Annotated in this window: 157 protein-coding genes, 5 other RNA genes, 1 pseudogene and 1 riboswitch; of the genes and pseudogenes, 65 read left to right on the forward strand and 98 right to left on the reverse strand. The window is 65.0% G+C overall.

Translation table 11 applies throughout. The features are described 5' to 3' along the window. A partial coding sequence (locus QRM89_RS16760) for a transposase (RefSeq protein WP_343237687.1) occupies positions 1-157 on the forward strand: 157 nt, incomplete at its 5' end. A gap of 296 nt (positions 158-453) precedes the next feature. Here the strand turns inward: QRM89_RS16760 and QRM89_RS16765 are convergent. Then, complete coding sequence (locus QRM89_RS16765) at positions 454-1,434, reverse strand: LysR family transcriptional regulator (protein WP_114998670.1); 981 nt, start codon at positions 1,432-1,434, stop codon at positions 454-456. Between the two features lie 99 nt (positions 1,435-1,533). Between QRM89_RS16765 and QRM89_RS16770 the strand changes: the two genes are divergently transcribed. Beyond that, positions 1,534-1,863, forward strand: coding sequence for a nuclear transport factor 2 family protein (locus QRM89_RS16770; protein ID WP_115577083.1), 330 nt, complete (start codon positions 1,534-1,536; stop codon positions 1,861-1,863). After that, positions 1,860-2,642: an SDR family oxidoreductase gene (locus QRM89_RS16775; RefSeq protein WP_103701122.1), complete on the forward strand. Its 783-nt coding sequence runs from the start codon at positions 1,860-1,862 to the stop codon at positions 2,640-2,642. The genes QRM89_RS16770 and QRM89_RS16775 overlap by 4 nt, the downstream gene beginning before the upstream one ends. Before the next feature lie 543 nt (positions 2,643-3,185). Here the strand turns inward: QRM89_RS16775 and QRM89_RS16780 are convergent. The 6 genes from QRM89_RS16780 to QRM89_RS16805 form a co-directional block, all read right to left on the reverse strand. Further along, positions 3,186-6,230 carry a sensor histidine kinase gene (locus QRM89_RS16780; protein ID WP_285448525.1) on the reverse strand — a complete coding sequence of 1,015 codons (3,045 nt, stop codon included), beginning with the start codon at positions 6,228-6,230 and terminating at the stop codon, positions 3,186-3,188. Between the two features lie 452 nt (positions 6,231-6,682). Then, positions 6,683-7,057 (reverse strand): hypothetical protein, encoded by a 375-nt coding sequence (locus QRM89_RS16785; protein ID WP_103701121.1) that lies wholly within the window; start codon positions 7,055-7,057, stop codon positions 6,683-6,685. A 139-nt stretch (positions 7,058-7,196) separates the two neighbouring features. Beyond that, complete coding sequence (locus QRM89_RS16790) at positions 7,197-7,799, reverse strand: response regulator transcription factor (protein WP_164496907.1); 603 nt, start codon at positions 7,797-7,799, stop codon at positions 7,197-7,199. A 38-nt stretch (positions 7,800-7,837) separates the two neighbouring features. Continuing rightward, a complete protein-coding gene (locus tag QRM89_RS16795; protein ID WP_285448526.1) occupies positions 7,838-10,912 on the reverse strand; it encodes a sensor histidine kinase in 3,075 nt (1,024 codons plus the stop codon). 2 nt (positions 10,913-10,914) lie between these two features. Then, positions 10,915-11,427, reverse strand: a complete 513-nt coding sequence (locus QRM89_RS16800) for a LuxR C-terminal-related transcriptional regulator (protein WP_238148518.1) — start codon at positions 11,425-11,427, stop codon at positions 10,915-10,917. Positions 11,428-11,599: 172 nt separating this feature from the next. Beyond that, a complete protein-coding gene (locus QRM89_RS16805; protein WP_103701118.1) occupies positions 11,600-12,799 on the reverse strand; it encodes a cytochrome P450 in 1,200 nt (399 codons plus the stop codon). A gap of 580 nt (positions 12,800-13,379) precedes the next feature. Between QRM89_RS16805 and QRM89_RS16810 the strand changes: the two genes are divergently transcribed. From QRM89_RS16810 to tssA, 7 genes are all read left to right on the forward strand, one after another. Next, entirely contained in the window at positions 13,380-14,966 is a 1,587-nt protein-coding gene (locus QRM89_RS16810; protein WP_115004843.1) for a GMC family oxidoreductase N-terminal domain-containing protein, read from the forward strand. A gap of 42 nt (positions 14,967-15,008) precedes the next feature. Beyond that, positions 15,009-15,830, forward strand: a complete 822-nt coding sequence (locus QRM89_RS16815; RefSeq protein WP_103701116.1) for an alpha/beta hydrolase — start codon at positions 15,009-15,011, stop codon at positions 15,828-15,830. Positions 15,831-16,234: 404 nt separating this feature from the next. Next, the gene (locus QRM89_RS16820) at positions 16,235-17,014 is read left to right on the forward strand and encodes a response regulator (RefSeq protein ID WP_103701115.1); all 780 of its coding nucleotides are present in this window, start codon (positions 16,235-16,237) and stop codon (positions 17,012-17,014) included. An 80-nt stretch (positions 17,015-17,094) separates the two neighbouring features. Further along, on the forward strand, positions 17,095-18,006 hold the full coding sequence (locus tag QRM89_RS16825; RefSeq protein ID WP_228419645.1) for a cytochrome c peroxidase: 912 nt from the start codon (positions 17,095-17,097) through the stop codon (positions 18,004-18,006). Continuing rightward, a complete protein-coding gene (locus QRM89_RS16830) occupies positions 18,003-20,474 on the forward strand; it encodes a two-component system VirA-like sensor kinase (protein ID WP_115004841.1) in 2,472 nt (823 codons plus the stop codon). Before QRM89_RS16825 ends, QRM89_RS16830 begins: the two co-directional genes overlap by 4 nt. Before the next feature lie 113 nt (positions 20,475-20,587). After that, complete coding sequence (locus tag QRM89_RS16835; RefSeq protein ID WP_114999182.1) at positions 20,588-21,562, forward strand: LysR family transcriptional regulator; 975 nt, start codon at positions 20,588-20,590, stop codon at positions 21,560-21,562. 8 nt (positions 21,563-21,570) lie between these two features. After that, positions 21,571-22,605, forward strand: coding sequence for a type VI secretion system protein TssA (gene tssA / locus QRM89_RS16840; protein WP_103701139.1), 1,035 nt, complete (start codon positions 21,571-21,573; stop codon positions 22,603-22,605). Positions 22,606-22,633: 28 nt separating this feature from the next. On the opposite strand, the gene QRM89_RS16845 is transcribed toward tssA, so the two are convergent. The 23 genes from QRM89_RS16845 to tssB all read right to left on the reverse strand — a co-directional run bounded on the left by QRM89_RS16845 (position 22,634) and on the right by tssB (position 50,077). Continuing rightward, positions 22,634-22,960 carry a hypothetical protein gene (locus QRM89_RS16845; RefSeq protein WP_103701111.1) on the reverse strand — a complete coding sequence of 109 codons (327 nt, stop codon included), beginning with the start codon at positions 22,958-22,960 and terminating at the stop codon, positions 22,634-22,636. Continuing rightward, positions 22,957-25,857, reverse strand: coding sequence for a bifunctional serine/threonine-protein kinase/formylglycine-generating enzyme family protein (locus QRM89_RS16850; RefSeq protein ID WP_103701110.1), 2,901 nt, complete (start codon positions 25,855-25,857; stop codon positions 22,957-22,959). The genes QRM89_RS16845 and QRM89_RS16850 overlap by 4 nt, the downstream gene beginning before the upstream one ends. Next, positions 25,854-26,576: a PP2C family serine/threonine-protein phosphatase gene (locus QRM89_RS16855; protein WP_114998646.1), complete on the reverse strand. Its 723-nt coding sequence runs from the start codon at positions 26,574-26,576 to the stop codon at positions 25,854-25,856. The genes QRM89_RS16850 and QRM89_RS16855 overlap by 4 nt, the downstream gene beginning before the upstream one ends. Then, positions 26,573-27,214, reverse strand: a complete 642-nt coding sequence (gene tagF, locus QRM89_RS16860) for a type VI secretion system-associated protein TagF (RefSeq protein ID WP_103701108.1) — start codon at positions 27,212-27,214, stop codon at positions 26,573-26,575. Before tagF ends, QRM89_RS16855 begins: the two co-directional genes overlap by 4 nt. After that, the gene (gene tssM / locus QRM89_RS16865; RefSeq protein WP_115004836.1) at positions 27,211-30,678 is read right to left on the reverse strand and encodes a type VI secretion system membrane subunit TssM; all 3,468 of its coding nucleotides are present in this window, start codon (positions 30,676-30,678) and stop codon (positions 27,211-27,213) included. Before tssM ends, tagF begins: the two co-directional genes overlap by 4 nt. A 3-nt stretch (positions 30,679-30,681) precedes the next feature. After that, the gene (icmH, locus tag QRM89_RS16870) at positions 30,682-32,001 is read right to left on the reverse strand and encodes a type IVB secretion system protein IcmH/DotU (RefSeq protein ID WP_114998640.1); all 1,320 of its coding nucleotides are present in this window, start codon (positions 31,999-32,001) and stop codon (positions 30,682-30,684) included. 1 nt (position 32,002) lies between these two features. Continuing rightward, positions 32,003-33,340, reverse strand: coding sequence for a type VI secretion system baseplate subunit TssK (tssK, locus tag QRM89_RS16875; protein ID WP_103701105.1), 1,338 nt, complete (start codon positions 33,338-33,340; stop codon positions 32,003-32,005). Continuing rightward, positions 33,337-34,737 (reverse strand): type VI secretion system-associated FHA domain protein TagH, encoded by a 1,401-nt coding sequence (gene tagH, locus QRM89_RS16880; RefSeq protein ID WP_103701104.1) that lies wholly within the window; start codon positions 34,735-34,737, stop codon positions 33,337-33,339. Before tagH ends, tssK begins: the two co-directional genes overlap by 4 nt. Continuing rightward, a complete protein-coding gene (locus tag QRM89_RS16885) occupies positions 34,734-35,273 on the reverse strand; it encodes a hypothetical protein (RefSeq protein WP_103701103.1) in 540 nt (179 codons plus the stop codon). The genes tagH and QRM89_RS16885 overlap by 4 nt, the downstream gene beginning before the upstream one ends. An 8-nt stretch (positions 35,274-35,281) precedes the next feature. Beyond that, complete coding sequence (gene tssI, locus QRM89_RS16890) at positions 35,282-37,219, reverse strand: type VI secretion system tip protein TssI/VgrG (protein WP_103701138.1); 1,938 nt, start codon at positions 37,217-37,219, stop codon at positions 35,282-35,284. A gap of 553 nt (positions 37,220-37,772) precedes the next feature. Then, positions 37,773-37,946, reverse strand: coding sequence for a hypothetical protein (locus QRM89_RS16895; RefSeq protein WP_164496904.1), 174 nt, complete (start codon positions 37,944-37,946; stop codon positions 37,773-37,775). Positions 37,947-37,972: 26 nt separating this feature from the next. Further along, the gene (locus QRM89_RS16900; protein ID WP_115577076.1) at positions 37,973-38,281 is read right to left on the reverse strand and encodes a hypothetical protein; all 309 of its coding nucleotides are present in this window, start codon (positions 38,279-38,281) and stop codon (positions 37,973-37,975) included. A gap of 303 nt (positions 38,282-38,584) precedes the next feature. After that, complete coding sequence (locus tag QRM89_RS16905) at positions 38,585-39,079, reverse strand: hypothetical protein (protein ID WP_114998632.1); 495 nt, start codon at positions 39,077-39,079, stop codon at positions 38,585-38,587. Positions 39,080-39,286: 207 nt separating this feature from the next. After that, on the reverse strand, positions 39,287-39,838 hold the full coding sequence (locus QRM89_RS16910) for a hypothetical protein (protein ID WP_114998630.1): 552 nt from the start codon (positions 39,836-39,838) through the stop codon (positions 39,287-39,289). Positions 39,839-40,027: 189 nt separating this feature from the next. Further along, positions 40,028-40,477 carry a hypothetical protein gene (locus tag QRM89_RS16915; RefSeq protein WP_114998628.1) on the reverse strand — a complete coding sequence of 150 codons (450 nt, stop codon included), beginning with the start codon at positions 40,475-40,477 and terminating at the stop codon, positions 40,028-40,030. 11 nt (positions 40,478-40,488) lie between these two features. Then, a complete protein-coding gene (gene tssH, locus QRM89_RS16920) occupies positions 40,489-43,191 on the reverse strand; it encodes a type VI secretion system ATPase TssH (protein ID WP_285448528.1) in 2,703 nt (900 codons plus the stop codon). 32 nt (positions 43,192-43,223) lie between these two features. Beyond that, positions 43,224-44,234, reverse strand: a complete 1,011-nt coding sequence (gene tssG, locus QRM89_RS16925; protein WP_285448529.1) for a type VI secretion system baseplate subunit TssG — start codon at positions 44,232-44,234, stop codon at positions 43,224-43,226. Further along, positions 44,198-46,075: a type VI secretion system baseplate subunit TssF gene (gene tssF, locus QRM89_RS16930; RefSeq protein WP_285448530.1), complete on the reverse strand. Its 1,878-nt coding sequence runs from the start codon at positions 46,073-46,075 to the stop codon at positions 44,198-44,200. Before tssF ends, tssG begins: the two co-directional genes overlap by 37 nt. 3 nt (positions 46,076-46,078) lie before the next feature. Next, positions 46,079-46,582, reverse strand: a complete 504-nt coding sequence (gene tssE, locus QRM89_RS16935) for a type VI secretion system baseplate subunit TssE (protein ID WP_103701517.1) — start codon at positions 46,580-46,582, stop codon at positions 46,079-46,081. Continuing rightward, positions 46,570-47,403, reverse strand: coding sequence for a type VI secretion system accessory protein TagJ (locus QRM89_RS16940; RefSeq protein ID WP_285448531.1), 834 nt, complete (start codon positions 47,401-47,403; stop codon positions 46,570-46,572). Before QRM89_RS16940 ends, tssE begins: the two co-directional genes overlap by 13 nt. A gap of 34 nt (positions 47,404-47,437) precedes the next feature. After that, positions 47,438-47,941: a type VI secretion system tube protein Hcp gene (locus QRM89_RS16945; RefSeq protein ID WP_103701521.1), complete on the reverse strand. Its 504-nt coding sequence runs from the start codon at positions 47,939-47,941 to the stop codon at positions 47,438-47,440. Positions 47,942-48,039: 98 nt separating this feature from the next. Further along, complete coding sequence (gene tssC / locus QRM89_RS16950; protein ID WP_114998619.1) at positions 48,040-49,557, reverse strand: type VI secretion system contractile sheath large subunit; 1,518 nt, start codon at positions 49,555-49,557, stop codon at positions 48,040-48,042. Then, a complete protein-coding gene (gene tssB / locus QRM89_RS16955; RefSeq protein WP_103701600.1) occupies positions 49,550-50,077 on the reverse strand; it encodes a type VI secretion system contractile sheath small subunit in 528 nt (175 codons plus the stop codon). The genes tssC and tssB overlap by 8 nt, the downstream gene beginning before the upstream one ends. Before the next feature lie 621 nt (positions 50,078-50,698). Between tssB and QRM89_RS16960 the strand changes: the two genes are divergently transcribed. Continuing rightward, positions 50,699-51,763 (forward strand): hypothetical protein, encoded by a 1,065-nt coding sequence (locus tag QRM89_RS16960; RefSeq protein WP_285448532.1) that lies wholly within the window; start codon positions 50,699-50,701, stop codon positions 51,761-51,763. Here QRM89_RS16960 and QRM89_RS16965 read toward each other — a convergent pair. Together QRM89_RS16965 and QRM89_RS16970 are read right to left on the reverse strand one after the other, a co-directional pair. Beyond that, positions 51,718-52,692 carry a helix-turn-helix domain-containing protein gene (locus QRM89_RS16965; RefSeq protein ID WP_115577074.1) on the reverse strand — a complete coding sequence of 325 codons (975 nt, stop codon included), beginning with the start codon at positions 52,690-52,692 and terminating at the stop codon, positions 51,718-51,720. The genes QRM89_RS16960 and QRM89_RS16965 overlap by 46 nt on opposite strands. 44 nt (positions 52,693-52,736) lie before the next feature. Beyond that, on the reverse strand, positions 52,737-53,903 hold the full coding sequence (locus tag QRM89_RS16970) for a DJ-1/PfpI family protein (RefSeq protein ID WP_285448533.1): 1,167 nt from the start codon (positions 53,901-53,903) through the stop codon (positions 52,737-52,739). 470 nt (positions 53,904-54,373) lie between these two features. Here QRM89_RS16970 and QRM89_RS16975 point away from each other — a divergent pair, with 470 nt between their 5' ends. The 3 genes from QRM89_RS16975 to QRM89_RS16985 all read left to right on the forward strand — a co-directional run bounded on the left by QRM89_RS16975 (position 54,374) and on the right by QRM89_RS16985 (position 57,273). After that, positions 54,374-54,682 (forward strand): XapX domain-containing protein, encoded by a 309-nt coding sequence (locus QRM89_RS16975; RefSeq protein ID WP_103701529.1) that lies wholly within the window; start codon positions 54,374-54,376, stop codon positions 54,680-54,682. A 302-nt stretch (positions 54,683-54,984) separates the two neighbouring features. Further along, positions 54,985-55,875 (forward strand): glyoxalase, encoded by an 891-nt coding sequence (locus QRM89_RS16980; RefSeq protein WP_285448534.1) that lies wholly within the window; start codon positions 54,985-54,987, stop codon positions 55,873-55,875. 6 nt (positions 55,876-55,881) lie between these two features. Then, complete coding sequence (locus QRM89_RS16985; protein WP_343237686.1) at positions 55,882-57,273, forward strand: alginate export family protein; 1,392 nt, start codon at positions 55,882-55,884, stop codon at positions 57,271-57,273. Between the two features lie 189 nt (positions 57,274-57,462). Here QRM89_RS16985 and QRM89_RS16990 read toward each other — a convergent pair. Both QRM89_RS16990 and QRM89_RS16995 read right to left on the reverse strand, forming a co-directional pair. Next, a non-coding RNA gene (locus tag QRM89_RS16990) (sX9 sRNA) lies at positions 57,463-57,537 on the reverse strand. A 60-nt stretch (positions 57,538-57,597) separates the two neighbouring features. Next, positions 57,598-58,287 (reverse strand): DUF1349 domain-containing protein, encoded by a 690-nt coding sequence (locus QRM89_RS16995; protein ID WP_285448536.1) that lies wholly within the window; start codon positions 58,285-58,287, stop codon positions 57,598-57,600. Positions 58,288-58,400: 113 nt separating this feature from the next. On the opposite strand from QRM89_RS16995, the gene QRM89_RS17000 reads away from it, so the two are divergent. After that, positions 58,401-58,973: a TetR family transcriptional regulator gene (locus tag QRM89_RS17000; protein ID WP_285448537.1), complete on the forward strand. Its 573-nt coding sequence runs from the start codon at positions 58,401-58,403 to the stop codon at positions 58,971-58,973. A gap of 224 nt (positions 58,974-59,197) precedes the next feature. Here QRM89_RS17000 and QRM89_RS17005 read toward each other — a convergent pair whose 3' ends face one another. Both QRM89_RS17005 and dctA read right to left on the reverse strand, forming a co-directional pair. Continuing rightward, positions 59,198-60,361, reverse strand: coding sequence for a mandelate racemase/muconate lactonizing enzyme family protein (locus tag QRM89_RS17005; protein WP_115573012.1), 1,164 nt, complete (start codon positions 60,359-60,361; stop codon positions 59,198-59,200). A gap of 23 nt (positions 60,362-60,384) precedes the next feature. Further along, positions 60,385-61,710: a C4-dicarboxylate transporter DctA gene (gene dctA / locus QRM89_RS17010; protein WP_285448538.1), complete on the reverse strand. Its 1,326-nt coding sequence runs from the start codon at positions 61,708-61,710 to the stop codon at positions 60,385-60,387. A gap of 153 nt (positions 61,711-61,863) precedes the next feature. Between dctA and QRM89_RS17015 the strand changes: the two genes are divergently transcribed. Further along, entirely contained in the window at positions 61,864-62,781 is a 918-nt protein-coding gene (locus QRM89_RS17015) for a LysR family transcriptional regulator (RefSeq protein WP_285448539.1), read from the forward strand. Between the two features lie 41 nt (positions 62,782-62,822). Here QRM89_RS17015 and QRM89_RS17020 read toward each other — a convergent pair whose 3' ends face one another. Continuing rightward, positions 62,823-63,407: a TetR/AcrR family transcriptional regulator gene (locus QRM89_RS17020; protein WP_164497973.1), complete on the reverse strand. Its 585-nt coding sequence runs from the start codon at positions 63,405-63,407 to the stop codon at positions 62,823-62,825. A gap of 112 nt (positions 63,408-63,519) precedes the next feature. Here QRM89_RS17020 and QRM89_RS17025 point away from each other — a divergent pair, with 112 nt between their 5' ends. Continuing rightward, positions 63,520-64,275 (forward strand): SDR family NAD(P)-dependent oxidoreductase, encoded by a 756-nt coding sequence (locus QRM89_RS17025; protein WP_115573011.1) that lies wholly within the window; start codon positions 63,520-63,522, stop codon positions 64,273-64,275. Between the two features lie 268 nt (positions 64,276-64,543). Then, a non-coding RNA gene (locus QRM89_RS17030) (sX9 sRNA) lies at positions 64,544-64,618 on the forward strand. 70 nt (positions 64,619-64,688) lie between these two features. Here QRM89_RS17030 and QRM89_RS17035 read toward each other — a convergent pair. Next, positions 64,689-64,997: a hypothetical protein gene (locus QRM89_RS17035; protein WP_228439042.1), complete on the reverse strand. Its 309-nt coding sequence runs from the start codon at positions 64,995-64,997 to the stop codon at positions 64,689-64,691. A 349-nt stretch (positions 64,998-65,346) separates the two neighbouring features. On the opposite strand from QRM89_RS17035, the gene QRM89_RS17040 reads away from it, so the two are divergent. Further along, on the forward strand, positions 65,347-67,455 hold the full coding sequence (locus QRM89_RS17040; protein WP_285448540.1) for a methyl-accepting chemotaxis protein: 2,109 nt from the start codon (positions 65,347-65,349) through the stop codon (positions 67,453-67,455). A gap of 252 nt (positions 67,456-67,707) precedes the next feature. Here the strand turns inward: QRM89_RS17040 and QRM89_RS17045 are convergent, their stop codons facing one another. Then, positions 67,708-69,756 (reverse strand): TonB-dependent receptor, encoded by a 2,049-nt coding sequence (locus QRM89_RS17045; RefSeq protein ID WP_285448541.1) that lies wholly within the window; start codon positions 69,754-69,756, stop codon positions 67,708-67,710. 291 nt (positions 69,757-70,047) lie between these two features. On the opposite strand from QRM89_RS17045, the gene QRM89_RS17050 reads away from it, so the two are divergent. From QRM89_RS17050 to QRM89_RS17070, 5 genes are all read left to right on the forward strand, one after another. Further along, positions 70,048-70,473: a YqaA family protein gene (locus QRM89_RS17050; RefSeq protein ID WP_274348933.1), complete on the forward strand. Its 426-nt coding sequence runs from the start codon at positions 70,048-70,050 to the stop codon at positions 70,471-70,473. A gap of 131 nt (positions 70,474-70,604) precedes the next feature. After that, on the forward strand, positions 70,605-70,880 hold the full coding sequence (locus QRM89_RS17055; RefSeq protein ID WP_228422935.1) for a hypothetical protein: 276 nt from the start codon (positions 70,605-70,607) through the stop codon (positions 70,878-70,880). Between the two features lie 198 nt (positions 70,881-71,078). Continuing rightward, positions 71,079-72,221 (forward strand): SPFH domain-containing protein, encoded by a 1,143-nt coding sequence (locus tag QRM89_RS17060; protein WP_285448542.1) that lies wholly within the window; start codon positions 71,079-71,081, stop codon positions 72,219-72,221. Positions 72,222-72,236: 15 nt separating this feature from the next. Then, positions 72,237-73,574, forward strand: coding sequence for a TFIIB-type zinc ribbon-containing protein (locus tag QRM89_RS17065; protein ID WP_285448543.1), 1,338 nt, complete (start codon positions 72,237-72,239; stop codon positions 73,572-73,574). Beyond that, positions 73,571-73,825: a hypothetical protein gene (locus tag QRM89_RS17070; protein ID WP_259174155.1), complete on the forward strand. Its 255-nt coding sequence runs from the start codon at positions 73,571-73,573 to the stop codon at positions 73,823-73,825. The genes QRM89_RS17065 and QRM89_RS17070 overlap by 4 nt, the downstream gene beginning before the upstream one ends. Positions 73,826-73,934: 109 nt before the next feature. On the opposite strand, the gene QRM89_RS17075 is transcribed toward QRM89_RS17070, so the two are convergent. Next, positions 73,935-74,009: non-coding RNA, sX9 sRNA (locus tag QRM89_RS17075), on the reverse strand. A gap of 61 nt (positions 74,010-74,070) precedes the next feature. Beyond that, entirely contained in the window at positions 74,071-74,487 is a 417-nt protein-coding gene (locus QRM89_RS17080; protein WP_285448544.1) for a helix-turn-helix domain-containing protein, read from the reverse strand. Between the two features lie 245 nt (positions 74,488-74,732). Here QRM89_RS17080 and QRM89_RS17085 point away from each other — a divergent pair, with 245 nt between their 5' ends. Next, on the forward strand, positions 74,733-75,938 hold the full coding sequence (locus tag QRM89_RS17085; protein WP_285448545.1) for an MFS transporter: 1,206 nt from the start codon (positions 74,733-74,735) through the stop codon (positions 75,936-75,938). 56 nt (positions 75,939-75,994) lie between these two features. Here the strand turns inward: QRM89_RS17085 and QRM89_RS17090 are convergent, their stop codons facing one another. The 4 genes from QRM89_RS17090 to QRM89_RS17105 all read right to left on the reverse strand — a co-directional run bounded on the left by QRM89_RS17090 (position 75,995) and on the right by QRM89_RS17105 (position 78,276). Continuing rightward, the gene (locus QRM89_RS17090; RefSeq protein ID WP_274298226.1) at positions 75,995-76,573 is read right to left on the reverse strand and encodes a copper chaperone PCu(A)C; all 579 of its coding nucleotides are present in this window, start codon (positions 76,571-76,573) and stop codon (positions 75,995-75,997) included. Positions 76,574-76,675: 102 nt separating this feature from the next. Then, a non-coding RNA gene (locus QRM89_RS17095) (sX9 sRNA) lies at positions 76,676-76,750 on the reverse strand. A 61-nt stretch (positions 76,751-76,811) separates the two neighbouring features. Further along, positions 76,812-77,423 carry an SCO family protein gene (locus tag QRM89_RS17100; RefSeq protein WP_285448546.1) on the reverse strand — a complete coding sequence of 204 codons (612 nt, stop codon included), beginning with the start codon at positions 77,421-77,423 and terminating at the stop codon, positions 76,812-76,814. Between the two features lie 388 nt (positions 77,424-77,811). Beyond that, positions 77,812-78,276, reverse strand: coding sequence for a DUF2946 family protein (locus tag QRM89_RS17105; protein ID WP_285448547.1), 465 nt, complete (start codon positions 78,274-78,276; stop codon positions 77,812-77,814). Between the two features lie 277 nt (positions 78,277-78,553). On the opposite strand from QRM89_RS17105, the gene QRM89_RS17110 reads away from it, so the two are divergent. Together QRM89_RS17110 and QRM89_RS17115 are read left to right on the forward strand one after the other, a co-directional pair. Next, on the forward strand, positions 78,554-79,429 hold the full coding sequence (locus tag QRM89_RS17110; protein WP_274298229.1) for an NmrA family NAD(P)-binding protein: 876 nt from the start codon (positions 78,554-78,556) through the stop codon (positions 79,427-79,429). Between the two features lie 203 nt (positions 79,430-79,632). Continuing rightward, the gene (locus QRM89_RS17115) at positions 79,633-81,723 is read left to right on the forward strand and encodes a M13 family metallopeptidase (protein ID WP_274299730.1); all 2,091 of its coding nucleotides are present in this window, start codon (positions 79,633-79,635) and stop codon (positions 81,721-81,723) included. Between the two features lie 107 nt (positions 81,724-81,830). Here the strand turns inward: QRM89_RS17115 and QRM89_RS17120 are convergent, their stop codons facing one another. Then, positions 81,831-82,514, reverse strand: a complete 684-nt coding sequence (locus QRM89_RS17120; protein ID WP_274298230.1) for a thermonuclease family protein — start codon at positions 82,512-82,514, stop codon at positions 81,831-81,833. A gap of 249 nt (positions 82,515-82,763) precedes the next feature. Between QRM89_RS17120 and QRM89_RS17125 the strand changes: the two genes are divergently transcribed. Then, a non-coding RNA gene (locus tag QRM89_RS17125) (sX9 sRNA) lies at positions 82,764-82,838 on the forward strand. A 66-nt stretch (positions 82,839-82,904) separates the two neighbouring features. On the opposite strand, the gene QRM89_RS17130 is transcribed toward QRM89_RS17125, so the two are convergent. The 3 genes from QRM89_RS17130 to QRM89_RS17140 all read right to left on the reverse strand — a co-directional run bounded on the left by QRM89_RS17130 (position 82,905) and on the right by QRM89_RS17140 (position 85,881). Beyond that, the gene (locus QRM89_RS17130) at positions 82,905-83,942 is read right to left on the reverse strand and encodes a Gfo/Idh/MocA family oxidoreductase (RefSeq protein ID WP_285448548.1); all 1,038 of its coding nucleotides are present in this window, start codon (positions 83,940-83,942) and stop codon (positions 82,905-82,907) included. 215 nt (positions 83,943-84,157) lie between these two features. After that, positions 84,158-85,468, reverse strand: coding sequence for a sorbosone dehydrogenase family protein (locus QRM89_RS17135; RefSeq protein WP_116903026.1), 1,311 nt, complete (start codon positions 85,466-85,468; stop codon positions 84,158-84,160). After that, positions 85,465-85,881: a DUF2231 domain-containing protein gene (locus QRM89_RS17140; RefSeq protein ID WP_103701584.1), complete on the reverse strand. Its 417-nt coding sequence runs from the start codon at positions 85,879-85,881 to the stop codon at positions 85,465-85,467. Before QRM89_RS17140 ends, QRM89_RS17135 begins: the two co-directional genes overlap by 4 nt. A 664-nt stretch (positions 85,882-86,545) precedes the next feature. Between QRM89_RS17140 and QRM89_RS17145 the strand changes: the two genes are divergently transcribed. From QRM89_RS17145 to QRM89_RS17155, 3 genes are all read left to right on the forward strand, one after another. Further along, entirely contained in the window at positions 86,546-87,817 is a 1,272-nt protein-coding gene (locus QRM89_RS17145; RefSeq protein ID WP_285448549.1) for a GAF domain-containing sensor histidine kinase, read from the forward strand. Positions 87,818-87,968: 151 nt separating this feature from the next. Next, positions 87,969-88,742, forward strand: a complete 774-nt coding sequence (locus tag QRM89_RS17150; protein WP_285448550.1) for a DUF4440 domain-containing protein — start codon at positions 87,969-87,971, stop codon at positions 88,740-88,742. Between the two features lie 696 nt (positions 88,743-89,438). Then, entirely contained in the window at positions 89,439-91,403 is a 1,965-nt protein-coding gene (locus QRM89_RS17155) for a beta-N-acetylglucosaminidase domain-containing protein (RefSeq protein ID WP_285448551.1), read from the forward strand. Between the two features lie 207 nt (positions 91,404-91,610). Here QRM89_RS17155 and QRM89_RS17160 read toward each other — a convergent pair whose 3' ends face one another. The 4 genes from QRM89_RS17160 to QRM89_RS17175 all read right to left on the reverse strand — a co-directional run bounded on the left by QRM89_RS17160 (position 91,611) and on the right by QRM89_RS17175 (position 95,464). After that, entirely contained in the window at positions 91,611-92,495 is an 885-nt protein-coding gene (locus QRM89_RS17160) for an alpha/beta hydrolase (protein ID WP_285448552.1), read from the reverse strand. After that, positions 92,492-93,478 (reverse strand): MDR family oxidoreductase, encoded by a 987-nt coding sequence (locus QRM89_RS17165; protein ID WP_042596113.1) that lies wholly within the window; start codon positions 93,476-93,478, stop codon positions 92,492-92,494. Before QRM89_RS17165 ends, QRM89_RS17160 begins: the two co-directional genes overlap by 4 nt. A 36-nt stretch (positions 93,479-93,514) precedes the next feature. Beyond that, complete coding sequence (locus tag QRM89_RS17170) at positions 93,515-94,303, reverse strand: SDR family oxidoreductase (protein WP_115004763.1); 789 nt, start codon at positions 94,301-94,303, stop codon at positions 93,515-93,517. Between the two features lie 66 nt (positions 94,304-94,369). Further along, on the reverse strand, positions 94,370-95,464 hold the full coding sequence (locus tag QRM89_RS17175) for an alkene reductase (protein WP_285448553.1): 1,095 nt from the start codon (positions 95,462-95,464) through the stop codon (positions 94,370-94,372). A 172-nt stretch (positions 95,465-95,636) separates the two neighbouring features. Between QRM89_RS17175 and QRM89_RS17180 the strand changes: the two genes are divergently transcribed. After that, positions 95,637-96,218, forward strand: coding sequence for a TetR family transcriptional regulator (locus QRM89_RS17180; protein WP_115540293.1), 582 nt, complete (start codon positions 95,637-95,639; stop codon positions 96,216-96,218). Between the two features lie 1,493 nt (positions 96,219-97,711). Beyond that, positions 97,712-100,459, forward strand: a complete 2,748-nt coding sequence (locus QRM89_RS17185; protein ID WP_285448554.1) for a S8 family serine peptidase — start codon at positions 97,712-97,714, stop codon at positions 100,457-100,459. An 83-nt stretch (positions 100,460-100,542) separates the two neighbouring features. Here the strand turns inward: QRM89_RS17185 and QRM89_RS17190 are convergent, their stop codons facing one another. Next, the gene (locus QRM89_RS17190; protein ID WP_285448555.1) at positions 100,543-110,736 is read right to left on the reverse strand and encodes an autotransporter-associated beta strand repeat-containing protein; all 10,194 of its coding nucleotides are present in this window, start codon (positions 110,734-110,736) and stop codon (positions 100,543-100,545) included. Positions 110,737-111,428: 692 nt separating this feature from the next. Here QRM89_RS17190 and QRM89_RS17195 point away from each other — a divergent pair. Then, positions 111,429-113,234 (forward strand): EAL domain-containing protein, encoded by a 1,806-nt coding sequence (locus QRM89_RS17195; protein WP_228436249.1) that lies wholly within the window; start codon positions 111,429-111,431, stop codon positions 113,232-113,234. Between the two features lie 69 nt (positions 113,235-113,303). Here QRM89_RS17195 and QRM89_RS17200 read toward each other — a convergent pair whose 3' ends face one another. The 6 genes from QRM89_RS17200 to QRM89_RS17225 all read right to left on the reverse strand — a co-directional run bounded on the left by QRM89_RS17200 (position 113,304) and on the right by QRM89_RS17225 (position 119,011). Further along, positions 113,304-114,224, reverse strand: a complete 921-nt coding sequence (locus QRM89_RS17200; protein WP_285448556.1) for a M14 family metallocarboxypeptidase — start codon at positions 114,222-114,224, stop codon at positions 113,304-113,306. Positions 114,225-114,362: 138 nt separating this feature from the next. Continuing rightward, complete coding sequence (locus QRM89_RS17205) at positions 114,363-115,415, reverse strand: chemotaxis protein CheB (protein ID WP_103700647.1); 1,053 nt, start codon at positions 115,413-115,415, stop codon at positions 114,363-114,365. Positions 115,416-115,795: 380 nt separating this feature from the next. After that, the gene (locus QRM89_RS17210; RefSeq protein WP_285448557.1) at positions 115,796-116,305 is read right to left on the reverse strand and encodes a ferritin-like domain-containing protein; all 510 of its coding nucleotides are present in this window, start codon (positions 116,303-116,305) and stop codon (positions 115,796-115,798) included. Between the two features lie 762 nt (positions 116,306-117,067). Then, positions 117,068-117,325, reverse strand: coding sequence for a KGG domain-containing protein (locus tag QRM89_RS17215; protein ID WP_012438401.1), 258 nt, complete (start codon positions 117,323-117,325; stop codon positions 117,068-117,070). Between the two features lie 211 nt (positions 117,326-117,536). Beyond that, positions 117,537-117,845, reverse strand: coding sequence for a hypothetical protein (locus QRM89_RS17220; RefSeq protein WP_285448558.1), 309 nt, complete (start codon positions 117,843-117,845; stop codon positions 117,537-117,539). Then, positions 117,836-119,011, reverse strand: a complete 1,176-nt coding sequence (locus QRM89_RS17225) for an NAD(P)/FAD-dependent oxidoreductase (RefSeq protein ID WP_285448598.1) — start codon at positions 119,009-119,011, stop codon at positions 117,836-117,838. Before QRM89_RS17225 ends, QRM89_RS17220 begins: the two co-directional genes overlap by 10 nt. A gap of 245 nt (positions 119,012-119,256) precedes the next feature. Here QRM89_RS17225 and QRM89_RS17230 point away from each other — a divergent pair, with 245 nt between their 5' ends. From QRM89_RS17230 to QRM89_RS17255, 6 genes are read left to right on the forward strand one after another with little or no spacing between them, the layout of a single operon-like run. After that, positions 119,257-120,441 (forward strand): glycosyltransferase, encoded by a 1,185-nt coding sequence (locus tag QRM89_RS17230; protein WP_285448559.1) that lies wholly within the window; start codon positions 119,257-119,259, stop codon positions 120,439-120,441. A 54-nt stretch (positions 120,442-120,495) separates the two neighbouring features. Then, positions 120,496-121,269, forward strand: coding sequence for a glucose-1-phosphate cytidylyltransferase (gene rfbF / locus QRM89_RS17235; protein ID WP_014507759.1), 774 nt, complete (start codon positions 120,496-120,498; stop codon positions 121,267-121,269). Positions 121,270-121,273: 4 nt separating this feature from the next. After that, on the forward strand, positions 121,274-122,323 hold the full coding sequence (locus QRM89_RS17240) for an SDR family oxidoreductase (protein WP_285448560.1): 1,050 nt from the start codon (positions 121,274-121,276) through the stop codon (positions 122,321-122,323). Then, on the forward strand, positions 122,320-122,901 hold the full coding sequence (rfbC, locus tag QRM89_RS17245; protein WP_285448561.1) for a dTDP-4-dehydrorhamnose 3,5-epimerase: 582 nt from the start codon (positions 122,320-122,322) through the stop codon (positions 122,899-122,901). The genes QRM89_RS17240 and rfbC overlap by 4 nt, the downstream gene beginning before the upstream one ends. Then, positions 122,898-124,196, forward strand: a complete 1,299-nt coding sequence (locus QRM89_RS17250) for an SAF domain-containing protein (RefSeq protein ID WP_285446768.1) — start codon at positions 122,898-122,900, stop codon at positions 124,194-124,196. Before rfbC ends, QRM89_RS17250 begins: the two co-directional genes overlap by 4 nt. 56 nt (positions 124,197-124,252) lie before the next feature. Beyond that, entirely contained in the window at positions 124,253-125,338 is a 1,086-nt protein-coding gene (locus QRM89_RS17255; protein ID WP_285448562.1) for an acyltransferase, read from the forward strand. Between the two features lie 33 nt (positions 125,339-125,371). Here QRM89_RS17255 and cobA read toward each other — a convergent pair whose 3' ends face one another. The 7 genes from cobA to QRM89_RS17290 form a co-directional block, all read right to left on the reverse strand. Next, on the reverse strand, positions 125,372-126,118 hold the full coding sequence (gene cobA / locus QRM89_RS17260) for a uroporphyrinogen-III C-methyltransferase (protein WP_285448599.1): 747 nt from the start codon (positions 126,116-126,118) through the stop codon (positions 125,372-125,374). Between the two features lie 66 nt (positions 126,119-126,184). Continuing rightward, positions 126,185-128,983 (reverse strand): nitrate reductase, encoded by a 2,799-nt coding sequence (locus QRM89_RS17265; RefSeq protein ID WP_285448563.1) that lies wholly within the window; start codon positions 128,981-128,983, stop codon positions 126,185-126,187. Further along, complete coding sequence (nirD, locus tag QRM89_RS17270; protein ID WP_014507752.1) at positions 128,980-129,345, reverse strand: nitrite reductase small subunit NirD; 366 nt, start codon at positions 129,343-129,345, stop codon at positions 128,980-128,982. Before nirD ends, QRM89_RS17265 begins: the two co-directional genes overlap by 4 nt. After that, the gene (gene nirB, locus QRM89_RS17275) at positions 129,342-131,759 is read right to left on the reverse strand and encodes a nitrite reductase large subunit NirB (RefSeq protein WP_285448600.1); all 2,418 of its coding nucleotides are present in this window, start codon (positions 131,757-131,759) and stop codon (positions 129,342-129,344) included. Before nirB ends, nirD begins: the two co-directional genes overlap by 4 nt. Positions 131,760-131,817: 58 nt before the next feature. Then, on the reverse strand, positions 131,818-132,987 hold the full coding sequence (locus tag QRM89_RS17280; protein ID WP_172666357.1) for a nitrate/nitrite transporter: 1,170 nt from the start codon (positions 132,985-132,987) through the stop codon (positions 131,818-131,820). 372 nt (positions 132,988-133,359) lie between these two features. Beyond that, positions 133,360-134,430: a CmpA/NrtA family ABC transporter substrate-binding protein gene (locus QRM89_RS17285; RefSeq protein ID WP_285448564.1), complete on the reverse strand. Its 1,071-nt coding sequence runs from the start codon at positions 134,428-134,430 to the stop codon at positions 133,360-133,362. A 4-nt stretch (positions 134,431-134,434) separates the two neighbouring features. Beyond that, complete coding sequence (locus tag QRM89_RS17290; protein WP_011037167.1) at positions 134,435-135,007, reverse strand: ANTAR domain-containing protein; 573 nt, start codon at positions 135,005-135,007, stop codon at positions 134,435-134,437. Positions 135,008-135,091: 84 nt separating this feature from the next. Here QRM89_RS17290 and QRM89_RS17295 point away from each other — a divergent pair, with 84 nt between their 5' ends. Then, positions 135,092-136,090, forward strand: a complete 999-nt coding sequence (locus QRM89_RS17295) for an NAD(P)-dependent oxidoreductase (protein ID WP_285448565.1) — start codon at positions 135,092-135,094, stop codon at positions 136,088-136,090. A 24-nt stretch (positions 136,091-136,114) separates the two neighbouring features. Here the strand turns inward: QRM89_RS17295 and QRM89_RS17300 are convergent, their stop codons facing one another. Genes QRM89_RS17300 through QRM89_RS17310 form a run of 3 tightly spaced genes read right to left on the reverse strand, consistent with a single transcriptional unit; the run spans position 136,115 to position 138,336 of the window. Further along, positions 136,115-136,477, reverse strand: a complete 363-nt coding sequence (locus tag QRM89_RS17300; protein ID WP_011269778.1) for a hypothetical protein — start codon at positions 136,475-136,477, stop codon at positions 136,115-136,117. Further along, positions 136,461-137,039, reverse strand: a complete 579-nt coding sequence (locus QRM89_RS17305) for a molybdenum cofactor guanylyltransferase (protein WP_285448566.1) — start codon at positions 137,037-137,039, stop codon at positions 136,461-136,463. Before QRM89_RS17305 ends, QRM89_RS17300 begins: the two co-directional genes overlap by 17 nt. Before the next feature lie 46 nt (positions 137,040-137,085). Then, positions 137,086-138,336, reverse strand: a complete 1,251-nt coding sequence (locus tag QRM89_RS17310) for a molybdopterin molybdotransferase MoeA (RefSeq protein WP_285448567.1) — start codon at positions 138,334-138,336, stop codon at positions 137,086-137,088. Between the two features lie 174 nt (positions 138,337-138,510). Between QRM89_RS17310 and QRM89_RS17315 the strand changes: the two genes are divergently transcribed. Then, positions 138,511-138,786 carry a hypothetical protein gene (locus QRM89_RS17315; protein WP_014507743.1) on the forward strand — a complete coding sequence of 92 codons (276 nt, stop codon included), beginning with the start codon at positions 138,511-138,513 and terminating at the stop codon, positions 138,784-138,786. Here the strand turns inward: QRM89_RS17315 and xth are convergent. Continuing rightward, positions 138,783-139,853, reverse strand: a complete 1,071-nt coding sequence (gene xth / locus QRM89_RS17320) for an exodeoxyribonuclease III (RefSeq protein ID WP_285448568.1) — start codon at positions 139,851-139,853, stop codon at positions 138,783-138,785. The two genes, QRM89_RS17315 and xth, sit on opposite strands and share 4 nt — an antisense overlap. A gap of 143 nt (positions 139,854-139,996) precedes the next feature. Here xth and QRM89_RS17325 point away from each other — a divergent pair, with 143 nt between their 5' ends. Next, complete coding sequence (locus QRM89_RS17325) at positions 139,997-140,767, forward strand: OBAP family protein (protein ID WP_285448601.1); 771 nt, start codon at positions 139,997-139,999, stop codon at positions 140,765-140,767. Positions 140,768-140,827: 60 nt separating this feature from the next. On the opposite strand, the pseudogene QRM89_RS17330 reads toward QRM89_RS17325, so the two are convergent. The 4 genes and pseudogenes from QRM89_RS17330 to QRM89_RS17345 form a co-directional block, all read right to left on the reverse strand. Then, positions 140,828-141,993 (reverse strand): annotated as a pseudogene (locus QRM89_RS17330) (zinc-dependent alcohol dehydrogenase). Next, on the reverse strand, positions 141,990-142,535 hold the full coding sequence (locus QRM89_RS17335) for a hypothetical protein (RefSeq protein ID WP_285448569.1): 546 nt from the start codon (positions 142,533-142,535) through the stop codon (positions 141,990-141,992). Before QRM89_RS17335 ends, QRM89_RS17330 begins: the two are co-directional and overlap by 4 nt. A gap of 3 nt (positions 142,536-142,538) precedes the next feature. Then, entirely contained in the window at positions 142,539-143,117 is a 579-nt protein-coding gene (locus tag QRM89_RS17340; protein WP_285448570.1) for a DUF4142 domain-containing protein, read from the reverse strand. Between the two features lie 112 nt (positions 143,118-143,229). Further along, the gene (locus QRM89_RS17345) at positions 143,230-144,588 is read right to left on the reverse strand and encodes a cytochrome P450 (RefSeq protein WP_285448571.1); all 1,359 of its coding nucleotides are present in this window, start codon (positions 144,586-144,588) and stop codon (positions 143,230-143,232) included. A gap of 210 nt (positions 144,589-144,798) precedes the next feature. Between QRM89_RS17345 and QRM89_RS17350 the strand changes: the two genes are divergently transcribed. Further along, complete coding sequence (locus tag QRM89_RS17350) at positions 144,799-145,677, forward strand: SDR family oxidoreductase (protein WP_103700663.1); 879 nt, start codon at positions 144,799-144,801, stop codon at positions 145,675-145,677. 137 nt (positions 145,678-145,814) lie between these two features. Here the strand turns inward: QRM89_RS17350 and QRM89_RS17355 are convergent, their stop codons facing one another. Both QRM89_RS17355 and QRM89_RS17360 read right to left on the reverse strand, forming a co-directional pair. After that, positions 145,815-146,030, reverse strand: coding sequence for a hypothetical protein (locus tag QRM89_RS17355; RefSeq protein WP_103700664.1), 216 nt, complete (start codon positions 146,028-146,030; stop codon positions 145,815-145,817). An 81-nt stretch (positions 146,031-146,111) separates the two neighbouring features. Further along, complete coding sequence (locus tag QRM89_RS17360) at positions 146,112-148,787, reverse strand: TonB-dependent receptor (RefSeq protein WP_285448572.1); 2,676 nt, start codon at positions 148,785-148,787, stop codon at positions 146,112-146,114. A gap of 199 nt (positions 148,788-148,986) precedes the next feature. Between QRM89_RS17360 and moeB the strand changes: the two genes are divergently transcribed. Continuing rightward, positions 148,987-150,180 (forward strand): molybdopterin-synthase adenylyltransferase MoeB, encoded by a 1,194-nt coding sequence (gene moeB / locus QRM89_RS17365; protein WP_228878920.1) that lies wholly within the window; start codon positions 148,987-148,989, stop codon positions 150,178-150,180. Between the two features lie 10 nt (positions 150,181-150,190). Here the strand turns inward: moeB and glp are convergent, their stop codons facing one another. From glp to ndk, 8 genes are all read right to left on the reverse strand, one after another. Beyond that, positions 150,191-151,411 carry a gephyrin-like molybdotransferase Glp gene (gene glp, locus QRM89_RS17370; protein WP_285448573.1) on the reverse strand — a complete coding sequence of 407 codons (1,221 nt, stop codon included), beginning with the start codon at positions 151,409-151,411 and terminating at the stop codon, positions 150,191-150,193. A 31-nt stretch (positions 151,412-151,442) separates the two neighbouring features. Beyond that, a complete protein-coding gene (der, locus tag QRM89_RS17375; protein ID WP_011037150.1) occupies positions 151,443-152,840 on the reverse strand; it encodes a ribosome biogenesis GTPase Der in 1,398 nt (465 codons plus the stop codon). A 10-nt stretch (positions 152,841-152,850) separates the two neighbouring features. Then, positions 152,851-154,068, reverse strand: a complete 1,218-nt coding sequence (gene bamB, locus QRM89_RS17380) for an outer membrane protein assembly factor BamB (protein WP_014507731.1) — start codon at positions 154,066-154,068, stop codon at positions 152,851-152,853. Then, the gene (locus QRM89_RS17385; RefSeq protein ID WP_011037148.1) at positions 154,068-154,706 is read right to left on the reverse strand and encodes a tetratricopeptide repeat protein; all 639 of its coding nucleotides are present in this window, start codon (positions 154,704-154,706) and stop codon (positions 154,068-154,070) included. The genes bamB and QRM89_RS17385 overlap by 1 nt, the downstream gene beginning before the upstream one ends. 70 nt (positions 154,707-154,776) lie before the next feature. Beyond that, on the reverse strand, positions 154,777-155,631 hold the full coding sequence (locus tag QRM89_RS17390) for a RodZ domain-containing protein (protein ID WP_014507730.1): 855 nt from the start codon (positions 155,629-155,631) through the stop codon (positions 154,777-154,779). Beyond that, positions 155,628-156,416 carry a type IV pilus biogenesis/stability protein PilW gene (gene pilW, locus QRM89_RS17395; RefSeq protein ID WP_285448602.1) on the reverse strand — a complete coding sequence of 263 codons (789 nt, stop codon included), beginning with the start codon at positions 156,414-156,416 and terminating at the stop codon, positions 155,628-155,630. The genes QRM89_RS17390 and pilW overlap by 4 nt, the downstream gene beginning before the upstream one ends. Positions 156,417-156,426: 10 nt before the next feature. Continuing rightward, positions 156,427-157,575 carry a 23S rRNA (adenine(2503)-C(2))-methyltransferase RlmN gene (rlmN, locus tag QRM89_RS17400; RefSeq protein ID WP_285448603.1) on the reverse strand — a complete coding sequence of 383 codons (1,149 nt, stop codon included), beginning with the start codon at positions 157,573-157,575 and terminating at the stop codon, positions 156,427-156,429. 75 nt (positions 157,576-157,650) lie between these two features. Next, positions 157,651-158,076 carry a nucleoside-diphosphate kinase gene (ndk, locus tag QRM89_RS17405; RefSeq protein ID WP_002812972.1) on the reverse strand — a complete coding sequence of 142 codons (426 nt, stop codon included), beginning with the start codon at positions 158,074-158,076 and terminating at the stop codon, positions 157,651-157,653. 218 nt (positions 158,077-158,294) lie between these two features. Between ndk and QRM89_RS17410 the strand changes: the two genes are divergently transcribed. From QRM89_RS17410 to QRM89_RS17420, 3 genes are all read left to right on the forward strand, one after another. Continuing rightward, on the forward strand, positions 158,295-158,927 hold the full coding sequence (locus QRM89_RS17410; RefSeq protein WP_011037144.1) for a TetR/AcrR family transcriptional regulator: 633 nt from the start codon (positions 158,295-158,297) through the stop codon (positions 158,925-158,927). A gap of 25 nt (positions 158,928-158,952) precedes the next feature. Continuing rightward, positions 158,953-161,325 carry a 3-hydroxyacyl-CoA dehydrogenase/enoyl-CoA hydratase family protein gene (locus QRM89_RS17415; protein WP_285448588.1) on the forward strand — a complete coding sequence of 791 codons (2,373 nt, stop codon included), beginning with the start codon at positions 158,953-158,955 and terminating at the stop codon, positions 161,323-161,325. A 148-nt stretch (positions 161,326-161,473) separates the two neighbouring features. Next, a complete protein-coding gene (locus QRM89_RS17420) occupies positions 161,474-162,679 on the forward strand; it encodes an acetyl-CoA C-acyltransferase (RefSeq protein WP_005991024.1) in 1,206 nt (401 codons plus the stop codon). 106 nt (positions 162,680-162,785) lie between these two features. Here QRM89_RS17420 and crcB read toward each other — a convergent pair whose 3' ends face one another. From crcB to QRM89_RS17445, 5 genes are all read right to left on the reverse strand, one after another. Further along, on the reverse strand, positions 162,786-163,187 hold the full coding sequence (gene crcB, locus QRM89_RS17425) for a fluoride efflux transporter CrcB (protein ID WP_070693060.1): 402 nt from the start codon (positions 163,185-163,187) through the stop codon (positions 162,786-162,788). Between the two features lie 112 nt (positions 163,188-163,299). Next, positions 163,300-163,370: riboswitch (Fluoride riboswitch) on the reverse strand. A 2-nt stretch (positions 163,371-163,372) separates the two neighbouring features. After that, positions 163,373-164,662, reverse strand: coding sequence for a replication-associated recombination protein A (locus QRM89_RS17430; RefSeq protein ID WP_192884333.1), 1,290 nt, complete (start codon positions 164,660-164,662; stop codon positions 163,373-163,375). 173 nt (positions 164,663-164,835) lie between these two features. Further along, positions 164,836-165,465 carry an outer membrane lipoprotein chaperone LolA gene (gene lolA, locus QRM89_RS17435; protein ID WP_014507723.1) on the reverse strand — a complete coding sequence of 210 codons (630 nt, stop codon included), beginning with the start codon at positions 165,463-165,465 and terminating at the stop codon, positions 164,836-164,838. Positions 165,466-165,570: 105 nt separating this feature from the next. Beyond that, positions 165,571-167,496, reverse strand: a complete 1,926-nt coding sequence (locus tag QRM89_RS17440; protein WP_285448589.1) for a DUF3857 and transglutaminase domain-containing protein — start codon at positions 167,494-167,496, stop codon at positions 165,571-165,573. A gap of 134 nt (positions 167,497-167,630) precedes the next feature. After that, positions 167,631-169,991, reverse strand: a complete 2,361-nt coding sequence (locus QRM89_RS17445; protein WP_285448590.1) for a DNA translocase FtsK — start codon at positions 169,989-169,991, stop codon at positions 167,631-167,633. A 285-nt stretch (positions 169,992-170,276) separates the two neighbouring features. Between QRM89_RS17445 and trxB the strand changes: the two genes are divergently transcribed. From trxB to infA, 4 genes are all read left to right on the forward strand, one after another. Beyond that, positions 170,277-171,245, forward strand: coding sequence for a thioredoxin-disulfide reductase (gene trxB, locus QRM89_RS17450; RefSeq protein WP_285448591.1), 969 nt, complete (start codon positions 170,277-170,279; stop codon positions 171,243-171,245). Positions 171,246-171,302: 57 nt separating this feature from the next. Then, a complete protein-coding gene (locus tag QRM89_RS17455; RefSeq protein ID WP_285448592.1) occupies positions 171,303-172,421 on the forward strand; it encodes a GNAT family N-acetyltransferase in 1,119 nt (372 codons plus the stop codon). A 41-nt stretch (positions 172,422-172,462) separates the two neighbouring features. After that, on the forward strand, positions 172,463-173,212 hold the full coding sequence (aat, locus tag QRM89_RS17460) for a leucyl/phenylalanyl-tRNA--protein transferase (RefSeq protein ID WP_285448593.1): 750 nt from the start codon (positions 172,463-172,465) through the stop codon (positions 173,210-173,212). Positions 173,213-173,292: 80 nt separating this feature from the next. Next, positions 173,293-173,511, forward strand: coding sequence for a translation initiation factor IF-1 (gene infA, locus QRM89_RS17465; RefSeq protein WP_002813418.1), 219 nt, complete (start codon positions 173,293-173,295; stop codon positions 173,509-173,511). 396 nt (positions 173,512-173,907) lie between these two features. Here infA and clpA read toward each other — a convergent pair whose 3' ends face one another. Together clpA and clpS are read right to left on the reverse strand one after the other, a co-directional pair. Continuing rightward, positions 173,908-176,190: an ATP-dependent Clp protease ATP-binding subunit ClpA gene (gene clpA, locus QRM89_RS17470; RefSeq protein ID WP_285448594.1), complete on the reverse strand. Its 2,283-nt coding sequence runs from the start codon at positions 176,188-176,190 to the stop codon at positions 173,908-173,910. 143 nt (positions 176,191-176,333) lie between these two features. Then, positions 176,334-176,654 carry an ATP-dependent Clp protease adapter ClpS gene (clpS, locus tag QRM89_RS17475; protein WP_029217216.1) on the reverse strand — a complete coding sequence of 107 codons (321 nt, stop codon included), beginning with the start codon at positions 176,652-176,654 and terminating at the stop codon, positions 176,334-176,336. Positions 176,655-176,946: 292 nt separating this feature from the next. On the opposite strand from clpS, the gene QRM89_RS17480 reads away from it, so the two are divergent. The 5 genes from QRM89_RS17480 to QRM89_RS17500 all read left to right on the forward strand — a co-directional run bounded on the left by QRM89_RS17480 (position 176,947) and on the right by QRM89_RS17500 (position 180,872). Further along, entirely contained in the window at positions 176,947-177,405 is a 459-nt protein-coding gene (locus QRM89_RS17480) for an NUDIX hydrolase (RefSeq protein WP_103700673.1), read from the forward strand. Beyond that, entirely contained in the window at positions 177,402-178,538 is a 1,137-nt protein-coding gene (mnmA, locus tag QRM89_RS17485) for a tRNA 2-thiouridine(34) synthase MnmA (protein WP_042599049.1), read from the forward strand. Before QRM89_RS17480 ends, mnmA begins: the two co-directional genes overlap by 4 nt. Beyond that, positions 178,538-179,152 carry a high frequency lysogenization protein HflD gene (hflD, locus tag QRM89_RS17490; RefSeq protein ID WP_114998379.1) on the forward strand — a complete coding sequence of 205 codons (615 nt, stop codon included), beginning with the start codon at positions 178,538-178,540 and terminating at the stop codon, positions 179,150-179,152. Before mnmA ends, hflD begins: the two co-directional genes overlap by 1 nt. Positions 179,153-179,302: 150 nt before the next feature. Then, entirely contained in the window at positions 179,303-180,493 is a 1,191-nt protein-coding gene (locus tag QRM89_RS17495; RefSeq protein WP_011037126.1) for a methyl-accepting chemotaxis protein, read from the forward strand. A gap of 88 nt (positions 180,494-180,581) precedes the next feature. After that, complete coding sequence (locus QRM89_RS17500; RefSeq protein WP_042599048.1) at positions 180,582-180,872, forward strand: hypothetical protein; 291 nt, start codon at positions 180,582-180,584, stop codon at positions 180,870-180,872. Positions 180,873-180,950: 78 nt separating this feature from the next. On the opposite strand, the gene QRM89_RS17505 is transcribed toward QRM89_RS17500, so the two are convergent. Together QRM89_RS17505 and QRM89_RS17510 are read right to left on the reverse strand one after the other, a co-directional pair. Further along, complete coding sequence (locus tag QRM89_RS17505; protein ID WP_285448595.1) at positions 180,951-181,166, reverse strand: hypothetical protein; 216 nt, start codon at positions 181,164-181,166, stop codon at positions 180,951-180,953. Between the two features lie 669 nt (positions 181,167-181,835). Next, positions 181,836-184,622: an EAL domain-containing protein gene (locus QRM89_RS17510; protein WP_285448596.1), complete on the reverse strand. Its 2,787-nt coding sequence runs from the start codon at positions 184,620-184,622 to the stop codon at positions 181,836-181,838. A gap of 157 nt (positions 184,623-184,779) precedes the next feature. Here QRM89_RS17510 and QRM89_RS17515 point away from each other — a divergent pair, with 157 nt between their 5' ends. Both QRM89_RS17515 and QRM89_RS17520 read left to right on the forward strand, forming a co-directional pair. Then, the gene (locus QRM89_RS17515) at positions 184,780-186,873 is read left to right on the forward strand and encodes a PAS domain-containing sensor histidine kinase (protein ID WP_285448597.1); all 2,094 of its coding nucleotides are present in this window, start codon (positions 184,780-184,782) and stop codon (positions 186,871-186,873) included. Positions 186,874-186,876: 3 nt separating this feature from the next. Continuing rightward, the gene (locus QRM89_RS17520; protein ID WP_011037122.1) at positions 186,877-188,598 is read left to right on the forward strand and encodes an EAL domain-containing protein; all 1,722 of its coding nucleotides are present in this window, start codon (positions 186,877-186,879) and stop codon (positions 188,596-188,598) included. A gap of 144 nt (positions 188,599-188,742) precedes the next feature. Here QRM89_RS17520 and QRM89_RS17525 read toward each other — a convergent pair whose 3' ends face one another. The 4 genes from QRM89_RS17525 to flgA form a co-directional block, all read right to left on the reverse strand. After that, positions 188,743-189,969 (reverse strand): ATP-binding protein, encoded by a 1,227-nt coding sequence (locus QRM89_RS17525; RefSeq protein ID WP_014507708.1) that lies wholly within the window; start codon positions 189,967-189,969, stop codon positions 188,743-188,745. A 77-nt stretch (positions 189,970-190,046) separates the two neighbouring features. Next, a complete protein-coding gene (locus QRM89_RS17530; RefSeq protein ID WP_011037120.1) occupies positions 190,047-190,379 on the reverse strand; it encodes a hypothetical protein in 333 nt (110 codons plus the stop codon). A 14-nt stretch (positions 190,380-190,393) separates the two neighbouring features. Beyond that, complete coding sequence (gene flgM, locus QRM89_RS17535) at positions 190,394-190,705, reverse strand: flagellar biosynthesis anti-sigma factor FlgM (protein ID WP_011037119.1); 312 nt, start codon at positions 190,703-190,705, stop codon at positions 190,394-190,396. Between the two features lie 66 nt (positions 190,706-190,771). Beyond that, positions 190,772-191,416, reverse strand: coding sequence for a flagellar basal body P-ring formation chaperone FlgA (gene flgA / locus QRM89_RS17540; RefSeq protein ID WP_115555968.1), 645 nt, complete (start codon positions 191,414-191,416; stop codon positions 190,772-190,774). Between the two features lie 394 nt (positions 191,417-191,810). Between flgA and QRM89_RS17545 the strand changes: the two genes are divergently transcribed. The 6 genes from QRM89_RS17545 (at position 191,811) to flgF (ending at position 196,878) form a co-directional block, all read left to right on the forward strand. After that, positions 191,811-192,755: a chemotaxis protein gene (locus tag QRM89_RS17545; protein WP_011037117.1), complete on the forward strand. Its 945-nt coding sequence runs from the start codon at positions 191,811-191,813 to the stop codon at positions 192,753-192,755. Positions 192,756-193,222: 467 nt separating this feature from the next. Then, positions 193,223-193,624: a flagellar basal body rod protein FlgB gene (gene flgB, locus QRM89_RS17550; RefSeq protein ID WP_040941326.1), complete on the forward strand. Its 402-nt coding sequence runs from the start codon at positions 193,223-193,225 to the stop codon at positions 193,622-193,624. 3 nt (positions 193,625-193,627) lie between these two features. After that, entirely contained in the window at positions 193,628-194,035 is a 408-nt protein-coding gene (gene flgC / locus QRM89_RS17555) for a flagellar basal body rod protein FlgC (RefSeq protein WP_002813454.1), read from the forward strand. Between the two features lie 23 nt (positions 194,036-194,058). Continuing rightward, positions 194,059-194,724, forward strand: a complete 666-nt coding sequence (locus QRM89_RS17560) for a flagellar hook capping FlgD N-terminal domain-containing protein (RefSeq protein ID WP_040941327.1) — start codon at positions 194,059-194,061, stop codon at positions 194,722-194,724. Positions 194,725-194,755: 31 nt separating this feature from the next. Beyond that, on the forward strand, positions 194,756-195,979 hold the full coding sequence (gene flgE, locus QRM89_RS17565) for a flagellar hook protein FlgE (RefSeq protein WP_040941328.1): 1,224 nt from the start codon (positions 194,756-194,758) through the stop codon (positions 195,977-195,979). Between the two features lie 143 nt (positions 195,980-196,122). Continuing rightward, positions 196,123-196,878, forward strand: a complete 756-nt coding sequence (gene flgF / locus QRM89_RS17570) for a flagellar basal-body rod protein FlgF (RefSeq protein ID WP_040941329.1) — start codon at positions 196,123-196,125, stop codon at positions 196,876-196,878. The last annotated feature ends 342 nt before the right edge of the window (positions 196,879-197,220 follow it).

Here is a 197,220-nt window from a genome sequence, read left to right on the forward strand (position 1 = left end):
TCCGTTCCGGGTGATCAAGCGCCAGTTCGGTTACACCAAGGTCCGCTATCGCGGCCTGGCCAAGAACACCGCGCAGGTGCTGACGCTGTTTGCGCTGTCAAACCTGTGGATGAAGCGAAAGCAGTTGATGCCTGTCGTAGGGACGGCGTGCCTGTAACCCGGGCAACACCCTGCAAACGCGCCGGAAACGGCAAAAAAATCGAGGATCTGAGCGCCGTCAGCCTGGCCGATGTGGTTAGGCTCATCCTCCGACGCCGTTGATCAGACCATCCCAAACAGATCAACGTCTACTTAGACCCGACGCCATTAAGGGGCGAATGGAGAGCATCAACCACGTGGGAGATACGATGGGCCGTTGAGGACAGCAGATCCGCAGCGGGAGCCTTTCTCAGCGTATGTCCGCTTCCGGCCAGAAGGGCACATCCGCCCTACCTTTATAAGCATCCCTAATCGCTATCCCCGCCGAGGTCTGTTACGGCCAGAAGCGGGCGATTGTCTTGTCGCGGGTACCTGGGACGTAGAGAGATCGTCCGTGCTGATGTCGCGATCAAGAAGACAATCGATGAACGCGCGCAGCGCCGGTAGCATGTAGCGCCGGCTGGAGTAGTAGAGGAACAGGCCAGGCACCGTCGGTGCCCAATCGGCGAGGACGCGCTTGAGGCGCCCTTCGCGCAATGCCTCGGCGATATCACCATCGTTGTACGCATACAGGATCCCAAGTCCCTGCAGTGCGGCGGGCACGATTATGTCCTGATGATTCGAGATCACGTTGCCGTCGCCGAAGAACTCGATCGCCTTGTCTTTCTTTTTGAATGGCCAGCCTGCAATCTTGCCGCTGCCGGGGAACCGCCAGTTAATGCACGCGTGCTGGCTCAGATCAGCCGGGGTTTTGGGTTCGCCATGCCGGGCAAGGTAGTCGGGTGAAGCCACGGCAAGCAGTTCGAAGTCAGGAGTCAGCCGAACTGCCACCATGTCCTTCTGCAGCCTGCCGCCTACCCGTATGCCGGCATCGAATCCTTCGCCCGCGATGTCGCTCAGGCCGTCGTCGATCACGATGTCGAGCAAGACATCGGGGTTGGCGCGTACGAAACGGCCCAGCCGCGGCGCGAGTACGCGCTTGGCTGCCATGCTCAGCGTGTTGATGCGCAGCGTACCCGCCGCGCGCGCGCTTGTACCGACCGCCTGCGCCACTGCCTCGTCCATCTCGCGAAGCATCGGGGCCATGCGCTCATGCAGCCGTCGTCCGGGCTCGGTCGGTGAGACGCTACGCGTCGTACGGTTCAACAGGCGAACGCCGAGCCGGGCTTCCAACTGGCGAATGATCTGGCTGAGGGCCGAGCGTGAGAGTCCGAGATGATCGGCAGCCCTGGCGAAGCTGGCCCTATCGACAACGGCCACGAAGGCCTTGAGTTCGGCAAATTCAGAGCCGCGCATTGTGCACTCGTTTCTACATAGCGTGATCAGATAATAAGTGATTCTCTAATCGGAAAGAACGCATCAAGCTAGCTCCGCACACTCAACCGGAGCATTGCAATGAAAGAGCTAGACCTGCCCGACCCGATCGCGGCCTACTTCGACGCCGACCGCCGAGACGGCCAAGCTGTTGCCCGCTGCTTTACCACGGATGGCGTTGTCATCGATGAGGGCGGAACCCATTCGGGCCTCGCCGCGATCGAAACGTGGAAGTCCAGCGGGTCTGCAAGATACGCCTACACCGCCAGACCGCATACGCTGGAAAGGCACGCCCAGCGCTACATCGTGACCAGTCAGGTGTCGGGCAATTTCCCGGGCAGTCCCCTGGACCTGCGCTACACCTTTGTGCTGGAGCGCGGCAAGATCGCCTCGCTGGAGATTGCGCCATGAATTTCGACCTCCAGCTGGCGGGCAAGCGCGCTGTTGTCACAGGCGGCACTCGCGGCGTTGGCGCGGCCGTCGTCGAATTGTTGAGCCAGCTCGATGCACGGGTCGTGGCGACCGCGCGCTCGAAGCCGAAAAACCCCATTGATGATGTGCACTACCTTGAGGCTGACCTTGCTACGGCCGAAGGTGTTCGCGAGGCGGTAGAGACGGCTGGACGGCTGCTCGGTGGAATCGACATCCTCATCAATGTGGTGGGCGGGTCGTCTGCGCCGGCAGGCGGCTTCGCCATGCTGAGCGATATCGAGTGGACCAAGGCGCTCGACTTGAACCTGATGGCGGCCGTGCGGATGGATCGCGCCTTGCTTCCCGGGATGATCGCTCAGGGATCGGGCGTGATCCTGCACGTATCGTCGATTCAACGCGTGCTACCGCTCCATGACGCCACAATCGCCTATGCCGCAGCCAAGGCCGCGCTGTCGACTTACAGCAAGGCGCTATCCAAGGAAGTCACGCCCAAGGGCGTGCGCGTTGTCCGTGTTTCGCCCGGCTGGGTCGAGACAGAAGCATCAGTCGATTTCCTCGGCGGTATCGCGGCCAATGCCGGCACGGACTACGAAGGTGCCAGACAGATGGTCATGGATGCGCTGGGTGGGATTCCGCTGGGGCGCCCGGCCAAGCCAAGCGAAGTGGCTGATCTCATCGCCTTCCTGGTCTCTCCGCGTGCGGCTTCCGTTTCGGGTTCGGAACACACGATCGACGGTGGCACTGTGCCAACGGCGTGACACCCCCGGATGGAGCGGTAAGGCACATCGTCTTTTCGGCGACGCACCAGCGTGATGAGCAGCCTTCTGTCGTGTAAGTGCAGGTTTGGCAGGGCGTCCTGAATTTTTTTCTGCATTGGCCAAGACCTGCCGGACAGCAGACTGGGAAGTGATGATCTTTGATTTGGAACGTGAGCTGCCTGCCCTCCTTCTATCAACATTCCTGATGCCCGCCCCGCCCGCTTTGCACCCAAAGCGGACGGGGCCCAGCCAGGGCGCGGACCTAACGAGCCTGCGCCGACAGCAGTACCGCAGTTGCATACGCTGAGAGGTTGGCGAGGTCACGCAGACAAACGGAACAGATGCTCTGCAGAGAGCGCAAAACTGAGCGCGCCACGCGGCACCAGCGCGGTGCAAGTTTGATTGCGGTGATCGGACGGTGTGCGGTAGCAGACAACGCAAAGCGCCATGACGGTTCCTTGCAGGCGATGCTGAATGTTTTTCTTGCACGGTCAGCGACACGACGTGCCTGGTAGCCAGATACCCGCCTCCTGTAAACGATGGTTATCTGATGTCCGCAGCAGGAGTTATCGATCCCTGCCTAAGCGACCGAAACCAACGCAGCCAGCCACTGACTGCGGGACGGTAGGCGATCTTGGCAGGGACCTGCAGTTCCACTTCGGTACCGGTTGCGACGCCATTCCGAAATGCGAGCGTGGCACCGATGCGTGCAGCGCGCTCGCGCATGCCGGCCAGCCCCCAGTGGCCAGGTCGGACACCTGCGGCAAGCACTTCGGACGCGATGCCGCGGCCATCATCGCTGATGCACAGGCGCAGCGCCTTTGCACTGTAATGAAGCTCAAGTGTCACGGTGCTTGCCTGGGCATGGTTGAACGCATTGATGAGTGCCTCGCGCGCGATGCTGAACATCTCGTCGTGTACCAGCGGATCGAGGGGGCGCGCCATGCCCTCGACACGCATCTGGAAGTCGGCTGCGGCGTCATCCATCAGGTCGGCGCCCACGCTGGCCAGTGCGTGCGGGAAGTCGCTGACCGGCGCGGCAGCCGCGCGCAGCCCTTGCACGCGATCGCGCCCTTCGCTCAGCACATCGTCTGCACGCTCCAGCGCACCTTCCATCGCAACACGTGCCGGCTCCTGTGCGGGAAGTTTTTCGATCGCCGCCTGAAAGCGCAGGATCAGGCCCTGGATACCCTGCAGCAAGGTGTCGTGCAGTTCGCGCGCAATCCGTTCGCGCTCCAGATGGCGCTCTGCCAGTCGCGCCTGCAAGCGTGCCTCCATGACCCGCAGACGGCGCAGGTAGATGAGCCAGAGCAGTCCGGCCACGACGAGCACGCACAAGGCCAGGAACCAGCTCGTCAGATAGAACGGCGGTGGAATCTGGATCTCCATCCCCGCACCCCGTTCGTTCCAGATCCCATCCTCGTTGGCGGCAAGAACGCGAAATCGATAGTGGCCAGGACGCAGATTGGTATAGATCGCCTCGCGCCGCGTGCCGGCGTCTTGCCAACCCTGATCGACGCCTTCGAGCCGATAGCGGAATCGCACCCGTTCTGGAATCGACAGGCTCAGCGCGGTGTATGCGATGCGTAACTGTTGTGCACCGACCGGCAATTGCAGCAACGCGCCGGGCGAAACCGGACGTCCATCGACATCGACGGCGCGCACGCGTACCGGCGGCGGCAACGGATTGTGGTGCAAGCGGCCTGGGTCGATCCAGGCGAGGCCATTGTCCGTGGCGAACCACACCCGCCCATCGCTGGCTTCGGCCACGGTGAAGTTGCTCGGCACCATCTGTGGGGCGCCAGGCAAGCCGTCGAGATAGTCGAACCGGCGGTAATGCAGCGGATGTTCTGGATTAGCGAGCACCTGCGAGACCTCCGCAGCCGGTACGCGAATCGCCCCTTGCACATCGTTGAGCCACAGATCGCCAGCGGCAGTTTCGACCAGGCCGGAAATGCTGCCCAACGTGTCATTCCCTGCGGCAACAATCTTGGAGAAGCGCCCGTTGTGGTAGAGCCCCAGTCCGAGTTCACCGGCAACCCAAAGATGCGGTCCGCGGCCGCCGATCGCCATCACCCGGCCAACGTTTGGCCCCTCTTTGGTCGTGTACGTATGGGTCTTACCGCCTTCGATCCGATGCAGGCGATCAGGCAGGGTACCCAGCCAGACGCGGCCCTGAGCGTCTTCGAATACCGCGCTCGTCGCGCTGGCCGGATAGTGGCTCGGCGCCATATGCTCCCATTTTCCATCGCGAAAGTGTTTGAAGCCATGGCCCCTGATGTCAGCCCATAGTCCTGCATTGCCGTCGCCATGAAGCGTAAGCAAGACCCAGTCTCCATTACGTACACCGGCAGGCCACGGTGTCAGCACGAAACGGCTTTGGTAGTGGCGCCAGAGACCAACGTATCCTGACCACCAGATGGCACCGACGGGATCACGATAGGCACTGGCGACAGCAGCGACTGGCGCATGCGGAATCAGCGCGTCGCTGCGGATTTGCAGCAAAGGTTTGTTCGAGACGCTGCTGGCCCAGATGTCGCCGCCCTCGCCCGCCATCAGGGTGAACCCGCTGTACGCGGGAGGTAAGCTCACCGGTACGACATCGCCATGTCGGAAACGATCGATCCCCTTATCGCTGCCGAACCAAATATTGCCTTCGCGATCCTCCAGGACGGCAAACATGCGGTCCGAACTGAGTCCATCCGCCTGCGTAAACGCCTCGATCCTGGAAATTGGGCCGGGTTGTTGCGGCTGACTGATCCTGCGCAGGCCATCGCCCAAGGTGGGGATCCACAGCCCGCCGTCGCGGTCGAACGTGATCGCCCGCGAGCCGACCCGGATTTCCTCGTCTTCACCGACACGGCCGCTCCTTGCCACCGCGAGCGGCCGTACCGAGCGCGTTGTCTCGACGATCCAGTGGCGTCCCGCCGCATCCTGAGCGATCTGAACTGCGTCATTCAATCGCTGTCCGGTGTCGCGGAAGACGTGCTCGCCGCGTGGCAGGAACAGCAGCTTCTCAACGCTGGAGGCCCACAACGTACCCGTCCGATCGACGCCGAGCACCCGCGTGCGCTCGCCTTCCGGGAAACCCTGCGCCACACCTACCGGCTTCCAGCGGTCGTCCTCGCGCACAGCCAGGCCACGCGTGGTGCCGACCCAGATTGCGCCGTCGTGGTCTTGGGCGAAGCCGAGCACAATTTCGGGTGGCCGCTCATCTTCGTGGGAATAAACCTGCAACATCTCATCTTTGAGCAGCGCGACTGCGCCGCTGCGAAAGCCAATCCATAGACCACCCTCTGGCGTCGCCAGCAGAGCGGTGACATTGGTTGAGGGCAGCTGAGTTCCTCCAACGGTGGCGTAGCGTTCGAAGGTCACGCCATCGAAGCGGAATAAGCCGGTTGCACCACCGATCCACAGATAGCCATCGCGGGTCTGGGCAAGCGCCCACACTTGGCTAGGCGCGCCGTCGCGCGCGGTCCAGGCGGTATGGTGCAGTTGCGCGAGGCTACGCTCTCGGTCGAGCGCAAGCGCATTTGCCGCGAACAGCCACACTGCGCCCGCGATGCCGCAGTGCAGGACGAGGCGCATCCATCGGGGTGTCAGACGAAGCAACGCCGCCATCTCCTTGTCTCAGGGTGGGTAGACCAGGGCCCACTCCGAGAAGCAGCGAGCGTTCTGCAGTTCTGGCCTCTCGCGTCAATCGCGGTGTTGGCCAAAGCGCTTCTGTGCGTTACGGGCTGCGTGACTGTATCTCATGCGGCCGGATTACGTGGTATCACCCAAAGCTAGCGTGTCGATAGCAGGCTCAAGCGCGTTGTGAACTTGCGTGGGCTGCTTGCGCCGCCAGTGGGTCCATCCCGGTTCAGCACTACAGCAGCGCCGTTCAGCGCCTGGCACTTGGTTGCTCAGCGCATCGGCATGGGCAAGGCGTTGTCAGATGCGCTGTAGTTTCAGACCAGGGCGTGTTGGGGCCGGCCGGCTGCTCACAGGCAGTCGCCACCCGCTCCGGTCGACGCGTCGACGGGTGGATGAGCGTGGCATCAATGCGCGGCACGGCGTCGCCGGTGATCGACAAGCACCGCACACAGTCCAAGCAGTCCGCCCAGATAGGTCGCCACCAGGGGTAGATGCGTCGGCAGATAGGCACCGCGGTCACGGTAGCTTTCTGGATAGAACGAAGGCTCCAGCAACCACCAGGCAATACCACCGCCGAGGATCAGCATGCAGAACGCGGTCTGCAGCTTGACGGCAGGCGCAGCGACATAGGCAAGAATGACGACCACCAGCGCTGCGCTGAAGCCTGCTCCAGGAAGATGCCAGGCGCCAACCGCGGCGGTCGCCAGGCTGCCAAGGGTGCCGGCAACCAGAAAGCCACCCAGGACGATGGGCAGCAGCAAGAACCAACGCAGCACCATGTAGTCTCCTTATGCCTTTGACTGTGCGCCGCAGCTCGCAGCCCCCCGTTGTCGTCGTGTTGCAAAGGGCGGGCGCCACGCCTTGGCCCCCCCTCTTCCCACGATCAATGGGGTGCAGGCGACGCGAGATCGCTGCAACTCACACCTCAAGAATGCCGCGTTTGAGCGCGAGCAACACCGCGTGCGTGCGGTCCTTGGCACCGAGCTTGGACAGGATGCGCTTCATATGCGCTTTCACCGTGCCCTCGGTGACGCTGAGGCTTTCGGCGATTTCCCGATTCGCATTGCCTCGCGCTAACTCGCGCAACACCTCCATCTCGCGCGGCGACAGGTCGTCCTCGCCGGCGTGCTGCGCCAGTTCCATGGCGATCTCCGCCGGCACCACCCGGCGACCGGCATGGACCGCGCGGATGGTATCGCGCAGCTCCTTGCGCATCATGCCCTTGAGCATGAAGCCCCTGGCTCCACTCTTGAGCGCGCTCATCGCCTGCGCATCGCCGCGGTAGGTGGTCAGCACCACGATGCGCGCTTCCGGCCATTCGCTGAGGATGCTGCGCAGCGACTCAAGCCCCCCCATGCCGGGCATCTGCAGATCCATCAGCGTGACGTCGGGTCGATGCACGCGAAACTGGTCGATCGCCTCGCGCCCGTTTACGGCCTCGGCGATCAGTGCGATGTCCGGCTGCTCGCTGAGTGCGGCCTTGATGCCGTCGAGCAGCAGCGGATGGTCGTCGACGGCCATGACGGTAATCACGGCCGGCGGAATGTCTTCAACACGGTTCACGTCGGTTCCTCCTGGTGCAGGCCAAGCAGCTTGCGCCAGTTCCAGCGCCGTCGTCGGGCCTCCTTATACGCCCAGCTCGCCGGCAGCTGCAATTGGACGGCGGTCCCGACGCCCGGATTGCTCCAGATAGTGAGAGTGCCCCGCACCCTGGCGGCGCGCTCGTGCAATCCCTTCAGCCCCCAATGCCCGTCCTTGACTCCCGACAGGTCGAAGCCGGATCCGTCATCGCTGACGCGTATCTCCAACTGCCGTCGCCCAAAAACGGTAACGACCTGCACGCGGGTGGCGTGCGCATGGCGGAAGGCATTGGCCATTGCTTCGCTGCCGATATGGAACGCTTCTTCCAGAACTAGCGGATCCAGTGCGCGTCGGCTGCCTTCCACCGAGGCCTGAAAGGCCACGCCATAATCGCGCGCCAGCTCACTTCCGGACATTGCCAGTGCATCCGGCAGGTCCAGGCTGACCGAGGTCCGCAACTCGGCCACCTTGTCGCGACCGTCGGCCAGGATTCTGTCCGCGCGATCCAGCGCATCCTCCATGAGCTCGCGTGCGCGCTCGCCATCCGGTATCCGCTCGGCAGCCGATTGAAACCGCAGCATCAGTCCCTGGACGCCCTGCAGAAACGTATCGTGCAGATCGCGGGCAATGCGCTCGCGTTCCAGCAATCGTACTTCGCTTCGCCATTGCAGCTTGGCCTTGACCTGGCGCATTCGCAGGAAAAACAGCAGCCAGAAGGCACCCCCGGTCGCCGCTACGCACAGAACCAGGAAGGTGCGCGATTGCAGGAAGGTGGGCGGAACCACAAAATCCACGCTTGCTGCGGTGTCGTTCCAGATACCTGACTCATTTGCCGCGACAACCTCAAACCGATAATTTCCGGGGCGAAGACCGGTGAAGAAGGCCTCCCGCCGGGTGCCCACATCTTCCCATCCCATCGCCGATCCCTGCAGGCGATACCGGAACTGCACGCGTTCGGGCATCGTAAAACTGGGCGCGGTGTAGGCGATCTGTATCACCCGCGGCCTGGTAGACAGCGTTAGCACTGAGCGGCTGGGCCCTTCGATACTGGTGTGGTGGCCATCCACCGTGACGGATTTTACATAGACCTTGGGCCTGACCGTGTTGCTTGGTAGCGGCCCCGGGGCAAGAGCGACCACGCCGTTGGAGGTTGTGAACCACAGCCGTGCATCGGTGCTTTCGATGGCAGTTGGCCATGGGCTGAGGACTTGTGCGGCACCTGGAAAACCATCGTGGTGGTCGAACAGGCGAAACCGTGCCAGATGTGCAGGGTTCGCTACGATGTTGCGCACTTCATTCGCATCGATAAAGACCGCACCCTCGTTGGTGTTCAACCACAGCTCTCTCCCTGCCCGCTGGATCAGCCCGGTGACACCCCCGAACCGAAGCCCTTCGCTGTTGAGGACCGAGTGAAAGCGCGTGCCATCAAAGCGTGCCAGCCCCTTCTCACCACCGATCCAGACATCGCGACCTGACACAGCCATGACCTGCACAGCGCCTGTCGCCAACCCATCCGCAGCACTGTAGACGTCGACCTGGTCGCCATCGACAACCGCCAGACGATTCTGCACGTAGCCAAGCCAGAGTCGGCCGGCCGCGTCCACGGTCAACGACGTCGCAGGCTCGCGCGGCAGCCCAGCCAGCCCACCCCAAAGCGTCCAGCGATTGTCAACGACCCGGTACACGCCGACCCGGATCACCGACACCCACAACGTGCCATCCTTCTGGCTCGCGATTGCCTGGATGCCGCTCCCACCCGGTGTCTTGTCGGGGCGCCATTCCTTGAGTCCCTTGGCGCTGCTGCGATAGATGGAGCTGCCGCGTCCGCCCAGCCACAAGGTGCCGTTGTGATCTCGATGCAGCACCGAATAATTTTCAGGGGAGGAAGGCAGCGACTCGCGCTTCACTCCGTCCCGTAGCCGGTGCAGCCCGCGGTCCGGGTCAGTGACCCAGATCGACCCATCTCCCGCTGCAGTCAACGCCACGCCACCGGCGGCGTGGTAAAGACCGACCCGCGAGAAAGCAGAGGTACGAAATCGCGACAACCAACCGTCGGAGATCGCCCAGACATTGTTTTCGCGGTCCTGCATGAGCGCGACCGGAGTCTTGCCCTGCAGGGGGATGGGCGCTGAAGCAGCTTCGCTTTCAGCGGCACCACGCGCTGCCGCATGACCGTCATCGTCTAGCGCAATCCGCTTGAGTCCGTCCGAGGACGCATGCCACAGATTCCGGTCCCGGTCGATCATCAATTCCAGAACTCGACCATCGGATCCAGGATAGTCGTACCAGTCGACGGCCAAGGCTGAACCAATCTGTGGCGTTCGAAGTTCGGTCAGTCCCGATCGCTGACGTGCTAACCAGACGTGGCCATCGGGCCCCTTTATCAGGTATCCCGGCTTAGCATCGCCTTTGGCGTTCAAAGCCAGTTCGAAGTGATGCTGTCCACGCCGGTGAAAGTACAGCGAATCATCCGTGTAAGCCCAAAGGGTGCCGGCATCATCGAGCTTCAGCTCGGGGACGTTTATCGGGGGAAATTGCCAAGTCGTTTCCGCGCGCTTCCACCGACGGCCTTCTAGCCGAAACAGACCGCGTGTGGTGCCGATCCACATGCGACCATCCCCATCTTCGGCAAAACTCACTGCCGTGTTCGGCGGTAAGCCGTCCTGAGTGGCGTAGTGCCGCGATGTCCCGTCTTCAGCGATGAAGGTGGCGCCGCCGAACAGATAGCCGAGCCACAAACCGCCGGCTGGCCGAGCCCATAGCCCATAGATTTGCGAGGTCGGCAGGGGGATGCCTGCAATCTGGCGGATACGCTCGAACGCGACCCCATCGAACCGAAACAGGCCTCCGTTGGCCACAACCCAGATGTAGCCGTCGCGCGTCTGTGTCATGTCCATCATGCCGCTCGGCGCGCCGTTCTGGACGGTCCAGTGCGTCTGATGCAAATGGGAGAGCGGAACGTCCGCCAGCTGCGCGAATGCCGGCAGGCATCCGCACAGCATCAGCGTCCAACCGAGCGCAAGCCGAAGCGCCAGCACTGCGGCGCGCGACATGCTCACGCTGCGCGCGCGCCAAGCCGGCGTGGACGGGGTGGGACCAGTGCATTGTGCCGTTTGGTCGAGACGGGAGGTTGGTAAGCGCCGCCCGACAGGCCAAGCAAGTCGGCGATGCGCACCAGATCGGCAAACGAACGCGCGCCCATCTTTTCCATGACACGCTTGCGATGGATCTGCAGTGTCGCCTCGCTGATGCCCATGGCCGCGGCGGCTTGCTTATTGAGCAGGCCATCGGTGACCAACGGTAGCGCCTGCCGCTCGCGCGGCGTCAGCGCTGCATAGCGCGCCCGTGCGTCCGCGAACCTGGTCGCGGTCGCCGCTATCCACTCGTCGAGCTGCGCGTCGATATCATCGAGATCGTTCGACCGCAGTAGAACGTAGGGCGCATGTGCGCCATTGCCCATCACCAGCATTGCCGGCTTGACCGCCGCATCGCGCCGGTCCGCCACCTCATCGCACGATAGCGGCTGTCCTGGTGTGTGCCAGCGGCTGGCATCGACCAGGACGAACATGATCGGGGGAGGCTGTTGCATGCGGATGGAGTCCGTTGGAGCGCGTACTAACGTAACTGCGTGTCCCCGTCCCCACAATGCTCGCAAGTCCAGCAGCTGCATTGCACTTTAGGGTAATCGCCGAGAGTCCAGTTGACAGCGGGTGCTGTCGCTGCGTGGCGCAGCAAGGCATCTAAGCCCTGCCCCAGTCGATGCGAAAATCCTGAACTGTCCGAATGCCGAATCCACCGCGGACCACGACCGGACCGCCGTCGAGTCGCATGTCCGGCAGTTGCTGCGTCATTGCAGCAAGGCCTTCTTCCAGCTCGATCATGGCCAGTGCATCACCGAGGCAGCGATGCACACCACCGCCGAACACGAGTTGGCGTCTGGGAGCGTCGGTGCGCTGAATATCGAAACGCTCCGGGTCCAGATACAGCGCTGGATCGCGTAGCGCCGATAGCGTGGAGAGGGACAGAATCTTTCCAGCAGGCACCAAGGTGTCATCCAGCACAATGTCCTGCAAGGTGACACGCGGCACTGACGCCACCGCCGGCTGATAACGCAGGCATTCGCGCACCGCCGCCGGGATCAATGCCGGGTCGCGGCAGACTGCCTGCCACTGCGCCGGATGCTGTAGCAACAATGAAGTCTGGATCGCAAGTGCGCTGCGCGTGGTGTCGCTCCCGGCGAGCAGGATTGACATCAGTTGCGCAAAGACCTCCGTCTGTGAGAGCTCCCCGGATGCATCGCTGGCGGCGATGTAGCTGGTGATGAAGTCTCCGCGTGGCTGACGGCGCCGGTCTGCGATCAACCCCTGCACATAGCCGGTGAGCTCGCCCGCGGCCTGCTGCAACTCGGGGACTTCGTCAGGCGTAAATGTGGAGTTGAATGCGCGTGACAGGCTGTAGACACACCGCGTGAAATCCGGGATGTCTGCCTCAGGCAGCCCCAGAATGTGGCAAATGACGCGCGCAGGCAGCCAGTTGGCGAAGTCGCCAATGACGTTCATCCCGCCTGCGCCGTACTGTGCTTGGATCAATTGTCCGGCAACGGCGCGCGCATATGGCCGCACGTCCTGGACAACGTGCGAGGAAAACGCCTGGACCAGCGGCAGGCGCCGTTGCCGATGCGCAGGTCCATTGCTCAGCACCATGGTGTGCTTCAGGAACGCGAACAAGGGGCCATTGGTCACTCCGCGCGCGGTGGCGATCTCGGTTTCCATCTGCCGTGTTCGCGGGTCGGTGAACAGTTGCTGCACATCCTGCGCGCGGATCGCGACATAGAGGCCGTCTTCGCGTTGCAACAAAGGCGTTAGCGGACGGAAGCGCGCGAAGACAGCATAGGGGTCTGCCTGCAGTTCGGCGGTCGGACACAGTGGTGGGTGCTGCATGGGTCATCTCGTGCGGGGGAGTGGTATTTCATTTGGCCAGCGCCGCATGCACCTGTGCGGGAACGGCGGATGCGGCCGGCGGCGAGCGCCTGCCGACACGGAAATGAAGAAAACGCTTACAAAATCGTGCAAGCCGCTGATGGAACCGTCAGTCATGCTCGTGTTTCCAGTCGCAGCGCCAATGCAGCAGACGCAAATCTTATTTGCATGCATCCAATTCGGCATCGCCCCGAAGATGCGCAGCGCATTTACCCCTTTGGAGTAACCCTGGCTATATCGTTCGCTTCGTCTTTCATACGATGAATATCGAATATCGCCTGGCATCTGTGCTGCAGATACTGCAGCGGCAGACTCTTGTTATGCGCTTGCACTATCCGCAGCGGCATTGCTGATCGTTATTCCCGCACGTCTCGCTCGCGCTGTCCGGATTCGTTGATCGCCGTCTCGCGAAGCTTGATCGGGTTCGCCTCAAATCCAGCGGAATTTCTGCGCGCCGGCATGCATCGACGTATTTGATTCCCTCCCACATTCCGGGAGCGCAAGGCCTATTACTTGCTGCTCCTCACCCTGGAATTTAGAGATGACGATTATTTCCAATCCGCTACGTACGCTCAGCGACACACCACAGCTGACACGTCATTACGACTTCATCGTTTGCGGCGCCGGTCCAGCCGGTAGCGCCTTGGCCGGCCGCTTGGCAGAAAATCCAGAGGTACGCGTGCTGCTGCTCGAGGCAGGCGGGAGTGACGAGGTGCCGGAGGTCCTCACGCCTGGGCAATGGCCACTCAATTTGGGCTCGGAGCGCGATTGGCAGTTCGTTGCAGAGCCCAATCCGCATTTGAACAACCGCGCAATCCCGCTCAACATGGGCAAGGTGGCAGGCGGTGGTTCGGCCATCAACGTATTGGTATGGGCACGCGGCCATCAGGCAGATTGGGACGCCTTTGCCCAGGCAGCGGGAGACGATGGCTGGAGCTACCGCTCGGTGCTTGACGTTTATCGCAGGATCGAAGACTGGCAAGGCGTCGCAGACCCGCAGCGGCGTGGAACGGGTGGCCCGGTACATGTCGCACCCGCACGCGATCCGAATCCGGTGGCAACTGCCATGCTGCAGGCCGCGGCAGCAAACGGGATGCCAACCTTCGACAGCCCCAATGGCGAGATGATGGAAGGCCGCGGCGGCGCTGCGCTGACCGACCTGATCGTCAAGGATGGCCGCCGCGCGTCGATGTTCCGCGCTTACGTGGTACCACGTTGCCACCAGCCTAACCTGACGGTGCTGCTGCATACGCAGGTTACTCGCCTGTTGTTCGAAGGCAATGCTGCCGTTGGTGTGGAAGCAATCGTCGGCAATCGCGTTGAGGCATTCATGGCCGAGCGCGAGGTGGTGCTCTCGCTCGGTGCGATCAATACGCCCAAGCTGCTGATGCAGTCCGGCATCGGCCCCGAATCAGAACTACGTCCGCATGGCATTGAGCTGGTCCAGCATCTGCCCGGCGTGGGGCGCAACCACCAGGACCATGTGGCGTTTGGATGCATCTTCGAGTCAAACGCTCCGGTCGAGGTGGGATATGGCGGTTCCGAAGCCACGCTCTACTGGAAAACAGATCCGACGCTGGCAATGACGGATGTCTTTCACTGCCAGCTCGAATTCCCGGTGGCCACACCGGAAACCGCGCACATGGGCGTACCGGAACATGGCTGGATGGTGTTCGCCGGACTGTCGCATCCCAAGAGCCGCGGCACCCTGCACCTAACCGGCGCAGATCCCAGCGCACCGCTGCGTATCCAGGCCAACACGCTGTCTCATCCAGACGACATGCGCGACGCGCGTGCCACGGTAGCCATTGCCAGAGAGCTTGCGCACGCATCGGCTGGTGCGCACTTGCTGAAGCGTGAAGTGATGCCGGGTGCGCTCACCAGCTCGGAGATGGAGCAGTACCTGCGCAACTCGGCCATTACGTTCTGGCACCAGGCCTGCACCGCAAGAATGGGCCGCGATGCCATGTCGGTGGTCGATGGTCAGCTGCGGGTGCACGGCATCAGTCGCCTGCGTATCGCCGACGCTTCGATCATGCCCAATGTGACCAGCGGCAACACGATGGCGCCCTGTGTGGTCATCGGCGAACGTGCTGCCGACCTCATCAAAGCCGCCCATCGCATCTAAGCCCCCCGTCCACCCTCGCCTGTCGACCGAAGGAGATTCACCATGCACTTCCCGTTCCCGTTACTGCTGACCGCCACCATGGCGGTTGCCACCATGAGTGTTGCCCACGGCGCCGCCCCCACTGCCGGGTTGCCGGCCGATGCTGCGCGCAATGTCGTGCTGGTGCATGGCGCCTTCGCCGACGGTTCCGGCTGGCGAAACGTCTACGACCGCCTGGTCAAGCGCGGCTACCACGTCACCATCGTGCAAAATCCACTCACCTCGCTTGCCGACGACGTCGCCGCCACCCGTCGCGCACTCGATCAGCAGGACGGGCCGACGGTGTTGGTCGGGCATTCCTGGGGCGGCACGGTGATCAGCGAGGCCGGCGTACACGACAAGGTGGTCGGCCTGGTCTATGTTTCTGCGCTCGCGCCCGGTGCCGGCGAGACCACCGCGCAGCTGTACGAGGGTTTCGCTCCCACGCCTGAGTTCGTTATCGACACTCGCCCCGACGGCTTCGGCTTCGTGCGTCAGGCTAACTTCAAGGCCGGCTTCGCCAACGATGTCGGCGGTGCCGATGCGGCATTCATGGCTGCCTCCCAGGTGCCGATCAAGATGTCCGCATTCGGCGAACGCCTGCAACACGCAGCCTGGACGACCAAGCCGAGCTGGGCCGTGATCGCCACCGAAGACAAGGCCTTCGATCAGGCCATGCTGTTGCACATGGCCAAGCGTATCGGCGCGGACATCACCACGGTGCCGGGAAGCCACGCGCTGTTCATCACGCAGTCCCAGACCGTGTCCGACGTGATCGACCGCGCTGCGCGCAGTGCAGCCTCGAAGATGAAATCCAAGTCAACAGCGAAGGCGAAAGCAGGCTGAGGATGCGGCTCGGCGTTCGGCGCCGTCGCCGCGGTGGCGGCGACGGCGAGCAACTGCCTGAAGCGAACCCAGCAGCAAGGGCAAGTCGCGGACCAGCGATGCGTGCTCGGCCTGGTGAAGAGAGACAAGCGCGACGTTGTTCTCTGCATGGGCCCGGCGCCTCATGACAAGATGCGAAACTTTCGTGCCGACCGTTTGGATCATTGCGGCCATGGCACGTGTGGCGTCGCGAAGAGATCGCCTCCTCCGCCTAGCATCATTCAGGAAGATGCCGTCTATGCGACGGCATTGTGTTGTAAGCCGAGCATGGATGCGGTGGCCCTCCCCCCGGTCGAATCGGTCATCCCACGCAGTCGACAGTTGGGGGACGTCCGACACCGATGCCATACCCGGATCCATATTCGATGATCAAGCTTCATTCCAGTGTGACTCCCACGCCCGACGAGCGCGCGCCGCGTCCTGGCCGGGCAGCAAAAGTACTTGTGGTGGACGACGATCACGCCATGGCGCAGGTCGTCGTGGGCCATATCCGCTCGCATGGCATGGAAGCGTTTATTGCCACCAACAGCAGCGAACTCGCCGAGTCCCTGCGGCGCCGCGAGCCAGACATCCTGCTGCTGGACCTGATGCTCAAGCATGAGGACGGTCTGGACCTGCTGCGCGCATTGCGCAAAGAGTCCGACATCCCGGTGATCATCATGACCGGCCATCGCCGCGACGAGATCGATCGTGTGGTCGGGCTCGAATTGGGCGCCGACGACTATCTACCAAAGCCTTTCGGGTTGCATGAATTGACCGCCCGGATACGCGCCGTCCTGCGCCGCCATACCGCCTCCAAGGTGGCCGCTGCGCGTGGGGCCGGCGAAGGCTGTGTCCGCTTTAACGAGTGGGAGTTCAACCTGCAGGCACGCACGGTCGAACGCTCCGGCACGCCGGCCGTGCCTCTGACAAAAGGCGAATATGCGTTGCTGCGGGCATTCGTGGAGGCACCCGGGCGGCCCTTGAGCAGAGATCATCTGATGCGTGCGACGCGCCTGCACGAGGATGTGTTCGATCGCAGTATCGATGTGCAGATCCTGCGCCTGCGTCGCAAGCTCGAACAGGACCCCAGCGATCCGAAGCTGATCGTGACCCAGCGCGGCGCCGGTTACATCTTTACCCCGTCCGTGGACCATGCATCATGATTCAGCTGCGGGGTCTTGATGGCCTGCGGCGTCGCCGCGAGCGGGTCTCACCTGCGCGCTTGACGAAGATCGCCTTTGCCATGGTCGTGTTGCTGGCGACCCCCTTCAGCTGTATTTCCAGCCTCAGTGCGCCCCTGGCAGTGCACGGTAGCGAGCCGATCAGCGCCATCCAGCCGCCATCAGGCCTGGATGCAAGCAGGGTCGCGCTGGGGGCGCGACTGTTCGACGATCGCCGCCTGTCGGGCGACAACCGCGTTGCCTGCACCTCGTGCCATGGCATGGCCAGCAATGGTGCGGCCGCCGATGCAATGACCTGGCTACCGGGACGCGCGCCTGCGGCCTTCAATACGCCAACCGTGTTCAACGCAGCGGCCAATTTTCGCCTGGGTTGGCGGGGAAATATCCGTAGCCTCGAAGCGCAAACCGCATCCCTGCTCGAAAGCCAAAGTGTCATGCAGGCCGACATCGCCACCGTCGTGGAGCGTCTGCGGCAAGACCCTGTCACCAACCAAGGCTTTCGCGAGGCGTACGGCAGGCCGCCTGATCGCGCTGCCCTGCTTGATGCGATCGCCAGCTTCGAGCGTTCGCTGGTCACACCCGGCAGTCGCTTCGATCTGTGGTTGCAAGGCAAAGGCAGTGCGCTGACGGCGCAGGAATTGCGTGGCTATCGCACCTTCAAGGCAATCGGCTGCATTTCCTGCCATCAGGGCGTCAATGTGGGCGGAAATCTATTTCAACGCAGCGGCATCTTTTCCCCTGCTGCGCGGCATGGCACACCCACCTTGCGCGTGCCGAGTCTGCGCAATGTCGCCACCACTGCGCCGTACTTCCACGACGGTAGTGCGGCCACCCTGCCCCAGGCGATCAAGGCCATGGGCAGGGCGCAATTAGGGGTGACGCTGAGCCCGGCAGACACACAGGATATCGGCGCATTTCTGCACACGCTCACCGGTCGCTACCAGGGCCGACCGGTGAAGGCACCTGCTCCGTGAGGCTGGCGGCATTGCTCAGCATCGCCCCGCTGGGCGGGCTGATCTTTTTCAGCCTGTTCATGGGCTCGCTCGATCGCGACACGCATCGCTACGGCCGCGCGCTCGATGCGCTGGACGCGTTGGAGCTGGCCGACACCAACGTCGACAACGATGTGCTGAAGGCGCGGATCGGCCTGCTGCGAAACTACGACTCGCTGGTCAGCGGAGACGCGCGCGCCCGCGCGACGCTGCAGCAATTGCAGCAGCTAGGCAGCGGCGATCAGCCGTTAGCCCAGGCCATCGTGGCGCTACAAACCGATTACATGGCCAAATCGGTAGAGCTGGAGGTGTTCAAATCGCAGAACTCACTGCTCTCCAACTCCCTGGCATATTTCTGGAGCACGAGCAGCGCCCAGATTCTGCAGGACCGCGATGCGGCCGCCGCACGTGCTGCCAGCGTGTTGGCAAGCGCGGTCTATCGGCTGAGCCTGGATACCACAGGAGATGCGATCGCGCAGGCACGCCGGCAACTGGACGCTGCGTCGCGGCGCAATGCGAACGCAGCGCTGCTTCCGCATGGCCGGATGCTGCTGCAGCTCTTGCCCGAGACAGATGCAACGATCGAGCGCATGCGTCCGATCGCTTCGCTGCCATCGTACGTGCACGCAAAACAGTATCTGCAAGCGCAACACACCGCCATGCAAGCAACCGCGCGTCAAGTGCGCATGTTGTTGCTGGCACTGGCCATCGTCATGCTGGTGGCGTTGCTCCACCTTGGGGTGTTGCTGCGGCGGCGTGTGCGAGCGCAACGGCGACGCGCGGAGCTCGACCGCCTGATGGTTTCGATTTCCCGGCGTCTGGTCGCCAGCGATGGCCGCCGCCTGGATATGGGCATCGAAACCGGTCTGGCGCGGCTTTCAACATGGATGCAATTGCCAGGCGTCAGGCTCAGTGTGGTGCCCGCAGACGGCAGCGTGCGGATCTGGCCTTGCCCGGACGACGACGTCTTCCGGAGCGCGGCGATTCGCTTCGCGTTGGCCCAGCCTGGTACCGCCAGCGATGTAGTCGTGGAAAATGCCGACGGCACCGTGACCACGGTGGACGATAGCGCCTGCGCGCGCGTGGGCAACGTGCAGTGGCTGTCCCTGCGGCAACGTGCGGAGGGCGGGTCGGTTGCGCTGCTGTGTTTCCGCCTGCCCAACACGCCGCGCCGTCGACAGCGACGTCTCAACAGGCTCGCCGCGCATCTGCCGCAGCTGCATATCGTGCTCGATACGCTGTTCGATGCACTCGAGCGGCGCCGTCTGGAAGGCGAAGCGCAAGCGCTGGAGCAACGCCTGGAGCTGGCCCGGCGGATGGAGACCATCGGCGCAATGGCCAGCGGCATCTCGCACAACTTCAACAACATCGTCGGTGCGATCCGCGGCAACGCGGAGATGGCACTGGCCAAGCTGGACGCGCAGTCGCCAGCATCGGAGCATCTGCGCGAGATCAGTCACACCACCGCCCATGCGTACGAGCTCATCGAATCCATTCTCAGTTTTGGCCGCGTGCAGAACTACAACGTGCAGCCGGTTGAACTGAACGCCTTGTTGCAGGGAGCGGTCTCGTTGCTATCGGTCTCGTTGCCGTCGACAGTAGCGATCGACGTGCAACAGGACCACGAGCCGCTGCATGCGTTGGGCAATCCAGCGCAGCTGCAGCAGGTGATCTTGAATCTGGCCAATAACGCCGCGCAGGCCATGGACATGCGCGGGACGGTCACGATCCAGCTGTCTGCCGCCAAGGCAACAGCGGCCGATGGCACGCCCCGCCGCATCGCGCGGCTGCGTGTCGGCGACCACGGCATCGGCATTCCCTCCGATCAGCTGGATCGCATCTTCGATCTGTTCTTCACCACCCGCAATGGCGGCACCGGACTTGGATTGGCAACGGTCCGCAAGATCATCGACAACCACCACGGGCGGATCGAGCTCGAGAGCACGCTGGGCGTCGGCACCATCTTCGTGGTTGAGATGCCGCTGTGTGCGAGCAGCGATCTCGTGCCGCAGGGCACGGCCCTGCCGGCGATGCAACCGCGCCATGCAAGCTGGTTGCTGTTGTGCGACGATGCAGCCGACCTCGATCGTCTGGAGGAAATGCTGGCCGCACTGGGGCACGAACCGGTCGGCCTGCTGGACATGCATGCTGCCGTCGCAACCGCGGCTGCCGATCCGCTGCGGTTCGATGGACTGCTGGTCAAGCGCGACCGGACCGGCGATGCGGAACTGGCCATCGGCGCGCTGCACGCCGCTGCGCCGAGCCTGCCAGTGATCCTTGCCACGCGTGCCGCCAGCCTGTCTGCGCGCCAGGGATTGAGCGACGCCATCGCCGAGATTATCGCGCCTCCGTTCGATCTGGCAGCGCTCGCCATCGCACTGCAGCGTGCACTCGTGCACGCAACCACTCCTGCAACTGCAACGCTGGATGAAGACCTCGCCGTTAGATGACAAATGAAACACAACCGGCGCAGATCGACACCGGAACGTAGCGCCGGCTGCCTAGCGTAGCCGATGCCCAGGCGCAGTAGCCCGCCTGCATTCCACTACGAGCGATGCACGACATGAATATCCGACCAAGCGACTTGCCTCTTCTGGTGTCCCTCGATGCACTGCTCGAGCTGAAGAACGTCACCCATGCGGCGCAGCGATTGCACATGAGCCAGCCGGCGCTGTCCTCGCAACTTGCACGACTCCGCGTGCTGTTCAAGGATCCCTTGTTGATGCCATCGGACACTGGCCGCGGCATGGTGGCCACGCCGCGTGCGGATCAACTTGCTTCGCCGCTACGCGAAGCGATCGGCAAATTAAGCCTGCTCGGCAAGGACAGCGCGTTCGATCCGGCGCATTCCTCGGCGAACTTCCGCATCGCCGGCACCGCCGATGCGATCAGCACGCTAGGCGCGGGTCTGGCGGGTCTGATCCAGGCCAACGGCAACCCCAAGGTCCGCCTGGAATTTGTGCAGGTGAGCGCGGACGCGATGCTGGACGCCTTCGAAAGTGGCGACGTCGATCTGCTGATCGACCATGCGCAGGCCGTTCCCGGCGCACTACGATTGCGCCGCCTGCGCGACGAACGCTACGTGTTGGTACAGCGTCGCGGCCATCCGCGTGGGACCGCACCGCTGAGCGTGGAAAGCTACAGTCGCCTGGCGCACGTGCAGGTGGCGCACGCACAGGCGTGCAATGCCGCCATCGACGCGCAACTCCGGCATCTGGGCCAGACACGGCAGATCGCGGTGACCGTCGCGCAGTGCGCGACGGCACGCGACATCGTGCTGGGCACCGACATGGTTGCCACGGTGCCGACCACCCTGGCAGCAGAAAGCGGGCATGCACCCTTGGATTGTTTCGAACTGCCCTTCCCGCTGCCGGACATGGCGCTGGCCATGGCCTGGCATCGGCGCAGCGATGGCCATGGTGCGCATCGGTGGTTGCGCGAGCGCGTGCTCGAACTGGTGGCTGCACAGACACAGGCGACACCGACCGCGTGCGGACACGCGATTGCGCGTGTCGGCCTTGTGCTGTCGGCCTCGTGAGCCGCGCCATGCAGACCGGGATCGAACAGCTGTTGCAGCCAATCGACGACCAGGCGCCGTCCGGCCCGAACCTGGAATACACGCCGGAGTTCCAGGCCCTTGAAGAGCTCGCCCGCCCGCGCAAGGAACGCGCGTTGGGCGCCGGCATCCTGGTGCCCGAGGCACCCGAATGGCGCCAGGTTGCGGAAAGTGCCGAGCAATTATTGCTGCGCTCCAAGGACCTGCGGCTGGGCGTCCTGCTCAGCAGTGCGCGCCTGCATCAGGACGGCCTGGTGGGCTGGGCCGATGGTGTCGGCCTGCTCCGGCAGCTGCTGGAGCGATTCTGGGACGACATCCATCCACGCCTGGAGACCGACGAAGACAACGACCCCACCGAACGCATCAACGCCATCGCCGCGCTGGGCGAAGGCGAGCAGACGCTTGTGCAGTTGCGCACTGTGCGCCTGTTCAAGGGCATGCACCCGGGGCACTTCTCGCTGCGCGAGCTGCGCATTTCGCAAGGCACGCTCAAGCGCGGTGTGGACGAGGTTGCCGACACACCGGAGCCGGCCGCCATCGATGCCTGCCTGCGCGACTGCCCGCTGGACGCGTTGCTCGGCGTGGATGCCGCGCTGGACTCTGCGCAGACCGACATCGGCGCAATCGCCCACGTGTTCGCCGAACGCACTCCAGGGTACGGCCCGGAGCTTGCGCCGCTGATACACGACCTGAGCGAGTTGCGTGCATTCCTGCGGCCTTACGTTGCCGAGCGTACGGGCGCGCTGCCGTCCGACCAAGCCGATGCAGCAACGAACGCGGACAGCGACCGTGCCAGTGCGTCTGCGCCGCGGGCGCATGCGTTGGAACATCCGGACGATGTTCGGCGCATGCTCGATCAGCTCTGCGAGTACTACGCACGGCGCGAGCCCTCCAGCCCGATACCGTTGTTGCTGCGGCGGGCGCAGCGGTTGGTCGGCCTGGATTTTGCTGCGCTGATGCGCGATCTGGCGCCCAGGGGCATCGACGAACTCCAGGTGGTGTCGGGCCAGGATCACGCCGACTAGCTCCACGGGCCGGTCTGCGCGGCCGGCATCACCCGGCGGACATGGTCTGCCAGGACAGCCAGGCCGCGCCGACCAACATGGCCGCGGCCCATAAGCCCAACGCCCACGAGCGCAATGCGGCATGCCGGTCCCGGTGCGGCTGACGATCGCGTCGCACCGTCACGATGGGCACCGGCAACGTGCTCGGCGTTGCAACGCGTTGCCGCCGCGTGGTTGGCGCACCGGTCGCGCGCGCGATCAACTGCAGCAAGTGCAGCCGTCGCCTGCGATATTCGGCAGGATCCAGGCGTCGCGCGGCGTGTGCCGCATTCAAATCCTGCAGGACCAGATTGGCCCAGGTTTCCCAGTTGCTCACTGCACTTCCCTCACCAGCCGTGCGCCGATCCCGCGTGACGCCGCATCGCTTGCGCTTACCGCGCCTGCCGACGTACAGGCACCGGCACTGCGCGCACCACCGCGTACCGCCACTCTGTGCCCGTCCTGCACCCATTCGGCAACACCGCCAACCATCTCGAGCAACCCCCAACTGTTGGAGACCGTCGCGCTGCAACTGTCCTGCCCGGCGCGGGCCGCACGTAGCCACTCGGTATCGCGCGGCAATCGGTAGGTCTGTCCGCTGACGCTGCTCAACCAGGCCGCGTAATCGCCGATCAGCGCCAAGCGCACGTCGTCGACGGCGGCCGACCTGCGTGTCCAGCGCGACACGCTGCAACGCCGGGTGTCGGCGCAGAACAGCGCAAAGTCCGCCACGCTGATCTCCCGCCGCATCATCGCCAGTGCACGTCCAGGTTTTGGCAGCACGACCAGCTCCGGGCCACGGCCATGCTTGCCCAGGACGTCGCTGCAGGTCGCCGCGCCGCCAGACGGAGCAACGGCGCGGCACGGGTCCTGCGGGGCCGTTGCAGGTGGCGGTGCAGCTACTGTCGGTTCCAGCTTCGGCAACATTGCCGCGGCGGGTGACGGGCGTTGCCGCCCGGCCTTGGCGACATCGCTCTGGAATGCCCGGAAGCCTTCGGCGTCCTGCGCCTGCAACGCCGCCTTGCGCTCGCGCAGGCGCTGCAACGCGGGCGGCGTAGGCGGCGTGGTTCCGAGCTGTTCCAGCTCCATCGCCAGCTGGTATCGGTCCAAGGCGTGCCGGAGGCGTGGTGCGTCCTGCTCGCCCAGCCCGCGCCCGACGAGCACGCTGGCGTCCTTCCAGCGACCTTCCCGGCAGAGCGCGCGCGCAAGCCCCAGGTAGGCGTCGGTCAGCCGCTCTGCGCCTTCGTTGCGCAGGAAGGGATGCGCGGGGTTGGCTTCGGCGATTCGGGCAAGCTGCTGCTTCACCTTGTCCACGTCGTTGGCCGCGGCCGCCGCGCGGACCGACTCGATCCGCGCGGCGATCTGTGCGGCGCGTTGTGCCTGCGCATCGTCCACCGCCGACGGCGGCGGAGTCGACGGCACAGCAGAGGCCGTGATGCTGTCGGCATCGATCGCACGCGCGCACTCCTGCAGCACGGTGGAGTGCGGGAAAACGCGGCGCCCGGTGGCAAGCCAGCGACGTGCTTCATCGATGCCGCCGGCGCTGAGCGCATCGGCGCATCCGTGCCGGTAGCGCAGCTCCAGTTCGGCATGACGCAGCAGGCCGCTGTCCGGCGCCAGGCGACGCACGCGTTCGAGCAAGGCCACTACGTTGCCCGGCTGATCCTCGAACAGGGCCCCGGCGGCGATTGCGCCGGTCAATGCGGTATCCAGGCCATTGAGCAGCCGATCGCGCTCCTGCTCCATGGCGCTGCGACGCGCATCCAGGCGTGGCGAGAACAGCTTCCACTGATCACGCAAGAGCAGGATGCGCTGTGCGCCCACGTAGTCTTCCCGGCCGCGTGCGGGCTGCCAGTAGTGCTCCATGCGCGCCAGCAGAAATGTCTCGATCGTGCTGCTACGGTCGAGGATCAACCGACGGCGATCATCTTCGCCAAGCGCCCACAACGCGGCCCGTGCGTGGGCCTCGTGCACGAACCGGTTAGGTGCCTGCGGCAAGAAACGCTCAAGCACCCCGGCCACCTTTTGCTGCTGCGCATGCACGTGCATCCATGCCGCCATGCCGGCAGCGCCGGCGAGCAACAGGCCGCCGGCCAGTAGGTACGGCAACAAGCGCTCGCCACGACTGCGCGGCCGCAGTTGCTCCAACAAGCTGACCATCGCCGGGCGTGCGCCGGCCTCGAACGCCAGGCTGCTGCGCAAGCCGCGGTTCTGCCGGCGGCTCAGCGTCGGCAGCGGCGCCACACGAAGCTGCTGCGCCTGCGCCTGCGTTGCCGACTGCTTTGCAAAAGGATGGCGCCCCGACAGCAGCTCGTAGACCACGCAGCCGAAGGCGTACACGTCGTCGGCAAACGCAGGCTCCCCGCCGCGCAGCATCTCCAGGCTGGCGTAGGCCGGGGTCAGTGCGCCCAGCGTCGCCGCATCGAACACCGTGTGGTCTTCGCCTGCCTCGGCGCCCGCCAGTTTCGCGGCGCGTGCGATGCCGAAGTCGAATACCTTGGCGACGTGCCCTGCCCCGACCATGACGTTGCCCGGCTTGAAGTCCGAATGCACGATGCCGGCCGCGTGCGCACGTTGCAGTGCGCGCCCCATGCCATCGATCAGCGGCCAGGCTTCGACCAACGGCGTGCCTTCGCCCAAGCGGCTGCGGATCAGCCCGCGCAGGTCGTCGCCCTCGATGTACTCCATCGTCATGAACACGATGGCGCCGTCTTTGTCGAAGTCGTACACCCGCACGATATGGTCGTGCGCCAGGCTCTGCGCGCGGCGCGATTCGCGCTGCAATGCGATCAGCGAATCCGGGTGGCGGCGAAAGTCGTCGTTGAGCACTTTCACTGCGATGTAGGGATTGCGGTCGCGCGCCTCCACCTTGCGCTCGTCGCGCGCCAGGTACACCACGCCCATGCCGCCACGGCCAATTTCGCGTACCAGCAAGAAGCGCGCCTTGAGCAGCATGCCCACGCGCACCTGGGCATCACCCTGTAATTGCGCCACGCGCCGCCAGCTTGACGCGCCGGCGCTGTCGTCGGCGTGCGGGGGCAGGTTGACCCGGGTCGCAGCGTCGTCGGACGCATGCGCGGCGCGCTGCCGGATGAGCGGCGCGAGCCGGGTGGCGTCATCGTCGCTGGCAGCAGGCCGTGGCGGCGTCTCGGTCGGGTTGCGGGCGGGCTGCACGCGGGTATGGTCGTCGTCCGGCGGCGCGCGGCCGGCAGTGTCGTCGTCGCGGGTGTTCATGGCAGTGTGTTCCGTGGGGCCAGGCGCAAGGCCACGGCCGAAATGTTGTCGCGCCCGGCACGGTCAAGCGCCGTGTCGAACAGGCGTGCCAGCAGCGCGGACGGCTGGCGCTCGCGCCGGCAGTGCACGGCGATCTCCTCGTCGCTGAGTTCCTTGTTGATCCCGTCCGAACACAGCAGATAGTGCTGGCCGGGCCGACGCGCGCAGACCATCCAGTCCACATACAGCGCATCGTCGGCGCCGATCGCGCGGGTGAGCGCACCGCCGGCCGGCTGCGATCCGCCGACCCGCGTTGATTCGTCCTTGTCGCCGGCGACGTGGTCGCGGGTGAGCAGCTGCAACCTGCCTTGTTCGAACGCATAGGCGCGGCTGTCGCCCACCCAGCCGCACATCAGCATCTCCTTGTCGTGCACCAGCACCACCACGGTGCTTGCGATCACGTCCACGCGCCGTGCGCGCGCCAGCGCACGCAGGTGCTGGTTGACCTGGCTCAACTGGGCATCGATGGCATCGACGAAGCTGGCCAGGTCGCCGTCGCGCCGCAGCGTTCCCAATGCCTCCACGACCAGACGGCTGGCGACATCGCCTGCGCTGTGGCCACCCAATCCGTCGGCCACTGCCCACAGGCCAAGATCGTCGCGCACCAGGATCGCGTCTTCGTTCTGGCGCCTGACGTTGCCTTGTTCAGTACGACCAGCGGAGACGTAACCCTGGCTCATTGCAATTCCTCTACAACGCATCCATCCGACACGCGCGCGTGACCCAGCAGCGCTGGCGCGTGGCAGCCCTCGGGCCAGCCGGCGAGACGCATCCAGGCGCCTGGCAACGCGCCGGCCATGCCCGTCCACCACAGGCTGCTGCCGGCGATGCCCGCGCCTGCAAACGGCAACGCAGCGCGCTCATGCCCGTGCGGTGCAAACGCCGCGCAGGCACGATCCAGCCAGGCGCCATCCTGTTGCGGTGCTGCACCGATGGTGTGCAGCACCGTCTCGGCAGCGCCCATCCAGTCGGGTAGATGCACGCAAGCTGGCAGTGCGGCAGTAACGGTCGTGCCAGCGGCAGCGCCTGGGGGCAGCGGTGCGGCGATGACCAACGGAAAGCCACGGCCGACGCGATCGACGCTGGCCCGCATCACCCCGGCCCATGCGGTCGTGCCCGCGAGGCCGGGCATCAGCACGAAGCGCCACACCGGTGCCTGGCGCGCACGCGTTGCAGTCCCTGCCCCGGTTGCGTGCAGCAAGCCCTGCATCGCCGCGTGCCAAGGGTCGACAAAGGTCTCCGGCAAGCGTCGATGTACGAAATCGCCGACAGCAGGCAGCTTGCCGTAGAAGCCCGGCCGGGGTGACATGGCGCTCATAGGCAGCTGAACCGCTGCACGGCCGACGCCGCGAAGGGATGCCGCAGACTGGCCGGCTGCACGTCGACCTGTAACGCGGCATTCCCCAGCGCGAGGTTGGCGGTGTAGTCCAGATCGCCGCTGCGGCGCAGGCGCCCGGCCTGCAGCGCCCGGAACCAGGCCCAGGCACCGCGGTATTCGATCACCGGCAGTGCTTGGCCGCTGGCATCCCAGGCCGCAATCCGCACCAGGCCCGGACGCGCGCCGGGCCAGGTCATCGACTGCGTGGCGCGTGCGCCGTCGCGCATCTCCAAGGTTTGCCCATCTACGTCCAATTGCAGCCTGCTGATCGCCGCTTGCGGCGGGATGGAGACAGTGAACGCGACCTGCGGCTGCGCGCCGCCGCCAGCGAAGAACGCTTGCTTGATCTCGTCGGCCAATTGCGCGCGGGTCAGCACGTCGTCGGCGCCAACCGCCGCCATGCCAGCATTCCATTGCCAGCGACTCCCGCTGCTATCGATCTTGCCGAGCAAGGCCTGCTGCGCAAACCGATCCATGCGCCCCCCCGGCCCGAACAGCTCGGCGAAATCCCGCAACGGGATCTCGTTGTTGCTGCCCGGCACGAACGGAAAGCGCCCGCTCACCAGCAGCGCGCACTCGCGTCCGGCTGCTTGCCGTTGCGCGTTGCGCAATGCCTCGCCGACACTGCTGGCGGTCAATTCCCGGCCACGTCCGGACAAGGCTGCCATCCAGTTCCCCAGCGGCGGCGGCAGCTGTTCGGCCTGTTGCGCGGCGATCAGCAGTGCCGGGTCGTTCTGATCGGCGGCAACGCCAGCCGCGGCGCCCAGCAGCGTGCGGCTCATCTGCGTCAGCGCGCTCAGCGTCTCATCCAGCGCGCTGGCGCCCGGGCCGCCATCGAGCAGGCGATTGAGCGGTTCGAAATGGCGTTCGATCGGCTCGGCCGCCGCGTCGGGTTCGGCAACGACGGAACTTTCTGCGGCAGCATTGGTGCCAGGCGCCGGCTTGGCAGGCGGTGTGCGCCCCAATGCATGGGTGTGCTCGCGTACCAGCACCAGCAGCGCCTTCAGCGGCGATGCGGGCCCGCCCAGTTTGGCCGCCACCGCACTCGCCTGCCCGGTCTGCGTCACCGGCCGCAGCACGAGATCGGCCAGCAAACCGTCCCAGGCGGCGATGTAATCGCGTTGGTACAAGGCCAGCACGTCGCGCACCAATCGCGAACGCGCCAGCGGGTCCAGCCGCGCCGTGCCCAGCACCCAATCGTCGGCAAGGAACTGCTCCACGCCCCGTGCGATGCCGCCGCCGGTCTGCGCCTGAAACGCCTGGCGGGTGAACAGCGCAGGCAACGGCGAGGACAACGGCAACCCGCTGCGTCGTTCGAAGACATCGCCGAGCAGACCCAGGCGGCGGTCCAGCCGCGGCGCTTGTGCCGGATCCACCCCAGGTTGCGTCAGCCTGAGGCCGCCGTAGACCAATGTCGGCAATTCGGCGGTGCGCAGGCTTGCCCGCGTCTGTTCGATCTGCTGCCGATCCAGAGGCAGTGCACGCGCACCGTCGAGCGGCCCCAGCAAGGCACGCAGATGCCGGTTCAAGCCGGCGCGCACCGATGCATCGTCGGGAAATATCTGGCGCCAGACCGTGCCTGCCAGCGTCGCGAGATGCATCGCATCGCGGCGCGCGGGTTCGCCCAGCATCAGGTAGCCCTTCAATAACGGATACAGGCGCTGCGGATCGTTGCTGGATTGCGCCAGTTTGCGTCGCAGCGACTGCGCCAATGCGGGCAGCAAGGCTCCGTTGAGGTCGCGTAGATAGGCTTCGTGCACGCCGCGCGCCAATGCCGTGCCCTGATGCAACCCGAAGCGCCGCGACCACGGGATCGACACGCCTGGCGGCAGTGCCACATCGCGCGCCTGCGCCAGTGCATCGAAGCGTTGCAACGCCTTGGCATAGAAGGCGGCCTCGCCGGCGTCGGCGGGCAATGGGCCAGTGGGATAGGCCTCCAGCGCATCGCGCACCTCGCCGATCAGGCGCACGTTATGGGTGTAGCTGCCGGCCATGCCGGACAGCACGCCCAGTGTGGTGGCGGTCAACGCGGCCCAGCAGGCGAGTTGCAGCAGCCGGCGGCGCTGCGCGCTGCCTGGCTGGCTGCTCGCCAGGCCAGCCTCGGCGAAGACCACCTCGTTGAGCAGGCGCGGCAGGAAATAGCTCCGCGGCGCACTGACGGCGGGGGGCAGCCCGGCAGCAGTGATGCCGAAATGGCGCGCCACTGCCGAGATGACGCGATCGACCGGGTGGCCCTGCTGAGTGCCCGAGCTCAGATACACACCGCGCAGCCACGGCTGGCCGGCATAGCCATGGCGACCGAACGCGGTCTGCACGAAGTCCATCAGTGCGGGATGCAGCAGGCGCAGCTGCTGCGGGAAGGACAGCACGGCCGCACGCTCGCGCGCATCGCGCGCCCGCTGCAGGCGCTCCAGCACGCGCCGATCGATCCGCTCCATCAAGCGTTCGAGTTCGCCGGGAAACAGCGTCAGCGGATCGGTTTCGCTGGCATCGTGCGCCTGCGGGAACGACATGCCCCACACCTGCGCGCGGCCGGCCGCATCCAGGTCGGCGAAGAACTCGGCAAACCCAGACACCAGATCGCATTTGGTCACCACCAGATACACCGGCACGCGCGCGCGCAGCTTGTCGACCAGTTCGTCCAGGCGATGCCGCACTGCACGTGCCTGCGGCGTACCGGCATGGCCGTCGTACTCCAACAGCTCGGCGACGCTCACGGTCACGATGACGCCGTTCAACGGCTGCCGGCGATGCCGACGCAGCAACTCCAGGAAGCCATGCCAGGCACCGGCATCGGCAACCGCGTCAGAACCCTGGGTGGTGTAGCGCCCGGCGCTATCGAGGAACACCGCCTGGTCGGCGAACCACCAGTCGCAATTGCGCGTGCCGCCGACGCCTTCCAGCGCGGCGTGGTTGCCATGTTCCTTGAGTGGGAACTCCAGGCCCGAGGACTGCAGCAAGGTGCTCTTGCCGGAACCGGGTGCGCCGATCAGCAAATACCAGGGCAGCACATGCAAGCCGGGACCGTTGCGGCGGCGGCGGCGGCGTAGCACCGCCATGGCCTCGGCGAAGCGCGCGCGCAGGCGCACCTGTTCTTGTGCGGCACGCGCGCGGCTATCGCTATCGCTGCCGTTGGCGTCATCGACGCTTGCGGCCTGCCCCACCAACTCGCCGGCCATGCGCTGCTGCTTGGCGCTGTCGCGACGCCAGCGCACGTAGCGCCATGCCGACCATGCGAGCAGCAAGATGGCAACAGCGAGCAGGCGCCCGGCCACGCTGTCCAGCGGCTGCCAGCGGCCGACGCTGAGGTAAGGCCCGCCGACCCAGACAAGCACGGCCAACAAACCAAGGACAGCAGCGTCGGCGGTGTATCGGGCGCGCAGGAGGTCAAGAACAAAGCGCATGGGTCAGGTCTCGGGAATCAACAGGATCTCGACGCGCCGATTGCGCGCACGGTTGCGGGGCAGCTGCGGCGGTAGCGCGATGGGTTGCGAATCGCCCGCACCACTGGTCTGGACGCGGCGCGGATCGCGCAGGCCTGCCGCCAGCACCGCGCCAACGCTTTCGGCGCGACGCGCGGACAACGCGAAGTTGTCCTTGAAGCGCAACGAGCGCACCGGCTGATCGTCGGTATGCCCGACCACCACCACCCGCCCCGGCACCTGCTCCAGTGCGGCAGCAACCCGTCCGAGCAGCCGGGTCTGGTCGACATCCAGGTCCGCACTTCCGCTGGGGAACATGGCTTCGCTGGCCACACGCACGGTGGTGCGGCCGTCGCCATCGGTGGCGACTGTCAGCAGCCCGGCGCGTTGGTCGGCCGCCAGCAGCGGCGCCAGCGCCGGCGCAGCTGTCTGTGCGGCGGCTGCCGGAACCGGTAACGCCACACGCTCGAGCCCCACGCGTGCCAGCTGCGCGCTGATCGGCGCGCTGAGCGCATTGAGCCGCGCGTGCAACCACACGAAGGCCAACAGCACGATGCACAGCGAGGCCAGTGCGGCAATCCAGAGCGGCATCGCTGCCGTGTTCTGCAATAGCGGCGCCTGCGCGCCCTGCCAATTCGGCGACAACGCGTCGGGCACCGGCAGACGCTGGCGTTGGATCAGTTGGAACAGCTCGGTCTGGCGATCGGCCAGGCGCGCGCGCCCGCCTTGCTCCACCCGATAACGGCCGCCAAAGCCAAGCGCCAGCGCCAGATACAGCAACTCCAGCAAGTCCAGATGCCGTGCGGGGTCGCGCGCCAACCGGTCCAGCACGTCGAAGACCTTGGCACCGCCATAGGTTTCGCCATGAAAGCTGACCAATAAGGTGCGTTGCGACCAGCCGCTGCCCTCGCCCCACGGCGAGGCCAGGACCGCTTCGTCCAGCAGCGTACACAGCACGTAGCGTGCGGCGATGCTTGCCTTCTCATCGGTGCCCTGTTGGCGCAACTCTTGCTGGAAGCGCTGCAAACGGGTGCTGCAGGTTTCGCGCAGAGTGGCGATCTCCGGCGCATGCGTGGAGTGCCGCAACTGCACCGCCAGCAACAGCAGCGGCGTGGCCGCGCGCACCACCGTGTTGCCCTGCATGGCGCCTGGTGCTGTGCGCATGGCGGCATCCAGGTCGGGCACTTGCGCTTTGCGCGGCGCCGCCGGACGTGGTGGTGGCGTGGCTACGGGGTGGCGCGGCGCAGGCGCTGCACTGCGCACCACGGTGGCATCGTCGTCATGGTGGCCGATCGTCTTGCTCATCTCAGTTCCTCACCGCCCAAAGTTCGAGTTCCAGGCCAGGAAAACCGCTGCCGAAATGCAAGGCCACGCCACCGGAGGTGCGCAGCGTCTTCCATAGCGACGACTGCCGATCGAGTTCGAAGTAGGCGCAGCCGGCGTGGTACGGCACCTGCCGCGGTGCCATCGCCAGCGCGGTCACTGGCACGCCGGGCAGTTGCAGGTTCACCAGGTCGCGGATCTTCTCCACCGGGCCGATCTTCGACTCGGTGGGCAGCCGCTTGCGCAGGTCCTCTGCACGCAGGTCAGCCTTGACCGCCAGCACGAAGGCAGCCGAGTCCAGCAGGCCCGGGTCGGGCACCATGCCCACCCACACGCCGTACTTGCGTTGTTGCAGCGGCACTGCAATGGCCGACTGTTCGAGCACCGCACTCAGGCTTTCGCGCAAAGACAGCACCACCGGTTCGAAGCTCGCCTGCAGTGCATCGTGTGCGTAAGGCGGAAATGGCCCGCTGCGTTTGCTGGCACGGGTGAAGGTGGCCAGCTCGCCGGCCATCGACAGCAACACGCAGTACAGCGCTTCGGGGTGCTCCAGCGGCGCACTGGCCCAGTGCGCCACCAACGGCTGGTAGCGGTTGATGACCTGAAGCATCAGCACGTCGGCGATTTCCGCCACGCCCCCGCGGTCGCTACCGGCAACGCGTTCGGCCAGCGCCTGGCCGCGCTGATGCAACAGCCCGAGCAACTCGGCCAATAGCGTGGACAGCCGCGCGGCACCTTCGATGCGACTCGCCGTCGGAATGAAGGCATCATCAAGCGTCACCCGTCGATCGGCGCGGCACTCGACGATGCGCGCCATCGGCACCTCCACAAGGCCCTCGCTCGGCTCAGACTGCAGACGTAGACGGCTGGCCAACACGCCCACTTCCAGCAGCACCGTGCCGGCGATGCTGCCGGAGGCATCACCAACCTCTGCTTCGCCCACCCGATAGCGGGCCAGCCGGCTGCCGTCGCCATCCGGCCACGCGCTGTCCGGCTGAGCGGTTGCGCGCAGCGGCAGCGCCAGGCTCACCACCTGGTCGCGGCAGGTACTTGGAACCTCCAGCGGCGGGGGTGCGGGATCGCGGTCGGGAATGGAAAACGGCGTGCCATCGGGAAAGCAGCCCTGTGCACGCCGGATGCCGAGCTTGCCGATGGACAGCAATTCCGGCTCCAGCTCCAGCAGGCTGAAGCCCCACGCATGCGGACGCCGCGCGTCGGCATGCAGTTGCAGGTAACGCTCGAAATAGCGCTCTTGTTGTTGCAGGTGCTGCGGACGCAGGAACAGGCCCTCGCTCCAGATCACCTTGTTGTAGGGAGTCATGTCCGATTGCCGTGTGGGGGATGGGCTTGCGTCTTGGTGCGCGCCATCTGTTGCTCGTAGGCGTGTGCGAACTCCTCGCCGAACAAGCGGCGGAAGCGCTCGTCCGGGTCGCTGAGCAGCCCGCTGTAGTAGTGCGCATAGCGTCGCCAGGGCCGATTGCCCCAGGCCGCCAGCATGGAATGACCGGCCGCATCCGCCTCGAAGCGCGCCGGGTCGAACTGGGCGAAGACGTGCTCGAACGCCGCGCGCATGCCGGCCAGCAAGGCCAGCTGATGCCGACCGATGTCTTCCATGGCGTCATCGATTGCGGCCGCGCCCGACAGGTAGCCCGCATCGGCTGGCGATAGCAGGCGTGTCACCGCCTCGTCCACGGTGGCGGCGAATTTGAGCGGGTTGTTCTCGGTGCGCTGGATCAGCGTCACCGGCAGGCGCAGGCTGTTTTTCAACTCCGCACGCGCGCGCAACACGTCCATCAAGCCGGCGGTCATCGCGGCGAACAGCGCAGGCAGTTCAGGCGTCCCTTGCGGCTGTGCGACTGCCGGCTGCGCAGTGGACGTGACCGCAACGGAGGCCGCCTCTGGGGTCGTGAGGGGGCTTAAGACCGGCGCGGGCGTCGCTGTTTGCGGTTGCGGTTGCGGAAGTTCGGCGATGCAGGCTGGCGCGGATAACGGCGCGGATGCTGCGGGCTGCATGGCCGCCTGCGTGTCTGGCGTTGCATCTGTAATCTGCGGCGGCACGAACTCGCTGCGTGTCAGGTCCCAGTGCTCGGGCAATACCACTGCCCGGTCGCCCGGCACTGCCTCCGGCGCGCGGTAGGCACCGGCGGTGGCTGGCGCATGCCCCAGCCCGAACCCTGCGGCATCGCCGTCGCTGCCGGCCAGGGTGAACGAGGTGGCGAACAACGCCAGTGGATCCATATCGGCGGCCGGCCTGTGCGACGCGCCAAGTTCGGCGAAGACATCGCGCTGCATGGGCGACTGCGTGGCGTGTGGCTGTGGTGGCGGTGCCGGCAGCGCCCACGGTTCCGCAGCATTCCAGGTCTGCGTGGCAGCCGGAACATCCGTGACACCAGTGTCGGACACTGCTACGTCGATTTCGAAGGCATCGATGCGCAGAACATCACCGGGATGCAGCGGCACCGGGAATCCGGCGCGTAACGGCACGCCGTTGTGCAGCACACCGTTGGTGCTGTGGTCTTCAATGAAGTACACGCCGTCGAGATGGCGCACGCTGGCATGCAGGCGCGAGACGCCATCGCCGTCGAGCACCCAATCGCACGAGGCATCTCGGCCGATGCGCCCACCGTCTGTTGCGAAACTCGCTTGCGGCAACGTACTGCCCGGCACCGCCTGCGCATCCCGCACCGTCAACATGAGCCGCGGCGAGGACGTGCTCATGGCGCACGCTCGCGCACACGCAGTCCGGACAACAGGCGCGCCGCATCTTCGCTCCAGTGCGCCAGCTGCGCATCGAAGGTTGCAGGCTCTCGTCCGGCCAGATGCAGCAATGCGGCGACTGCCGCCGCAGCGGTCAGGTGCTCAGCCACTGGCGGCCCCTGCTCGTCGCTCAAGCTGCCATCGCTCCAAGCCGCCGCCGCGGCCAGCCAGGCACCGACCGACTGGTAGTCGTCATCGGCAGCGAACGCACGCGCGCGTTCGCGCTGAGCCGCACCCGGCTGCTGCACCCACGCCTGTGCCAGCCGCAAACCTTCGCTGTCGTGCCCGCTGAGCGCTTGCGCGCGCATGCACTGGCATAACCACGCCACCGCATACGGCCTGGGCAACAAGCGCAAGGCGAGCGGCAACGCGTCCTGGGCGAGCCCGCGCGCCAGCAATTCGCGCACGGCGGTCTCCGGCGCCATGTCCGGTGCCAGCGCGGCATGTGCGGAGGGAGAGAGCCGCATCTGCCGCGCGGCGGGAAGAATCTGCAACATGGCGGACCTCAAGCGATGATGGGCGGCGAGCCCTTGAGCACGGCCGGACCGGACGACTGCAACAGCAGCCCCGCGTTGGCGCGCGCGGTGGTCACGGCGTTGGACTGCACCAGCACCGAAGCGTTGGCGCGCAAGGTCAAGCTGGCCAGCGCGCTGACATCGACACTGACTCCCCCCTGGATGCCGACACTGACGCGTCCGTCGAGCGTCAGGCGGGTACCGCTGAGCACGATCTCGCCGCTGGCCTTCAAGTGCAGGCGCGCCGCGCCGGTGACCAGTTCGATCTCGCGGCCCGCTTCGATCCGCAGCGCCTTGCCCACGTCCAGGCGATCGTTGCCGCCAACGGCGTGGGTGCGCTCGCGTTTGACCTCGGCGGTCTCGTTGCCGTCGACGCTGACGAAATGGTCGTTCTCCACTTGGTGGCGCAGATCGCGCTGCGCATGCAGCAGCAGCTCCTCATTGCCTTTCTTGTCGTCGAAACGGATCTCGTTGTAGTCCTCGGCCCCGCCCAGCAGGCTGCGGCTCTTCACCCCGCTGCGGGTGCGGTGCTCGGGCAGCGCATACGGCGGCATCTGGTCGGCGTTGTAGACGCTGCCGATGATCAGCGGGCGATCCGGATTGCCTTCCAGAAAGCTCACTACCACTTCCTGGCCCACGCGCGGAATGTGCTGAGCGCCCCAACGCTTGCCCGCCCACGACTGCGCAACGCGCACCGGGCACGAGCAGTCGGCGTTTGGCGTCCCCGGCGGGCTCCAGAAGAAATTCACCTGGACGCGGCCGTATTGGTCGACCGCGATGTCCTCGGCCTTGTTGCCATCGACGACCGCGGTCTGCAATCCGGCAATGCTCGGACGCGGCGTGGTCTGCGGGGTGCGGAACGGCTGCCGGCTGCGTAACGCACGGAACGTGGCCGCAAACGGCTCGGCAACCGTCTCGCCACCGGATACATAGTCCACTTCGACCAGTTCGGTGTCCGCGCTGGTCACCAAGTATTCCTGGTTGTGCTCGGCCAGCGGAAAGTCGCGCAGCTTGAACAACGCGCCCACCTGCAAACCGCAGGCATCGGTCCAGCCTTGATACTGTGCCTGCGCCACGTTGAGCGCCTCGGCACGCACCTGCGCGTGACGTCGGCCGGCCGCGACATCGAGATGCTCGCCGGGATAGTCGAAAACGTCTAACTCGCCCAGCGCCGGTCCGGAGGACTCGGCCGGGGTCTCGTCCACCCGCAGCGACGCCTTGGGCTTGAGGTAGTCGTAGTCGTCCAGCCGCACGCGCGTGCTGTGCGCGCTGCGCGCCAGCGACCAATCGGTGATCGCGTCCTTCATCCGGCTACCCTTTTGCCCGGGCGGGCAATAAGGGATTTGTGCGAACGGCGCCGAGGACTCGTGCGCGCCAAGGCTGTCGGCCAGCACCAGCGTATGCGTGCTGGCGCTGTGTTCGAAGTAGTAATAGATGCCCTCCTGCTCCATCAGCCGGCTGATGAAGTCCAGTGCACTCTCCCGGTACTGCACGCAGTATTCGCGCGGCCGGTAGCTCGCGCTCAGACGCAACTTGACATCGGTATAGCCGACCTCTGAAAGCAACGTGCGCACCAGATCAGGCACGCTCTTGTTCTTGTAGATGCGGCAATCGCGGCACTGCCCGAGCAACCACAGCTTGGGCACCAGCGAGAAGGCATAGGTGGCGTAGCGCAGCCCCTCGATCTGCTCGAACCCGGTCTGCTCGGCCTCGGCCACGGTGCCGTGGTAGTGCCGCACATAGCCCTGCGGCGAGGTGAGCTTGACCGCCATCGGCTTGCCCAGCAGAGCACGCAGGTCGATCGCCACATCGCGGCTGATGCCATGCAACGCGAACGCATACGGCCGGCCCAGCTCCTCGTGCGCTCTCATCCGCACAAAGCGTAGCGTCTTGCCCAGCGGCGACTGCAGGGTGATGGCATGGGCCATGGTCAGGCTCCCGGCGTGGTCTTGCGGCACATAGGTGCGGAGGTCGATTCCATGCGATAACTTTGCCGGCCGCGCCGGGGTGCAGGGAAATCGATAATCGCGATGCCACACATACCGGGGAGGAGTAGGTCACCGCGCTCACGCCATGGCATCTCCGCAACGCCCGGCATGCCCTCTCAACGGATCAGTTGCTGGATCTGGGCGAGCACCCGCCCATAGTCCGTGCTCGACAGGATGTAGTCCCCATCGAATCGACATACACCGCATCAATGTCGTACAGCCAAGACTCTTCATCAACTCGCTACGCAGCCAGTGCATGAAGGTCGAGCCATGGTTGGCCATGGCGAAGCTGGTGAGGATCCTGCAGGTCATGCGCTCACCCGCCTTGCAGGATCCTGCACGCGCGATCGCAGCATTGCTCCACGGGGCTCCCCGGAATCCACCTCGTTCATGGCCTACATGGCCTACCCAATGCAAGCCGGCTTGGCCGTGCGCCCCTGTCACGGCCTTGTCCATGCCGTTCTCCCTAATACTCGTCGAATCGTGCAGCGCATCAACCGAGCAATGCCCCGATCGGATTCAGCACGTGCCGCCGCCAGCCGCTGCCTTCCGCGCGCAGCCCCGGTTTGATCCACTCCTCCACAAGGCCGTTCTCGCTGCTCAGCACATAGCTGGACTCCTCGACGTAGCGCGAGCTGAAGTCCTTCAGCAGTCCCATCTGCGCCATGTCCGCGTCGTACTGGCTCTGCGTGATCAGATCCTTGTGTCTTTGTCGCCATCCTTGAACAGCGCCGCGTTCAGCGCCACGAACGCCAGCATCTTCTTGTCGTTGCGCGAACTGTCGATCCACGCATCGCCCTCGCCCTGCGCATCACGCCAGTGGCGGAACGCATTCTTCAACAAGCGCAGGTTGCTTTCGCTCGGCGTCCTGCCATAGGCGTCGACCAGCAACTCCAGCGCACGCAGCTCGGCACTGCGCGGATGCAGCGCCCGCGAGGTCTGCTGGATCCACTGCGTGTAGGTGAAAGGCAATGTGGGGCGTGAAATGTCCAGGCTGGTCATGTCGTGGGTCGTTGCTGGTTTTCGTCATCTCGTAGATCTGTGCACGGACGCCTGCGGTGCGCCGCCATCAGACAGCTGCCTCCCTGCTTCGTCACCGTCACGGCGCACATGAACGTGACGATGTACGTGTCATCGCTCGTTTCCTTTCGACCCCATCGTTCTCATTCGCCAACAAAAAAATCAGACCACACACCCGAGCAGCCCGCAGGGACTAATCGGAAGTCATCCGACCTCGTTACTCAAACCCCGCCACTCCACCCCGCGCTGGCCGTGCCCCGGACTTGCTCACTCCCGACACGGGCTTCAATCCTGCCAGAGCCTCATCTTTTTAATCGCAGAGATGGAACGTGACCTCCCGTCGCGACCTACAACCACGGTAATGGCCAGACTCTGAAGATCGTTTGTGATCAGTCCGTAGCACCCGGCCAAGGCACTTCCCTTGGTCTCGATGTGTTCGGATGGACGAAACTGAAAAACGTGCGTCGAAGTGCTCCTAATTTGGCTCCAGGCGTTCCTGCAATCCTGTCCGTCGCCCGTCGACACGTGGCAAACCATTCTCCGCCCGTCCTGAGCATTGTAGACAGCCATCAAACAGCCGCTAAAGTTGTAACTGATCACATCCAGTCCTCCCGAACTGACTGCACTGATGGCATTCGGGATGAAAGGAAGGTACTTCGCAGCGAATTCCACCTCCCTGGGGGTGGTCAGCTCGATCAAGCCACCGCTGCCTGTTTGCCCCCCTTCCTCTCTGGGGAGCCAACTGGCGTCATCGCCAACCTTGATGATCTTTTCCAACATGTAAGCCTCCTCTCATATGCGCATGTGTTCTTTGTCGCGGGATATTGCCCTGCCTGGCGGCTATCAATGAACATCGTCCACCGAGCTAAGGGAAGTTCACTCTGACCCAAGTTTGTCGGATGGCGCCTTGCGGTATCGCTCCCTCAGCGGCGGGAAGATGCGATGCATGTCGGCTGGCGCGTTCGTTTGTCTCGCTATCTCAGTAGGTCATACGTTGACGAAATGGCGCCGCAGCCTGTGCCAGCGACTGACCGTGAAGTCCGCACTGCGGTTGTGAACGGGCAGCCCTCCATTCGACGCGCCGCTCTCGCCACGGGTGAGGTTGCTTACTCCCACCTTCGTCGAATTCTTGAAGGTGATCTGCGGAATGTCGTGGCCGTTATGCTCAAAGAAGAGGTGGTACGCGACATTCGACTCCGCCTTGCGGTGCCTGGTGATATCGAACGACTGCGTCGGCAGGTCGACAGCCAGCTGCGCCTGCACCCAATTACGCAGCGCCACGGGGTCATGGTGGGTGACGTGACCCACAATCAGCAGCCTGTCGCTGGATGTCGCCGTACTTGCATAGTCGCGAAACTTTGCGGCCCCCTGCGCGGCAAAGCTCCTGTCGACCGACGCGAGCGTACTCAACGTGACGTGCCAGCCGACGAGTTCGTCCGGCAACACGACGACCACCGCCACGCATGAACTGACGTTCGGAAAGGCCAGCACGCGACCATGGGCTGCGGTTTCTTCTGCGATGTACTTTGCATGGAGCATTTCGGATCCCGTTCTTGTTGATGCAGCGATGGAGAAGCGTCAAAGCACACGTTCTGCAGCCAACTCTCACTAGACGCGAACCGACGTTTCACGTCAGATGCCGCTGCGCGATGCGGTCTGGCGGCGGACTGGCTCGGATCGCAGTTTTCCTGCAATTGCTGCACGGCCGGCGATCACATGAGGACGCATCTATCCTCGCGTCTTTTCATAGATCACCTCGTCCCTTCGTACACGACCCATCTGCAGATCGCTTCGATCGGCCTTCCAAAGTCGGCATTGACCGACCTTAGCGTTCCAAACCGTGTCACGCGCAACGACAACCGGCTGTTCCTTTCCCACCTTGGCATGGAAGGTAAAAGCTCGGCCCAACTGGCCGAGATGGCGACGAACTTCAACAATCATCCACTTCTGGCAGTCGGCGCAGATCGCCATGTTGACTTCGATGATGATCTCGAATCGCGTTCCGTCCACGGTCGCTCGTACTTCACGACAGATCTTTGGCCATGCCTCTCGCCAGGCTTTGCGTTCGGCGTGATCGGTGAGATCGTTGACCCGCCCTCCACGCCTCCCGCCACCCATGGCGGCATCGCTGCTGCCGTACTCGATACCATTCAGATACACCGTCGCCTTGGCCACCATGTTTTCTGCCCTCAGAATTCGTAGAAAAAGCCGTCAGCCAGGGCCGATGCGCGCGCATGGTTGATTTTTTTGCCATCGATCACCCGAGTGAGAAACTCCCGACTGATCTCCGGCAACATCGAATTCGTCAAAATCGCATCGATCATCCGCCCGCCCGACTCGCTCTCGGTGCAGCGGTTCACCACCAACTCCACCACCGAGTCGTCGTAGTCGAACGGAATCTTGTAGCGCTCCTCGATGCGCTTCTTGATGCGGTTCAACTGCAGTCGCACGATCTGGCCGAGCATGGCGTTACTGAGCGGGTAATACGGAATCGCAACCAGCCGCCCGAGCAATGCCGGCGGAAATACCTTCAACAACGGCTCGCGCAATGCCTTGGCCATACCGTCCGGGTCCGGCATTAGTTCCGGGTCCTTGCACAGGCTGGCGATGAGGTCGGTGCCGGCGTTGCTGGTGAGGATGATCAAGGTGTTGCGGAAGTCGATGCGGCGGCCTTCGCCGTCTTCCATCCAGCCCTTGTCGAAGACCTGGAAGAACAGTTCGTGTACGTCCGAGTGCGCCTTCTCGACTTCGTCCAGCAACAGCACCGAGTAGGGTTTGCGGCGCATCGCTTCGGTCAGCACACCGCCTTCGCCGTAACCCACATAACCCGGGGGTGCACCCTTGAGCGAGGAGACGGTGTGGGCCTCCTGGTATTCGCTCATATTGATGGTGATCAGGTTTTGTTCGCCGCCGTACAGCGTTTCGGCCAGGGCGAGTGCGGTTTCGGTCTTACCCACGCCGGAGGTGCCGGCCAGCAGGAACACGCCGATCGGTTTGTCAGGGTTGTCCAGGCCGGCGCGGCTGGTCTGGATGCGCTTGGCGATCATCTCCATAGCGTGGTCCTGCCCGATCACGCGCTTGGCCAGTAACTCGGGTAAGCGCAGCACGGTGTCGATTTCGTTGCGCGCCATGCGCCCGACCGGGATACCGGTCCAGTCGGCGACCACCGCGGCGACCGCCTGGTAATCGACGGTGGGCAGGATCAACGGCGATTCGCCTTGCAGGGCGGCCAGTTCCGCCTGCACCAGTTGCAGACGTGCCAACAGCGTGTCGCGATCCACCTGTACTGGTGTTTCGAGCACGGCAGTTCTGCCGGACGCGATGTGTTCGGCGTCAGCTTCCAACGCACTTCCAGTACCTTCAACCGGAGCGTTGCCGCCTCGTAGTTGGGCGCGCAGCGACAACAGCTGGTCTACCAAAGTCTTCTCGGCAACCCAGCGCTTCTCCAGTTGGCGCAGGCGACCGTGCTCGCGTTCCAGGAGGCCGGCGCACGCGGCAGCGCGCTCATCCACCACGATGCCGATCGCACGTTCGCGTTCGATGATGGCGTGCTCGGTGTCCAGCGATTCGATGCGGCGGCGGCTGTCGTCCACTTCGGCCGGGGTAGCGTGCAGGCTCACCGCCACGCGGGCGCACGCGGTATCGAGCAGGCTCACCGATTTGTCCGGCAGTTGACGTGCGGGGATATAGCGATGGCTGAGCTTGACCGCCGCTTCCAGCGCTTCGTCTAGGATCTGCACGCGGTGGTGCTGCTCCATCATCGAGGCAACACCACGCATCATGCGCACGGCCTTGGCCTCGTCCGGCTCGTCCACCTGCACGGCCTGGAAGCGCCGCGTCAGCGCAGGGTCTTTTTCGATGTACTTCTTGTACTCGGCAAACGTGGTCGCGCCTACGGTGCGCAAGGTGCCGCGCGCCAACGCGGGCTTGAGCAGGTTGGCCGCATCGCCGGTGCCGGCCGTGCCACCGGCGCCGACCAGGGTGTGGGTTTCATCGACGAACAGGATGATCGGCTTGGGGCTGGCCTGTACTTCGTCGATGACTGCGCGCAGGCGCTGTTCGAATTCGCCCTTCATGCTGGCACCAGCCTGCAATAGACCAACATCCAGCGTGCGTAGTTGCACGTCCTTCAGCGCGGGCGGTACGTCGCCGCGTGCGATGCGTTGTGCGAAACCTTCGACCACCGCGGTCTTGCCGACGCCGGCTTCGCCGACCAAGATCGGGTTGTTCTGGCGGCGGCGCATCAGGATGTCGACCACCTGGCGGATCTCGTCGTCGCGGCCGACGATCGGGTCCAGCTTGCCCTCGCGCGCCTGCGCGGTGAGGTCGACCGTATAGAGCGCAAGCGCAGCGCCACCACCCACGGCGGTTGGTCCGGCGGGAGCGCCTGCCATAGCGACCTCGGTGGCGTCATCCTCCGACGAACCGGCGATGATGTCCTGCAGGTCTTCGACCAGTGCCTCCGCGCGCAGCTTGGCGAACTCATTCGACATCGCAAGCAATCCGTTACGCAGGCTGCGTGTATGCAAAATGGCCACCAACAGATCGCCGCCACGGATACGCTGCCGCCCGTAACGCAACGTACAGTGCACCCAGGCGCGTTCCACTGCCTCCTCCACGCTGGCCGATAGATCAAAGTACCCACCGCCGCCGCGCGGCAGTCGATCGAGCGCCGCGATCAGATCCTGCGCAAGTCGCGAGGTATCGAGAGAAAAATGACGCACGATGCGATGCAAGTCGCCGTCCTGCGCCTGCAGCAGCTGATGCAGCCAATGCACCAGTTCCACCTCGCGGTCGCCACGCAGCCTGCAGAACGTGGTGGCCGACTCGATACCGCGATAGGTGGTTTTGTTGAGCTTGCCGAACAAGGCGGCGCGACTGATGTCTGCCATGGAAACTCCAGAAGTGGGAACTGAGAAATGAATCAGGGCGACGCAAGCACGAGCTGGTCGGCGTCGAGCGGGCGGCGATAGTGGCCGAGCCAGAGCGACAGACCGATACGCTGGCCCTGCCCCAGCACCGGCAACGGCACGTCTTCGCGCGCCAGCACCAGCTGTAGGTCCCAGGCCTGCTCGTCGCCGATGTAGCCGCGCACGGCGGCGGTGAGCATGGCCAGCGCGTGGCTACCGGGCAGGAACTCGCGATAGCGGGCGATATCCAGCGGCCCAAGACGCAAACGGAAGCGATGCTGCGCATTGCGCGCCGACGCGCCGAGCGTGGCGTCACGCCCGATGCGCGCGGCGGCACGGCCCATCCGCAGCCGTCCGTCCTCGGGTAACGGCAGCCAGTTGGCAATGAACTCCTGCACCTGCACGGGGATGTCGAACAAGCCGATCAACACGGCGCGCAGACCTTCCGCATTGCGCGCCTGGGCAACGAAGCGGCCGGCGAAGTGGCGTCGTGCAGCCACCGGCATCGCATCGCGACCATGCAGCGCGGGTTGATCCATACCCGTTAATGCATCCAGCCGCGCGCCGAAGCGGTCATCGCCCGGGCGGTCCATCTGCACGGTAGGACGCGCATCGGCCCAGGCGCGATACCACAAGGTAAGCATGCGATGGTGAAAAATGTCGGCGAAGGCGGCAAAGGTCGGGTCGCCGGCGCCCTCGCGTTCGATCGCATGTTCGGTCAGGTGCAGCGGCAACGCACCATGCGGGCCAAACAAACCCAGCGACAGCGTGCGCAGTATTGGCGGTCGACCGTCCACACCGGCATGCAGGCTGTCGATGTCGCGCGGAGGAAATTCCAGCGAGGCGCGCTGGGCCAGGCGCACGGGCTCCTCCAGCGGGCGTGCTGCCTGGCCCAGTCGCGGTTGTGCCGGATGCGCGCACTCCAGCCGCCGCAACGCTTCGAACAGCTCGAAGTCCTGCGGTTGCGCATCCAGCCGCGCCAGCAGCGCTACAGGATCGGCCGATTGCCGAGATGGGCTGGCCATCGGGCGACCTCGTTGCGTTCGAGCGTGCACAGCACGGTTTCGGTAAAGGAATTGAGCGATGCCTGCCGGGCGAAGACATGCCGCAGCACCGAGGCCAGCAGATAGACGCCCTGCCCTTCAAAGGCAGCGTCGTCGCAGGTCAGGGTGATCTCGAGTCCACGGCCGTAGGTGGCCGGGCCAGGCAGCGGGATACGCCGCACGATCGGGCGCGAGGCGATGCGACGCACGCCGTCCACCTGTCGCCGCGCTGCGGCATCGTGCGGGTCGTGGTATAGCGTGAGCATCTCGCGCAATGCAGTGGCGCCGTCGTCGCCGGCATCCAGCAGCGAGAGATAGTTCAATTGCAGATGGCTGATCAGGCGCCAGCGCGTATCGCCGGCGGTCACGCCCGAGCGCGGTCGCGTTGGGCCGGCCACGCAACGGATCGCCGCCACCGGGCCGCCGTCGTCGAGCACGAAGTCGGTGCTGGACTTGCCGACAGGCATATGCAGCGGCAGATCGCGATTGCTGCACCACAGCTGCATGCCCAGTTGCCGCAGTTCGTGCGGATATGGCGCCTGGTCGCCATCGACCAGCGACAGGAACACCTCGCTGCCGACATAGCTCGAGCGCGGGCCGGTGCGGCGTTGGCCCGACGACAGCCGCCGCGGCTGTCGTCGCAGGGCATAGAACGCCGAGCGCCGCTCATGCCAGCTGCGCGGCTGCGCGCCATAGAACGGCTCGAAGCGTTGCATCGGCGCATTAGCATCTCCGAAGCCTTCGACCTGCTCCACGCCATGGATCTCGAAATCCATCGGCCGCGTGCGGTCGGCCAGCACGTGATGCTCGGAGAGACCGGGATGCAGGTGGATGCGATCACCACGCCTGGGAAACAGATTGATCGCCGGGGTGCAATGCAGGCGGAAGTTGCTCGCATCCACCGCATTGTCGAGCCGCTCGACGCTGCGATCCAACCACACCAGAATCTCGAACTCGGCGCACGCCGCGCGCGTCAGCACCTGCGCCAGGCCATCGAAGGCGGCGAACAGGAAACGCTCGGGACAGGCAAAGTATTCCTGCAGCAGGCGGTAGCCGCTGAACGAGCGTTCGCTACGCGGCAGCAGTGCTTGCGCGTCGTCGAAGCCCTGCGGCTGCAGATGCTCAGGGCCAAACGAGTGCGTGAGCACCTGCCCATCGGCAGAATGGGCACGCACCATGAATCCCAGCGCATTGGCATGCAGTTGTTCGTAGAGGGTGCCGGCCAGTCCGTCGGCACCCGTCATGAAGATCGGCAACGTGTCCAGCGCCAGCATGTCCAGGCGCAGACCGGCGTGCACGTTGAAGACCAGGCGCAGGCCGGCGCGTGCGCGCGGCTCGACCGGCACGCCGAGCGTGGCCAGCGCTGCCGGCGAGGCCAGGTAGCTGGCAGCGGTCAGGCGCAGGGGCAACAGCGTCACCGCGTGCGCGGTCCGATATTCGCAGGCAGTACGGTCGCCATGCCCGATCAACGAGCGCAGCGCGCTGCCACGCGGTACCACATGCCCCGCTGGCCCGATGCCCTCGCCCTGCTCCGGTTGCAGCTCCACCACGGCCATCGACGGCACCGGCGACAGGAAGTGCGGATAGAGCATTTCCATCAGGTGCTGGGCGAACACCGGCTGCTGGGCTTCCAGCTCCAGCTGCACGCGCGCGGACAGGAACGCGAATCCTTCCAGCAGGCGTTCGACATACGGGTCGGCGCAGTCGATGCCGCTCATCCCGAGCCGGCCGGCCACCTTCGGATACGCCTGCGCAAACTCCGCACCCATCTCGCGCACGTGCTGCAACTCGCGGTTGTAGTGATGGAGCAGGCGCGGGTCCATGAGTCAGTGGGTCCCAGACGACAGGTTGAAGCGACCGGTTTCCAGATCGAGATCGGTGCGCAGATACAGCGCCAGCGGCAGTGGCTGTGCCCACAGTTCGGAGTCGATGACGAACGACAGCGACATGCGATCCATGCGACCGGCGTCCACTTTCGCGGTGACCTGCAGGCTGGCCGCAGCCAGCCGCGGCTCGAAGGCCACGATCGCCGCACGAATGCGGTTTTGCAGTTCGATCACGTCCAGCCCCGCCAGCCGTGCGCCGGCCAGGTCAGGAATGCCATAGTTGAGCACCGAACTGGCGACATGCGGGTACGCCTGCAGCGCGTCCTCGTGCCAGTGGCGGGTGCAATTGAGCAGCCAGGCCAAATCGCGCATGACGCAATCGCGCAGCTTGGCCGGACTGATCGCCCGCGCGTCGCGGCTTTCCGCCAGCTCATGCCGGCGGTCATCGATCAATCGGTCGAGCAGCGAGGGCTGCAAGCGCTCTTGTTGGGTCAGTTCGGCCATGATGCTTCCACCGGGGCGGTATCGAATTGAAGGTGGCGGATGTCGAGTACTGCGTAGTCGTCCTCGCTGCCGGCCAGCAGGCGCTGCCCAAGACCGCACGCAGACAGGTCTTCGCCCTCCCAGGCGGTGCGCTGGCCGAGGCGGATCGCGCCGTCCTCGCTGTGCTGGCTGCCGGGGTAACGGCACGGCACCACGCCAGGGCTGTGCGTGCCGTTGCGCCATTCGATCTCCACGGCCTGCCAGAGCAGGTCGCGCAAGCTGGTGGGAGCCTCCAAGCGCAGGCTGCGCAGTTGGGCAAACGGCACCCAGGCGTTGCCCGCTTCGAGGATGACCTCCAGACAGGGGCCAAACCGCGGGTCTGCGTCCGCTAGCCAGTCGAAACGCTGGCCATCGACGTGGCCCGCGATCGCGTCGGCCTGTGCAAGCGCCAGGGCACGCCGTCGTGCCGCCTGCCCTGGCTCACCGTCGCGATCATGCTGCAATGCCTGCAGCAGATCGTGCTGCCACGGCGGTACCTGGCCGGGCATCAGTGGCATCATCCGGCCGGCCAGCACCTGCTCGCGTTCCAGTTCGGCGTCGATGATGCGCACATATGCACCGGCTACCCCGCCCCAGCCCTGGTCCAACGCTGCGGCCAGCTGCACCTGCTGTTTCGCCCGCTGCCACTCCCCCGCCACGGCCAGCAGTTGGAACAACCCGATGCGCGCGTCGGCATCGGCCGGGCACTGCCGCACCCAGTCCTTGGCGGTGGCCAACGATTGCGTGGGGTTGCCCGCCTTGAGCAGGCGGACGCAGGCATGTTCGGGATGGAGGGTAGACATCGGCAGTGGCGCTCCGGTCGGGGGATGCGTGGGCTCAGGACTTCTTCACTTCCTGCATGTTGAAAGTGAAATCCTTGGTACCGCCCTGCTTCTTGCCCTTGTCGTCCTGAGGCTGGAACGAATACTTGAACTTGCCGAAATGCAGAGTCACGTTTTCGGTCAGACGGTCTTCGCCGCCGCTGCCGCCTGTGGACACGGAGGTGATCATCACGCCCTCGCTCAGCTCAAGCGTCACGTAGTCGGTCTGCTCGCCGGTGGCGTTGGTGACATACAGCGTGGCCGAATCCACGCGCGCGCCCGTGCAACACGCATTGAGCAAAGCGTTGGAGCAACTGTCGACGTATTTGGTGATGGAAATATCCTGCACGTTGGCCTTGCCGCCGGCCGCATAACCGGCGCCGGTATGCAGGTTGCCGGTGTTGCTGGTGCCCCAGGACCAGGCAATGATCGGCACTTCGTCCTTGTGCTTGGAATGATTGGACGCGCCCTTGATCTCGACGTCGCCCGATCCGAATTTGAGATGCATATCGAAAGCCATGGAACTTCTCCAGTGATGGGTGGTGCGGAAAGGGGAGCCGATCCCGCAGCCTTGTCAGCCGCAGGTCGTGAGTGCTTGAGTGCGAGGCCCGTGGCCGATCAGGCGGCCTGCGCCGACGGCAAGCGCGAGACCAGACGCAGCGATACCGTCAGGCCTTCGAGCTGGTAGTGCGGGCGCAGGAAAAACTTGGAGGTGTAGTAGCCGGGGTTGCCCTCGACCTCTTCGACCACCACCTCGGCAGCAGCCAAAGGCTTGCGCGCCTTGGTTTCCTCGCTGGAGTTGGCCGGGTCGCCATCGACGTAGTTCATCACCCAGTCGGTCAACCAACTCTGCATCTGCTGCCGCGTACTGAACGAGCCGACCTTGTCGCGCACGATGCACTTCAGGTAATGCGCGAAGCGGCAGCAGGCGAACATGTACGGCAGGCGTGCGCTCAGCGCCGCATTGGCGGTGGCGTCCGGGTCGTCGTATTCCTCGGGCTTGCCCAACGACTGCGCGCTGATGAAGGCCGCCATGTCGGTGTTCTTGCGATGCACCAGCGGCATCAGGCCCATCTTGTCGAGTTCGGCCGAGCGGCGGTCGGTAATGGCGACCTCGGTCGGGCACTTCATGTCGATACCGCCGTCGTCGGCCGGGAAGGTATGCGTCGGTAGCCCCTCCACTGCCCCGCCCGACTCGACGCCGCGAATGCGGGTGCACCAGCCGTACTGCTTGAACGAGCGGTTGATGTTGACCGCCATCGCATAGGCTGCGTTCTGCCAGGTGTAGCGTGACGAATCGGCGCCCCGGGTGTCCTCTTCGAAACCGAACGCCTCCACCGGATCGGTCTTGGCCCCGTAGGGCAGCCTCGCCAACGTACGTGGCATCGCGAGCGCCAGGTATTTGGCATCCTCGCTCTGGCGCAACGAACGCCATGCCGCGTAATCGGGCGTTGAAAAAATCTTGGACAGATCGCGCGGGTTCGACAGCTCGCTCCAGCTTTCCATGCCCATCAGGCCGGGACCCGCAGCGGCGATGAAGGGAGCGTGCGAGGCTGCGGCGATCTGGCTGATGCCGCGCAGCATGTCGACGTCCTGCGGGCTATGGTCGAAGTGGTAATCGCCGATCAGGCAGCCGTAGGGTTCGCCGCCAAGCTGGCCGTATTCGGCCTCGTAGATCTTCTTGAACACCGGGCTCTGGTCCCAGACGGTGCCCTTGAACCGCTTGAGGTTCTTGGCGAGTTCCTTCTTGGACACGTTGAGCACGCGGATCTTCAACTGCATGTCAGATTCGGTATTGCTGACCAGATAATGCAAACCGCGCCACGCGCCCTCCAGCGCCTGGAACTGCGGAGCGTGCAGGATGAGGTTGAGTTGCTCGGTGATCTTGCGGTCGATTTCGGCCACGTAGGCATTGATCGTTTGCGCAACGTCGTCGCTGATGATGTCGCTGCGCTCCAGCACCTGCTCGGCCAGGGTGCGCACAGCCAGCCGCACTTCTTCTCCGGCGCGTTCGCTACGCGGGCGGAATTCGCGTGTCAACAGGGCCGCAAAGTCGTCGGACTGGGTGGTCTGCGGCTGGGTGTCGGCAAGGTCTTGGGCAGCGGAAAGGTTTCGGGTCGCCATGGGGTTACTCATCCGTCGACTTGGGGGCCGCGACCAGCGAGCGCAGCAGGGTGGGATCCTTGATCGCATCGGCGATCAGGCGCTCGGCACCGGCCTTGCCATCGAGGTAAGTGCCTAGATTGGCCAGCTGGGTACGCGCTTCCAGCAGCTCGGCCAGCGGTGCCACCTTCTTCACCACGGCGGTTGGCGAAAAATCGTCCAGGCTGTCGAAGGTGATATCGACAGGCAACGCGCCGCTGCCGGTGAGGGTATTGGCAACGCTCATTGCCACTCGCGGCTGCATGGCGCGCAGCCGGCTGTCGAAATTGTCGACATCGATCTCCATCGCCTCGCGTGCTTCCAGCGCCGGCAGGTTTTCGGTATTGGCGCCGGACAGATCCGACAACACACCCATGACGAACGGCACCTGCACTTTCTTTTGCGAGCCGTAGATCTCGACGTCGTATTCGATCTGCACGCGTGGCGCACGATTCCTGGCAATGAACTTCTGACTGCTGCTGCGAACGGACATGCGGCCTCCGATGATCTGCATGGTTGCTGGGCGCTGCGGTCGCAGCGGCCGTGTGGCAAAGGCGTATCCCTTGCACCGGATGCGCATCGTGTGCGCTGCCGCCTGCGCGGTGAAATCGAACACCGGGATGGCAGGTATGGATGTGCGTGATGGGCGTGGCCGCAGGATCCAGTGACGGCAGCGGCGTAGGCCGACGGCACGCTCGAGCGCGCTTGCGTCATCTGTGCGGCCGGTGATTTGGGGCTGGTCCGCCGCGCGTTGAGTCAAGCTACGAGAGCAACCGGCACGTTGCGATCGCATCGCTCTCCATGGGGCGCAGAGGCGGATCGCCATGCAGCCCCCGACTCTTGCCAGCGTGCATCCGAATGTGGGGATGGACAGCAAGACCGGCGATGCACATCGCCAGAGTGAGAGCACGGCCGCCATGCGGTTGCGCGTATAGGTGCCATACGATCAAACGGCGTGCCGGCTCGTTTACGATTTACGCGCAGCACATCACGTGTCGCCACGCACGTCTTCGGCGTTGTTTCCGTCCGGTGCCTCCCCATGATTCATTTGCCAAGATCCACGCCTCGCCCACTAGCAACGTGCCTGCTGGCGGCGGCCTTGATGTGTACGAATGCGGGGTGGGCTGGCGCGTGCGTGCCAGTCTCCGCTACGCCACCGAAATCGGAAATCGCTCTGTCCAGCACGCCGTTGCGCGCGCGCGTCCAGCCTGCGCATGCCGAGAGCCTGAGCGCCTTTTCCGGCCCCAATCAACGCGCACAGGTGCATCAGCTAAGCGAGCGCGAGTGGGCCTTGGTCGAACGCGCGTTCAACGCCTTACCTGCCTTGCATCGGCAGATCCTGCAACGGCGGCTGGCGCGATTGAGCTTCGTCGATACGCCCTGGAGCCCTGGTACGGCATTGACGCGCGAGTACGACGGCGCCGATGGCAAACCGCTGTTCGATATCACCGTGCGTGGAGATGTTCTCGAAACCTCGCTCAGCGACTTTCTAACCGGCAAGGATGCGCGGCTGTTCACGGCAGATGCGTCGGGATATCGTCTCCAGCTGGATGCAGGGGCGCTTCCGGCGCTGGAGTATCTGCTACTGCACGAAGCAACCCATGTCGTCGACCGCACATTGAAGATCACCGCCGACGGTGGCCCTTTCCGCGAGATGTGGGCGGACTATCGCAGCTTGGCCGCACCGCTCGATCGTGGCCCGCTTGCCCACTCTGTCTACCGGCGCAAACCTTCCCGGCCCTTGTCAGAGGCGCCGGCGCTTTACGGGGCTCTGGCCGAGTCCTCTTTCGTTTCCTTGTATTCCACCGCGTCGGCAGGAGAGGATTTTGCAGAACTCGTCGCCTGGCGAGAGCTATCGAGGCGTGCCGATGTCACATTGACGGTCTGGATACGCGACAGCTCCGGCGATGTTGTTGCGCGGGTCGACCCGCTCGCCTCGCCACAGGTCAGGGCGCGCATGGACAAGGCAAACGCGATTCTCATGGAAGTAGCGCAGCCGCCGTGCTCCGAGTCATCTTGTACGATTCGGAAGCAGGCTTCAGCCGCGCATTTAAAGCCATGTTTGGCCACGCGCGAATGTAGCCAAACCTTCCGCAACGGCATCACGCTAGAAGCAACACACTGCACCATCGATGGCGCCGCCGCCTTCGGCAATCAGGCCGATGGGACGGAGCTGCTGCTACGGAAGCGCTCGCGGTAATCGCCCGGTGCCACACCCAGCAAGCGCAGGAAGGCGCGACGCAGGGTCTGTTCGTCGGACAGACCGGTCAGCGCCGCAATGCGCTTGATCGGCAACGTACCGGACTCCAGCAGGCGACGTGCCGCTTCCAGGCGCAGCGTTTCCACTGCCCTGGCCGGCGTGACGCCACACTTGCTGCGGTAGACGCGAGCGAAGGTGCGCGGCGACATGTTCATGCGGCCGGCCAGCGCGTCCACCCGCAGATCCTCATGCAGATGGGCCGCCATCCAGCCATGCAAGTCTGCGAAATCGCCGCCGGTGCTGGCCTGCGCCGACAGCGGCGCACTGAACTGCGACTGCCCACCCGAGCGCTTGACGAACACGACCAGCTGTCTGGCCACATCGATGGCGAGGCGGTGTCCGTGATCGTCCTCGATCAATGCAAGCGTCAGGTCGATGCCGGCCGTGACACCTGCAGAGGACCACACGTTGCCATCGCGAACGAAAATCCGGTCGGCATCGACCTGTACGCCGGGGTGCAGATTCGATAGCCGCGCTGCCCAGTCCCAGTGTGTTGCGGCGCGCCGCCCTTCCAACTGCTCCGCAGCGGCCAGCAGGAACGCGCCTGTGCAGATCGAGCACAAGCGGCGCACGGTCGGGCCGCGCGCCGCCACCCATGCCACCAGTCCCGCAGACGCCTGGTACACGTCGCCGCGGCACCCGCCCGGTGCCATCAGCGTATCGATCGGGGTGCCCTGCAGGCTCGCCAGCGCCACAGACATGACCTGCAGCCCGGCGCTGGTGGTTACCAGACCGCCGTGCTCGGATGCCACGGTCATCGCATAGCGCAGCCTCCCGTCGGCCAGCGGCCTGCACTGGTTGGCGGTGTGCAGCGCCTGGACCGGCCCGGTGAGATCGAGCACGTTCATTTGGTCGTGGGCGAGCAGCACAACGTGACGCGATGAGAAGAGTCGGACATGGGCGCCTCGTGCATTCAACGCGGGAAATCGGGGTATTCGAACGCCAGCGCGACGCCCTTGGCCGTCGCGCGGCCGTATCGCTGCATGATGCCATCGAGCGCACTCTCCAGCGCCATCACCGGCGCCAGATCGGCGGCGAGCAGCAACGCAGCGGCAGTCCCCGCCGTGTGCGCGCGATCGGGCAGGATGCGCAGTCCGTGACGTGTCACAAAGGGTTCGCCAGTGGCAGACACCAGATACGCCTGGCTACGGCCCGTTGTCGAGTAGGCATCGATCGTCAACGCAAGCGTGCCTTCATCGATTCCCGTCACCCCAAGCACGTCGATCTGATCGCGGCCGTGCAACCACCGATTGATGTACAGCACGTTTGCCAGGGGCACCGCCGTCGTGCCCAACCGCGGTGCAAAGGCATCGCTGTCGTGCTTCGCCGACCACGCGATGGCACCGACGCGCTGGGCAACGTCGCGCGCCTTTTCAGTGCCGCTGATGGCCTCCACAAGCGCGATGGAGGCGGGAATGGCGGCGCTGACGCCTGCGGTCGATATCCAGTTGCCATCGGCAACGTAGCATCGGTTCGGCGTCCAGCGGATTGCCGGGTACCGCTGTGTCCGCGTTGCGCCGGTAGACCAATGCGCCGTGGCGCGCCGCCCGTCGAACATCCCCGTCTGCGCGGCGACAAGGGCACCGTTGCAGATGCTGACGATCGTCGCCCCCTGCTGGGACTGCCGCTTCAACCACGCAAGCAGGCGCGGCGTGGAGGCCTGCGCCGGCACTACGATGTAGTCGGCCCCCTGTGGATGGTTCGCATCGAACTGCGCCACCGTTGTATCGGTTGCGATCCGGAACCCCGGCCGCCCAAGATCGGTGAACGTGGAAAGCGGCCCCTCATCGAGGGTGACCGCGGAGACGTCCAGCGTGCCGGCGCGGGACAGGATCGCAAAAGGCACCAGGAAGTCGCTGACCTCCACGCCGGTGTTCTCCCCCACCACCGCAATCACCGCGCGCGAGCGGTTGGGGCGAGCGCGATAGGCGGGGATCGATGCCTCCTCGCTGGATGCGGTACCCGATGTCTCTGCTGCAAGTGGCGTCGCCTTCGATGGCGGCCCTGCGCACCCGGCCAGCGACACACATGCAGCCAACGCGGCGTGCCGAACGAATCCAGGAAAGATGCCATGTGCCATGGTGCTGCCGTAGGTGGGTGGTCTGCGCGCATTCTTTGCCCGCCGCCCCACGGCAACAATGCCGCTGTTGCGTCATTTCCTGCCAAGCGCCGATGACGATCTGCCGTGCGTGCTGGTGTCGCCTGATCCAGCTTGCGGTACAGGACGCATGGTGGAGGCGCGCCGTGCGACGTGTGCACATGCATCCCCCGATCGAGTCATCGGACCCTGCCCCAACGCGGTGTTCTGGATTGGACCCAAGACGTCCAGCATGGACGACACCGCTGGCATCACCGAACGCCATGACCCAGCGATTCCCCCTCCAGAGAGATCGCATCCATGACGATGTCTGATGTGTCGGGCCAGCGCCACGCGCTCGCCGCCAGTGCACTCCCCTCGCCACGCGACCAGGCAAGGTGGCTGGCGGTGGCGCGTAGTCGCCGTGCATTGCCGACCTGCGCGGACCGTGCGTCACAACAGGCAGTCGCACGATGAAGCCCTATCTGCTTTCGCTTGGCGCCGGCCTGCTGGTCGGTGTGATCTATAGCCTGCTCAACGTGCGCTCGCCAGCACCGCCGGTCATTGCGTTGATCGGGTTGCTCGGCATCCTGGTGGGCGAGCAGTTGCCGCCACTTGTGCGCCAGCTGACGACGCGCAGCCACAGCGAAACCTCGTGGATCGGCCATCAGGTCAAGCCGCATATGTTCGGCCATCTGCCCAAGGGCGAACGTGCACCGGCGGATTTGCCTTCTGCGCCGCCATTGCCGCCACTCACGCGTAACGACGAGCACGACACATAAGAGTGGCCCGTACAGCTCGATCTGATGCACACAGTGCCTCCTGCATCTGGCCGCGGCTGCCGCGGTCTTAAAAAAAGGCGCAAGCGCATCGGTTAACCCGCCGAGTCGTTGCAGATCCACGCAACACGCCAGAAGCTGCTACCCCCCGCTCAAGCCCATTCGGCACAAGCACTCCTGCGATGAACAGCGTGCCGACACGCAGACAGCGTGAGAACGCGTTCTCAATACACCACCACTCGCCGCAACCGCTTCGATTACACACCCCCGGCAAGCAGCAGCGTCCTCACCCCAAAGGAATTCCCATGCGTCCGATTCTCACCCTGAGCCTGTCCGCCGCGCTGCTGCTGAGCGCGCTCACTCCGGTGCTTGCCGGTGCCGCCGCGCCGGTGTCGGTTGGCCCGCAGTACGACACCACGCACGTCTACGTTGCACCTAACGATGTGGACGCATTCGTGCGCAGCTTCACCGCCACCTTCGGCGGGAAAAGCACGCGTCAGGTGATCGCGACTGTGACGCCAACCCCCAGCAGCACCAGCTCGCAATTGGTACAGACGCCGGCAGGCACGGTGTCGTTGTTCGGGTTTCGTACGCCGGTGCCGCACCCGTTCGGCAACGAACGCACGGGCTACCTGGTCACCGATATGCAACAAGCAGTCAGCGCTGCGCGGGCGGCCGGTGCGGAAGTGCTGGTGGCCCCGTTCAAGGATCCCATTGGCATGGATGCAGTGATCGCCTGGCCGGGTGGCGTCGCCATGCAACTGTATTGGCACGACACCGCGCCGCACTACGCGCCGCTGGCCACCATCCCGGAGAACCGCGTGTATGTCTCACCGGATCGCGCCGATGCGTTTGTGAAAGCGTGGCTGCTATTCTCGCATGGCAAGGTGCTGCGCGATGACCGCCACGCGGATGCAGCACTGATTGGCCGGCCAGGTGACACCTACCGCAGCATCGCAATCAGCTCCGGCTTCGGCGCACTGCAGGTACTGGTGACCGACGGCCACCTGCCCTATCCGTACGGGCACGAGCTCACCGGCTACGCAGTGGACGATCTGGAAGCAACGCTTGCGCGCGCCACCGCCTCTGGTGCCAAGGTGCTGGTGCCTGCCGTGGCGGGGTCGGGCCGGCATTCGGCGATGGTTGAATTTCCCGGTGGCTATGTCGCCGAGCTGCATGCCGATGCGCACTCCTGATCGTATATGTCGTTCCGCCTGACGTTGCTGTTACTGCTGTGCCCCTGCACCGATGCGTGGGCACAGTCATCCATTGATGCGACTGCCGCGATGCCTGCGCGCCCGGCCATCAAGTCGAACCGCTGGCAGGAGAACTGGTCGCCATTTGCCGATCCCGCGCTGCGTACGCAGCCGCTCGATCGGCTGAAATATGTGCCGCTTGGTGACGCAGCGTATGCGTCGTTCGGCATCAACCTGCGCGAGCGCTTCGAAAGCAACCACACCCCTGCGCTGGGCATCGGCCGCGAGAGTGACAGCTATCTGTTGCATCGCCTGCAAGTGCATGCAGACCTGCGCATTGGTGCGCATTGGCAGGTGTTTACCCAGCTGGAAGACGTACGCGCCGTGGACAAACGCCGCATCGGCCCGGCCGACGCCAACCGCGCCGATCTGCGCATGGCCTTCGTCGCTTACATCACGCCACTGGGCGCGGGTGACATGAAGGTACGCGTGGGACGGCAGGAGTTTGCATTCGACCTGCAGCGGTTTGTGTCACTGCGTGATGGCCCCAATGTGCGCCAGTCCTTCGATGCCGTGTGGATGAACTACGAGACCGGCCCGTGGCGCTGGATTGCCTTTGTCAGCCAGCCAGTGCAATACGCCGATGCGCGCAGTTTCGATGATGTCTCCAACCGGCATCTGCGTCTGGACACCGTGCGCGTGGAGCGCCACGTCCTGGGCACCGACGAACTATCGCTGTATTACGCGCGCTACCAGCAGGATGACGCCAGCTTTCTCGATGCCGTTGGCGATGAGCGACGCGACATCCTCGATGTGCGCTTTGCAGGCGTGCAGCACGCACTGGACTGGGACCTGGAGGCAATGGGCCAACGCGGCAAGGTGGGCCGCAGCCGTGCGCGTGCCTGGGCGCTGGGCATCAAGGCCGGTTACACGCTACAAGACATCACGCTGACGCCACGTTTTGGGCTGCAACTCGATACCGCCTCTGGCGACCGGCATCCTGACGACGGCCAGCTTGAAACCTTCAACCCGCTGTTCCCGAATGGCTCGTACATCACCCTGGCCGGCTACACCGGCTACACCAACCTGCTGGTGATCAAACCGATGCTCACCATCAAGCCCACCGCCCAGCTCAGCCTCACCGCGGCACTGGGTTTGCAATGGCGCCAGAGCATCGCCGATGCGGTATACGTGCAGCCGGACATTCCACTGGCCGGCACAGCAGGTATCGGCACGCACTGGACGGGCCGTTACCTGCAGTTGCGTGGTGATTGGAAGCTGAGCACGCACCTGCAGACCGCCATCGAAGCGGTCCACTACCAGGCCGGCGAGACCGTGCATGCCGCCGGTGGCCGCGACAGCAACTACATTGGCTGCGAAATGAAGTTCATGTGGTAGCGCCGTCAGCATCGCGGGGGCCTCGGCTATGCCTGCGCATGCCCGTTCCGGTATCTAGGTGTCGTTAAGTGTGCAAATACTGTCTGCACTAAGCCGACTAATAGTGCTAAGAAGCGCTGCTTTTTGCTCGATTGGGTGGCTTGGCTGCGGTTCCGCTGCGCCCACCCAGTGACACCGAGCACTAAGAGCGGCTAACGAAACGTAGCGAGCAGCCGTCAGGTGGGTGCGGACGGCGCGGAGGAACCGGAGTGTACGGGGGTACATGCCGATTCCGAGCACCGGCCGCGCCCGCCTGGCGGCTGCGCAGTCGTTTTGATAGCTGCTCTAAGACAGATCGTGCAGATCCTTCCCCAGCACGGGACCAAGCGTCCAATCGGAGAACTGGACACGCAGCCCTTCGCGTTCCGGGGTGCAGGTCATCGGGCCCACGAGGTAGGAGTCGGCGACCGGGAACGGGCAGAGCCTGACTAGCGGCCAATACGTGCCGTCGCGCGAGACCTGCAGGCGGAGCACGCCCTTGTCGACGGTTGCGCGCATCCAGAAGTCGGACGCGTCGGCGTCATAGGGCCCGGTGGCCCAGTCGGAGGTGCCATCGGTCAGCACGCTGCTCAGCATGGCGCGGCCGTCGCTGAGCTCGATTCCGGCCTTCACCCATTGCCGTTCGTTGACCCGCACCATGATGCCGGCCTGGTCGTAGAGCTGCTCGAACTTGCCGCGGATCCTGAGCTGGCAGGTGAAGCGCGATGGCCCTTTGATCCCGAGAAAATGGCCGCTATCGCGTGTGAAGCCGTAATGGGTTTCGCGCCAGAAGTCGGTGCCCTTGTCGGTGACCACGTCGAGCACGTCACCGGGCAGGACGCGGTGCACCTTGGGCGGGTTGAGCCAGGTGCCGGTCTCCCAGACCCCACCGGCCTGCGCATTGGCGCCGGTCGCCAGGACCACGCTGCCGGCAGCGATGCCGCCCAGCGTCGCGCGGCGGCCATGGTCCACGTTCCTCTCGTTGTCATCGCGCATGCGCTTGCTCCTGGCTCGTACGGTGCTGCCCTCACCGGCGCCAGCACGGCACCGGGACGGCGGGTTGCGAATTTGTACATCCGTACCATTTCGATGTCAAACGCTGGATTACCATGACGTGCTTCCATCGAACCCACGCGTGCATGAGCGGCAGAACCTGGCGTCAAGACCCCAACCGAAAACAGAGCATCGAGCAGGCCGCGTTGCGCGTGGTACTGGAGCACGGCGTTGCCGGCACCACGTTTCGCAAGGTTGCCGAAGAAGCCGGCGTGCCGCTTGCCGCGACGTCGTATTACTTCGCATCGATGCAGGAATTGCTGATTGCTGCATTCACCCGCTTCTCGCTCGAGGTGTCCGATGGCTTCGCCGCGGAAGTGAGCGCTGCAACAACACGCGAGCAAGCGTGCGATGCGGTGGTGAACATCATCTTCGGCGATGGCACCGCGTCTGCGCGGGTGCTCTTGCTGAGTTATGAGCTCTACGCGTTTGCCCGCAGGCATCCGGAGATGACCGCGATCATGGAGCAGTGGATGGCCAGGAGCCGAACCGCGCTGGAGCAGCATTTCTCCAAGGCGGCCTCGGCTGCCATCGATGCGTTTATCGAGGGCGCCACCATTCACCGCTCGGTAGTGCGCACGAACAGGAAGAGCGTACGCGCCGCGGTGGAGGCGTTGGCTGCGCTTTAAACCGCCGTGGTGCAGCGCCAAGCGCCCGGCGTTTCTGCTACGTGGGTCTAACGCATCGCCCGCGCCGCAGCGTCAGGCGGGGCCTGCTGCACATCGTGCTGCACGGCATGACGCTGCCACGCGCTCCGGCAACTGTACCGGAGCCTCTATGCTGAACTCGCTGGGTCAGCCCTGCATATGACCTGCTGGCGACTCACCGAGCACACGCGCATCACGCGGCAGCGTTACTCGGCAAGCTCGCGCATCACCTTGATCAGATCCGACTTGCCCTCGAAACCAATGCCCGGCAGTTCCGGCATCAAGATGTGGCCATCCTGCACCTGTACGCCATCCGGGAAGCCGCCATAGGGCTGGAACAGATCCGGATAGCTTTCATTGCCGCCCAGTCCCAGGCCTGCCGCGATGTTGAGCGACATCTGGTGGCCACCATGCGGAATGCAGCGAGACGGCGACCAGCCGAACTGATGCAGCACGTCGAGCGTGCGCAGGTATTCGACCAGCCCGTACGAGAGCGCGCAATCGAATTGCAGGTAATCACGATCCGGGCGCATGCCGCCATAGCGCAGCAAGTTGCGTGCATCCTGGTGCGAGAACAGGTTTTCACCGGTAGCCATCGGGCCGGGATAAAACTCGCTCAATGCAGCCTGCAGCGCATAGTCGAGCGGGTCGCCGACTTCTTCGTACCAGAATAACGGGTAATCCCGCAGCATCTTGGCGTAGGCAATCCCGGTCTCCAGATCGAAGCGGCCATTGGCATCGACGGCCAGGCGTGCCTGGCTGCCGATTTCTTCCAGCACGGACTCGATGCGGGCGCGATCCTCGTCGATGGAAGCGCCACCGATCTTCATCTTGACCACGTTGTAGCCGCGATCCAGATAGCCGCGCATTTCCTTGCGCAAGGCGCTGTTGTCCTTGCCCGGGTAGTAGTAGCCACCGGCGGCATAGACGAAGACGCGCGGGTTGGCCTCCCTGCCCTTCATCTGCGCAAGGTAACGAAACAGCGGCATGCCAGCGATCTTGGCGGTGGCGTCCCAGATCGCCATGTCCAGCGTGCCCACCGCCACCGAGCGCTCACCGTGCCCGCCGGGCTTTTCGTTGGACATCATCGCCGTCCAGATCTTGGAAGGGTCCAGGTTGTCGCCCGCGTCGTTACACAGCGAGGCACCGTCCGCCTCGAGGATGCGGTCGCGGAAGCGCTCGCGGATCAATCCGCCCTGCCCGTAACGTCCGTTGGAGTTGAAGCCGTACCCGACAACCCGGCGACCGTCGCGGACCTGATCGGTAACCACCGCGACCAGACTCGCGGTCATCTTGGAAAAGTCGATATAGGCGTTACGGATCGGCGAGGCGATCGGCTTGGTCACTTCGACAACATCGATGATGCGCATTGGAGAGGCTCCTTGTGGTGGATTCAAGTCAGTGATGCATCTGTGGACGGCGATGCGGTGGGCAGCGGCTCGCCGTTCTTTTGTCGGCGGATGATGTCCTGGGTCTGCGCGAGGTCGAGTGCGCCGTCCCACTTCGCAATCGCCAGCGTGGCGACGCTGTTGCCGATGAGGTTGACCACCGCCCTCGCCTCGTTCATGAAACGGTCCACACCCAGTAACAGCACCAGCCCGGCAACCGGCACGGTATCGATGGTGGACAGCGTCGCCGCCAACGCAACAAAGCCTGCGCCGGCAACACCCGCAGAGCCTTTGGAGGTGAGCAACAACACCCCGAGCAGTGCAATCTGCTGGTAGACCGGCAGCGGTGTATTGGTGGCCTGCGCGACAAAGATCGCCGCCATGGTCAGGTAGATGCAGGTGCCGTCGGCATTGAAGGTGTAGCCGGTGGGCAGCACCAGGCCGACCGTGGATTTACGCACCCCGGCAAGTTCAAGCTTCATCATCATGCGCGGCAACACCGCTTCGGTGGAGCAGGTGCCGAAGGTGACGAGGATTTCGTCCTTGATGAAGCGCAGCAGCTGCAGCAGCGGAAAACCCGCCCAGCGTGCGATGGCGCCCAACACGATAAAGACGAACAGCGCCGAGGTCACATACACGGCAAGCATCAGGTGCCCGAGCGACCACAAAGTTGCCAGGCCGTACTTGCCAATCGTGAAGGCAATGCCGGCACCTGCGCCCAACGGCGCCAGACGCATCACCATGTTGATCATCCGGAACAACGCCTGCAGCCCGTTATCGATGAGATCGACCAAGGGCTTGCCCCGCTCGCCTAGCTGCAGCAGGCCGATGGCAAACAGCACCGACACCAGGATCACCTGCAGCATGTTGCCTTTGGCAAACGCATCCACCAGCGTGGTGGGGATGATGTTCAGTATGAACTCCACCATCCCTGCATCGTCTTTTGCACGCGCCACATACTGCCCGACGGCGCTGCTGTCGATGGTGCCGGCATCGATGTTCATGCCCTCGCCCGGCTTGATGAGGTTCACTACCACCAGGCCGATCGCAAGCGCCAATGTGGAGACAACCTCGAAATAGATCAGCGCCTTGAGACCGGTCTTGCCGACCTCCCTGACGCTGCCCATCTTGGCGATCCCGACCACAACAGTGCCGAAGATGATCGGCGCCAGCAGCATCTTGATCAGCTTGATGAAGCCTTCTGCGACCGGCTGCAGCACGACGCCCACATGCGGCCAGAAATAGCCCACCAGCCCGCCAATCACGATGGCGATCAACACCTGTACATAGAGTTGCCGCAGCAACCCTGTAAGACCCGTTTGTTTCTGCATGATCGCCCGCTCCCGTCGACATGCCACGCATCAAGAATCTCGTTTGCCGCAGCATGTGCTGAGTGACGTGCTGCAAGCCTGCGTCAGAGAGTAAGAGCGCGTTGCCGGGTGCGGCCAATGCCTTTTTTGGGCGCTTGATGCACAATCGGCATCATGGAATTGACCTGGCTCGAAGACTGCGTGGCGTTGGCTGACACGCTGAATTTTTCGCGCGCCGCCAAGCGCCGCTTCGTCACGCAGCCCGCCTTCAGCCGGCGCATTCACGCCCTTGAAGAGTGGTTGGGCACGCCGCTGTTTCTTCGCTCACGCAAGGAAGTGGTGTTGACGCCGGCTGGCGAGGCATTCATCCGCAAGGCCTCCGGGCTTACCGCAGCACTGTATGCGGCCCGGCAGGAAGCATTGGAGGTGGCCGGGCGGCACACGCCGGCGCTGGCCTTCCTTGCAACGCACGTCCTGTCGTTCACGTTCTTTCCGTCCTTTGTCCGGCGCATTGAATCGAACACCGGCATCGGCGCGTTCCAGCTGATCTCCGATACGTTGCGCGCCTGCGAAAAACTGATGCTGCAGGGCGCAGCGCAGTTCATGCTGTGCCATCGTCACCCGCGTCTGCAGCTGGGGCTGGATCCTGGCCAGTTCGAGCAGGTGGTGATCGGAAGCGATGTGCTGCAACCCTTCAGTGCGCCCATGGGCAGCGATGACGCACGCCCACGTTGGCCGCTTGATTCAAGCGATGCGCTGCCACTGCTGTCTTACAGCGCAGACTCCGGCCTGGGCCGCATTCTTGCGGGGCATCCGGCATTCAACGCGGTCGAAGCGCGCCTGACGCCCGCGCTCACCTCCGACCTTGCCGCAACCCTGCTGGCCATGTGCCGCGCGGGAGGCGGCATCGCCTGGCTGCCGCGCACGCTGGTGACCGACGACCTCGAGCAGGGGCGGCTGGTGGATGCTGCGCCGCTACAGGCGGACTGGGATATCGCCATGGACATCTGCCTGATCCGGCACACCGGGCCGTTATCGCGGCAGGCCGAAGACATGTGGGAAAAGCTCAAGCAGGGCAAGCTGAAGAGCTAGCCGCGCTCGCGCGGCGTGCGTACTGCAAGCACGCTGCAAGATCAGCGTGCGTTGGCGGCAGCCCGTGCTGGGGCGCCTGCGCACAAGCCGTCCATGACCGTGTCCATCAGCCAGTTCAGTCTTGGCTGCCAGTCTTCGGTCACATCGATTTGCCAGATGCCCGCAGTCGCCAGAAAGAACTTGTCGGCGGTGACGCCCGGCCGGATCGTGCCGGCAGCCTCATTGGCATCGAGCAGCATTTGCGCCGCGGCAATCACCGGTGCGTAGCCTTCGTTGCCGGCACGCTCTTTCACGTTCGCAAACTCGCGCAGCGCGCCGGCCAGGCCGGCCTTGGTGATGGCGTATTCGGCCAGGCGGTTCATCCACTCGCGCAGTGCCCGCTCCGGCGGCAGGGTCTTGAGCAACTGCGCGGCCGCCCCGGTGACCTGCAACATCTCGTGCCGGTAGACCTCGATGACCAGCGCTTCGCGGGTCGGGAAATGGCGATAGAACGTGCCCTGCCCCACGCCGGCCTTCTTGGCAATCGCGCTCAAAGGAACATCGGCTGCGCGCACCAGTTCGGCCAGCGCCACGGACAGGATGCGCTCCCGGTTCTGCACTGCATCGGACCGCTTCGGCTTTTCCACGTTGCTCCTTGTTCAAATATGCATTGACAAACGGACAGTTGTCCGCCACTGTCTGGCGATAAGCGGATGACTGTCCGTTTCGATTCTAGCCTATCCGTATCAGGAGATATCCGTGAAGACCACCGGCAATACGATTCTCATCACTGGCGCTACCTCCGGGATCGGCCTGGGCCTGGCGCTGCGGCTCCAGCAAGCGGGCAACACCGTCATCGTGTCTGGCCGCCAGAAAGCGCTGCTGGACCAGATCACGGCCGAACATCCTGGGCTGGAGGCAATCGAGCTCGACGTGGCCGACGCAGAGGCCATCGTCAAGGCCAGCCAGCTGGTGGCCGAGCGTTACCCCGCGTTGAATGTCGTCATCAACAACGCCGGCATCATGCCGGCCGACAACGTGCTCACGCCTGCATCGTTGAAGGCGGCCGAAGACGCAGTGGCCATCAACCTGCTCGGTACGATCCGCATGAGTTATGCGTTCCTGCCGCAGCTGGTCAGGAACACGGACAGCGTCCTCATCAACGTCAGCTCGGCGTTGGCCTTCGTCCCCTTCCCGATTGCGATGACCTACAGCGCCACCAAGGCCGCGGTGCATTCGTTCACCGAAAGCTTGCGCGTGCAATTGGCCGAGACCTCGGTGCAGGTGATCGAATTGGCGCCGCCTGGCGTGCGCACCAAGCTGTTCGGCCAAGGCAACGACGAACACGCCATGCCGCTGGACGAGTTCCTGGACGAAGCGCTGGCGCTGTTGCACGCAGACACCACGCCGAACGAAATCATCGTGGAACGTGCCAAGTATCTGCGGTATGCGCAGGCCAATGGCAAATACGATGAAATGCTGGGGATGTTGTCGGCAGTGAAGACGCTGGACTGAGCCGCTACGCCTGCAGTTGATCGCTCGTTGTCGTGACAGCGTGGAGCCCGGGTTCGTGCCGGGCTCGGCGTTTTGCGCACCCGCGCCGCACCTGCTCGTGGAGGTTCCGCGCGCCAGTCACGCGTAGGCAGCTCGCATTGACCCTGCCTTCTGGCCCGGTGCGCGTGAACCCTTGCTCGCTAGCCTCGGGTGAGGTTGCTTTACTTAGAGCAGCTATCAAAACGACTGCGCAGCCGCCAGGCCGGCGCGGCCGCTGCTCGGAATCGGCATGTACCCCGGTACACTCCGGTTCCTCCGCGCCGTCCGCACCTACCTGACGGCTGCGCGCTACGTGTTGTTAGCCGCTCTTAGGCTGGTATTAGGCGAACTACACGCTGCGTGGCGCTCCACTGCCAGTCACATGCGGCTTGCGATCAGCGCGCCGCATCCTTGAGTGCTTGCGCGTGCGCAAGCGCACCGGTGGACGCCAGCAACCGCGGCAGTTCCTCGCGGAACGCTTCCGTCCTCCCCGGCAGCGCCCAGCCGCTGAAAGATGCGCCGTCAAACATCACGTGATCGCGCAGCAGCGGTACATCGCGCCCCTGCAAGAGAAAATTGAAGCAGGCTTGCCAACGTGGGCCGGGCACTGCCGAGAGGTGGACGGTGACTTCCTGGCCTGCGTCGGCAGAGCCCATCGGGCCGATGCTGACGGTGCGTGCTGTGATCTGGTTCCCACTGTTCATCCCGCCATCATCACAATTGCTGCGTCGCGGCGCCGTGAGCCACGCCCTGGGCAACTGGCGCCTATCCGGGGCCTGGGCTGAGCTATGCCGCGCGCTTCAGCGAAGCGACGCGCTGGCTGGTGCGTAACGAACCGCCGCCGACAGCCGGGAGTCTGTCGCAGCAGGCTCGCCCGGCCGCTGCCAAAGCAAACGAGAACTAAACGCGATTAGGCGGCGGGTTCAGCCAAGGCCCCCATCGCCGCTAACTGACTGGTCGAGTTCGCTAGCCCGGTGCGCCCCGTCGGGCGGACAGCGATCGTGTTCCGCCTCCCGTGCATGGCATGGGCCCTCCCCCGCATCGATCGAACCTATGTCCTTCTTCTCAAACCTGCGGATCGGCCAACGCCTCGCGCTCGGCTTTCTGGCGTTGATCGTGCTGATGGTGATGCTCACGGTGGTGGGCATCCAGCGCGTACGCGCAATTGACCAACGGCTGACGCAAATCAATGACGTCAACAGCGTCAAGCAACGCTACGCGATCAACTTCCGCGGCAGTGTGCACGACCGTGCCATCGCCCTGCGCGACGTGGTGCTGATGGACACCACCGCAGACCGTCAGGCTGCCGAGCACGCCATCGACAAGCTCGCCGCCGACTACGCCCGCTCGGCGCAGCCGCTGGATGCATTGCTGGCGACCTCGTCGGACCAGAAAGAGAAGGACATCCTGCAGTCGATCAAGGCGATCGAGCAGCGCTCCATGCCGCTGATCGCCCAGGTACGCTTGCTGCGCGATGCGGGCGACCGCCTGCATGCGGAAGAAGACCTGTTGAAGCAGGCGCGCCCGGCCTTCATCGACTGGCTTGCCAGCATCAATGCCTTCATCGACCTGCAGGAAGCCAAGAACCGTGAGGCGGCCGAAGAAGCCGTTGCCACGGCGCGCGGCTTCGCCATGCTCATGGTGGTGTCGACCGTCGTTGCCCTGCTGCTGGGCGCGGCCATTGCCTTGCTGCTGACGCGCAGCGTGGTGCTGCCATTACGTCAGGCGCTTGGGCTGGCCGAGCGCATCAGCGCGGGCGATCTGAGCAGCCGCGATGTGGCGGCAGGCGCGGACGAATCTGGCCAGTTGCTGCGTGCGATGCAACAGATGCAGGCGCGCCTGCAGGCCGTGATTTCCGCCCAGCGCGAGATGGCCTCGCGCCACGACGCAGGCGCGATCAGCTATCGCACCGATGCGGAGCGGTTTCCCGGCGACTACGGGCACATGGTGCAGGACACCAATGCGCTGGTCGATGCGCATGTGCGCACGCAGCTGCGCATGACCGAGGTCATGGGGCGCTACGCGGTTGGTGATCTTGCGCAAGACATCGAGCAGTATCCCGGCGAGAAGGCTGCCATCACCGCCACGATGTCGCAGGCCAAGCAGAACCTGCATGCGATCAATGTGCAGATCCAGGAACTCACCGAGGCCGCTTGTGCGGGCAACTTCAGCCGCCGCGGCCAGGCTGACCGATTCGAGCATGCATTTGCGCGCATGGTAGACAACCTCAACACCATGATGTCCACCTCCGATACCACGCTGTCCAGGTTCTCGGCATTGCTGCGCGCCATTGCCCAGGGCGATCTGACGGTTCGCATGCACGGCAACTTCCAGGGCGTGTTCGCCCTGATGCGCGACGATGCCAACAGCACCGTGGCGCGGCTCACCGAAATCGTTGCCGGCATCCAGGAGAGTTCCAACAACATCGGTTTCGCCGCCGAGGACATCACCGCCGGCAATCAGGCGCTGGCCAGCCGCAGCGCGCAGCAGGCCGCCAACCTCGAAGAGACCGCAGCGTCGATGGAAGAGCTGACCTCCACCGTCAAACAGAACGCCGACAACGCCCGTCGTGCCAATGCGCTTGCGCTGGGCGCGGCCACCGTTGCGTCGGAAGGCCGCGATGTGGTCAGCCAGGTGGTGGAGACGATGTCGGGTATTGAAGTCTCATCCAGGCGGATCGCAGACATCGTGTCGGTGATCGACGGCATTGCGTTCCAGACCAACATCCTGGCCTTGAATGCTGCCGTGGAAGCCGCACGCGCCGGCGAGCAAGGCCGCGGTTTTGCAGTGGTGGCATCAGAGGTGCGCACCCTCTCGCACCGGTCGTCGGATGCAGCGAAGGAAATCAAGACCCTGATCGCGCATTCGGTCCAGCAAGTGGCCGAAGGCGCAGTGCTGGTGCACAAGGCAGGCGCCACGATGGCCGGCATCGTGGATAGCGTGCAGCATGTCACCGACATCATGGGCCAGATCGCCGCAGCGTCGCAGGAACAGGCCAGCGGCATCGAGCAGGTGAACCAGACCATCACCCAAATGGACGAGACCACGCAGCAGAACGTCGCCCTGGTGGAAGCCGCCAACGCCGCCGCGCGTTCGCTGGAGCAGCAGTCCGCGCAGCTGGTGCAGGCGGTTGACGTATTCAAGGTTGCCGCGCTGCACTGAGGCCACATGCGCTGGTTGCCGTCATCTGTCTCAGCGGTGGGCGGCGCCGGCACGGCGCATTAGACAGTCAGATCGCGTCGCGTCCGGTGACATTGTGCGCGTGGCAAGGGCGCTGGGTGATTACTGCATCAGCCGAAGAAGTTGAGAGAGTGATCCCCGCGCCGGACCGCACAGCTGCACAAGCAGTCTGTGCGCCGCAGCTCCACCGATCGCCTTGGCGTGACGGTGCTCGGGCACCGTCAAACGCGCCGATCACAGCTTGACGTTGAACGACAGGAACGTGGTGCGCCCCGGTGCCGGTGAGAACATCGGTTGATCGTTGCCGCCCCAGAAGAAGTTGTCGTACCAGGTGTAGGCGTACTCGCGGCCGAACAGGTTCCTCACCTGCAGGTCGAGGCTGATCCGTTCGGACAGCTGGTAGCGTGCGCTCATGTCCACCAACGCAAAGCCGCCGAACTTGCCTTGCGTGTTGTGCTCTTCGATGTAGTAATCGCCCTGCATCCGGCCTTGCACGCCGAAGGTCCACTGCGCGTTCGGGCGGTAGTCCGCGCCGATGTTGCTGATGTAACGCGGCGTGGCGATGACCTCATTGCCGGCCAGCGCATCGCCGGCGGTGGTGAAGGCGCTGATGACCTTGGCCTCTTGATACGCATGCGATGCCCACAGCACCCAGTGCTCGCCCAGGTGCGAGGACACCTGCAGGTCGACACCCCGTCGTCGGGTTTCGCCCAAGCCCACCGTGGTGCCTGTGGCCGGCATGTTGGCCACTTCGTCGGTCGCATCCTGTTGCCAGATGGCCAGACGCGCCTCGGTGCCGGCGGCCGGCGTGAATTTGATGCCCACTTCCTGCCCGGTGTTGATCGATGGGCGAAACGTCTCCTGGCCGGCGGTGAGATACGCAGGCGCGGTCGAGCCGGTGAGCACCTGGAAGGTCTTGCCCCAGTTGGCATAGACATGCAGGCCCGGGTTGAACGAATACACCACGCTGAGCTTGGGTTGCTCGATCCATCCGGTGTGCTGCAACGGTGCTGTCACGCCACCAGGAAGGCGCGTGTCGCCGCTGAAGCGGTCCACACGGAACGCCGGCACGATCTTCAGCGCCGCGGTGGGCGTCAGCACGGCCTGCACGTAGGCGCCGACGTTCTCCAGCGTGTAGCGGTCGTCGTTCTGCACGCGTGCCGGTGGGGCGTTGAAGTCGGTCGGCACGCTGTAGGCGAAGCGCAGGCGGCGGTAGCCATTGTCTTGGTGCTCGACATTCGCCCCACCCTCCAGGGTCAGCAGCTCGCTCTGCCGCCAGGTGATGGTGCTCAGCATGCCGGTCTGCTTTTCGTCCCATTCGCGTTGTTGCCGCGGGGCATTGCCGGTGGGGAAACTGGTGAATGTCACGCGCCGGGTTTCTTCGTAGCTGTTGTAGTACAGCTTGTTGTTGAAGTGCAGGGTGTCGCTGAGCCGCAGGTCCAGATGCACGCCGAGATGGCGCATGTCGCGGTCCGCACCATCGTTGGCGTTCTTGGCTGCCGAGGCGGTGCGATCGGTGGCCAGTTCTTCGGCGGTCATGAACCCGGGTTCGTCGGCTTCATGGTGATACACGCGCGCGACCAGGCCAAGCTTTGCGGTATCCGCTTCGCTGCCAACAAACCATTTGCCGCCCAGCGAATACTTCTGCGAGGTGTCGTGGTCGCGGTAGCCATTGGAGTCCTGCACGCCGACGAAGTAGTTCTGTGCGAACCCGTCTGCCTCACGGCCGACGGCCAGCTGCGCTTCGCGGGTGTCGAAGCTGCCATAGGTCAGCCGGCCGTCGGTGTAGTTGCCACCCTGGCGGGTGCCGAAATTGATGTTGCCGCCAATGTTGTGCAGCCCGTAACGCGGATCGTTGGTGCCGCGCACCACTTCGATGTAGTCGATCTCAAGCGGGAACACCATGTCGATGAAGCGTTGATTGCCGCTGTTGACGTTGCTGGGCACGCCGTCGATCAGGATCTTGATGCCGTTGATGTAGCCCTCGCCGTTGAAGGCGCGGAACGTGGCCTTGCCGGATTCGGTGCCCTGGCGCGTTTCGGTCAGCTGGATGCCCGGCATCTGCCCGAGCAGCTCCCAGCTGTTCATGACGTTCTTGTTTTCGACCTGGTCACCGCCCAGCACATCCACCGAGGTCAGGACCCGATTGGCGGCGAGCTGGCCGCGCCCGCCCTGCCGCACATCCACACTGCCCATCGTGACCGCCGAGTCGTCTGACTCGGCGCGCGCATCGTTTGCAAACGCCGCCGCCAGCATGGCGGGCACCAATACCTTGATTCTCATCTACGTTCGACCTTCGACCTGCGCACCGTTGCTGTATCGATATATTATAACGTAATTGGATTGGCGCCCAGGCGCGCTGGACACCTGCAGCTCCGCGCATGACCGAAGTGCGCCGCATACTCGCCACTCACGCGTTGCCACTCGCGTATCGCCCTGCATCAGCAGAACCCGGATCAGCCGCCTACGCATGCGCAGGTGCTACGCCTTGCCGTATGCAGCGGCCTCCCCTGCACGGCTTGCTAGCATCCACACCCCAGCACCACCTACGTCACCCGCCCTTCCCCAAGCGTCATGACCTATCTCTCGCTCTTTGCACTGGCGCTGATTGCAGCCACCTTGCTGCCGGCACAGTCCGAGGCGGCGTTGGTGGCGTTGCTGCTGGATGGCGGTTCGGTGTGGGGCCTGGTCGCCGCTGCAAGCGCGGGAAATGTGCTCGGGTCGCTGATCAACTGGTGGATCGGGCGCGAGATAACGCGCTTTCAGGGCCGGCGCTGGTTTCCCATCAAGCCGTCTGCCTTGCTGCGTGCACAAGCCTGGTACGGCAGGTACGGCAAGTGGTCGCTGCTATTGAGCTGGATGCCGATCATCGGCGACCCGCTGACGCTTGCCGCCGGTGTCATGCGCGAACGCCTGAGTGTGTTTCTCATGCTGGTCACTGTGGCCAAGACCACGCGCTATGCGGTGTTGGCCTGGGCCACTGTGGGGCTCGCACGCTGACGCGTATTGCCCGTGCGCGCGTAAGCGCCAAGCCGGCCCATCCGCACAACGCCTTCACCCTGCCGCCTTATGCTGGCGCGGCGTTGGACAAGCGGTGCAACGCATTCACGGACACTGCATCAGGAGACGTTATGCACAAACTACACATGCTGGTATTGGCCGGGGCAATGCTGGGCCTGAGCGCGCACGCATCGGCCGAGGTTGTGAACCTGACCAACAGCGCCGACGGCGCCAATCGCGACGCCGGTATTACCGCGGTAAAGCAAAAACTGCAGGACGCATGCAAGGGACGCAAAGGTACGCCAGACATGGCGTCGTTCGAGGTGGTCTTCGAAAAGACCAGCACCAACCCTGACGTTCCAAAGCCGTATTACGTGGATGGAAAACTCAAATGCGACGTGCCCTGAGCATGTCGCGCTGACCTGCCGGCGCAAGCCTGGCACTGCCAACGAGAACCCCGCTACGGCGGGGTTTTTTCGTTTGACGCTCGCGCAATGTCACGACCGTTGCGTCGCCGCCTGATCGGCCGGGCGCCCTGCCCGCTGCTGATATAGTGCCGCGATCACGCGGGGCGCCGTGCCTGCCGCGCATTACAAGGAGTTGTCATGGGTCTTGTGCAGGCGGTTGCAGGTGCAGTGGGTGGCGTTCTTGCCGACCAGTGGAAAGATTTCTACACCGTGCCGGCGGGCCTGCCTGCAACGGCTGCCGTGTTTGCCGCGGTGCCGCGCGGCAGTAATGCCGGACGTGGCGCCAACACCGGTGCATCTTCCAACGTCATCAGCAATGGCTCCAGGATCGTTGTCCCGGAGGGCTATGGGTTGCTGCTGTTGCAAGACGGCGCCATCACCGCGTTTGTCGCCGAAGCCGGCGGTTACGAGTGGCGCTCGGACGATGTCAACGCGCAATCGCTGTTTGCCGGCGACGGCCTGGTGTCGCCGTTGATCCGGCAGAGCTGGGAGCGGTTCAAGTTCGGTGGCCAGCCTGGGACGCAGCAGGCCGCCTTCTTTGTGGCGCTGAAGGAGCTGCCCGACAACCGGTTCGGCACGCAATCGGAGATCTACTGGGACGACGGCTTCCTGGGCACGCAGGTCGGCGCGGTGACGCGCGGCTCATACACGCTGAAGATCGTCGACCCGATCCTGTTCGTGAAGAACTTCGTGCCGGCCAGCTATCTGCAGCCCGGCCAGGTGTTCGACTTCACCGATCTGGACAATGCGGCCGCCGGCCAGTTGTTCAACGAAGTGGTGAGCGCGCTTGCGCCGGCTTTCAGCCTGTACACCAACGATACCGCCAAGGGCAATCGCATCACCCGGCTGCAGCAGGATGCGCTCGGCTTTGCCAAGAGCCTCTCCGCTGCGGTGGAACAGGCGTATCAATGGCAGTCCGATCGCGGCCTGGCCATCGTCAAGACCGCGATTGTGTCGATCGAATACGACGCCAACACGCGCGAACTGCTCAAGACCGTGCAGCGTGCCGATGCGCTCAGCGGCGCGCGCGGCAATGCCAATCTGCAGGCGAGTGCGGCGCAGGGCCTGCAATCGGCCGGCGAACACGGCGGCGCGGCCGGGCTGGTTGGCGTTGGCATGGCGACCGGCATGCTGGGCGGTGTCGGTAATCTGCAGCAACCGGCAGCACCCCCAGCGCAAGACCCGGTGGCGACGTTGACGAAGGCCAAGGAAATGCTGGACCTCGGGCTGATCACACAGAGCGATTACGACGCCGCCAAGGCCAAGGCGTTGGGCTTGTAAGTCGCAGGCCCGCCCATGTCCAGCTCCAGTATTCCGCCGCCGCTGCCACCGTTGCAGCCACCGCCGCTGCCGCCTGCAGCGCATGGCCCAGGGTCGCCGCAGGACGTGCCGCCGTTACCGGGACAGATGGCCATCGACCCGGCCACCCTGCTCGCGCCGATCCGCGCCGAACTGCAGGCGCCCGACCCGCTCGCCATCGACACCGCCGCGGCCGAATTAAAGGATGGCCTCAACCGGTGCCCCAAATGTGGCGCCACCGATATCCGCCCCAAGCTCGGCACTGACCTGCTGGTGTGCCAGTACTGCCGCCACACCTGGGATGGCGCGCGGGTCGAGGAAGCGCATGGATTCGGCGCTGGCCTGACCGAGTTGCGCGGGACGGTCATCGCCTCGGGTGCGCGCAACATCCAGGCCGATGCCGACAACCTGATGAGCTTCAAATGCAGCGGCTGCGGCGCGGAAGTCACCATCAATACCGATAGCGCGATGACCGCGCGATGCCACTGGTGCCGGCACGTGTTCGGCGTCAACGAACAGGTGGCCAATGGCGCGGTGCCCGATGCCGTACTGCCCTTTCATATCGACAAGCAGGACGCGGTGGCGCGTATCCGCCAGTTCGTCGGCAAGCGCCGCCTGTTTGCACTGAAGGCCTTCAAGCAACAGTTCACCCCGGAGAACGTGGTGGGCGTCTATCTGCCTTACATGATCGTCGATGGCAACGTGAGCGCCAGCGTGAGCGGCGTGGGCGAAATCACCACGCGCACATACACCCAGGGCACCGAGAAGAACAAGAAGACCTATTACGATGCGGACATCTACGCGGTGAAACGGCAGGTGGAATTCACCGTGGACGATCTGCCACTGGAATCGTCTTCCGAGCGTGGCAATCTCGATAGCCGGGTCACGACCAACAACATCATCAACACCATCCTGCCGTTCGACACAAAAAATGCGGTGCAGTGGAACGCGTCGTATCTGGCTGGCTTCAGTTCGGAGCGGCGCGACAGCAATATCGAGCAGCTACGGCCACGGCTGGAAGACCAGTTGCTGTCGATCGCGCGCGCACAGGTGGAACGCTCGGTCAGCCGCTACGACCGTGGTGTGCGTTGGGAGCGGGAACAGCTCGAAGTGCACGGCACACGCTGGGTGTCGATGTACCTGCCGGTCTGGCTGTATTCCTATCATCAGCCTGGCCGCAACGGCGGTCTGCTGCACTACATCGCAGTGAATGGCCGCACCGGTGAAACCATGGGCAGCGTGCCGGTGCAGCAATGGAAACTGCTGCTTGCCGCGCTGGTCACCGGTACCGTGATCGAAGCGGCCGCACTGTGGTTTCTGGCGGTGATCGCATGAGCGACAATGTAGGGCTGCTGGTGTTGCTGGCCGGGCCGATCGGTGCAAGCACGCTGTACTGGGTCTTGTATCAGTACTACCGCAACACAGGGCAATCACATGCCTTCGAGCGAGAGACGCTGGTCGAGGCCAAACCGGTGACGTGTTCGGACATCAAGATCGACACCATCACCGGAACGCAGCGCAAGCAGATCGATGGCAACAATGTGGCGGCGTATCGCACGCGTGTGCGGCGCGATACGTCGCAATAACGCCTTGAATTGGTATGCCGCACGCACCGACCTGCCCCCGAGCTTGAATGCGTTATGGCGCCGTGCGGTCGGCCGGGACTGTGCGCGGTGCGCACACGGCGCTTAGAGCGGCTAACAAAACGTAGCGAGCAATCGCCAGTTGGGTGCAGACGGCGCGGAGGAACCGGAGTGTACGGGGGTAAATACCGATTTAGAGCACCGGCCGCGCCCGCCTGGCGGCTGCGCAGTCGTTTTGATGGAGGCTCTTAGTCCTGCTCCGGGTCGGAGGCTCTGCTCAGCGGGCAACCGCCGGCGATCTCGCGCAGGGTGAGCGCAACGCCGGCCTGCGGTGGTTCTACCAGAGTCTCGGGCGGTGGCAGCGATTCGCCCCAGACGCGCATGGCGTCGAACACCGCACGCAGCTCCTCGCCCCGTGGCGTCAGGGCGTAGACCACACGCGGTGGCGTTTCCGCATAAGCGGTGCGTACCACCAGGCCGGCCGTTTCGAATTGCCGTAAGCGATGGGTCAGCGTGTGTGCGCTGATGCCGAACAAGGCACTCCTGAGTTCGGTGAACCTGCGCGGCCCGGCGAGCAGTTCGCGCACGATCAACGACGCCCACGGCCCCTCCAGCAACAGCAGGAACCGCGCAACGCCGCAGTAGGGTTCTTTTGCAGTGCTCATGCGCGCCGTCCATCGGTGCAGTTGACTGGAGCAAGGGCGCTCGCCCATGGTGCAGCGGCAGCAGGTGTGCCCTGCCCGCTTGCAGCTCCTGCGTTGCGCGCAGGCTGCAGCAGGTGCACGGTGTGGATGCTGCTGCACCGCGTGCCTGCACGGCTGGCGGTGTGGTGTTGTTCCAGACATCCACGCGCATTGTGCCGGCCGCACTGACAGCCTGCAGCACGCGCCCACGCACGAGGCCTTGCACGATGCGCGCAACCCAGGACCATCCCGCAGGATCGAAGCACGCACTGGTGGTGATCATCCTGGCGCAATTGCTGGGCACCTCGTTGTGGTTTTCGGTCAATAGCGCGGCCGAGGATCTGATGCGGCAATGGGCCAGTGGCCCGGCCAGCATCGGTGTGCTCACCATCGCCACGCAGCTCGGTTTCATTATCGGCACCTTGAGCTTTGCGTTGAGCGGGCTGGCCGACCGCTTTGCGGCCCACCGGATCTTTGCCACCTGCGCGATCGCCGGCGCGGCCTGCAACCTGGGCTTTGCGGTGTTCGCCGATGGGGTGGCGAGTGGTCTGGTGTGGCGCTTCCTGGTGGGGCTCAGCCTTGCAGGCATCTATCCCATCGGCATGAAGCTGGTGGTGCGCTGGGCGCCCCAGCACGCTGGCAAGGCACTGGCATGGCTGGTCGGCATGCTGACCCTGGGTACCGCGCTGCCGCAAGGCATCAAGGCGCTGGGCGCCGCGCTGCCCTGGCAGATGCCGATCCTGGTGGCCTCCGGCTTGGCCGGCATTGCCGCATGGATGATCCTGCGGCTGGGGCCCGGCGCGCAACGCCCAGGCGGTGCGCCAACCAGGCTGGCGGTGGGTGCGGTCTGGCAGGCGTTTGCGGTCAAGGATTTCCGCGCGGCCACGCTGGGGTACTTCGGGCATATGTGGGAGCTGTATGCGATGTGGACGCTGACGCCTTTGTTGATCGCACAGGCGGGGCTGGCACAGGCGCTCGGGATGCACCCGGCGGCACTGGCGTTCTGCGTCATTGCCGCCGGTGCAGTCGGCTGCGTGGTGGGCGGGCAGCTCAGCAGCCGGCTCGGCAGTGCGCGTGTTGCGGCGGTTGCGTTGCTGCTCTCGGCGCTGTGCTGTGCGGCATTTCCGTTGGTTGGCGCATGGTCGGCTCCAGCCACTGTCGCATTGATGCTGCTCTGGGGCGCTAGCGTTGTGGCCGATTCGCCGCAGTTCTCCGCACTGGCCGCGCGCGCCTGCCCGCCGGGGCTGGTGGGCAGCGCCCTCTCCATGCAGAACGCGGTCGGCTTTGCGATCACCGTGGTCGCCATCGGGCTTACCACTCAGCTGGTGGAGACGCTTGGCCTGCAGATTGCCTGGGTGCTGCTGCCAGGCCCATTGCTGGGCCTGGTCGGGCTGTGGCCGCTGTGGCGCACAGCCCGCGCGGGCTCCGGCTAGCACCGCCGGCCGGTACTGCCGATCGCGCCGCAGCACACACAGCAGCCCGGCATCGATCACTGCATGTGTCCGGCGTGGTGGTGATCACCGTCCGGCGCTGCAGCGCCCATCGCACGCACATCGAAGCGCAGCTCCACCCGTGGCGCATGTTCGAAGACGAGGGTCGCCATGACCGGCTTGCCGACTTCGAACGGCGCATGCGGCCCGATGAACATCAGGTGGGTGCCACCCGGCCCCAGCACGACCGTTTCGCCCGGTGGCAGCACCAGCCCGTCATCGAGGCGCCGCATCTTCATGACGCCACCGTCCATGCGCATGTCATGCAACTCCACCTGCGCGCTGGCCGGCGACTCCACCGCGACCAGCCGGTCTGGCGTGCTGGATTGATTGCGCAAGGTGACGTAGCCGCCAGCCACCGGCGCGCCAGGCGGCGTTGCGCGCGACCAGGCGTTCTCTGCTACCACCGATGCAGCGGCGGTGGTAGGGGTCGTTGCCGGGGGTGTCGCAGGTGCCGGCGTATCGGCGGTGGCAGCTGGGGTTGCCGGCGACTGTGCAGCATCCGGTGCTTGCGTGCCCTTGCAGGCGGCCAGCGTCAATGCACTGATCGCAACCAGCAGTAATAAACGTGTGCTCATCGGTGTTCTCCGTCTACGTCGTGTGGCGATGCGTGGCGGCGTGTGTGCCGGCACGGGATGGGATGGGATGGAGCGGTGTCGCACGCTGGCGCCACTTAGAGCGGCTAACAAAACGTAGCGAGCAGTCGTCAGGTGGGTGCGGACGGCGCGGAGGAACCGGAGTGTACTGGCGTACATGAGGATTCCGAGCACCGGCCGCGCCCGCCTGGCGGCTGCGCAGTAGTTTTGATAGCTGCTCTTACTGCAGTGCCAGCACCTGGCGAATATCGGCGGCAACGGTTTCAACCGTCTGCTCATGGGTGAGGCCAACGCGTAATTTGCCTTCGCGATCGAACACAAAACTGCGCGTGGAATGGTCGATGGTATAGGTCTTGCCCATCGGCACCTTGGCATACACCACTTTGAGATTATCTGCCGCCACCCGAATCTCCCCTTCACTGCCGGTGAGGCCGATGAAGTCAGGATCGAAGGCTTTGACGTAGGTGCGCAGCACGTTGGGAACATCGCGTTGCGGATCCAGCGTGGCGAAGGCGAATTGCACCTGCGCCGCATCCGCCCCCAATGCGCGCTTCACCTGCGCGGCACGCGCCAGGGTGGTTGGGCAGACATCCGGGCAATTGGTGAAGCCGAAGAACAGCACCAGCACCTTGCCGCGAAAGCTGCGCAATGGCCGTGGAGTGCCTTCAGTATCTTTCAGATAGAAATCCACGCCCCGCCCCATGCTGCTGAGGTCCGTGCCGGTGGGTGAGAACGAGCTCCCCCATTGTCCGCACCCAGCGATGGCACACGCCATGCCCAGCACGATGCACTGTATTCCCAGCCGTTTTAACTGGCTTACAACACCCCGCATGTGTAACTCCTTTCGTTGTCTGCAGACGGCACTGCCGGCCTGCATGCGCTGACCCTCACGGTAAGCGCGTGGATAGGTTGTCGAATGCGACACGCTAGGCGGCATCCGGTTCGATCGCGTTGTCGGATTCGCACGCTTGGCCTGGGCACTGCGGTTGGTTGGCGCGCGCGCTCGGTGATTGGCGCGGGTTGACGCTGCGCTGGGACACACGCCTGATATCTGCATCGGTGACCAGCGCCAAGGTTGGGAGCAAGGTCACCAAGACAACGCAGGGCGTTGCCGCCGCAGGTGGCGGCAGAGAAATAGACGACATACGAAACGCTCCAAAGCACGTAAAACGCAGCCAGCCGTGGGCAACGCCCAGCGCTGACACACTCACTCAGCGTATTCAGGCCTGCAGCGGTGGCCCACGTGGCGTATGCGCGCGCCATCGCGCCTTGAAGGACTCAGGCGCTACGGTTCCTTCGCCGGGAACGACCGCGCGCAGTAAGGGGAACACCAGCAAGACGACCAACAGCCACGGCAATAGTCTTGCCGAGAGCACGCAGTAATCGCAGGCCAATGCTCCATGCGCTGCTCCATGATCTTCGTGGTGCATGCTGCCCGGCCAGGCATCCGGTGCTGCACTGTTGATGCTCGCCGGACTTTCACCGCCAGCGATCTTGGCAAGCAACAGCACCGAGCGCGTGGCATTGCCAGCCTGATCGGGTTGGCTCTGGCACAGCGGCGCATCCAGAAAACGCTGTGCGCCATTGAGTGTTCGGCTCACCAACGGCGCGCACACCAACAACACCACGGCCAGGCAGGCCAGGTGCTGCATCAATCGGCGCAAAGGGGGAAGTGGCGTGGACACCGGCGAAGTGTAATGAAAAAACAGCGGCCGGGCTGCGACGCATTGTCGCAGCGCCAGCCCAGCTCAGTGTCGGCGCGTTGCAGGGTAATGAGGGGGCGCCGTGGACCAGTGCTGCGTTGACAGATGGCAGCACAGCCGCCTGCATCGCTTCGACATGCAGCGCCTCTGCACGATGCGCGAAGCATTCAGCCAGTTTCCATTAGTGCAGTTGAAGTAACCGATGGACGCCTCCCATGCTCCGGCGCCATCCATCCAACCGCTCATACAGGAGCATGCAATGACCTACATCATCCACGGTGCTACCGGCGCTCAGGGCGCCCCCGTCCTCACACAGCTGCTGGCTGCCGGAAAGCATGCCGTTGCAGCAGTGCGTCACCCCGATGCGCATGCAGGCACCGCCGCCATCCGTGTCGACAACACCTCCGTGCAGTCGCTTACCGAGGCGTATCGCGGTGCTGCGGGTGTCTTTATCCATTTGCCGGTCGCCCCGGAAGAGGCGCGCCTTGCACAGGCGAATGCCATCGTCGCAGCGATCGCTGCGGCCAGGCCGGCTCGGGTGGTGATCTCCACCAGCGGCAGCATCGTTGATGCCCCCGGCAACGCGCTGCAGGCGCCGGCAAGTGCGGCAATCACCGTGCTGATCGAAGGTGTGCAGGCCACTGGCGTCTCCACTGCGGTGGTGGCGCCGCGGCTGTTCCTGGAGAACCTGCTGCTGCCCATGGTGATTGGCGGCGCGCGTGCCGAGGGCGTTCTCGGCTACCCGATTCGTGAGGATTTCGCGGTCTCCTGGAGTTCGCATCTGGATGTTGCCGAGGTGGTCGTGCAGTTGTTCGAGATGCCGGAATTACGCGGTGTAGTTGGCGTGGGTCACCTCCCCGGCCTGCTCGGCAGCGATCTCGCGGCCGGCATGGCGAAGCAGCTGCAGCGCAGCGTGGCTTTCCGCGCTGTATTACCGGCTGACTTCGGCAAACTTCTCGAGCCGATGCTGGGGCCGGCTGCCGCGGGGATCGCCGGTTTCTATCAGGCGCTCTGGCAGGCTTCGGCAAACACCATCGATCCGGCAAGCAGTGCTCAACACTTACTTGGGCTGGCCCCGCGCTCGGTGGCACAGTGGTTGCGTGACGTTTCGGCATCGGCTGCAACACCCAGCTGACAGTAGCTCGCATGCGGACGCAGCGCCCGTACGTGGCTGCGTTACCGCAGTTGGCAACATGCCGCGTAGCCCATCACGGGCTGCGCAGTGACGCAGCGGACGTGAATCCGAAACGTACGCAATGCTCAACATTCTTCATGCGAGCCCCCGACGTGCAGGGCAAGCCTGTACGTTGCTGCTCCCTCCTCCCCTGCGATGGCGCAATGACTCTTTCCAGGAACGCATTGCTCACCGTTGCCACCGTGATGGCGTTGAGCGCTTGCAAGCGCGATCCGGCCACAGCGCCAGGCGCAACCGCGCCACCGGCAGCCGCACCGCAACACGCTCCACAGCGCGCAGCGTTTGACCCGCAGGAACTGCAGCCCACCATCAGCGCCTGCCAGGACCTCAACGGCTTCGTCAATTCCAAGTGGCTTGCCAAGACAACCATTCCTCCCGATGAGACGGAAGTTGGCAGCTACCCAACGCTGCAGGATGAAAGCGATGCTGCCCAGCGCGAGATCGTGGAGGCGCTGGGCCGATCGAAACCTGTGGAGGGGTCGGTTGAGCAACTGGTGGGCACGTTCTACGCGTCCGGTATGGACGAAGCCACGATCCAGCGTCTGGGCGATGCACCCATTCGCCCGCGGCTCGCGCAGATTGAAGCGCTGAAAACGCCGCAGGACGTTGCCAATTTCATTGCTGCACGCAATACCCAAGGTGCCGGGCTGGTCTTCAAGTTCGGCGCCTACCCGGATTTCCAGGATGCGTCGAAGGTGATCGCCTATGCCGAAGAGAACGGCATGACGCTGCCATCGAAGGAGTATTACACCGCCCCGCGCTACGCCGACATTCGCAAGGCGTATCTGGCTTACATCACCCAGTCCTTCGTCCTGACCGGCGCGACGCCCGAGGCTGCAACAGTGCAGGCCAAGCAGGTCTTGCAGGTTGAAACGGCGCTCGCAGCGGCATCGCTGAGTCCGGTCGAAGCGCGCGACCCAAAGACCCAATACCATCTGGTCAGCGTTGCACAGGCCGACGCAGTGACGCCGCATTTCTCGTGGAAGGCGTATCTGGCCGCGCAGGGGTTGAGCACAGATCAGCGTTTCTCGCTCTCGCAGCCGCGCTTCTTTGCAGGCTTCGACCACCTGTTGAAGGCGTTGCCTGTCTCGCAATGGCAGGCCTATCTACGCTTTCGCACGATTGATGATGCGGCGTTCGCCCTGAGCAAGCCGTTTGTCGATAACCGCTTCGCGTTCCGCTACAAGACCATGGACGGACAGCAGGCGCAGCGGCCGCGCTGGAAGCGCGTGCTGTTTGCGACCAATGAAGCGATCGGCGAGGGTCTTGGCCAGCTGTATGTGGCAAAGATGTTCACCCCTGAAGCCAAGCAGCGCGCAACAGAGCTGATCGAGAACATCCGCCAGGCACTCAAGCTACGGATCCAGCAGGCAGACTGGATGTCAGCGGAGACCAAGTCCGCTGCATTGAAGAAATGGGCAGGATTCGTCGTCAAGGTTGGCTACCCAGATCATTGGCGTAGCTGGTCGGGCTTGCACTTCGAGCGCGACGCCTATTTACGCAATGTGGAGACAGCTGCTGCGTTCAACTATCGCTATGAGCTTGCCAAGGTCGGCAAGCCAGCGGACCGGAACGCCTGGTTCACCACGCCGCAAACCGTCAACGCGTTCTATTTTTCGCTGGACAACAGCATCAATTTCCCGGCGGCGGTGTTGCGTCCTCCCTTCTTTGATGTGACCGCGGACGACGCGCTGAATTACGGCGCCATTGGTGCCGTAATGGGCCACGAGGCAACCCACGGGTTCGACGATCAAGGCAGCAAGTTCAATGCGGTTGGCACCAACGTCAACTGGTGGGCCCCCGCCGATCTGGCCGCCTTCACTGCGCGCGCCAGCAAGCTGGTCACCCAGTTCAACGCCTACACCCCGCTGCCGAACAAGCCGGACGTGCACGTCAACGGCGAACTGACGCTGGGAGAGAACATTGCCGACCTCGGTGGCATCAATATCGCGTTCGATGCGTTGCAGGCCAATCTGCAGCGGCATCCAGAGCGTGGTGCGGATATCGATGGATTTACGCCGCAACAGCGCCTCTTTCTCGGCTGGGCAAGACTGTGGCGCGGCACCATGCGCGAGGAGAAACAGCTCAGCTTGCTCAATTCGGATGGTCATGCGCCCTACGCGGTCCGCACGAATGCATCGCCGTCGAATATGCCGCAGTTCGCCACTGCGTTTGGATGCAAGCCGGGCGACGCGATGGTCCGATCGGAACAGGACCGCGTCGTGATCTGGTAAGGCCATACCTACGCCTGCGGGAGGACGCAGACACGGGTTCGCTGCATTGGCGGGCCGGCGCAGGGCTATGAGCGCCTACGGATTTTGATCGGCGAATGCGCTGCAGGTCAACGCTGCGCCGGGCGCCAGCCCGCATCCAGTGCTTCCCTGACGCTGCAGAACATCCGCTCGCCATGGGCCGGAGCGATACGTGTCTTTGCGTAGTCGCGCTGTCCGGGCAAATGGAAGATCTTGGCGCCTTTCGCCGAGACATTGCCCTTGATGGTGCAACGGGCATTGATCGGTGCGGACGTGCCTGCCGCTGGCTTGGCAGAAGCATTGCGTTTTGCGCGCCGGTACTCCGATGGGGTCTGGAAGCTGCCGCTCCACAGCTGGCTCGCCTGCTGGCGGGCAATGGCTTCATCAGCGACAAACGCGGTGGCGTATTGCCGATACGCCACGGCCCAGCCCGCACGCACCATCCACGCGTTGATCGACTGGCCTTGCACGAAGCACTCGGCCACGACGCGCCCGTAGCGATCGGTATCTTTGGGCTGGCAGCGCACCGTTTGGTCTTGCACGTATGCATCCAGTGCAGCTGCGGCGCGCCGGCCGCACGGCCAAGCCTGGCCATTGCGGGCGGTGCATTGCTGCGCGCTCTCCGGCGCGTCGATCCCCCACAGACGAATGCGCTGCTGCGCCACGGTGAGGGTATCGCCATCGGTGACGGTGGCGCGACCGATCAGGTCTGCCGCCAAGGCGGGTGAAACAGTGAGCGCACCAACAACGCACAACCAAGCTCTGAACCACATCAACAACAACATCCTTCTACATCAGGCAGCGCAGGACATCCGTGCGCGCTGGCCTTGGTGCAACGTTGCGGTTGCGTGTGACGTCGAGCAATCCATCGGGCTCGACACCAGGGCAGACACCACCGTCTGCCCTGCCTTGGGGCAGGCACTTTAGCGGTTACGGGCAGGGATTGGCAGTTCGGTGTTAAGAGCAGCTATCAAAACGACTGCGCAGCCGCCAGGCGGGCGCGGCCGGTGCTCGGAATCGGCATGTACCCACGTACATTCCGGTTCCTCCGCGCCATCCGCACCCACCTGACGACTGCTCGCTACGTTTTGTTAGCCGCTCTAAATGGCGCGCCCAACCCGGCGGCAACGCGGGCACTGTGCACGCACATCGCTGCTGCGCCCCTAACTGCGCATGCCCAGCTGCGCGCGTGCGGTGTCCAGTGTGGTCATGATCTGCACCACTTCGTCGAGTGGATGCAGCGGCGATTCGGTGCGCCCTTCGCCGATGAAACGCGCGGCAGCGGTCGCTTGCCAGCAGAGCCCGTCATAGCCGCTGATGCCGGTCGGGTCCTGCCACAGCGCTGCGGCAGTGGCATCGCTGTTGCCTGCCAGCTGCAGCGTGGTGGGATTGTGGAACGAGGCGCCCAGGTCGACGCGCGCCTCGGTTCCGCTCACGTAAGCCGTGGACGTACTGCGGCCAACGATCGAGCTGATCAAGGTGGACTGCGCGTGTTGGCCGTGCGAGAGCACCAGTGTGGAAAATGCATCCACGCCGGTGTCAGTGAGTGCGCCGGTTGCGGTGATGGCCGTCGGTGTGCCGAGCAGCATCGACGACAGCTGCACGGTGTAAACACCCAGGTCGAGCAAGGCGCCGCCACCCAGCGCCGGATTGCGCTGCCGATGCGCAGGATCGCTGGGCCCCAACTGACTCAGGTCCGCAAAGACATGACGCACGCTGCCAAGCGCGCCGCTCTCGGCCAGGGCCCTGAGCACCAGCGCATGCGGCAGGTAACGGCTCCACATCGCCTCCATCAGAAACAACCCACGGGCGCGGGCTTCCTGCACCAATACACGTGCGTCTACCGCGCAGGTTGTGATGGGTTTTTCGATCAGCACATGCTTGCCGGCGCGCAACGCGAGCAAGCCCTGCGCCAGATGTTCGCTGTGTGGCGTGGCGATGTAGACGATGTCGACCTGCGGGTCGTCCACCAGTGCCTGGTAACTGTCGTACGCACGCGGGATGGACCAGGCCTGTGCAAACGCCTCCGCACGTGCCCGCGAGCGCGAGGCCACCGCGAACGGCTGTTGCCGGGTATGGCCGCGCATGGCCTTGACGAAAGCTGTGGCGATGACGCCGGGGCCCAGAATGCCCCAGCGCAGCGATGGCTCGCCCTGGTTGGGAACAAATAGCGCGGGTTCGGGAAATGTCAGCGACGGCATGCATGGCCCTTTCTATGACTGGCGTGATGGTAACAAAGCGCCGTTCCATCATCGTGCGTGTGCCTCGTTCGAACGTTGGCCACGATACCTCACGCCATGCCAGCGCGTTTTTCGAACAGCACGCCTACTCCACACGCCGACCATGCCAACGCGCATCGGCCGTGTGCCCGCCTCCTTCGAAGCGGGCACACCGATTCAGCGCTGTTGAACGCCGATCAGGGAGCAGCCGGCTTCGCAGCTGGCGTCACACGCCAGATGGTGTTGGCCAGATCGTCGGCCACGATCAGCGCGCCACGCGGATCCACGGTGACACCGACCGGGCGGCCACGGGTCAGCCCGTCGTCGCCGTAGAAACCGGAGACGAAGTCGATCGGGTCGCCGGCCGGGCGGCCGTCGCGGAACGGCACGAACACCACCTTGTAGCCCGCCGGCGGATCGCGGTTCCAGCTGCCGTGTTCGCCAACGAAGACGCCGTCTGCGAATTTCTCGCCCATGGCCGCGGACGAGAACGCAACGCCGAGTGCAGCCACATGCGAGCCCAATGCGTAATCCGGTGCAATGGCGGAAGCCACTTTTTGCGGATCCTGCGGCATCACGCGCGTATCCACGTTCTTGCCCCAGTAGCTGTAAGGCCAGCCATAGAAACCGCCTTCGCGCACGGAGGTCAGATAATCGGGCACCAGATTCGGGCCGATCTCGTCGCGCTCGTTGACCACGGCCCACAGCGCGCCGCTCCCCGGCTGGATCGCCAGCGCGGTGGGGTTGCGCAGGCCGGTGGCATAGGCCTTATGTGCGCCGGTGGCGGCATCCACCTGCCAGATGCGTGCGCGATCGACTTCGGCGGGCATGCCGCGTTCGGTGATGTTGCTGTTGGAGCCGATGGCGACATACAGATAGCGCCCGTCGGCGCTGGCGGTGAGCGCCTTGGTCCAGTGATGGTTGATGGCAGACGGCAGCTCGGTCACCACCGTCGGCGCGCCGCTGGCCTTGGTCTGGCCTTCGCTGTAATCGAAGCGCACCAGGGCGTCCTGGTTGGCGACGTACAAGGCGTTGCCGATCAGCGCCAACCCGTAGGGCGCATTGAGCTTGTCGGCAAACACGGTCTTGAGTTCGTAGGTGCCGTCGCCATCGGCGTCGCGCAACAACGTCAGCCGGTTGCCGCTCTTTACCGAACTGGTGCCTTTGGCCTTGATCTTGCCGGCGATCACGTCCTTGGGCTTGAGATTGGGCGCACCGCCGCCGCGTCCTTCGGCCACCAGGATGTCGCCATTGGGCAGCACCAAGGTTTGGCGCGGAATGCCCAGGCCGGTCGCAATCGCGGACACGCTGTAGCCGGCCGGCACGGTGGGACGGCGGTCGTTCCATGCGGCGGGTTTGGCAATCAACATGTCGGGCATCAAGCCACGGTGCGGTGCCGGCAACTCCGGCGCAGCGCCGTGTTGTTTGGCATCCGGTGCTTGGCCGCAGGCGGCCAGTGCAGCGGCCAATGCGGACACCGCCAGCACAGCAAATGGACGGCGGCTCATCGTGCACCTCCCGTCCGCAGACTGGCGAAGCCCGCCCAGGTGGCCAGCAGCGCCAACAGCGTGACGATGACCGACAACACCAGTGCCATCGGCATGATCGCCCAGGCGTCGCGCGCATGATGCAACGCGTTCCAGAAACCGATCACCCAGGTGGCCACCAACGCAGCGACATACAGCACATGCCGGCTACCGCGCACGAGCCCGACGATGCCGCAGAGCAAGGCGATGCTGGTGAACACCATCGCGCCGACAAGCAGCCAGGAGGCGAAGTTGCTCCACTGAATCTGGTAGCTGCTCCAGTACGCGTAGTCGCTCAACAACGCGCCAAGGAACAGCGGCAACACGCCCCCCAGCACGGCTGCATGAAACGGGTGGATGGCCCATGTTCGTGGCGGGACAGCAATCGACTGCATGGCGGGCTCCTCTATAACGGTGTTTGGAATGCGCCGATGCTGCCACTGTGGTGTGCTAAGGCTTGTGATGTTTGCGGATGCAGCGGCGCGCGTCGTCGCGTGATCGCACACGTCAGGCAGTTGGTCATGGGTGCACGCGCGTTGCCGGTGCGCGCACGCGACGCGCCAGGCAGTCGTCGCTGGTGGATGCCTCCAGGAACAGCGGCACCACCGATGCACAAGACGTTGCTCGACGTGTGCGTCGTCGGCATCGTCTTGAAGCACCAAGCGCACGCAACCACCATGAGTTGTTGACCAGACTGAGCTGCCGAGCCGACTTGATGATCGAAGTCGCCTGCTGTGCTCTTGCCTCTACCCATTCCCCACTCTCGATTCCCGATTCCCGATTCCCCAACTCAGTGACGAATGCGGTCTGCCGATGCCGGGGATCGTGATCCAGCACCCCACTGTCTGGATCGCTCTGTCCTCTTGATGCGATCAATGCAGTCCAGGCCATCGCAAGGCCCCGGCCGCAGGCCCTGCCGCCTGCCCCGTCCATCTGGCAGCTCTGTTCGTTTGCCTGCCACCGCCCAGCGCGCAGGCAATTGGCACTAGACTGGCGCCACTTTGCGCCGCGCGGACTGATCAGCCCGCTTGTGCGCCCTTCCGGCCCGCGAGACGCACCATGCGCCCTTCCTCCGCTCCATCCGCGCTGAATGCCATCGCCGAGATCGAAAGAATCTCCGCCGTGCCGCAGATCCTGGAAACCGTCGCCCACATCACCGGCTCGCGGTTCACCGCCGTGGCCCGCGTCACCGACACCAGCTGGGTGGCCTGCGCCACCTACGACACGCTGGGGTTTGGCCTGAAGCCCGGCGGCCAGCTGGAACTGGAATCGACCATCTGCCACGAGATCCGGCTGTCGCCCAAGCCGGTCATCTTCAGCCATGCCAGCCAGCATCCGGTATACGCGCACCACCACACGCCCAAGTTGTATGGGCTGGAAAGCTATGTGTCGGTGCCGATCTTCCGGCGCGATGGCGGCTTTTTCGGCACGCTGTGCGCGATCGATTCCGCACCGGCCAACTTCGACGAGGCGCATATCCTGAAGTCGCTGGAGTTGTTCGCCCTGCTTATCGGCAACTCGCTGGAGACCGAAGAAAAGCTGCAGCAGGCGGCAACGGCGCTGTCTGCGGCCAACGATGCAGGCGAGCTACGCGACCAGTTCATCGCCGTGCTGGGCCACGATCTGCGCAGCCCGCTGCAGTCGATCAGCATGGCCACCGAAATGCTGCAGCTGGAGCCGCAATCGCCACGTGGTGCGTCGCTGCTTGGGCATATCCGCACCAGCCTCACCCGCATCGGCGGCCTGGTGGATGACGTGCTCGACTTCGCGCGTGGGCGCCTGGGTGGCGGCATTCCGGTCACCTTGCGCGTGGAAGATGCGCTGGAGCGTCGACTGCTGGAGGTGGTGCAGGAAGTCCGCTCCGCCACCGGCCACACTGACCTGCATGCCGACATCCACATTGGCGGCAAGATAGTCTGCGACGCGCCGCGGTTGTCACAGCTGTTCGCCAACCTGCTCAGTAATGCGGCCGTGCACGGCACGCCCGACATTCCGGTCACCCTGCGCGCCTGGCGGGCTGCCGGCATGCTGCACCTGAGCGTGCACAACGGCGGCGTGATTGCGCCGGAAAAACGCGCCAAGTTGTTCAGCCCGTTCTCGCGCGACGACGACGACGCGCCGCAACCAGGTCTGGGGCTTGGGCTGTATATCGCGGCGGAAATCGCCAAGGCGCACGCGGGCCGCTTGTCGGTGAGCTCGGACCTGTTGGCCGGCACCACTTTTACCTTCGAGATGCCGGTCGCACCGGCGCAGCCGCAGCACAGCGTGCATGCCGGCGACGAAGACGCGCTGGCCCGCGACGACGCACGCCCGCGCGCGATGCAGGGCTAACACCTGCGTTGCACGAAGACGTACGGCGCCAGTGGCGTGCAACGTGATCGCCCACGCCCACGCCGATCGGCACGGTGACTTCCGGGCGGCGCGTCGCGCAGGCGCGATGGCCTAGCCTCGCTGATCGATGCAGCCGCATCAGGAGTCACGCATGCCGCTGATATCGGTCCGGACCACACTCGCGGCCTCCGTGCTGGTCGCCCTGGCACCTGTCGCCACCGCCGCCACCCAGGATGAAGAGGTGGCCGTACGCGCCGCCGATGCCGCTTTCTGGAAGGCCTATAACGCGTGCGACCTGCCTGCCGCCGGCAAGCTGTTGAGCGCGGACGTGGAGTTCTATCACGACAAAACCGGGCTGACCCGGACACGCGACGGGTTGCTCGAATCGCTGCGCAAAGGCCCCTGCGCCGATGCCAACATGCGGTTGCGCCGCGAAGCGATCGACACCAGCCTGGCGTTCCACCCGCTCAGCCGCGGCTTTGCACTGTTATCAGGCCAGCATCGCTTTTACGTGCAGCGGGCCGGCGCGCCAGAGTCGCTGGATGGCCAGGCATCCTTCACCACCGTGTGGATCGCCGATGGCGGGCAATGGCGCATGCATCGCGTGCTCAGCTACGCACATGGCCCGGCACCGTACACGCCGCCAGCACGCACCCTCGCCCTCCCCGCTGCAGTGCTGGCACGCTACGCCGGCCAGTATCGTTCTGCACGCATCGGCAGCATCGTGGTCGTGGCCGATGGGGACCATCTGCGGCTCACCGCCGGCAGCTTTGTCGCCACCTTGTATCCGGAATCGACGACCCGCTTCTTCGCGATGGAACGCGACCTGCGCTTTGACTTCGAAGCCGATGCAGCCGGCGCAATCGTCGCGCTGGCTGCCTACGAGCACGGCGAGGTCAGCGACCGCGCAGTGCGCGAGCCCTAGCCGCAGCGGTGCAGCCACGCCCGCGCAGCGGCAACCCCACCATTCCGCTCATCCTCTACCACGACCATTCGGCCGCCCCGGCGACTGCAGGTCATGGATCGCTTCGAGCCCCGTCCCTGCACGTCTAGCCCCTCATCTATTGAGGGAGCAGGCATCTGATGATGGTTCGGGTAGCACTGTTGATGACTGCCTTGAACGCGGCCGCGATCGGCCATGCACAGGCCGCGCCCGCCGCTGAAGCGCAACGCCAGGCTGCCAAGCAGCCCGCAGATGCTCATCGCGACCACGCCGGCAAACTGCAGCAATTCCGGCAAGCTGTCTTCGCTGGGCCGGGCCACATATGCGATCGCCAGAAACAGCGCCCACCCAGGGCCTGCAGCAAGACAACATCGGTTTTTACGCGGACCATCGTGACTCTTCCCTGGCAAGCATCGTGTCGCGTCACATCCGTCATGGGGACCTGCACCGGCACACGGCGTCGGGCGGGAGCGAAGCATAGGACCGCATTGGGTCACTGCATCTTTCAATGCCGGCCAGCGCACCAGGCGTTGCGGTGGTCTAACCGGGCGCGCCGGCAGCGTCGCGCGCGCCGGTTGTGCGTGGTTGCCGCCCCACTGCAGCCATGCCTCGACTTGCCCTGCATTGGTAGATACCATCCAAGATAAATCAAATACCAATTTGGCATGGAGATCTTTGATGCGACACCGCCGATCGTTTCGTATTGAAGCCGTGCTGACCGCCGCAGCGCTGGCCGCTGCCGTGCTCCCCGGCGCCGCTGCTGCCGAGTCCGCCACGCCGGCGACTGCGCCGGCGGTCTTTCCGGCGCCCACGTCGTTGCGCTTGCTCGGGCCGGAGCTGAGCTTGGGCACGTCGGTGGTGCTGGTGCGCCCGAAAGGCACCGACGCGGCCTCCGAAGCTTTGGTACGCAAGGTGCTTGCCACCGCCGGCGTACGCAAGATCCGTGTCGCCACCACACCCGCCAGCGAGCCAGGCACCGTGCAGGTGGTGCTGGGCCTGAGCGAGACCGCCAGCGTGCGCAGCGCACTGGAACAGACCGGCGCGGCACTGCCCGAGCGTGACGAAGCCTATGCACTGAGCAGCCGCGCCAGCGGCACCGGCGCCACCATCGTGCTGGCCGGCAAGGACAGCGATGGCCTGTACCACGCGGCGCAGACCTTTCGGCAATTGGTCACCGCCGGGCAGATACCGTCGGTGGCCATCACCGATGCGCCGGCCATGCCGGTGCGCGGCTCGATCGAGGGCTTCTACGGCAAGCCCTGGAGCATGGCCGAGCGCGAGGACCACCTCGCTTTCCTCGCCCGCTTCAAGGCCAACACCTATATCTACAGCCCCAAGGACGACGTGTTCGCCCGTGAGCGCTGGCGCGAGCCCTACCCCGCAGCCACGCTCAAGGCGCTGGGCAAGGTGGTGGAAGTTGCCAACCGAGAGCACATCAACTTCGTCTATGCGCTCTCGCCGGGCCCGTCGGTCTGCTACAGCGATCCGGCCGAGCTGGACGCCATCCGCCGCAAGTTCAGCGCATTGCGCAAGCGCGGCGTGCGCAGTTTCTATGTCGCCTTCGACGATATCGAATACACCAAATGGAACTGCAAGGCCGACGAAGCCGCCTTCGGCCCGTCTGGCGAACAGGCCGCGGCCACCGCGCAGGCTAAGTTGCTCAACGCCGTGCAGGCAGATATTGCCGCGGCCGGCCACGGCTCGCTGATCATGGTGCCCACCGAATACTTCAACGCCACCGTGTCGCCGTACAAGACCACGCTGCACAAGGCGCTGGATCCGCGCGTGGTGATTCAATGGACCGGCACCGACGTGGTGCCCGCCTCCATCTCGGTGACCGACGCGCGCAACGCGACCAAGGCCTTCGGCCGCAAGACGCTGCTGTGGGACAACTACCCGGTCAACGATTTCGCCGAAACCACCGGGCGCCTGCTACTGGCCCCGTACGACCGCCGCCAGGCAGGGCTGTCGGCGGAGCTGAGCGGTATCGTCTCCAACCCGATGAATCAGGAAGTGGCCAGCCGGCCGGCGGTGGCGGGCTTGCTCGCCTTCGCCTGGAACGATGTTGGTTATGACGCGCAACGCACCTGGCGTTACGCCGCGCGCGATCTGGCCGGCAACGACCCGCTGGTGACCCAGGCCTTGCTGACCTTCTTCGACACCCAGCACGTTGCCCCGACCTTTGGCCACCTACCCTGGCAACCGCAGGCGCCGCGCCTCAAGGCACTGGTCGATGATGCACGTGATGCGCTAGCCAGCGGCGACCAGGCTGCCATCACCCCGGCACTGCACGCACTCGGCAACGCCGCCGATGCACTGGCGGCCGCGCCGGCGCAGATTCGCGCCGGCAGCACCACTCAGGCCTTCGTCCGCGAGGCCGACCCGTGGCTCACCGCAGCGCAGTTGTGGGGCCAGTCATTGCGCCGCAGTGTCGACGGTGTCTCAGCTGCGCTCGCTGCCAACCCGCAAGCAGCCACCAAGCAGTTCGATGCGGCCAAGCAACTTGCCGAACAGGCGGCCGCCATCCAGTCCATCCCCGGCGCCACCCGTTTCGCCGGCCCGGTAAAGGTGGCAGACGGCGTGTTGGACAGCTTCGTCAAGGACGCCCCTGGCTTGGTGTACGTGCCAGCTGCGCAGGAGTAATCGCACGGTGGCGTGTTGCAGGCGCTGCGGTGATGGCAGCGCCCATCGTGCTTGCATCAGCGTTGCGCGTGATGGGCGATCGCCGTCGCGCTGCTTGATCGGTACCTGCACGCCTGAGGCCTTCCGTTCGGCTTTACCTGTCGTGGCGCGCAGCCAACGCGTGCGCGATTGCAGTTGCGACCGCGCCGAGAGGCCGCAGCGCGCCGCTCACTGATCCAAAAACGCCAGCAAGCTCGCGACGAACGCGGCGTGGTACTGGAATGCCGCGCCGTGGCCGGCGTCCTGGTAGACGATCAGCTGCGCGTGGGGAATGCGCCTGGCCAGCGCTGCGCTGTGCACGGGCGGCACCAGGCGGTCGTGATCGCCGGCGGTGATGAGCACCGGCATGGTGAAGCGGGTGAGGTCTTGCGCGGGTTGCCGCGCCCATGCCTTGATCACCTGCAGTTGCCGCCAGAACGCGCGGGGGCTGAGCGGTTTGTCGCGGTGCTGCGTGCGCTCGGCGAGGCGATCCAGGAATGCGGTTGCGGCGTGCCGCCCGCGCTGGCTGGCGGTGAAAAACAGGAAGTACTTCGGGTCGCGGCGCGTCAACGCACCCTTGAGAATCTGCGGCAGGCTGATTGCGCCCACCTTGTCGATCCCCGCGCCGCCGGCCGGGCCGCTGCTGGCCAGGATGAGCTTGCGCACACACTGCGGCGCCTGCCGCACGATGTCCTGCGCCACGAAACCGCCGAACGAGGTGCCGAGCAGATCCACCTGTGCGATGCCCAGGCTGCCCATCAGCGCGATCATGTCGTGCGCCATGGCGGCGATCGTCAGCGGCGCGGTGCCGCCCGAGCCACCGATGCCGCGGTAGTCGGCGACGATGACGCGGCGGCTCTGCGCCAGGCCATCGACGATGGAAGGATCCATGTCGTCGAGCGTGCCGCCCCAGTAGTTGAGCACCAGCACCGGCACGCCGCCGCAGGGACCGAGGTCGCGATAGGCAAAGACGGTGCCGTCGACCACGATCGCGCGGTTGGGGGTCTCGCGGTAGCGCAGGCTCGGCGCCGCCGAGGGTTCGCCGGGCTGGGCACGGTGCGCTGCAATGTTCATGCGTTGACGTCCACGACGGTGCGGCCTTGCACGCGGCCTGCGAGGAGGTCTTCGGCCACCTGGGTGACGTCTGCCAGTCCGATGACGCGCACGGTGTGCGCGAGTGTGTCTGGATCGAGATCACGCGCCAGGCGCGACCACGCGGTCTGCCGCAGCGCGTGCGGGGCATTGACCGAATCGATGCCGGCCAGGGTGACGTTGCGCAGGATGAAAGGCAGCACCGAGGCAGAGAGATCGGCGCCCTGTGCCAGCCCAAACGCTGCGACCACGCCGCGGTAGCGGGTCTGTGCCAGCACGTTCGCCAGGGTGTGGCTGCCGACCGCATCGATGGCGCCTGCCCAGCGTTCGCGGGCAATGGTGGCGCCTGGGGTGGAAAGCGCCGCGCGATCGATGATCTCGGCCGCGCCCAGCCGGTGTAGGTAGTCAGCCTGTTGCATGCGGCCGGTGGCGGCGATCACCCGATAGCCAAGCGCGGACAGCAGCGCGATGGCGATCGAGCCTGCGCCGCCGTTGGCGCCGGTCACGAGGATATCGCCGCGCTCTGGTGTCAGCCCGCCCTGCTCCAGTGCGAGCACCGAGAGCATGGCAGTCAATCCGGCCGTGCCGATCGCCATGGCCTGCCGGGTCGAGAGGGTGTCTGGAAGTGTGACCAGCCAATCGCCATCCACGCGTGCGCGCTGCGAAAAGCCGCCGTGGTGGGTCTGGCTCAGCCCCCACCCTGTGGCGACCACGCGGTCGCCTTCGGCAACACGTGGGTGCGAGGACGCCACCACCACGCCGGAAAAGTCGATGCCCGGAATCAGCGGGAACTGGCGGATGATCGGCCCGCGGCCAGTGACCGCGAGCGCATCCTTGTAATTCACCGTCGAGTACTCGACTGCGACGGTGACATTGCCTGCCATCAGCTGGCCTTCCTCCAGTTGCACGACGTCGGTGGCGATGCGATCGCTGGTCTGCGTGGCCAGCAGTGCGTTGAACGTCATGAGTGGCGGATCCGATGGCAGTGGCGGGTATACGCGTCAGGACGCGGTGCGGTAACGCTCGGCGGCGTGTGCCTGGCGCAGATCCGAGAGCAGGCCCTGGCGCGCGCCGTCCAGCGCATCCCAGCGTGCGGCCACATGCAGCGGCGGAATGGTCACCAGTTCGCGACGGTCATAGCCGACCAATGCCGCGTCCACCAGCTCGCCCACTTCCATCACTTCGGGCAGGCTGTCGACATTGACGCCGATCCGTTCCCAGATTTCGGTACGCGTGGTCGCCGGCAGCACGGCCTGCACGTACACGCCCTTGGCGCCGAGTTCCACATGCAAGCCTTGCGACAGGAACAGCACGAAGGCCTTGCTCGCGCCATAAACGGACATGCTGTATTCCGGTGCCAGACCGACGACCGAACCGATATTGACGATGGCACCCTCGCCTGCCTGCGCCAGCCGCGGCGCGATGGCGTGTGCCAGGCGGGTCAGTGCAGTGATGTTGAGCGTGATCAGCCGCTCGATGGTGTCGACGTCCTGGTCAACGAAGCCACCGCTCTGCGCGATGCCGGCATTATTGATGAGGATGCCGATGCTGGTATCCGTACGCAGGCGTGCTTCCACGGCGGCCAGATCGGCGCGCTCGGTGAGGTCTGCAGGCAGTACGTCGACGTTGACGCCATGCGCCTGCTGCAGGCGCTCGGCAAGGGCTTGCAGACGCGTCTTGTCGCGTGCCACCAGCACCAGGTTGTGGCCGCGCTGCGCAAAACGCTCGGCATAGGTCGCGCCAATGCCGGTCGATGCGCCGGTGATGAGGACAGTCGAAAGTGTGGTCATGTGGGTCTCGGAGGAGTGGAGTGCGGAGAGCGTGTACCGCGTGCACGCGCACGCAGCACCTGCGGGTCAGGACGCGGTGCTGCCGTCCAGGGTGGGGTAATCGCTGTAGCCGGCAGCGCCACCGCCGTACAGGTTGGCCGGGTCGAACGCGGCCAGTGGCGCGCCGGTGCGCAGGCGCTGCACCAGGTCCGGGTTGCCGATGAAGGGGCGGCCGAAGGCGATCAGATCGGCCTCATGGCTGGCAAGGCGCGCGCTCGCAAACTCCAGGTCGTAGCCGTTGTTGGCGAGGTAGGTGTTTTTGAAACGGCGGCGCAAGGCGCTGTAGTCGAACGGCGCCACATCGCGCGGGCCACCGGTGGCACCTTCCACGACGTGCAGATAGACGATGCCGAGCGTGTCGAGCTGCTCGACGAGATAATCGAACTGCGGCTGCGGGTCAGTGCCGGAAATGCCGCTGGCAGGCGACACCGGCGAGATGCGGATGCCGGTGCGTGCTGCGCCGATCTCCTCGACCACGGCCCGGGTCACCTCCAGCACGAAACGCGCCCGGTTCTCGACCGAGCCGCCGTACGCATCGGTGCGCACGTTGGCGCCGTCTTTCAGGAACTGGTCCAGCAGATAGCCGTTGGCGGCGTGAATCTCCACGCCGTCGAAGCCGGCCGCGATGGCATTTGCCGCGCCCTGGCGGAAGCTGTCTGTGATGCCGGGCAGTTCGTCGAGCGCGAGTGCGCGCGGCACCGAGGTATCGGCGAAGCCGTTGTTGACGAACACCTTGGCCTGCGCCGGTAGCGCCGACGGCGCAACCGGCGTGGCACCGTCCTGCTGCAAATCCACGTGCGACACCCGGCCCACGTGCCAGAGCTGCAGGAAGATGCGCCCGCCCTTGGCGTGCACGGCGTCGGTCACCACGCGCCAGCCATCGATCTGCGCCTGCGAATAGATGCCAGGCGTGTCCTGGTAGCCCTGCCCCTGCTGCGAGATCTGGCTGCCTTCGGAGATCAGCAGGCCGGCGGAAGCACGCTGCGCGTAATAGCTGGCCGCAAACGGGCTGGGCACGCCGCCGGCGACCGCGCGGTTGCGCGTCAGCGGCGCCATCACTACCCGGTTGGCGAGCGTCAGGGTGCCGAGGGTGTACGGCTGGAACAGGGGCGTGTCGGTCATTGGCGAGGTCCGGTCAAAAAGGGATGGCACTGCAATCGGTGCTGGATGCGGTGCCAGGGGCAGCCTCATCCGGCGATGGATTAATGATGTCGAACATAATCTATCTTGTCAACACTTTGATGATGGGTGACATCAATGCATACTGGCCACCAGTCAGCAGCGGGAGTTGCCCATGAAAGTCACCAAGGCACAGGCACAGGAGAACCGGGCACATATCGTCGAGACCGCGGCTGCGCTGTTTCGCGAGCGCGGCTACGACGGCGTAGGCGTGGCCGAACTGATGGCCGCGGCCGGCTTCACCCATGGCGGCTTCTACAAGCACTTCCGCTCCAAGGCGGACCTAATGGCTGAGACGGCCGCACTGGGTTTTTCCAAGACCGCTGCCGCCTCCGATGCGGTGGATGTTGCCGAATTTCTCAGCGATTACGTCTCGCGCAAGCACCGCGATGGCCGTGCACGCGGCTGCACCATGGCCGCGCTCTGTGGCGACGCCGCGCGGCAACCCGAGGCCATCAAGGCCGAATTCGCCAGCGGCATCAGCACGTTGCTGGACACGCTGGCCAACGCCGATGACGCGCGCGACGCTGCGCAACGGCAGCAGGTGCGTGCCGACACCATCGACCGGTTGGCCCACGCGATCGGCGCGGTGGTGCTCTCGCGCGCCTGCCCGGACGATTCACCACTGGCAGACGAGATCCTGGAGGTCTGCCGCGGGAAGATCCTGGCTGCCCTTCCCGCGCAGCCGGCCAGGTAACGGGCGCGCGTTAGCGACAGTGACACGGTCGGGCCCGGCTGAGACGCCGCGATCCGCTGCGACGGCCGTGCTGATGACCGAGATCGCCATGCAGTGGCCTGCCTGCGTCAGCGGCGTCCCTCGCCCGCTGCCTTTGGTGAACCGACGTCACCCCGCCACTTGGCTGCCGCAGCACTGAGATGCAGACAGCGTGGACCGTGCACCTGGCTGGATAGCTGGCTTGCGTCCGTCTGCACGTGGTGCGCGCCGCTCAGGCAGTGGGAATCAGCTGAACGGCGCTGAACGGACCTGTGTTCGGACGGAAGCTCCGCCGAGAGCCCCGCTGAGCGGGAATCCGAGGCGTGCCGGCGCTGCTGCCCGTCACTGCCTGGGCGAATGCAGCTGCTGGTTCGCCGTAACGCAGACGCCACCAGGCAGACGCCGCTCCGGATTCCAGTAAAGGCCGCTATGCATTGCGGGAACCAAACTGAAATAGCCCGGGTCCTGGCATATACATCGCGCGATGCGTGCCGCAGAAGGACACGTCGGTGGACGCTTTATTCAAATGGCGTACTCAGCCAGAGAATGGTGACGGTCGAGGGCGTCTGCAATCGTCGTCATTCAAACGCGCATTTGCGAGGCTGCGGCGCGTTCGCATGCGTACGGCATCCAAGCTCGAAATCCGCAGAAATCCTGCTGAAAAACCGGATCGTCCTGTGCGTCGAGCACATTTCCCGAATTGTCAGCGCCAGGCATTTTCACTAGATCGCGATCAATAAGGGCGCTGATTAAATTGGTGAGTCAGCGTCTTCGGCCAAGCGCTCCTTGGGCAGCTCGATATAACCGCCTTCCAAATGCTTTAAAACAACCCATATAACAAGGCGCCTTATCGACCTCTAATTTCGCTAGATCGATGTGCACGAGTTAGGCCAGTTTATTTCCGAAAATAAACCGCGAGCAGCCCTGCATGTGCGCACGCCCAGAGCCACACTCGATTCGGGTAGTGCGTAAGCTAGAGTCCGCTAACTACAGTAGCGTCCGTCTTTACTGGTTGAGTTCGTTATCTACCGCTGCGTGGTAGGTGAATTGCCTACATCTACGATCGTCTTCCCTGATGCCATGCGACTTCGATCGCATTTAGGATGCTCGCTGTTTCGCCGCGAAGAATAAACGGACGCAAGCGTACAGCTTGTAGGGAATAGCCTTAAACCATTTCGGCTATTGCTTGAATCAATAAATCCTATTGAAGGGTTTCTTCTGAATACTGGCTGTCCAATCCTGTTTTAGAAGTTCCACCCATCGCCGTTAAACCATCAGGCAATTGAGGCGGCGCTACAAAACAGCCCCTCGGTTGCGATTTGCGACGACATCCATGGGGATGGATTCGCCAGCAAATTAAATGTCAATAACACGTGAATAAACTCTTGCGCCGGTCTGGGTCGGCGCAGGTCCACTGCGCCAGACGTTGATGTGAAGCGGCTAAGCGGCGCGCCATGACAGGAATCAGACCACCAATGAAACGCTCGCTCCTCGCAACGACGATCTCCTCCTGCCTTGTCCTGACTGCCTGTGGCGGCGGCGGTGGTGGCGGCAATGTCCGCAACGACCCGCCACCGACCACCACGGTGGTGCCGGCGCCGATCACGAACCCGGCCCCCGCCCCCACCCCGACTGCCGATCCGCTGCCGAAAACTGCACCGGTGCCGGTCGCCCCCCCGCGCTACCAGGGCCTGGCCAGCAATCTGCTGGTGCCCACCAATGCGGATCTGGCCCAGCAGGCCGGTGCCAGAGGCCAAGGCGTCAAGATCGGCGTGATGGACGACAACCTGGTGCAGACCTACGCGCCGGTCGCTGGCAAGGTCGACGCGTTTACCGATTACACCGCCGTCCCCGGCGCAGCGGAATCCACGTCCAATCGGTTGCGGGGCCACGGCAGCGTGGTGTCTGCACTGGTGCTGGGTTCGGCGCAGGACGGCTTCGCTGGCGGTGTCGCGCCAGATGCCGACCTGATCTACGGCCGCATCTGCGCCGAGAATTCCTGTGGCACCCAGCAGGCGCGTCGCGCCGCAGTGGACATGGCTGCGGCCGGTGTCCGGATCGCCAACCTGTCGATCGGCGCCTCGTACGCCGATGCGGCCAGCAGCGCCAATGCGGCACTGGCTTGGCGCTTCGCGCTGACCCCGCTAGTGCAGGCAGATGCCTTGATCGTGGCCTCCACCGGCAACGATGGCGCCGCTGAAGCCTCCTACCCGGCCGCAGCGCCGGTGCAGGAAGCCAGCCTGCGCAACAACTGGCTGGCCGTGGGCGCGGTGGAGATCGACAGCGCCGGCAACCCGGCCGGGCTGAGCAGCTATTCCAATCATTGCGGGTCCGCTGCGCAGTGGTGCCTGGTGGCACCGGGCATGTACGCCGCCCCGGCCCTGGCCGGCACCGAGTTGCAGGGCCAGATCGCCGGCACCTCGTTCTCCACTGCCGCTGTCAGCGGCGTGGCCGCGCAGGTACTCGGCGTGTATCCCTGGATGAGCGCTTCCAACCTGCAGCAGACCCTGCTGACCACCGCCACCGACCTGGGCGATCCCGGCGTCGACGCGTTGTACGGTTGGGGCATGGTCAATGCCGCCAAGGCGATCAAGGGCCCGGGCCAGTTCGCCAGCAACTGGGCGGCAAACGTGACCTCCGGCTACGACAGCACCTTCAGCAACGACATCTCCGGCAGCGGCAACCTGACCAAGAACGGCGCCGGCAGACTCACCCTGAGCGGCAACAACAGCTACGCCGGCGGCACCAGCATCAGCGACGGCGTGCTGGCCCTGTCGGGCAGCGTGCGCTCCGACGTGCTGGTGCTCAATTCGGCCACGTTCGAATCGCGCGGCGGCACCATCAACGGCAACTACAGCCTGGTCAACAGCACCGGCACCACCGCGATCGAACTGGGCAAGGGCCTGACCGTGACCGGCCAGGCCAGCCTGAAAGGCAACCTGTTGTTGCTGCCGGAAGCGGCGGGCTACACGGTTGCCGGCAGCGAGCGCATCGTTCGTGCCGGCACCCTGCAGGGCACCTTCGACCGCGTGCAGTACGCCAACAACTTCTTCTGGACCGCCGCGCTGGCCTATGACCCGACCAGCGTCACCGCCACGCTCACCCGCAATGCCGCTGCCGCCAGCGCACAGGCTGCCGGTGCGTCGCAGTCGGTGGTGGCCGGCGCCCGTCAGGCCGACAGCCTGGTCAAAGCCCTGGATACCCGCGTGGCGTCCGGCGACACCGCAAACCTGGGCGGCGTCATCACCGCGACCGGTGCGCTGCTACTGGCCACCGATGCGCAGGTTGCCAGCTCGCTGCCGACGCTGGTGGGCCAGGTCCACGGCATCGAACGCACGCTCGGGTTCCAGTCCGCGCTCAACGATGCACGTGTGGCGGCCGATCGCCTGCCGCTGCTGGCCAGCACCACCACGCTGACCACCTGGATGCAGGGCAGCTACCTCGACGGTGACCTGAGCCGCGCCGGCTACGCGTCGGCCGATTACACCCAGCGCGCAACCACCGTGGGCTTCGACATGCCGCTGGGCGGCGCCGGCACCATCGTGGGTGCAGCGCTCACCTCGGGCGAAGACCGCGGCACCATCAGCGCCTCGGCCAGCCGCCTGCGCGCCGACCGCTACGCGATGACTGCCTACCTGTATCAGCCGGTCGGCATGGCATATCTCTCAGCGATTGGCTCATACGGCATGGGCAGCGTGGAAACCGAACGCAGCGTGCAGGCCGGCAGCATCAGCGAGCGCCTGCAGGATCGTCGCCACGACACCAACTGGTCGCTGCGCACCGAACTGGGCTTGTTGCCGCGCGCCGGGCTGTCACCGTTCGTGGCCGCCGGTGTGGTCAGCCAGACCCAGGACGCCTTCAGCGAAGCATCGGTCACCGGCCTGGGCCTGAGCGCAGCCAGCGACACGCTGCGCGCCGGTTACGGCGAAGTGGGCGTGCGCGGTCACCTGGCGCATGGCAAGTGGGGCTTCGACGGCCTGGTTGCCTATCGCTCGCTGTTTGGCGACAACCGCGCCGACTTCACCGCCTGGTTCACCGGCCTGCCCGAGGCGCGGTTCACCGTTGCCGGTGAGCCGCTCTCCAAGGAAGCGCTGCGTGCGTCGGTCGGCGTGCGCTACAGCGTCAGCGACACGTTCTCGCTGTACGGCAATGTGGGTGCCGAGCGTGGCAGTTCCGATGCCAGCAGCGTCAATGCCAATGTCGGCCTGCGCTGGCAGTTCTGAGGCACGCCGGGTCATTGGTGACAAACAAAAGGCCCCGGCATTGCCGGGGCCTTTGCTGTTTCAACACTGCAACCGCGGCAGGATCAGAAGCTCCAGCCCCAGGTCACCTGCCCGCCATACGCGGTCTGGCCATCGCCATTAAGACCTTGCAGCGACAACGCCATGCGGCTGCTCGGCGAGGTGATCAGGCTCACGCCCACCTCGCCCACCACCGCATTCTTGGCCAGGGTCACGCTGTGCACCGAGAAGCTGGTGCCCTCGCCGATGAAGCCCGCCGAGCGCTGCATCTGGCGGTCGCCATAGGCATGCCGCCAACCCACTGATGCGTAAAGACCGGCCTGTTGGCCCGGCTCCCAACGGCCGCGCACCCCCACCGTGCTGGTGGTGTACTCGTCCTTGGCGCTGTCCACCGACAGCCCGGCAATGCCGCCACGCTCGCTGAAACCGTCGGTCTTCAGATGCGTATAGGCCGCCGCGACGAACGGGCTGTACACCGCGGTGCCCGCCTGCAGGTTCCAGGCCGCTTCCAGCGAGACCGTGGTGGCCGTGGCGTCGTACTCGCTGCTCAGACGTTCTTCCATCACGCCGGGCAGAATCACGCGGCGGGTACTGTCGACACGATAGTCCGCATAGTCCACCCCACCCTGCAGGGTGAAAGCGGACCAGTCGGCCTGCGCGTACACGCCGACATGCGTGGCATCGATATCGGCACGATCATCGTTGGCACGCGACCAGCTTTCCAGGTCCTGGTTACCCACTGCGACGCCGATCAGGCTGCGCTCGCCGATGCGACGTTCGGCACCGGCCATCACGCCATCGTCTTCGCGCCGCACCGAGTTGGCATTGCTGTCGCCGTCGATCCGGTTCGGACGGCTGCGGCCGGCGATCCAGACCGTGGTGTCGCCCACGCGGGTGTCCTGGCTGTCGCCACGCAGATGGCTGCCGATGCCGCTCATCAGGAAACGGCTATCGAGCAGTGCCGTCGCGGTAGTGGCGTGGCTTTCGCCGGACAGCGAGGCGAATGCAGTGCGCACGGCCTGCGGGTCATCCGGCAAACGCAGCACTGCCTGCAAGATCGGGCTGGTGGTGGGCAGGCCATCTACACCTGCGGCACTGGCCTGCTCGTTCGGCGTCACCGCAATGTCGACCATCGACACCGTATTGCGCCCAAACGACACCGACAGCCCGCCGGGACTCACGCTGACATTCGGGTCAATGAACGCGTAGTCGGAGGTGATGTTGGTGAACTGGCCGCTCAGGCCACCACCGGCATTGATCAGCGGAATATCCACGAACAGGGGCAGGTCCGGCGCACGCACCAGTTGCAGGGTGCTGCCCGGCGCGACCACCGCCGTGCCGCCAACGGTGACCGGTGTGACCGTGCCGCCACTGCCCGGGGTCACCTGCCAGGTGGAACCCGGATTGAAGGTGGCATTGCCGCCAACCGTGATCGAGCCGCTGTCGCCGCCACTGAGCAGGGTGCCCGACAGGTTCAGCCCACCGATGGTGCCGCTGCCGGTGAGCGTGCCGCCCGGGCCCACCGTCACCGGCCCACCCAGGGCCGCGCCCGGATTGGCCGGGTTGCCCACGCTCAAGGTGCCGCCACTCACCGTGGTCGGCCCAATGAAGCCACCGCTGTTGGCGGTCACCAGCAAGGTGCCGGTGCCGTCCTTGACCAGGGTGCCGGTGCCCGACAGGGTGCCTGCATAGGTGCCGTTGGCGTCCTGCAGGAACACCAGCGCTGCGTTGTTGAGGATGTTGCCTTGCAGGCTGTCGGTGTCGCCGATCAGGGTGCCGGCATTGATGGTGGTACCGCCGAGATAGCTGTTGACGCCATCCAGGGTTACCGCACCGGTGCCGTTCTTGATCAGCGTGCCGCTGCCGGTGATGTTGCCGGCAAAGGTGCCGTCACCGGCCTGGTCGAATACCAGCACGGCGTTGTCCAGGATGTTGCCCTGCAGGCTGCTGGTGGTGCCCTGCAAGGTGCCGTCGGCAATCGTGGTGCCGCTGCTATAGCTGTTGGTGCCGCTCAGCGTGAGCACGCCATCGCCTTGCTTGACCACGTTGCCGGTGCCGCTGATGGCGCCGGCGAAGGTGCCGTCGGTGGCCTGGTCGAACACCAACGTGGCGTTGTCGACCACGTTGCCCTGCAGGCTGGTGGTGTTGCCGATAAGGCTGCCGGCGCTGACCAGGGTGCCGCCGGTGTAGCTGTTGGCGCCGGTCAACACCAATGCACCGGCGCCGGTCTTTTCGACACTGCCGGTGCCGCTGATCACACCGGCATACACGCCGCCACCGGCCTGGTCGAAGACCAGCGCCGCGTTGTCGAGGATGTTGCCTTGCAGGCTGGTGGTATCGCCGATCAGGGTGCCCGCAGTAATGGTGGTGCCGCCGGTGTAGGCATTGGCGCCATTCAGACGCAGATCGCCCGCGCCGTCCTTGGTCACCGAGCCGGTGCCGGTGATCGAACCGGTGAACACGCCATCGGTGGTCTGGTTGAACACCAGTGCCGCGTTGTCGACGATCGCGCCTTGCAGGCTGGCGCTGTCGCCCACCGTGGTACCGGCATTGAGCGTGGTGCCGCCGGTGTAGCTGTTCGTCCCATCCAGCGTCAGCGTGCCGGTACCGGACTTGACCAGCGCACCATTGCCGCTGATGTCGCCGGCCAGGGTCAGATCTGCCGCATTGGCGACATCGAGCGTGGCGCCGAGGGTGACCGCGTTGCCCAGCGCCACCGCCACGGCATTGCTCAACGTCGCATTGCCCAGCACCGAGAGGCTGCCGGTGCCCAGCGCCGTGTTGCTGCCCACACCGAGCGTGCCGGCATTCAAGACGGTGCCGCCGGAGTAGCTGTTGGCACCATCCAGGGTGAGCGTGGCCGTGCCGTTCTTGATCAGCCCACCGGCCCCGCTGACCGGTCCACTCAGGGTCAGGTCGTTGCTACCGGCCACTGTCAGCGCGCCGGTGAGGTCCACCGCATTGGCGATGGCAAGCGCCTGATCGGTATCCAATGTGGTGCCGGTGGCTGCGGTCAACGTGCCGGTGCCCAATGCCTGGGCATCGCCCAGCACCAGGGTGCCGCCGCCCAGCGCGGTGCCGCCGGTGTAGGTGTTGGCTGCGCCCAGAATCAGCGTGCCGGTGTCGAGCTTTTGCAAGGTGCCCGTGCCGCCAATGGTGACGTCGATGGTGCCGGTAACGCCCGGATCCACGCGCACGATGGTGGTGGCGGCATTGGCGCTCAGGGCGCCAGCGCCGGCATCGGTGAGCACGTAGCCATCGGTGGCGAACTGCATGCCGGTGATGCCTTGCGTGCCCTGCACGCCGACGTTGCCGGCAGTGCCGGCGAATACGGCAAAGCTGTTCTGCCAATCGGTATTCGTGAGGCCATCGATGCCGGTCCAGTTGGTGGCACCCGCCGTCCAGGTGCCGGTGCCGCCTTCGATCTGCGCGTTGCCCACCGTCTGTGCGCCGTCCCAGAACTGCACGTTGCTGCCCGGCGCGGACACCACCACGTTGACCTGCTGCGCCAACGCGGTCTGCAAGGCCAATTGCGTGGGATCAACAGAACCAGGAATGCTGCCGAAGGCCAGGCCGTTGTTGGTCAGCCCGCCGGTGTAATCGATCAGGCGATACACACCATTACCGAAGCCACCGATGTCGGTGATGTTGAGCGTGCCGTCCAGGGTGAGGTCGCCGTTGACCGCGAGCACGCCGGTCTGGCTGGGAATGCCCAGGAACGCATCGATGGTTGCATTCGGTGCCAGGCTCAGCGTGCCGGTGGTCAGCAGCGCGCCGCTGCTCACGACCAGGCGGCCACCGTCGGCTACCGTGACCGCCGCATCCACCACGCCGCTGCCGCTCAAGGCGCCGCCGTTGGCGACCGTGAGCCCACCTGCGCTGGCCAGCGTGCCGTCCACATCCAACGTGCCCGCACTCACCAGGGTGGTGCCACCAATGCTGCTGGTCCCGGTGAGCTGGAACACGCCGGTGCCGACCTTTTCCAGATTGCCCATATCGCTCAGGCTGCCACCGAAGGTCCCGGTGACATTGGTGTTGCCCACCTGCAACGTGCTGCCGCCCAGGATGGCGACATTGCCCAGCCCGGTCAGTGCACCTAGTGCGGTGCTGCTGCCCAGCTGCAAGCCCGCGCCTGCGGCCACGTCCACTGCACCCACGCCCGTGAGTGCACCCGGCGCGGTGGTCGCCACCACGCCGGTCTGCACCGACAAGGGACCGCTGAAGCTGTTGCTGCCCGCCAGCGTCAGCGCGCCCAGGCCGGTCTTGGTCAACCCGCCTGCGCCGGTGAGCACGCCGCTGAGCGAAAGATCGGCCGCCGTGTCTACGGTGAGCCCTGCACCGAGCGTGAGGTTATTGGTCAATGCCAACGCGATCGCGTTGCTCAAGGTGGAGTTACCAATCACCGACAGGCTGCCGGTGCCCAACGCCGTATTGCTGCCCAGCGCCAGCGTGCCGGCATTCAACACCGTGCCGCCGGTGTAGCTGTTGGCGCCGTCGAGCGTCAGCGTGGTCGTGCCGTTCTTGACCAGGCTGCCCGCGCCGGTGATGGCGCCGTTCAAGGCCAGATCGTTGCTGCCGGCAAGATTCAGCGCGCCGTTGAGCACGACCGCATTGCCAACGGCCAGGGCCTGGTTGGTATCCAGCGTGGTTCCGTTGGCGGTGGTGAGTGCGCCAGTGCCGAGCGCCTGCGCATCGCCAAGCACCAGCGTGCCGCCGCTGAGCGTGGTGCCGCCGGTATAGCTATTGGCCGCATCCAGCACCAGCGTGCCGGTGTCCACTTTCTCCAGGCCACCTGCACCGCTGATGCCGACATCGAGCGTGGCGGTGGCATTGGGGTCCACGCGGACCGCCGTCAATGGCGCGATGATGCTCAAGCTGCCCGCGCCGGCATCGGTCAACTGATACCCGTCGGTGACGAACTGCAGCCCGCCCACCGCTTGGGTGCCCTGCACACCCACGGTGCCGGCCGTGCCAGAGAACACCGCAAAATCGCCCTGCCAGGTGCTGTTGGCGGTGCCGTCCTGACCGGTCCAGTTGCTGGCGGCGCCCCATATTCCGCTGCCACCGTCCACGCTGCCATTGGCAACCGTCTGCGCACCGTCCCAGAACTGCACGATGCTTCCGGGTGCCGTGACCACCAGATTGATCTGCTGGCCGATCGCGGTCTGCAGTGCCAACTGGCTGATGTCCACGCTGCCGGGAATGGTGCCGAGCAACAGGCCATTGTTGGTGAGCAGGCCGGTGTAGTCCATCAGCCGGTAAACGCCGGTGCCGAAGCCACCGATGTCGGTGATGTTGAGCGTGCCATCGAGCGTGAGGTTGCCGTTGACCGCAAGCAGCCGGGTGGCACTCGGCGCTGCCAGCGAGGCATCGATGAAGGCACCGGATGCAAGGGACAACCCGCCCACGCTGAGCGTGGAACCATTGGTGATTGCCAGACGCCCGCCGTCGGCGATGGTCACCGGGCCGGTCACCGCGCCGGCGCCGCGCAAGGTGCCGCCGAGCGCGACGTTCAGATTGCTGGTGATCAAGCTACCCGCCACATCCAGGGTGCCGCCGCTGACCGAGGTGCTGCCGGCCACTCCATTGTCGCCGAGCAGGCTCAAGGTACCGGTGCCGATCTTGTCCAGGTTGCCATTGCCGATCAGGCTGCCGGCGAAGCTGCCCGCGCCCACCTGCAAGGTACTGCCCGCACCCACATCCACATTACCGCCGCCGCCCAGACTGTTGATCAGGCCGCCGCCGGTCAGGCTCAGCAAGGCACCGGCGCCGACATCCACCGTACTCGCGTTGCCAAGTGCCGCAGCGGTGTTGGCCACCAGTGCACCGGCCTGCACTGCCAGCGGGCCGGTGTAGCTGTTGCTGCCGTCGAGGGTCAGAATGCCCGCGCCGGTCTTGGTCAGCCCGCCGGTGCCGCTGATGTTGCCGGTGGCCAGCAGGTCGCCCACCGTATCGACGGTCAACGCCGCGCCCAGGGTGATGTCGTTGCCCAGTGCCACGGCAATCGCATTGCTCAGCACCGCATCGCCCACCACCGACAGGCTGCCGGTGCCGAGTGCGCCATCCGCACCCACGGCCAGTGTGCCGCCGGTCAGCGTGGTGCCGCCGCTATAGCTGTTGGTGGCGGTGAGCGACAACGTACCGGTGCCATTCTTGAGCAGGCCGCCGGTGCCAGTAATGGCACCGTTCAAGCTCAGATCGTTGCTGCCGGCCAAGGTGAGCTGTGCATTCAACTGCACGGCATTGGCGAGGTTCGCCGTTGCAGCGGTATCCAGTTCGGCGACGCCGGCGATGGTCAGTTGCCCCGTGCCCAATGCGGCTTCGTTGCCAAGCACCAGGCGGCCAGCGCCCAGCGTCGTCCCACCGCTAAACGTGTTCGCCGTGCCCAGCGTCAACGTGGCAGTGCCCTGCTTGTCCAGACTGCCGGCGCCACTGACCACCCCGTTCAAGGTGAGATCCTGCGTGCCACCGATGGTGAGCGCGCCATCCACTGCGACTGCATTGCCCAAGGTTGCCGCGGTGGTGGCATCCAGCGTGGTGCCGGCGGCAGCGGTGAGGGTGCCCAGGCCAAGCGCGGTATCGCTACCCACCAGTACCGAGCCGGCCTGCAGTTGCAACCCGCCGGCCCAGGTGTTGTTGCCGTTGAGCGTGAGCGCATTGGTGCCGTTCTTGATCAAACTGCCCGCGCCACTGACCACACCATTGAGCGTGAGCGGTTGCCCATCGATGCTGAGCGCACCGCCCAGCGCGATGCCGTTCTGCAGCGTGACTGCAGTGCTTGCGCTGAGCGCGGTGCCATCGGCGGTGGTCAACGCGCCGGTGCCGAGCGCGGCATCCGCGCCAACCACCAGGCTGCCTGCGGTGAGTTGCGTCCCACCGCTGTAAACGTTGTTGCCGGTGAGCGTGAGTGCGCCGGCACCCTCCTTGATCAGGCTGCCGGTGCCGCTGACGGTGCCGGTCAGATCCAGCGCGTTGCTGCCGCCTACCGTGAGTGCGCCAAGCAGGGCCACGTTATTGCCGACGCTGGCAGCGGCGGTTGTGTCCAGACGCGTGGCATCGGCTGCGGTGAGTACACCGGTTCCCAGTGCTGCGCCGCTGTTGATCAGCAACGTGCCTGCGTTGAGAGTGACACCACCGGTGAAGTTATTGGTGCCAGTCAAACTCAGCGCCGCATTGCCGTTCTTGATCAGTGCACCCGTCCCGCTGACGCTGCCGCCGAGTGCAAGATCCTGATTGCCACTCAGCGCCAGATTCTGCTCCAGCACCACTGCATTGCTCAGCGACACGGGCGCGGTGTTGTCCAACACACCGCCGGCGGCAGTCAGTGCACCGGTGCCCAGCGCCGTATTGCTGCCCAACAGCAAGCTGCCCGCGCTCAGGCGCGTGCCGCCGGTATAGGTGTTGTTGCCGGTCAGGCTCAGACTCGCCGTGCCAACCTTGTTCAAACTGCTCACGCCACTGATGTCGCCGCTCAGCGTGAGCGCGTTGGCACCGCCCACATTGACAGCGCCTACGCCGGTCAGCGCGATCGCGTTGGCGAGTGTGCTCACCACTGCAGAATCGAGCGTACTACCGGCTGCTGCCGTCAACGTGCCGCTGCCCAATGCGGTATTGCTGCCCACCGTCAACCGACCAGCGCTGAGCGTGGTGCCGCCGGTGAACACATTGTTGCCACTCAAGCTGAGATCACCGGTGCCGGATTTGACCAGGCTGCCGGTGCCGCTGACCGTGCCGGTCAGGCTGAGCGCTTGCGTCCCATCGAACGTCAGCGCGCCAGCAGACAGGTTCACGGCGTTGCCCAGCGTGGTGGCCGCCGTGCTTTGCAGCGCGGCATTGCCGGTGACGTTCAACGCCCCGCCGCCCAATGCCGTGGCACTGCCCACCTGCAAGGTGCCGCTTCCCAGCGTGGTGCCGCCGGTATATGTATTCAAACCGCCCAGTGTCAGCGTGCCGGTGCCCAGCTTGTTGACACTGCCGGTGCCGCTGACGGTACCGGACAGCGTCAGCGCCGTGCCATTGCCGCCCACATCGAGCGCACCCGTGAGCGCGACCGCATTGGTCAGCGTGGTGGGTGCGGTGGCAGCAAGTTCGCCACCACTGGCGGTGAGCGTGCCGGTGCCCAACGCACTGCCCGTCCCCACCAGCAGACGGCCACTGCTCAACGTGGTGCCACCGGTGTAGCTGTTGGTACCGGCCAGGGTGAGGTCGCCGGTGCCGGTTTTAAGCAGGCTGCCGGTGCCACCGATGGCGCCGCCCAACGTCAGCGCCTGGGCACCGCTCACCGTCAATGGACCTGCAAGCGAAACCGCATTGCCCAGTGCCAGCGCAATGCTGCTCGACAAGGTGGACGCAGCCGTGACATTGAGCGTGCTGCCGCCCAATGCCGCCGCATTGCCTACCTGCAAGGTGCCGCCGGCCAGCGTGGTCGCGCCGGTATAGGTGTTGGCATTGGTGAGCGCCAACGTGCCGGTGCCGGTCTTGGTGATGCCGCCGGTGCCCGACAGCACGCCGGTCAGGCTCAGCGCGTTCCCGCTGGCGCCCACACCCAGTGTGCTGTTGAGCACCACATTGTTCGCAAGCGACAACGGTGCGGTGGTGTCCAGCGCTCCGCCGCCCGCGATCACCGCGCCGGTGCCCAGGGCGGCGGCATTTTCCAGCACCACTGTGCCGGCATTGAGCGCGGTGCCGCCGGTATAGGTATTGGTCCCGCCCAGGGTCAAGGTGCCGGTCCCGGTCTTGACGAAACCACCGCCGCCGCTGACGGCGCCACCGAGCCGCACCGCATTGCTGCCGCCGATGGTCAGGCTATCGGTCAACGTAAAGGCGTTTGCGAGGTTGAGTGCGGTGGTGCCCGACAGGGTGCCACCTGCTGCAGTCACCGTGCCGGTTCCCAGCGCAGTGTTATTGCCCAGCGTCAGGCTGCCGGCGGCCAGCGTGGTGCCGCCGCTATAAGTATTGGCGCCGGTCAAGGTGACGGCACCTATACCGGTTTTGGTGAGCGCGCCAGTCCCGGTGAGCGCACTGCCGATGGTCAATGCATTGGCGCCCTGTACCGTCAGGCCGGTGCCGGTGAGTGCAATGCCACCGGTGGGGCTCAAGGTCAGATTGGCGGCAGTGGCCTCGATCGCGCCACCGTTGGCGGTGATGTTGGTGCCGAACAGGGCCGGGTTGGCGAATTGCGCCACGCCGCCATTGAGCGCGGTGTTACTGAAATTGGTTGCACCGCCCAGCGTCCAGGTACCGCTGTTGACGCGCAGGCTGCCGAAGTTGATGTATTGCGAGGTGTTCAGCGCCGCCGTGCCGGTGGTGCCGCTGCCAGTGCCCGTAGCGGAATTCTGCAGGATCAGCGTGTTGGTGCCGCCCGCACCGCCATCCACGGTGCCGGTTGCCGCAAAGCTCAACAACCCGCCTGGGCCAAGCAGTGCGACCCCGATGCCGCCTGCGCTGCTGATGCTACTACCAGTGACCGCCGTGAAGCTGTTGATGCTGTTGGCGCCCATCGACACGCTGCCGTTGATGGCGCCGGAATTAATGAAAGTGTTGCCGGTGGCCGAGCTCTGGAAACCCACCCGCCCTTCGATGGTGCCGGAGTTCACTGCGTTGACCGTGGCGCCACCGCTGACCGCGATGACCGGCGTATCCGAGGCAAGCACCGAGAGATTCAACAGGGGGCGACTACTGATGGTGCCCGCGTTGTTGATCTGCACCACGCCGGCAGGTGCGGCTGTGATGCCCAGCGCCATGCCATCGAGGTTGAGCAGGTTGGCGCCGAGCAGGCCACCGCTTCCGTAGATCGTGCCGGTCGCGAGGTTATTGACCGTGACCTGCGTCGAGCTGGCGTTGCCCATCGTCACGCCAGTGCTGAGCACTGACAGCAGGCCAAGCACGGAAGGATCGATGGTGCCGCTGTTATTGAGCGTGGAATTGGTGCCGCCGAGTGCAATGGCGGTGCCGCCAAGCAGCCCCGCCGTCATCTGCGTTCCGGAGGCGACGTCGACGGTCAGATTGTTCGCGTTGCTGGAAAACGCATTACTGGTGATCGGCAATCCAGTGCAGGTCACCGTTTGCCCAGCGGCAGGTAGCGCCGGCGTGCACGCTCCCCAGGCCAGCGTGGGTGCAGCCGCTCCCAAGGCGAGGATCACCATGCTCGGCAGATTGCGCCGGGTCGCTCCCGATTTACGCCGCCGGCGCACCAACTCGTGCGTGACGACCCAATTACCGATAGCCGCGTTCCAGACCAGCGCAAACGCACGATTCATATGTTTCTCCTGAGTTACAAGCAAAGATCGGCGCGCACGCAAATGCGCGCCTGGATGACGTTTCAAAAAATGTTTGGATCAAACGCCGGTCTTATGGCAGCGCTCGATTAACCGCTGGATGAGTACGATGAATACCAATCCGACTGGATGTGCTGATCGATTAATAAACGAATCGTTATGCGCAAAGTGTGCGAAGTATCACTAACCATAAATACTTGCATGGCAGAACTGGAAAATGTCGATTCGTATGCTCGCGGTCGTTTGCAGTATTAAATTCAACATCAGATGCAGTCGCGGCGAGCGTTACGGACCTGCCTGGTTAATGCGAACGACACAGTGCCCGATTTAAGAGGAACTCCAGCGGATGGGTTTGGCTGATGCTGCAAGCCACAAAGTGGCCCGCGTCAAATTTCCGACACTGCACGCACGCATCAGCTTTGCGGCACCGCATCAAGTTAATGCGCCAATTCCGAGCGGAGCGAATGAAATGAAATCAGATGAGATTTCATATACAAAATCCGGTGCACCAATTAAACGACCTCTGCCGCTAAGACCACTGATTGGATAAGCAGCCTTTTTTCGTCGCGCGGAAAAAATGCCTCATCGTGTCTCGAGACAATGGAATGCACGCCTCGCTACAGAACCCCGAAGGCTGAATCAGCACTTCCCTTTGATGTCGATCACGCGATAGTGTGATCTTCACCACGGAGCTTAATGGCATGACGCGTTCGTCAGACGAGCAGGGACAACAGCGGCATCTGGAGTGGCGCAATACACCGACCGATCTGGCCGGCATGGAGCCTCTCGATCAAATTGCACGTTTGGTGTGCCATTCGCTGGGTGCTGCTGCTGCCGCGCTGACGATTACCGAATCCGGGCGGCGGCGTGTGTTGGCGGCGCATGGCATTGCACCGGACCAGGCCATGCAGACCGTGGCGGCCTTTGAAGACAACGGCGCGCACGACGCCGAGCATGAGGCACTTGCCGTGGCGGTGCTGCCTGCAGTCCGGCTCGGTGAGACAGCGACCGCCGAGCCCGCACGCTTTGCCGCCTGTGTTCCCATTGGCGCACCGCAGACAGGCGTCTACGGCACCTTGTGCGTTCTGGATGCCTACGAACGGCGCCTGGACGTGCAGGAGCGCCAGCAACTGCGCATGTTCGCCAATGTGGCCGCCGCACAACTGGAGCTGCAGTTCGGCGCCGGCCGCCGCGAGCCGCATAGCGGCCTTCATAACGCTCGCCAATTGCAGGCCGACCTGGACACGCTCGCCTACGGCAACCACGCCATGCCGGTGCTGGCGGCCTTTATCGAGGTCTACGACACGCATGCGGCCAACGAGGCGCGGCAGGCGCTGGGCATGCAGCCCATTGAAGAGCTCGTTCGCCATGCCAGTTATGTACTGACGCGCGCACTGCGCGGCAAGGCCACCGTGTATCACGTGGCGCCAATGCGGTTTGCCTTCTTCCTGCTGAATTCTGCCGCCGATGAAATGGAAGACCTGCTGCTGGATCTGCGCGACATGCTGCACGCGCCTGTGGATGCGGCTGGCATCCCGATGTCGCTGACCTTCCACGCCGGCGTGGTGAAGTTCCTGCCGCGTCAGCCCGACACCGGCGATGTGATGCGCAAAGGGCTCGTTGCATTGGGTGACGCGGTGAGCCACCACGCGATCCTGTGCTGGTATAGCGCGGCGCACGACGACGCCATCCAGCGCTCGTATCGTCTGGCACTGGATGCAGAAGCGGCATTGGAGGCAGGCGATTTTCGCCTGGTGTTCCAGCCACGCATCAACCTGCTGGACCTGTCGGTGACCGGCTTCGAAGCCCTGCTGCGCTGGAAGCACGCAACGTTGGGCGCGATCGGTCCCGATGAATTCATTCCCTTGTTCGAAAAAACCGCGCTGATGTGCACGGTTACCGAATGGGTGATCGACCACGCACTCCGGCAACTGGCCGCGTGGCGCGCTGGCGGCCTGGATTTTTCGCTATCGATCAATTTGTCTTCGCGCGACTTCGGCAACGTCAATCTGGCCTCGGACGTGATCGACCGCTGCCAGGCACTGGGCATCCCTACCGAACGGATCGAGCTGGAAATCACCGAAGGCCGCTGGTTGCGCAGCAATGTGCAGGCCTTGCCACGCTTGCGTGCCCTGCGCGACGCCGGCGTCAGCGTTGCGATCGATGATTTTGGCACCGGCTACAGCAACTTCGGCTACCTGACCGAGCTACCCGTCAATGTGCTCAAGCTCGATCGCTCGCTGGTGACCGGCATCGCCGATCAATCCGGCATGCAGCTGCGCGCAGAAGCCGTCGTGCGGCTGGCCAGCGCACTCGGCTATCGCACCGTGGCCGAAGGCATCGAGCACGCCGACGAAATTGCGCTGCTACGGAGTTGGGGCTGCGACGAGGCGCAAGGCTTTCTATTGGCCAGGCCGATGGAAGCCGAGTTGGTGCCGGCCTACGTGGCGCAGGCGAGCACCGCGGCAGGCCTGCCGTAACCGCTGTGCATCATCGGCTGCGCGTAGATCCAATAGGCCGCGCGATGTGCACGGCCTGGTGATGCCGCATCAATTGTTGGCCAAGGCATAATCCAGCGCGGCGCAGATCGCCACCACCTGGGCCAGATTGCACTGCGCAGGCGTGGCACGCGGGCTATCCGGGTACACCTCGGTGGTGGTGCGATAGCGCGCTTCGGTGACACCGGCGCACAAGCCGAGCCGGCGCACCGGGTAGTTGATCACGCCCTCGCCCACCACCGGCGCGCCGATGATCTCGCCCTGTGCATCGGCTGGCGCGATATGGGTCACCTGCGCCACCGCCGCAATCACCGCCTGCTGAAATGCCGGCTGCGGGTCGTCGCTGTCACCCACCAGATAGAATCCGTCCGGGATGCTGCCGGGCACGAACGGCACGCCATCGCGCGCGGCCAACGCCGGGCGGAACTCGGTCTCGTCACTGTCGGTGGTTTCGTGCAGATCGATGTGCAGCAACGCGGTGCCGGCGACGGTGGCCACCAGCTGCATGAGCGCTGCCGATTCCGCCGCAGGGCTATTGGGCCGGAAGGCGCGATTGGGATCGATCGCCTCGGCATTCCAGCGCTGGATGCGCTCATAGCCCCACGGGTTGACGCAGGGAGCGACCAGCAGATTGATGCGCCCTGCGTACGCTGCTGCGCGCTCCTGCAGGAATTGCAGTGCGCCCAGCACGCCGCTGGTTTCATAGCCATGCACGCCACCGGTGACCAGCGCCCATGGCAAGGTGGCATCCCAGTGCGGGGTGCGCAGCGCCACGAGTGGATACGTGTCCGCGCCCTGCACGATAACGCCGTACTGCGTGCACTCGAATGCACCGGCGAGTGCGGCGACCGGCTGCAGCACGTCATCTGCATAGACGCGGCGGCGGACTTGCCGCGCACGCCACTGCGCACGTTCTGTCTCGCCCCAGGCCTGGCCGGGGCTGCCGATGGGATACTGCGTTTGCGCTGTCATTGCCGGATCCAGTGCAGGAAGGCCGACAAGCGTAAGCGCTCGCGTGTCTCTGCGGAACCCACGCGGTGCGGGTAGACCAACAGCGAGGCGAAGGCCAAGGTGACGGCTGGCCGCGTCTGTTGGCATGACTCGCGTTGCTTAATGCTGATCTTCCTGCGTCAGCAACGCGCCGTCTTCGACAAGCGCGCCGTGTTCGACCGGGCGCTGCAGTGAGGTCAACAAGGCGCTGCGCAACACATCCGCATAGCCGCGGTATTCCTTGGCACGCGCGGCATACAGCGAAGCGACCGATGGCTGGTGAGCGCGGTCGTCCCCGGCCATCCGGCTCACCAATTCGGCGCGTTCTTCGATCACGCGCAAGGCCACGCGCAGCGCCTCATCCACCGAGCCTTCCTTCGCGGACATCAGTGCGGGCGCGGTGTAGCCATGACCGACCTGGCAACGAAAACGCAGCGTGCCCGGTGTATGCAGCTTGGTCAGCACGCCGCCACACGCCGGGCAGCTGAGCGCCACCGGCTCCCCCAGCTGCGTCATCACCTCGGTGGTGGACGGCTGCCCGCGCGCGATCGCGACCTCCAGCTTGAGCGCATCCGACGGCGCGATCGGCCAGGCCGCCGGTTCGCGCACCAGATCGGTGATGACCGCACCCAGGGCCGCACTGGGGGCCACCACGTCCGGGGTGAGCGCACGCAGCGCGTTGCGTGGCATGTCGTCGGCAATTGCATCGTCCGGGTCCTGCACCGCGACTGCACCACCGCAGGCCTGGATGGCTTCCAACCCCGCGCAGCCATCGTTGAGCATGCCCGACAGCAGCACCCCCAACGCGCGTGCGCCGTGTGAGACCGCAACGGAGCGGAACAAGGCATCGATCGACGGCCGCGACATGTTCTCGCGCGGCCCGCGCCCCAGCACGACGTGCATGCCATCGACCATCAGGTGGGAGTCCGGCACGGCCACATACACCGCACCAGGCACCAACGGCATGCCATCGCTGGCCACGTGCACCGGCAAGCCGCGCGCTGCGCTGCGCACCATCTCCACGATGCCGGTGCCTTGCGGCGACAGATGCAGCACCACCAGCACCGCGGCGGGAAGATCGCGCGGCAGGTCTGCCAGTAGCGTGCGCAGCGCCTGGCTGGCGCCTGCCGACCCGCCGATCGCCACGATGTTGCGGTTGTTTTCAATCGTCACTGGTCACTCCCATGCTGTCGCACATCACTATTGCCGAGCTTTCTTCTAGAGGGTGTGGAAGCAGACACGAGTTAGGTGTGTATCGCTTCGGGTCTGCGGTGCGGCGAGGACGGCGAGCTGCTGCTGACCACAGACCATGCCGATTGCGACGCACATGTAAGGCGTCATGCATGTGGTGCGCTGCCCTGTCTCCGCAACAAAATGGAATCCATGACAGCAGCAATCGAAGATTTCGGAACGCGTATTGCCCGCGTTTTGCGTCTACCCTTGGCCGCGTAATCCCGTATGCGTACGTTGTTAGCCAAAACGCACAGGGCCCCGCAATGCAGGGCCCTGTCTGCCATTCGGCACCAACACGTTGGTGCACCCATGCGATGCAGTTACTTCTTCGCGGTGACTCCGGGCGTTGCATCACGCACCAGGAATTCCTCGGTCAGCTCGGGCAGGTGTTCCAGCAGCCACTTGGCCATGGCTTCTTCCTGCGGAAGGATCTGCTCGCACATGCGCTGTGTTTCGACGTCCCCCACCGTTTTTGCAGCACCCAACAGCGCGGTGTAGGTAGCAATTTCCAGATTTTCGAACACGTAACTGGCCATCGCGCCTTTGACGATTTCGTCCGAGGTGGTCATGCCGCCCATCGCTTGGCCAAAGGCCGCCATCTTGCCCATCGCGTCCTTCACCACCGATGGCGAGCCGCCCAGGCGCTCGATACTTGCCTCGACCAACCGCTGCTGCCCCAGCGTTTCTTCCAGATGCTGCTCGATACGCGCCTTGAGCCTTGGGTAATGCTCGATCCGCGCGGCCTGGGCCTTGAGCATCTGCTCGGCCTGCTGCTCCATTGCATGCGCGTCGCGCAACCAGTCCATCAGGTTTTCACGGGGTTCGGCCATGCGGGGTCTCCTGTTGTCTACGATGGGTCCAGGCTGCCCGCGCTGCGATGAAAGGCGCGGCTGCATCGAGTGAACGGCATGTGCGTCATCAACAATGGCTTTACATGCACAGGCGTCGATGCGCGCCCGCGGCAAGTACCCGCGAGGTCGTGCGTCGTGTCTACATGCACGTTTTTGATGGCGCGCTTCACTGGCTTGTCGCTGACGACGCAGGCGCACACGGCGGCCCGGCGCAGTACTTCCGCGCAAGCCCGCGGTGGTCATGTTCAAGTCCGTTGCGCTGCATTAGCAGAGCCACACCCGGCCCAGGCCGCACTCTCTCGAGCAGTGGCGTCACAGCCATCTGCCCAGAGCAACTGCCTGTGCGGGCACTGCGTCGCACTGGGCTCGTCGCGCGTCACAAGCACGGCCACGCCAGGCATTCGGTGGTATGTGCATGCGTTGCACAGTTGGTTGCGGAGGCCAGAGTGATTGCGACAAATTCGCCTGCAATCGATCTCTCAGCATGCTGCGGTGTGCAAAATTTGCCGACCCGACATGGATGCCTTGCGCATCAACAGGTTGGCAAGCCCAAGCGTACTGCATCACGCATCATGGCGCTGCCTGCATCCAGGAGCTGCAATCGATTGCGGCTGCCAGCAATGCGAAAGTGCGGGCAAAACGCGTCTTTTCAAACGCTAACGGCCCCGTGTCCGAAGCGCACCGGGGCCGGTTTCCATTGCTGACACAAGAACCGGCACGCATTGCTGCGTGCCGGGTGACTTATGCGGATTCTTCCTGGGGCTTGGCCTGCTTGGAACGACCGCCCTTGCTGCCGATACGCGACATATGGTCACGATCACGACTCACGGCCTGGCCGCCCTTCCGGCCTGCTTCGCGCGCTTCGTCGCTAGTAAATTCGTGCGCATTGCCACTGGCATGCGCCGCTTTGCCACCACTGCTCGCCAACAAACGGCGCTTCTCCGGATCCAATGCGGCAAAACCGCGCCGGCTGCGAGTTGCGTTCTGTCCGTCCTCCACTGTGCCTCCTCTCGATGCGTCGATGACTACGTCACTGGGTATAGGAGGTACCGCAACTATCGTGCCAACCCTCAAACCGACGCATTCCGGTGCGGCGAAGACCAATGCAGGCAAAAACGGCTGCGCTCGCTGTGCAAAAGTTGCACACCTGCCTCCACGCGGCCCGACCCCAAAGGGATAGCGCTACCACGCACGCGCCGATCCGCACCGCTCAGAGCAGGGTGATCTCCTGTGCGCGCACGATCAGCTGTTCCTGGCGGAAGCGCTGCTCCAACTCCCCGCGGTAGCTGCGCCACCAGCCGCGATCCAGGTCATCGGCCATCACTTCGTAGATCACCAGGTCGTCGTGTACCAGCTGCGCGCCCTGCTCTTGCCAGGCGCCATGCACCGGTGCCCGGGTGTAGGCAGTGATGCCACCAAACCGCATGGCCAGGTGGTGATGGACCTCGTCGAACATTGCCTGCTCTAAACGCACGCCATTGTTGTCGGCGAGCGGCAGCAGCACCTGGATCAGGAACATGCGGCACCTCCCTGCGCAGAATCACCTTGACTGGAAGCCCCTGCATGGGCGGCGGCCCGCACCTCATCACCCAGCAGCGCTGCCACATGCTCGGCAATGCTCAGGCAGGCAGTCAGGCCAGGCGACTCGATGCCGAACAGGTTCACCAGCCCGGCCATGCCGTGCAGCGCCGGCCCATCGATCCGGAAGTCGGCGGCCGGCTCGCCGGGGCCGCTGATCTTCGGGCGCACACCGCAGTAGCCGGGTTGCAGCGCGCCATCGGGCAGCGCTGGCCAGTAACGCCGGATTGCCGCATAGAAATGCTCGGCGCGTGCCGGCTCGCAGTGATAGTCGGGCTGCGCCACCCACTCCACATCGGGGCCGAAGCGTGCGCGCCCCTGTAGATCGAGCGTCAGGTGCACGCCCAGGCCACCTGGCTCGGGCAATGGATACACCAATTGATGAAACGGCGACCGCCCGGCCAAGGTGAAGTAACTGCCCTTCGCATATCGTGCGCGCACGCGCGCCGTGGCTGGCAGGCCTTCGGTGCCTGCGGCCAATGCCGGCGCACCGTGACCGGCGGCATTGATCAACCAGCGACACGTCAGCCCCATCGCCTCGCCACCGGCGGTGCAGACGCGGAAGCCGGCAACCAGCGGTTCGATCGACTGTACCGGCGCGCGTAACGCCAGCGTGGCGCCATGTCGCTCGGCGTCGCCCTGCAAGGCCAGCATCAATGCGTGGCTATCGATGATGCCGGTGGTGGTGGATTCCAGCGCAGCCGCGCAGCGCAGCGCAGGTGCGCGCGCCTGCACCTGTGCGCTGCTCAATGGCACCACGCCCGGTGCGGCGCTGTCGGTTGCATTGCGTTGCAACGCCTCCAGCTGCGCGGTCTGCGCCTGATCGCAGGCAATGATCAACTTGCCGCAGCGTTGATGCGGCACATTGCGTTGGCGGCAATATGCATACAGCAATGCGTTGCCGCGAACGCACAGCTGCGCCTTCAACGATCCGGGCGGGTAATACAACCCGGCGTGTATGACTTCGCTGTTGCGCGCACTGGTGCCGGTGCCAATGGCCGATGCGGCTTCGAGTATCAACACCTCGTTTCCCTGCATCGCAAGCTGTCGTGCAATGGCCAGGCCTACAACGCCGGCGCCCACCACGATGCAATCCACGTCGTGCATGCGTTCGTCCAGTTCGAGACCGCGCAAGTGTAAACGCACACTAGATCGTCACGCATTGTCGCGACCGGTATCACTGTTTGCTTACGGAACATTTCTATATTTAGGCTCCGTTAGCCATTGATTCACGGTTGTCTAGGGCCAACAAACCTTTATCTAACTTTTGTCGACGCGCGTTGCTCCACCCCACCCGGCCGTAGCGTTCGCTGCGGATCGGTCCGGAGAAGCGTTGGCGTCAAGGAGTTGCAATGCCTGCGGCCCGGTCAGTCCTGCTGTCCTCGAACTATGAGGCATGGCCCGAAGCGTTTAATGGGCAGGCCTATGCGTTTCTCAATGTGGTCCGCAGCCTGGAACATGCCGACGTAGTGTGTCCGCCTGCGGCTGCGTATGCCAGCGGGCGCGGCGTCAACCCGAGCGTGTCCTATCTGCTCAACGAGCTCAGCTATCGCGGCGTATCCGCGCTGCGCCGCTTGCGCGGCCAACCGGCCGCATCCAATGCGCAACGGTGCGAGGTTGAGCGCGATTACGATCTGTTTTTCTACGTGTGCCAGTTTCCTCGAGAGTTGAGCACGCTCAGCCGCATTGGGCACTGGCAAGAACGCTGCCGCACGCGCGTGGCCTATCTGCTGGAAACCTGGCCCGAGCAACTGGAATCGCAAAGGTCCGAGTTGCGCCTGCTGGATGGGTTCGATCACGTGTTCGTACTCAATGCCAGTTGCGTGGAGCCGTTGCGCGCGTACACGCGCACGCCGGTGTCGTTTTTGCCCAGCGCCTGCGATGTGTTGCTGGCCACGCCGATGCCGCATCCGCAACAGCGCTGCATCGATGTGGTGAGCATCGGCCGCCGCAAGCCAGACGTGCACGACAAGTTGTTGGCGCATGCGCAGGCGCACCCGGAATTCTTCTACCTGCACGATGTGGTGCGTGGCGGTGCGGTGACGCACTGGCCTGCCCACCGCCTGCAGTCGGCGGCGATGATCAAGCGTGCCAAGTTCTTCATGGCCCACGACTTCGTGGTGGACAACAAGGGCTTCTTCAAAGGCGTCAAGAAGCAAGCCCTGGCCACCCGTTATTTCGAAGGTGCCGCCGGCGGTGCCGTCATTGTTGGCTCCGCGCAGCGTTGCCCCGAGTTCGCACAGTGCTTTGACTGGGACGATGCGGTGATCGAACTGCCGGCAGACCTGGACGATATTGGCGGGTTCCTGCGCGCGCTCGAACAGCAGCCGGAGCGGCTGGCACGCGCGCGCCTGCACAACACCGTGCACAGCCTGCGCCGGCACGATTGGGCGCACCGCTGGGCGCAGATCCTGCAGACCCTGGACCTGCCGCGGCCCACATTGATGGCAGAGCGCATGGCGATGCTCGACACGCTTGCCACCATGGCCGAGCAGACCACCGTGTCTCCGTCGATCGCCCACAGCGTCAGCGCCTGACAGTCACCCATACAGCGCAAGCACCACCGGCGCGACAGCCCAAAGGAAAGGCAGATGAAGGCAGTGATTCTGGCTGGCGGCCTGGGGACGCGCATCTCCGAGGAGACCGCCATTCGCCCAAAGCCCATGGTGGAGATCGGCGGCAAGCCGATCCTCTGGCACATCATGAAGATCTACGCGCATCACGGCATCAACGAGTTCGTGGTGTGCCTGGGGTATCGCGGTGAGGTGATCAAGGATTTCTTCATGAATTACCACATGCGCGAATCGGATGTGACCTGCGATCTGGGCAGCAACACCACCACCTTGCACAACACCCGCGCCGAACCGTGGCGGGTGACGCTGGTGGACACCGGTGCGCAGACCATGACCGGCGGCCGCCTGCGCCGTGTGCGCGAGCACCTGCACGGCGATGACGCCTTTTGCATGACCTACGGCGATGGCGTGGCCGACATCGATATTGGCGCCGCCATCGCGCTGCATCGGCGCGAAGGCCGTTTGGCCACGGTGAGCGCGGTGCAACCGCCGGGCCGGTTCGGGGCGCTGCGCGTGGAAGGCGAACAGGTCACCGGCTTCCGCGAAAAGCCGCTCGATGGCGACGGCCTGATCAACGGCGGTTTCTTCGTGCTCGACCCGCGCGTCATCGACGTGATCGAAGGCGATGCCACGGTGTGGGAGAACAGCCCGCTGGAAACGCTGGTCGATCGCGGCGAACTGAGCGTGTACCGGCACGAAGGCTTCTGGCAGCCGATGGACACCCTGCGCGACCGCAATTATCTCGAAACCCTCTGGTCATCCAATCGGGCGCCCTGGCGCGTCTGGGAGTAAACACATGCGCATCTTGATCACCGGCAACATGGGCTATATCGGCCCGGTGGTAGCACGACACCTGCGGCAGCAGTATCCGGAAGCGTGGCTGGTGGGCCTGGATCGCGGCTGGTTTGCGCATTGCCTATCCGACCCGCGCCAGCTGCCCGAGGTGGTACTCGATCAACAATGGTTCGGCGACGTGCGCGATGTCACCGCGCAGCAGCTGAGCGGCTTCGACGGCGTGGTGCATCTAGCGGCGATCTCCAACGACGCCATGGGCAAGCGCTTCGAGCAGGTCACCGATGCCATCAACTGCCGCGCCAGTGTCGCGGTAGCGCAGGCCGCCGCGCAGGCCGGCGTCAAACACTTCGTGTTCGCCTCCAGTTGCAGCGTGTATGGCGCAGCCGCAGACGGCACACCGCGTTCGGAAAGCAGCGCAGTAGCACCGCTCACCGCCTACGCGCATTCCAAGATCGATACCGAGCGCGCCCTGGCCCAGCTGGAGACCGACATGGTGATCACCTGCCTGCGGTTTGCCACCGCCTGCGGCGCATCGCCACGCTTGCGGCTGGATCTGGTGCTCAACGATTTTGTTGCCAGCGCGGTGGCCAATGGCACGGTGGAGGTGTTGTCGGATGGTTCGCCCTGGCGGCCGCTGATCCATGTGCGCGACATGGCGCGTGCGATCGACTGGGCGCTGGGCCGTACCCCGCTGGCGGGCGGGCGCTTTCTGGCCGTCAACGCCGGCGCCGAGCAGTGGAATGTACAGATCCGCGATCTGGCGCAGGCAGTGGGCGCGGCGATGCCATCCGCCACGGTGTCCATCTCCACCACCGCACCGGCCGACAACCGCTCGTATCGCGTGGATTTTTCGCTGTTCCAGCGCCTGGCGCCACAGCACCAGCCGCAACAAACACTGCAGTCCACCATTAACGAATTGCGCGATGACCTGCTGCGCTCAGGCTTTGCCGATGGCGACTTCCGCCAGAGCTCGGATTTCATCCGCCTGCGCATCCTGCAGCAGCTGGTGGACAGCGGCGCACTCGCTGCCGATCTGAGGGCGGCGGCATGATTTTTCGCCCCACGCCGTTGTCTGGCGCCTTCATCATCGAGCCCGAACCGCGAGGCGATGCGCGTGGATGGTTTGCGCGGGTGTTCTGTACCCAAGAGATGGCCCAGGCCGGGCTGGTTGACCAGTTCGTGCAGGTCAACAACTCCTTCAACGCAGAGGCTGGCACCTTGCGCGGCATGCACTATCAGCTGCCGCCCGCGCCGGAGGTCAAGATCGTGCGCTGCATCCGCGGCGCGCTATGGGATGCCATTGTCGACCTGCGCCCGGATTCGCCCACCTACCTGCAGTGGTACGGGGTCGAACTCACTGCCGACAACCGCCTGGCACTGTATGTGCCACGTGGGTTTGCGCATGGCTTCATCACGCTGCAGGCGCAGACCGAAGCGCTGTATTTCGCCAGTGCGATGTATACGCCGGCTGCCGAACGCGGACTGCGCTGGAACGATGCGCGCATTGGCATCCGCTGGCCGTCCACGCCCGCATTGGTGTCCGACAAGGATGCCGCCTGGCCGGAGTTCAATGAGCAGGTGCATGGCGTGACACAACTGACCGGGCTGACTCAACAGGAGCGCGCATGAGCGTCGATCGGTTGTTGCAGGCGCGTGCTGCCGAGGGCCGCCCGCTACGCGTTGGGCTTTACGGGGCGGGATTCATGGCGCGCGGCATCGTCAACCAGATCGCCCACGCCGTGCCCGGCATGCGCGTGGCGGTGATCTGCAACCGCAGTGTCGATAAAGCGATCGAGGCCTACCGCCAGGCCGGCCAGCAAGCCACTCGCGTGGACAGTGCCGCCACGTTGTCGCGGCAGATCGCAGCCGGCACCCCGGCCGTCACCGACGACCCCGCGCTGCTGTATGGCTGCGATGCGCTGGATTGCCTGATCGATGCCACCGGCGCCATCGACTATGGCGCGCGGATCAGCCTGGGCGCCATCGCCAACGGCCGCCACATGGTCACCATGAATGCCGAGCTCGATGGCACCGTGGGCCCGCTGCTCAAACGCAAGGCCGATGCGGCGGGCGTGATCTTCAGCGCCTGCGATGGCGATCAGCCCGGCGTGCAGATGAATCTGTACCGCTTCGTGCGCTCGATCGGGCTCACGCCGCTGCTGTGCGGAAACATCAAGGGCCTGCAGGACCCCTACCGCACGCCCACCACCCAGGCCGGATTTGCGGCCAAGTGGGGCCAGGACCCGCACATGGTCACCAGCTTTGCCGATGGCACCAAGATCAGCTTCGAGCAGGCGATCGTGGCCAATGGCACCGGCATGTCGATCCTGCAGCGTGGCATGACCGGTTACGAACACCACGGCCACGTCGATCAGCTGACCCAGCGCTACGACATCGATGCACTGCGCGCGGTGGGCGGTGCGGTGGATTACGTGGTGGGCGCCCTGCCCTCGCCCGGCGTGTTTGTGCTGGCCACGCACGACGACCCCAAGCAGCGGCATTACCTCAACCTCTACAAACTCGGCGAAGGCCCGCTGTACAGCTTCTACACGCCGTATCACCTGTGCCATTTCGAAGTGCCGCTGTCGGTGGCGCGTGTGGTGCTGCTGGGCGATGCCGTGCTGCAACCGCTGGGCGCGCCGCTGGTGGAGGTGATCGCCACTGCCAAGCGCGATCTGGCGGCGGGCGAAACCATCGATGGCCTGGGTGGCTACATGAGCTACGGCCAATGCGAGCGCGCCGATGTCACCGCGCGCGAGCGCTTGCTGCCGATGGGCGTGGCCGAAGGCTGCGTGCTGCGGCATGCGGTGACCAAGGACCAGGTACTCACCTACGACGACGTCCAGCTGCCGCAGCACCGCCTGATCGATCAACTGCGTGCCGAGCAGGCCGCTGTGTTCGCATCGGCGGAGCTGGCCGCATGAGCGCGGCTGGCTGAGCCGCAGCACCGCCACGCAGAGCGCGTGGCAGTGCCACCTGCATGGTCTCGGTACCCGCCCGTTCCACCATCCGCGTGCTGCAGGCCGGGCGCGCGCTCGCCGCGTTGATGGTGGTGGGCAGCCACATGCTGTTGCCCACCACGCACCTGGTGGAACCCTTGCCGGCGTGGCTGGCGGCAGCCATGGCGCATGGCTATCTGGGCGTGGATTTCTTCTTTGTGCTGTCCGGTTTCATCATCTACTACGTCAACCACGCCAGCGCGGCGCTGCCCGGCTGGAGCCATGACTACGCCACCAGCCGGCTCAGCCGCATCTATCTGCCGTACTGGCCGGTGGGTGTTGCTCTGGCGCTGATCTACACACTGCTGCCGGCGCTGGACGATGGTGGTCTGGCCTGGTCGTGGGTCACCACGCTCACGCTGCTGCCGGTCGGCGGGCAGTCAGCACTCGGCGTGGCCTGGACGCTCAGTTACGAGTTGCTGTTCTACGCGCTGGCGTGGGTGTTCTTTCGCAGCGGCCACCCATTGCGCTGCGCACTAGCCTGGGCTGCGCTCACCCTGCTCTACAACGCATTCCTGCATGCCGCCGCACTGCAGCCCGCCGACGCGCGCGGCGCTGCCGAATGGATTGCCCCGTTTGAACAACCCATCGATCTGTCCTGGCGTGCGCTGCTGCTCCACCCGATCACGCTGGAATTCGTGTTCGGCATGCTGGCTGCACGCACAGTGTTGAGCACAGCGCGCTGGCCGCTGCTGGTGTGTGCGCTGCTGGCGCCACTGGCGTTGCTGTGCTTCGTGCTGGGCGGCCTGCAGCGTGCACATTCGCCGTTGCTCGGGCTGGCGATTGCCGCAGCGCTGGTGGGGCTGGTGCGTGCCGAATGGCGCGACTGGATCCAGGTTGGGCCGGCGCTGGTGCTGCTGGGCAATGCGTCCTATGCGATCTATCTGGTGCACATGCCGCTGATGTCGGTGGTGGCGCGTGCCACGCGGCGGCTTGGGCCCGCCGCGACGTGGCAAGTGAACCTGCTGCTCAGTGCAGCTGCGGCGATTACGCTCGGCGTCGCGTATCACCTGTACTACGAACGCCCCGCGTTGCGCCACGCACGGCGGTTGCTGTCACGCCGCTAACAGCAGTGCAACAGCCCAACACGGCGCACTGCCTCAACCCACCGCCTGCTGCAGCAGCAGGCCAAGTGAGTCATCGCACGCGGCATTGGCTTCGGCCATCGCACCACCCACCAGCAATAGGGTGGGCAGGTCCGGCGGCAGCGTGGCAGCAGTGCGGCCCAGCTCGCCCAGCGTGGTGAGCCGGCGCTGCTGCTCGGCGCGCGTGGCCGCCTGCACGATGGCCGCCGGTGTACTGGCCGGCAGATGCGCCAGCAAGGCACTAGCCACTGCTTCGGCCCGGCGCAGCCCCATGTAGATGCCCAGCGTGGTGCCGCTGGCCGCCAGCGCGCCCCAGTTCGGCCCGCCGTGGTCGTGCGTATGCGCGGTGACGAAGGTGATGCCGTGGCAATGCGCGCGATGGGTCAGCGAGACCTCCAGCGCCGCCGCCGCCGCGAACGCCGCGCTGACCCCGTTGATTACCTGCACGCCGACACCGGCGGCGCGCAGAAAGGCGATCTCTTCGCCGGCACGCCCGAACAACAAGGCATCGCCGCCCTTGACGCGCACCACCTGCACGCCTTGCAGCGCGTAACGGCGCATCAGCCGGCAGATGAAGTCCTGCGGCGTGGAGCGACAGCCACCGCGCTTGCCCACCCGGATCACGCGCGCCTGCGGTGCCAGCTCCACGATCTGCGGGTTGGCCAGATCGTCGAGCAGCAATACCTGTGCGGTGGCCAATGCCTTCACCGCTTTGATGGTGAGCAGTTCCAGATCGCCGGGGCCGGCGGAGAGCAACACCACATCACGACAGCGGGAGGACGAGTTGATCATGGCAGCGGTCTCGCAAGGCAGAAAGGGAACGCGCGCTCAGGCACGCTGGGACGGCCGGCACAGCCGGGTGAGTTGTGGAACGCAGGAGCCACACACGGTGCCGCAACCCAGCCGTTGCTTGAGCTGCGCCAGGTCGGCGCCGTCGTCGATGGCGGCATGAATCGCGGCGCTGGAGACGTGCATGCAGGTACACACGATCGGGTCGGCCGGCGCACCCTGGGTCTGCGCAAACACGGCCAGGCGCGCGCCGCGCCACGGCTGCCCGCGCAAGGCCGTGTCCAGCAGCGACTGATTGGCCGCGCTGGGTTGCGCCGCAGTGAGCAGCACGCCATCGATATGGCTGTGCCCGTCCTGCAGCCGCCAGCCCACCCGGCGCATCAGCCCGCGGCGCAGGTCGCGGTATTCGAGCACGTCGGCACCGGCCGGTAACTGCAACGCGGCCACCAACCGGTCGATCCACTCCGCTGACGGCGCGCGTTCGCAGGCCGCATGCAACACCGCCCACTGCCCGCCGGCATCGCCGCCCGGCTCGGCATGCAGGCGCAGGCCGGCATAGCCGCAATCGCGTAGCAACGGCTGCAAGGCTTGCTGCAGGGCCAGCGCATCGCCGCGGCGTGCCGCCAGCAGATGCCAACCGAATGCGGCCTTTTCCACGCGCACGGCAGCGTGCTTGAGCTCGGGCTGCTGCGAGCGTGTATCCACGGCCGGCGTGCTGACTTCGTTGATGCCGCCGCTGGCCAGCGTCTGCGCGCTCCAGTGCATGGCTGCAAACACGGTGCCCGAACGCAGCTCGTCGGACAGTTCCAACGGCAGCACCAGCGCGCCGCGCTTGCTGGCCACACGCACCAGTTCGCCCGCTTGCAGGCCACGGCGCACGGCATCGTCCGGATGCATGCGTAATGCGGGTTCTGGGCTATGCGCAAACGCGCCGGGCACGCGACCACTGCGTGACATGCCATGCCATTGATCGCGCAAGCGGCCGGTCAGCAAGCGCATCGGAAAGCGTGCCGAGGTGGGCTCGGCAACCTTGCGGTACGGCGTGGCATGGAAGCGTGCACGTCCGTTGGGGGTTGCAAACACGCCATCGGTGTAGCGTCGCGCTTGGCCTTGCGTGGCACCCGCCGGGAATGGCCACTGCTGCGGCCCGCGTGCATCCAGCACGGCATGATCCAGGCCGCCGATATCCAGGTCGCGCCCTACCGTCAATGCGCGGTGCTCATCGAAGATCTGCGCCGGCGTGTCGAACGCAAACAGGCCTGCGCCCTTCTGCGGGGCCAGGCGCGCTTCCAGCCCGCGTGCCACCTCGCGCGCAATCCACCAGTCCGCGCGCGCCTGGCCGGGCGGCTCCACCGCCTTGCGCACGCGGGTGATGCAGCGCTCGGAGTTGGTCACGGTGCCGTCCTTCTCGCCCCAGCTGGCGGCCGGCAGCAGCACATCGGCGTAAGGCACGGTGTCGGTGCCGGAGAACGCGTCCTGCACGATCACCAGTTCGGCCTGCTCCAGCGCCGCGCGCACGCCGGCGATATCGGGCATCGAATGCACGGGGTTGGTGCACACGATCCACACCGCCTTGAGCGTGCCCGCACGCAGGCGCTCGAACAGTTGCACCGCCGGTGCGCCCGGTGTGGCGCTGATGCGCCCTGCGGGCACGCCCCAGGCGCGCTCCACTTCCGCGCGATCCTGCGCATTGCCGATCTCGCGGTGCGCGGCCAGCATCGTTGCCATGCCGCCCACTTCGCGCCCGCCCATCGCATTGGGCTGGCCGGTCAACGAAAACGGCCCCGCGCCCGGCTTGCCGATCTGGCCGGTGGCCAGGTGCAGGTTGATCAGCGCCAGGTTCTTGTCGGTGCCATGCGCCGACTGGTTCAAGCCCATGCAATACAGCGACAACGCAGCCGGGCTGCGCCCGAACCACTCGGCCGCCTGCACCAGGTCCTCGTGCGAGATTCCGCAGATCTCGGCGCTCATGCGCGGTGTGTATTCGCGCAGCATGTGCTTGAGGGCATCGAAGTCTTCGGTCTGCGCCGCCACGAAACGCGCATCCACCAGACCCTCCCAGATCAGGTGATGCAGCATGCCGTTGAACAATGCGACGTCAGTGCCGGGTTCGATGGCCAGGTGCAGGTCGGCCATGGCCGCGGTGTCGGTACGACGGGGATCGATCACGATCCAGCGAATCTCGGGGTTGCGCGCGCGCGCGTCTTCCAGCCGGCGGAACAGCACCGGATGCGCGTAGGCCATGTTGCTGCCGGCAAACAGCACCGTCTGCGCCAGCTCCAGATCCTCATAGCAGGTGGGCGGGCCATCGGCACCTAGGGCGAGCTTGTAGCCGGTGACCGCGCTGGACATGCACAGGCGCGAGTTGGTGTCGATGTTGTTGGTGCCCAACAGCCCCTTGGCGAGCTTGTTGAAGACGTAATAGTCCTCGGTGAGCAACTGCCCGGAGACATAGAACGCCACCGCATCCGGGCCGTGCTGGTCGATGATTGCAGCCAGCTTGCCGGTGACGTGAGTCAAGGCCTGGTCCCAGCTCACCGCCGTGCGCGGTGCGTCGCGGTGGCGGCGCAGCTCCGGCGCCAGCACGCGGCCCTGCTGGCTGGCCGCGGTCTGCGGCAATGCCAGGCCCTTGCTGCACAGGCGCCCGTGATTGGCCGGATGCAGCGGGTCGCCTTCGATGCCAACGATGCGCTCGCCGGCGTCATCGTGCGTGCTGTGGATCAACACGCCGCAGCCAACCCCGCAGTAGCAGCAGGTGGAGCGCGTGGTGCGATGCATCGGCGAGGAAGCAAGCGGGTGCGCCTCACCGCCGAGTGCCGTCAGCAGGCCATCGCTCATGCGGCCGGCTCGGCAACGGCGTCGGCCTGCAGTACCGGCTGCAGCACGATCCACACTGCACCGGCCTCCACCTTCACCGGATAGCGCGGTGCGCAACCCACATCCGGTGCGCAGGCCTGGCCGCTCTGCAAGGCAATCGCCCAACCATGCAGCGGGCACGTCACGGTCTCTCCGGCGACGATGCCCTGCGACAACGGCCCGCCCTTGTGCGGGCAGCGGTCGCGCAAGGCAAATACCTGATCGCTGGCGGTGCGGAAGATCGCAATCGGCGGCAGCCCCTCCACGTCGAGCACGCGCGCACCCAGTTCGGGCAGGTCCTGCAGCGCACACACACGCACCCAGGCGTTCTCGGCCATGCTCATTCCTCCACCGTGGCGGCTGGCGCGGCAATGCGCAGCGGTTGATATTCCTGGCGGCGTTCGCCGGCGATGCGGGCCTTCCACGGGTCGACCAGGCCTTCGAGCGAATACAGCAGGCGCTCGTAGAGCGCGCGCCGGTTGGCGGCATCGTTCACTACCTGCGCGCGGATGTAGTCCAGCCCTACGCGCGCAATGTAGTGCACGGTGCGATCCAGGTAATAGGCCTGTTCGCGGTAGAGCTGCAGGAACGCGCCGGTATATTCGCGCACCTCTTCGGCAGTGGTGACCTTGACCAGGAAGCGCGCCACCTCGGTCTTGATGCCGCCGTTACCGCCAACATGCAGTTCCCAGCCCGAATCCACCGCGATGATGCCCACGTCCTTGATGCCGGATTCGGCGCAATTGCGCGGGCAGCCAGACACCGCCAGCTTCACCTTGTGCGGGCTCCACATGTTGGCGAGCATGGTTTCCAGATCGATGCCCATCTGCGTGCTGTTCTGCGTGCCGAAGCGGCAGAACTCGCTGCCCACGCAGGTCTTCACGGTGCGGATCGACTTGCCGTACGCATGCCCGGACTGCATGCCCAGGTCGCGCCACACATCCACCAGGTCTTCCTTCTTGACCCCGAGCAGATCGATGCGCTGGCCTCCGGTCACCTTGACCATCGGCACCGCGTATTTGTCGGCGACATCAGCGATCCGGCGCAGTTCGCTGGCATTGGTCACCCCGCCTTTCATCTGCGGAATCACAGAGAACGTGCCGTCTTTCTGGATGTTGGCGTGCGCGCGTTCGTTGATGAAACGCGACTGCGGGTCGTCGATGGCTTCATGCGGCCAAGTCGACAACATGTAGTAGTTGATCGCCGGCCGGCAGGTGGCACAGCCGTTGGGTGTGCGCCATTCCATGAAGGCGTAGGCCTGCGCATGGGTCAGCAATTTGTGCTCGCGAATGGCACGCCGCACTTCGCCATGACTCAGATCGGTGCAGGCGCAAACCGCCTTGGTTTTCGGGGTTTCCTGGAAGTTGGAGCCCAGGCAGTTCATCAGGATCTGCTCCACCAGCCCGGTGCACGAGCCACACGAACTGGCCGCCTTGGTGTGCTTCTTCACCTCGTCCACGGTGAACAGGCCCTGCTCGCTGATTGCCTTGACGATGGTGCCCTTGCACACGCCATTGCAACCGCAGACTTCGTCGCTGTCGGACATGGCGCTGGCGCGGTCCTGGCCACCGGTGCCCGCATCGCCCAGTGCGCTTTCACCGAAGATCAGTTGGTCGCGCTGCGCCTGGATCGGCGTGCCGTCCTTGAGCAACTTGAAGTACCAGCCACCATCGCTGGTATCGCCATACAGGCACGCACCTACCAGTACGTCGTCGCGGATCACCAATTTCTTGTAGACGCCGCCGGCCGGATCCGACAGCACGATCTCCTCGCAGCCATCGCCGCCCATGAAATCGCCCGCAGAGAACAGGTCGATGCCGGTGACCTTGAGCTTGGTCGACGCCACCGAGCCGCGATAGATGCCGATGCCGAACTGCGCCAGATGGTTCGCGCACACCTTGGCCTGCTCGAACAACGGCGCCACCAGTCCGTACGCAATGCCGCGATGGTTGGCGCACTCGCCCACCGCATACACGCGCGGGTCGAAGCTTTGCAGGCTGTCGTTGACCACGATGCCACGCGAACAATGGATGCCGGCTTCTTCGGCCAGCCGCGTATTCGGGCGGATGCCGGCGGCCATCACCACCAGGTCGGCCGGGATCTCGCTGCCATCGGCAAACCGCACCCCGATCACCTCGCCCTGCGCATTGCCGAGCAGCGCGCTGGTGGCGGTGTTCAAGCGGAACTCCAGCCCGCGTGCGCGCAAGGCCTGCTGCAGCAGGTTGCCGGCCACCGGGTCGAGCTGGCGTTCCAGCAACCAGCCGGCCAAGTGCACCACGGTGACCTCCATGCCGCGCACTTTGAGCCCGTTGGCCGCTTCCAGGCCCAGCAGGCCGCCACCAATCACCACCGCGTGTTGGCGGGTGCGCGCGGTCTCGATCATCGTGCGCGTGTCCTGGATATCGCGGTAGCCAATGACCCCTTTCAGGTCGTTGCCGGGAATCGGCAGCACGAACGGCACCGAGCCGGTGGCGATCAGCAGGCGGTCGTATTCCGCCTCGGTGCCGTCGGCCGCAATCACGCGGCGACGCACGCGGTCGATGCGGGTGACTTCCTTGTTCAAGTGCAGGTGGATGCCGTTGTCGCGGTACCACTGCAGCGGGTTGAGCACGATGTCATCGAACTCCTGTTCGCCGGCCAACACCGGCGAGAGCAGGATGCGGTTGTAGTTGGGATGTGGCTCGGCCCCGAACACGGTGATGTGGTACATGCCCGGCATCAGCTTGAGCAGTTCCTCCACGGTGCGGATGCCGGCCATGCCGTTGCCGATGACGACGAGTCTGGGTTGCTTCATTGCCTGGATTCCTGTCGACATGTCAGACGCGCGCCGCGCCGGCGGTGGACCATTCGCTGCGCCATTGGGTCTTGACGCCGGCCAGCAGCGCCCAGCCACCCAGGGCGAACGCCGCGAACAACCACATGCCGATCGCATAGCTGCCGGTGTGCTGCTTGAGCACGCCCAGCCCCGCGGCCAATGCAAAGCCGCCAATGCCGCCGGCCATGCCGATCAGGCCGGTCATCACCCCGATGTCCTGGCCGAAGCGCTGCGGCACCAGCTGGAACACCGCGCCATTGCCAGCGCCCAGGCACAGCAGCGTCAGCACGAACAGCCCCAAGGTGATCGTGGCCCCACCTGCGCCAAAGCCGGCGATGCCGACCAAGGTAGCGACCAGCAGATACACCGCCAGCAAGGCGCGCGTGCCGCCAACGCGGTCGGCGATGACACCCCCGAGCGGGCGCATCACCGAGCCGGCCAGCACGCAGGCAGCCGTGGCCCAGCCCGCGGTGCGCGCATCGAAACCGAACTGGTCGTGGAAGTAACCCGGCAACGCGCTGGCAAACCCGGAGAAGCCGCCAAAGGTCACCGAATAAAAGAACATGAAGCGCCACGCGTCGCGATTGCCAACCAGCACGCGGCCGTAGTCGGCCCAGCGCTTGCGCGCAACCGGCGTGGGCGCTTCGCGGGCAATCAACACAAACACGAGCAGCGTCAGCACCAGCGGAATGCACGCCAGCCCGAACACGTTCTGGTAGCCGAATGCCAGCGCCAGCATCGGCGCGAACAAGGCCGCCAGCACCGTGCCGGAGTTGCCGGCGCCGGCAATGCCCATCGCCGTGCCCTGGTGTTCCGGCGGATACCAGCGCGATGCCAGCGGCAGCGCCACTGCAAACGAGGCGCCGGCAATGCCGAGCAGCACGCCCAGCAGCAGCACCTGGCCCATGCTGTGCACGCCGAGTTGCCAGGCACCAAACAACGAGGCGATCACCGCCAGCTGCGCCACCACGCCGGCGCGCTTGGCGCCGATACGGTCGGCCAGCATGCCCAGCACCAGGCGCAACACCGCGCCGCACAGGATGGGCACCGCCACCATCAAGGCGCGCTGTTGCGTGTCCAGTCCCAGCGCCTGCGCGATCGGCACCTGCAGCGGACCGAGCAGATACCACACCATGAAACTCAGGTCGAAATACAGGAAGGATGCGAACAAGGTGGGCGTGTGCCCAGATCGCCAGAACGAACGCTGCATAGAGGCATCTCCGAATGCGATGGCCAAAAAAAAACGGCGCCCCTCCGGTAAACCGGAAGGACGCCGTTGTCCTGGATGCGCGCGGATCGCCGTTGACCCGCTGCATCGTGTTCGTGTTGTGGCGAGTGCGCCGTTGCACCCACACATGGTCCTACGCAATCAACGTGCCAACTTTTTCACTTCGCGATCACCGCGTGCAAGTGCTTGAAAAGTAGGTATTTTAGCGGCCACGCAGTACGGCCATGCCAGCGCAACCACGAGCCACAGCGGAGCCAATGCCCGGCTTTCGTGCGGCGATGCACCAACTGTGTGCGTCGCGGTCCCGCTGCGCGCTCAGGCGGCCGGCGTATCGAACAGGCGGTTGATGCGCCGATCCGCGTCGGGCGCGGTGACGCCGGCACGCTGTGCCGCGCGGCGGTAGTTGTCCAAGCGATGGATGTCGTGCAGGCGCGTTAGGTCGGTCGCTTGCAGCGTGTGCCAGCCCCAACGCTGGAATTGCTCCAGGAACCACTCGCCATCCGACAGCCACGGCATGTTCACCGCGCCACCGCGATGGAAGGCCAGCGCACTGGGGTCCACCGACACCGTTGCCGCGTCGGCATCCAGGCATGCGGCCAGATGTGCGGCCGGCACGCCGATGCAGTCAGGGTCGGCCAGCCACTGTGCGCACTGCGCGCGATTGGCCGGCGCGGCATCCAGCCAGCGGCACGCCTCCAGTACGCAGGCGGTCAGGCGTTCGCTCAGTTCCGGCTGCAGCGCGGCGAACTCGCGCCGGCACGCCAGCACTTTTTCTGGATGCTCGGGCCAGAGCTCGCCGCTGCGGATCACCCGCTGCCCGCTGCCCTGCGCCTCGGCCACGGCGGCCCACGGCTCGCCGGAGCAGTAGCCGTCCACCAACCCGCTGGCCAGCGCCTCGGGCATCTGCGGTGGCGGGATGCTCACTACATCCACATCGCGCATCGGGTCCACGCCGCAGGCAGCCAACCAGTAGTACAGCCACAGCGCGTGCGTGCCGGTGGGAAAGGTCTGCGCGAACACCACCCGGCGGCCCACTTCAGCCAACACCTGCGGCAACGGTTGCCCTGCCGCCATGGCCTGCGCCAGTTCGGGGGCCAGGGTGATTGCCTGGCCGTTGTGGTTGAGCGTCATCAACAATGCCATCGGACATTGCGGGCCACCAACACCCAGGTCGATCGCATACACCAGGCTGGCCAGCGTGTGGGCAGCGTCCACTTCGCCGGCCAGCAGGCGGTCGCGCACGCCGGCCCACGAGGCCTGCCGGCGCAGCTGCAGTTGCAGGCCGTACGCGTGGTCCAGCCCCAGCCGGCTGGCCGCCACCAGCGGCGCGGAGTCGATCAGCGGCATATAGGCCACGCGCAGCACGGGAAGTTCGGCTTGGCTCATGTAGTCATCCCAACAGATCGGCCATGGCGACGATGCGGCGCGCCACCTCCGCCAGCTTGACGCCCTGCTTCATCGCCTGCTGGCGCAGCGCGGCGTACGCATCGGCTTCGCTCAGTCCGCGTTTTTCCATCAGCAAGCCCTTGGCGCGGTCGATCTGCTTGCGGTCCTGCAAGGCTTGCTGCACTTCGTCCAGACGTTTGCGCATGCTGTTTTCGTGCGCGAACCGGGCCAGCGCCACCTGCACGATCGGCGCCAGCCGCGCCGGCGCCAGCCCATCCACCACGTAGGCGGTAACACCCGCGCCGACGGCGGCATGGATCAACGCATCGTCGCCATCGCCGGAAAACATCACCACCGGCCGCGGCGCATGCGCATGCAGCATCGACAACTGTTCCAGCGTGTCGCGCGAGGGCGAATCCACATCGATCACCACCACATCCGGCTGCTGGCTCTGCACTGCGTGCAGCAAGGCGCTGACCGATGCTACATCGTCGAGCACCGTATACCCGGCGCGCGACAAGGCCTGGCGCAGTTCGCCAATGGGCTTTTCGGTATCGTTGACCAGCAAAACACGCATTGGCGGCGGCGAGGCGTGGACGTGGCCCGATGGTGCCATGCAACATGCTGCCGGTGCGAGCCATCTTTTTCCGGAGCCAGCCTGATGCCGTTGTTCCCGTTGTTCGCAAACCTGCAGGCACGCGCAGTGCTGGTGATCGGCGGTGGCGAGGTTGCCACCCGCAAGGTGCTGGCCCTGCTCAAGGCCGGCGCCCATATCCGGCTGTACGCGCACGCGCTGTCGCCGGAACTGGAGGTGTTGATGCAGGCCGGGCGTTTTGAACAGCTGCGCGGCAGTTTCGATGCCGCGTGGATCGATGACGTGTGGCTGGTGGTGGCCGCCACCGACGACACTGTGTTGAACCAGCAAGTGGCCGCCGCCGCGGGTGCGCGCCAGCGGCTGGTCAACGTGGTCGACGATGCGGAGCTGTCCACGTATCAAGTGCCTGCCATCGTCGACCGCGACCCGTTGGTGATTGCGATCTCCTCCGCAGGCGCCGCACCGATGCTGGCGCGACGGCTGCGTGAGCGGTTGGAGCGTGAGCTCGATGCCTCCGTGGGCACCTTCGCCGGGCTGTTCGCGCACTACCGCGAGCGCATCCGCAGCCAGTTCCCGGACATGAATCGCCGCCGCCGCTGGTTCGATCGCGTGATCGACGGGCCGGTACCGCTGCTCCTGCAAGGCGGCGACACCGTCGCCGCCGATGCGGCCTTTCGCCAGGCGCTGGAGGATGCTGACGCGGTTCCCGCGCGTGGCAGCGTGCAATTGGTCGGCACTGGCCCGGGCGATCCCGGCCTGCTCACGCTCAAGGCGCTGCGCGCGATGAACCTGGCCGATGTGTTGCTGGTGGCGCACGACGTGCCGGAGGCGGTGGTGGAACTGGCACGGCGCGATGCATCACGCCGCGTATTGCCAGCCGATGTGGCCGAGCAGCAGGCCCTGTTGCTCCAGCTGGCTGGCGACGGCCTGCATGTGGTCGCGCTGCGCGGCGGTGCGGGGTTCGAGGCGGCGCAGGCGCAGCGCATCGCCGCGGCGCTGCGTGTGCAGGGGCTGGCCTGCGATCAGGTGGCGGGCGTGGTTGCGGAGCCGCCAAGCGGCGGCTGAGTCCGCGGCAGCGGTGATACCGCGTCAGCTCTTGGGCAAGCGCTTGCGCGCACTGTCGCGCACGTCCACATCGAAGGTCACCTGCAAGGTCATGTGTTCGGCATGCCCGGCGCCCGCATCGAAGGTGAAGGTGAGCCCATCGCGGCTGGGCAAGCGGCGCGCATGCTCTTCCAGCGCGTCGCGCGGGAGCGATAGCTGCCAGTGGTCGGTGGCGCAATTGCAGCTGGCGTGCCCGCCGGTGAGGCTGACGCTATGGCGCACCAATCGCGCGCCCTGCCCGCTTGGCAGCCGGCTCAGGTTGTCGATGCTGCGCCCGTCCAGCAACGCGGCCAGTTCGGCCTCGTCGATACGGAACCGCAGGTGCTGACCTTCAATCTGGATTTTCATGGATGAGCTGAGTCCACTGCGCGGGCGTATTGCAATTGACGAACGCGGCACGTTCTGTGGCGGTGACGGCCATGCGATGGCACTGCAGTGATTGCTGCAAGGCGCGCAGCGAACGTGACGCTGCCGGCGCCTCCAGCAACTGCGCCAGGGTGGCGCGGAGCTGCGCATCCACCTGCACGCGCATCGGCAGCATCTCGTCTTCGAAGGTGGCGCAGCGGGCATCCGGTGGTACCAACAAGCGCGCCAGCAGTGCACCGGACAGCAGCGGCATGTCGACCGGCACCACCAGCAAGGTGGTGCCATCGGCAACGCGGTCGATCACGCTGGCCAGGCCGCCCAGCGGCCCGAGGTCGGCCCGGGCATCGGCAATGCCGGCAAACTGCGGGTAGTTGCCGCTGACCAGCACCTGCTGCGCACCGGCGTGCAGCAGCAACGCCTGCATCTGCGCAAGCAACGGGCGGCCATGCCAGGGCAACAGCGCCTTGTCCTGGCCCATGCGCGAGGAACGCCCGCCTGCCAGCACCACACCGGTCCATGCGATGACTGCGGGTTTGGTTGTCATGCGGGCGTGCCTGTTGCAGGCCATTGCGCAGATTGCTCAAAGACCTTCATGGCACCAATACCGGCGCAGCCGGTTGCAGATGGCCCAGGCCGTACACCTGCGCCACCGTGCTGGGCGCAACGCCGTCCGGCTGCGGCTCCACCACTGCCCAGACATTGGCCTGCAGCAACGGCGCCACGCGAAAGGATTCCTGCTGCGCCGACACCTGCACGCTGAGCACGCCCGCGGTCGAACAGGTCAGCTGCGCGCGCAGATGCTGGCGCCATACCGACCGCGCCGGCAGCGGTGTGTGCAAGACAACTGGCAGGCCGTGTTCGTGCGGCATGCCAAGCAAGCCTCGCAATGCGGGCTCGACAAAAAAGCGTAGTCCTGCCGCGCTCGCCATTGGGTTACCGGGCAGGCCCACATACAGCACGCCATCCGGCAGGCGTGCCAGCAGCACGGGCTTGCCCGGCCGCACCGCGACCTTGTGGAACAGACGTTGTGCGTTGTGCCGGGCCAGCGCATCGGGAACAAAGTCGTAGCGCCCACGCGACACCGCACCGGTGCTCAGGATCACATCCGCGCCCGCCTGGCGCGCCTGTGCCAGCGCCGCATCGAAGGCCACCGCGTCGTCGCCCACCTGGGCCTGCCACACCACGCGCGCGCCGGCCGCACGCAACTGGCTGAGCAGATAGTGGCTGGTGCCATCGCGAATCTGCCCGGGCAACAAGGGCTGCTCCGGGTCGGTCACCAGCTCGCGTCCGGTGGCGATCAGCGCCACGCGCGGCTGGCGCATCACTGGCACGCGCGCGCAGCCCAGCGCGGCCAGCACCATCGCATGCGCGCCACGCAAAAGCGTGCCGGCTTCGATCACGCGGTCGTGGACCGCCACGTCCTCGCCGCGGCGGCGGATGTGCTGCCCCGCACGCACGTCGGCACGCAGGCGGATCAGGCTGGGGCGCTCGGCATGCTGTGCCAGGATCTCGAGTTGCTCGATCGGCACCACGGCATCGGCGCCCGCCGGCAACGCGGCGCCGGTCATGATTTCCCACGCAGCACCGTCAGCGGTCGCAGGCACGTCGCCGGCAGCGACTGTCCCGGCAATCACATGGTCGCTGCCGGCGCGCGCACCGTTGCCGGCAGTGGCCAGCGCCACGCCGTCCATCGCGCTGTTGTCGAATGGCGGCAACGCATCCGGGCTCGACACGTGCTGCGCCAGGATGCGGCCTTCGGCCTCTGTACTGCTCACCCATTCGCTCGCAAGCGGTGCCACCTGCTGCTGCACAATCGCAAGGGCCTCGGCGTAGCTGATCATGAGCAGGAAGGGCCGATCGATGGATGACCTGGCTAGGATACCCGGCCGCCCGCATGCCGGGTACCGCGTGGCCATGGGACGCGCCGCGCAATGCCACGTGTGCTTGACCCTGCTCGAACGCCCCGCCCACATCCACGCCGGCACAGTTGCCTCATCCCCTCACTCGCTTCGCGCATGCAATTTGTCGATCTCGTCGGCTGGCTCGCCAGCGCCGTCCTCATTGCCACCCTCATCCGCCAGATCTACAAACAATGGCGGTCGGATCAGATCCAGGGCGTATCGCGCTGGCTCTTCATCGGGCAGATCACCGCCTCGCTGCTGTTTATTCTCTACAGCGCGCTGGTGGGCAATGCGGTGTTTATCGTGAGCAATGCATTGATTCTGGCGACCGGCATCACCGGCTATGTGTTGCAGCGGATCAAGTTGAAGCGGCTGGGTGATCGCGCTTAAGCCGTGGTGCTTTTGCTGGCCTTACGCGTCGTCGTGGGTGTTGCCTTCCTGCCTGTAGGTGCGGCTGATGCAGTGTTTGCAGATGCCTTTTTGGCTGTTGTCTTCTTGGTGGCAGACTTCCTTGCCGCTGTCTTGGTGACCGCAGTGGTCTTCGCTACGTTCTTTACTGCCTTCTTCGTCGCAGACGGCTTCTTCTCGCCCGCATTTGCCGCAGCCTCCTTCACCTTGGTGCGCTTGCGTGCAGGCCCGGCCGCAGCTGCTGGCACTGCATCGGTATCTGGCACATCCACCGTGATCCAGGTCGGCGCATGATCGCTGGCCTTCTCCAGCGCACGCACCCACCTGTCGACGCCGGCATCGCGTAGCCCCGCCGCCAACGTGCGGTTGAGCAAGAGATGATCGATGCGCAGGCCGCGGTCACGCGCGAAGTGCTGACGAAAGTAGTCCCAGAACGTGTAGACCGGCGCATCGCCGTGGATGGTCTGCAGGCTGTCGGTCCAGCCCTGCGCCAGCAACTGCGCGTACGCGGCGCGGCTCTCCGGCTGCAGCAATGCGTCCTTGCGCCAGCCCTTGGGGTCGTAGATGTGCGCATCGGTGGGCACCACATTGAAGTCGCCGATCAACGCAACCGGATGTGGCAGTGCCACCAGCGTGGCCGCATGCCGAAGCAAGCGCTGAAACCACTTCAATTTGTAGTCGAACTTCGGCCCGGGTTGCGGGTTGCCATTCGGTAGATACAGGCAACTCACGATCACCCCGTGGATGGCGGCCTCCAGATAGCGGCTCTGCGTGTCCGCCGCATCCCACGGCAGGCCGCGCCGGATCTCGACCGGCTCCGCGCCACGTGCCAGCAGTGCCACGCCGTTCCATGACCGCTGGCCCTGCCAGATCACCCCGTAGCCCGCATCGCGGATCGCCTGTTCCGGAAATGCCTCCTGCGTGGATTTCAATTCCTGCAGCCCCACGATATCCGGCTGCTCGCGTTGCAGCCATTGCAGCAGGTGCGGCAGGCGGCTGGCGATGCCATTGACGTTGTAGGTCGCAATCGTACGTTGAGTGGTGGGCATGGGCGAGCGGCCGCTGGCGTGGATCAAGAGCATCGCGTCTAACGCATTAACCCGATGCTCAAGCGAGGTGAAGCTGCGCCTGTGCACCGGTGCGCACTCACGCGCAGCGAACCCCTCGCATCCTTAGCCTTGGCAACCCCTGTATCGAAGGAGACCGCATGCGACCGTCCCTCTTGTTGCTGCCGCTGGCGTTTTGCGCCGCGTGCTCGCGCATTCCACCGCCGGTCACACCGCCGGGCGCGGAAGAAACCACCAAGACCAATATTCTCGAAGCCGGCGCCAAGGTGCTGCAATCCAATGGACCGGTGGGCAAACTCGATATCTACCTGGTGGGCTTTCATCCGATGAAGGATGCGCCGGAGCAACAGATGGAAGCGCATCACTACTGCCACCAGGTCAACCAGGATCTGGCGCAGTGTGCGCTCTACGATGGCAATACGGCCGAGGCCAATCTCACCGGCATCGAGTACATCATCTCCGAAAGCCTGTTTGCGCAACTGCCCGCGCAGGAACGTGCGTTCTGGCATCCGCACAATGGCGAGATCCTGTCCGGCCAGCTCTCTGCACCCAATCTGCCGCTGGTTGCCGAAAAGGAACTGATGCGCAGCAAGATGAACAGCTACGGCAAGACCTGGCACACCTGGCATTCGCGCAAGGGCACCGCACCGGGCGACACGCTGCCGCTGGGCGAACCGATGCTGGCGTGGTCGTTCAGCCGCGATGGCGAGATCCAGCAGCCATTGATCGAGCAGCGCGACAAGGCGGTGACCATTTCCACGGCCGAGCGCCGCGCCGATCGCAAGGACCTTACCGAGCTGGCGAAACCGCAGCACGGCGTGGATGCCCTGCACCGCCACTTCCCGGAAGCGACGCCGATCCCAGGGGTTGTGGATGCCGAGGCAACTGCGCAGTAAACACGAGTGCCCCGCTGCATCTGCAGCGGGGCAACGGCGTGCCGTGAGCTACTGACCAACTTACGGAACAAACGCCGCGCGCACGCAGCCTTCGTGCTTGTGCTTGAACATCTCATAGCCGCGTGCGGCCTCTTCCAGCGGCATCTTGTGGGTCATCAGGAAGCTCGATTTGAGCCGGCCTGTGCGGGCCAGGTCGAGCAATCTGGGCACATATGCCCATGCTGTTGCGCGGTGCGCACGGTCAGCCCCTTGTTCATGACCGCGCCGAGCGGGAATTTATCCATCAGCCCATACACGCCCAGCACGGACAGGATGCCGCCCTTGCGACAGGCCAGGATCGCCTCGCGCAACGCCTGGCCGCGGTCGGTATGCAGATGCAGCGCCTGCTTCACGCGGTCATAGGCATGCCCCATGCCGGTGCCATGCGCCTCCATGCCCACCGCATCTATGCAGGCGTCGGGCCCGCGCCCGCCGGTCATCTCGCGCAGCACATCCACCACGCTGTCGACAGCCGAATAGTCGATGACCTCCACACCCAGCACATCGCGCGCCATGGCCAGGCGCTCGGGCAGGCGATCGATCGCGATTACCCGCTCTGCCCCGAGAATGCGTGCACTCTGCTGCGCCATCAGGCCGACGCCGCCACAGCCCCAGACCGCCACCGTATCGCCCGGCTGGATGTTGCAAAAGTCCGCACCCATGAAGCCGGTCGGCCCGGCATCGGACAGGAATAAGGCGTCCTCATCGGACACCTCGTCCGGCACTTCGAAGCAGCCAACGTCAGCATGCGGCACCCGGATATAGGTGGCATGCGAACCGGCGTAGCCGCCGAAGGCGTGCGTATAGCCGTAAATACCGGCGGTGGGGTGACCCAGCAGCGGCTCCTGCATTTCCCAGTGCGGGTTGGTGTTGTCGCACAGGGAATATTCCTTGCGCTCGCAATGCCAGCAGCCGCCGCACGAAATAAACGAGGGCACTACCACGCGTTGCCCCACCCGCACGTTCTTCACTGCCGGCCCCACTTCCACCACCGTGCCCATGAACTCATGGCCGATGACATCGCCCTCGCGCATGGTGGGCAGATAGCCGTCGATGAAATGCAGGTCCGAACCGCAGGTGGTGCTCAAGCCCACCTTCAGGATGACATCGCGTGGATTGACCAGCACCGGGTCGGGCACCGTTTCCACGCGCAGGTCGTTGACGCCGTTCCAGCACAGTGCTCTCACAGCTGTTCTCCTGTTGCCTGGGAATGTTTGTCGCCACGTGCCGCGGGCGTGTGCGCCAGGGTCGGAATCTCCCCTGCCTCCAGCCATGCGCGCAGCCGCCGCAATGTCTTGCCCAGCAGCACGTAGGGCGCTGGATTCACGAGCTTGGTGAATAGCTGCGCGATCACGCCTTCGACCGCGTAATGCAGCGTGGCGGTGACCTCGCTGGCATCACGCCCACGTGCGGGCTGCACCTGCAGCAGGACATCGACTTGCAGGCCATGCTCGCCCTCGGCGATGTAGCGCACCGATTCCCCCAATCGCGCCTCGGCGCGGCGCAGCTGCACGCGCAACTGTTGCTGTAGCGGCGCGCGCAATTCCCATTCGGACGCATGGCCGTCCCCATCGACCAAGACGGCGGCGCCCTCGAGCAAGCGCTGCTGCACCGTGGCATCGGACCAGGCGTCCAGGATCTGATGCGGCTCGGCACGGATGGTCATGCTCCGCACGATGTGTGTGCCCTGCGCATCGGCGGCCACCGGGTTGGTCGGGGTCAGGCTCATGGCTTACTGCACCCCGGCATTCTTGGTGGTGGTTTGCAGGGCCTTGGCGGCGGCGAGATGGTCGGCCACGTGATGGCGCGTGGTCTTCAGGTGCTCGGCCACCTGCGGGTTTTGCGCTGCCGGGATCAGTTTCTTATCCAGTGCTTCCAGTGCGTCGGTGTGGTCCTTGACCATCGCCTTGATGTAGGCGGCCTGGAATTGGTCGCCCTCGAGCTTTTGCAGTTTGCTCAGCTCTGCCTTGCCCTTGGTCATTTGCAGCTTGGCACCCATCGCAGAGGTATCCGGCGACCACTTGGCGATCTTCTGGTTGTTCTCGGTGTGCTCCTTGATCATGCGCGTGGCGTAATCACGCACCCCGCCGGTGGCCTGCTTCTGCAGCGCTAGGTTGGCCGCGTTGATCTCGCTGGTGTTGATCGCGCTGAGCATGCCCAGTGCTTCCTGCTCATCTTCGCTGGGCGCGGCGGTGGCTGCGCTTTTAGATGCCGTGTTACTGCCGGGCTGGGTTGCGGTTTGCGCCTGCGCGCTCATCGCAAGTCCAAGCGACAATGCCAGGCTGGCCAGGAGTGGGGATGCAGTTTTCATGGCAGTTCTCCAAAGGGATGTGGTGCAAGGATGCTGGCCCGCGCGGCGTGACTCGCTCGTCGAGCGCATGTCGAAACACGGCGAAGAAAAGCTGCTGCGGCGCAACACCCCCTCACGCACTCTGGACAACGCCGCCTACCGACACCGGCGGAATAAAATCGCGTAGCACCACGCCGCTGCGCGGCAGCGTTGGAAAACGATTCAATGGGTAGCGCAGATCCTGCGGCGGTAACGTGTAATCGCTGGATGCCAGCAGGCTGAGCGCAGACATCAGCAGTGCGATGCTCGGATTCTCCCCGGGGCAGCGATGGTCGCGTTCCACACTGCCGCCGCCCTGCGCCACGAAGTCGTAGCGGCTGCCTGTCCAGTGCTCGAAGCGCGAGGGATCGAAGCGCTCGGGATCGCGCCAGAGCGCAGGATGATGATTGGTGCCATACAGATCCACCATCATCCAGTCGCCCTGCTTGAAATGCCGGTCTCGCCAGACGAACGGCATGCGCACCCGCCCGCCAATCAGCGGGAAAAAAGGATAGAAGCGGCGCACTTCCTGCACAGTGTTCTGCAACAGACCGGGCTCACCGGCGCGCAGGCGCGGGCGCAGCGGCGGATGCTCATGCAGGGCAAGCGCGCAGAAGCTGATCCAGCGCGCCACGGCCACGATCGGGCGCAACAGGTTGATCAGCTCGGTTACCGCTGTGGGCACGCTCAACAGCACGCCGTCTGCATCGCGATGCCAGGCCACTGTGGCTGCGATGCTGGCCTCTGGCGCTGTCCCGGCACGCCGCACATTGCGAACCGCACGCGCCACCCAACGCTCCACGCGGCGACGGCCACGCCATCCGCGCACCCAACGCGGCCCGAACGCCCCCGCGCCATCGATCATCGCACCCAGGTCGCGTGCAAGTGGCCTGCTCTGTTGCGCACGCAGAGGCATCCCCGCCCATCGGCACGCGGCGCGGCAGAGCACGTGTTCGGCTTCCTGCTGCAAGATGATGTGTGCGCTACGCGCCCAGGTGTCTGCCTGCCGGCTCCACTCCTCCTCGAAGCACGCCACCAGCCGCGAGGTTTCGGCAGGTGTCAGTACCGACAGGAACAGGCGCTTGCGCTGCAGGTGCGCATCGCCATCGAGCTGCTGCACGCTGCCGCGTCCCTGCAACAAGCGCAGCGTGGTCGGCGGCATCGCGCCAACGCGGGTGAAGCGGCCTGGGTGATAGAAGGTGGCGAGTGCATCCGGCCCGCGCGCGAACACCACCTGTTGCAGCGCCAGACGTGCCTGGAACGCATCGCTGCCCAGCGCCTCACAGTGTCTGGACACAAAGGCATAGCCGTCTCGCAGCAAGGCCGGGAGCACATCGCGCTGCGGTGCCTGTGCAATCCGTCCTTGGGTCTCCGCTGTCGCGTCCGCAACGTCATCGCGTAGACGCTGCGCTGCGTGCCCAACATGGTCGGTGGTCGACGAGTGCATCGTCATTGCCTGTCTGCTCTTGTTGCGGTGATGCCTGGCACGCTGAGCTCGGTGCACGCAGCAGCACGTGAATCGCACTCCACATGCGCCCCCGGCGCATGCGCAGACTTCACGCCTGCCGCTTTCGCGGCACGCACGTGAAGATGCTCGAGACTGGCTTCACCGGTTAGTGAGCAACGCGTGCCTAGCGTCTAGGACTTTCCACGGAGCTACGCCATGGCCAAGCATCGCCCTCTCGACCAGCAGGTCATTGTCATCACCGGTGCCTCCAGCGGCATCGGCCTGTGCACCGCGCTGGCCGCCGCCGAAGCAGGCGCCAGTGTCGTCCTGGTCGCGCGCAGTGCCGGTGTGCTGCAGGAAGTGGCCGACCTGCTCACCACGCAGGGCCACCAGGCAATCGCCGTGGTCGCCGACGTCACCGAACCGGCGCAGCTGCAACAGGCCGCAGACACGGCAATCGCGCGCTTCGGCCGCATCGACACCTGGGTCAACAATGCCGGCGTGGCAATCTTCGGCCTGTTGCAGGACGTGGACGATCACGACAGCCGGCGCATGTTCGATATCAATTTCTGGGGCGTGGTCTATGGCTCGCGCATCGCGCTCCCGCACCTGGCCGCAAGCGGCGGCGCATTGATCAACATCGGCAGCGAAGCCTCGGAGGCCGTGGTCCCCTGGCAAGGCATGTATTCGGCATCCAAGCATGCGGTGAAAGGGTTCACCGACAGCCTGCGCATCGAGATCGAAGGCCTGGCCAAACAGCCGGTGTCGGTGGTACTGATTCAGCCCACCGCGGTGGACACGCCTTATCCGCAGCATGCGCGCAACTACATGCAAGCAGAACCGCAACTCCCGCCGCCGCTGATCGAACCGATGCGCGTTGCCAACGCCATCCTGCATGCGGCCGAACATGGCGGCCGTGACGTCAAGGTGGGCGCGATGGCCAATGCAAATATCACCGTGACCCGGCTGATGCCGCGCGTGGCGGATGCGCTCTCCGCCATGCGGTCCAAGACCCAGCAACAGGATCGCGCTGCCGTCGATCCCGCAGGCACGTTGTACCGCGCAGGCGAAAGTGGACGCATCCACGGCGAATAAGCCTGGCGCCGGTCAGGCGAGCACCGTCGCTTGGCCGGTTTTTGCCTGCATCTCCCGCTGCAAATACAGATCGCCGCAACAGCGGCGATCTGTATCCATCATGCATCTGCGCAAAGAATGCGCGTTACACCATCGTGCTAAGCGCCAGGGTCCGCCGGCCCAAGTTGGTTGGCCGCAAGCATGTCGTCGATGCGCTTGGTCACCTGCGCGGCATCCTCCTTGCTCTGCACCGCAGCGGTAATGGCCTCTGCGCGTGCATGGAACACATTCCAGAAGTCATCGGGATGCTGCCGCCGCAGTTCGGGGAGTTCGTCGGCCAGTGTTTTCAGTTGTGCGTCGATATCAGGGGTCATGGGGGTCTCCTTTACGCGTCCACGCTACCCAGCAGCGGGTGAGCTTGGCGCCAACGTACCGGCCACGCGGTCGAGCGCGCGTCACAGGCGGAAGCGCAGGCCTAGCGAATACGTGCGCTCGGGCGATGCGACTTCGCGCGGAAACGCGCCACGTTGGCCAAAGTAATTGTCGGTGGTGGTGCCCAGCAGGTTGGTCGCCTCGGCAAACGCGGTCAGGCGCTCGCTCAGCTCATAGTTGAACGCCACATCCAGCCACTTTTCGCGCCCCTGGTTGATCTGCTCGGGCTGGTCACCGGAGCTGTTGAAGCTCACTGCATAATCGCCACGCCAGTTGTAGGCCACGCGCGCAGAGATGCGTGCATATTCGTACATCAAGATCGCGTTGTAGGCGTTCTTGGAGACATTGGTCAGCGGCTGGCTGATGCCCTCGGGCGAGTCGGCTTCGGCCGAAATATAGGTGTAGTTGAGCTGGGTTCCGAAGCCCGACAACCAGCCCGGCAAGAAGTCATAGAACTGCGTATAGCCCACCTCCACGCCCTTCAAACTGCCCTGCCCGGTATTGCGCGGGCGGCTGATCGAATAGGTGATGCCGTCGATCAGCTCATCGGCGGCGTAGTTCTGGATATAGCCGTCGATGTCCCGATGGAAGCCGGCGAGCGACAGCAGCGATCCCGGGCGGAAGTACCACTCCAGCGACAGGTCGGCATTGCGCGACTCCACCGGGCGCAGCTGCGGGTTGCCGCCATTGCCGCGCGCGGGCAGCGATTCGGTCGGCTGATACAACGCCAGCTGCGGGTTCAGATCGGCAAACTCCGGCCGCGTAATGGTGGTGCTGCCGGCCAGGCGCAGGATCAGGTTTTCGTGCAAGGTGAAATTGGCGCTGTAGTTGGGCAACACCTTGTCGATGCGGCGATCGATGCTCACCGGGCTCAGCACACCGTCCAGCGACTGGCTGCCTTCCAGGCTGGAATCCAGCCGCGTCGCGCGGGCACCGATCCGCCCATCCACCGGCACCAGCCCCAGCGAGAAACCATAGTTCAGCTGCGCATAGACCGCGTAGTTGTCTTCGCGGTCATCAAAGAACAACGCCGGATTTTCCAGCGGCGCTTCCGGGGATTGCCCCATCAGCGTCCGCAGGCGTGCGCTTTGCTGCAGCAGCACGTCCTGGTTGGCGGAGGCCCAGCGGTCGCTGGTGAACGCGCGCGCGCCGTCGAGCATGTTGCCTGGCGTCACCGATGCCAGCCCGGGCACGTCGCTCAGCAGGATCGGCGCGCCGCTGATGTTGTCGCGCGCACCGGTGTCGCCGGAATGATTGGTCGCGGTGCGCCGGCTAGCACGCGCGCCCACCTCCAGCGAGGTCAGCGGTCCGGCATCCAGGTCGAAGGTGGCATCGCCGCGCCAGGCCCATTCTTCGCCGCGCTGCCGGTTCCAGCTGTCGTAGTACTGGCGCAAAACCCAGTTGCCCGGCGCAGTGATGTCATACGGGCTGCCATCGCGTTGGGTGATCCAGGTATCGGCCGCGCCACCGCCTGATCGCATGTGCAGCAGCGGCGCACGCGTGTCCATGTCCAGCGTGAATGCACGATTCTTCGCATCGCTATAGGTGTACGCCAGCTCGGTGCTGAGCTTCACGCGCTCGCCGCTCCAGCGCCCACCCAACGCGGCCTGGTAGGTGTCCGACGCGTTCTTGTGCGCCTGCGTGCTGGACAGCGTCTGCAGATCGCGTGCCACCAGGCCATCGAGCACGTTGCTGCCGGGGCGCACGCTCACCGATTCGGTATTTTCCGCGTTCGCCAGCCCCGGGAATGGCAGCCAGTAATTCACCTGTGGCCGGTTGTCGTAACCGATGTACAAGGTGTCGACGTAGATTTCGCTGTTGTCGCTGGGCGCCCACTGAAACGAGAGATTGGCCGACTTGCGCTTGCGGTCGCCACGCGCCATCAACCCACCGGCGCTGTACGGCACGTAGAGCTGCTGCGCTGGATCCAGCGGATTCGGCTTGAGGTCATAGGTACCGTAGAGCGTGTTGGACTCCTGATACGGGCGACGCTGGTAGGCCACACTGCCCATCACGCCCATGCGCCCCATCCCGGTCTCCCAGCGCTGGCTCATGGTGAGGCTGCCATTGGGCACGGTCTTTTCCGCCTGGTCGCCGCGCAATGCGCTGACGCTGCCGGCAATCGTGCTGTCGTCGTCGAAATCGAACGGCCGCCGCAGATGCACATCCACCACACCGGCGATGCCGCCTTCCTGGAATTGCGCACCGGTGGTCTTGTACACATCCACGCTGCGCAGCAACTCCGCCGGCACATCCGCCAACTCCATGTCGCGCCCCACCGTGGTGAAGACATTGCGCCCGTCCAGCGTGGTGATGACGTTCGGCAGGCCACGCACCAGCACCTGGCCCACTTCGCCGCCGGCACGCGCCACCTGCACACCGGTCACCCGCTGCAGAGCCGCCGCAACACTGTTGTCGGGCAGCTTGCCGATGTCCTCGGCCACGATCGAATCGCTGATCTCCTTGTGCGCCTGCTTGGTGGAAATGGCGCTTTCCACGCTGCTGCGCACGCCACGCACCTGCACCGCATCCAGCGTGGAGGTTAGCTGCGCGGTGGCTGGCTGCGCAGCGGCAGTGCCGTCGGGTGCGGCCTCCTGCGCGTGCACGCCTGGGCTGAGCAGCAGCGCGATCGACAACGCCAACGGGTGGCGTATTGCGCGTCTGCAATGCACAGGCGATACGCAAAAAAGTGGGGTCATGACATTCTCCTGAAGCCGGCTGCAGGTATGGCGCACTGCACGTTCTGCGTTCGGCAATGGGCGGACGAACCAGGCGCGAGCGCGCAACTGGCGCCACACCGGTAAGCGCTGGATTACAGCCACGTACCGGCCTAAGCCGTGTGATCGGCACATGCACATCCAGCGTGATCCGCACGCGCTCTTCATGCCGGCCACTCGGATGCTGCGCAACACACAGGTGCGTCATCGGATGGAGGCTTTGCGCGACAATGGCCGCATGAGCCACGACCTCTCTCCTGCCCAAGCCCGTGCCCGCGCCTTGCACGGCGCCTTGCTGATCGATATCCGCCAACCGCACGAACGCGTCAGCGGCCAGGCCGAAGGCGCGCTTGCCATCGCACAGGCCGATCTGGAGCAGGCACCGGCGCAGCATCTGCCCGACCGCGATTGCGACATCCTGCTGATCTGCCAGAGCGGCAAACGCTCCGCGCAGACCGCCGCGCACCTGCGCGAGCAAGGCTATCCGCACGCGCTGTCGGTCCTCGGCGGCACCACTGCCTGGTCGCGCGACGGGCTGCCCTTAGTACGACCGACGTTGCCGCCAGACGAAGCGGATTTTCTGGAACGCTACTCACGGCATCTGCGCCTGCCGCAGGTGGGCATCGACGGGCAGCAGCGCCTGGCGCGCGCGCGTGTTCTGCTGATCGGTGCCGGTGGGCTCGGTTCGCCGGCCGCGTTTTATCTTGCCGCCGCCGGCGTCGGGCACCTGCGCATGGCCGATGACGATGTGGTGGATCGCAGCAATCTGCAGCGCCAGATCCTGCATACCGAAGACAGCGTCGGCGTGGCCAAGGTGGTGTCGGCCGCGCAGCGCATTGCCGCGTTGAATCCGCGGGTGCAGGTCGACGCCATCCAGACGCGTGTGACCGCCAGCAACATCGAGGCCCTGCTGCAGGACGTCGATGTGGTGGTGGATGGCGCCGACAATTTCGCGGCGCGCTATCTGCTCAACGACGCCTGCGTGAAGCTCGGCAAGCCGTTGGTGTACGGCGCGGTGCAACAGTTCGAAGGGCAGTTGAGCGTGTTCGATGCCGGACGCCACCGCGGGCAGCTGCCGTGCTACCGCTGCCTGTTTCCCGAACCGCCGCCGCCGGAGTTCGCTCCCAGTTGCGCCGAGGCCGGTGTGCTCGGTGTACTGCCCGGGGTGATCGGCCTGTTGCAGGCGACCGAGGCGATCAAGCTCTTGCTCGGTCTCGGCGACAGCCTGGCCGGGCGCCTGCTCAGCTTCGACGCATTGGCCATGCGCTTTCGCGAGATCCGCCTGCCGCCCGATCCGCAGTGCCCGGTGTGCGCACCAGGCACGGCATTTCCCGGCTATGCCGACTACGCCACCTTCTGCGGCACGCCAGCCTGACGCACTGCAACTACAGCGCGTAAGGAATCACCCGCACTACCTCGCCCGCGTCGTATTGGCGCGCCGGCTCCGGCAGCACGATCAATACGTTGCTGTCGGCAGCGCCGCGCAGCAGATGCGAGGCATCGCCACGGTGGGGCGTCGCGATCAAGCGGCCATCGGCGCCACAGTCCAGCCGGCCGCGCAGAAACTCCAGGCGTTCGTGGCGCTTGTCCCAGGGCGCCGACAAGGCCGCATGCCACACCGGCCGCGGCTCGCTGCGGCTCTGCAGGGCATCCAGCAGCGGTACGCCGTAGGCGATCAACGTCGCCAGCACTGAGACCGGATTGCCCGGCAGGCCCAACACCAGGCAGCGCCCGATCTGCCCCAACACCGCCGGCATCCCCGGGCGCATACGCACGCGCCAGAAATGGATCTGCCCCAATTCCTGGATCAGGCGAGGCAGATAGTCCTTTTCGCCAGCCGACACGCCGCCACAGGTGATCACCACATCGAAAGCCGCCGCCGCATCTTCCAGCATGGTGCGGATGCGCTGCGGATCGTCCGGCAAGGTTGGCCAGGCGGTCGGCGCATATCCCAGTGCCCGCAGCTGTGCCATCAACATGTCGCGGTTGCTGTTGTAGATCTGCCCCGGCCCCAGCGGCATGCCCGGCTCCACCAGCTCATCGCCGGTCGCCAGCACCGCAATGGTCGGGCGCGGCGCCACCGAAAGCCGTGACACGCCCAGCGCAGCGGCAAGGCCAATCCGCGCCGGGGTGAGGACCTGGCCGGGCTGGATCACCAGATCGCCCGCGCGCACGTCGCTGCCCGCCAGCCGCACCGCCGCCCCCAGTGTCGGGTGCGTGCGCAGGTGCACCAGCCCAGCCTGCTCGTCGGCGTCTTCCTTCGGCACCACGGTGTCGGCACCGGCCGGCAACGGCGCGCCGGTGGTGATGCGCAGGCATTGCCCGGCAGTCAGCGTGCCGCTCCAGGAGTCGCCGGCAAACTGCTCGCCCACCAGCTGCAGGCGCACGTCCTCACCCAGCGTATCGGCATGGCGCACGGCAAAGCCGTCCATTGAACTATTGGCGAACGGCGGCAGCGATAGCGGCGCGATCAGGTCGGCGGCGGAGATCCTGCCGTCGGCACGCGAGGTGGCGATGTTCTCGTCGGGCAGGCGGTTGTTCGTCGCCACGGCGCGGAGAATCTCCAGTGCCCGTGCGTAAGGAATGCGGGAGGGATAGTCGGTCATGGCGCGCAGGATACCAGCGCGCCGTGCCGGCTTACTTGCCCTTGACGTGCCGCATCAGGCGACGCTTGCGCGCAATCTGCCGATCGGAGAGCGGATTCTTCTTGCCCTCGTACGGGTTGGCACCCTCGCGGAAAATGAAACGCACCGGCGTGCCGACCAGCTTGAAGCGCTTACGGAAGAAGTTTTCCAGATAACGCTTGTACGACTCCGGCAGCACCTTCAGGCGCGTGCCATGCACGATGAAGGTGGGCGGATTCGCCCCACCCGGGTGCACGTAACGCAGCTTGGAGACATGCCCGCGAATGCTCGGCGGCGGATTGGTCTCGTAGGCAATTTCCAGCGCCTGGTTCACTTCGCTGGTGCTGAACTCATGCGTGGCCGATGCATGCGCACGATGGATCGCCTGAAATAGCTCACGCATGCCCGAGCCGTGCAACGCGGAGATCCGCACTGCCTCGGCCCAGTTCACAAAGCCCAGCTTGCGCGACAACAAGTCCTCGGCCTGGGCACGTTGATAGTCGCTCTGCCCATCCCACTTGTTGATCGCCACCACCAGTGCGCGGCCCGCATCGAGAATCGCACCGAGAATGGTCGCGTCCTGATCGGTCACACCCTCGGTCGCGTCCAGCATCAGCACCGCCACCTGGCATTGCTCGATCGCCTGCAGCGTCTTGAACGCGCTGAATTTTTCGACCGCCTCTTCCACCTTGCCGCGGCGACGCAGGCCGGCCGTATCGATCAGGCGGTACTGGCGCCCATCACGCTCCAGGTCCACGGCGATCGAATCGCGCGTGGTCCCGGGAACTTCCGATGCGATCATCCGCTCCTCGCCCAGCAGGCGATTGACCAGCGTCGACTTGCCCACGTTCGGGCGGCCCACGAATGCAATACGCACGCGCGCGGGGTCGTTATCGAGCAATTCGCCCGCGCCTTCTTCCGGCAAACGCGCGCCGACTTCTTCCAGCAGATCGTCGATGCCCTGCCGATGGGCGGCCGACAGCGCCACCACATCGGAGAAGCCATAGCGCGAAAACTCCGAACGCACCGATTCTTCATCGGTACCGTCGATCTTGTTGATCACCAGCACGGTCGGCCGGGCCAGCTTGCGCAGCCAGGCCAGGATTTCATCGTCCAGCGACGAAGCGCCTTCGCGGCCATCGACCACGAACAACACCAGATCGGCTTCGCCAGCCGCAGCACGTGCCTGGCGCGCAGTGGCGCCGGCCAAGCCTTCCTCGTCGCCGGCGATACCACCGGTATCGACCACGATGAAGGGCTGTTGCTCGTCGAGCCGGCAGACGCCGTAGTTGCGGTCGCGGGTGACGCCAGGCTGGTCATGGACCAGCGCGTCACGGGTGCGCGTCAGCGCATTGAAGATGGTGGACTTGCCGACATTGGGCCGTCCAACCAGGGCGACCAGGGGCAGCATCGCAAGGTCCTTATTGTGCCAACCGGAAGGCGGTGATATCGCCGTCGGTATTTTGTACCAGCAGAATGCCATCAACGACCAGCGGCTGTGCCAGCAGCGTGTCGCGTCCAGCGCGAGCGCGCGCGGCCAGAGCACCGTCGCTGAGTTTCAGCCAGTGCAGGTAGCCCTTGTAATCTCCCACCACGGCGTAATCGCCTTGAATGGCGACACCGGTCAGCGAGCGGCGTGCAAGCGCAGCCTGCGACCACATCGCCGCACCGCTGGACTTGTCCAGGCCCCACACCGAACCGGCGTTGTCGGCCACCACCACCACGCTGGACGACACGCCCGGACCGCCGGCACCGCCGTGATCGCGTGTCCACAGCGGACGGCCACTGGGGCCTTCCAGGGCGAGGGTTTCGTTCTTGAAGCTGGTTGCGTACAGGGTGGTGCCATCCAGCACCGGGGCGCCATCCACGTCGGACATGCGCTCCAGCTCGGTGCGGCCTTCCGGCACGCCGATGGCCTGTTCCCACAACGGGCGGCCATCCTGCAGCGCCAGGGCGCTCAGGGTGCCGACATCGTTGCCGACAAACACCACGCCCGGGCCGGTCACGATCGGCGCATTGCCGCGCACCGACAGGGTCGGACCTTCCTCGGCATGGAACCAGCGGCGCTCGCCGGTGGCTGCATCGAACGCACTCACGCGGCCGTCGTTGCTGCGCACCAGCACCAGGCTCTGCGCGATCGCAGGCGCGGCGATGACTTCGTTCGGCACCTTGGCCCGCCACTTCTCGGTGCCGTCGGCCTGATTCAGCGCGATCACGTCACCGGAAAGCGTGCCGATCACCACCAGGCCCTCGCCCACACCCGGACCACCGGACAGGCGCTGCTTGAACTTGCGATCGTTGCGCTCTTCTTTCTTGGGCTTGTATTCCCACACGCGCTTGCCGGTCTGCAGATCCAGCGCCTGCACGCCACCGGTGATGGCGGCCGCATACACCTTGCCATCTGCCACGGCCGGACGCTGACGCACACCGATGTGCCCCTCGCCCTTGCCCACGCCGGTGGACCACAGCTTGTCAACCTTGACCGAAGGCTCGAACTTGACCAGTTCGGCCGGTTCCTGCGCCTTCTTGGCAGCCGCGTCCTTGCCTGCGAACCAGCCCTTGACGGTGCTGCAACCCGCCAGCGACATGCCCATCAGGGCGATCAATGCAACGCGCTTGTACATATCAACCTGCTTCATCAAATCGGCTCCGCCGGATCGGGCACGGTGCCGCCCACATCCATCAGCTTGGTTTCCAGCAGGCGGCGCTGCGGCGATGCCACATCCACCGTTGCCAGAGCCTTGGTATAGAGCGCGCGTGCTTCGTCGCGCTTGCCCTGCTTCACCAGCGCATCGGCGCGGATTTCCAGGCTGGTGTGATCCTGCGCATCGGCCAGCAGCTTGATCGCCTCATCCGGCTTGCCGCTGTCGGTCAGCACGCGCGCCAGGCGCTGCTGCACGATCTGCTTGAGCTCGCCTTCGGCGGGCACATCACGCAATGTCTTGATCGCTTCGGCGGTCTTGCCGGCATCCATCTGGGCCTTGGCCAGGCGCAGCGCAGCGAGCTCGGCGTAAACGCCACCCTTGCCGTCGTCCAGCGCCACGATGTCCTTGGCTGCCTTGTCCAGGTCCTTGCCCTGGATGGACTTGACCACGGCCTCGTAGCGGGCATTGGCCTCCACCGACGCGGTCGTGTTGCGCTTCTGCCACCACTGCCACCCCAGGATCAGGGCCAGTCCCAGCAGGACTCCGCCAATCAGACCCGCGCCATTCTTTCTCAACCAGGAACGAACCCGTTCACCTTGTTCGTGTTCGTCGAGCAGATCGTCGATCGCCATGCGTACTCTCGCTCCGCCACCTGCAGGCGCGGAACATCAAAAGGGGAAAATGAAAAACCGCAGTCCGCTTCTATTCGGAAGCAGGCACCACGGAGCCGTCGGAGGATACCGCAAAACGTGCCACGTTAGCGCGCTGGAACGGCTTCACGTCGACGATACTGCCGCCTTGCTGAACCTCTACCGCCGACGCATTGCCCAGCACCACACGGCCGATCTGGCCCGGTGAATAGGTGCGTTGCTCGCCGGCACGGATTAACGCTTTTTCCACCGCGCTGCCATCCGGTGCCAGGATCTGCACCCAGCTGTCACCGCTGAAACGCAGCGACAACGTGCCAGCACTGCTGGCGGTCGGGGTCTCGGCAGCAGGTGTGGCCCGGGGCACCGGCGTCATCGACGCGATATACGGCGCAGGCTGTTCACGTGGCGCGGAAGACGGTGGCTCGGCAGTCCGCGCGGGCGTGCCGGTCTTGGCAGCATCCGGCACGCTGTCCAGCGACACGGTGCTTGGCCCCTGTCCATCCAGGTGCGAGCGCGTGGCGTACCACACCGGCACTGCGAACACGCCGGTGATCACGACGTACATCGCCTTGCGTGCGGTGCTTTCCAGAATCCGCCGGGCACGCGGGGTATGCGTGTGACTGACCAGCTTGACCGGTTCAACCGGCGCAATCGTGGTTTGCTGCAGCAGCGGATCCAGATCGACACGCAGCAGGCGCGCGTAGCTGCGCAACTGCCCGCGCACGAAGACCGGCGCGCCGAGACGCTGCCATTCTTCCTGTTCGAGCGAACGCACCACGTGGGCCGGCATGCGCAGCTTGCCTGCCACATCGTCCACGCTCAGACCTGCCGCTTCGCGCGCGTCGCGCAACTGCTGCCCGCATCCCTTTTCCTGCTCGAAAGGATTCGGATTGGAATCACTGATCACAATGCATTGGCCCCAGGAGTAGCGGTCGCTGCGTCAGGAAATTCCTTGACCAACCGCTGTTGATAACGGCCGGCAGCTACCTTGTCGCCGAGCCCTTGCTCAATCTGAATGGCGAGTTGTAACACGGAAGCAGTTGCCGGTGCAGCCGCGAGCCGTCGTTCGACGAATGCGCGGGCTTCGAAATAATTGCGTTTGCCCGCTTCGGAACGGGCCATCGACTCCAGCGCATACGGATTATTCGGGTCCAATTCCAGCGCCTTGCGCAGGTCACGGGATGCACGCTCTAACTGCCCCACCTTGAGCGCGCAGCCGCCGGCATTGCCGAGCGCCGATGCGGGCGAGGAATAGTTGCGATCCGTCAACGCGCGATCAAACCAGACCAGCGACTCGGCCGGTTGGCCATTGGCACAGAGCCACGCGCCGTAGTTGTTGAGCACATCGCCACGTTGCGGCGCAAGCTCTGTGGCGCGGCGGTAGGAGGCGCCCGAAGCCGCCCTGTCGCCTTTCGCGTCTTGAATCAGGGCAAGCATGCCGATGGCGTCCACCGACTGGGAATCTTTCTTCAGCGCGGCACGCACCTGCTCTTCCGCGCCGGCGTAATCGCCGGTGCGCAGGCGATTGCTGGCCAGGCCAAGCTTTTCCTGCACGCCCAGCCGACTCTTGGTGGCCGCGTTGTCGCGGAACGAATAGATCGGCGCGACCTCTTCGACCGTTTTTACCGTGCCGGCCTTGGCATTGCGCCCGCCGCAGCCAACCACGCTGAGCGCGATCACTGCGGCCGCCATTAACGCGATATCACGCTGCCGCATCTCGATCGGCCTGCCCTTCCAATGTGCGGCGGAATTCCGCCTGGCGACGGGTCCGGTCCATGACCTGGCCCTTGAGCTGACCACAGGCTGCATCGATATCGTCGCCACGCGTGCGGCGTACCATCGTCAGCACCTGCGCATCGAGCAGGATCTTCTGGAATGCGCGGATCTCGGTTTCGCCAGAGCGCTCGTAGCGCGTGCCGGGAAACGGGTTGAACGGAATCAGGTTGACCTTGCCGGCATCCTTGGACTGCACGGCATTGTCGAACTGCCGCATCAGCCGGGCAAGCTGGCGCGCATGCTCGGGCTGGTCGTTGATGCCCTTCATCAAGGTGTATTCAAACGTCACCGAGTCGCGCTTCTTGTTGCCGCGCAGGTAGCGCGCGCACGACTCCATCAACTCGGCGATCGGGTACTTCTTGTTCAACGGCACCAGTGACTCGCGCAGTGCATCGTTGGCGGCATGCAGCGAAACGGCCAGCGACACGTCGCTTTCGGTGGCCAGCCGGTCGATCATCGGCACCAGGCCCGAGGTGGACAGCGTCACCCGCTTGCTGGCCAGGCCGTAGCCCAGATCGTCGCGCATCACGCTCATCGCGCGCACGACGTTGTCGAAATTCATCAGTGGCTCACCCATGCCCATCATCACCACATTGGTGAGACGACGCTGCTGGTGCGGCACATTGCCCAGATGGCGCGCGGCAACCCAGACCTGCCCGATGATCTCGGCGGTGGTGAGGTTGCGGTTGAAGCCCTGGGTGGCGGTCGAACAGAAGGTGCAGTTCAAGCCGCAGCCGACCTGGGAAGACACGCACAGCGTGCCACGGCCCTTGTCGGGGATATAGACCGTCTCGATCGCATTCTTGCCGTCGGTTCCCATGGCCAGCAGCCACTTGTGGGTGCCGTCGGTCGACGGTTTGTCGAACACGACATTCGGGACGAGGACCTCGGCGCGCTGGTGCAACTTCGCACGCAGCGCCTTGCCGAGGTCCGTCATCTGGTCGAAATCAGTGACGTAGCGATGATGAATCCACTTCATCACCTGATGGGCACGGTAGCGCGCCTCGCCGAGCGTATCGGCGAAGAAGTGCTCCAGCCCCTCGCGGTCGAGGTCGAGCAGGTTCTGCTTATGCACCGGTGCAGCCGGGACGGGGACGTCCAGCAACACGGAGGGGATCACGACCTCATTCACGATTCGACTCTCTCGGCCTCAGCGCGAGACCACTTCAGTTGCGGCAAAGAAATACGCGACTTCGTTGGCAGCATTCTCGACCGAGTCCGAGCCGTGGGCGGCGTTGGCATCGATCGAATCAGCGAAGTCGGCACGGATGGTGCCCGGTGCGGCGTCCTTCGGGTTGGTGGCGCCCAGCAGGTCGCGGTGTGCGGCCACGGCGTTCTCGCCTTCCAGCGCCTGGATCATCACCGGGCCGGAGATCATGAACTCGACCAGCGCGTTGAAGAACGGACGCTCGCGGTGCACGGCGTAGAAGCCTTCGGCTTCGCGGCGCGACAGCTGCTTGTACTTGGCGGCCACGACCTTCAGGCCAGCCTTCTCGAAGCGGCTATAGATTTCACCAATGACGTTCTTGGCGACGGCGTCGGGCTTGATGATGGACAGGGTGCGCTCCAGCGCCATGGGAGAATCTCCGTTGGGCGGGCCACTGAAGGCCCGAGGTTATCATGAAAAAAACCCGCGTCGAAACGCGGGCTTAGCCTTCTTTGCGATGGTCAATTCTATCCCGTCGTCCTTACCTTTGCATACCAGGCCCTGAATCGTGCTGCAGTGCGGCATGACCATGGCGTTCGCGAGCCCGTAGACTCAAACAATCGTTTGATTGAGCGCCACACCTGTCCATGCCCAAGCCCGCCCACTTCTCGACCAAGGACCGCATCCTCAGCGCGGCCGAGGAGTTGTTCGCACAGCACGGGTTCGCCGGCACCTCGCTGCGCCAGCTCACCACCCAGGCCGACGTCAATATCGCCGCGGTCAACTACCACTTCGGCTCCAAGGAAAATCTGGTCAACGAGGTGTTCCGCCGGCGCATGGACGAGATGACGGCCGCACGGCTGCAGCAGCTCGAGGCCGCCAAGCGTAGCCAGCCGGGCGAACTCACTGCGGTGCTGGCCGCGTTCGTGGAGCCGGCGCTGGCCATGGCCCAGGACCGCCAGAGTGGCGGCGCCTTCGTCCGCGTGATCGCCAGGGCCTATGCGGAAAAGAACGACAACCTGCGCAAGTTCCTCTCCGACCATTACGGCCATGTGCTGCGCGAGTTCGGCAAGGCCATCGCCGGCTGCGTGCCGGGCCTGAGCAAGGAAGAGCTGTACTGGCGCCTGGATTTCCTGGCCGGAGCGCTCACCTATGCCATGGCCGATTTCGGCCTCATCAAACGCCCGGCGGGCGTGAGCGAGGCCGACCATCGCGCGCACGCCGCGCGCGAACTGATTCGTTTCGCGGAACCCGGTTTCCGCACCCATTCCACACCGTAGTCGCACTCACCAAAGGCTCATCGCTATGTCCAATCCGTTGCTAGTCCGTCGCGCCGCCGTGCTCGGTGCCGGCGTCATGGGCGCACAGATCGCCGCGCACCTCACCAATGCCGGTGTCGACACCGTGCTGTTCGACCTGCCCGCCAAGGAAGGTCCGGCCGATGGCATCGTGCTCAAGGCCATCGCCAACCTGGGCAAGCTCAGCCCCGCCCCGCTCGCCAGCAAGGCGCTGGCCGAGGCGATCACGCCGGCCAACTACGAGAGCGGGCTGGAGCAGTTGCGCGACTGCGACCTGATCATCGAGGCGATTGCCGAGCGGATGGACTGGAAGCAGGACCTGTACAAGAAGATCGCCCCGTTCGTCTCCGAGCATGCGGTGCTGGCCTCCAATACGTCCGGGCTGGGCATCAACAAGCTGTCGGACGTGCTGCCGGAGCAGCTGCGCCACCGCTTCTGCGGCGTGCACTTCTTCAATCCGCCGCGGTACATGCACCTGGCCGAGCTGATTCCGGCCAAGGGCACCGACAAGGCCGTGCTCGAAGGCCTGGAAAGCTTCCTGGTCACCACGCTCGGCAAGGGTGTGGTGTACGCCAAGGACACCCCGAACTTCATCGGTAACCGCATCGGCGTGTTCTCGATCCTGTCCACCATCCACCACACCGCCGAGTTCGGCCTGGGCTTCGATGAAGTCGATGGCCTGACCGGCCCGCTGGTCGGCCGCCCGAAGTCGGCGACCTACCGCACCTCGGACGTGGTCGGCCTGGACACCATGGCGCACGTGATCAAGACCATGGGCGACACCCTGCCGGACGACCCGTGGCACCAATATTTCAAGTCGCCGAAGTGGTTGGAGGCGCTGATCGCCAAGGGTGCGCTTGGCCAGAAGGTCGGCGCCGGCATCTTCCGCAAGGTCGGCAAGGACATCGTGGTGCTGGACCTAGAGAAGCAGGATTACCGCGCCGCCGATCGCAGCGCTGCGCCGGAAGTGGTCGAGATCCTCAAGATCAAGAATCCGGCCGAAAAGTTCGCCAAGCTGCGCGAGAGCCAGCATCCGCAGGCGCAGTTCCTGTGGGCGACGTTCCGCGACCTGTTCCACTACAGCGCCTATCACCTGGCCGACATCGCCGAGACCGCGCGCGATGTGGATCTGGCGATCCGCTGGGGCTACGGCTGGTCGCTGGGCCCGTTCGAAACCTGGCAGGCCGCCGGCTGGAAGCAGGTAGCGCAGTGGATTGCCGAAGACATTGCCAGCGGCAAGAGCATGAGCAGCGCGCCGCTGCCGAACTGGGTGTTCGACGGCCGCGATGGCGTGCATGCGGCCGAGGGTTCCTACAGCCCGGCGCGCGATGCCAAGCTGCCGCGTTCGGCGCTGCCGGTGTACAAGCGCCAGCGCTTCCCCGATCCGCTGCTGGGCGAGCAGTTCTCGCCGGGCGAGACGGTGTTCGAAAACGACGGCGTGCGCATGTGGCACGACGGCGACGACATCGCGGTGGTCAGCTTCAAGACCAAGATGAACACCGTGTCCGATCACGTGCTCAATGGCCTGCAGGAAGTTGTTGGCCGCGCGGAGAAAGACTTCGCCGGCCTGGTGATCTGGCAGCAGAAGGAACCCTTCTCCGCCGGCGCCGATCTGGCCGGTGCGCTGGGCCTGTTGCAGGCCGGCAAGGTCGATGCGTTCGAGGCGATGGTCGCCAACTTCCAGGCCACCAGCCAGCGCATCAAGTACGCGCAGGTGCCGGTAATCTCGGCGGTGCGCGGCCTGGCACTGGGCGGTGGCTGCGAGTTCCAGATGCACAGCGCCAAGACGGTGGCCTCGCTGGAAAGCTATATCGGTCTGGTCGAAGCTGGCGTCGGCCTGCTGCCGGCCGGTGGTGGCCTCAAGGAGTTGGCGGTGCGCGCCTCGGTGGCGGCCGGCCCTGGCGGCGACGTGTTCGCCGAACTCAAGAAGACCTTCGAGACCGTGGCAATGGCCAAGGTGTCCAACTCGGCGGTCAATGCCAAGGAACTGGGCCTGCTGCGCGCCACCGACAAGGTGGTGTTCAACAGCTATGAAGCCCTGCACATCGCCAAGGCCGAAGCGCATGCACTGGCCGAAGGCGGCTACCGCGCGCCGCTGCCGGCACGCCGCATCCAGGTCGCCGGCGACGTCGGTATCGCCACTTTCAAGATGCTGCTGGTCAACATGCTGGAAGGCCGCTTCATCAGCGAATACGACTACGAGATCGCCACCCGCATCGCCACCGTGGTGTGCGGCGGCGAGATCGACCGCGGCGCGCTGGTGGACGAGGAATGGCTGCTCAAGCTGGAGCGCAAGCACTTCGTCGAGCTGGCCCAGCAGGAAAAGACCCAGGCACGGATCGGCCACATGCTCAAGACGGGCAAGCCGCTCAGAAACTGAGATTCGTGATTCGGGATTGGGGATTCGTCACAACGGCTCCCCCTGCCCTCCAACATTCCATCCCGCCGGACGGGACCATTCGGACATCGGAATTCGCTTTGACGAATCCCGACTCACGAATCCCCAATCCCGGCTATCGGAGATAGCCATGAGCAAGCAGATTCAAGAAGCCTACATCGTTGCCGCCACGCGTACGCCGGTGGGCAAGGCGCCGAAAGGCGTGTTCCGCAATACCCGTCCTGACGACATGCTGGCGCACGTGCTGCGTGCGGTGGTGGCGCAGGCGCCGGGCATCGATTTGTCGAGGATCGACGATGCCATCATCGGGTGCGCGATGCCCGAGGGCGAGCAAGGCATGAATGTGGCGCGCATCGGCGTGCTGCTGGCCGGTCTGCCGAATACGGTGGCCGGGCAGACCATCAACCGCTTCTGTTCGTCCGGCATCCAGGCCGTGGCGATGGCGGCCGACCAGATCCGTCTGGGTAATGCCGACCTGATGCTGGCCGGCGGCACCGAGTCGATGTCGATGGTGCCGATGATGGGCAACAAGGTCGCGATGTCGCCGAATGTGTTCGCCGACGACCACGTGGCGATTGCCTACGGCATGGGCATCACCGCCGAGAAGGTCGCCGAGGAATGGAAGGTCTCGCGCGAAGATCAGGATGCATTCGCGCTGGCCTCGCACCAGAAAGCCATCGCGGCCATTGCGGCTGGCGAGTTCCGCGACGAAATCACTCCGTACGAAATTTTGTCGCATCAACCCGACCTGGCCGGCAACGTGATTGCGCTGCGCAAGCGCCTGGTCGACACCGATGAAGGCCCGCGTCCGGACAGCTCGCTTGAAGGTTTGGCCAAGCTGCGTCCGGTGTTCCGTAACGGCCAGTTCGGCGGCAGCGTCACTGCCGGTAATTCCTCGCAGATGAGCGATGGTGCCGGCGCGGTGCTGCTGGCCTCCGAACAGGCAATCAAGGATTACGGCCTGACCCCGCTGGCACGGTTTGTCAGCTTCTCGGTGGCCGGTGTGCGCCCGGAAGTGATGGGCATCGGCCCGATCGCCGCGATTCCCAAGGCGCTCAAGCAGGCCGGCCTGACCAAGGACCAGATCGACTGGATCGAACTCAACGAAGCTTTCGCCGCGCAGGCACTGGCAGTGATCCGCGACAGCGAACTGGATCCGTCCAAGGTCAACCCGCTGGGCGGCGCGATCGCGCTGGGCCATCCGCTGGGCGCCACCGGCGCGATCCGTGCCGCCACGCTGGTGCACGGCCTGCGCCGTCGTCAGCAGAAGTACGGCATGGTCACCATGTGCATCGGCACCGGCATGGGTGCTGCGGGCATCATCGAAGCGCTGTAAGCGCAACACGGCGGGCCCGCAACGCTGGTTCGTCGCGCCGCATGCTGTAAAGACCGAAGGCGTGCTCATGCACGCCTTCGGTCGTTTCAGCGCTGCAGCGAAGCCATCAACGCGCCACCAGCCATTGGCCGGTACGCGCGCCCGCAAACACCAGCGCCAGCCCCGCGAGCAGCGTCACCGCCAGATAGAGACCGATCAGGGTGGAACGCTCGGTGCGTGCGAACACCAGGCATTCCATCATCAGCGACGAGAACGTCGTCAGCCCGCCCATCACACCGACGATCAGCAACGCGCGCAACGCCCAACTCGCTGGCCCGCGTGCATCCAGCCAGACCATCAACAGGCCGGCGAAAAAGGCACCGACCAAGTTGACGGTCAGGGTTCCCCAGGGAAACCCTGTGCCGAAGCGCTGCAGCAGCGATGCACCAATGGCAAAGCGCAGGCCGGAGCCCACCGCGCCGCCCGCCATAGCCAGCAGCGCCTGTTGCCACCACACCGGCGCACTCATCGGCACACCGTGCGCAGCGCACAGACAGGTCTTGAAGGCTTACAACGCATCATCGGCATGCTCCTCGGTCGATACATCGCGATGCCGGGACAGCGGCCTGCCGCCCCGGCGTGGGTGGGCAGGCATCATCAGCGCGCTGAACAAGCGCGCGGTTCAAGGAGGAATGCCATCTCCAGTGCAGCAGATTATGCGGTGGGCTTGCGGCCCTTGTCAGCACGGGCCTGTTCGCGTGCTTCGCGTAACCGGTCGAGCTTTTCCTTGAGCTTGATCTCCAGCCCGCGCGGTACCGGGTTGTAGTAAACCCGCTCGCCCATCGCATCCGGAAAGCCGGTCTGGTCCAGCGCGATACCGCCTTCGGCATCGTGGTCGTACTGGTAATCCTGGCCGTAGCCGAGCGTCTTCATCAATTTGGTCGGTGCGTTGCGCAGATGCAGCGGCACTTCCTGGGTGCCGGTGGCGCGCACCTCGGCCTTGGCCTGATTGAAGGCGGCATAGCCGGCATTGGACTTGGCGGTACTGGCCAGATACAGCACCAGCTGCGCAAAGGCCAGCTCGCCTTCCGGGCTGCCCAGGCGCTCGAAGATGTCCCAGGCCTCCAGCGCCATGCTCTGCGCGCGCGGATCGGCCAGGCCGATGTCCTCGATCGCCATGCGGGTCAGCCGGCGCGCCAGATACGCCGGGTCGCAACCGCCATCGAGCATGCGGGTGAGCCAGTACAACGCGGCATCGGGATTGGAACTGCGCACCGACTTGTGCAGCGCGGAGATCTGGTCGTAGAACTGCTCGCCATTCTTATCGAAGCGGCGGGTGCGATCGGCCAGGACCTGCAGCAGCGTTTGCGGCGTGATTTCACCGCCCTCGCCCGTTGCCAGCTCTGCGGCGATTTCCAGCAGCGTCAACGCGCGGCGCACATCGCCATCGGCGGCGCTGGCGATCTCAAGCAACGAAGCATCAGTGACCTGGATGGTCTCCTGCCCCAGCCCGCGCTCGCTGTCCTGCAGGGCGCGCTGCAAGGCCTCAACGATGTCTTGCGGCGAGACGGCTTCCAGCACATGCACGCGGCAGCGCGACAACAAGGCCGAGTTCAACTCGAAAGACGGATTTTCGGTGGTGGCGCCCACAAACAGGATGGTGCCGCGTTCGATATGCGGCAGGAAGGCATCCTGCTGCGCCTTGTTGAAGCGGTGCACCTCGTCGACGAACAACACCGTGCGCCGGCCGCTGGCAAAGCGTTGCGCGGCTTCGGCCAGCACCTGGCGCACCTCCGGCAAGCCGGACAGCACCGCCGAAATGGCCTTGAATTCCGCATCGGCGTAATGCGCCAGCAGCAGCGCCAGCGTGGTCTTGCCGCACCCCGGCGGACCCCACAGGATCATCGAGTGCACGCGGCCGGATTCGACCGCGCGCCGCAACGCGCTATTGGGTGCCAGCAGGCGTTTTTGACCCACCATCTCGTCGAGCGTGCGCGGCCGCATGCGTTCGGCCAGCGGGCGCAGATGATCTCCATCCACGCTCAGCAGATCGGCGGTTTCGACAGGGAGCCTGGTACGTGCCACGTGCGTAGTCTAGCGCGCCGGCACGCGGGGCCGATGGCAACGCAGCATTGCGCCAGAGTTGTTGCGCGCGCTGATTGGCACCGCTGCCATGGTTATTGCGCGTCGCCCACCACATCCACACCCTTGGCGGGCGTGAAGCGGAAGGTATCGGCGGCGAATGCGGGGTTGCGCTTCCAGCCCTCGAAGGTAATCGCCGTGCGTTGGCCCACCGCATCGACGATTTCCATCCTGGCCAGACCCTGCTTGCCAAAGCCAAGCGAGGCCATCTGGAAGCTGGCTTCGGTATCGACCTTGGGTGTCAGCGACAACCATTGCAAGCCATCACGCTCGGCGGCTTCTTCGCTGACGTCGTATTGCTTGTCCAGACGCGCCGGGTCGATCAAGGCGGTCAACGGGCTGTTCTGTTCTTCGGTGCCCTGCACGCGCACGGTCACCTGCTCCAGGTCGGGGTCGAATACCCAGACTTTCTTGCCATCGGCCACGATCAACTGCTTGTACGGCTTGGCATATTCCCAGCGAAACAGGCGCGGCGCCGACAACGCAACGCGGCCGCTGGAGGTTTCCTTGGCGCGGCCATTGGCATCGGTGACCTTCTGGCTGAACTGCCCGTCCAGGCCCTTCAAACCGCGAGTGAAGGCATCCAGCTCCTGACGTGCGCCGGCGAAAGCGGTGCCGGCGAGCAAGGCGGTGGCGAGGACGGCGTAACGGAGCTGGCGATGCATCGCGGTCTTCCAAAAGGGACTAGGTGAATTCTGAAGCTTCCTGGATGAATGGGCGAGCAGTGTCGGCGGCCGATGTTCAGCCGCGTGTGCCCGCCTGCGTCACCCTCACCGCGCGGTCTGCACCTGCGAGAGGTCGCCGTACACGATCTGCCCACGGAAGCCGCGGCGCACTTGCTGATACAGCTCGCGGAAGGCGCGGTAATCCTGCGGCTGGCACAGTGCCTGCGGCCCACGAATGGCGGCGCGCTGCAGGCGATGCACCGCAGTCACGGTCTGGCCCTTGCGGGTCCAGTCCACGGCATACTCACCGGCCGCATTGCGGAAGGTGCTGCTGCGCGGGATGGCAATGATCGGCACGGTGTCCGGAAAGGTCACCGCATAGGTTTCTTCGCGCACGCTGTCGTTGCAGTAGAACGGGGTGAGATTGTCTTCGGCCGAGGTCGTTGTATAGATCGCCCGCGTGGATTCAGCGCCCGGCATATCCGGCAAGGTCATGCCGCCGACCACCGAGAAATCCACCGCGTCGTTGGCCTGAAAGCGATAGCGGTAGTTGAACGGCGCATCCAGGTCGAGTGGATCGCCCTGGATCAACAGATCGCCGGTGCCGTCGAAACCGGACTGGGCAATGATGGATTCCTCGATGCGGTTGCGGTTCTGCGCATTGAGCTGCACGAACATCGCCCGCAAACCCACCTCGCCGGTCTGGCCGCTGTCCAGCGTGGTCAGCCCTTCCAGGCCACCTTGCGCGGTAAAGCGGTACTCGGTGCGGGCCACGTAGCGGTTGAGCTTGCGATCATTCGGCGGCGTCTGCGTGACCTTGCCATCCAGTGTGTGCACCACCGGTGCGCCGAGATCTCCGGCAGGCAGCTGGCCGAAGCGCGCATAGGGGTTGGTGGAATCCACGTACAGATCGAATGCCGGGATATAGGTAATGGCGTGATTGAACCGCCCCAGCACCGGGATCGGCGGCAGGGTCGGCCCGCCTTCGGCGCCGATCAACACCGGCGTGCTGGCGATGCCCTTGGCGGCCAGCAGTGCTTCCAGGATGACGGTGTGATCCTTGCAGTCGCCATAGTGGTTGGCCAGGATGCTGTCGGCGCTGTTGGGCTCCAGCCCGCCGTTGCCCAGATACACCGCCACGTAGCGAATGTTGCGCGCCACCCAGGCGTACAACGCCGCCGCCTGCGCACGCGGCGCCTCGATGCCGCGGGTCACCTCATCGGCCAGCGACTGGATCGCCGGCGTCACTGCCGCTGCCCGCCCGCCTTTGACGTGATACGCCAGGCCCATCTGCGACCAGCTGTCGAAGGTGCTGGCCATCAGTGTGGGGCTGAACTCCCAGGTGGCCGCGCTCCAGTTCTGGTTCTTCATCGGTACGGCACGCTGGTAATGCCATTCCCAGCGCGCCTGGTCGCCCCGCACCACCGGCTTGGTGCTGCCTTCCAGCCCACGCACCGACAGGTGCATCGGCAATGCCTTCGGCGCGACCAGGGTGACGACCGCATCGTCGTACTGCGCAAACACGCTGAAGGTCTCCCACAGGCTGAAATACCCGGGGAAATACGGCGTGTTCTGCGCACGGCGCACGCGGTAGACGATGCGCGCGCCCGGCGCCAGGTTCGGGAACACCACTACCTTGACCTTGCGGTCGGCATACATCGCTGCCGATGCACTGGAGTAGCTTTCCTGGGTGTAGATCTTGTCGGCCGCCACGTCCTGGCGCAGCCCTTCGGCGGTGATGGTGTAGGCCTCGAGCACGTCGAGGGTTTCCATCTTTTCGCTGTAACTCAGCCGCACCTGGCTGAACTGCTCGACCGCCGATTTGGTCTTGAGCAGGATCTCGTAGGTGTCCGTCTCCACACTGCTGGCGTCGTCACGCACTTCGTAGTCGGCGCGGTAGCGCACGAAGCTGTAGTTGGTGTCAGCCTGCGCGCGCGCCGCCGATGCGGGCGCGGCCGCTTGCTGCTGCGCCTGGCCCAGCTGCGGCATGGAAAAAAGCAGCACACACAACAACAAGGGACAACGCAGCATGGGTCTCGATCGCGGCGGACCGGAGCGGCCCTTGGTTTACAGGGTAGCCGTTGCGCCCGCCAGACACATGGACGCGCCTCCAGAAACGGCCAATGCACGGCGCCAACGCCGCAGCGTCACACGCCATGGCAGGCTCAGTTTTTCGGCGGCGGCGGCGCCAGCACGGTGCGGTCGCCGTTGTGTTCGGGCGGGCTGACCACGCCCGCTGCCTCCATCGCCTCGATCAACCGCGCAGCACGGTTGTAGCCGATCTTCAAGCGACGTTGCACGCCTGAAATGGACGCGCGCCGGGTCTCGGTGACGATGCGCAGTGCCTCGTCGTACAGCGGGTCGGACTCGTCGCCACCGCCGCCACTGCTTTCAGGCAACCCGGTCGCGCCAACCACGGTGCCATCGCCCATGGTCTGCACTTCATCCAGCACGCCATCCACATACGCCACTGGCCCGCTGGCCTTGAGATGTTCGACCACCCGATGCACTTCTTCGTCGCTGACGAAGGCGCCATGCACGCGGTCCGGCAACGCCGTGCCCGGCGGCAGGTACAGCATGTCGCCGTTACCCAACAGCGCCTCGGCACCGGACTGATCCAGGATGGTGCGCGAATCGATCTTAGAGCTGACCTGGAACGCCACGCGGGTCGGGATATTGGCCTTGATCAGGCCGGTGATCACATCCACCGAGGGGCGTTGGGTGGCCAGAATGAGGTGGATGCCGGCCGCACGTGCCTTCTGTGCCAGGCGCGCAATGAGCTCTTCGACCTTCTTGCCGACGATCATCATCATGTCGGCGAATTCGTCGATGAAGATGACGATGAACGGCAGCGTTTCCAGCGGCCGCGGCGCTTCACCCAGTTCCGGGTTCGGCTTGAACAGCGGGTCCATCATCGGCTGGCCGGCGTCCTCGGCGTCCTTGACCTTCTTGTTGAAGCCGGCCAGGTTGCGCACGCCCACCGCGCTCATCAGTTTGTAGCGGCGCTCCATCTCGGCCACGCACCAGCGCAGGCCGTTGGCGGCCTCCTTCATGTCGGTGACCACCGGCGCCAGCAGATGCGGGATGCCCTGGTAGACGCTCAGTTCGAGCATCTTCGGGTCGATCATCAGCATCCGCAGTTCCTTGTGCGAGGCCTTGAACAGTAGGCTCAGCACCATCGCGTTGACCGCCACCGACTTGCCCGAACCGGTGGTACCGGCCACCAGCAAGTGCGGCATGCGCGCCAGATCGGCCACCGTCGGGCGGCCGGCGATGTCCTTGCCCAGCGCCAGCGTCAGCGGGCTAGCCGACTTGTCGTATTCCTTGGAGCGCAGCAACTCGGACAGGAAGATCATCTCGCGGGTGACGTTGGGGATTTCCAACCCCACCACCGACTTGCCCGGAATCACGTCCACCACGCGTACCGACTTCACCGACAACCCGCGTGCGATGTCCTTGTCCAGCGAACTGATCTGGCTGACCTTCACGCCGGGCGCGGGCTCGATCTCGAACCGGGTGATCACCGGACCCGGATATGCACCGACCACCTGCGCCTCGATGCGGAAATCCTTGAGCTTGAACTCGATCTGCCGCGACAGCGTTTCCAGCGTCTCTTCCGAATACCCCTTGGCCTGCGGCTTGGGGTCATCCAGTAGCGCGAGCGGCGGCAGATCCGAGCCGTCGGTGCTGACGCCCTGGAACATCGGGATCTGGGTATCGCGCTTGGCGCGCTCGCTCTTTTCCACCACCGGTGCCGGCGGCGGCTCGATCTTGACCGGATCACGCTTGGCCTGCTTGACCGCATCGACCTTGCGCACTTCCTCGCGTTCTTCGCGCATCACGCGGGTCTGCTGCCACTCGGTCGCCTGATGCGACTTGCGCTGCAGCAACGGTCCCAGCGCCAGCACCCACTTGCCGATGCGCTCCATCACCACGAACCACGACAACCCGGTCGCCAGCGTGATCGACACCAGCAGCAGCACCACCACGAACAGGTTCGCCCCCAGCGCACCGAACCCGGCGCTGAGCGAATTACTCACCAGCCGGCCCAGGATGCCGCCCGCGCCAGCCACGTCGCCATTGAACAGGCGCAGGTGCAGGAAGCCGGTCGAGGCAATCAGGAAGCCGACCATGCCGACCAGGCGCAAGGCCGGGCCCAGGTCGGCCTCGGCCTGCCCTTCTTTGTCCATGCCGAACAAGGCGATCCAGGCCACTGCGCCCAGCACCACCGGCAACAGGAAGGCCACGTAGCCAAACAGCTGCAGCAACACATCGGCGATCCAGGCGCCTACCCGGCCGCCCATGTTGTGCACCGGTGCGACCACGCTGCCGGTCTGCGACCAGCCCGGGTCCGCCGCTGAATAGGTGAACAGGCTCGCCAACAGGTACAGCAACAGCGGCGCAACCGCGATCAGCGCCAGATCGCGCCAGAGCTTCTGCCGACGGGGATTGTCCGCGGCCGCCGGCTTGCGCGACGACGACTTGCCCTCTGCGGGCTTGCTGTGTTCGGGAACCTGCTTTGCCACCTGTAGCCAGACCTTAGAAAAATGCTGTTAGTGGTTGATAATAAACGACTGAGTGCACAGTTTCAGCAGCCACGCATCGGATCAGCAGCAACCCACGCCACAGCCAACGAAAAACGCCGCACAAGGCGGCGTCGAAAGCGCGAATGGGGATGACCATGCCATCGGCGGTCCAAGCAGTTCCATCGCGCCGCCTTGATTCACCGGGTGGGGACCGCCACTCTATGCCGCCACAGGGGCGCTGATTGCACCGCGCCAACCCTGCCTTTTCCTAGATCGCGAGTATACATGAGCGCCTCATCTGCCAGTCCCGCCAAGCATTCCCGCCTGCTGATCCTCGGCTCCGGCCCGGCCGGCTGGACCGCCGCGGTCTACGCCGCCCGCGCCAACCTCAAGCCGGTAGTGATCACCGGGCTGCAGCAAGGCGGCCAGCTGATGACGACCACCGAGGTGGACAACTGGCCGGGCGACCCCCACGGTCTGATGGGCCCGGACCTGATGAGCCGCATGCAGGCGCATGCCGAGCGTTTCGATACCGAGGTCATCTTCGACCACATCCATACCGCCGACCTGTCGCAGCGCCCGTTCCGGCTGATCGGCGACAGTGCCGAGTACACCTGCGACGCATTGATCATCTCCACCGGCGCGACCGCCAAGTACCTGGGCATCCCCACCGAAGAAGCGTTCAAGGGCCGCGGCGTGTCCGCCTGCGCCACCTGCGACGGCTTCTTCTACAAGGACCAGGACGTGGTAGTGGTCGGCGGTGGCAACACCGCGGTCGAAGAAGCGCTGTACCTGTCCAACATTGCCCGCAAGGTCTACCTGGTGCACCGCCGCGACACGCTGCGCGCCGAAAAGATCATGCAGGACAAGCTGTTCGCGAAGGTAGCTGCCGGCAAGATCGAAACCGTCTGGCACCACGCCATCGAAGAAGTGCTGGGCAACGATGCCGGCGTGACCGGCGTGCGGGTCAAGTCCACCCTCGACGGCAGCACCCGCGACATCGACGCGCACGGCTTCTTTGTCGCCATCGGCCACCACCCCAACACGCAGTTGTTCGACGGCCAGCTGGCCATGAATAACGGCTACCTGGAGATCCGCTCCGGCCTGAACGGCGCGGCGACCGAGACCTCGGTGGCGGGCGTGTTCGCAGCCGGCGATGTCGCCGACCAGCATTATCGCCAGGCAATCACCTCGGCTGGTTTCGGCTGCATGGCCGCGTTGGATGCCGAACGGTATCTGGACAAGAGCGCCTGAGGTGATGGCTGGCCGACGGCCCCACCCGCAGGCTCCTGGCGCTAGAGGGGCAGCGGCGTGAGCGTGACTGCGCGCTGGTGCCGCCAGCTTGCGGAGATACCCGCCGGCGCCTGGGACAGCCTGCATGACGGGACGCACCCCTTCGTCTCCCATGCCTTCCTCGAAGGCATGGAGCGCGAAGGCTGCCTGCGCCCGGACTGGGGCTGGCAGGCACTGCACCTGACGTTATGGGACGGCGACGCCCTGGTCGCCGCTGCCCCGGGCTATCTGAAGAACAACTCCCACGGCGAGTTTGTGTTCGACCACGCCTGGGCGCATGCCTATGCCCGCTATGGCCAGGACTACTTCCCCAAGTGGTTGTGCGGGGTGCCGTACTCGCCGGTGACCGGCCCCCGCCTGCTGGGCGACCCGCGCTGGCACACGCACCTGCTCGACGGCATGCGCACGCTGGTGGAAAGCGCCGGCCTGTCGTCTGCGCACGTCAATTTCTATCCCGCCAACGAGGACGCGGCATTCACCGCAGAGTGGCTGGAGCGCAACGACCTGCAATACCACTGGCACAACGCGACCGGCTGGGCCGACTTCGAGGCCTATCTGGCCGCGATGAACCACAAGCACCGCAAGAACATCCGCCAGGAGCGCGCCAAAGTGCAGCGCGCCGGAGTGCGTTTTCGTGTACTGCATGGTGACGAGGCCAGTGCGGACGAGCTGCAGGCCATGTACGGCTTCTACCTCAAGACCTTCGAGGAATACGGCAACTCCCCCGCGCTAACGCCCGAATTCCTGCAGCACCTGGCGCAGCACCTGCCGCGGCAGCTGGTGATGTTCCTGGCCGAGCTGGACGGGCAACCCATCGCCGGGGCGCTCTGCCTGCGCGGCGGCGACACTCTGTACGGCCGCTACTGGGGCGGCGAAGCACTGCCCGGCCTGCATTTTGAAACCTGCTACTACCAGGGCATCGAGTATTGCCTGCGCGAAGGCCTGAGCCGCTTCGAGCCCGGCGCCCAGGGGCAACACAAGATTGCGCGCGGCTTCCTGCCCACCCTGGTGCGCAGCCGCCACTGGATTGCCGACCCCGGCTTCCGTGAGCCGCTGGCGCAGTGGTGCGCCGATGAGCGCGCCGCCGTGGCCCAGCATGCCGTCGAGCTGGCCGACCACAGCCCGTTCCGCGACTGACGACATCGCCGCCGCGCAGACTGCGCCGCTAGACTCTGCGCATGTCGCGCACCCTGCCCCATCTGTTGTCTCCGGATCCTGCGAGCCCCTTCCCACCCGCCGAGCACGCCTTGCGCGAGCCCGATGGGCTGCTCGCCATCGGCGGCGACCTGCACCCGCAGCGGCTACTCAACGCCTACGCGCACGGAATCTTTCCTTGGTTCTCCGACGGCCAACCGCTGCTGTGGTGGAGCCCGAACCCGCGCACCGTGTTCCGCACCGACGCCATCCACTTGTCGTCCCGCTTCAGGCGGCAGCTGCGCACATGCACCTGGACCCTGCGCGCCGACACGGCATTTGCGCAGGTCATCGCCGCCTGCGCGTCGAGCCCGCGCCCTGGCCAGGACGGCACCTGGATTACCGACCAGATGCAGGAGGCCTACCTGGACCTGCACAGACGCGGCCACGCGCATTCAGTCGAAGTGTTCGACGGCGCGCGTCTGGTAGGCGGCATCTATGGGGTTACGATCGGTCAGATGTTCTTCGGCGAAAGCATGTTCAGCGGCGCCAGTGGCGGCTCCAAGATTGCACTGGCAGCGCTCGCCGCCGAGCTGCATGGCCGCGGCTGGCCACTGATCGATGCGCAGGTAGAAAACCCGCACCTGATGCGCCTGGGCGCCCAACGCCTGCCACGCGAGCAGTTCCTGCGGCACGTAGCCACCCAGGTCGCATTGCCCGAGCCACCTGGCAGCTGGACGCAACGCTATGGCGAACGGCACGCAAGCGCGCTTGCAGGAGTCCGCTTAACATAAAATTTGCGCCTCGGCGAGATGGGGCGTAAAATGCTGTCCCTTACGGCCCTGCCGGGCCAACCGTGATTGCACAGGATTACATGTCGAAAGACGACTCCATTGAATTCGAAGGCAGCGTCAGCGAGACGCTCCCCAACACCACGTTCCGGGTCAAGCTGGAAAACGGGCATGAAATCATCGCCCACATCTCCGGCCGTATGCGCAAGAACTACATCCGCATCCTCACCGGCGACCGTGTCAAAGTTGAGATGACGCCGTACGACCTCACCAAGGGTCGTATTACCTACCGCATGAAGTAAGCGGTTCTGGTATCAAGACGCGAAGCGGCCAAGTGCCGCTTCTTGTCGTGCCTGGGGTTTATTTTCTGCCCGTGCGGTCGCGTTACATGGGCAGGTTTTCGCCTGCGCGCTGATCTGTGCGTTGACGTTTTCGGCGGCCGATAGCGCAGCTGCGTGATGCACCCGCAGATCATGTGATTGTTCGACCACTGCAGCGCGGCTCCGGGCTCTACGCAGGTCATGGCGTCTTGGTGGTCTACGCCGATCCCCCGCACTTGGGCGCCCGTGACGCGCCGGCACCCGCCCCAACGCGCCAGCATTACGCCAGACCGCTGCCGCTCCAGCTCCAGCGCGTTCAACACAAAAAAGCCGCTCTTTCGAGCGGCTTTTTCTCTAGCAGCGACCAATCAAAGTCGATCAATCAACCGTGGCCGGCAACAGGCGCTCCGGTTCCGGATGCGCTTCGACCACCAGCTCGCCATCCTTGACGTCGATGTTGACGCGGCCACCTTCCACCAGCTTGCCGAACAGCAACTCGTCGGCCAGCGGACGCTTGATCTTCTCCTGAATCACGCGCGACATCGGGCGCGCGCCCATCAGCGGATCGAAGCCATGCTGGGCCAGCCAGTCGCGCGCGGTCGGCGTGGCCGACAGCGACACGTGCTTTTCCTGCAACAGCATTTCCAGCTCGATGATGAACTTGTCCACCACCCGCAGGATGTGGTCGAAGCCCAACGGCTGGAACTGCACGATCGCATCCAGACGGTTGCGGAACTCCGGTGTGAAACCGCGGCGGATCGATTCCATCGCATCGGTGGAATGATCCTGCTTGGTGAAACCGATCGAACGACGCGAGGCCTGCGTGGCACCGGCGTTGGTCGTCATCACCAGGATCACGTTCTTGAAGTTCGCTTCGCGCCCGTTGGTATCGGTGAGGATGCCGCGGTCCATGACCTGCAACAGGATGTTGAAGATGTCCGGATGCGCCTTCTCTACCTCGTCAAGCAGCAGCACACAGTGCGGCGTCTTGACGATCTTTTCGGTCAGCAGACCGCCCTGATCGAAACCGACATAGCCCGGAGGCGCACCGATCAGACGGCTGATCGAATGCGCTTCCATGTACTCGGACATGTCGAACCGCACCAGCTCAATGCCCAATTGCAGCGCGAGCTGTTTGGTGACCTCGGTCTTGCCCACACCGGTCGGGCCGGCGAACAGGAAGTTGCCGATCGGCTTCTCCGGATTGGCCAGGCCCGAGCGCGCCAGCTTGATCGAGCCAGCCAGCGTTTCGATCGCCGGGTTCTGCCCGAAGATCACCATCTTGAGGTTGCGCTCCAGATGCTGCAGCACGTCCTTGTCGGTCGCGCTGACCTGCTTGGCCGGAATGCGCGCCATCTTGGCCACAATGGTCTCGATCTCTTCGATGTCGATGAGCTCCTTGCGCTGCCCTTCGGGCAACAGCCGCTGGCGCGCACCGGCTTCGTCGATCACGTCGATGGCCTTGTCCGGCAGCAGACGGTCGCCGATGTGCTTGACCGACAGATCCACCGCCGCCTGCAACGCGTCATCGGCATACGTCACGCCGTGGTGCGCTTCGTACTTGGGCTTGAGGCCCTGCAGGATTTCGAAGGTTTCACCGACGGTTGGCTCGACGATGTCGATCTTCTGGAAGCGGCGTGCCAGGGCACGGTCCTTCTCGAAGATGCCGCGGTATTCCTGGAACGTGGTCGAGCCGATGCAGCGCAGCTCGCCCGACGCCAGTGCCGGCTTGATCAGGTTGGAGGCGTCCATGGTGCCGCCCGACGCCGAGCCCGCACCGATGATGGTGTGGATCTCGTCGATGAACAGCACCGCGTTCGGCACCTTCTTCAGCGCGGTCAGCACGCCCTTCAGACGCTTTTCGAAGTCGCCGCGGTACTTGGTGCCTGCGACCAGTGCGCCAAGGTCGAGCGAGAAGATCACCGCGTCGGCCAGCACTTCCGGCACGTCGGCATCGACGATGCGCTTGGCCAGGCCTTCGGCGATCGCGGTCTTGCCCACGCCGGCCTCGCCCACGTACAGCGGATTGTTCTTGCGGCGGCGGCACAGGACCTGGATGGTGCGTTCGATCTCGTCCCCACGCCCAACCAGCGGGTCGATCTTGCCGTTACGGGCATGATCGTTCAGGTTGGTGGCGTACTCGGCCAGGGCATCGCCCTTGCCTTCGCCCTCGCCCGCATCGCTCTTGGGCTCACCATCCGAGGCGGACGGCTGCTCGCCGTCTTCACCCAGCTTGGCGATGCCGTGGGAGAGGTAATTGACGATATCCAGGCGGGTGATGTCCTGCTGATTCAGGAAGTAAACCGCATGTGAGTCTTTTTCGCCGAAGATCGCCACCAACACATTGGCGCCGGTGACCTCCTTCTTGCCGGAGGACTGCACGTGGTAGACGGCGCGTTGCAGCACGCGCTGGAAGCCCAGGGTGGGCTGCGTGTCGCGGCCATCGTCCTCGGCCAGGCGCGAGACCGAGGCCTCGATCGCCTGTTCCAGGTCAGTGTGCAGACGCACTTGGTCCGCACCGCAGGCCTTCAAGACGGCTTGCGCGGAGGGGTTGTCCAGCAGCGAGAGCAGCAGGTGTTCGACGGTCATGAATTCATGCCGCGCCTCACGGGCTCGCTTGTAGCACTGGCCGATGGTTTGCTCTAGGTCTTTGCTGAACATTGGTAACTCCGAACGGCTGTTGCCAACAATATGCGGCTTTTGTTGGGATTTTCCACAACCCTATCGGATAGGCATGTTCAGATGGCGTTAGCACGCCATTGCAGCGACACCGTTGCACTGCTGGAATGATCCAGCCAGACCGCTCAGGCCTGCTCCATCGTGCACAGCAGCGGGTGCTGGTTCATGCGCGAGAATTCGTTGACCTGGGCCACTTTGGACTCGGCAACCTCGCGGCTGTAGACGCCGCAGACGCCGCGCCCCCGCGTATGGACATGCAGCATCACCTGCGTGGCGCGCTCCAGATCCAGATTGAAGAACTGCTGCAGCACGGTCACCACGAAGTCCATCGGGGTGTAGTCATCATTCAGCAGGAGCACCTGATAGCGCGGCGGTGGCGCCACTTCGGGCTTGCTGGTCTCAACCACTAGGCCGTGGTCGTGTTCGTGGGAGGTCTTACGAGGCATCCGGCCATTATACGGTCCCGCGCCGTCCGCATTGGACGATTTGGCCCCGCGCCCGCACAATTTGCGCCTGTTCTCCGGCCGGCCACTGATGACGTCTTCCCATACTGCGTTGCAATGGCACGCTCCGTGGCGCACTGCGCTACTGCCGGCATCCGCATTGGCGGCATGCAGTGTTGCACTGCGCCGCACTGCGGATGCCGCACCTAGCGCCCGCTGCGATCGGTGGACGGCGCTTGTTTCCTGTGCGGCGCGGATCAATCTCCAGCCTGCCACTTCCTGGACCCGGTGACTGATGACGCTTCAAGAAACCCGCTGGCACCCCGATGTCACCGTGGCCACCGTGGTGGTCCGTGACGGCCGCTTCTTGCAGGTGGAAGAATCCATCGGGGGGCGCCTGCTGTTGAACCAGCCCGCCGGGCATCTGGAGCCGGACGAAAGCCTGCTGCAGGCGGCCGTGCGCGAGACCTTGGAGGAAACCGGCTGGGACGTGCGCCTGACGCAGCTCATCGGGACCTACCAATGGGTGGCGCCCACCGGGCAGTGCTTCCTGCGCTTTGCCTTCGTCGCCGATGCCCTCGCCCATCATCCCGAACGCAGCCTGGACACGGGTGTGGTGCGCGCGCTGTGGATGACGCCCGAGGAACTGCGCGCTGCCAGCAATCGGCTGCGCAGCCCGCTGGTCTGGGAGGTGGTGGCCGACTATCTGGCCGGGCAACGCCATCCGCTGGCGCTGGTACGGCACGTCGCATGAGCACGCCGCGGACCATCGTAGGGGTGTCGGGCGGCGTGGATTCGTCGGTGGCGGCATGGAAGCTGGCCCAGGACGGCGAGCCGATCGCCGGCCTGTTCATGCAGAACTGGGCCGACGATGGCAGCGGCGACTGCCGTGCGGAGGACGACCGGCGCGATGCGGTGGCTGTCTGTGGCGTGCTGGGTATTCCCTTCCATTTTCGGGATTTCTCCGGCGAGTACTGGAGCGGCGTGTTCGAGCATTTTCTGGCCGAATACGCGGCCGGACGCACGCCGAACCCGGACGTGCTGTGCAACCGCGAGGTCAAGTTCAAGCACTTCCTGGAGGCTGCCCAGGCGCTGGGCGCCGAGCGGATCGCCACCGGCCACTACGCGCGCGTAGCCCATCTGGGCGGGCGCTGGCGGCTGTTGCGCGGGGCCGACCGCAACAAGGATCAGAGCTACTTTCTGCACCAGTTGGGCCAGAGCCAGCTGGCGGCCACGCTGTTCCCGATCGGCGAGCTGGAAAAGAGCGCGCTGCGCCGGATCGCCCAGGACGCCGGCCTGCCGACGCATGCCAAGAAGGATTCGACCGGCATCTGTTTCATTGGCGAGCGCGACTTCCGCGAATTCCTGGGCCGTTATCTGCCCGCCCGCACCGGCGAGATCCGTGACCCGCAGGGGCAGCGGATTGCCGAGCATCCGGGGGTGTTCTATTTCACCCTGGGCCAGCGCGAAGGCCTGAATATCGGCGGCGTGCGCGGGCGTGCCGCAGCGCCCTGGTATGTGGTTGGCAAGGACGTGGCCAGCAACGTGCTGTATGTGGACCAGGACCGCGACAGCCCGCTACTGCAGTCACGTTGGCTGCAGTCCGAGCAGGCGCACTGGGTCACCGGCGCACCGCCGGCGCGCAGTTTCAGCTGTACCGCGCAAACCCGCTACCGGCAGCCGGATGAGCCCTGCACCGTCACCGTCCAGGACGACGGCACGCTACAGGTGCACTTCGAGCGGCCGCAACGCGCAGTGACGCCAGGGCAGTCGTTGGTGTTGTACGACGGCGAGGAATGCCTGGGCGGTGCGGTCATTGCCGCCACCGATGCGCCGCTGGAACGCCAGCTGGCGGGATCTTCTTTTTCTTCCGAGGTAGTGGCTTGATGAGTTCTTCCATGGATCACCGTGTGCTGGCGCTGGCCGGCGTCGCTCAGGCCTTGCAGCAGGTGCGGCGGATCGCCGAGACCGGGCATTCGGAGGCGGCAACGGTTCGCACTGCCGTGGACAGCGTATTCCGGGTGGACGCCGCCACGCCGGAGGGCGTGTATGGCTCCTCGGCCGATGTGGCGCCAGGCCTGCGCCTGCTGCACAACTATTTCACCAACCAGGGCAAGGACGACATGCTGCCGCGGCTAGCCCTAGCGGTACTGCAACTGGAACGGCGCTTCGTGCGCGACCATTCCACGGTCGAGACCGTCTCCAAGGGCATCGAGGCGGCCGCCCGCCAGGCCCAGACCTTGGGCGACAGCGCGCACCCGGATGTGCTGAGCGCGCTTGGCGCCCTGTATGCGCAGACCATCAGCCACTTGCGCCCCAAGGTCATGGTGCAGGGCAACCCGCACTACCTGGGCCAGGCCGGCGTGGTCGCCGAGATCCGTGCGCTGCTGCTGGCCGCGGTGCGCTCGGCAGTGCTGTGGCGGCAGATGGGCGGCAGCCTGTGGGATTTCCTGTTCGCCAAGCGTGCCATGATCGATGCGGTGGCACGCGCGCTGCGTTGATGGCGCAGGCCGCCTGATGGCGTGAGACACGCGCAGGCAGTGGGCACACCGGTGTGATGCGGTTGAATGGCGTGCAGCGACGTGGTGATCGTCGCTAAAGACAAAGGGGGTACGGCCGATACAGCAACCGTGACTCTGCCGAGAACGCCCATGTATTCACGTCCACTTATCCGTCTGGCCGCCCCTTTGGCCCTGACCTTGCTGTTTCCCTTCGCCGTTGGATTCGACTGGCCCGCTTCGGTGCGCTGGGCGATCCTGGTGACCATGACCCTCAGTTGGTTGGGTTTCGCTGCCTGGGTGACGTATTCCCAGTTCCGGCGTAATCCGGACCAGATCCGCATCCTGCGCGAGCAGGACCAGTTGCTCAACGAACTGCGTACGTTCGTCAGCAACGAAGTCGACGGTTCGCGCTCCGAAGTGGAACGCGCCCGTGAACTGATCCGCCAGGCCGTGTCCGGTCTTGGTGGCAGCTTCGAGTCGATGAACCGCAAGTCGCGCCAGCAGAGCCAGGCATTGGCCCGCATTGTCGACCGTGCCGGTGACGACGGCAGTGCCGGCGTCGACGTGGCCCGCTTCGCCCAGCACGCCAGCTCCCGCATGGAGCAGTTGGTGGAAGCGCTGGAACAGGTCAGCGGCCAGAGCACCAACACGGTGCACCACATCGACGAGATGGCCCAGCACCTGGACGGCATCTTTGCGCTGCTGGAAGACGTCAAGTCGATCGCCGACCAGACCAACCTGCTGGCCTTGAACGCCGCCATCGAAGCAGCGCGTGCCGGTGAAGCCGGTCGTGGCTTCGCGGTGGTCGCTGACGAGGTGCGCAACCTGTCCGAGCGCTCCACTACCTTCAACGAACAGATCCGCAAGCTGGCACACAGCTCCAAGGAATCGATCGCCAAGGTACGTGAAACGGTCTCGCAGCTGGCCTCGCGTCACATGGACCGCTCCCGCGAGGCGCGCCATGAATCAGCCGCGATGCTGGAGAACGTTGCGCAGATCAACGCCTCGTTGGGCGATGGCATGCGCGAGATCTCCGAGTGCGCACGCTCCATCGATGGCAGCGTGGCCGAAGCGGTGCGTGCCCTGCAGTTCGAGGACATCGCCACGCAGACGCTGAGCGGTATCCATACCCACCTGGATCGCCTCACCGCGATCAACCGCGAAGCCACGGCGCTGCAGGAACTGCTGCATCGCAATGGCGGCGTGTACGACAGCGACCTGGTTGCGTCGCTGGCCAAGGTGTCCAGCCGTCTGCGCGACATGCGTGTGGAGTGGGAACGCCCGCCGCACAAGCCGGTCGCACAGCAGGGCATGGGCGCTGGCACGGTCGAGTTGTTCTGAGACCGATGCCACGCACTGCCTGATCCCGACATTCCCCGGTCTTCCCGGGGATTTGTCGTTCCGCACGACCCTTCGATACGCCACGACCATGACCCTTTCCGTCTCGCTCCCAGAACCGCGCACCGATGTCGCTCTTGCGGCGGCCGCTGCCACCGCAGCGGCGCAGGCCGAGCGCATCGCCCACAGCGAGGCTGCCCGCCCCGCGCTGCGTAGCGTGCGCCTGCCGGCCGCGCTGGAACAGTTGGAACGTGCTGCCCGTGCGGAAGTACGGGCAATGCAGCACCCACGCCGCAGCTGCAGCGAAGAAGAACTGCTGTTCGCGACCGTAGCTTGGGATATGGGGCTGGATGGCGCCGCTGTCGGCGTGTCTGCACGCTGACGGTTACACAACGGCGGGGCGTTCCTCGGCAGGCGCCCCGCCGGTTGTTTTCAATGCCCGACATCGAGTGCTTCTGCATCAGACCGTGCTAATGGCTTTGGTGTGAGCAAGCAGCGCCATTTCATGCAGTACCAGGGTGAGCTTTCCCCTGCCCGTCTGCGCGATGTTTTTTATGACGTCTACGGCTTCGACTAATGCTTCGATCAACTGATCTGCGGCTTGGCTGCTAAATGGTTGCTCGCCCAGCATCGCCAGATATGCCGTGAATCCTCGGATGGAGGATCGATGCGGCATTAGCACGCCTTCAGATCGCGCGACTGCTAGCGAGCAAGGAACTATCAAGTTTGCTGCGGGGCCCTTGCCGGCCCACCATTGCAGGACACGCCGTGAATCCGTCCATGGAGGCTCTTATGCGGCATCCATGCCGCATAAGGTCCCGCAACGGTGGGCCGGCAAGGACCATTCAAGTTTGTCGGTTTGCAAGTCAAAAGCATGCGTGACGCGCTATTTCGGTACTTAGGCGCTAGCTCAAGGTCCGACGTCATTCGAAGAACAAACAGCTTTTCATGGTCCACCGACCAACTTCTGGTGCGGTGTCCTCGCCGCTTGCGGGACCATGTGGCGGCATGGATGCCGCCACTGAGCCTCCATGGACGGATTCACGGCGTGTCCCGTAAGCGGTGAGGGCACCGCGCACTCCACTCACTGAGCTTTTGACGTGGGCACGACCGCACCTAAAGAGCGCTACTGCTCGACTGGCGGCGTGTGCATTTGGTGAGTGCGGCGAGCAGATAGCTCAGTTACAGCGCTTGATCCGCAGCCTGGCTGCAGGGGCGCACAACCGCATATCGCGGGAAACGCCGGAAGTCGTAAAAGCACGTGTATTCAACGCACTGAGCTTTTGATCTGGGCATTGAATTACACACGATGCCTAGACCAGGCCAGGCCAGGCCGCAGAGTGCGTCAGCTGGCGATGACCAGGCGTGCGCCCAGGCGCATGCCGGCTTCGGCTTCGCGCAGCCACTGCGCCATGTCGCGCGGCGAGAGTGGGCGCGAATAGAAGTAACCCTGAATTTCGTCGCAGCCCTGCTGACGCAACAAGGCATCTTCCTGCACGGTTTCCACGCCCTCGGCGACCACCTGCATGCCGAGCGCATGACCTAGATGCACGATCGCCTGTGTGACTTCGGCCGTGTTGGCATCGTCGAGCATGCCCTGCACGAAGCTGCGGTCGATTTTCAGCCGCTGCACGGGGAAGCGGTTGAGGTAATGCAGGTTGGAGAAGCCGGTACCGAAGTCGTCAACCGCGAGCAACACGCCGTTCTGTTCGAACAATTCGAAGCAACGGCGCAGTGAGTCCGAATCGCGGATCAAGGCTGATTCGGTCAATTCCAGCTCCAGCCGTGCCGGCGACCAGCCGTTGTCGCGGCAGATTTCCAGCACGCGCTCGGCAAAACCGCGTTCACGCAGCTGCACGGCAGACACATTCACCGCGATGCGGCTGAAATGGAGGCCGGCGCGGTCCCACACCACGGCTTGGCGGCAGGCTTCGCCAATGACCCACTCGCCCAGGCGCACGATCTCGCCGCACTCTTCGGCAATCGGGATGAATTCTGCCGGGCTGCAGGGGCCATGGCCGGGGCGATTCCAGCGCATCAGCGCTTCGATCGCCGGCGAGGTATCGCCCATCGTGTTGACCAGCGGCTGGTAGACCAGGGTGAATTCTTCGCGCTCCAGCGCGCCATGCAGCGCGTGCTCGAGCTCCAGGCGGCGCTGCGCGCGCAGCAGCACATCCTGGCTGTAGTAATGGAAGGTGTTGCGCCCGGAATCCTTGGCCGCATACATCGCCGCGTCGGCGGCGCGCAGCAGGCTGTCGAAATCCGACAGGCCTTCACCCTGCAACGCAATGCCGATGCTGGCACCGAGCTTGAGGGTGACGTGGTCCTTGCGCAGCGGCTCGCCCAGCGCGCTGATCAGCTTGCGTGCCACATGGCCGGCGTCCTCTGGCTCGGACAGATCGCGCAGCAGCACGATGAACTCGTCGTCGCTGAAGCGGCCGAACAGATCGCTGTTGCGCAAATGCTGGTGGAGGCGCGAGGACGCGAGCTTGAGCAGGTTGTCGCCGGTGGCATGGCCGAACGAATCGTTGATGCTCTTGAAGCCATCCAGGTCGATCAGCAGCATGGCCATCACCTGGCCACGCTCATGTGCTTCGCGGATGGCATTCTCGGCCTGTTCGCGCAGCAGGAAGCGGTTTGGTAGACCAGTCAGGCGGTCGTAATGCGCAAGCAGTTCGATGCGCTCATTGGCTTCGCGTTCGCGGCTGACATCGCGGAACAGCGCCACATACCGCGGCGGCAGGCCTTCGCGACGGTCCAGCTCGATCAGCACCTGCACCCACACCCGTTGCCCGGAGTTGCGGTAGAAGCACAGCTCCAGCTGTTCCGGCAGCCCACCATCGAGGATGCGCAGCAAGGCCGCTTCGAAGGCGTCGCGCGAATCCTGGGTGTACAGCGACAGCGCCTGCTCCAGGGTGATGTTTTCCTTGCGCAGGCCATGGATGCGGTAGCACTCCTCGGTCCACTGCATGCGGCGGGTATCCACCTCGATCTCGCAGCCACCAATCTTGCCCAGCGCAGACACGCGGTTGAGCAACTCGGTACGCCAGCGGATCAGGGCGTCGGTCTGGCGCTGCTCGGTTACGTTTTGCAGCTGGCCGAGCACGCGCACCAGTGCGCCGTCGCCGTCGAACACCGGCTGTGCCCACACGCGCAGATGATGAGGATTGACCCCGAGCCGGCCGTTGATCTCCAGCTCGAAATGCACCGGCATCCCTTCGTGCTTGATCTTGCGCCAGGCGCTGCGAAGGTGTGCCACGGACGGGCCGGCCAGCAGGCGCAGGATGTCGCGCACGCTGTGCAGGCGCAAGTCCGCCAGGCCAAGCTGCTGCAGGAAATCCTGCGACACCCACAGCTGGTCCTTCACGGTATCCCAGCCCCAGCTGCCCATACTGGCAATACGCTGGGCTTCTTCGAGCTGGGCCTGCTGCTCGCGCAGCTGCTGCTCGAGCAATTTATGGTGATGCACGTCGGTATGCGTGCCGACCATGCGCAACGGGCGACCGTCGGAGGTGCGCGATACCACGCGGCCGCGATCCAGGATCCAGCGCCACTGGCCATCGTGCTGACGCAGCCGGAACTCGGCCACGTAGGTATCGGTGCGCCCGTCCAGATGCGCCTGCACGGCCGCGCTGACTTGCGCATGGTCGTCAGGATGGATCAGCCCGGACAGGGCGGTGAGATTGTTCGGCAGCGGCTGTTCGGAGTAACCCAGCATGCGGGTCCAGCGTTCGGAGCGGTACACCACGTCGGCGGCGATGTCCCAATCCCACAGCCCGTGGTCGGCGCTATCCAGGCCGATTTCCCAGCGGCTGGTGCCATCGGCGCCCAGCGGCTCGGGAATGCTCAGGGTGAAGGCCATGACCTGGCCCTGCTCGTCGCAGACCGCGCGCAACCACCCTTCCAGGCGCCCACCGCCGCTGCCCGGCAGCACGCACGCCGCCATGCCGCCGCTTTCGGCGATCTGGGCACGGCTGCTTTCCAGCACTTCGGCGTATGCGCCAAGGGTTGCCGGCAATCCGAGGGATTGCGCGACGCGGTTGGCCGCCAGGGGCTGGCCATGCGCATCCAACAACACCACCGCTGAGGTCAGCGGGTGCTGAAGCATGCTTGCGATGACGCCTGAGTCCACTCTGGAGCACTCCGAAGGTCGACCCCTGCCTCGGAGTCGCAATGGATAGCGGCCGTCTGGCGGATTAGTTGAGGCAGCCTTTCGCTGGCCGGCCGTGCCGGGCCGAGTTACGGCTAAGATGGCCGCATTGCCCGCTCCATAAGGTCGTCCGCGGACCATGCACCAACACGTTGCCGCGCCGGTGTTTTCTTCTGCTCCCGTGTCCCGACTTCGCCTCGCAGAGCGCCTGCAGCGCGGCCTGTGGACGCTCACCGGCCTGTATCTGCTGGCGGGCGTGGTCTGGCTGCTGCTGGGCAACCGCATGCTCGACCTGGCCGGCGCGCCCCAGCCCGAGCGTTGGTCCGATGCCGGCTTCCTGCTGATCTCAAGCGTGGTGATTCATCTGGTGCTGCGCCGCTTTGCCCAGCAGATCGTGGAAGAACACGGCAAGCTGGCGCAATCCGAGGCCCTGTTGCAGGCCAAGTTCCACGCCCTGCCCAGCCCGGCCTGGATCTATGACCTGGCCACCTTGCGCATTCTCGATGCCAACCCGGCCGCGCTGGAATTCTTCGGCTGGGAGCGCGATGCCCTGCTGGAGCAGACCATCCACGCGATCTGGCCGGATGCCGACGCCGGCCGGCTGGAAGAGATCGTTGCGCAGATCCGCACCAAGGGCGATGACACCTGTGCGCTCACCGAGGACCTGCTGACCCGCAGCGGCCTGCGCCATGTGGAGATCCGCAGCAACCAGCTGCACCTGGCCAGCGGCCCGGCGCGGCTGGTGGTGACCGTGGACCGCAGCGAGGAGCGCCAGGCGCAGCAGCTGCGCGACGAGGCGCTCAACCGTCTGGAAGAAGCCCAGGCCATCGCCCGGGTGGGCTCGTGGGAGCTGGACCGCGCCACCGGCGTGGGCCGTTATTCGCCCGCGGTGTACCGCCTGCTGGGGCGCAGCGTGCCGATGCATCGGCGCGACCATCGGCTCGAAGAGCTGCTCACCGCCTCCGACACCGCGACCCAGGCGCGCATCGTGCGGATGATCGAAGACATGTGCACCGGCGGTGAGGTGCAGATCGACGTCCTGCTGCCGCTGGTCGGCGGCGACTCGCAGCCGCGCACCGTGCACCTGCGTGCGGAGAGCGTGACCACCCCGACCGGCGCACGGCACATCCACGGCACGCTGCAGGACGTGACCGAACGTGAGCAGTCACGCCGCCTGCTGCGCGAGCGCGAGGAGCAGTTCCGCGAGCTGGTGCGGGTGTTGCCGGATGGTGTGTTGATCCTGGCCGACGAACACGTGATGTACGCCAACGCTGCCGGTTCGGCGCAGTTCGGTTTCCAGGGCGAAACCATCCTGGGCGAACCCTTGCAGACCCTGGTTGGCGATGCCGATCTGCCGGTGGTGCGCGAGTACCTACGTGCCGGCAGCGATCGCAATGAGCCGGTGTCCAGCGCCCGGGCAATGCGCCGGCGCGACGGCAGCACGTTTTACGCGGGGCTGTCTGCAGGTGACATCCGTTATGGCGGGCGTGACTGCAAGTTGCTGGTGGTGCGCGACCTGAGCGAGCCCGAGCGCATGCGCGATGCATTGGCCGAAAGCAATGCCGAACTGCAGGCGATGGCCAAGCGGCTGTTCTCGTTGCAGGAAGACGAACGCCGCGCCATCTCGCGCGACCTGCACGACGACATCGGCCAGGCGATCACCGCGATGAAGTTGTCGGCGCACGCCGCACTCGATGAAGCCGACCCGGTGGCGCGCCGCGAGGATCTGCAGGAGATCGTCTCGCTGGCAGACAGCACCGTGACCAAGCTACGCAATCTCTCGATGCTGCTGCGGCCGCCGCAGCTGGATGCACTGGGGCTGGAAGCGGCATTGCGTTGGCAGGCGTCGATGCTGTTCCGCGCCTCGCAGGTGCGGCTGGAGCTGGATATCCAGGCCCTGGACGAACGGCCGGGCAACGAGATCGAACAGGCCTGCTTCCGTATTGCGCAGGAAAGTTTGACCAATGCGCTGCGGCACGCGTGCGCGGGCGAAGTGCGGATGAGCCTGCAGTCGATCGACGGCGACGGTTTTCGCCTGGAAGTCAGCGACGATGGCGACGGGTTCGAGCCGGAAGGTCCACGTGGTTTGGGGCTGATCGTGATGCGTGAGCGTGCGCAAACCGTCGGCGGTGCGCTCGCGATAGAATCGGCTCCCGGAGCAGGCACGCGCGTGACGTTGCGCCTGCCCTATCACCCGGTCGGCGAGTCCGTCCCTGAAGATGGTGGACGCTGATTCATGTGGAGCCCTGTGATCCCGCCCGGACTGGAAATCGTCAAGCCCACCCGTCTGGGCGCGGGAAACCCTGAATTGCTGCATCTGGTGGACGCCGCCGCCTCCGGCGGCCCGCCGCTGATGATCTTCCATATCGACATCGACCACTTCGCCTCGATCAACGAGAACATGAGTGGCGAGGTCGGCGACCAGGCGTTGACCCTGACCGCACGCCGGCTGCAGGAATTCCTGGGTACGCGCGGCAAGCTGTGGCGGCACGGTAGCGACGAAATGATCGTGGTGGCGGTGCGGCGCGAAGACACGCCCCTGCCGGAAGACTTTGCCGAAGAGATCCGCCAGCAGCTGGAATTGCCGCTGTCGGTGTTGCCGTATACGTTGTTCATGACCGGCAAGGTCGGCATCAGCCTGTGTCCCGAACATTCCACCTCGCTCTCCACCCTGCTCGACTACGCCGAAGAAGCCAGCTACCAGGCCGCGCGCGAAGGCGGCAATACGGTGCGCCTGTATACGCGCAACTCGGCCACCAATGCGCATAGCGAAAGCATCATTGCGCGGCAGATCGTCGATGCCATCCCGCATGGCGAACTGCGGCTGCGTTACCAGCCGCTGGTGAGCGCGCGCGATGGCCGCATCGTCGGCATGGAGGCGTTGCTGCGCTGGCAATCGCCCACGCTGGGCATGCTGGTGCCGGAGCGCTTCATGCGCACCGCCGAGCGGCTGGGCGTGATCGTGCAGATCGGCGAATGGGTGCTGCAGAACGCGGTGCGCCAGGCACGGTTGTGGCGCGACCAGGGCTTTGACGATTTCAGCATTGCGGTGAACGTCTCCACGTTGCAGCTGCTGCGCCCGGGCTTCTTCAACGAAGTCATGGCCATGCTGCAGACCGCCGGCGTGCCGGCGCAGTTCGTGACGCTGGAAATCAACGAAAGCGCGTTGACCAACAACGTCAACTTCGTCCACGAGACGATGGCCAACCTGCGCAACGAAGGCATCAGTCTCAGCCTGGACAACTTCGGCACCGGCGACTCCAGCCTCAGTGCACTGGTGCGCTACCCGGTAGACCGGCTGAAGATCGACCGCAGCTTCATCAAGAGCGCACCGGCCGGCAGCCGCGAGGCCGCGATCGCGCGCGCCATCATTGCGATGGGCCATCAGCTGGGCATGACGGTCATTGCCAACGGCGTGGAATCGCAGGCGCAGCTGGGGTTTTTGCGACGCAATGACTGCGACATCTTCCAGGGCTATCTGTTCGGCGAGCCGATGTCAGCCGAATCGGCCGGCATGGCGCTACGTCGCCGCTACCTGCGACCGGAATCGTTCGCCGAAAGCCGCCCCGACCGCACCTTGCTGTTGCTGGACGACGAAGAGAACGTGCTGCGCTCGCTGGTGCGGCTATTCCGCCGCGACGGCTACCGGATTCTGGCCGCCGGCAACGTGCGCGATGCTTTCGACCTATTGGCTACCAACGACGTGCAGGTGATCCTGTCCGATCAGCGCATGAGCGACATGAGCGGTACCGAGTTCCTGGGCCGGGTCAAGATGCTCTACCCCGACACCGTGCGCCTGGTGCTCTCCGGCTACACCGACCTGGCCACGGTCACCGAAGCGATCAACCGCGGCGCGATCTACCGCTTCCTCACCAAGCCCTGGAACGACGACGAGTTACGCGAGCACATTCGCCAGGCATTCCGCACGCATGATGAGTTGCGGAATGGCCGGGAATAGGGAATCGGGAGTGGGGAATCGGTACAAGCGGTGCGCGTGCTCCGTTTGTTTCCGCGTGGAATGAGCACCTCCGGGCAACGAAGCATCAGCGACGCCGCTCTATCGATTTCCCCATTCCCGATTCCCCAATCCCAGCGCGAAGCGCTACCGCGGCTGCCGCACCGGCAATACGATCCGGAAGCTTGCGCCCTGCCCCGGGACGCTTTCGACGTCGATACGGCCGTGGTGCTTGTTGATGATGCCGTAGGAAATCGACAGGCCCAGGCCGGTGCCGCTGCCGACCGGCTTGGTGGTGAAGAACGGGTCGAAGATGCGCTGCAGCAGGTCCGGGGCGATGCCGGCTCCGCTGTCCTGGAATTGGATCCAGACGTTTTCTGCCTCGTCGCGGCCGGTGGTCACGGTGATGGTGCCGCGCTCTACAATGGCCTGCCCGGCATTGAGCAGCAGGTTCATGTAGACCTGGTTGAGCTCGGATGGCAGGCATTCCACCAATGGCAGCTCGGCGTAATTGCGCTCCAGGGTGACCTTGTACTTGAGCTCGTTCCAGATGATGTTGATCGTGGATTCGAGGCCGGCATGCAGATCCACCATCTTCCAGGACTCGGACCGGTCCGAGTACGAGAAGTCCTTGAGGTCGCGCACGATGCGCGTCACGCGCTCGATACCCTCGCGCGATTCGGCCATCAGCTGCGGCAGATCGCGGCTGATGAAGTCGATGTCGGCACGGTTGCGGATCTCGTCGATTTCCGGGATCAGCGCTTTCGGATCTGGCGCCTGCAACGCGCGTTCGTAGGCTTCGATCAGGGTGAACAGGCTGCGCAGATATTCCTGCAGGCTGCCCAGGTTCGAGTGCACATAGCCGATCGGGTTATTGATCTCATGCGCCACGCCGGCCGCGAGCTGGCCGATGGAGGCCATTTTTTCGGACTGCAGCAGTTTGTCCTGGGCGCCGTTCAAGCGCAGATAGGCCTGGCGCAGCTCGGCATGCCGCTGTTGCAGCTCGCGCTCGTAGTCCTGCTGGCCTTCGATATTGTGGAACAGCGCCAGAAAATGCCCGACGCCTTGCTCCTCGTTGTAATACAGATGCGCAATCACCACCCGGTCGCTCACCGGCAGGCTGCCGGTCCAGCTGCCCTTGCTGCGCGCCTGGTTGAGCGCATCGGCGGGCAAGACTTGCGAGATCCGCTCACCGAGATTGCGGTCGTCGGTGGGATCTTCCTTGCACAGGCTCTGGCGCGCGATTGCGTTGGCCATGATCAATTGGCCGTCGGCGCGGAACAGCAACACACCCTCGAGCATCTGATCGCCGAAGGCGCGCAGCATGGCCGAGGAAGGCAACAATGTCTGATTGAGAAAGAACTTGGCAGTCACGGGACGAGGCAGCGTAGAGGACGCCTCAATATACGCCGAACCCGTGACCGGCCGTGTTGCCGAATGCGGCGTGGCGCTCAGGCCACCGCGAGCGAGCGGCCGGCGCGCAACACGCTGGACTGGCCATTGGCGTCGTAGGACGGCGCGCTTTCTGTCCGCCCCAGATGACGCAGTGCCCAGTTCACCTCACGGCGCCGGCGTGCCAGCAGCGCGCCATTGGCGCGATTGGCTTCGGCCAGTTCGCGCAGACGCTCTTCCTGGCCTTCGGGCATCTGCACTTCGAGCGCGCGCAGTGCCGCCAGCTTGTCCTGGGTGTGCCGCATCAAGCTTTCGATGTCGTGCTCGATCAATGCCTGCCGTTCGCCGGCCAGCGCATCGCTGAGACGTTGCAGGGAATCGTTCACGTTCATCCTTTGGCCGGCAATTAGCCCGCCAGTTGCTGGTTCAGATCCATCATGCGGCTGGCGATGGCATCCGGGTTGATGGAATAGCTGCCGTTCTGCAACGCTTCCTTCACCGCCTGGACGCGACCGGTGTCGATCGCCGAGGACTGCGAAAGCTCGCGCTGCAGCGCTTGCAGGTTGGTCGCCTCGCCGGTCAGCTTGACGCTGTCGGTGGGCGGTGTTGCGGCAACGGGTGACGCGCGGTCTTCACCAGCGGAGGCAATCTTGCTGCCCACGGTGGCGGTACGAAGAGTCGCTGCGGTCGGTAGATTGCCTTCGATTTTCTGGCTCATGTCAGGAACTCCTCTACAGGTCGTAGGGGATAACGGCGGCCAGAAAAAAAACTTTATAGAGAATTTCTATCTGGATACCACCACGGTACCGCTCGCTTCAACAATGCCCTGAACGACTCGGCGCGAGGATGAATTCTCCACCGAGACACGCTCGTTCTCGCCAGCGTCGGACAGCGCGCGACCGCTCATGCGCACCTCCAGCCCACCGTTGCGCGACACCAGCGGCACCGTGTCGCCACGCCGTACCAGCCGCGGGGTGACCAGGTCATTGGCCGACAACAGCGTGCCAGCCGGCAGGATGCGGCGGGCGGTCTTGCCCACCGCTGTAGCCGGGTCGGCCAGGACCGCACCGACGATCCGCGCGGCATCGCGCTTCTCGATGCTGATATCGGCCAGCGAGATGGTTTCTCCAGAGGTGAGGCCGCGACGCAGGACAAGCACATCCTGGTTACGCCGCACCTTCAGCGGCACGAACAGGCGCCAGCCAGCCGGCTGCGGGCACGCCACTTCCACCGTATTGGTACCGGTGGGCTGGGCCTGCAGCGCGATCGGGCACGCCGGCATGCGCAGGCCGGGATCGAGCGTGGCCTCCGCTTCGGCATCGGGACCCACGGTGGCGAGCGCGGCGGCACGGATCGAATCGACGGACTGGTAGCCATCGGCCCAGGCCGGGGCAGACACCAACAGGATGACAAGCAGGAGCAGGCGCATGGGACCAGATCCGGAAGAAGACGCGGAAGCTCTTGCAAGCTGTGTGCCTGTTTTTTGCCGGGATTGGTGATTGGGGATTTGGGATTGGTTAGAGCGGGCTGCTGCAGATCCAACGGGTGCGGTGATTGCTGCTGTTTGTGGCCCGGCGAGGGCCAAGGACGTCATCCAGCAGCGCGGCACAGCTCAACCAACAGATCCACACCTTAGCCCTGCCTTTGATTTCGCTCCAAACCAATCCCAAATGCCCCAACCACCAATTCCCTGCCCCAGGCGACTTCCGAATCACCAATCACCGCTCCTAGCGAATCCCCAATCCCGACTCACGAATCCCGACAGCGCCCCGACCAACCATAAAGCCCTCAAGTTTCCCAAGGGCGCTGTCGATATCTGCCCCATGACCCACGATCTGCTCAACCGCATCGACCAGCGCACGCGTCTGGCTGGCCACAATCGACTGGCCCTGCTGCTGTTTCGGCTGGGCGGCCGCCAGCTTTTTGGCGTGAACGTCTTCAAAGTGCAGGAAGTGCTGCGCCGGCCGGAACTGTTCCAGGTGCCCGGCCTGCCGACCGAGTTCGCCGGCGTTGCCGACGTGCGCGGGCGCTCGGTGCCGGTGCTGGACTTAGGCCTGGCCATTGGCCACCCGGAGCGCGACCCGCATGGCGACAACGGGCCCGGCTACCTGGTGGTGGCCGAGTTCAACCGCTCGGTGCAGGGCTTTCTGGTCAGCGGGGTGGAACGCATCGTCAATATCGCGGTGGAAGATATTCACCCGCCGCCGGAACTGGGCGCTGAAGCCACTTATTTGACGGCGGTGACGCGCTTCCAGGGTGAGCTGATCCAGGTCATCGACGTGGAAAGCGTGCTGGCCGACATCGCCAAGGTCAGCAAGGACGTGCAACTGGATCCCGGGCTGCAGCTGGTCACCTCCGACCGGCAGTTCCAGGTGCTGGTGGTGGACGACTCACGCGTGGCACGCCAGCAGATCCGCAGCGTGCTCGATCAGCTGGGCGTGGCGGCGACGCTGCTCTCCGACGGCCGCCAGGCGCTGGATCACCTGCTGCAGGTAGCAGCATCGGGCGAAAACCCGGCCGAGCGCTACGCCATGGTGATCTCCGATATCGAAATGCCGGCAATGGACGGCTACACGCTGACGACGGAAATCCGGCGCACGCCGGGCCTGCAGGGCCTGTACGTGCTGCTGCACACCTCGTTGTCGGGCGTGTTCAACAACGCCATGGTCGAGCAGGTGGGCGCCAACGCCTTCGTGGCCAAGTACAGCGCTCACGAGCTGGCCGATTACGTGCTGGCCCGCCTGCGCGTGGTGGCCGAAGCCGCCTGATCCTGCTGGATCCGGCCGCCCTGCCCGCCTAAGCGTGCAGGCCTGATGGGGATTTCCCCCGTCTGAGATTCCCTCCGAATATGCTGCTGCCCAAACGGGCGGCCATACGCCTGCGCAAGCGCCGTAAGGGTTTGGCTACGCCTGGCCCTCGCATACGCACCTTCTTCTTGATTAGCGATCAGCCACTTTCCTAGATGGCTTCGCCTGCTCGCGCGCAATGGGCTCGGCACATTAGCCGCGTTGCGCTCTGGCCAGCCTTAAACAAGAACGCGGCAGAGCCCGCTACCCCATCACCGCGCCTGGCCCTGCCGATAACGACACGGCCCATGCGCCGCGGCCCGCCGCTTGCATGCCCAGCGACCCAGCGGCGACGCGCCAAAGCCATCCTGCCCGGCCCGATTAGAGCGGCGCCCAGGATCTGGCACAAACATTGCTTCCTCCCTGGCAACCTTCCACGGGAGAACACCGTGTCCAGTCCCTTCACCTCCTTCCTAGGCATCCACGGCGACGCGCTCACCTTGCGCGAGCAGCGGATGAAGCTCATTGCCAGCAATCTGAGCAATGTGGACACCCCTGGCTACAAGGCCAAGGATCTGAACTTCGAAGCGGCATTGAAGGCGGCAGAAGGCGTCCGCGACGGCGGCCTGATGCAGGCCACCGATGCCAAGCACTACGAGATCGGCAGCGCCGCCGGCCTCAACCCGTTTCAGATCACCCGCGAAGCCGACCAGCCCAGCCTGGACGGCAACACCGTCGATCCCGATGCAGAACGCGCCGCCTACGGCCGCGCCGCGCTGGAATACCGCGCGTCGCTGAGCTTCCTCGAATCCAAGGTGCGCTCGATGCTCACCGCGATCACGGGCCAATAAGTCATGAGCAATCTTCCGATTTTCGATGTCGCCGGTTCTGCGCTGCACGCGCAGTCGGTGCGCCTGAGCACCATCGCCTCCAACCTGGCCAATGCCGACTCGGTCGCGGGCTCGGCGGAAGCAACCTACAAGCCGATCGAGCCGATCTTCCAGGCGCAGCAAAACCGCCAGGACCCCAGCCTGACCTCGGTGAACGTCAAAGAGATCACCACCACCAATGCGCCGCCGATCCGCCGCTACGAGCCCGGCCACCCGCTGGCCGACGCCGACGGTTACGTGTTCTCGCCCGACGTGGACCCGGTCTCGCAGATGGTCAACATGATTTCCGCCTCGCGTAACTACCAGGCTGGCGTGGAAATGCTCAACACCGCCAAGGAACTGGCGCTCGCCACCTTGACCATGGGTCGCTGACCCTTCCTTACGGACCATTCCAGATGAGCACGATCGGCAGTGACCTTTACAACAGCCTTGGGCTGACCACCAGCAGCAAGGTCGCCAAGAAAGAGGACGCGCTCGGCCAGGCCGACTTCCTCAAATTGATGACCGAGCAGCTCCAGCACCAGGACCCGCTCAAGCCCATGGAAAACAGCGCGTTTCTGGGCCAGTTGGCGCAGTTCTCCACTGTGCAGGGCATTGGCGACCTCAATACCAAGGTCGGCAATTTCTCCGATTCGATGAACAGTGACCAGGTGCTCAAGGGTGCCGCGCTGGTGGGCCATAACGTGTTGGTGCCCTCGGCACAGGTGGCGATCGATGCGACCGGCTCGGCCAAGGGCGTGGTCGCCGCGACCTCGGCCGGTTTCGTCAATTTCGAAATCACCGATGCCAACGGCACCTTCGTCAAGCAGCTCAGCGTGCCAGCCAGCGCCGCCGGTGAGGTGTCGTTTGCCTGGGATGGCACCGACGCCAACGGCAACCGCATGGCCGCCGGCAAATACGGCATTACCGCCACCCAAACCGACACCGCCGGTGCCAAGAGCAAGTTGTCCACCTACGTCGATGCACCGGTGGACAGCGTCACGATCGGCTCGGACGGCCTGTATCTCAACCTGACGGGGCTCGGCACCTCCCCGCTCGCCAACGTGCTCCGCGTCAGCTGAGCCGGCAACCGCCACTTAAAGGAACTCATCCATGGCTTTCAATACCTCGTTGTCCGGCATCAACGCAGCCAATGCCGATCTGAACGTCACCTCCAACAACATCGCCAACGTCAACACGACTGGTTTCAAGGAGTCGCGCGCCGAGTTTGCCGACATGTTCCAGAGCACCAGCTACGGCCTGTCGCGCAATGCGGTGGGTTCGGGCGTGCGCGTCAGCAACGTGGCGCAGCAGTTTTCGCAGGGCAACATCGACCCGACCGGCCGCAGCCTGGACCTGGCCGTCTCCGGCGAGGGCTTTTTCACCGTGTCCTCCAACGGCGCCAAGATGTACACCCGCGCCGGCAACTTCCAGACCGATGCCAACGGCTATGTGATCAACCCGCAGGGCGCCCGTTTGCAGGTATTCGCGCCGAACCCCAGCGGCAATGGCTTCGACGTGGGCCGTTTGTCGGACCTGCAGCTGCTGACCACCGACAGCCCGCCCAAGTCGACCTCCACGGTCAACCTGGCCTTCACCCTGCCCGGCAACGCCACCGCACCGACGGTGACCCCGTTCAACCCGGCCGACGACAAGACCTACAGCCACTCCACCGGCGGTATCAATGTCTATGACTCGCTGGGCGTCAGCCACGTGCAGACCTCCTACTTCGTCAAGACCGCCAACCCGAACGAGTGGCAAGTGCACAACTACGTGGATGGCTCGGCTGTTGGCGCGCCGACCACGCTGCAGTTCTCCGACACCGGCTCGCTGACCACGCCGGCCAACGGCATCGTGGCGATGGACCCGTTCACCCCGAGCACCGGTGCCGGCGTGCTGAGCATGCAGCTCAATGTCAGCGGTTCCACCCAGTACGGCGAAGCCTTCGCGCTGCGCGATACGCGCCAGGATGGCTACGCCAGCGGCAAGCTCAACGAAATCAGCATCGACACCAGCGGCGTGGTGTTTGCGCGTTACTCCAATGGTGCCGACAAGGCGTTGGGCCAGGTCGCACTGAGCAGCTTCGTCAACCCGCAGGGCCTGCAGTCGCAGGGCAACAACATGTGGGCCGAAAGCTACACCTCCGGCGCCGCCCGCACCGGCGCACCGGACACCTCGGACCTGGGCCAGATCGAATCCGGCTCGCTGGAAGCCTCCACGGTGGACCTGACCGAGCAGCTGGTGAACATGATCGTGGCCCAGCGCAACTTCCAGGCCAACTCGCAGATGATCTCGACCCAGGATCAGGTCACCCAGACGATCATCAATATTCGTTAACGGCCGGGATTTGTGATTGGGGATTAGGGATTGGCAAGAGCCGGTACTCCGTCAACCGGATACTGGCCCTGCCCCTTTTCTCCCAGATCACTACAGCCCGCTCTTACGAATCCCCAATCCCGAATCCCGAATCCCGGTGTCTCATGGACAAAGCCCTCTACGTTGCAATGACCGGTGCCCGCGCTTCGCTGCAGGCGCAGAGCACCGTGTCGCACAATCTCGCCAACGTCGATACGGTGGGTTTCAAGGCCGCGTTGGCCAACACCGAGGCATTCCAGATCCGGGGCAAGGGGTATCCGTCGCGGATCGATGCGCTGCATGTGGACCAGGGCTTCGATCGCAGCCAGGGCCACCAGAAGGTCACCGGCAACCCGCTGGATGTGTCGCTACAGCAGGACCGCTGGCTGGCGGTGCAGTCGCCGGACGGCAGCGAGGCCTATACCCGCAACGGCGAATTGGCGCTCACCGCCAATGGCCAGCTGGTCACTGCCAACGGGCACGCGGTGCTGGATGAAGGCGGCAACCCGATGACCATCCCGCCGCACCAGGCGATGGAAATCGGCAGCGATGGCAGCATTTCCATCATTCCGCAGGGCGAAGGCCCGCAGACCATGGCCATCGTCGGCAAGATGAAGGTGGTCGATGCGCCCGCCGACCGTTTGACGCGGCGCCCGGACGGGTTGATGCGCAATACCAGCACCGACCCGGCGCAGGCATTTGCGGTGGCCACCGGCAAGACCGTCAACAGCGGCATGCTGGAAGGCAGCAACGTGGATGCCGCCGGCGCGCTGGTGGAGATGATCCAGCTACAGCGCCAGTTCGAGATGCAGGTGAAGATCATCAAGAACGGCGACGACAACGCGCAGTCGGCCAATTCGTTGCTACGTGTCAGCGGCTAAACATCACACCAAGGCGACTGTGTCGTCGCGGGTCGGCCGGCCAGGGTTTTTGCCAACCAATTCGAGAGCAGGCGCGAGGCGGCATGGCAGGCTGACGCAATTGGCATGTCGTTTGGCCACTCTCGTCATGCACACGCAGGTCTACTGCTGAGCGAATGATCTGGTCTCTCGCTGCGGCTGATCTGCAGCGTGGCTGCAGGACCCTGGCTCACCCAGCTTGGCTGCAGGGCCCTTGCCCGGCCACCATCGCGGGACACCCTTTAGAGCGGCTGATCTGCGACTTGGTGGCAAGGCCCTTGCCCGCCCACCATCGCGGGACACGCTGCAAGTACGTCCTTGTAA

Source organism: Xanthomonas sp. LMC-A-07, from assembly GCF_030208825.1.
Lineage (GTDB): Bacteria > Pseudomonadota > Gammaproteobacteria > Xanthomonadales > Xanthomonadaceae > Xanthomonas > Xanthomonas campestris.

Excerpts from the sequence above, each read along its gene's own strand:
- QRM89_RS17545 (WP_011037117.1), top strand. The coding sequence starts at position 191,811 with ATGACCCACGATCTGCTCAACCGCATCGACCAGCGCACGCGTCTGGCT.
- xth (WP_285448568.1), bottom strand. The coding sequence starts at position 139,853 with ATGCCCACCACTCAACGTACGATTGCGACCTACAACGTCAATGGCATC.
- flgE (WP_040941328.1), top strand. The coding sequence starts at position 194,756 with ATGGCTTTCAATACCTCGTTGTCCGGCATCAACGCAGCCAATGCCGAT.
- QRM89_RS16770 (WP_115577083.1), top strand. The coding sequence starts at position 1,534 with ATGAAAGAGCTAGACCTGCCCGACCCGATCGCGGCCTACTTCGACGCC.
- QRM89_RS17340 (WP_285448570.1), bottom strand. The coding sequence starts at position 143,117 with ATGAAAACTGCATCCCCACTCCTGGCCAGCCTGGCATTGTCGCTTGGA.
- tssF (WP_285448530.1), bottom strand. The coding sequence starts at position 46,075 with ATGGACCCGCGCCTGCTCCATCACTACAACCGCGAGTTGCAGCACGTG.
- QRM89_RS17385 (WP_011037148.1), bottom strand. The coding sequence starts at position 154,706 with ATGGCGATCGACGATCTGCTCGACGAACACGAACAAGGTGAACGGGTT.
- QRM89_RS17515 (WP_285448597.1), top strand. The coding sequence starts at position 184,780 with ATGCACCAACACGTTGCCGCGCCGGTGTTTTCTTCTGCTCCCGTGTCC.
- pilW (WP_285448602.1), bottom strand. The coding sequence starts at position 156,416 with ATGGCGGCCGCAGTGATCGCGCTCAGCGTGGTTGGCTGCGGCGGGCGC.
- QRM89_RS17130 (WP_285448548.1), bottom strand. The coding sequence starts at position 83,942 with ATGCCGTCGCTGACATTTCCCGAACCCGCGCTATTTGTTCCCAACCAG.
- QRM89_RS17100 (WP_285448546.1), bottom strand. The coding sequence starts at position 77,423 with ATGCGGGGTGTTGTAAGCCAGTTAAAACGGCTGGGAATACAGTGCATC.
- QRM89_RS17015 (WP_285448539.1), top strand. The coding sequence starts at position 61,864 with ATGGAATTGACCTGGCTCGAAGACTGCGTGGCGTTGGCTGACACGCTG.
- nirB (WP_285448600.1), bottom strand. The coding sequence starts at position 131,759 with ATGGCCGGCATCCGCACCGTGGAGGAACTGCTCAAGCTGATGCCGGGC.
- QRM89_RS17225 (WP_285448598.1), bottom strand. The coding sequence starts at position 119,011 with ATGCACGACGTGGATTGCATCGTGGTGGGCGCCGGCGTTGTAGGCCTG.
- QRM89_RS16775 (WP_103701122.1), top strand. The coding sequence starts at position 1,860 with ATGAATTTCGACCTCCAGCTGGCGGGCAAGCGCGCTGTTGTCACAGGC.
- QRM89_RS17265 (WP_285448563.1), bottom strand. The coding sequence starts at position 128,983 with ATGAGCGATGGCCTGCTGACGGCACTCGGCGGTGAGGCGCACCCGCTT.
- infA (WP_002813418.1), top strand. The coding sequence starts at position 173,293 with ATGTCGAAAGACGACTCCATTGAATTCGAAGGCAGCGTCAGCGAGACG.
- QRM89_RS17090 (WP_274298226.1), bottom strand. The coding sequence starts at position 76,573 with ATGAGCACACGTTTATTACTGCTGGTTGCGATCAGTGCATTGACGCTG.
- rfbF (WP_014507759.1), top strand. The coding sequence starts at position 120,496 with ATGAAGGCAGTGATTCTGGCTGGCGGCCTGGGGACGCGCATCTCCGAG.
- bamB (WP_014507731.1), bottom strand. The coding sequence starts at position 154,068 with ATGAAGCAGGTTGATATGTACAAGCGCGTTGCATTGATCGCCCTGATG.
- QRM89_RS17495 (WP_011037126.1), top strand. The coding sequence starts at position 179,303 with ATGTATTCACGTCCACTTATCCGTCTGGCCGCCCCTTTGGCCCTGACC.
- QRM89_RS16765 (WP_114998670.1), bottom strand. The coding sequence starts at position 1,434 with ATGCGCGGCTCTGAATTTGCCGAACTCAAGGCCTTCGTGGCCGTTGTC.
- QRM89_RS17120 (WP_274298230.1), bottom strand. The coding sequence starts at position 82,514 with ATGTGGTTCAGAGCTTGGTTGTGCGTTGTTGGTGCGCTCACTGTTTCA.
- QRM89_RS17315 (WP_014507743.1), top strand. The coding sequence starts at position 138,511 with ATGCAATTTGTCGATCTCGTCGGCTGGCTCGCCAGCGCCGTCCTCATT.
- tagH (WP_103701104.1), bottom strand. The coding sequence starts at position 34,737 with ATGAGCACGTCCTCGCCGCGGCTCATGTTGACGGTGCGGGATGCGCAG.
- QRM89_RS17410 (WP_011037144.1), top strand. The coding sequence starts at position 158,295 with ATGCCCAAGCCCGCCCACTTCTCGACCAAGGACCGCATCCTCAGCGCG.
- QRM89_RS17150 (WP_285448550.1), top strand. The coding sequence starts at position 87,969 with ATGCCGCTGATATCGGTCCGGACCACACTCGCGGCCTCCGTGCTGGTC.
- QRM89_RS17415 (WP_285448588.1), top strand. The coding sequence starts at position 158,953 with ATGTCCAATCCGTTGCTAGTCCGTCGCGCCGCCGTGCTCGGTGCCGGC.
- QRM89_RS16855 (WP_114998646.1), bottom strand. The coding sequence starts at position 26,576 with ATGAGCCAGGGTTACGTCTCCGCTGGTCGTACTGAACAAGGCAACGTC.
- QRM89_RS16945 (WP_103701521.1), bottom strand. The coding sequence starts at position 47,941 with ATGGCTTTCGATATGCATCTCAAATTCGGATCGGGCGACGTCGAGATC.
- QRM89_RS16885 (WP_103701103.1), bottom strand. The coding sequence starts at position 35,273 with ATGTTGCAGATTCTTCCCGCCGCGCGGCAGATGCGGCTCTCTCCCTCC.
- QRM89_RS17345 (WP_285448571.1), bottom strand. The coding sequence starts at position 144,588 with ATGACGATGCACTCGTCGACCACCGACCATGTTGGGCACGCAGCGCAG.
- QRM89_RS16790 (WP_164496907.1), bottom strand. The coding sequence starts at position 7,799 with ATGGCCGTCGACGACCATCCGCTGCTGCTCGACGGCATCAAGGCCGCA.
- QRM89_RS17135 (WP_116903026.1), bottom strand. The coding sequence starts at position 85,468 with ATGAGCCGCCGTCCATTTGCTGTGCTGGCGGTGTCCGCATTGGCCGCT.
- QRM89_RS16995 (WP_285448536.1), bottom strand. The coding sequence starts at position 58,287 with ATGCGCGATGACAACGAGAGGAACGTGGACCATGGCCGCCGCGCGACG.
- QRM89_RS16800 (WP_238148518.1), bottom strand. The coding sequence starts at position 11,427 with ATGTTCGTCCTGGTCGATGCCAGCCGCTGGCACACACCAGGACAGCCG.
- QRM89_RS17360 (WP_285448572.1), bottom strand. The coding sequence starts at position 148,787 with ATGACCCCACTTTTTTGCGTATCGCCTGTGCATTGCAGACGCGCAATA.
- QRM89_RS17440 (WP_285448589.1), bottom strand. The coding sequence starts at position 167,496 with ATGCTGCGTTGTCCCTTGTTGTTGTGTGTGCTGCTTTTTTCCATGCCG.
- tssI (WP_103701138.1), bottom strand. The coding sequence starts at position 37,219 with ATGGCCCATGCCATCACCCTGCAGTCGCCGCTGGGCAAGACGCTACGC.
- QRM89_RS17145 (WP_285448549.1), top strand. The coding sequence starts at position 86,546 with ATGCGCCCTTCCTCCGCTCCATCCGCGCTGAATGCCATCGCCGAGATC.
- QRM89_RS17170 (WP_115004763.1), bottom strand. The coding sequence starts at position 94,303 with ATGACCACACTTTCGACTGTCCTCATCACCGGCGCATCGACCGGCATT.
- QRM89_RS16825 (WP_228419645.1), top strand. The coding sequence starts at position 17,095 with ATGGTCGTGTTGCTGGCGACCCCCTTCAGCTGTATTTCCAGCCTCAGT.
- ndk (WP_002812972.1), bottom strand. The coding sequence starts at position 158,076 with ATGGCGCTGGAGCGCACCCTGTCCATCATCAAGCCCGACGCCGTCGCC.
- rfbC (WP_285448561.1), top strand. The coding sequence starts at position 122,320 with ATGATTTTTCGCCCCACGCCGTTGTCTGGCGCCTTCATCATCGAGCCC.
- QRM89_RS17200 (WP_285448556.1), bottom strand. The coding sequence starts at position 114,224 with ATGACAGCGCAAACGCAGTATCCCATCGGCAGCCCCGGCCAGGCCTGG.
- QRM89_RS17000 (WP_285448537.1), top strand. The coding sequence starts at position 58,401 with ATGACGTGCTTCCATCGAACCCACGCGTGCATGAGCGGCAGAACCTGG.
- flgM (WP_011037119.1), bottom strand. The coding sequence starts at position 190,705 with ATGAGCCAGAAAATCGAAGGCAATCTACCGACCGCAGCGACTCTTCGT.
- nirD (WP_014507752.1), bottom strand. The coding sequence starts at position 129,345 with ATGAGCATGGCCGAGAACGCCTGGGTGCGTGTGTGTGCGCTGCAGGAC.
- QRM89_RS17420 (WP_005991024.1), top strand. The coding sequence starts at position 161,474 with ATGAGCAAGCAGATTCAAGAAGCCTACATCGTTGCCGCCACGCGTACG.
- QRM89_RS16940 (WP_285448531.1), bottom strand. The coding sequence starts at position 47,403 with ATGTCTACCCTCCATCCCGAACATGCCTGCGTCCGCCTGCTCAAGGCG.
- QRM89_RS17250 (WP_285446768.1), top strand. The coding sequence starts at position 122,898 with ATGAGCGTCGATCGGTTGTTGCAGGCGCGTGCTGCCGAGGGCCGCCCG.
- QRM89_RS17110 (WP_274298229.1), top strand. The coding sequence starts at position 78,554 with ATGACCTACATCATCCACGGTGCTACCGGCGCTCAGGGCGCCCCCGTC.
- icmH (WP_114998640.1), bottom strand. The coding sequence starts at position 32,001 with ATGAGCAAGACGATCGGCCACCATGACGACGATGCCACCGTGGTGCGC.
- clpS (WP_029217216.1), bottom strand. The coding sequence starts at position 176,654 with ATGCCTCGTAAGACCTCCCACGAACACGACCACGGCCTAGTGGTTGAG.
- QRM89_RS17560 (WP_040941327.1), top strand. The coding sequence starts at position 194,059 with ATGAGCACGATCGGCAGTGACCTTTACAACAGCCTTGGGCTGACCACC.
- mnmA (WP_042599049.1), top strand. The coding sequence starts at position 177,402 with ATGAGCACGCCGCGGACCATCGTAGGGGTGTCGGGCGGCGTGGATTCG.
- QRM89_RS17335 (WP_285448569.1), bottom strand. The coding sequence starts at position 142,535 with ATGAGCCTGACCCCGACCAACCCGGTGGCCGCCGATGCGCAGGGCACA.
- QRM89_RS17505 (WP_285448595.1), bottom strand. The coding sequence starts at position 181,166 with ATGCCGCATCGATCCTCCATCCGAGGATTCACGGCATATCTGGCGATG.
- QRM89_RS16780 (WP_285448525.1), bottom strand. The coding sequence starts at position 6,230 with ATGCGCCTCGTCCTGCACTGCGGCATCGCGGGCGCAGTGTGGCTGTTC.
- flgA (WP_115555968.1), bottom strand. The coding sequence starts at position 191,416 with ATGCGCCTGCTCCTGCTTGTCATCCTGTTGGTGTCTGCCCCGGCCTGG.
- flgF (WP_040941329.1), top strand. The coding sequence starts at position 196,123 with ATGGACAAAGCCCTCTACGTTGCAATGACCGGTGCCCGCGCTTCGCTG.
- tssB (WP_103701600.1), bottom strand. The coding sequence starts at position 50,077 with ATGCAGATCATCGGAGGCCGCATGTCCGTTCGCAGCAGCAGTCAGAAG.
- QRM89_RS17040 (WP_285448540.1), top strand. The coding sequence starts at position 65,347 with ATGTCCTTCTTCTCAAACCTGCGGATCGGCCAACGCCTCGCGCTCGGC.
- QRM89_RS17310 (WP_285448567.1), bottom strand. The coding sequence starts at position 138,336 with ATGATCAGCTACGCCGAGGCCCTTGCGATTGTGCAGCAGCAGGTGGCA.
- tssH (WP_285448528.1), bottom strand. The coding sequence starts at position 43,191 with ATGGCAGACATCAGTCGCGCCGCCTTGTTCGGCAAGCTCAACAAAACC.
- QRM89_RS17055 (WP_228422935.1), top strand. The coding sequence starts at position 70,605 with ATGCACAAACTACACATGCTGGTATTGGCCGGGGCAATGCTGGGCCTG.
- QRM89_RS16910 (WP_114998630.1), bottom strand. The coding sequence starts at position 39,838 with ATGCTCCATGCAAAGTACATCGCAGAAGAAACCGCAGCCCATGGTCGC.
- tssC (WP_114998619.1), bottom strand. The coding sequence starts at position 49,557 with ATGAGTAACCCCATGGCGACCCGAAACCTTTCCGCTGCCCAAGACCTT.
- QRM89_RS16970 (WP_285448533.1), bottom strand. The coding sequence starts at position 53,903 with ATGGCACATGGCATCTTTCCTGGATTCGTTCGGCACGCCGCGTTGGCT.
- tssG (WP_285448529.1), bottom strand. The coding sequence starts at position 44,234 with ATGGCCAGCCCATCTCGGCAATCGGCCGATCCTGTAGCGCTGCTGGCG.
- QRM89_RS17155 (WP_285448551.1), top strand. The coding sequence starts at position 89,439 with ATGCGACACCGCCGATCGTTTCGTATTGAAGCCGTGCTGACCGCCGCA.
- QRM89_RS16985 (WP_343237686.1), top strand. The coding sequence starts at position 55,882 with ATGTCGTTCCGCCTGACGTTGCTGTTACTGCTGTGCCCCTGCACCGAT.
- QRM89_RS17350 (WP_103700663.1), top strand. The coding sequence starts at position 144,799 with ATGGCCAAGCATCGCCCTCTCGACCAGCAGGTCATTGTCATCACCGGT.
- QRM89_RS17255 (WP_285448562.1), top strand. The coding sequence starts at position 124,253 with ATGGTCTCGGTACCCGCCCGTTCCACCATCCGCGTGCTGCAGGCCGGG.
- QRM89_RS16835 (WP_114999182.1), top strand. The coding sequence starts at position 20,588 with ATGAATATCCGACCAAGCGACTTGCCTCTTCTGGTGTCCCTCGATGCA.
- tagF (WP_103701108.1), bottom strand. The coding sequence starts at position 27,214 with ATGAGCGCCATGTCACCCCGGCCGGGCTTCTACGGCAAGCTGCCTGCT.
- dctA (WP_285448538.1), bottom strand. The coding sequence starts at position 61,710 with ATGCAGAAACAAACGGGTCTTACAGGGTTGCTGCGGCAACTCTATGTA.
- QRM89_RS17085 (WP_285448545.1), top strand. The coding sequence starts at position 74,733 with ATGCGCGCAACCCAGGACCATCCCGCAGGATCGAAGCACGCACTGGTG.
- QRM89_RS17185 (WP_285448554.1), top strand. The coding sequence starts at position 97,712 with ATGAAACGCTCGCTCCTCGCAACGACGATCTCCTCCTGCCTTGTCCTG.
- QRM89_RS16915 (WP_114998628.1), bottom strand. The coding sequence starts at position 40,477 with ATGGTGGCCAAGGCGACGGTGTATCTGAATGGTATCGAGTACGGCAGC.
- QRM89_RS17300 (WP_011269778.1), bottom strand. The coding sequence starts at position 136,477 with ATGAAAATCCAGATTGAAGGTCAGCACCTGCGGTTCCGTATCGACGAG.
- QRM89_RS16795 (WP_285448526.1), bottom strand. The coding sequence starts at position 10,912 with ATGTCGCGCGCCGCAGTGCTGGCGCTTCGGCTTGCGCTCGGTTGGACG.
- QRM89_RS17240 (WP_285448560.1), top strand. The coding sequence starts at position 121,274 with ATGCGCATCTTGATCACCGGCAACATGGGCTATATCGGCCCGGTGGTA.
- QRM89_RS16895 (WP_164496904.1), bottom strand. The coding sequence starts at position 37,946 with ATGGCGCAGATGGGACTGCTGAAGGACTTCAGCTCGCGCTACGTCGAG.
- QRM89_RS16980 (WP_285448534.1), top strand. The coding sequence starts at position 54,985 with ATGCGTCCGATTCTCACCCTGAGCCTGTCCGCCGCGCTGCTGCTGAGC.
- QRM89_RS17230 (WP_285448559.1), top strand. The coding sequence starts at position 119,257 with ATGCCTGCGGCCCGGTCAGTCCTGCTGTCCTCGAACTATGAGGCATGG.
- QRM89_RS17160 (WP_285448552.1), bottom strand. The coding sequence starts at position 92,495 with ATGAACATTGCAGCGCACCGTGCCCAGCCCGGCGAACCCTCGGCGGCG.
- moeB (WP_228878920.1), top strand. The coding sequence starts at position 148,987 with ATGCTGCGCAACACACAGGTGCGTCATCGGATGGAGGCTTTGCGCGAC.
- QRM89_RS17290 (WP_011037167.1), bottom strand. The coding sequence starts at position 135,007 with ATGCGTGTTTTGCTGGTCAACGATACCGAAAAGCCCATTGGCGAACTG.
- lolA (WP_014507723.1), bottom strand. The coding sequence starts at position 165,465 with ATGCATCGCCAGCTCCGTTACGCCGTCCTCGCCACCGCCTTGCTCGCC.
- clpA (WP_285448594.1), bottom strand. The coding sequence starts at position 176,190 with ATGTTCAGCAAAGACCTAGAGCAAACCATCGGCCAGTGCTACAAGCGA.
- QRM89_RS17175 (WP_285448553.1), bottom strand. The coding sequence starts at position 95,464 with ATGACCGACACGCCCCTGTTCCAGCCGTACACCCTCGGCACCCTGACG.
- QRM89_RS17480 (WP_103700673.1), top strand. The coding sequence starts at position 176,947 with ATGACGCTTCAAGAAACCCGCTGGCACCCCGATGTCACCGTGGCCACC.
- QRM89_RS17060 (WP_285448542.1), top strand. The coding sequence starts at position 71,079 with ATGGGTCTTGTGCAGGCGGTTGCAGGTGCAGTGGGTGGCGTTCTTGCC.
- QRM89_RS17210 (WP_285448557.1), bottom strand. The coding sequence starts at position 116,305 with ATGGCCGAACCCCGTGAAAACCTGATGGACTGGTTGCGCGACGCGCAT.
- tssK (WP_103701105.1), bottom strand. The coding sequence starts at position 33,340 with ATGACTCCCTACAACAAGGTGATCTGGAGCGAGGGCCTGTTCCTGCGT.
- QRM89_RS17520 (WP_011037122.1), top strand. The coding sequence starts at position 186,877 with ATGTGGAGCCCTGTGATCCCGCCCGGACTGGAAATCGTCAAGCCCACC.
- QRM89_RS17140 (WP_103701584.1), bottom strand. The coding sequence starts at position 85,881 with ATGCAGTCGATTGCTGTCCCGCCACGAACATGGGCCATCCACCCGTTT.
- crcB (WP_070693060.1), bottom strand. The coding sequence starts at position 163,187 with ATGAGTGCGCCGGTGTGGTGGCAACAGGCGCTGCTGGCTATGGCGGGC.
- der (WP_011037150.1), bottom strand. The coding sequence starts at position 152,840 with ATGCTGCCCCTGGTCGCCCTGGTTGGACGGCCCAATGTCGGCAAGTCC.
- QRM89_RS17305 (WP_285448566.1), bottom strand. The coding sequence starts at position 137,039 with ATGACAACCAAACCCGCAGTCATCGCATGGACCGGTGTGGTGCTGGCA.
- tssM (WP_115004836.1), bottom strand. The coding sequence starts at position 30,678 with ATGCGCTTTGTTCTTGACCTCCTGCGCGCCCGATACACCGCCGACGCT.
- flgC (WP_002813454.1), top strand. The coding sequence starts at position 193,628 with ATGAGCAATCTTCCGATTTTCGATGTCGCCGGTTCTGCGCTGCACGCG.
- QRM89_RS16810 (WP_115004843.1), top strand. The coding sequence starts at position 13,380 with ATGACGATTATTTCCAATCCGCTACGTACGCTCAGCGACACACCACAG.
- QRM89_RS17045 (WP_285448541.1), bottom strand. The coding sequence starts at position 69,756 with ATGAGAATCAAGGTATTGGTGCCCGCCATGCTGGCGGCGGCGTTTGCA.
- hflD (WP_114998379.1), top strand. The coding sequence starts at position 178,538 with ATGAGTTCTTCCATGGATCACCGTGTGCTGGCGCTGGCCGGCGTCGCT.
- QRM89_RS17065 (WP_285448543.1), top strand. The coding sequence starts at position 72,237 with ATGTCCAGCTCCAGTATTCCGCCGCCGCTGCCACCGTTGCAGCCACCG.
- QRM89_RS17500 (WP_042599048.1), top strand. The coding sequence starts at position 180,582 with ATGACCCTTTCCGTCTCGCTCCCAGAACCGCGCACCGATGTCGCTCTT.
- QRM89_RS16815 (WP_103701116.1), top strand. The coding sequence starts at position 15,009 with ATGCACTTCCCGTTCCCGTTACTGCTGACCGCCACCATGGCGGTTGCC.
- QRM89_RS17220 (WP_285448558.1), bottom strand. The coding sequence starts at position 117,845 with ATGTTCCTGATCCAGGTGCTGCTGCCGCTCGCCGACAACAATGGCGTG.
- QRM89_RS17295 (WP_285448565.1), top strand. The coding sequence starts at position 135,092 with ATGCCGTTGTTCCCGTTGTTCGCAAACCTGCAGGCACGCGCAGTGCTG.
- QRM89_RS17050 (WP_274348933.1), top strand. The coding sequence starts at position 70,048 with ATGACCTATCTCTCGCTCTTTGCACTGGCGCTGATTGCAGCCACCTTG.
- QRM89_RS16900 (WP_115577076.1), bottom strand. The coding sequence starts at position 38,281 with ATGACCAGCCTGGACATTTCACGCCCCACATTGCCTTTCACCTACACG.
- glp (WP_285448573.1), bottom strand. The coding sequence starts at position 151,411 with ATGACCGACTATCCCTCCCGCATTCCTTACGCACGGGCACTGGAGATT.
- QRM89_RS17355 (WP_103700664.1), bottom strand. The coding sequence starts at position 146,030 with ATGACCCCTGATATCGACGCACAACTGAAAACACTGGCCGACGAACTC.
- QRM89_RS16785 (WP_103701121.1), bottom strand. The coding sequence starts at position 7,057 with ATGGTGCTGCGTTGGTTCTTGCTGCTGCCCATCGTCCTGGGTGGCTTT.
- QRM89_RS16850 (WP_103701110.1), bottom strand. The coding sequence starts at position 25,857 with ATGAACACCCGCGACGACGACACTGCCGGCCGCGCGCCGCCGGACGAC.
- QRM89_RS17115 (WP_274299730.1), top strand. The coding sequence starts at position 79,633 with ATGACTCTTTCCAGGAACGCATTGCTCACCGTTGCCACCGTGATGGCG.
- QRM89_RS17165 (WP_042596113.1), bottom strand. The coding sequence starts at position 93,478 with ATGACGTTCAACGCACTGCTGGCCACGCAGACCAGCGATCGCATCGCC.
- tssE (WP_103701517.1), bottom strand. The coding sequence starts at position 46,582 with ATGGCCGAACTGACCCAACAAGAGCGCTTGCAGCCCTCGCTGCTCGAC.
- trxB (WP_285448591.1), top strand. The coding sequence starts at position 170,277 with ATGAGCGCCTCATCTGCCAGTCCCGCCAAGCATTCCCGCCTGCTGATC.
- QRM89_RS17005 (WP_115573012.1), bottom strand. The coding sequence starts at position 60,361 with ATGCGCATCATCGATGTTGTCGAAGTGACCAAGCCGATCGCCTCGCCG.
- tssA (WP_103701139.1), top strand. The coding sequence starts at position 21,571 with ATGCAGACCGGGATCGAACAGCTGTTGCAGCCAATCGACGACCAGGCG.
- QRM89_RS16905 (WP_114998632.1), bottom strand. The coding sequence starts at position 39,079 with ATGTTGGAAAAGATCATCAAGGTTGGCGATGACGCCAGTTGGCTCCCC.
- QRM89_RS16975 (WP_103701529.1), top strand. The coding sequence starts at position 54,374 with ATGAAGCCCTATCTGCTTTCGCTTGGCGCCGGCCTGCTGGTCGGTGTG.
- QRM89_RS17180 (WP_115540293.1), top strand. The coding sequence starts at position 95,637 with ATGAAAGTCACCAAGGCACAGGCACAGGAGAACCGGGCACATATCGTC.
- QRM89_RS17190 (WP_285448555.1), bottom strand. The coding sequence starts at position 110,736 with ATGAATCGTGCGTTTGCGCTGGTCTGGAACGCGGCTATCGGTAATTGG.
- QRM89_RS17080 (WP_285448544.1), bottom strand. The coding sequence starts at position 74,487 with ATGAGCACTGCAAAAGAACCCTACTGCGGCGTTGCGCGGTTCCTGCTG.
- QRM89_RS17035 (WP_228439042.1), bottom strand. The coding sequence starts at position 64,997 with ATGAACAGTGGGAACCAGATCACAGCACGCACCGTCAGCATCGGCCCG.
- QRM89_RS16820 (WP_103701115.1), top strand. The coding sequence starts at position 16,235 with ATGATCAAGCTTCATTCCAGTGTGACTCCCACGCCCGACGAGCGCGCG.
- QRM89_RS17530 (WP_011037120.1), bottom strand. The coding sequence starts at position 190,379 with ATGAACGTGAACGATTCCCTGCAACGTCTCAGCGATGCGCTGGCCGGC.
- QRM89_RS17430 (WP_192884333.1), bottom strand. The coding sequence starts at position 164,662 with ATGCGGCCGCGCACGCTCGACGAGATGGTGGGTCAAAAACGCCTGCTG.
- QRM89_RS17285 (WP_285448564.1), bottom strand. The coding sequence starts at position 134,430 with ATGAGCCAAGCCGAACTTCCCGTGCTGCGCGTGGCCTATATGCCGCTG.
- QRM89_RS16805 (WP_103701118.1), bottom strand. The coding sequence starts at position 12,799 with ATGCAGCACCCACCACTGTGTCCGACCGCCGAACTGCAGGCAGACCCC.
- aat (WP_285448593.1), top strand. The coding sequence starts at position 172,463 with ATGTCGCGCACCCTGCCCCATCTGTTGTCTCCGGATCCTGCGAGCCCC.
- QRM89_RS17070 (WP_259174155.1), top strand. The coding sequence starts at position 73,571 with ATGAGCGACAATGTAGGGCTGCTGGTGTTGCTGGCCGGGCCGATCGGT.